Source organism: Limnospira fusiformis SAG 85.79, assembly GCF_012516315.1.
In the GTDB taxonomy this organism is placed as follows: domain Bacteria; phylum Cyanobacteriota; class Cyanobacteriia; order Cyanobacteriales; family Microcoleaceae; genus Limnospira; species Limnospira fusiformis.
The window spans coordinates 4,148,203-4,378,888 of sequence record NZ_CP051185.1; the positions used below are offsets into that span (position 1 = coordinate 4,148,203).

Annotated in this window: 187 protein-coding genes, 2 tRNA genes and 27 pseudogenes (2 of these 216 running past the window's edge); 114 read left to right on the forward strand and 102 right to left on the reverse strand. The window is 45.4% G+C overall.

What is annotated here, in order from left to right; translation table 11 throughout:
• Window positions 1–1,174, forward strand: the 3' portion of a protein-coding gene (locus HFV01_RS19430) for an FAD-dependent oxidoreductase (protein ID WP_006620862.1). Its footprint begins 860 nt before the window's first position; 1,174 of the gene's 2,034 nt are visible here — the last part of the coding sequence; its start codon lies off the left edge, out of view; the stop codon is at window positions 1,172–1,174.
• 194 nt (window positions 1,175–1,368) lie between these two features.
• On the opposite strand, the gene HFV01_RS19435 is transcribed toward HFV01_RS19430, so the two are convergent.
• The 4 genes from HFV01_RS19435 to HFV01_RS19450 form a co-directional block, all read right to left on the reverse strand.
• Complete coding sequence (locus HFV01_RS19435) at window positions 1,369–1,836, reverse strand: hypothetical protein (RefSeq protein ID WP_006620863.1); 468 nt, start codon at window positions 1,834–1,836, stop codon at window positions 1,369–1,371.
• 99 nt (window positions 1,837–1,935) lie between these two features.
• Window positions 1,936–3,612: a DUF3352 domain-containing protein gene (locus tag HFV01_RS19440; protein WP_006620864.1), complete on the reverse strand. Its 1,677-nt coding sequence runs from the start codon at window positions 3,610–3,612 to the stop codon at window positions 1,936–1,938.
• An 81-nt stretch (window positions 3,613–3,693) separates the two neighbouring features.
• A complete protein-coding gene (locus tag HFV01_RS19445; RefSeq protein ID WP_231296416.1) occupies window positions 3,694–3,945 on the reverse strand; it encodes a hypothetical protein in 252 nt (83 codons plus the stop codon).
• Window positions 3,946–4,014: 69 nt separating this feature from the next.
• Window positions 4,015–6,282 (reverse strand): heavy metal translocating P-type ATPase, encoded by a 2,268-nt coding sequence (locus HFV01_RS19450; RefSeq protein ID WP_006620866.1) that lies wholly within the window; start codon window positions 6,280–6,282, stop codon window positions 4,015–4,017.
• A 104-nt stretch (window positions 6,283–6,386) separates the two neighbouring features.
• On the opposite strand from HFV01_RS19450, the gene HFV01_RS30980 reads away from it, so the two are divergent.
• Genes HFV01_RS30980 through HFV01_RS30990 form a run of 5 tightly spaced genes read left to right on the forward strand, consistent with a single transcriptional unit; the run spans window position 6,387 to window position 7,365 of the window.
• On the forward strand, window positions 6,387–6,512 hold the full coding sequence (locus HFV01_RS30980; protein WP_006620868.1) for a hypothetical protein: 126 nt from the start codon (window positions 6,387–6,389) through the stop codon (window positions 6,510–6,512).
• Between the two features lie 47 nt (window positions 6,513–6,559).
• Window positions 6,560–6,829 carry a hypothetical protein gene (locus HFV01_RS19455; protein ID WP_193521336.1) on the forward strand — a complete coding sequence of 90 codons (270 nt, stop codon included), beginning with the start codon at window positions 6,560–6,562 and terminating at the stop codon, window positions 6,827–6,829.
• Window positions 6,830–6,876: 47 nt separating this feature from the next.
• On the forward strand, window positions 6,877–7,020 hold the full coding sequence (locus tag HFV01_RS19460; protein ID WP_193520317.1) for a hypothetical protein: 144 nt from the start codon (window positions 6,877–6,879) through the stop codon (window positions 7,018–7,020).
• 46 nt (window positions 7,021–7,066) lie between these two features.
• Window positions 7,067–7,192: a hypothetical protein gene (locus tag HFV01_RS30985; RefSeq protein ID WP_006620868.1), complete on the forward strand. Its 126-nt coding sequence runs from the start codon at window positions 7,067–7,069 to the stop codon at window positions 7,190–7,192.
• Window positions 7,193–7,239: 47 nt separating this feature from the next.
• The gene (locus HFV01_RS30990) at window positions 7,240–7,365 is read left to right on the forward strand and encodes a hypothetical protein (RefSeq protein ID WP_318285825.1); all 126 of its coding nucleotides are present in this window, start codon (window positions 7,240–7,242) and stop codon (window positions 7,363–7,365) included.
• A 36-nt stretch (window positions 7,366–7,401) separates the two neighbouring features.
• Here the strand turns inward: HFV01_RS30990 and dnaX are convergent, their stop codons facing one another.
• From dnaX to HFV01_RS19510, 10 genes are all read right to left on the reverse strand, one after another.
• On the reverse strand, window positions 7,402–9,708 hold the full coding sequence (gene dnaX / locus HFV01_RS19465) for a DNA polymerase III subunit gamma/tau (protein WP_006620870.1): 2,307 nt from the start codon (window positions 9,706–9,708) through the stop codon (window positions 7,402–7,404).
• A gap of 34 nt (window positions 9,709–9,742) precedes the next feature.
• On the reverse strand, window positions 9,743–10,375 hold the full coding sequence (cpcF, locus tag HFV01_RS19470) for a C-phycocyanin alpha-cysteine-84 phycocyanobilin lyase subunit CpcF (protein ID WP_006620871.1): 633 nt from the start codon (window positions 10,373–10,375) through the stop codon (window positions 9,743–9,745).
• The gene (cpcE, locus tag HFV01_RS19475) at window positions 10,372–11,247 is read right to left on the reverse strand and encodes a C-phycocyanin alpha-cysteine-84 phycocyanobilin lyase subunit CpcE (protein WP_006620872.1); all 876 of its coding nucleotides are present in this window, start codon (window positions 11,245–11,247) and stop codon (window positions 10,372–10,374) included. Before cpcE ends, cpcF begins: the two co-directional genes overlap by 4 nt.
• Window positions 11,248–11,272: 25 nt before the next feature.
• A complete protein-coding gene (cpcD, locus tag HFV01_RS19480) occupies window positions 11,273–11,536 on the reverse strand; it encodes a rod-capping linker protein CpcD (protein WP_006620873.1) in 264 nt (87 codons plus the stop codon).
• 45 nt (window positions 11,537–11,581) lie between these two features.
• Entirely contained in the window at window positions 11,582–12,448 is an 867-nt protein-coding gene (locus HFV01_RS19485) for a phycobilisome linker polypeptide (RefSeq protein WP_006620874.1), read from the reverse strand.
• A gap of 108 nt (window positions 12,449–12,556) precedes the next feature.
• Window positions 12,557–13,372 carry a phycobilisome linker polypeptide gene (locus HFV01_RS19490; protein ID WP_006620875.1) on the reverse strand — a complete coding sequence of 272 codons (816 nt, stop codon included), beginning with the start codon at window positions 13,370–13,372 and terminating at the stop codon, window positions 12,557–12,559.
• Window positions 13,373–13,554: 182 nt separating this feature from the next.
• Window positions 13,555–14,043, reverse strand: a complete 489-nt coding sequence (gene cpcA, locus HFV01_RS19495) for a C-phycocyanin subunit alpha (protein WP_006620876.1) — start codon at window positions 14,041–14,043, stop codon at window positions 13,555–13,557.
• Between the two features lie 111 nt (window positions 14,044–14,154).
• Window positions 14,155–14,673, reverse strand: a complete 519-nt coding sequence (cpcB, locus tag HFV01_RS19500; protein WP_006620877.1) for a C-phycocyanin subunit beta — start codon at window positions 14,671–14,673, stop codon at window positions 14,155–14,157.
• A gap of 391 nt (window positions 14,674–15,064) precedes the next feature.
• Entirely contained in the window at window positions 15,065–16,090 is a 1,026-nt protein-coding gene (locus HFV01_RS19505; protein WP_006668090.1) for an ABC transporter permease, read from the reverse strand.
• Window positions 16,091–16,243: 153 nt separating this feature from the next.
• Complete coding sequence (locus HFV01_RS19510) at window positions 16,244–16,585, reverse strand: hypothetical protein (RefSeq protein WP_035759758.1); 342 nt, start codon at window positions 16,583–16,585, stop codon at window positions 16,244–16,246.
• Between the two features lie 231 nt (window positions 16,586–16,816).
• Between HFV01_RS19510 and HFV01_RS19515 the strand changes: the two genes are divergently transcribed.
• Entirely contained in the window at window positions 16,817–19,345 is a 2,529-nt protein-coding gene (locus tag HFV01_RS19515) for a mannose-1-phosphate guanyltransferase (RefSeq protein ID WP_006620880.1), read from the forward strand.
• A 54-nt stretch (window positions 19,346–19,399) separates the two neighbouring features.
• The gene (locus HFV01_RS19520; protein ID WP_006620881.1) at window positions 19,400–19,933 is read left to right on the forward strand and encodes a single-stranded DNA-binding protein; all 534 of its coding nucleotides are present in this window, start codon (window positions 19,400–19,402) and stop codon (window positions 19,931–19,933) included.
• Between the two features lie 21 nt (window positions 19,934–19,954).
• On the opposite strand, the gene rppB is transcribed toward HFV01_RS19520, so the two are convergent.
• Both rppB and rppA read right to left on the reverse strand, forming a co-directional pair.
• Window positions 19,955–21,358 carry a two-component system sensor histidine kinase RppB gene (gene rppB, locus HFV01_RS19525; RefSeq protein WP_006620882.1) on the reverse strand — a complete coding sequence of 468 codons (1,404 nt, stop codon included), beginning with the start codon at window positions 21,356–21,358 and terminating at the stop codon, window positions 19,955–19,957.
• Window positions 21,355–22,050, reverse strand: coding sequence for a two-component system response regulator RppA (gene rppA / locus HFV01_RS19530; protein ID WP_006620883.1), 696 nt, complete (start codon window positions 22,048–22,050; stop codon window positions 21,355–21,357). Before rppA ends, rppB begins: the two co-directional genes overlap by 4 nt.
• Window positions 22,051–22,195: 145 nt before the next feature.
• Here rppA and HFV01_RS19535 point away from each other — a divergent pair, with 145 nt between their 5' ends.
• A complete protein-coding gene (locus tag HFV01_RS19535; protein WP_006620884.1) occupies window positions 22,196–22,846 on the forward strand; it encodes a permuted SH3 domain-containing protein in 651 nt (216 codons plus the stop codon).
• 20 nt (window positions 22,847–22,866) lie between these two features.
• Window positions 22,867–26,032: pseudogene (locus HFV01_RS19540) on the forward strand (efflux RND transporter permease subunit).
• Window positions 26,033–26,071: 39 nt separating this feature from the next.
• On the opposite strand, the gene lipB reads toward HFV01_RS19540, so the two are convergent.
• Window positions 26,072–26,788, reverse strand: coding sequence for a lipoyl(octanoyl) transferase LipB (gene lipB / locus HFV01_RS19545; protein WP_006620887.1), 717 nt, complete (start codon window positions 26,786–26,788; stop codon window positions 26,072–26,074).
• Window positions 26,789–27,891: 1,103 nt separating this feature from the next.
• Here lipB and HFV01_RS19550 point away from each other — a divergent pair.
• Window positions 27,892–28,365 (forward strand): annotated as a pseudogene (locus HFV01_RS19550) (IS4-like element ISAtsp3 family transposase); the annotation flags it as partial.
• A gap of 19 nt (window positions 28,366–28,384) precedes the next feature.
• On the opposite strand, the pseudogene HFV01_RS19555 reads toward HFV01_RS19550, so the two are convergent.
• Window positions 28,385–29,451, reverse strand: a pseudogene (locus HFV01_RS19555) (IS630-like element ISAtsp4 family transposase).
• Window positions 29,452–29,506: 55 nt separating this feature from the next.
• On the opposite strand from HFV01_RS19555, the pseudogene HFV01_RS19560 reads away from it, so the two are divergent.
• Window positions 29,507–29,941 (forward strand): annotated as a pseudogene (locus tag HFV01_RS19560) (transposase); the annotation flags it as partial.
• Window position 29,942: 1 nt separating this feature from the next.
• On the opposite strand, the gene HFV01_RS19565 reads toward HFV01_RS19560, so the two are convergent.
• Window positions 29,943–30,819, reverse strand: a protein-coding gene (locus tag HFV01_RS19565) for an IS630-like element ISAtsp1 family transposase (protein WP_048895136.1) whose coding sequence is annotated in 2 segments (ribosomal slippage) — window positions 29,943–30,488 and window positions 30,490–30,819 — 876 coding nt in all. Because the reading frame shifts where the segments join, the coding sequence is not laid out codon by codon here.
• 55 nt (window positions 30,820–30,874) lie between these two features.
• On the opposite strand from HFV01_RS19565, the pseudogene HFV01_RS19570 reads away from it, so the two are divergent.
• The 4 genes and pseudogenes from HFV01_RS19570 to HFV01_RS19585 all read left to right on the forward strand — a co-directional run.
• A pseudogene (locus HFV01_RS19570) lies at window positions 30,875–31,066 on the forward strand (IS4 family transposase); the annotation flags it as partial.
• Window positions 31,067–31,461: 395 nt separating this feature from the next.
• Window positions 31,462–32,338 (forward strand): IS630-like element ISAtsp1 family transposase gene (locus HFV01_RS19575; protein WP_157883430.1). Its coding sequence is split into 2 segments (ribosomal slippage): window positions 31,462–31,791 and window positions 31,793–32,338, totalling 876 coding nucleotides; the frame shifts between segments, so codons are not numbered across the junction.
• Between the two features lie 369 nt (window positions 32,339–32,707).
• Window positions 32,708–32,830, forward strand: coding sequence for a hypothetical protein (locus HFV01_RS30995; protein ID WP_006620893.1), 123 nt, complete (start codon window positions 32,708–32,710; stop codon window positions 32,828–32,830).
• A gap of 472 nt (window positions 32,831–33,302) precedes the next feature.
• Window positions 33,303–34,178, forward strand: coding sequence for an IS630 family transposase (locus tag HFV01_RS19585; RefSeq protein WP_193520319.1), 876 nt, complete (start codon window positions 33,303–33,305; stop codon window positions 34,176–34,178).
• A gap of 507 nt (window positions 34,179–34,685) precedes the next feature.
• Here the strand turns inward: HFV01_RS19585 and HFV01_RS19590 are convergent.
• Complete coding sequence (locus tag HFV01_RS19590; protein WP_006620896.1) at window positions 34,686–34,826, reverse strand: hypothetical protein; 141 nt, start codon at window positions 34,824–34,826, stop codon at window positions 34,686–34,688.
• Window positions 34,827–35,190: 364 nt separating this feature from the next.
• On the opposite strand from HFV01_RS19590, the pseudogene ltrA reads away from it, so the two are divergent.
• The 3 genes and pseudogenes from ltrA (at window position 35,191) to hpf (ending at window position 38,330) form a co-directional block, all read left to right on the forward strand.
• Window positions 35,191–37,001, forward strand: a pseudogene (ltrA, locus tag HFV01_RS31000) (group II intron reverse transcriptase/maturase).
• A gap of 272 nt (window positions 37,002–37,273) precedes the next feature.
• Window positions 37,274–37,345, forward strand: a pseudogene (locus HFV01_RS32160) (HNH endonuclease); the annotation flags it as partial.
• 346 nt (window positions 37,346–37,691) lie between these two features.
• Window positions 37,692–38,330, forward strand: a complete 639-nt coding sequence (gene hpf, locus HFV01_RS19610) for a ribosome hibernation-promoting factor, HPF/YfiA family (protein ID WP_006620899.1) — start codon at window positions 37,692–37,694, stop codon at window positions 38,328–38,330.
• A gap of 204 nt (window positions 38,331–38,534) precedes the next feature.
• Here hpf and HFV01_RS19615 read toward each other — a convergent pair.
• From HFV01_RS19615 to HFV01_RS19625, 3 genes and pseudogenes are all read right to left on the reverse strand, one after another.
• Window positions 38,535–38,780: pseudogene (locus HFV01_RS19615) on the reverse strand (zinc ribbon domain-containing protein); the annotation flags it as partial.
• A gap of 119 nt (window positions 38,781–38,899) precedes the next feature.
• Window positions 38,900–39,776, reverse strand: a protein-coding gene (locus tag HFV01_RS19620; RefSeq protein ID WP_249432976.1) for an IS630-like element ISAtsp1 family transposase whose coding sequence is annotated in 2 segments (ribosomal slippage) — window positions 38,900–38,962 and window positions 38,964–39,776 — 876 coding nt in all. Because the reading frame shifts where the segments join, the coding sequence is not laid out codon by codon here.
• Between the two features lie 82 nt (window positions 39,777–39,858).
• A protein-coding gene (locus HFV01_RS19625) for an IS630 family transposase (RefSeq protein WP_193520320.1) occupies window positions 39,859–40,735 on the reverse strand; the annotation gives its coding sequence in 2 pieces (ribosomal slippage) (window positions 39,859–40,404 and window positions 40,406–40,735; 876 coding nt in all).
• A 669-nt stretch (window positions 40,736–41,404) separates the two neighbouring features.
• On the opposite strand from HFV01_RS19625, the gene HFV01_RS19630 reads away from it, so the two are divergent.
• From HFV01_RS19630 to HFV01_RS19645, 4 genes and pseudogenes are all read left to right on the forward strand, one after another.
• Entirely contained in the window at window positions 41,405–41,584 is a 180-nt protein-coding gene (locus HFV01_RS19630; RefSeq protein WP_008050473.1) for a hypothetical protein, read from the forward strand.
• A 183-nt stretch (window positions 41,585–41,767) separates the two neighbouring features.
• Window positions 41,768–42,644, forward strand: a protein-coding gene (locus HFV01_RS19635) for an IS630-like element ISAtsp1 family transposase (RefSeq protein WP_048895136.1) whose coding sequence is annotated in 2 segments (ribosomal slippage) — window positions 41,768–42,097 and window positions 42,099–42,644 — 876 coding nt in all. Because the reading frame shifts where the segments join, the coding sequence is not laid out codon by codon here.
• A 764-nt stretch (window positions 42,645–43,408) separates the two neighbouring features.
• Window positions 43,409–44,302 (forward strand): IS630 family transposase, encoded by an 894-nt coding sequence (locus HFV01_RS19640; protein ID WP_039932096.1) that lies wholly within the window; start codon window positions 43,409–43,411, stop codon window positions 44,300–44,302.
• Between the two features lie 19 nt (window positions 44,303–44,321).
• Window positions 44,322–44,691: pseudogene (locus tag HFV01_RS19645) on the forward strand (HNH endonuclease); the annotation flags it as partial.
• Here the strand turns inward: HFV01_RS19645 and HFV01_RS19650 are convergent.
• Together HFV01_RS19650 and HFV01_RS19655 are read right to left on the reverse strand one after the other, a co-directional pair.
• Window positions 44,692–44,925, reverse strand: a pseudogene (locus tag HFV01_RS19650) (IS630 transposase-related protein); the annotation flags it as partial.
• Between the two features lie 55 nt (window positions 44,926–44,980).
• Window positions 44,981–45,854: pseudogene (locus HFV01_RS19655) on the reverse strand (IS630 family transposase).
• 82 nt (window positions 45,855–45,936) lie between these two features.
• Between HFV01_RS19655 and HFV01_RS19660 the strand changes: the two are divergent.
• From HFV01_RS19660 to clpP, 10 genes and pseudogenes are all read left to right on the forward strand, one after another.
• Window positions 45,937–46,243: pseudogene (locus HFV01_RS19660) on the forward strand (RNA-guided endonuclease IscB); the annotation flags it as partial.
• Window positions 46,236–46,469: a hypothetical protein gene (locus tag HFV01_RS19665; protein WP_152344053.1), complete on the forward strand. Its 234-nt coding sequence runs from the start codon at window positions 46,236–46,238 to the stop codon at window positions 46,467–46,469. The pseudogene HFV01_RS19660 and the gene HFV01_RS19665, both read left to right, overlap by 8 nt.
• 95 nt (window positions 46,470–46,564) lie before the next feature.
• Window positions 46,565–48,502, forward strand: a complete 1,938-nt coding sequence (locus HFV01_RS19670; protein WP_006620908.1) for a carbamoyltransferase family protein — start codon at window positions 46,565–46,567, stop codon at window positions 48,500–48,502.
• A 16-nt stretch (window positions 48,503–48,518) separates the two neighbouring features.
• Window positions 48,519–49,013: an SxtJ family membrane protein gene (locus tag HFV01_RS19675; RefSeq protein ID WP_006620909.1), complete on the forward strand. Its 495-nt coding sequence runs from the start codon at window positions 48,519–48,521 to the stop codon at window positions 49,011–49,013.
• Window positions 49,013–49,177: a DUF5989 family protein gene (locus HFV01_RS19680; protein ID WP_006617091.1), complete on the forward strand. Its 165-nt coding sequence runs from the start codon at window positions 49,013–49,015 to the stop codon at window positions 49,175–49,177. The genes HFV01_RS19675 and HFV01_RS19680 overlap by 1 nt, the downstream gene beginning before the upstream one ends.
• Window positions 49,178–49,265: 88 nt before the next feature.
• Window positions 49,266–50,669, forward strand: a complete 1,404-nt coding sequence (locus tag HFV01_RS19685; protein ID WP_193520321.1) for a hypothetical protein — start codon at window positions 49,266–49,268, stop codon at window positions 50,667–50,669.
• A gap of 78 nt (window positions 50,670–50,747) precedes the next feature.
• Window positions 50,748–52,109 carry a hypothetical protein gene (locus HFV01_RS19690; RefSeq protein ID WP_048894966.1) on the forward strand — a complete coding sequence of 454 codons (1,362 nt, stop codon included), beginning with the start codon at window positions 50,748–50,750 and terminating at the stop codon, window positions 52,107–52,109.
• 15 nt (window positions 52,110–52,124) lie between these two features.
• Window positions 52,125–55,121, forward strand: a complete 2,997-nt coding sequence (locus tag HFV01_RS19695; protein ID WP_193520322.1) for an FAD-binding and (Fe-S)-binding domain-containing protein — start codon at window positions 52,125–52,127, stop codon at window positions 55,119–55,121.
• Window positions 55,122–55,144: 23 nt separating this feature from the next.
• Complete coding sequence (locus HFV01_RS19700; protein WP_006620914.1) at window positions 55,145–56,281, forward strand: acyltransferase family protein; 1,137 nt, start codon at window positions 55,145–55,147, stop codon at window positions 56,279–56,281.
• A gap of 58 nt (window positions 56,282–56,339) precedes the next feature.
• Window positions 56,340–56,942 (forward strand): ATP-dependent Clp endopeptidase proteolytic subunit ClpP, encoded by a 603-nt coding sequence (clpP, locus tag HFV01_RS19705; protein WP_006668109.1) that lies wholly within the window; start codon window positions 56,340–56,342, stop codon window positions 56,940–56,942.
• A 286-nt stretch (window positions 56,943–57,228) separates the two neighbouring features.
• Here clpP and HFV01_RS19710 read toward each other — a convergent pair whose 3' ends face one another.
• A complete protein-coding gene (locus HFV01_RS19710; RefSeq protein WP_006668110.1) occupies window positions 57,229–57,975 on the reverse strand; it encodes a slr1353 family protein in 747 nt (248 codons plus the stop codon).
• Window positions 57,976–58,265: 290 nt separating this feature from the next.
• Here HFV01_RS19710 and HFV01_RS19715 point away from each other — a divergent pair, with 290 nt between their 5' ends.
• Complete coding sequence (locus HFV01_RS19715) at window positions 58,266–60,557, forward strand: ribonuclease R family protein (protein WP_193521291.1); 2,292 nt, start codon at window positions 58,266–58,268, stop codon at window positions 60,555–60,557.
• A gap of 248 nt (window positions 60,558–60,805) precedes the next feature.
• On the opposite strand, the gene HFV01_RS19720 is transcribed toward HFV01_RS19715, so the two are convergent.
• The 3 genes from HFV01_RS19720 to HFV01_RS19730 form a co-directional block, all read right to left on the reverse strand.
• Complete coding sequence (locus HFV01_RS19720; protein WP_006620919.1) at window positions 60,806–61,489, reverse strand: class I SAM-dependent methyltransferase; 684 nt, start codon at window positions 61,487–61,489, stop codon at window positions 60,806–60,808.
• A 199-nt stretch (window positions 61,490–61,688) separates the two neighbouring features.
• Window positions 61,689–61,985, reverse strand: a complete 297-nt coding sequence (locus tag HFV01_RS19725) for an HU family DNA-binding protein (protein ID WP_006620921.1) — start codon at window positions 61,983–61,985, stop codon at window positions 61,689–61,691.
• A 245-nt stretch (window positions 61,986–62,230) separates the two neighbouring features.
• A complete protein-coding gene (locus HFV01_RS19730) occupies window positions 62,231–66,214 on the reverse strand; it encodes a magnesium chelatase subunit H (RefSeq protein ID WP_006620922.1) in 3,984 nt (1,327 codons plus the stop codon).
• A gap of 335 nt (window positions 66,215–66,549) precedes the next feature.
• Between HFV01_RS19730 and HFV01_RS19735 the strand changes: the two genes are divergently transcribed.
• Together HFV01_RS19735 and HFV01_RS19740 are read left to right on the forward strand one after the other, a co-directional pair.
• Window positions 66,550–67,884, forward strand: a complete 1,335-nt coding sequence (locus HFV01_RS19735; protein ID WP_193520323.1) for a TrkH family potassium uptake protein — start codon at window positions 66,550–66,552, stop codon at window positions 67,882–67,884.
• An 81-nt stretch (window positions 67,885–67,965) separates the two neighbouring features.
• Window positions 67,966–68,664, forward strand: a complete 699-nt coding sequence (locus HFV01_RS19740; RefSeq protein ID WP_006668113.1) for a potassium channel family protein — start codon at window positions 67,966–67,968, stop codon at window positions 68,662–68,664.
• Between the two features lie 5 nt (window positions 68,665–68,669).
• On the opposite strand, the gene HFV01_RS19745 is transcribed toward HFV01_RS19740, so the two are convergent.
• The 4 genes from HFV01_RS19745 to HFV01_RS19760 form a co-directional block, all read right to left on the reverse strand.
• Entirely contained in the window at window positions 68,670–69,071 is a 402-nt protein-coding gene (locus HFV01_RS19745; protein ID WP_008049203.1) for a hypothetical protein, read from the reverse strand.
• Between the two features lie 182 nt (window positions 69,072–69,253).
• Entirely contained in the window at window positions 69,254–69,778 is a 525-nt protein-coding gene (locus HFV01_RS19750; protein WP_006620927.1) for an RNA recognition motif domain-containing protein, read from the reverse strand.
• A 641-nt stretch (window positions 69,779–70,419) separates the two neighbouring features.
• A complete protein-coding gene (locus HFV01_RS19755; protein WP_006620930.1) occupies window positions 70,420–72,846 on the reverse strand; it encodes a zinc metalloprotease HtpX in 2,427 nt (808 codons plus the stop codon).
• Window positions 72,847–72,887: 41 nt separating this feature from the next.
• Window positions 72,888–73,649 (reverse strand): Uma2 family endonuclease, encoded by a 762-nt coding sequence (locus HFV01_RS19760; RefSeq protein WP_006620931.1) that lies wholly within the window; start codon window positions 73,647–73,649, stop codon window positions 72,888–72,890.
• Between the two features lie 406 nt (window positions 73,650–74,055).
• On the opposite strand from HFV01_RS19760, the gene rph reads away from it, so the two are divergent.
• Window positions 74,056–74,781, forward strand: a complete 726-nt coding sequence (gene rph / locus HFV01_RS19765; protein ID WP_008054590.1) for a ribonuclease PH — start codon at window positions 74,056–74,058, stop codon at window positions 74,779–74,781.
• Window positions 74,782–74,883: 102 nt separating this feature from the next.
• Here rph and HFV01_RS19770 read toward each other — a convergent pair whose 3' ends face one another.
• Window positions 74,884–77,250, reverse strand: coding sequence for a phosphodiester glycosidase family protein (locus tag HFV01_RS19770; RefSeq protein WP_318285830.1), 2,367 nt, complete (start codon window positions 77,248–77,250; stop codon window positions 74,884–74,886).
• A 133-nt stretch (window positions 77,251–77,383) separates the two neighbouring features.
• Between HFV01_RS19770 and HFV01_RS19775 the strand changes: the two genes are divergently transcribed.
• The 3 genes from HFV01_RS19775 to HFV01_RS19785 all read left to right on the forward strand — a co-directional run bounded on the left by HFV01_RS19775 (window position 77,384) and on the right by HFV01_RS19785 (window position 78,874).
• Window positions 77,384–77,626 (forward strand): hypothetical protein, encoded by a 243-nt coding sequence (locus HFV01_RS19775; RefSeq protein WP_150105288.1) that lies wholly within the window; start codon window positions 77,384–77,386, stop codon window positions 77,624–77,626.
• Between the two features lie 233 nt (window positions 77,627–77,859).
• Complete coding sequence (locus HFV01_RS19780; protein WP_006620936.1) at window positions 77,860–78,033, forward strand: hypothetical protein; 174 nt, start codon at window positions 77,860–77,862, stop codon at window positions 78,031–78,033.
• Window positions 78,034–78,724: 691 nt separating this feature from the next.
• Window positions 78,725–78,874, forward strand: a complete 150-nt coding sequence (locus HFV01_RS19785; protein WP_155839076.1) for a hypothetical protein — start codon at window positions 78,725–78,727, stop codon at window positions 78,872–78,874.
• Between the two features lie 241 nt (window positions 78,875–79,115).
• Here HFV01_RS19785 and HFV01_RS19790 read toward each other — a convergent pair.
• Window positions 79,116–80,183 (reverse strand): annotated as a pseudogene (locus HFV01_RS19790) (group II intron reverse transcriptase); the annotation flags it as partial.
• A gap of 40 nt (window positions 80,184–80,223) precedes the next feature.
• Here HFV01_RS19790 and HFV01_RS19795 point away from each other — a divergent pair.
• Window positions 80,224–81,117 carry an IS630 family transposase gene (locus HFV01_RS19795; RefSeq protein ID WP_035759775.1) on the forward strand — a complete coding sequence of 298 codons (894 nt, stop codon included), beginning with the start codon at window positions 80,224–80,226 and terminating at the stop codon, window positions 81,115–81,117.
• Between the two features lie 2,902 nt (window positions 81,118–84,019).
• Here HFV01_RS19795 and HFV01_RS19800 read toward each other — a convergent pair.
• Window positions 84,020–87,493, reverse strand: coding sequence for a glycosyltransferase (locus HFV01_RS19800; protein WP_193520324.1), 3,474 nt, complete (start codon window positions 87,491–87,493; stop codon window positions 84,020–84,022).
• Between the two features lie 110 nt (window positions 87,494–87,603).
• Here HFV01_RS19800 and HFV01_RS19805 point away from each other — a divergent pair, with 110 nt between their 5' ends.
• From HFV01_RS19805 to HFV01_RS19840, 8 genes are all read left to right on the forward strand, one after another.
• A complete protein-coding gene (locus tag HFV01_RS19805; protein ID WP_006620941.1) occupies window positions 87,604–87,843 on the forward strand; it encodes a hypothetical protein in 240 nt (79 codons plus the stop codon).
• 114 nt (window positions 87,844–87,957) lie between these two features.
• Window positions 87,958–89,754, forward strand: coding sequence for a tetratricopeptide repeat protein (locus tag HFV01_RS19810; protein ID WP_193520325.1), 1,797 nt, complete (start codon window positions 87,958–87,960; stop codon window positions 89,752–89,754).
• A 77-nt stretch (window positions 89,755–89,831) separates the two neighbouring features.
• Entirely contained in the window at window positions 89,832–92,495 is a 2,664-nt protein-coding gene (locus HFV01_RS19815; protein ID WP_193520326.1) for a tetratricopeptide repeat protein, read from the forward strand.
• Between the two features lie 39 nt (window positions 92,496–92,534).
• Complete coding sequence (locus HFV01_RS19820) at window positions 92,535–94,553, forward strand: tetratricopeptide repeat protein (RefSeq protein WP_193520327.1); 2,019 nt, start codon at window positions 92,535–92,537, stop codon at window positions 94,551–94,553.
• Window positions 94,528–96,396, forward strand: a complete 1,869-nt coding sequence (locus HFV01_RS19825) for a tetratricopeptide repeat protein (protein WP_318285831.1) — start codon at window positions 94,528–94,530, stop codon at window positions 96,394–96,396. The genes HFV01_RS19820 and HFV01_RS19825 overlap by 26 nt, the downstream gene beginning before the upstream one ends.
• Before the next feature lie 107 nt (window positions 96,397–96,503).
• Window positions 96,504–98,648 (forward strand): tetratricopeptide repeat-containing sulfotransferase family protein, encoded by a 2,145-nt coding sequence (locus tag HFV01_RS19830; protein WP_193520328.1) that lies wholly within the window; start codon window positions 96,504–96,506, stop codon window positions 98,646–98,648.
• Between the two features lie 62 nt (window positions 98,649–98,710).
• On the forward strand, window positions 98,711–100,816 hold the full coding sequence (locus HFV01_RS19835; RefSeq protein WP_006668129.1) for a hypothetical protein: 2,106 nt from the start codon (window positions 98,711–98,713) through the stop codon (window positions 100,814–100,816).
• Between the two features lie 91 nt (window positions 100,817–100,907).
• Complete coding sequence (locus tag HFV01_RS19840) at window positions 100,908–102,140, forward strand: glycosyltransferase family 4 protein (protein WP_006668130.1); 1,233 nt, start codon at window positions 100,908–100,910, stop codon at window positions 102,138–102,140.
• Window positions 102,141–102,177: 37 nt separating this feature from the next.
• Here the strand turns inward: HFV01_RS19840 and HFV01_RS19845 are convergent, their stop codons facing one another.
• Window positions 102,178–103,014, reverse strand: coding sequence for a RusA family crossover junction endodeoxyribonuclease (locus HFV01_RS19845; RefSeq protein ID WP_008049189.1), 837 nt, complete (start codon window positions 103,012–103,014; stop codon window positions 102,178–102,180).
• A 224-nt stretch (window positions 103,015–103,238) separates the two neighbouring features.
• The gene (locus HFV01_RS19850) at window positions 103,239–105,056 is read right to left on the reverse strand and encodes a mechanosensitive ion channel family protein (protein ID WP_006620951.1); all 1,818 of its coding nucleotides are present in this window, start codon (window positions 105,054–105,056) and stop codon (window positions 103,239–103,241) included.
• Window positions 105,057–105,450: 394 nt separating this feature from the next.
• Here HFV01_RS19850 and purB point away from each other — a divergent pair, with 394 nt between their 5' ends.
• On the forward strand, window positions 105,451–106,746 hold the full coding sequence (gene purB, locus HFV01_RS19855; protein WP_006620952.1) for an adenylosuccinate lyase: 1,296 nt from the start codon (window positions 105,451–105,453) through the stop codon (window positions 106,744–106,746).
• Window positions 106,747–106,864: 118 nt separating this feature from the next.
• Entirely contained in the window at window positions 106,865–107,563 is a 699-nt protein-coding gene (locus tag HFV01_RS19860; RefSeq protein WP_006668132.1) for a M15 family metallopeptidase, read from the forward strand.
• Between the two features lie 40 nt (window positions 107,564–107,603).
• Here the strand turns inward: HFV01_RS19860 and HFV01_RS19865 are convergent, their stop codons facing one another.
• Window positions 107,604–107,825 carry a hypothetical protein gene (locus HFV01_RS19865; RefSeq protein WP_006668133.1) on the reverse strand — a complete coding sequence of 74 codons (222 nt, stop codon included), beginning with the start codon at window positions 107,823–107,825 and terminating at the stop codon, window positions 107,604–107,606.
• A 300-nt stretch (window positions 107,826–108,125) separates the two neighbouring features.
• Here HFV01_RS19865 and HFV01_RS19870 point away from each other — a divergent pair, with 300 nt between their 5' ends.
• From HFV01_RS19870 to HFV01_RS19880, 3 genes and pseudogenes are all read left to right on the forward strand, one after another.
• Window positions 108,126–109,001 (forward strand): IS630 family transposase, encoded by an 876-nt coding sequence (locus HFV01_RS19870; protein ID WP_193520199.1) that lies wholly within the window; start codon window positions 108,126–108,128, stop codon window positions 108,999–109,001.
• A 173-nt stretch (window positions 109,002–109,174) separates the two neighbouring features.
• Window positions 109,175–109,247 (forward strand) — tRNA-His (locus tag HFV01_RS19875).
• A 314-nt stretch (window positions 109,248–109,561) separates the two neighbouring features.
• Window positions 109,562–110,269 (forward strand): annotated as a pseudogene (locus HFV01_RS19880) (ISNCY-like element ISAtsp9 family transposase); the annotation flags it as partial.
• A 19-nt stretch (window positions 110,270–110,288) separates the two neighbouring features.
• Here the strand turns inward: HFV01_RS19880 and HFV01_RS19885 are convergent.
• A protein-coding gene (locus HFV01_RS19885) for an IS630 family transposase (RefSeq protein ID WP_193520329.1) occupies window positions 110,289–111,165 on the reverse strand; the annotation gives its coding sequence in 2 pieces (ribosomal slippage) (window positions 110,289–110,834 and window positions 110,836–111,165; 876 coding nt in all).
• Window positions 111,166–111,212: 47 nt separating this feature from the next.
• Window positions 111,213–112,466 (reverse strand): annotated as a pseudogene (locus tag HFV01_RS31005) (site-specific integrase); the annotation flags it as partial.
• A gap of 77 nt (window positions 112,467–112,543) precedes the next feature.
• On the opposite strand from HFV01_RS31005, the gene HFV01_RS19900 reads away from it, so the two are divergent.
• Window positions 112,544–112,690, forward strand: a complete 147-nt coding sequence (locus HFV01_RS19900; RefSeq protein WP_006670668.1) for a hypothetical protein — start codon at window positions 112,544–112,546, stop codon at window positions 112,688–112,690.
• Here HFV01_RS19900 and hypB read toward each other — a convergent pair.
• The 3 genes from hypB to gap all read right to left on the reverse strand — a co-directional run bounded on the left by hypB (window position 112,670) and on the right by gap (window position 115,031).
• A complete protein-coding gene (gene hypB / locus HFV01_RS19905) occupies window positions 112,670–113,326 on the reverse strand; it encodes a hydrogenase nickel incorporation protein HypB (protein WP_488193806.1) in 657 nt (218 codons plus the stop codon). The two genes, HFV01_RS19900 and hypB, sit on opposite strands and share 21 nt — an antisense overlap.
• A gap of 218 nt (window positions 113,327–113,544) precedes the next feature.
• Window positions 113,545–113,886, reverse strand: a complete 342-nt coding sequence (gene hypA / locus HFV01_RS19910; RefSeq protein WP_006620961.1) for a hydrogenase maturation nickel metallochaperone HypA — start codon at window positions 113,884–113,886, stop codon at window positions 113,545–113,547.
• Window positions 113,887–114,008: 122 nt separating this feature from the next.
• Window positions 114,009–115,031 (reverse strand): type I glyceraldehyde-3-phosphate dehydrogenase, encoded by a 1,023-nt coding sequence (gene gap, locus HFV01_RS19915; protein ID WP_006620962.1) that lies wholly within the window; start codon window positions 115,029–115,031, stop codon window positions 114,009–114,011.
• Between the two features lie 727 nt (window positions 115,032–115,758).
• On the opposite strand from gap, the gene HFV01_RS19920 reads away from it, so the two are divergent.
• Window positions 115,759–116,913, forward strand: coding sequence for an ATP-dependent 6-phosphofructokinase (locus HFV01_RS19920; protein ID WP_006620963.1), 1,155 nt, complete (start codon window positions 115,759–115,761; stop codon window positions 116,911–116,913).
• Between the two features lie 11 nt (window positions 116,914–116,924).
• Here the strand turns inward: HFV01_RS19920 and HFV01_RS19925 are convergent, their stop codons facing one another.
• The 3 genes and pseudogenes from HFV01_RS19925 to HFV01_RS19935 all read right to left on the reverse strand — a co-directional run.
• Window positions 116,925–117,293 (reverse strand): cyclic nucleotide-binding domain-containing protein, encoded by a 369-nt coding sequence (locus HFV01_RS19925; protein ID WP_006616710.1) that lies wholly within the window; start codon window positions 117,291–117,293, stop codon window positions 116,925–116,927.
• Window positions 117,294–117,533: 240 nt separating this feature from the next.
• Window positions 117,534–118,520, reverse strand: a complete 987-nt coding sequence (locus HFV01_RS19930) for a transaldolase (RefSeq protein WP_006670669.1) — start codon at window positions 118,518–118,520, stop codon at window positions 117,534–117,536.
• A gap of 88 nt (window positions 118,521–118,608) precedes the next feature.
• A pseudogene (locus tag HFV01_RS19935) lies at window positions 118,609–119,856 on the reverse strand (group II intron reverse transcriptase); the annotation flags it as partial.
• Window positions 119,857–120,339: 483 nt separating this feature from the next.
• Here HFV01_RS19935 and HFV01_RS19940 point away from each other — a divergent pair.
• Complete coding sequence (locus HFV01_RS19940) at window positions 120,340–120,507, forward strand: hypothetical protein (RefSeq protein WP_193520468.1); 168 nt, start codon at window positions 120,340–120,342, stop codon at window positions 120,505–120,507.
• A gap of 222 nt (window positions 120,508–120,729) precedes the next feature.
• On the opposite strand, the pseudogene HFV01_RS19945 reads toward HFV01_RS19940, so the two are convergent.
• A pseudogene (locus HFV01_RS19945) lies at window positions 120,730–121,297 on the reverse strand (reverse transcriptase N-terminal domain-containing protein); the annotation flags it as partial.
• A gap of 285 nt (window positions 121,298–121,582) precedes the next feature.
• Here HFV01_RS19945 and HFV01_RS19950 point away from each other — a divergent pair.
• The gene (locus HFV01_RS19950) at window positions 121,583–121,777 is read left to right on the forward strand and encodes a hypothetical protein (protein ID WP_081587639.1); all 195 of its coding nucleotides are present in this window, start codon (window positions 121,583–121,585) and stop codon (window positions 121,775–121,777) included.
• Between the two features lie 388 nt (window positions 121,778–122,165).
• Here the strand turns inward: HFV01_RS19950 and HFV01_RS31010 are convergent.
• Window positions 122,166–122,345, reverse strand: a pseudogene (locus tag HFV01_RS31010) (hypothetical protein); the annotation flags it as partial.
• A gap of 58 nt (window positions 122,346–122,403) precedes the next feature.
• Here HFV01_RS31010 and HFV01_RS19955 point away from each other — a divergent pair.
• Window positions 122,404–123,279: an IS630 family transposase gene (locus tag HFV01_RS19955; RefSeq protein ID WP_006620968.1), complete on the forward strand. Its 876-nt coding sequence runs from the start codon at window positions 122,404–122,406 to the stop codon at window positions 123,277–123,279.
• A gap of 23 nt (window positions 123,280–123,302) precedes the next feature.
• Entirely contained in the window at window positions 123,303–123,548 is a 246-nt protein-coding gene (locus tag HFV01_RS19960; RefSeq protein ID WP_048894957.1) for a reverse transcriptase N-terminal domain-containing protein, read from the forward strand.
• A 118-nt stretch (window positions 123,549–123,666) separates the two neighbouring features.
• On the opposite strand, the gene HFV01_RS19965 is transcribed toward HFV01_RS19960, so the two are convergent.
• Entirely contained in the window at window positions 123,667–123,888 is a 222-nt protein-coding gene (locus HFV01_RS19965; RefSeq protein WP_193520191.1) for a hypothetical protein, read from the reverse strand.
• A 567-nt stretch (window positions 123,889–124,455) separates the two neighbouring features.
• On the opposite strand from HFV01_RS19965, the pseudogene HFV01_RS31015 reads away from it, so the two are divergent.
• Window positions 124,456–124,635 (forward strand): annotated as a pseudogene (locus HFV01_RS31015) (HNH endonuclease); the annotation flags it as partial.
• Here HFV01_RS31015 and HFV01_RS19970 read toward each other — a convergent pair.
• Window positions 124,553–124,768: a hypothetical protein gene (locus HFV01_RS19970; protein ID WP_162198534.1), complete on the reverse strand. Its 216-nt coding sequence runs from the start codon at window positions 124,766–124,768 to the stop codon at window positions 124,553–124,555. The pseudogene HFV01_RS31015 and the gene HFV01_RS19970 sit on opposite strands and share 83 nt — an antisense overlap.
• Between HFV01_RS19970 and HFV01_RS19975 the strand changes: the two genes are divergently transcribed.
• From HFV01_RS19975 to HFV01_RS19985, 3 genes are all read left to right on the forward strand, one after another.
• Window positions 124,676–125,357, forward strand: a protein-coding gene (locus HFV01_RS19975; RefSeq protein ID WP_085937431.1) for an IS1-like element ISArma2 family transposase whose coding sequence is annotated in 2 segments (ribosomal slippage) — window positions 124,676–124,993 and window positions 124,995–125,357 — 681 coding nt in all. Because the reading frame shifts where the segments join, the coding sequence is not laid out codon by codon here. The genes HFV01_RS19970 and HFV01_RS19975 overlap by 93 nt on opposite strands.
• Window positions 125,358–125,407: 50 nt before the next feature.
• Window positions 125,408–125,599 (forward strand): hypothetical protein, encoded by a 192-nt coding sequence (locus HFV01_RS19980; protein ID WP_071533519.1) that lies wholly within the window; start codon window positions 125,408–125,410, stop codon window positions 125,597–125,599.
• A protein-coding gene (locus HFV01_RS19985) for an IS630-like element ISAtsp1 family transposase (RefSeq protein WP_193520331.1) occupies window positions 125,583–126,459 on the forward strand; the annotation gives its coding sequence in 2 pieces (ribosomal slippage) (window positions 125,583–125,912 and window positions 125,914–126,459; 876 coding nt in all). The genes HFV01_RS19980 and HFV01_RS19985 overlap by 17 nt, the downstream gene beginning before the upstream one ends.
• Before the next feature lie 274 nt (window positions 126,460–126,733).
• On the opposite strand, the gene HFV01_RS19990 is transcribed toward HFV01_RS19985, so the two are convergent.
• Complete coding sequence (locus HFV01_RS19990) at window positions 126,734–126,901, reverse strand: hypothetical protein (protein ID WP_193520468.1); 168 nt, start codon at window positions 126,899–126,901, stop codon at window positions 126,734–126,736.
• A gap of 484 nt (window positions 126,902–127,385) precedes the next feature.
• On the opposite strand from HFV01_RS19990, the pseudogene HFV01_RS19995 reads away from it, so the two are divergent.
• Together HFV01_RS19995 and hmpF are read left to right on the forward strand one after the other, a co-directional pair.
• Window positions 127,386–128,582: pseudogene (locus tag HFV01_RS19995) on the forward strand (group II intron reverse transcriptase); the annotation flags it as partial.
• Between the two features lie 516 nt (window positions 128,583–129,098).
• On the forward strand, window positions 129,099–130,850 hold the full coding sequence (gene hmpF, locus HFV01_RS20000; protein ID WP_006620975.1) for a pilus motility taxis protein HmpF: 1,752 nt from the start codon (window positions 129,099–129,101) through the stop codon (window positions 130,848–130,850).
• A 422-nt stretch (window positions 130,851–131,272) separates the two neighbouring features.
• Here hmpF and HFV01_RS20005 read toward each other — a convergent pair.
• Window positions 131,273–132,148, reverse strand: a pseudogene (locus HFV01_RS20005) (IS630 family transposase).
• A 1,896-nt stretch (window positions 132,149–134,044) separates the two neighbouring features.
• Between HFV01_RS20005 and HFV01_RS20010 the strand changes: the two are divergent.
• Complete coding sequence (locus HFV01_RS20010) at window positions 134,045–135,007, forward strand: GDP-mannose 4,6-dehydratase (protein ID WP_006620981.1); 963 nt, start codon at window positions 134,045–134,047, stop codon at window positions 135,005–135,007.
• 70 nt (window positions 135,008–135,077) lie between these two features.
• Window positions 135,078–135,608, forward strand: coding sequence for a hypothetical protein (locus tag HFV01_RS20015; protein WP_006670677.1), 531 nt, complete (start codon window positions 135,078–135,080; stop codon window positions 135,606–135,608).
• Window positions 135,609–135,732: 124 nt separating this feature from the next.
• Here the strand turns inward: HFV01_RS20015 and HFV01_RS20020 are convergent, their stop codons facing one another.
• Window positions 135,733–136,119, reverse strand: coding sequence for a ChuX/HutX family heme-like substrate-binding protein (locus tag HFV01_RS20020; RefSeq protein ID WP_006620984.1), 387 nt, complete (start codon window positions 136,117–136,119; stop codon window positions 135,733–135,735).
• A gap of 37 nt (window positions 136,120–136,156) precedes the next feature.
• A complete protein-coding gene (locus tag HFV01_RS20025; protein WP_006620985.1) occupies window positions 136,157–137,110 on the reverse strand; it encodes a PhoH family protein in 954 nt (317 codons plus the stop codon).
• Here HFV01_RS20025 and HFV01_RS31020 point away from each other — a divergent pair.
• Window positions 137,087–137,268: pseudogene (locus HFV01_RS31020) on the forward strand (hypothetical protein). The gene HFV01_RS20025 and the pseudogene HFV01_RS31020 overlap by 24 nt on opposite strands.
• A gap of 311 nt (window positions 137,269–137,579) precedes the next feature.
• Here HFV01_RS31020 and HFV01_RS20030 read toward each other — a convergent pair.
• From HFV01_RS20030 to ffh, 3 genes are all read right to left on the reverse strand, one after another.
• Window positions 137,580–137,921: a KH domain-containing protein gene (locus HFV01_RS20030; protein ID WP_006620986.1), complete on the reverse strand. Its 342-nt coding sequence runs from the start codon at window positions 137,919–137,921 to the stop codon at window positions 137,580–137,582.
• A 10-nt stretch (window positions 137,922–137,931) separates the two neighbouring features.
• Window positions 137,932–138,225 carry a 30S ribosomal protein S16 gene (gene rpsP / locus HFV01_RS20035; RefSeq protein WP_008055729.1) on the reverse strand — a complete coding sequence of 98 codons (294 nt, stop codon included), beginning with the start codon at window positions 138,223–138,225 and terminating at the stop codon, window positions 137,932–137,934.
• A 137-nt stretch (window positions 138,226–138,362) separates the two neighbouring features.
• A complete protein-coding gene (gene ffh / locus HFV01_RS20040) occupies window positions 138,363–139,778 on the reverse strand; it encodes a signal recognition particle protein (RefSeq protein WP_006620988.1) in 1,416 nt (471 codons plus the stop codon).
• A 16-nt stretch (window positions 139,779–139,794) separates the two neighbouring features.
• On the opposite strand from ffh, the gene HFV01_RS20045 reads away from it, so the two are divergent.
• Window positions 139,795–139,950 carry a hypothetical protein gene (locus tag HFV01_RS20045; protein ID WP_006620989.1) on the forward strand — a complete coding sequence of 52 codons (156 nt, stop codon included), beginning with the start codon at window positions 139,795–139,797 and terminating at the stop codon, window positions 139,948–139,950.
• Between the two features lie 20 nt (window positions 139,951–139,970).
• On the opposite strand, the gene HFV01_RS20050 is transcribed toward HFV01_RS20045, so the two are convergent.
• From HFV01_RS20050 to HFV01_RS20065, 4 genes are all read right to left on the reverse strand, one after another.
• Window positions 139,971–140,042, reverse strand: a tRNA-Asn gene (locus tag HFV01_RS20050).
• A 78-nt stretch (window positions 140,043–140,120) separates the two neighbouring features.
• Window positions 140,121–140,669, reverse strand: coding sequence for an NYN domain-containing protein (locus HFV01_RS20055; protein WP_006620990.1), 549 nt, complete (start codon window positions 140,667–140,669; stop codon window positions 140,121–140,123).
• 104 nt (window positions 140,670–140,773) lie between these two features.
• Complete coding sequence (locus tag HFV01_RS20060; RefSeq protein ID WP_006620991.1) at window positions 140,774–141,469, reverse strand: energy-coupling factor ABC transporter ATP-binding protein; 696 nt, start codon at window positions 141,467–141,469, stop codon at window positions 140,774–140,776.
• The gene (locus HFV01_RS20065; protein WP_193520332.1) at window positions 141,466–141,732 is read right to left on the reverse strand and encodes a UPF0367 protein family; all 267 of its coding nucleotides are present in this window, start codon (window positions 141,730–141,732) and stop codon (window positions 141,466–141,468) included. Before HFV01_RS20065 ends, HFV01_RS20060 begins: the two co-directional genes overlap by 4 nt.
• Window positions 141,733–142,073: 341 nt before the next feature.
• Between HFV01_RS20065 and psbD the strand changes: the two genes are divergently transcribed.
• Window positions 142,074–143,132, forward strand: a complete 1,059-nt coding sequence (gene psbD, locus HFV01_RS20070) for a photosystem II D2 protein (photosystem q(a) protein) (protein WP_006617906.1) — start codon at window positions 142,074–142,076, stop codon at window positions 143,130–143,132.
• A 74-nt stretch (window positions 143,133–143,206) separates the two neighbouring features.
• On the opposite strand, the gene HFV01_RS20075 is transcribed toward psbD, so the two are convergent.
• Both HFV01_RS20075 and HFV01_RS20080 read right to left on the reverse strand, forming a co-directional pair.
• On the reverse strand, window positions 143,207–143,740 hold the full coding sequence (locus HFV01_RS20075) for a DUF1499 domain-containing protein (protein WP_006670297.1): 534 nt from the start codon (window positions 143,738–143,740) through the stop codon (window positions 143,207–143,209).
• Between the two features lie 122 nt (window positions 143,741–143,862).
• Complete coding sequence (locus HFV01_RS20080) at window positions 143,863–144,318, reverse strand: hypothetical protein (protein ID WP_006670298.1); 456 nt, start codon at window positions 144,316–144,318, stop codon at window positions 143,863–143,865.
• Between the two features lie 342 nt (window positions 144,319–144,660).
• Here HFV01_RS20080 and HFV01_RS20085 point away from each other — a divergent pair, with 342 nt between their 5' ends.
• From HFV01_RS20085 to HFV01_RS20140, 12 genes are all read left to right on the forward strand, one after another.
• Window positions 144,661–144,945 (forward strand): hypothetical protein, encoded by a 285-nt coding sequence (locus tag HFV01_RS20085; protein WP_193520333.1) that lies wholly within the window; start codon window positions 144,661–144,663, stop codon window positions 144,943–144,945.
• A 2,218-nt stretch (window positions 144,946–147,163) separates the two neighbouring features.
• A complete protein-coding gene (locus HFV01_RS20090) occupies window positions 147,164–147,391 on the forward strand; it encodes a hypothetical protein (protein ID WP_193520334.1) in 228 nt (75 codons plus the stop codon).
• A 1-nt stretch (window position 147,392) separates the two neighbouring features.
• A complete protein-coding gene (locus tag HFV01_RS20095) occupies window positions 147,393–147,596 on the forward strand; it encodes a hypothetical protein (RefSeq protein WP_006620999.1) in 204 nt (67 codons plus the stop codon).
• A gap of 3 nt (window positions 147,597–147,599) precedes the next feature.
• On the forward strand, window positions 147,600–148,268 hold the full coding sequence (locus HFV01_RS20100; protein WP_193520335.1) for a hypothetical protein: 669 nt from the start codon (window positions 147,600–147,602) through the stop codon (window positions 148,266–148,268).
• 21 nt (window positions 148,269–148,289) lie between these two features.
• Entirely contained in the window at window positions 148,290–149,084 is a 795-nt protein-coding gene (locus HFV01_RS20105) for a DUF1822 family protein (RefSeq protein WP_008049154.1), read from the forward strand.
• Window positions 149,085–149,257: 173 nt separating this feature from the next.
• Window positions 149,258–149,704 (forward strand): hypothetical protein, encoded by a 447-nt coding sequence (locus HFV01_RS20110; RefSeq protein ID WP_006621002.1) that lies wholly within the window; start codon window positions 149,258–149,260, stop codon window positions 149,702–149,704.
• Between the two features lie 147 nt (window positions 149,705–149,851).
• On the forward strand, window positions 149,852–150,325 hold the full coding sequence (locus HFV01_RS20115) for a CBS domain-containing protein (protein ID WP_006670302.1): 474 nt from the start codon (window positions 149,852–149,854) through the stop codon (window positions 150,323–150,325).
• 142 nt (window positions 150,326–150,467) lie between these two features.
• Complete coding sequence (gene nblB / locus HFV01_RS20120; protein WP_006670303.1) at window positions 150,468–151,130, forward strand: phycobilisome degradation protein NblB; 663 nt, start codon at window positions 150,468–150,470, stop codon at window positions 151,128–151,130.
• 126 nt (window positions 151,131–151,256) lie between these two features.
• Entirely contained in the window at window positions 151,257–151,448 is a 192-nt protein-coding gene (gene psbZ / locus HFV01_RS20125) for a photosystem II reaction center protein PsbZ (RefSeq protein WP_006617715.1), read from the forward strand.
• Window positions 151,449–151,557: 109 nt separating this feature from the next.
• A complete protein-coding gene (gene ribH, locus HFV01_RS20130; RefSeq protein WP_006621007.1) occupies window positions 151,558–152,163 on the forward strand; it encodes a 6,7-dimethyl-8-ribityllumazine synthase in 606 nt (201 codons plus the stop codon).
• Window positions 152,164–152,238: 75 nt separating this feature from the next.
• Window positions 152,239–152,904: a methyltransferase family protein gene (locus HFV01_RS20135; RefSeq protein WP_006670304.1), complete on the forward strand. Its 666-nt coding sequence runs from the start codon at window positions 152,239–152,241 to the stop codon at window positions 152,902–152,904.
• A 155-nt stretch (window positions 152,905–153,059) separates the two neighbouring features.
• A complete protein-coding gene (locus HFV01_RS20140) occupies window positions 153,060–153,296 on the forward strand; it encodes a DUF4327 family protein (RefSeq protein ID WP_006621009.1) in 237 nt (78 codons plus the stop codon).
• A gap of 82 nt (window positions 153,297–153,378) precedes the next feature.
• On the opposite strand, the gene HFV01_RS20145 is transcribed toward HFV01_RS20140, so the two are convergent.
• A complete protein-coding gene (locus HFV01_RS20145; protein ID WP_006621010.1) occupies window positions 153,379–153,642 on the reverse strand; it encodes a hypothetical protein in 264 nt (87 codons plus the stop codon).
• 242 nt (window positions 153,643–153,884) lie between these two features.
• Between HFV01_RS20145 and HFV01_RS20150 the strand changes: the two genes are divergently transcribed.
• From HFV01_RS20150 to HFV01_RS20160, 3 genes are all read left to right on the forward strand, one after another.
• Window positions 153,885–155,318, forward strand: a complete 1,434-nt coding sequence (locus HFV01_RS20150) for a NupC/NupG family nucleoside CNT transporter (protein WP_006621011.1) — start codon at window positions 153,885–153,887, stop codon at window positions 155,316–155,318.
• Between the two features lie 38 nt (window positions 155,319–155,356).
• A complete protein-coding gene (locus tag HFV01_RS20155; protein WP_006621012.1) occupies window positions 155,357–156,037 on the forward strand; it encodes a hypothetical protein in 681 nt (226 codons plus the stop codon).
• Between the two features lie 1,664 nt (window positions 156,038–157,701).
• Window positions 157,702–158,289, forward strand: coding sequence for a DUF3318 domain-containing protein (locus HFV01_RS20160; protein WP_006621014.1), 588 nt, complete (start codon window positions 157,702–157,704; stop codon window positions 158,287–158,289).
• A gap of 70 nt (window positions 158,290–158,359) precedes the next feature.
• Here HFV01_RS20160 and cysS read toward each other — a convergent pair whose 3' ends face one another.
• From cysS to purE, 11 genes are all read right to left on the reverse strand, one after another.
• Window positions 158,360–159,820, reverse strand: a complete 1,461-nt coding sequence (cysS, locus tag HFV01_RS20165; RefSeq protein WP_006670306.1) for a cysteine--tRNA ligase — start codon at window positions 159,818–159,820, stop codon at window positions 158,360–158,362.
• A 40-nt stretch (window positions 159,821–159,860) separates the two neighbouring features.
• Complete coding sequence (gene hisI, locus HFV01_RS20170; protein ID WP_006621016.1) at window positions 159,861–160,217, reverse strand: phosphoribosyl-AMP cyclohydrolase; 357 nt, start codon at window positions 160,215–160,217, stop codon at window positions 159,861–159,863.
• Window positions 160,189–161,190 carry a CobW family GTP-binding protein gene (locus HFV01_RS20175; protein ID WP_008049141.1) on the reverse strand — a complete coding sequence of 334 codons (1,002 nt, stop codon included), beginning with the start codon at window positions 161,188–161,190 and terminating at the stop codon, window positions 160,189–160,191. The genes hisI and HFV01_RS20175 overlap by 29 nt, the downstream gene beginning before the upstream one ends.
• Before the next feature lie 49 nt (window positions 161,191–161,239).
• Complete coding sequence (locus tag HFV01_RS20180; RefSeq protein WP_006621018.1) at window positions 161,240–161,671, reverse strand: SufE family protein; 432 nt, start codon at window positions 161,669–161,671, stop codon at window positions 161,240–161,242.
• Between the two features lie 145 nt (window positions 161,672–161,816).
• Window positions 161,817–162,815: a porphobilinogen synthase gene (gene hemB, locus HFV01_RS20185; RefSeq protein WP_006621019.1), complete on the reverse strand. Its 999-nt coding sequence runs from the start codon at window positions 162,813–162,815 to the stop codon at window positions 161,817–161,819.
• A gap of 173 nt (window positions 162,816–162,988) precedes the next feature.
• Window positions 162,989–163,144 (reverse strand): hypothetical protein, encoded by a 156-nt coding sequence (locus tag HFV01_RS20190; protein ID WP_193520336.1) that lies wholly within the window; start codon window positions 163,142–163,144, stop codon window positions 162,989–162,991.
• Window positions 163,145–163,219: 75 nt separating this feature from the next.
• Window positions 163,220–163,903, reverse strand: coding sequence for a pentapeptide repeat-containing protein (locus HFV01_RS20195; RefSeq protein WP_006670308.1), 684 nt, complete (start codon window positions 163,901–163,903; stop codon window positions 163,220–163,222).
• A gap of 266 nt (window positions 163,904–164,169) precedes the next feature.
• Window positions 164,170–164,721 carry a DUF3747 domain-containing protein gene (locus HFV01_RS20200; RefSeq protein ID WP_006621023.1) on the reverse strand — a complete coding sequence of 184 codons (552 nt, stop codon included), beginning with the start codon at window positions 164,719–164,721 and terminating at the stop codon, window positions 164,170–164,172.
• Between the two features lie 104 nt (window positions 164,722–164,825).
• Complete coding sequence (locus HFV01_RS20205; protein ID WP_006621024.1) at window positions 164,826–165,689, reverse strand: SGNH/GDSL hydrolase family protein; 864 nt, start codon at window positions 165,687–165,689, stop codon at window positions 164,826–164,828.
• A gap of 360 nt (window positions 165,690–166,049) precedes the next feature.
• On the reverse strand, window positions 166,050–167,540 hold the full coding sequence (locus tag HFV01_RS20210) for an ammonium transporter (RefSeq protein ID WP_006621025.1): 1,491 nt from the start codon (window positions 167,538–167,540) through the stop codon (window positions 166,050–166,052).
• A 440-nt stretch (window positions 167,541–167,980) separates the two neighbouring features.
• Window positions 167,981–168,526, reverse strand: a complete 546-nt coding sequence (gene purE, locus HFV01_RS20215; RefSeq protein ID WP_006621026.1) for a 5-(carboxyamino)imidazole ribonucleotide mutase — start codon at window positions 168,524–168,526, stop codon at window positions 167,981–167,983.
• 234 nt (window positions 168,527–168,760) lie between these two features.
• On the opposite strand from purE, the gene HFV01_RS20220 reads away from it, so the two are divergent.
• The 8 genes and pseudogenes from HFV01_RS20220 to HFV01_RS32350 form a co-directional block, all read left to right on the forward strand.
• Window positions 168,761–168,997 (forward strand): hypothetical protein, encoded by a 237-nt coding sequence (locus HFV01_RS20220; protein ID WP_006621027.1) that lies wholly within the window; start codon window positions 168,761–168,763, stop codon window positions 168,995–168,997.
• Window positions 168,985–169,386 (forward strand): type II toxin-antitoxin system VapC family toxin, encoded by a 402-nt coding sequence (locus HFV01_RS20225; RefSeq protein ID WP_006621028.1) that lies wholly within the window; start codon window positions 168,985–168,987, stop codon window positions 169,384–169,386. The genes HFV01_RS20220 and HFV01_RS20225 overlap by 13 nt, the downstream gene beginning before the upstream one ends.
• 55 nt (window positions 169,387–169,441) lie before the next feature.
• Window positions 169,442–170,644 (forward strand): N-acetylglucosamine-6-phosphate deacetylase, encoded by a 1,203-nt coding sequence (gene nagA / locus HFV01_RS20230; RefSeq protein ID WP_006670310.1) that lies wholly within the window; start codon window positions 169,442–169,444, stop codon window positions 170,642–170,644.
• A 45-nt stretch (window positions 170,645–170,689) separates the two neighbouring features.
• A complete protein-coding gene (locus tag HFV01_RS31775) occupies window positions 170,690–170,749 on the forward strand; it encodes a DUF2839 family protein (protein ID WP_368664009.1) in 60 nt (19 codons plus the stop codon).
• 609 nt (window positions 170,750–171,358) lie between these two features.
• Window positions 171,359–172,864 carry a reverse transcriptase N-terminal domain-containing protein gene (locus HFV01_RS20235; protein ID WP_006670311.1) on the forward strand — a complete coding sequence of 502 codons (1,506 nt, stop codon included), beginning with the start codon at window positions 171,359–171,361 and terminating at the stop codon, window positions 172,862–172,864.
• 89 nt (window positions 172,865–172,953) lie between these two features.
• Window positions 172,954–173,133, forward strand: a complete 180-nt coding sequence (locus HFV01_RS20240) for a DUF2839 domain-containing protein (protein ID WP_006670312.1) — start codon at window positions 172,954–172,956, stop codon at window positions 173,131–173,133.
• Between the two features lie 416 nt (window positions 173,134–173,549).
• Complete coding sequence (locus HFV01_RS20245; RefSeq protein WP_006618255.1) at window positions 173,550–173,894, forward strand: DUF1815 family protein; 345 nt, start codon at window positions 173,550–173,552, stop codon at window positions 173,892–173,894.
• A gap of 764 nt (window positions 173,895–174,658) precedes the next feature.
• Window positions 174,659–175,292, forward strand: a pseudogene (locus HFV01_RS32350) (reverse transcriptase N-terminal domain-containing protein); the annotation flags it as partial.
• Window positions 175,293–175,504: 212 nt separating this feature from the next.
• Here the strand turns inward: HFV01_RS32350 and HFV01_RS20260 are convergent.
• A complete protein-coding gene (locus tag HFV01_RS20260; protein WP_193521337.1) occupies window positions 175,505–175,645 on the reverse strand; it encodes a hypothetical protein in 141 nt (46 codons plus the stop codon).
• A 643-nt stretch (window positions 175,646–176,288) separates the two neighbouring features.
• Between HFV01_RS20260 and HFV01_RS20265 the strand changes: the two genes are divergently transcribed.
• Window positions 176,289–177,161, forward strand: a complete 873-nt coding sequence (locus tag HFV01_RS20265) for an alpha/beta fold hydrolase (RefSeq protein ID WP_006670314.1) — start codon at window positions 176,289–176,291, stop codon at window positions 177,159–177,161.
• 118 nt (window positions 177,162–177,279) lie between these two features.
• On the opposite strand, the gene recA is transcribed toward HFV01_RS20265, so the two are convergent.
• Together recA and HFV01_RS20275 are read right to left on the reverse strand one after the other, a co-directional pair.
• Complete coding sequence (recA, locus tag HFV01_RS20270) at window positions 177,280–178,380, reverse strand: recombinase RecA (protein ID WP_008049115.1); 1,101 nt, start codon at window positions 178,378–178,380, stop codon at window positions 177,280–177,282.
• A 197-nt stretch (window positions 178,381–178,577) separates the two neighbouring features.
• Window positions 178,578–179,996 (reverse strand): NADP-dependent isocitrate dehydrogenase, encoded by a 1,419-nt coding sequence (locus HFV01_RS20275; protein WP_193520337.1) that lies wholly within the window; start codon window positions 179,994–179,996, stop codon window positions 178,578–178,580.
• A 584-nt stretch (window positions 179,997–180,580) separates the two neighbouring features.
• On the opposite strand from HFV01_RS20275, the gene HFV01_RS20280 reads away from it, so the two are divergent.
• Together HFV01_RS20280 and pckA are read left to right on the forward strand one after the other, a co-directional pair.
• The gene (locus HFV01_RS20280) at window positions 180,581–180,754 is read left to right on the forward strand and encodes a hypothetical protein (RefSeq protein ID WP_006621038.1); all 174 of its coding nucleotides are present in this window, start codon (window positions 180,581–180,583) and stop codon (window positions 180,752–180,754) included.
• Between the two features lie 18 nt (window positions 180,755–180,772).
• Window positions 180,773–182,302: pseudogene (gene pckA / locus HFV01_RS20285) on the forward strand (phosphoenolpyruvate carboxykinase (ATP)); the annotation flags it as partial.
• A gap of 78 nt (window positions 182,303–182,380) precedes the next feature.
• Here pckA and HFV01_RS20290 read toward each other — a convergent pair.
• Both HFV01_RS20290 and HFV01_RS20295 read right to left on the reverse strand, forming a co-directional pair.
• On the reverse strand, window positions 182,381–183,007 hold the full coding sequence (locus HFV01_RS20290; RefSeq protein ID WP_006621040.1) for a response regulator transcription factor: 627 nt from the start codon (window positions 183,005–183,007) through the stop codon (window positions 182,381–182,383).
• A gap of 151 nt (window positions 183,008–183,158) precedes the next feature.
• Window positions 183,159–184,385, reverse strand: coding sequence for a molybdopterin molybdotransferase MoeA (locus HFV01_RS20295; RefSeq protein ID WP_193520338.1), 1,227 nt, complete (start codon window positions 184,383–184,385; stop codon window positions 183,159–183,161).
• Window positions 184,386–184,482: 97 nt separating this feature from the next.
• Here HFV01_RS20295 and cobO point away from each other — a divergent pair, with 97 nt between their 5' ends.
• A complete protein-coding gene (cobO, locus tag HFV01_RS20300) occupies window positions 184,483–185,097 on the forward strand; it encodes a cob(I)yrinic acid a,c-diamide adenosyltransferase (RefSeq protein WP_008049097.1) in 615 nt (204 codons plus the stop codon).
• Window positions 185,098–185,121: 24 nt separating this feature from the next.
• Window positions 185,122–185,721 (forward strand): urease accessory protein UreG, encoded by a 600-nt coding sequence (gene ureG, locus HFV01_RS20305; RefSeq protein WP_008049095.1) that lies wholly within the window; start codon window positions 185,122–185,124, stop codon window positions 185,719–185,721.
• Between the two features lie 406 nt (window positions 185,722–186,127).
• On the opposite strand, the gene HFV01_RS20310 is transcribed toward ureG, so the two are convergent.
• The gene (locus tag HFV01_RS20310; protein WP_006670960.1) at window positions 186,128–187,558 is read right to left on the reverse strand and encodes a family 10 glycosylhydrolase; all 1,431 of its coding nucleotides are present in this window, start codon (window positions 187,556–187,558) and stop codon (window positions 186,128–186,130) included.
• 163 nt (window positions 187,559–187,721) lie between these two features.
• Here HFV01_RS20310 and HFV01_RS20315 point away from each other — a divergent pair.
• Both HFV01_RS20315 and HFV01_RS20320 read left to right on the forward strand, forming a co-directional pair.
• Window positions 187,722–188,114, forward strand: a pseudogene (locus HFV01_RS20315) (zinc ribbon domain-containing protein); the annotation flags it as partial.
• Between the two features lie 85 nt (window positions 188,115–188,199).
• On the forward strand, window positions 188,200–188,631 hold the full coding sequence (locus HFV01_RS20320; RefSeq protein ID WP_193520339.1) for a hypothetical protein: 432 nt from the start codon (window positions 188,200–188,202) through the stop codon (window positions 188,629–188,631).
• A gap of 107 nt (window positions 188,632–188,738) precedes the next feature.
• Here HFV01_RS20320 and HFV01_RS20325 read toward each other — a convergent pair whose 3' ends face one another.
• Window positions 188,739–193,145 carry a calcium-binding protein gene (locus HFV01_RS20325; protein ID WP_193520340.1) on the reverse strand — a complete coding sequence of 1,469 codons (4,407 nt, stop codon included), beginning with the start codon at window positions 193,143–193,145 and terminating at the stop codon, window positions 188,739–188,741.
• A gap of 208 nt (window positions 193,146–193,353) precedes the next feature.
• Between HFV01_RS20325 and HFV01_RS20330 the strand changes: the two genes are divergently transcribed.
• Window positions 193,354–198,690 (forward strand): PAS domain S-box protein, encoded by a 5,337-nt coding sequence (locus HFV01_RS20330; protein WP_006617061.1) that lies wholly within the window; start codon window positions 193,354–193,356, stop codon window positions 198,688–198,690.
• A gap of 34 nt (window positions 198,691–198,724) precedes the next feature.
• Window positions 198,725–199,951, forward strand: a complete 1,227-nt coding sequence (locus tag HFV01_RS20335; RefSeq protein ID WP_006621050.1) for a lipid-A-disaccharide synthase-related protein — start codon at window positions 198,725–198,727, stop codon at window positions 199,949–199,951.
• Here the strand turns inward: HFV01_RS20335 and galE are convergent.
• From galE to HFV01_RS20390, 11 genes are all read right to left on the reverse strand, one after another.
• A complete protein-coding gene (galE, locus tag HFV01_RS20340) occupies window positions 199,948–200,946 on the reverse strand; it encodes a UDP-glucose 4-epimerase GalE (RefSeq protein ID WP_006616977.1) in 999 nt (332 codons plus the stop codon). The genes HFV01_RS20335 and galE overlap by 4 nt on opposite strands.
• A 20-nt stretch (window positions 200,947–200,966) precedes the next feature.
• Window positions 200,967–201,344 carry a V-type ATP synthase subunit I domain-containing protein gene (locus HFV01_RS20345; RefSeq protein WP_006616978.1) on the reverse strand — a complete coding sequence of 126 codons (378 nt, stop codon included), beginning with the start codon at window positions 201,342–201,344 and terminating at the stop codon, window positions 200,967–200,969.
• 76 nt (window positions 201,345–201,420) lie between these two features.
• A complete protein-coding gene (locus HFV01_RS20350) occupies window positions 201,421–202,026 on the reverse strand; it encodes a fasciclin domain-containing protein (RefSeq protein ID WP_193520341.1) in 606 nt (201 codons plus the stop codon).
• Window positions 202,027–202,476: 450 nt separating this feature from the next.
• Window positions 202,477–203,031: a DUF29 domain-containing protein gene (locus tag HFV01_RS20355; protein WP_006621053.1), complete on the reverse strand. Its 555-nt coding sequence runs from the start codon at window positions 203,029–203,031 to the stop codon at window positions 202,477–202,479.
• A 125-nt stretch (window positions 203,032–203,156) separates the two neighbouring features.
• Window positions 203,157–203,711 carry a DUF29 domain-containing protein gene (locus HFV01_RS20360; protein ID WP_318285833.1) on the reverse strand — a complete coding sequence of 185 codons (555 nt, stop codon included), beginning with the start codon at window positions 203,709–203,711 and terminating at the stop codon, window positions 203,157–203,159.
• A 125-nt stretch (window positions 203,712–203,836) separates the two neighbouring features.
• On the reverse strand, window positions 203,837–204,391 hold the full coding sequence (locus tag HFV01_RS20365; protein ID WP_006621053.1) for a DUF29 domain-containing protein: 555 nt from the start codon (window positions 204,389–204,391) through the stop codon (window positions 203,837–203,839).
• 430 nt (window positions 204,392–204,821) lie between these two features.
• Complete coding sequence (locus HFV01_RS20370) at window positions 204,822–205,628, reverse strand: MBL fold metallo-hydrolase (protein WP_046321040.1); 807 nt, start codon at window positions 205,626–205,628, stop codon at window positions 204,822–204,824.
• A 46-nt stretch (window positions 205,629–205,674) separates the two neighbouring features.
• Complete coding sequence (locus tag HFV01_RS20375) at window positions 205,675–206,283, reverse strand: anthranilate synthase component II (protein ID WP_006621055.1); 609 nt, start codon at window positions 206,281–206,283, stop codon at window positions 205,675–205,677.
• 3 nt (window positions 206,284–206,286) lie between these two features.
• Window positions 206,287–206,799: a diacylglycerol kinase family protein gene (locus HFV01_RS20380; RefSeq protein ID WP_008054318.1), complete on the reverse strand. Its 513-nt coding sequence runs from the start codon at window positions 206,797–206,799 to the stop codon at window positions 206,287–206,289.
• 82 nt (window positions 206,800–206,881) lie between these two features.
• A complete protein-coding gene (gene ybeY, locus HFV01_RS20385; protein ID WP_008054319.1) occupies window positions 206,882–207,463 on the reverse strand; it encodes an rRNA maturation RNase YbeY in 582 nt (193 codons plus the stop codon).
• 7 nt (window positions 207,464–207,470) lie between these two features.
• Window positions 207,471–207,698: a DUF3285 domain-containing protein gene (locus HFV01_RS20390; protein ID WP_006621058.1), complete on the reverse strand. Its 228-nt coding sequence runs from the start codon at window positions 207,696–207,698 to the stop codon at window positions 207,471–207,473.
• Window positions 207,699–208,264: 566 nt separating this feature from the next.
• Here HFV01_RS20390 and HFV01_RS20395 point away from each other — a divergent pair.
• From HFV01_RS20395 to HFV01_RS20430, 8 genes and pseudogenes are all read left to right on the forward strand, one after another.
• Entirely contained in the window at window positions 208,265–209,461 is a 1,197-nt protein-coding gene (locus HFV01_RS20395; RefSeq protein WP_006621060.1) for a caspase family protein, read from the forward strand.
• Between the two features lie 188 nt (window positions 209,462–209,649).
• Window positions 209,650–210,620 (forward strand): annotated as a pseudogene (locus tag HFV01_RS20400) (tetratricopeptide repeat protein); the annotation flags it as partial.
• A 19-nt stretch (window positions 210,621–210,639) separates the two neighbouring features.
• Window positions 210,640–210,765 carry a CHAT domain-containing protein gene (locus HFV01_RS20405; RefSeq protein ID WP_006670715.1) on the forward strand — a complete coding sequence of 42 codons (126 nt, stop codon included), beginning with the start codon at window positions 210,640–210,642 and terminating at the stop codon, window positions 210,763–210,765.
• A 154-nt stretch (window positions 210,766–210,919) separates the two neighbouring features.
• Complete coding sequence (locus HFV01_RS20410) at window positions 210,920–213,865, forward strand: CHAT domain-containing tetratricopeptide repeat protein (protein WP_193520342.1); 2,946 nt, start codon at window positions 210,920–210,922, stop codon at window positions 213,863–213,865.
• 154 nt (window positions 213,866–214,019) lie between these two features.
• A pseudogene (locus HFV01_RS20415) lies at window positions 214,020–214,991 on the forward strand (tetratricopeptide repeat protein); the annotation flags it as partial.
• 19 nt (window positions 214,992–215,010) lie between these two features.
• On the forward strand, window positions 215,011–215,136 hold the full coding sequence (locus tag HFV01_RS20420; protein WP_006670715.1) for a CHAT domain-containing protein: 126 nt from the start codon (window positions 215,011–215,013) through the stop codon (window positions 215,134–215,136).
• A 154-nt stretch (window positions 215,137–215,290) separates the two neighbouring features.
• Window positions 215,291–218,236, forward strand: a complete 2,946-nt coding sequence (locus HFV01_RS20425; protein WP_193520343.1) for a CHAT domain-containing tetratricopeptide repeat protein — start codon at window positions 215,291–215,293, stop codon at window positions 218,234–218,236.
• Between the two features lie 154 nt (window positions 218,237–218,390).
• Complete coding sequence (locus HFV01_RS20430; RefSeq protein WP_193520344.1) at window positions 218,391–221,576, forward strand: CHAT domain-containing tetratricopeptide repeat protein; 3,186 nt, start codon at window positions 218,391–218,393, stop codon at window positions 221,574–221,576.
• 70 nt (window positions 221,577–221,646) lie between these two features.
• On the opposite strand, the gene HFV01_RS20435 is transcribed toward HFV01_RS20430, so the two are convergent.
• Window positions 221,647–222,999 carry an ATP-binding protein gene (locus HFV01_RS20435; RefSeq protein ID WP_046319893.1) on the reverse strand — a complete coding sequence of 451 codons (1,353 nt, stop codon included), beginning with the start codon at window positions 222,997–222,999 and terminating at the stop codon, window positions 221,647–221,649.
• A 55-nt stretch (window positions 223,000–223,054) separates the two neighbouring features.
• The gene (locus HFV01_RS20440) at window positions 223,055–224,182 is read right to left on the reverse strand and encodes an RNA-guided endonuclease InsQ/TnpB family protein (protein ID WP_193520345.1); all 1,128 of its coding nucleotides are present in this window, start codon (window positions 224,180–224,182) and stop codon (window positions 223,055–223,057) included.
• A 132-nt stretch (window positions 224,183–224,314) separates the two neighbouring features.
• Between HFV01_RS20440 and HFV01_RS20445 the strand changes: the two genes are divergently transcribed.
• Window positions 224,315–224,560 carry a hypothetical protein gene (locus HFV01_RS20445; protein ID WP_157234368.1) on the forward strand — a complete coding sequence of 82 codons (246 nt, stop codon included), beginning with the start codon at window positions 224,315–224,317 and terminating at the stop codon, window positions 224,558–224,560.
• A gap of 481 nt (window positions 224,561–225,041) precedes the next feature.
• On the opposite strand, the gene HFV01_RS20450 is transcribed toward HFV01_RS20445, so the two are convergent.
• Window positions 225,042–226,109 (reverse strand): tocopherol cyclase family protein, encoded by a 1,068-nt coding sequence (locus tag HFV01_RS20450; protein ID WP_006621065.1) that lies wholly within the window; start codon window positions 226,107–226,109, stop codon window positions 225,042–225,044.
• On the opposite strand from HFV01_RS20450, the gene HFV01_RS20455 reads away from it, so the two are divergent.
• Complete coding sequence (locus HFV01_RS20455; protein WP_008049036.1) at window positions 226,099–226,677, forward strand: Npun_F5749 family FMN-dependent PPOX-type flavoprotein; 579 nt, start codon at window positions 226,099–226,101, stop codon at window positions 226,675–226,677. The two genes, HFV01_RS20450 and HFV01_RS20455, sit on opposite strands and share 11 nt — an antisense overlap.
• Here HFV01_RS20455 and cysE read toward each other — a convergent pair.
• From cysE to HFV01_RS20475, 4 genes are all read right to left on the reverse strand, one after another.
• The gene (gene cysE, locus HFV01_RS20460) at window positions 226,674–227,459 is read right to left on the reverse strand and encodes a serine O-acetyltransferase (protein ID WP_006670809.1); all 786 of its coding nucleotides are present in this window, start codon (window positions 227,457–227,459) and stop codon (window positions 226,674–226,676) included. The genes HFV01_RS20455 and cysE overlap by 4 nt on opposite strands.
• A 104-nt stretch (window positions 227,460–227,563) precedes the next feature.
• A complete protein-coding gene (locus HFV01_RS20465) occupies window positions 227,564–227,863 on the reverse strand; it encodes a hypothetical protein (RefSeq protein WP_006621068.1) in 300 nt (99 codons plus the stop codon).
• A gap of 19 nt (window positions 227,864–227,882) precedes the next feature.
• Window positions 227,883–228,518 carry a hypothetical protein gene (locus HFV01_RS20470; RefSeq protein ID WP_193520346.1) on the reverse strand — a complete coding sequence of 212 codons (636 nt, stop codon included), beginning with the start codon at window positions 228,516–228,518 and terminating at the stop codon, window positions 227,883–227,885.
• A 14-nt stretch (window positions 228,519–228,532) separates the two neighbouring features.
• On the reverse strand, window positions 228,533–228,739 hold the full coding sequence (locus HFV01_RS20475; RefSeq protein WP_006621070.1) for a hypothetical protein: 207 nt from the start codon (window positions 228,737–228,739) through the stop codon (window positions 228,533–228,535).
• 316 nt (window positions 228,740–229,055) lie between these two features.
• Between HFV01_RS20475 and chlP the strand changes: the two genes are divergently transcribed.
• A complete protein-coding gene (chlP, locus tag HFV01_RS20480) occupies window positions 229,056–230,276 on the forward strand; it encodes a geranylgeranyl reductase (protein ID WP_006621071.1) in 1,221 nt (406 codons plus the stop codon).
• A gap of 151 nt (window positions 230,277–230,427) precedes the next feature.
• Here the strand turns inward: chlP and coaBC are convergent, their stop codons facing one another.
• On the reverse strand, window positions 230,428–230,686 hold the 3' end of the coding sequence (gene coaBC, locus HFV01_RS20485; RefSeq protein WP_006621072.1) for a bifunctional phosphopantothenoylcysteine decarboxylase/phosphopantothenate--cysteine ligase CoaBC. The gene runs 998 nt beyond the window's last position; only the last 259 of its 1,257 coding nucleotides appear in the window; the start codon falls outside the window, past its right edge — the gene reads right to left on this strand; it ends in the stop codon at window positions 230,428–230,430.

A 230,686-nucleotide genomic window follows, 5' to 3' on the forward strand; every position in this document is an offset into this window, starting at 1 on the left:
TATTGCCAAAGGGGGTAAAATTATCACCGGAGGGGTAGTTTCTGAGGTGAAATGGCGAGATGGAAAAATTGACTCCCTCACCTACACGACGGGAGACCGTCATGGGTCAGCACCTTTTTGGGTAAATCGTCATGTCAGTTTAGGAAACACTGGGGAATATTTTGGCGCTGCGGATGAAGTTTATGCTGTTAACCCCGATAAAACGGAAGCGATTTCCCTCACCTGTACTCACCAAGGTTGTACTGTTAATCAGGAGTCTGATGGACGTTTTTACTGTCCCTGTCATGGCGCTATTTATGATCAACAAGGTCGGGTGATTTCGGGTCCGACTCAACAGGATTTACCCCGATTTAAGGTTCTCAAATATGACACTACTCGCCTACAGTTAATTGCTCAAACCAACAAACCCCCCAAAGGTAGGGGGGATAATAGGGAGCTAAAACAGGAGGTAAGCTCGCACTACTCTAAAATGGCGGCTTCTCAACTTTCCGTTACATATGTTACACAATCGACGATTAGTTTAGCAGCAGACTATTACATATTTGCTACTGATGTTCCGGGGGTTAAATCTTTATTTTCCCTGTCTATAGGGGATGTTAACCGGAAGGTTCAACAACAAATCGAAAAATTGGCGATCGCTGACCCTTTTGCGGTGTGTCGATTCTGGTTTGACCGAGATTTCCCCTGGGAACATAGCGATTTTACCTCGGTATCGGGTTATAAATTAACCGATAGTATCACCCTATATCATCGCATTCAAGAAACTTATCAACAATGGCATCAACAAACGGGAGGAAGTGTGGTAGAACTGCACGCATACTGTTATAAAGAAGCGGATTTCCCTACTCAATCAGCGTTGCTAACCACCTTTGAAAAAGAACTATATGAAATCGTCCCTGAACTGCAAAACGCCACTCTATTACATCGAGAATTAGTCAATCAAAAGAACTTTTCTGGCTATCCACCGGGTAGTTATAGCGATCGCCCTTGCACTGATTCTGGTGTCCCTAATCTCCAATTTGCGGGAGATTGGGTAAAAATGCCTTTTCCCTGTGGTTTAATGGAAAGGGCGGTTAGTAGTGGCTTATTGGCGGCTAATGATATTATACACCAAGAAGGATTGCAAAGACGACCATTATTATCAGTCAATCCCAAAGGTATTTTCACGATTTGAACACGGGATAATTGACAGCTATTAATAACGGGTTGGGTGCGTCAGCAAAGGCTGTACAGCTTGTTCACCAGTCGCTTAATACATTGCCCTCACCCTAAATCTGGATCCCAGAGAGGGAGAGGGACTTTGAGAGGTGATCAGATGATTTCTGAACAGGCTGTAACTGACGCACCTGTGACTAACTAAATCAGAATTTAGTAAATAAAAATACCTCCAGTTGATTGAATATTAACAGTGCGTAACCCAGCTTGGTCGCCACTGGGTCGAATTGTAAGGGTGACGTTGTTATTAACAACTTCTAGGTTATATTGCAGACTCAAAGAAGCAACTAAGGGGTTAATCACCAAATAGGAGTCTAGGGGAATGTTGTTATAACTAATCCTTTGTCCATTGGCTAAATTGGCGGTTTCGGTGGTAGTCAAACCATACTCTAGGGTGACACTAGATTGATTGACGAGGGTTAGGTTAACCGACTGTTGTGGATTAATTCGCGCGACAGGTTGCCAAGGTCCGGGGCTATAGGTAGAAGCAGCCGGAGGATTTTGGGCGAGAATAACTCCTGTAATTGTTTCGGAAGCATTAAGGGTTTTTGGCTGTACTACGAAGGATAAACACAAGGTAGTTACAACACTTAGTCCGACTACATTAAGACGACAGTTCATTCCATGACTCTCCTAAATACACGCGCTAACATCAAGTGTGAGGAGTTATTTCTATTATTGCCCAACCTGGATGTTTTGGATAGACAACTAACTAGGAGTTTATTGGAGGTGGGCGAAAACCGTGGCTTTTTGTACGCCATTTTCGCGACCTCTGGCGCTGATAGTCAGCGATCGCAAATGATTAAAGAAAGGCTGGGCGGATAATTCCACTAATCTTAGCAAAGGCATTTGTTGGCGTAAAATGTCCCGACTGACATCCCAATCAATATAAAAATAGCCATCATTTTTCTCGGAGAGTAACTTGAGACTATTGCTAAATTCAGGATTAGTCAGAATGTTTCCAGTTTCCACCCCATGAATTGCAGCATCGATCGCCTCAACAGAAGTGGCAAAAATTTCGTAATCCCCAACGGTGGCGTGAACTCCTCTGGGTTCCGCCTCAATCATCTGTTTTCTGGCGCTGGTCTTGTTTTTAGACTTGATCGGAACAGTTTTAAGTTGTGTCCAAGCCCATAGGGTATAGTCCCCTAATACAAAACTCCCGACACTGTAACCCCTCTCAGTGGCGATCGCGTCTAAAGCCTCGATAGCAGTTTCGGCTAAAGGAGTCCGTTTGGCAACAAATACCCAATCATTGCGATCGCCTATGGGGTGGGGGACTAAGGCGAGCGCGTATTCTTCTGTTACCCAATTAAAAATATCTTCGGGTAAATCAACACCCCAACTTTCTTGTATGGAAACCTGCGCGCGTCTTAAAACTCCCCCCAAGGTCTCATTACTCCCGATAGTCCCGGAGGTTTGCGCCCACAAATCTTTTAAATCTCGTCCGGTCACTACTAGGGGACTATTGGCGCTGATATACTTTAAGGCTGTGGGGGGTTCCGACAATAACGGCGGCTCAAATTCTTCGCTGGTGGTAGCAATTATGGCTGTATCTGCTAATAATCCTTGGGGGTTTAGGGTCAGTCCTAGGGCTAAACTGGGTTGAATGGGTAGGGCGTTGATTTCATCGGGGGTTAATTCCCAATTCCCTAAATTTAAAAATACTAATCCAATTTGGCTGGAGTCTAAAGCGGCGATCGCTTTTTGATAACTCTCGGAGTTGGCTAGGTTGAGGGTGGATACCTGGAAATTATTAATGGCTTCCCGCAATACTTTTGGATAGTTAGCAAATAAAATAAAGCGATCGCTTAATACTGCTGTCGCTAATGTGGGCGCTAATTCTACCGACTCCCTTTGGCGGTAAGTAATAGTTACCCCTCGATAGGTTTCCGAGGTTACCATTACTCCCGACACCGCTTGTCGTTGCCAAAATAATTCCAGAAATTCCTGACTCTGTTGGGGATTTTGGCTGGTGAGGGCAAGAAGATATCCCGGTTGTTTATCATTACTACTATCGCGATCAATATCTGCGGCGATCAGAGACAGGGTTATTTCCTCTCCTAACCAGGGTTTAATGTCCCGTTGGTAATTTAGTCCTGTATTTCCTAGCAGTATCTTTTTAAATCGGTTAAATTCCTGATGCGATCGCTGTCTTTGTTTCGGTTCAGCTAATACCTGGCGGAAGGCTTCCAGGCGGTCGGGGTTGACCAACAACGATGCTGTAAACGGCGCATTTTTTGGCACAAATACTGTCGCTGTGGGAATGGTTTTGGCTTTAGCCCCCAATAATGATAGGGGAGTTTCACCTAACAGCGTCAGGAAGAAACTCACCCCTACCAGTAGCAGGGTCGCAGTGGCGATACCTAGCAGAATGAAAAACGACTTCAGCTTCATATTAATCTGAGTTGACAGGGGACGGTTGATTGATCAACATAGTCTCACCAATATCTTCTCACAGATGGCGGTTTGGCGAACCTAATCACTAGACTTTTTCCTGGGAGGTTCGCTGAACATAAACCACCACAACTCTAACCCAATTAAGCCTATCCCGGCTAGGGTGATACCTACTTTTAAGCCTAGGGGTTGTTCGATTTTACTAAATTTACCATATTCTCCACCACCATGATCATGATGGTGCGGTGATGCGATCGCTTCCACGGGAATAAATGCGATCGCACCTAATAACATTAACATCGTCAAAGAATTCTTGATTATTCTAACTTTCATTTTGGTTCCGGATCTATTTACTGGGTACATAAAGCATGATTAATCTACCTAGTGATTTGGGATTTGTTTCTATAACCGAGTTCGCTGCAATCTTAACGCATTGGTAACCACAGAAACGGAACTCATAGCCATCGCCGCCCCGGCTATAATAGGATTAAGTAACCAATTGGTTAGCGGGAATAAAACTCCAGCAGCGAGGGGGATACTGGCTGTATTGTAGAAAAAGGCAAAAAACAGATTTTGGCGGATATTCTTCATGGTAGCACGACTCAGTTTAATCGCCGTCACAATACCCTGTAAATCTCCCGAAATTAAAGTAATATCTCCGGCGGCGATCGCTACATCAGTTCCCGTCCCGATCGCCATTCCTACATCAGCTTGTGCTAAAGCAGGTGCGTCATTAATGCCATCTCCCACCATTGCCACAATCGCCTGTTTTTGAGACTTTTTTAGCCTCTCTTGTTGCAGGGATTTAATAATCTCTGATTTCCGGTCGGGACGTACTTGTGCAAATACCCTATCTATAGCTACCTGTTCGGCGATCGCTTCCGCAGTTTTCTGATTATCTCCCGTTACCATGACCACCTGTAATCCCATCGATTTTAAAGCCCTGACCGCTGCTACGGAAGCAGGTTTTAGACTATCTGCAATCCCCAATAATCCCTCGATTTCCCCATCAATAGCAATCCAAGCCGTCGTTTGTGCTTCCGTCTCCCAAATTCCTTGTTTTTCCTGAAAAATACTCGTATCAATGCCCAATTCTCTCATCCATATAGAAGTACCAATTTGAATTAAGCGATCGGACACCTTAGCCTGTACACCCATTCCCGGCATTGCCTCAAATTCCACTACTTCCGGTAAAGGGAATTCCACCTCCTGAGATTTCGCATATTCCACAATCGCTTCAGCCAAAGGATGTTCGGATTTGGCTTCCACCGCCGCCACCAGCCGCAGCAGTTTTAACTCATGATTATTAGTGGTTCCTCCCACAGTGATATAATTAATTACTCTCGGTTTACCTTCCGTCAAAGTTCCCGTTTTATCTAAAACTATAGTCTGGATTTTGTGCGCTAATTCTAGGCTGTCTCCACCCTTAATTAAAATACCATGTTCCGCACCTAAACCCGTCCCAACCATTACCGAGGTCGGAGTCGCTAATCCCAACGCACAAGGACAAGCGATAATTAATACACCTACCGTAGTCACTATAGCTAGGGTAATATTTCCCGTCCAATTAAACCAGATCACAAAAGTGGCGATCGCTATAGCTATCACCACAGGAACAAACCAGCTAGTTACCTGATCTGCTAATGTTTGAATCGGTGCTTTTGCACCTTGCGCCTGTCTTACTAACTGCACAATTTGCGCCAAAACAGTTTCTTCTCCCACCCGTGCAGCCGTAAACTTAAAGCTACCAGTTTTATTAATTGTCGCCCCAATCACTTCATCACCAATCTGCTTTTCTACCGGGACACTTTCCCCCGTCACCATCGATTCATCTACAGTCGATCGCCCTTCGATTATCTCTCCATCAACCGGGATTTTTTCCCCCGGACGAACTATCACAATATCCCCAACCTTCACCAATTCAATCGCGATATCTTCCTCCTTACCATTACGAACTACACGAGCAGTTTTTGCCTGTAATCCTATTAATTTTTTGATAGCTTCTGACATTTTCCCTTTGGCGCGATGTTCTAACCATCTCCCCACTAAAACCAACGCAATAATCATCGCCGCCGACTCATAAAAAACATCGGGACTCAATCCCTGACTCAACAAAACATTAGGAAATAACGTCACAAACACCGAGTAAACATAAGCCACACCCGTACCAATCGAAGTTAGAGTATTCATGTCAGCGTTACGCTGCTTAAATCCTTTAATTGCACCCGTGAAACAACCTTGACCACACCAAAACATCACCGGAGTAGTTAACACAAATTGCAGCCAGGGATGATGCAGCCAACCCGGTATAAAATGGATGTCTAAACCTGTCATCATTGGTAAGCCACCAATCATCAAGAATAAACTCACAAATCCCGAAAATCCCACCTTCTTAATTAGTGCTTTTTCCTCGGCATCACTCTCGGATTCTCCCGGCTTTTCTAAGTTTCCTAAACCCCCTAAAGGTTTGGTTGTATATCCAGCGTCAGAAATCGCTTGTTCAATTACCTCTAAACTGACCGCTTCTGGGTTATAATCTATAGCAGCTTGTTCAGCACCAAAGTTAACTTGACATTGATTAACTCCATCAAGTCTATTCACTACTATTTCAATGCGGGATGCACAGGATGCACAACTCATCCCCCCCACTTGTAAATGAGTGGTTTTCATAGCGAAAATTTACCTTTGACAATTTTATACATTGATTTTAAAGTCTCCTGTGAACTGGAGAGTCAACCAAAAAACCGAGTTTCTCCCAGTCTCTTGACAAACTTATGGCGATCGCTTCCAAAGAAACCGGGTTTCTCCCAGAAACCGGGTTTCTAAGCATCTCTCAAAGAAACCCGGTTTCTCCCAGAAACCGGGTTTCTAGATATCTCTCAAAGAAACCGGGTTTCTAGATATCTCTCAAAGAAACCGGGTTTCCCCCAAACCTCTTGACAAACTTATGGCGATCGCTTCCAAAGAAACCCGGTTTCTCCCAGAAACCGGGTTTCTAGATATCTCTCAAAGAAACCGGGTTTCTCCCAGAAACCGGGTTTCTAAGCATCTCTCAAAACAACCGAGTTTCCCCAGACCCCTTGACAAACTTATGGCGATCGCTTCCAAAGAAACCGGGTTTCTCCCAGAAACCGGGTTTCTAAGCATCTCTCAAAGAAACCCGGTTTCTCCCAGAAACCGGGTTTCTAGATATCTCTCAAAGAAACCGGGTTTCTAGATATCTCTCAAAGAAACCGGGTTTCCCCCAAACCTCTTGACAAACTTATGGCGATCGCTTCCAAAGAAACCGGGTTTCTCCCAGAAACCGGGTTTCTAAGCATCTCTCAAAGAAACCCGGTTTCTCCCAGAAACCGGGTTTCTAGATATCTCTCAAAGAAACCGGGTTTCTCCCAGAAACCGGGTTTCTAAGCATCTCTCAAAACAACCGAGTTTCCCCAGACCCCTTGACAAACTTATGGCGATCGCTTCTAAAGAAACCGGGTTTCTCCCAGAAACCGGGTTTCTAAGCATCTCTCAAAGAAACCCGGTTTCTCCCAGAAACCGGGTTTCTAGATATCTCTCAAAGAAACCGGGTTTCTAGATATCTCTCAAAGAAACCGGGTTTCCCCCAAACCTCTTGACAAACTTATGGCGATCGCTTCCAAAGAAACCGGGTTTCTCCCAGAAACCGGGTTTCTAAGCATCTCTCAAAACAACCGAGTTTCCCCCAGAAACCGGGTTTCTAGATATCTCTCAAAGAAACCGGGTTTCTAGGTATCTCTCAAAGAAACCGGGTTTTTCCAGTAAGACTTAAAAGGGTACATCATCTTCACTGTCATCATCTTCTGGAGAATAAAACTCTATGGTATCCTCCAATGCTACAGAAGAAGAAGAAACAGTTGTCACCTGTGTATTTTCGGGATACCAAGGGATAATTTCCCCATCAAAAAACTCTGCCAGTTTTTCAGCCGCCGTAGCCACATCATCAACCGGAGAATTATTGTCATTATCAGCTACTTTAACTGAAATATCCTCAATTTTAGGAGTTGTTAATTCCGGCGGTCTCTCAGTTTCTGGTTCCCTAGTAGGTGGCGGGGGTTCTGGTGGTGGGGGTGGCGGCGATTGTACCCTCTGAGATATCGGTGTTTTTTCAGGATGAACCCCAGGAGAAACTGCCCCCATTCCCACTTCTAAATTTACCTGAATTTTAGTATTAAAAACCTTCTGACAAGCAACTTCTAAACTAGAGATTTTCGCCTGGGCAATTTTCAATAATGGATGGGATTTAAGCCCGATACAGACTACATTACCATGGTGCGATCGCAAACAGCCATGTTGACGCATCAAAGCCTGAGTTCCCAATTGTTCGATCGCACTAAGTATCTGTTCCCAAAGTTCCTCCAGACTATAGTTTACTGCTTCCTCTTGATTAGCAGTAGTAGGCTGTGGCGGCGGGGGTGGCGGCGGGGGTGCATCCGGCACAGAAACAGCTTGTGAGACAGGTTGAGCAGGCGCAGGAGGCTTGTAAACAGGCTGTGACCTCATTTTTGAGGTAGGCTGATTTGAGATAGGCTGAGGCTGTACATTTACCACCCCTGTAGATACCGTTTGAGGACGCAAAGCCTCCGGTAATAACCCTAATAAAGTCACCTCCAACCATAAACGCGGCTGAGTGGTATTTTTAATCTGTACCTCGCTATCGCGGAGATGTTTTTGACCAGCCAGGATAATTTCATGTTCCCAGCGTTGGGAAAAGGCGCATAAACTTTCCCAAGTCGGTTGAGTAAGTTTCACTAAATCCTGGCGATTTGGTGCGGTTTTGGCGATTAATAAATCCCGGTAAAATTCCCCCAGATTTTGCAGCACAATTAAAGGTTCTCGACCCCGGTTCAGTAACTCGCGGGTTTGGTCTAAAATTGCCGTCGCTTTACCCTCTGCGATCGCCTCTAATAATGTCATCAAATCCCGTTCAGGAACAGCCCCAACCAAGTCCCAAACCCGTTCAACCGTAATTTCACCTGACAGTAAACTTAATTGGTCTAACAGGCTTTCCGCATCCCTTAATCCCCCTTGAGCAATTTGAGCCACCATCATCACCGCTTCCGGTGTAATAGCAATGTTTTCCTTGGCGGCGATAGTTTCTAAATGAGTCGCCATGGCTTGTAAAGGAATGCGCCGAAAATCAAAGCGCTGACATCGAGAAATAATCGTCGGGAGAACCCGTTGAGGGTCTGTAGTCGCCAGGACAAACACCACCCGATCAGGTGGTTCTTCTAGGGTTTTCAGTAAAGCATTAAAAGCCGCTGTACTCAACATATGGCAATTGTGAACTAGCAGACCATTCGCCACAAAATTATGATTATGTTCTACCTCAATATCATAGACATGATTAACCCCTAACTTTTCGATAGATTCTACATCTTGTAATGCCGTCTTGACCGCCGCATCAATTTCCGGTGATAATATTTTCATTTTAGGGGTAATATTTGCCGCTTTTATCCAGCCTTTATCTGTCCTAATCAGATGATTACCAGTGCATTTAATTTCCGTCTGAAAGGTTTTAATTTTCCAAGTCTCACGAACCCCCTGGTCAAGCCAGCGTAAAACCTGCTGCCATTCCCATTGTTGAGTAGACTCATTATAACTAAGAACTCGACATTCTTGGAGAGTCGGATCATCAATTCTCAGCCATCCGCGATCGCTTAAAATCAGAGCATCACCCGTCAGACATTCATCAATTACATAGACCTTATAGCGACATTGAACCGGGGAAAACTGCGTCCGTTCAATTAAATCCCGGATATGATCAACCCCCGTATTACTAGCAGCATCAATCTCCACAAAATCTAAAGTTGCTCCCGTAGTGATACCCCGACAGACCTCGCAAATACCACAGGGAGTTTCTGTCGGGTTAGAAGTTTGTAGACAGTTAAGAGATTTCGCTAAAATCCGCGCACTAGAAGTTTTACCAGTACCCCTCGGACCTGTAAATAAATAAGCCGGAGCAATACGCCGCGATCGGATCGCATTAGTCAGAGTTTGAGCGATCGCCTCTTGACCCACCAGATCTGCAAAAGTTTGGGGACGATATTTGTGGTGAAGCGGTTCGTAGGTCACGGTATAATCTCAACATCCCAAAAGCAACTAATTATTAACTAATCCCTAAGTTCATCCTAGCCAGACTAGCCCTAGCAGAAACCGCCGGAGTTTCATCATTATTAACCATCCCCTCCAACCTTTGCGAAACCTGTGTAAACCAATGGGGTTTATCCACCTCAGAAGCCGCCAAACCTTCCAAACCCACAACCGTTGCATAACGAACGATCCATTCCGTATCTTCAGAAGTATGCAGCAGAGTTTTTAGGGTTCTTTCCTTAGCCTCAGAGACTGCTTCTGGTGACATATCCTCCCAGCGAATTGCTCCCAAACCCCGCGCCGCAGCACGACGCACACTCAGAGCAAAATCACTACCCGCCGCCTCCAGCAAAACATCTAAACCCCTAGGATCACCAATACCAGACAAAGCGCGAACCGCCCAAGCCCTAGCACCATAGTTATAACCATCTAACCTCTCTAGTATACCAACCACAGCAGGTTTACCAATGGCTATCAATCCCTCAACTGCAGCCACCGCCGCGCCAGGGTTGTTATAACCCAAAACACGAATTAACATTGGTACTGCATCCACAGAACCAGTCGCGGCCAATTGTGACACCGCGCCTATCAGTTTTCCAGCAGAGTCCGCCTGTTCAACCGCTAAAATTAGTTCCTCAACCTTTGTCATAATAGAGAATCCATCAGCTTCATGATTTTAACTGCCTCTTCAGATAGGCATTTTTCCCCAATTTGACTGAGATGGTGTTCCAGAATTCCCTGTAAAGCAATTAGTTTCAGGCTATTTTCAGCTAGGGTGTTGGCGATAGGTTCGGCGGCCTGAAGATATCCGATCGCCCCTAAATCCATTAAAGCACTGCGTCGCAATTGTAAATCTTCCCCCCGCAAAGCTGCAATTAAGCGATCGCCATAAACCGGATCACCCGTAAGCTGATACATAGCCCTTAAAGCCGCATACTGTATTCTAGCGATCGGATGGTTTATGAAAGGTTCAATATCAGTTAACGCCTCAGTTGCGCCCAGAGTTCCTATGGCTTCAATTACTGCGTCATAAGGCTGTTTTAAATGGGGTTTACCCGCTATCGGTGCAGTATCTTCTACTCCACCCACCAATAACCCACGCAAAGCAGAAACACAGCTAGAGTCTCCCAGACCTTCTAAAGCCTGAGCCGCCGCTTCCCGCACATAAAAATCTTGGCAATCTAAACATTTGACTAGGGGAGTCACCGCGCGACGATCGCCCAATTTACCCAAAGCCCGAGCCGCATTTCTGCGTAAAGGATAGCCCCCGTCCTTAGTGCGATCGGACTCATCATCCAAGGCCATAATTAAGGCATCAACTGCGATCGCATCACACACACGAAAACGCCCCAACCACCAAGCCGCATAATAGCGACGATTTGGTTCTTGATGGTTTAGGGCGGCGATCGCCTGTTCTACTGTCCAAGCATCACCCCCTTCAGCTTCTCCCCCAGTTAAAGGCGCATTATCTGCGCCCACTAGGGGGGATGCACCTGGGGTTTTTGATTCAGAATCCTGCATGAAAATCAGAATTGAATGGTCTAAATTATTCGCCCTCAGCTTCAGACACCGTATTATCGGTAGTCATCGGCTCAATGCTAACAATTTTACCACCCATGCGGTTAATCCGCCGCATTTCCTGATTCATCCTATTGTAAGGAACAATTACAAATTGACTCCCACTCGAGCGAATCTGATATTCTGTCTTGTCGGTTTCGTCATTCTGACGCATTCCCACCACTTCATATTTGAAGAAGCGAGCGCCCGAAGGACTACTGCCCATTTTTCCGGCACTGATGTAACCCAACATTGTCCCTATTAATCTCCCAAAACAATCAAGTTTTCTCTTGCCATTCTAAATAGGCGTAATGCTGGCAATTGTGCCACCTTGGCGCTGAATTTCCCTCAGTTGTGCCGAAAGCTGATCATAAGGAACAATAAAAGCCTTACTGCAACGACGTACTCTGGGATAACGGCGCTCACGGATTCCAGAAACCTCTACACGGTAAGTCCGTCCCGCTTGCAGAACTCCACCTTGGCTGAATCCAGTGCTAGGAGCCACACTCTGTCCAGATGGACGATAGGACCAACCATCCGAATCCCCAGAAGGAGCCACTACCACAGAAGCGCGGTTAGCACCTAGTTCCTGCGCCAGACGAGACATAGTGCCTTCACCTTGAGCGCTATCACTATTAGCATAACCCCGATACAGGCGGAACATCCGGGTAAAACCAACCGTTTTCTGTCCCCGCTGAGTCTCGAAACCACGGTAGTAGGGAACAATATTTTCGCCGAAGCTCTCCAGATATTCTGGAGAATCAATATAAGAATCGATATCGGCATCGTACCCTTCGTTTTGATATAAGTCTAAGTGGAAAACCACCTCTGACTCATCATAGGGAGCCCGACCCAACAGGTGTTTGTAATTTAGTTCAATTACACGGGTCTGGAAATTCGGGTAAAAGAATTTCTTTTTATAAAGCTCTGACTTCGCCACACACCGCACCAACTCCCGTACTGTGATGCTACCATCGCACAACAGTGACTCCGCACTCGTGAGGCGCTCAGAACTCATCAGATAATCATTACCCAGTAATTGACGGTATACCGCACGAATTACCTCTTGGGCATTGTCACGACTCCAATTGGGGCGCAACTCTACCAGAGAACTCTCCTGGAAAGCTGTTGTCCCTAACCGAGACGCTTGGGTTGTAATGGCCACTAAAATCCTCCTATGATCACAACCGAATTACTTGCGGATTTAGTCCTAGACAATCTAACTTGATTATGCTATTGTTATTAACTGGTTAACAGTTAACAACTTGCTGTTCTAAGCAGGGGTCACGCTGATGACCCGTCCGCCCATGCGGTTGATCCGCTGCAACTGTCCTGAAAGTTGCTCGTAGGCTACTGTATACTCTGCTGTAGCTTTACGCATTCTCGGTGTCAACTGTGTGGGCTTTTGTACTACTACCACACGATACAATTGACCGCGCGAGCCACCATTAGCCCCCACCAGAGCTTGTCCGCTCCCGGCTGGAGAAATCGGCGAAGATGTATTGCGAGCTACTTCCCAAGTTAAACGTCCTTGGGTTTGATTTTGAGCGCGATCGCTATTCGCGTATCCCCGGTAAAGTTGGAACATCCGGTTAAATCCCACAGTCCACTGACCCCGTTGGGTAGCAAAACCACGGTAGTAAGGAACTACATTTTCCCCGAAACTTTCCAAATACTCAGGAGAATCGAGGTAAGAATTAATCTCAGCCTCGTAGCCTTCCTCGTTATACAGGTCAACGTGAAACGCGATTTCTGACTCATCATAAGGAGCCCGACCCAGCAAATGCTTATAGTTCAGCTCAATAAACCGAACTTGGCTATTCCCATAAAAAAACTTTTTCCGGTACAGTTCCGAAACAGCTAACGCTCGCACGAAATCCCGCACCGTAATTTCACCCTGGCGCAACAAAGACTCAGCACTTGTTAAGCGCTCCCGTTGCATCAGGTGTTCATTACCCATCACCTGACGATATGCAGCCCAAATCACAGCTTGGACATCACCCTCGGTGAAGTTAGGGCGCAGTTCCACTCGCTCAGACTCTTCAAAAGCTCTGATTCCTAGGCGACTTGCTTCTGCTAAACCAACCATTATTAATCTTCTCCCGATTTTTTGACGTTATAGAGAAAAAACTCTTTTTAATCGGTTAGGTAATCTCGGATACCGATTTTACCAAGCTGATCCCGCTTTAATAAAATATGCCCGGACTGCTAAATAACTGATAACCCAATTGCTAACAGCTATTTACCGTTCCGGGCAACGCAAAAAAAGACCTAGCTTAGGGCGTTGATCGCGTAGTCGAGGTAGGAGTTAGCTTCAACAGCAGCGTCACCAGACAAACCGTGGTTAGCTTTGATGTATTTCAGGGCTTCAATGTACCAGCTTGGAGAAAGCTCGAAAGTCCGGTTGATTTCATCAATACCGGCAATCAGGTACTCATCCATGGGGCCAGTTCCACCAGCAATCAGGCAATAAGTTACCATCCGCAGGTAGTAGCCTATGTCACGAGCACATTTGTCCTTACCGCGTTGGTCTGCCGCGTAGTTAGGTCCCTGCATTTGGGTGGTGTAGGGGAACTTGTTGTACACTGCTTGGGCAGCACCACTGATCAGACTATCAGCTTTAGAGGTCAAAGCTTTAGCAGCTTCCAGACCAGCTTTGGCTTGACGAAAACGGCCAAAAGCCACTTGGATTTCGGTGCTGCTTAGGAAACGACCTTGGGAATCAGCGATAGAAACTGCTTCGGTTAGGGGGGTTTTCATTCTCGAGTTATCTCCCGATTGGTTTACAAAAAATTAGGTAACAAACAGAAGTCCAGTCACTTAGACTTCAGCTAAACTGTTTCAATTGTTATATGCTATGGATCTGCTTGATTAGGAAACTGCAGCACATGCACGATCAAAGTAACTAGCGATTTCTGAAGCCAAAGCGCTACAATCGCCAGGAGTGATACCTGCGGGATCGTTAACGATCGCCAGAGCAGCTTCTTTCATTTTGCCAACACCGACAGCAACGGAGGAACCGGGAGTTCCCAAAGCCAGGTAAGTTTCACGCAAACCGTTCAAGCAACGATCTTCGAGAACACTTGCGTCGCCAGCGAACACAGCGTAGGTAACATAACGCAGGATGATTTCCATGTCACGCAAGCAAGCAGCCATACGACGGCTGGTGTAGGCGTTTCCACCGGGAGCAATCAGTTGGGGCTGCTCTGCAAACAAAGAACGAGCAGCATTAGAAACGATGGTGGAAGCGTTGCTAGTAATGCGGTTAACGGCATCCAAACGTTTGTTGCTTTCAGCAACCATTTGGCTCAGAGCATCGATTTGAGCTGTACTCAGCATTTCGCCGCGAGTATCAGCCTGAGAAACCACCTTGGTGAAGGCATCAAACATGGACTTATCTCCTACTTGTTGACTTGCTTAGAGTTAGCTTGGGATTCTACACACCATGAATGATTACTACAATCAATCCACTGGTGCCATCTCCTCAGACCCCTTCCGGGGTGAACCCTGGACAAAGGCTTTTCACAATTGCCCCGTGGTCCATTTCTCAAGTATCCTAGAACACTTTCTGAAATCTTAAAAGATTGTACGCGGTTTATGAGAAGAATTTAATATTTTGATACAAATGTTAATGAAACTTCATAAACCAACATTCGCCTTCCTTCTCACCCCTTCAAATATCATTTATACACTGCCAGTGCCTTTTAGTTTGTTAAAATTTATTAAAGTCTCTTCAAAATTTACTAAGTATTAATAACTAAGTATATTTTCTGAGAAGCAATTAATAGCGAATCCGGGGGTCAATGCAAGCATTCAAAATATCGATCGCCAAACTAGCGATCACGACAATTACGGCCAAAAACACAACCACCCCCTGGACTGTGGGATAATCTCGCAGACGAATAGCCTCATACAAGCGATTAGCTAATCCCGGCCAAGAAAAAGTCACCTCAGTTAAAATCGCCCCTCCCAACAAAGCGGCAAAAGTCAGCCCCAAAACGGTAATCACGGGAATCATGGCATTTTTGAGAGCATGAGCCAGCAAAATCCGTAACTCGGAGACCCCCCGCGCCCGCGCCGCCTCGACATAATCAGCTTGTAGAGTTTGTCTCAAATTCACCCGGACAATGCGCTCGAAAATGCCACTCAGCAAAATCCCCAAAGTCACACAGGGTAGACACAGATAATATATAGTCGTCCAGAAAGCGCCCAAATTGCCACTCAACAAACTATCAACGGTATAAAGTCCGGTATAACTAGGAGGAGGAGTCACGGTCACCGGAAAACGGGTCCCCAAAGGAAACCAGCCCAACCACACGGCAAAAATCAACTGCAACAGCATCCCCGCCCAAAAAGCGGGAACCGAATAAGTAATAATTCCAAATAAGCGTCCCCCAGTGTCCCAAATAGTATTAGGTTTAAAAGCGGCCACAGCCCCGACAGTAATTCCCACGACGAGGGCGACCAACATACTAAAAACTGCTAATTCGACGGTAGCGGGAAAATGATCACCAATAATCTGCCAGACGGACTGTCCTTGAGTAGTTATAGAAATGCCCAAATCGAAGCGCAGTAGAGCGCCCATATAACTTATATATTGTTCTAGCAAGGACCCCCCCAAACCTAACTGCGATCGCAAGGCTTCCTTAGCCGCACTAGGCGCTCTAGGGCCAAGAATAGCATCTACTGGATCACCGGGTGTCGCCCGCAACAATAGAAACACCACGGAAGTAATCGTCCACAACATCAGCGGGGCCAACAACAGCCGAGTAATCACATAAAATTGCAGCGCTTTAGCACGAGACATCAGATCAAGCCACGAAACAACTCGCACCCATCAGCAAACTACCTCAAGAGTGCGATCACAAATGATATCAATAGTTCGGTATTTATGTGGGACTATTACCGGGCGGGTTTTTTCTGTTTTTCCTCAAACCACCCGCCACGACCCATCTACCAATTAAGCATCAAGTAACGACTCAAAAGTAGTCCGCAAAGACTTTAAATCAGCCACCCGCGCCACTAGCAAATTCTCGTGACCAGCATCCTCCAGTCGGCCTTTCCAATACTGGATACTCTCAGAATTATTCATCCAAAAATTAATCACGGTATCCACAACGCGATCGCATTGCCATCCCCGCTTGGATGCCACCATTTCCACCGACCCAAGAAACATATCCAGGGTACACTGACGATGGCCTAGATATTCAATGCCGCTGGTCTGTTGTTCCTGTTGCTGCTGTTGCTGGTAAAAAAACGAAAGAATTGGAGAAACTCCCACCAAGTTAAATGTGTATTGCATACTTGCCTCCAAATCATCTGTGAAATGGAACTTAGTTATATCAACTAAGCTGCCCATAAAGGGGTAAAATTAAATACAATCTAGCTCTGTACACTCGAATTTTTCGGCTAAATTCATAAAAATCTCATATTTGGCAGCATTCGGTCCGCAAAACCAAAATGAATCTAAAGAAAAGCTAAATATTAGCCGAAAAAGTTTAATATTGTCTTTAATAAGTCGCCAGGAGGAACTATGAGAGCAGTGCTGATGGCTGGGGGGTCAGGAACACGACTCAGACCTCTTACCTGTGATTTACCCAAACCAATGGTGCCCATACTGAATCGCCCCATTGCGGAACATATCATTAACCTACTGAGGCGGCACCATTTCCAGGAAGTTATCGCTACCCTGCACTATTTACCGGACATCATGCGGGAATACTTCCATAATGGCAGCGACTTTGGCGTTCAAATCACCTATTCGGTGGAAGAGGATCAACCCCTGGGAACTGCAGGATGTGTGAAAAACATTGCCGAACTTCTAGACAGTACCTTCTTAGTGATCAGCGGCGATAGCATAACTGATTTTGACCTCAGCGCGGCGGTTAAGTTTCACACTTCCCAACAATCGAAAGCTACGTTGATATTAACCCGGGTTCCCAACCCTCTCGATTTTGGGGTGGTGATTACGGACGAAAATCAACGCATCAAGCGGTTTTTAGAAAAACCCTCGACTAGCGAAATATTTTCCGATACGGTCAACACGGGAATCTATGTCCTAGAACCGGAAGTGCTGGAATATTTGCCCCCTAATCAAGAATGCGATTTTTCTAACGACCTTTTTCCCCTGTTATTAGAAAAAGGGGTTCCCATGTATGGCTTTATTGCTGAAGGCTACTGGTGCGATGTGGGTCACTTAGAAGCCTATCGTGAATCCCAATATGATGCACTACGGGGGAAAGTTAAGTTAGATTTTCACGTGCGAGAGCGATCGCCAGGAGTCTGGGTCGGTGAAAACACCTATATCGATGATTATGCCCGCATTGAAGCCCCTGTGATTATTGGTAATAACTGTAGAATTGCAGCTAGAGCGCATATAGAAGCGGGAACCATCCTCGGAGATAATGTCACCATAGGGAGTGATGCCAACCTTAAACGCCCGATTGTTTGGAACGGAGCCATTATCGGTGAAGATGTACACTTACGCGCCTGTGTGATTGCTAGAGGAGCAAGGGTAGACCGCCGCGCCCATGTCCTAGAGGGGTCAGTGGTCGGCTCGTTATCTACGGTAGGAGAAGAAAGCCTGATCAGCCCCAATGTCCGGGTTTGGCCTAGCAAAAAAATTGAATCGGGCGCTACCCTCAACATTAACTTAATTTGGGGAAACACGGCTAGGCGTAACCTTTTCGGTCAACGGGGAGTTCTCGGACTGGCTAACATTGATATTACACCGGAATTTGCGGTTAAATTGGGAGCAGCCTACGGGTCAACCCTTAAACAAGTGGCTACGGTGGCGGTATCCCGTGACCAACGCCGCATTTCTCGGATGGTAACGCGATCGCTAATTTCTGGCTTGATGTCCGTGGGAGTCAATGTCCTTAACCTAGAAGATACAGCTATTCCGGTAGTCCGCACGGTGATTCGTAACCTCACTGTTGTGGGCGGTATTCATGTGCGCCTATCTCCAGATCGCTCGGATCAGATTCTGATTGAATTTCTCGACAACAAAGGCATTAACATCACCAAAGCCAAAGAGAAAAAAATCGAAGGTGCTTACTTCAAAGAAGACCTGCGACGCGCCGGGGTGGCGGAAATTGGTAACATGACTTACCCCAGCGAGGTGATCGACACCTACCGCACGGCTTTTGAAAGACACCTCAATATCGATGGGCTGCGCCACAGCAATGCTAAAGTCGTCATAGATTATGTCTATGCAGTGTCGGGAGCCCTTTTACCTCGCCTACTTGCTAAGTTTGGTTGCGATGCGGTAGTCCTCAATGCTAGTCTAAATCAAATTGCTATTTCCCCAAGCGATCGCGAAAATCTACTGGATCAACTAGGCCGGGTAGTTGAAGCCCTCAGAGCTAACTTCGGGGTTCAAGTCTATGCAAATGGCGAACAGTTCATTTTGGTAGATGAAAGTGGTAGCCTGATTCGGGGAGAAGAACTAACCGCCCTCATGGTGACTATGGTTCTGACTGCTCACCCCAGAAGCACGGTGGTAGTACCCGTTCAAGCCTCCTCCGCCGTGGAACAAATCGCCCGACGACACGATGGCATAGTTATCCGCACTAAAGCCAACCCCACGGCTTTAATGGAAGCCTGTCAAGCTCATCCTAATGTCGTACTCGGCGGTAGTGGTGATATGGGGTTCATCTTCCCCCAAATGCACCCCGGTTTTGATGCCATGTTCTCGATTGCCAAAATGATTGAAATTCTGACCACACAGGAGCGATCGCTCGGTCAAATTCGCACCGATCTCCCCCATGTCATACACCGTCGCTATACTGTTCGTTGTCCTTGGTCTGTCAAAGGTGCACTCATGCGACATCTAGTAGAAACCCATGCGCCAGAAAACTTAGAATTGATCGATGGAGTCAAACTCATTAACTACCAAGACGATAATTGGATTTTGATTCTTCCTGATGCTGGAGAACCCCTAATCCATATCTATGCCAACAGCGACGATCGAGATTGGGCTGATGCTACCCTCAGAGAATACCGAAATATGGTACAAGATTTTGTAAATCAAGTTCAAGGTATGAACCGAGAAGACTATTAGCCCTGATTCTCGATAACTAGCTGTAACCTACTGTTTTCAAGAGATATAATTTGCATGAATAGCTGTATTTTGACCGCCAAAATTATTCAGGAACCACAACTGCGCTACACAGCCGATAATCAAATACCCATTGCCGAAATGTTAGTCGAGTTCAGCAGTAACCGACCCAATGACCCCCCATCACACTTAAAAGTAATTGGGTGGGGAAATACAGCCCAAGAAATTGGACAAAACTATCATGTGGGTGATTGTGTACTCATCGAAGGTCGCTTGGGGATGAACGTGGTGGAAAGACCCGAAGGCTTTAAAGAGAAGCGAGCCGAATTGGTCGCGACGCGGATTTATACTATCAGTAGTTTGATATCTGGCAACCCAGAAACCCCGATCAACACTCATTCCGCCCCCAGTTCCGCCCCCAGTTCCGCCCCGAGTAATGTGGTCCCCCTTGGTAGTCGTAACCGCACGAGCCCTAATCCCCCAACCTCTGGATTAGAATATGATGCACCGGAAACTCGCTCTCCCGTTACTCCTAACCCTGAACCATCTCAATCAGATACTCCGGGTGATGACGATCCGATTCCCTTCTAATCTCAAATCCCCTTGAAAGACTCACCGTTTCAGAGAGGGGAAGTTTTTAAGCAACTTGGGTTCTGCTATACAAGGAAATTGCAGGGTAAATAAACTGCCTTTTCCCAGTTCACTTTTGACCGTCAGAGATGCTTGATGATGATAAGCGATCGCCTGTGCTATGGCTAGTCCTAATCCGGTTCCCCCAGTTGGGCGAGAGCGATCGCTATCCACCCGATAAAATCTCTCAAAAATTCGAGTTTGGGCTGCTACGGCCATGCCAATCCCTGTATCTTGGACTGTAATTAAAGCCGTGCGATCGCGCACCATTAAACTCACCACCACTTCCCCTGCTTTAGGCGTATATTGAATGGCATTAGCGATTAAATTCGACACTAAACGATAAAGCTGAGATTCATTACCTAACACATAAATTTCCTCAGCAGGAACTTCTTGCATTAGATTAATTTCCGCCAGAGTTGCAAATTCTGCATATTCTTCAGTTAAATCATGAATTAAATCATTTAAACAACAGGGTTTAAAGATTTGGCTAGATGTGTGATGTTCCAAGGTACTGAGAAATAATAAATCGGCGATTAAATGGCTTAAACGTCGTCCCTGTCGTTCAAGGGTTTGTAGCATCGCCTGCATTTGCTGGGGATTTGATGGGGGAACCCGTAAAATAGCCTCAATAGTTGCTAAAAGAGTCGCGAGGGGAGAGCGCAGTTCATGGGCAGCATTGGCGGTAAACTGTTGTTGCTGTTGATAGGATTGGTAAATAGGCCCCATCGCTAATCCAGAAAGCCACCAACCAGCCACCACGACTAAACCTAACGCCAAGGGAAACCCTAAACCTAAAATCCACCTCATTCGATTAACTTCTGCATCAAACGTCGCTAAAGTGCGTCCAATTTGGATATATCCCCAAGAGGAATCTAAGTGCATTGGCGTTTGAGGATTAACCTTGCCACTGTGGAGAATGGTAGTGAATTGATGGTAGCGCGTCCCTCTCGCACTGCGAAAGGTTTGCCAAGGTGTGGGGTTTAGGGTTTGGGGTAAGGGGAGAGGGTGATTTGGGGAAAAGGCTAAAAGTTGACCGCGATGATTGAACACCCGGATATAGTAGGTACTGCGATCGCTAATGCCAATAGTATGACGCTGAATTAAGGTGGGGTGATGGTTACAAGGTTGTCCTTGTAGGCATAAATCGGGAAAAATTTGTCGTAGGATACCTGTTGGCTCTCCCGATTGAGGGAGCATGGGTTCTAAGCTATCATGAAGTGTCCCGGCGATTGATTCCATTTCCCGTTCCATCGCTGTCCAATTCGGCTGAATCAGAGAGCGATACACCCCAAACCCCGATAAGCCCAAAATCCCACCCATCACTAACGCATACCAAAGCGCCAGACGGATTCTGCTATGGCGAAACAGTTGATAGCTATTCATCGCGGGGAGGTATTAAAACGATAACCCTGACCTCGGATGGTTTCAATGGGACACCCGCAGTCATAACTGGCTAATTTTCGCCTTAATAAGCGCATTTGCGCCGCCACCACATTACTGATGGGTTCCTCCTCTAAATCCCACAGTTGATAGCGGATTTTACTCCCCGGAATAATGCGATCGGGATTTTGCATTAAATAGGCAAAAATCTGGAATTCTTTGACCGTTAAGGGAATCATTTTTGGGGGTTGGGTGAGTCGATTACAGATAGTATTGTTGGCGTAATCTAGCATAAATGCGCCTACAGTCAGGGTTTGGGGTTGGAGGGTGGGCGATCGCCTTTGGAGAGCGCGTAAACGAGCCAATAATTCCGCCATCACAAAAGGCTTCACTAAATAATCATCAGCCCCCGCATCAAATCCAGTAATTCGATTTTCCGGTTGTCCCAGAGCCGTTAACATCAAAATCGGTAGGGGGTTCTGGTGAGAGCGGATGCGTTGGCATAACTCCAAACCCGACAATCGAGGCAATAACCAATCAATAATCGCCACCGTGTAATCTGTCCATTGACTGTCTAAACAATGCCAAGCCTGAATCCCATCGGCTACCCAATCGACAATATATTTCTCATTGACCAGAACTTGCTTAATGGCCAATCCTAATTCCGCTTCATCTTCGACTAACAGGATTCGCATTGTGAGAATTGCCAGGGGGAGACGACTGCGATCGAGGTTAACAGACCGCGAAGGAAAAAGGGGGAGATTTCACCTGGATTTCATCTTTTCTTTGGCAAACTGGGGAGGCTTTGGTATAAAACCCCATTTTTTGTGAGGAGGTCTGATGAACACAACTTCTATGATTGGCTCAATGTTCGCTCTGAGCTTAATTTTCGGCACACCCACCCTAACCTTAGCCCATGTAGGACATGGGGATGAGTTTCAGGCTGAAGGCGGCATTGATCGGGTTCCTGTCAAGCCAGAAACCGATTCCCTCCTAGGGATTAATGTTACCCCCATTGCTCCGGCGGCGGATGGGAGTTACCGCGTTCTTGTTCCCATGACCGCCCTAGTCGATGCCGATGGGAAACAGTTAGCCTTTGTCTTGTATGGTAATTTTTATGAGCCAGTTCCCGTGCAAATCGGAACAGCAGAAGGGGAATGGGTCGAAGTAACCGAAGGGTTATCCGTTGGGGAACAACTGGTTACCCAGGGTAGTTTGTCCCTCTATGCTGAATCTCGCAAAACCCAAACAGCAGCAACTGCACCCAGTCCAGAAACCGCCACCACTCCCCCCGATGAAGTTCATGCTCAAGCGGAAGCTCAAGGTATCCCACAGGAACAGGATGTTGAGGGTAATCTGGCGGAAACCACAAGCAATAACTTTCCGATGGGAACTTTAGCTACCGTTGGGGGAGGAGTTTTGCTCCTCTGCGGTGGGATTTTCTTCTGGACAGGGAGTCGTCGGAACAAAAATCTCTTTTCCGACAAATAAGGGAGGATTATTGTTAGTCGATGTTTAACACCATCCTTAATCAGACCCTAAAAAATTCCATTGCTCAACGATGGTTAATCGTTATCGGGGCGATAGTCATAACCATCTGGGGCTTTTTGAGCATCACGCAAATGCCCTTGGATGTTTTCCCTCCCTTTGCTCCCCCTCAAGTAGATATCCAAACTGAGGCGGTTGGTTTGGCTCCCGAGGAAGTAGAGGCTCAGATTACGGTTCCTATTGAAAGTGCGGTTAATGGCTTACCCAGTGTTACCCTGGTGCGTTCTTCCTCCAAGGTGGGACTCTCTATGGTTCATGTTGTCTTTGACCAGGAGGCTGATATTTACCAAGCGCGGCAGGCTGTAACGGAACGACTGCAACAGGTGATGAGTCAACTTCCCCAAGGGATTCATCCGCCGGAAATTTCCCCCTTAGTCTCTCCTTTGGGAACGATTCTGCAATATGCCTTTACGGTGAATGGTCAGGGAGAAACGTCTCTGATGGATTTACGCCGTTTGGTGGATGTTACCCTCAGAAATCAGATTCTCTCGGTTCCTGGTGTGTCTCAGGTGACTATTTATGGGGGGGATGAACGGGAAGAACAGATTTTGGTCGATCCGCAACTGTTGCGATCGCGTCAAGTCTCCCTTACTGAAGTAACTGAAGCGGCAAGGGAAGCCAATTCCAACGCCCCAGGGGGTTTTCTCGTAGGCGGAGGTCAAGAGTTACTCATCCGAGGCATCGGACAGGTTAACACCCTAGAAGACTTGCAGCAGTCGGTGGTGAAAGTTCAATACGGTGAACCGATTTTGCTGCAAGATGTGGCTGAAGTCAAAACGGGAGCGGCACTTAAACGGGGAGATGCCAGCTTTAACGGACAGGCGGCGGTGGTGTTGATGATTAACAAACAACCCGATATAGACACCCCCACCGTCACCCAAGCCGTGGAAGCGGTGATGAACTCCCTACAGTCTACCTTTCCCCCTGATGTGGAAGTTCAACGCACTTTCCGTCAGTCAAACTTCATTGATTCTGCCATTGGCAACGTTAGCGGCTCCCTGATTCAAGGAATCATCATCGTTTCGGTGATTATGTTGCTCTTTTTAATGAATTTGCGCACGGCCATCATTACCCTGAGTGCTATTCCTTTGTCTCTGCTGATTGGCTTAATGTTGATGAAAGCTGTGGGGTTAGGGATCAATACTATGACCCTGGGCGGCCTAGTGGTGGCGATCGGCTCCGTGGTCGATGATGCCATTGTGGATATGGAAAACTGCTATCGTGGTTTACGGCGGAATCAAACCCAAGAAACCCCAAAACCCCCCTTTCAAGTGGTTTATGACACTTCGGTTCAGGTCCGTTTAGCCGTCATTTTTTCCACGGTTATTATCATAGTCGTCTTTGCCCCCATTTTTAGTTTAACGGGGGTAGAAGGGCGAATTTTCGCCCCCATGGGTTGGGCTTATTTGCTCTCCATTGCGGCCTCTACTTTGGTCGCCATGACCCTTTCTCCCGCCCTCTGTGCCATTTTATTGGCTCATCATAGACTCCCCCAGGAAGGCACTTTTATTTCACGCTTGGCCGAAAGTTGGTATCGCCCTCTGCTCAATTTGTCTCTGAGGACTCCCCAACTGATTTTAGGATTAGCCTTAGCCTCCTTAGTGGCTACTCTAGCCGTTGTGCCTTCCTTGGGACGGGTTTTCCTGCCGGAATTTCAGGAAAAATCCATGGTCAACTCTATGGTTTTATTCCCTGGTGTCTCTTTGGAGATGACCAATCGGGCGGGAATGGCTCTGGCTCAATCCCTACAAGATAATCCCCTTTATGAATGGGTACAAGTCCGCGCTGGACGCGCTCCGGGGGATGCTGATGGGGCGGGGGTGAACATGGCTCATGTGGATGTAGAGTTGAGTGATGTTGCCCTGGAAGACCGAGAGGCTGCTGTTCAGCAACTGCGGGAGAAGTTTCTGCAATTGCCGGGGGTTGCTCCCAATATTGGCGGTTTTATTTCTCACCGCATGGATGAAGTTTTATCGGGGGTCAGAAGTGCGATCGCTGTCAAAATTTTTGGCCCCGATTTAGTCCAGTTGCGTCAAGTCGGGGAACAAGTCCGCGATGCCATCAAACCCATTGCGGGAGTCGTAGACTTACAATTAGAACCTCAATTACCTATCCGCCAAGTTCAAATTCATTATGACCGCTCGGCGGCGGCTGGTTATGGTTTAACTATGGCTGCCATTTCTGAAGTCGTGGCAACCGCCCTCAATGGTCAAGTGGTGTCCCAAGTCCCGGAAAATCAACAACTGATTAATATTATCGTCGGTTTGCCGATCGCCTCACGCAATAATTTAGATGCCATTGGGGCGATTCCCCTCTCTACCCCCACCGGACAAATTATTCCCCTCAGTGCTGTGGCTAGAGTTGAATATGGTATGGGGGCTAATGTGGTGAATCGGGAAAATGTGTCTCGTTTAATTGTCGTATCAGCCAACGTTGCGGAAAGAGACTTAGGCAGTGTGGTGAGTGACATTCAAGCTGCTATCCGCCAAAATGTCCAGTTACCCAATGGCTACTTTATCCAATATGGCGGACAGTTTGAAGCGGAACAAAAAGCCACCAATAATCTGGTCTGGTATAGCCTCCTGGCCGCGATTATGATTGCCATTTTGATGTTCTTCTCGGTTAAGTCTCTCCCGGCAACTGTGGCGATTATGCTCAATCTTCCCCTGGCCTTGGTGGGTGGTATTGTCTCGATTCTCTTAACGGGGGGGGTAATCTCCATTGCTTCTCTGATCGGGTTTATTACCCTGTTTGGGGTGGCTGTCCGCAATGGTTTGCTGTTGGTGGATAACTACAACCAGAAGTTTGCTCAAGGGATGCTGTTAAAAGAGGTTATTACTCAAGGGTCCCTAGAGCGGTTAAATCCTATCCTGATGACGGCTTTAACTTCTGCTCTGGGAATGTTACCGTTGGCGATCGCACAGGGGGCCGGAAATGAAGTTCTACAACCCCTCGCCATCGTGGTATTAGGAGGATTATTCACCTCTACGGCTTTAAAGAGTGTTAGTCATTCCAGCCTTATATACCCAGTTTGGCAAGTGGTTAATCCCCCGACTATCTCCTAATCAATGGGAGGAAACTTTCCGCAAGCATGAGCCATCTACCCCAGCAATTCAGTCAAAATCTTAGTTTTGATGGGTGAATAGACCCTTGTGGGGCTCCTTTGGCTCAAGTTATGGCGATCGTTCCGGGCGCCTTTTCCTCTCGAGTAAGTTTGAGGGTGACTCCAAAAACTTCAGCAAAACAGGCCGCGAGGACATCCCGGACTTGCTCGATGGAAATATCCGGGACTAATTCAGCCAGACTCCCTACGGGGAAATCAGAAATACCACAGGGAACGATCGCTTTAAATCCAGTTAAGTCAGGACAAACATTCAAGGCGAACCCGTGCATAGTAATCCAGCGACTCACCTTAATGCCAATGGCTGCTACTTTAGTTTCCCCCACCCAAACCCCTGTCAAACCCTCAACGCGCTGGGCCTCAATTCCCCAAACCCTAATTGTCCGAATCAATACTTCTTCTAGTTGCCGCAAATACCAATGTAAGTCCATTTGATATCGTCGCAGGTTCAAAATCGGATATCCCACCAACTGACCGGGACAGTGATAGGTCACTTCCCCACCCCGTTCTACTCTGTACAGTTCATATTCAGACTCATGGGGGTCAAACTTGAGAAATTCAGAACTAGCCCCCTGTCCCAGGGTATAAACGGGCGGGTGTTCTAATAAAATCAAAATATCCTCTAAATTTGGACAATTAATGCGATCGGCCACTAAGTCTTGCTGCCATCTCCAAGCCTGTTGATAAGAAATTAGTCCCAAATTATAAAATTGGCAATAAACCTCATTAGTATCGACAATAGCAACAGGAGTGTCGTCGGGCATGGTAAAATATTCTTATATGAGCGAAACGTTCAGGAGAAGAAATAAGGCTGCAATGCCTGAAATCAACTCCTGGTGGGGTTCCAGCCCCGAGTCTGGATAAATGAAGGTGACATGAACACCCCATAACTGTTTGTATGTCCCGACGCTTGGACTCACCTCCAGGCAAGGAAGGGAATCTCAAGGTCAATATACGGACTGCTGCTGTTAAACGTAGAAGTAGTTATGGTCGAAAGGGAAGTCGCCTTCCCCAACTCCAATTCCAAACCGTGCTTGATACTTTCACATCACACGGCTCCTAATGTAGATACCCTATTGTCAGTAGGAACAGGGCTACAACCCCCTGCTTTATGACCTCAACTTTCGGAGCTATATACAACCACGTAGTCATTAACTCGCTCTCGTCATAAACACTCTTAGTTGTCGCGGTCTCTATATCCACACCGTGACTAGTGGGCATATCCTAACCATTACAGTTAGGCATTAGCTTTCAGTCACATCCTTTCCCCTAGGAGGGTTAGGGGTCGAGAGTGAAGTCACCTTCCCGAACTCCCATTCAGAACCGTGCTTGATAGTTTCCCATCACACGGCTCCTGGTGTGGATACCCTATTTGTCAAAGGAGCAGAATCAAGAGACCTGCTTTCTACTTCGATGTTCAGAGCTATATGCACCACGTAGTCTTTACACTCGTCCTCGCCATTATACTCTTACTGACCGCAGTATCTATATCCCCACCGTGACCTGTGGGCATATCCCAACCATTACAATTGGGCTTTAGCTTCTGGTCACATCCTTAACCCTCTAAGCATGCGCTTAAATGTTTCACTACTGCCTTGTGAATTGCATTACTCACTTGTTTATAGGCAGAGCATTAGAGGGGTTACAACGTTCCGATTATATGGGCATTCCATCGTTAGATTTGTCCTCAGAACCGGGGTACCTCAGTACAGGACAAAAAAGCTGAAAGTCTTAGCCAAAAGGGAATCTAGCCGAAAATTCTGAAGGGGGCGCTCCGGGCTGAGGTGAAAGTCGAGGGGTGGGGGGGTAGCGCCAAGTTGGGGTGAGAGGGTTAGATCGGAATTACCACAAACCAAACTTCCCTCTCATGAACGAGCTTAACCGATTACGAGACACTTTGCGCCCTCACTTGCCCTGGCACGGGGCGAGATTAAACTTTGTCTGCCTGTTCCTGATGGCGCTATTCCAAACAAAGACGGTTAATCTGATGGAAATAGCGACTGTATTCGCAAATCCTGTGCAAATTTCCTCAAATTACCAGCGATTACAACGTTTTTTTCGGCAATTCAAATTTGACCGGGCAGAGATTGCCCGTTTCGTCGTTAGCCTCATTGACATTCCCCAACCTTGGACTCTTAGTCTCGACCGCACCTGTTGGTCTTTCGGTCAAACCCATTTCAACATCTTGATGTTGGCAGTCGTCCACGAGGGGATTGCCTTTCCCCTGCTGTGGACGATGCTTGACAAAAAGGGCAATAGCAACAGTGGCGAACGCATGGACTTATTCGACCGCTTCGAGGCACTATTTCCTGACGTGGAGGTGGCTTGTCTGACCGCTGATATCAAGTCCGGATAATCAATTATAGTAAAGTCTCGGTTTGAGGCCACCAATGAAAACTGGTCAAGCCTCGAATTAATTCGCGCTGTTTCCACAAACTTCGGCAGCGAGCACACAAGAGTTCCTCTAGCTGATCAAGATTCTCAAATGAACGATTGGCAATGGGTTCATCTACCAGAGGCCACAGTCTTTCTGCTGGTTGTAGTTCCGGGGAATGGGACGGTAGAAACATTAAATGCAGTCCTTCGGGTACTTTCAGATTCTTACTGATATGCCATCCGGCTTGATCAACCACTAACATAATGTGTTGATTTGGACCTAATTTAAATTCGGCAGCAAACTCCTGTAACACTCGACTAAATAGAGTTGTATTGACGTAAGGTATAATCCACCAATAAGTCTCTCCCGTTTCCGGTCTCACAAAACCATATAGCCATAACCACTCGAATTTCCAATTAATATGGGCGAGTGGTTGACAATCTTCCGCTACATAAATACGTCGCATCACCGGTTTGAGTCCCAGACGGTGTTCATCTTCGCTCCACAATTGCACCTGTGCATCAGGGTATCTCCGGCGAAGTCCCTCTAACTCCGTTACCAGTTTTTTTTCCAGGCTTGCTGCTCGTCTTCGTCACTTTCGATGTGAGCCGGTCTCGGTACACGAAGCCGAAATGTCATTTGTCGCAGAATCTCCCATCCCCTTTGTCGGCTAATTTTTCGTCCAGTTACTCCTGTCAACCAGTCTGCCACCTGGCGACCGTTCCACAGTCCCCCATCCGGCGCTGTTCCTTGCAGGGCTTGCCATAACTGAGCTTGAGTCACATCATCAATTAACGGTGGATGTCCGGGATTTCCTTTTCGGCGCGCACCCAGCCCTTTTAATCCCAATTGGTTGTATCTCTTTACCAATTCATAAATCCAGATGCGACTGTAGCCCGTAATTTCTTGGACTTCCTCCGTGGTCTTCCCCTTAGCCAACAACCAAATAATTTGATATTGGCGACTTTCCAAGCCCTCTTGGGCTTGGTGATCAGCCCGGCCAAGTTCTTCGGTACTTAAGTGGGGAGCTATACTAATTCGTCTGGGCATAACGCAAGTTTGGCATTGGTCACTGATATTATAACCGATTAAGCGAACTTGATATGACCGGGAATTTGTGGGGCGAGATTGGCTCTCGTATCTTCTCATCGACCCCGAGGTTCCTTTCCGCCTACGCATCCGCCACAGCGAGCTGATTAGTCCTAAGTTAGGAGGAACTCGGCGTAGCGGCGAACGAATGTTTGATTCTCTGCGACCCGGAGAATTTCGCCAGCTTTCGGGTCGCCGTTGGGTTTGGGGACGGCAGGTTTACGTCATTGGCTCTCGTCTGGCTGATTCGGGGGAGTTGTTGATTCTCATCACTAACGCTTGCCCCGAAACGGCCCTCCCCGACTATGCTCGGCGTTGGGGTATTGAAAACCTCTTCGGAGCCTTGAAGACTCGGGGCTTCTGTCTCGAATCGACTCACTTTAAGGACCCTGAGCGCTTGAGCCGTTTATTGGCTTTGCTTAGCCTGGCTTTTATAGCATTAGTCAAGGTGGTTAGGACGCAGCTTTGAGAACGGAATCCATGGCATCATGGAGAGAATCAAACTGCTCAATGCAGTGGCGAATACGGGCTTTCAGCCACGACCAACATTTCTCTATCTTGTTGAGGTCTGGCGAATAAGGTGGTAGATAGAGTAAACGGCATTGAGCTGCCTCCACCAGTTCAGCAATCCGTCCCCCTTTATGAAACGTTGCATTGTCCAATACTAGAGTCTGACCTGGCTTCAATGTTGGAATTAAGATGAACTCCAACCACAACTCAAACACTGTCCGATTACAACAACCCTCAAAGCTAAAGGGAGCTAAGAGTTGTTGATGACACCATGCGGCTATCATACTTACCCTGCCCTGCCTCTTCCCTGATTTGAGTGCATGGAAGCGTTTTCCTTCCTCGCAGTAACCATAAGGGTAATCCGAGTCCTGACTATTCATGCCGGCTTCATCGAGGTAGACCACTTCTTCCGGCTCCATCTGTTCAATCTGAGCCATAAACTCCTCTCGCTGTTGCTCATCACGTTCTTGGTAGCCGTAAGTTTTTTTTTCTGGTGAAGCCAATTTTCTTCAAGGCTCTGGATATGGTGCGAGGAGAGATGTCGTCATCCCAAAGTTCAGCCATTTGAGCTGCTGTTTTGTCGCCATGCTCTTGGGCAAAAGCCTTGAATTTTTCCCAGTCGGTAATTTTGTGGTTATTGCCAGGTCGGTGATGAGGTTTAGGGAGGAAGTCTCCGGTCTGTGCTTTTCTTTGCAGCCAGAGATTAATGGTGTTCCTGCTGACATGGAAAACTTGACTGGCTTCTGTTTTGGGCATACCGTCTAGTTCAATGGCATCAATAACTTTTTGTCTGAGGTCGTAACTATAGGGGGCTGGCATTTTTGGTCTTCTTAGTCATCTCGTCCTCTCCATTATACGTCCTAAGTGTTCTGTCTTGTGCTATACTTGGGCTATGAAGGTGGGTTTGTGGATTCACCAAGGTTCACCCATTCCTTTGAAGGCTCACGGACGACGCTCCCAGAGTCTTTTCCGCACTGGCTTCGATTTTCTACGCCGCACTTTCTCTAATCTGCCTTTGTTTTCAGGGCGGTTTCACCAGGCTCTACAACTTTTGTCCTGTACTTAGCCGGGGTACTTTTCAAGGTCTGTGTAGGTAGTCGGACGAACCCCCTACTTTTCCCCTTGCCCTTTTGAGCGCAGCGTGTCAACCTATTTCGCTGCTAGTGTATTACGATGGTTCAAGTCGGACATTCGGTCTTCCTAATCATAGATGGTTAGCAGTGGTCGCGTCTTGGTAGTAGGTTCTACCTCACGCCTTCCGTTCCCCGCTTCAATCCTGGAGTTATGATTTCCAAAACTGGGGGTGGCTATCGCCGTTATTCTCTACTCCCTGATTTCTCAGTTCGTTTATGACCTTGAGTTCCCTGCCTTGCTTAGTTCCCTAAGCGTCGGGACATATAGCACAAGACAGAACACTTAGGACGTATAATGGAGAGGACGAGATGACTAAGAAGACCAAAAATGCCAGCCCCCTATAGTTACGACCTCAGACAAAAAGTTATTGATGCCATTGAACTAGACGGTATGCCCAAAACAGAAGCCAGTCAAGTTTTCCATGTCAGCAGGAACACCATTAATCTCTGGCTGCAAAGAAAAGCACAGACCGGAGACTTCCTCCCTAAACCTCATCACCGACCTGGCAATAACCACAAAATTACCGACTGGCAGAAATTCAAGGCTTTTGCCCAAGAGCATGGCCACAAAACCTCCGCTCAAATGGCTGAACTTTGGGATCACGACATCTCTCCTCGCACCATATCCAGAGCCTTGAAGAAAATTGGCTTCACCAGAAAAAAAAACTTACGGCTACCAAGAACGTGATGAGCAACAGCGAGAGGAGTTTATGGCTCAGATTGAACAGATGGAGCCGGAAGAAGTGGTCTACCTCGATGAAGCCGGCATGAATAGTCAGGACTCGGATTACCCTTATGGTTACTGCGAGGAAGGAAAACGCTTCCATGCACTCAAATCAGGGAAGAGGCAGGGCAGGGTAAGCTATATAGCCGCATGGTGTCATCAACAACTCTTAGCTCCCTTTAGCTTTGAGGGTTGTTGTAATCGGACAGTGTTTGAGTTGTGGTTGGAGTTCATCTTAATTCCAACATTGAAGCCAGGTCAGACTCTAGTATTGGACAATGCAACGTTTCATAAAGGGGGGCGGATTGCTGAACTGGTGGAGGCAGCTCAATGCCGTTTACTCTATCTACCACCTTATTCGCCAGACCTCAACAAGATAGAGAAATGTTGGTCGTGGCTGAAAGCCCGTATTCGCCACTGCATTGAGCAGTTTGATTCTCTCCATGATGCCATGGATTCCGTTCTCAAAGCTGCGTCCTAACCACCTTAACTAATGCTATATAACCAGTTATGAGGATGGTCAGGAGAGGTCTCCTTATATCCAGATTCGGAGCTGGAATCCTCACCGGGTAGTTATTTCGGGCATTTCAGCCCTATTTCATACCCGAACGTCTCGCACCATACGCTTACACTTTTCACGCTCTGCTTGCGAGTAATATTGCTCACTTGTTTATTAGCAGAGCCTAAGAGGGGTTTAAACGTTCCGTTTATATGGGCATTCCATCTTTAGATTGGTCCTATCCACCGGGGTATTTTCAAGGTCTGTGTAGGTAGTGTAAGTAAACTCCTACTTTTCCCCTTGCTCTTTTGAGCGCAGCGTTTCAACCTGTTTCGCTACTATAAATTGACGATGGTTCAAGCCGGACATTCGGTTTCCCTAATCATAGATGATTGGCAGTGGTCGGGTTATTGGGAACAGGTTTCCCTCACGCCTTCCGTTCCCCGCTTCAATCTGACGGGTTGTGAGTCCTGAAACTGGGGGTGGCTATCGCCTTTACTCTCAACTTCCTGCTGTACATAAAACCAGCGTTCAGTCTTGACCTTGAGTTCCCTGCCTTGTTTGGATTCCTCCAAACGTCGGGACATATAAACAGTTATGGGGATGGTCAGAAACGAGATACGAGTTTCTTGTATTCAACCAAGGGGTTGAAGTCCCCACTAGGAGGTTATTTCGAGCATCTCAGCCCTATTTCATTCCTAAACATCTCGCACACTCACTTATTTATTAGCAGAGCCAATGAGGGGTTTAAACGTTCCATCTATGCGGGCATTCCATCTTTAGATTTGTCCTATCCACCGGGGTACTTTTAAAGGTCTGTGTAGGTAGTTATAACAGCCTCCTACTTTTCCCCTTGCCCTTTTGAGCGCAGCGTATCAACCTATAGCACAAGACAGGAAAGTTAGGACGTATAATCGAGAGGACGAGATGACTAAGAAGACCAAAAATGCCAGCCCCCTATAGTTACGACCTCAGACAAAAAGTTATTGATGCCATTGAACTAGACGGTATGCCCAAAACAGAAGCCAGTCAAGTTTTCCATGTCAGCCGGAACACCATTAATCTCTGGCTGCAAAGAAAAGCACAGACCGGAGACTTCCTCCCTAAACCTCATCACCGACCTGGCAATAACCACAAAATTACCGACTGGCATAAATTCAAGGCTTTTGCCCAAGAGCATGGCGATCAAACCTCCGCTCAAATGGCTGAACTTTGGGATGACGACATCTCTCCTCGCACCATATCCAGAGCCTTGAAGAAAATTGGCTTCACCAGAAAAAAAACTTACGGCTACCAAGAACGTGATGAGCAACAGCGAGAGGAGTTTATGGCTCAGATTGAACAGATGGAGCCACAAGAAGTGGTCTACCTCGATGAAGCCGGCATGAATAGTCAGGACTCGGATTACCCTTATGGTTACTGCGAGGAAGGAAAACGCTTCCATGCCCTCAAATCAGGGAAGAGGCAGGGCAGGGTGAGCTATATGGCCCCATGGTGTCATCAACAACTCTTAGCCCCCTTTAGCTTTGAGGGTTGTTGTAATCGGACAGTGTTTGAGTTGTGGTTGGAGTTCATCTTAATTCCAACACTGAAGCCAGGTCAGACTCTAGTGCTAGACAATGCAACGTTTCATAAAGGGGGACGGATTCCTGAGCTAGTGGAGGCGGCTCAATGCCGTTTGCTCTATCTACCACCTTATTCGCCAGACCTCAACAAGATAGAGAAATGTTGTTCGTGGTTGAAAGCCCGCATTCGCCATTGTATTGAGCAGTTTGATTCTCTCCATGATGCCATGGATTCCGTTCTCCAAGCTGCGTCCTAACCACCTTGACTAATGCTATAACATCCACGACAGCAATTAGGATACGGTCAACTTCCGCACTTATACAACAAATTACCCCAAAAAGCAAGAGGTTTTTGACAAAACTTTACATAGATTTATGTCAGTCTGGCTGTCGGTGATCAGGTGAGCAGATTGTGGTAACATAATAGGATATCCGCTCAGGTTGCAAGACCTTGGGTTCAGAAAAGATATGCTAAAACATGGCGGATCTTGATGGACTTAAAAAAGTAAGCCAAAGTAGTAGCGATAACACTGTAAAAAGCTAGGCTACACCTAAAAGTGCGAGACGTTCAGGCATGAAATAGGGTTGTAATACCCGAAATAACCGCCTGGTGGGGATTTCAGCCCATCGGTTGAATATAAGAACCTCGCTTCTGACCATCCCCATAACTGTTTATATGTCCCGAAGCGAAAAGCAAGGCAGGGAACTCAAGGTCAATCCCACAAAGAAAATCGTAATGCTCAATTACACCATAAGGAGGAGTATTAAAACCACTTAGGCGATTGTGGGAAAGAGTAACGGCGATAGCCACCCCCAGTTTTAGGAATCACAACCCTAGGATTGAAGCGGGGAACGGAAGGCGTGAGGGAAAACCTATTCCCAATAATCCGACCACTGCCAACCATCCATGACTAAGGAAATCTGAATGTTCCGACTTGAACCATCGTCATTAGCAGGCAGCGAAATAGGTTGACACGCTGCGCCCAAAAGGGTAAGGGGAAAAGTAGGGTTCTTTATATAACACCTACACAGACCTTTAAAGTACTCCGGTGGATAGGACAAGTCTAAAGACGGAATGCCCATATAAACGGAACGTTTTAACCCCTCTTAGGCTCTGATTATCTGGTCGAGATAAACAGTAGTGAAAGTGTAAGCGCCAGCCTATTAGGGGATGAGATGTGACCAGAAGCTAACGCCCTGCTGTAATGGCAGGGATATGCTGACAAGTCACGGTTTGATTGTAAAGAATAGAGTCTAGTAGGAGTCATTATGACGAAAGCGAGTTTAAAGAAAGGGTTTGAGAAATCAAAGCCAATCAAGACTACGAGTGTATGGAAAGCTATACCATGGGCGAAAGTTCAACGTCAAGTTTTCAAGCTCCAAAAGAGGATATTTCAAGCAGCTAAATCGGGACAGGACGCAAAAGCAAGAAGGTGGCAACGTCTACTGGTGAAATCATATTATGCCCGACTCTTAGCAGTGCGGCGAGTGACTCAAGATAATCAAGGCAAAAAGACAGCAGGTGTCGATGGAATGAGAGCAATCTCCCCAAGACAAAGACTGGAACTAGCTAAGAGTATCAAAGGAAATCTCAAAGCAAAACCACTGCGTAGGGTGTGGATTCAAAAACCCGGAAGGGATGAAAAACGTCCTCTGGGAATACCCACTATCCAAGATAGAGCAAGGCAAGCCTTGGTAAAGTCGGCACTCGAACCTGAATGGGAATCGAGGTTTGAAAGCAACAGCTATGGGTTCCGACCCGGACGGTCAGCCCATGATGCAATATCCAGAATCTTTCAAAGTATAAACAAAGGAGGTTATTACATACTGGATGCAGATATAGCCAAATGCTCTTACCGTGAACCATGATTATCTACTGAACACAATTCATTGTCCAAGCAACCTAAAGAAAGACCTGAAACAATGGCTTAAAGCAGGAGTGCTAGATAACGGCGTTTTCGATGATACAGAAACAGGGACACCCCAAGGAGGGGTAATAAGTCCACTCCTAGCCAACATCGCACTGGATGGAATAGCTAGGTTAATTGAAACAATGTATCCTAAGAAAAATAATAGGGCTCAAGCCACTACAATAAGATACGCCGATGATTTCGTAGTAATATCACCATCACTCGAAATTATTGAACAGTGCAAGACTGCTATTTCTGAATGGCTCAAACCTGTAGGACTAGAGATTAAACCTGAAAAGACTCGAATTTGTCACACACTCAAACCTATTGAGTATAATGGCAAAACAGAAGAACCCGGGTTTGATTTTCTCGGATTCAATATCAGGCAATACCCGGTAGGAAAATACAAGTCTGGGAAATTAGGGGAACGAAGGAAAGGTAGTTTTCTACTTAATAAAACCCCTCACAAAATGTTGGGATTCAAAACCCACATTAAACCCAGCAATAAAGCAGTTAAAGCCCATACAGAAGTGATTAAAGGTGTAATCAAACAACATAAAACAGCACCTCAATCAGCCCTGATAAACAAACTAAACCCGATTATTCGGGGATGGTCAAACTATTATTCAGGAGTCGTCTCATCAGAGACCTTCGGTAAGCTAGACAATATAATCTGGCAGATGTTACGGGCATGGACAGTATCAAGATGCGGAAAGGCAAGTTTACGAGAAGCTAGGAAACTATTTCAGACATGGAACAGTTAAACTTAGCAATGAGGTAGAAAGGCATGAATCTTGGTTATTCCAGACCAAGGATGGACACACACTATGGAAACATAGCTACACTCCGATTGCCAGACATACCACAATACGCCCTGAAGCAACACCATACGACGGAAATTGGACTTATTGGGCAACCAGAAAAGGACAAGCAATCGACACGCCAACAAGGGTAGCAAAACTACTCAAGAAGCAAAAAGGCAAGTGTACCTGGTGTGGGCAATACTTTACCCCATCAGACATAGTTGAAATAGACCACATTGTACCTCGAAGTCTCGGCGGAAAGGACGAATACAAAAATCTTCAACTACTACACCGCCACTGTCACGATGATAAGACGGCACTTGACAATGCCAACGCTGTATCCCTAACAATGGAGCAATCAGACTAGGAGCCGTATGATGGGAAACTATCACGTACGGTTTTGTATGGGAGGGGGAGAAGGTGACTTCTCTCTCGACACTACTAAGTTGCGACAATTTCCTTATTTTGGGGGAACCAAAGGGCATCATCAAAGTAATTCTTAACCGGAGTCTACCGCTGTGGAACGACTGAAAAACCAGGTGATAGGTCGGCCAGTTATATTCTGGACAATCATGGATGATTGAATAGGATGATCTGTGAATTGACCCATCAAGAATTGTCAAGAGATGCAAAGGATTTTACTGTCACGATGATAAGACGGCACTTGACAATGCCAACGCTGTATCCCTAACAATGGAGCAATCAGACTAGGAGCCGTATGATGGGAAACTATCACGTACGGTTTTGTATGGGAGGGGGAGAAGGTGACTTCTCTCTCGACACTACTAAGTTGCGACAATTTCCTTATTTTGGGGGAACCAAAGGGCATCATCAAAGTAATTCTTAACCGGAGTCTACCGCTGTGGAACGACTGAAAAACCAGGTGATAGGTCGGCCAGTTATATTCTGGACAATCATGGATGATTGAATAGGATGATCTGTGAATTGACCCATCAAGAATTGTCAAGAGATGCAAAGGATTTTAAAGAAATTACATTTCTGAAATGCAAAATGTTAAGGTGAAGTTAAGCCCACACTATGATCGGGAGGGAGCTGTATGAAGCTTGTTATCCAGGGTAAAAATCTTGAAATTACCGATGCTATTCACGAGTATGTACAACAGAAAATTGCCAAAGCTGTTAGTCACTTTCAGCAATTGACAAACGAAGTGGATGTCCATTTATCTGTGGCTCGGAACCCTCGGATAAATCCAAGACAAACTGCTGAAGTCACGATTTATGCCAATGGCACAGTTATTCGTGCTCAAGAAAGCAGTGAAAATCTCTATGCCAGTATTGACCTAGTAGCAGATAAAATTGCTCGTCAATTGCGTAAGTACAAAGAAAAACGCATGGCGAAACAATATCAGCTTCCTAAGACTGGTGAAGTGGTTGCACAGAAGCCCATTGTTGATGATTTAATTGGCGATCGCACTGTGAAACTTCCAGAAGAAGTGGTGCGGACGAAATATTTTGCCATGCCTCCCATGAGCATTCAAGAAGCATTAGAACAGTTGCAGCTTATTGATCATGATTTTTATATGTTCCGTAATGCTGAAACTGATGAGATTAATGTAATCTATCAGCGATCGCATCATGGTGGTTATGGAGTCATCCAACCCCGCAATGGTAGCGTTCCGACCAGTAATGGTCAAACTGGTGCGGAATTGACAGAACGGGCTTCGACCTCTCCTTAAAGTAGGTAGGTGAAGCCACATAATATAGTTGACACTCCCATTAGGGTTAGTGGCGGGTTTCGCCTGTCGCGCCTGTCACCGGGGAGTTAGGCGGCGCGAGGGCTTGGTTTGAGGAATCAGGCCCTTAGTTAGTTGGGATTAATCAACCCACCCTTGGATAAAAGATTGACACTCCCCGGCCTAAAGGCGCGGGGATTCGCAGTTCTACGGGAGTCCAACGACTTTACCCTCACCGAGCTTCTTGACGGTAAGCCCTGCCGCTGCAATCCCTCGGTTCCGAATGACTTGGGCGGCGGCCACGTCGCGATTGGTGATGTAGCCGCACTCAGGACATTTATGAACCCGGATACTGAGGTCTTTCTTGACCGCTGTTGAGCATTGAGGGCACTCTTGACTGGTGCCTGCTGCTTCAACCTTGGCAAAATACACGCCACGCTTCCAGCACACCCATAGTAGGGGTCGAGAGAGATGTCACCATCTCCCCCTCCCATGCAAAACCGTGCTTGAGACTTTCACCTCACACGGCTCGTAGGGTGCGTCACATCCAGATATAGTATTAGTCAAGGTGGTTAGGACGCAGCTTTGAGAACGGAATCCATGGCATCATGGAGAGAATCAAACTGCTCACGTGCAGTGGCGAATACGGGCTTTCAGCCACGACCAACATTTCTCTATCTTGTTGAGGTCTGGCGAATAAGGCGGAAGATAGAGTAAACGGCATTGAGCTGCCTCCACCAGTTCAGCAATCCGTCCCCCTTTATGAAACGTTGCATTGTCCAATACTAGAGTCTGACCTGGCTTCAATGTTGGAATTAAGATGAACTCCAACCACAACTCAAACACTGTCCGATGACAATAACCCTCAAAGCTAAAGGGAGCTAAGAGTTGTTGATGACACCATGCGGCTATCATACTTACCCTGCCCTGCCTCTTCCCTGATTTGAGTGCATGGAAGCGTTTTCCTTCCTCGCAGTAACCATAAGGGTAATCCGAGTCCTGACTATTCATGCCGGCTTCATCGAGGTAGACCACTTCTTCCGGCTCCATCTGTTCAATCTGAGCCATAAACTCCTCTCGCTGTTGCTCATCACGTTCTTGGTAGCCGTAAGTTTTTTTTCTGGTGAAGCCAATTTTCTTCAAGGCTCTGGATATGGTGCGAGGAGAGATGTCGTCATCCCAAAGTTCAGCCATTTGAGCGGAGGTTTTGTCGCCATGCTCTTGGGCAAAAGCCTTGAATTTTTGCCAGTCGGTAATTTTGTGGTTATTGCCAGGTCGGTGATGAGGTTTAGGGAGGAAGTCTCCGGTCTGTGCTTTTCTTTGCAGCCAGAGATTAATGGTGTTCCGGCTGACATGGAAAACTTGACTGGCTTCTGTTTTGGGCATACCGTCTAGTTCAATGGCATCAATAACTTTTTGTCTGAGGTCGTAACTATAGGGGGCTGGCATTTTTGGTCTTCTTAGTCATCTCGTCCTCTCCATTATACGTCCTAAGTATTCTGTCTTGTGCTATTAGCATTAGTCAAGGTAGTTAGGACGCAGTTTGGAGAACGGAATCCATGGCATCATGGAGAGAATCAAACTGCTCAATACAATGGCGAATGCGGGCTTTCAACCACGACCAACATTTCTCTATCTTGTTGAGGTCTGGCGAATAAGGTGGTAGATAGAGCAAACGGCATTGAGCCGCCTCCACTAGCTCAGAAATCCGTCCCCCTTTATGAAACGTTGCATTGTCTAGCACTAGAGTCTGACCTGGCTTCAGTGTTGGAATTAAGATGAACTCCAACCACAACTCAAACACTGTCCGATTACAACAACCCTCAAAGCTAAAGGGGGCTAAGAGTTGTTGATGACACCATGCGGCTATATAGCTCACCCTGCCCTGCCTCTTCCCTGATTTGAGGGCATGGAAGCGTTTTCCTTCCTCGCAGTAACCATAAGGGTAATCCGAGTCCTGACTATTCATGCCGGCTTCATCGAGGTAGACCACTTCTTGTGGCTCCATCTGTTCAATCTGAGCCATAAACTCCTCTCGCTGTTGCTCATCACGTTCTTGGTAGCCGTAAGTTTTTTTTTCTGGTGAAGCCAATTTTCTTCAAGACTCTGGATATGGTGCGAGGAGAGATGTCGTCATCCCAAAGTTCAGCCATTTGAGCGGAGGTTTTGTGGCCATGCTCTTGGGCAAAAGCCTTGAATTTATGCCAGTCGGTAATTTTGTGGTTATTGCCAGGTGGGTGATTAGGTTTAGGGAGGAAGTCTCCGGTCTGTGCTTTTCTTTGGAGCCAGAGATTAATGGTGTTCCGGCTGACATGGAAAACTTGACTGGCTTCTGTTTTGGGCATACCGTCTAGTTCAATTGCATCAATAACTTTTTGTCTGAGGTCGTAACTATAGGGGGCTGGCATTTTTGGTCTTCTTAGTCATCTCGTCCTCTCCATTATACGTCCTAACTTTCCTGTCTGGTGCTATATATCCACACCGTGACTAGTGGGCATATCCTAACCATTACAGTTAGGCATTAGCTTTCAGTCACATCCCTTCCCCTTAAAGGGTTAGGGGTCGAGAGTGAAGTCACCTTCCCGAACTCCCATTCAGAACCGTGCTTGATAGTTTCCCATCACACGGCTCCTGGTGTGGATACCCTATTTGTCAAAGGAGCAGAATCAAGAGACCTGCTTTCTACTTCGATGTTCAGAGCTATATGCACCACGTAGTCTTTAAACTCGTCCTCGCCATTATACTCTTACTGACCGCAGTATCTATATCCCCACCGTGACCTGTGGGCATATCCCAACCATGACAATTGGGCTTTAGCTTCTGGTCACATCCTTCACCCTCTAAGCATGCGCTTACATTTTTCACTACTGCCTTGTGAATAGCATTACTCACTGGTTTATAGGCAGAGCATTAGAGGGGTTACAACGTTCCGATTATATGGGCATTCCATCGTTAGATTTGTCCTCTCCGCCGGGGTACTTTTAAAGGTCTGTATAGGTAGTCGCACGAACCCCCTACTTTTCCCCTTGCCCTTTTGAGCGCAGCGTGTCAACCTATTTCGCTGCTAGTGTATTACGATGGTTCAAGTCGGACATTCGGTCTTCCTAATCATAGATGGTTGGCAGTGGTCGCGTCTTGGTAGTAGGTTCTACCTCACGCCTTCCGTTCCCCGCTTCAATCCTGGAGTTATGATTTCCAAAACTGGGGGTGGCTATCGCCGTTACTCTCTACTCCCTGATTTCTCAGTTCGTTTATGACCTTGAGTTCCCTGCCTTGCTTAGTTCCCTAAGCGTCGGGACATATAACCAGTTATGAGGATGGTCAGGAGAGGTCTCCTTATATCCAGATTCGGAGCTGGAATCCTCACCGGGTAGTTATAGCACAAGACAGAACACTTAGGACGTATAATGGAGAGGACGAGATGACTAAGAAGACCAAAAATGCCAGCCCCCTATAGTTACGACCTCAGACAAAAAGTTATTGATGCCATTGAACTAGACGGTATGCCCAAAACAGAAGCCAGTCAAGTTTTCCATGTCAGCAGGAACACCATTAATCTCTGGCTGCAAAGAAAAGCACAGACCGGAGACTTCCTCCCTAAACCTCATCACCGACCTGGCAATAACCACAAAATTACCGACTGGGAAAAATTCAAGGCTTTTGCCCAAGAGCATGGCGACAAAACAGCAGCTCAAATGGCTGAACTTTGGGATGACGACATCTCTCCTCGCACCATATCCAGAGCCTTGAAGAAAATTGGCTTCACCAGAAAAAAAAACTTACGGCTACCAAGAACGTGATGAGCAACAGCGAGAGGAGTTTATGGCTCAGATTGAACAGATGGAGCCGGAAGAAGTGGTCTACCTCGATGAAGCCGGCATGAATAGTCAGGACTCGGATTACCCTTATGGTTACTGCGAGGAAGGAAAACGCTTCCATGCACTCAAATCAGGGAAGAGGCAGGGCAGGGTAAGTATGATAGCCGCATGGTGTCATCAACAACTCTTAGCTCCCTTTAGCTTTGAGGGTTGTTGTAATCGGACAGTGTTTGAGTTGTGGTTGGAGTTCATCTTAATTCCAACATTGAAGCCAGGTCAGACTCTAGTATTGGACAATGCAACGTTTCATAAAGGGGGACGGATTGCTGAACTGGTGGAGGCAGCTCAATGCCGTTTACTCTATCTACCACCTTATTCGCCAGACCTCAACAAGATAGAGAAATGTTGGTCGTGGCTGAAAGCCCGTATTCGCCACTGCATTGAGCAGTTTGATTCTCTCCATGATGCCATGGATTCCGTTCTCAAAGCTGCGTCCTAACCACCTTGACTAATGCTATATTTCGGGCATTTCAGCCCTATTTCATACCCGAACGTCTCGCACCTTGCGCTTACACTTATCACTACTGACTACCTCGACCAGATTGTCAGAGCCTGAAAGGGGTTATAACGTTCCGTTTATATGGGCATTTCATCTTTAGATTTGTCCTGTCCACCGGGGTACTTTAAAGGTCTGTGTAGGTAGTTAGAATAGCCACCTACTTTTTCCCTTGCTCTTTTGAGCGCAGCGTATCAACCTGTTTCGCTACTCAATTCTTACGATGGTTCAAGCCGGACATTCAGTCTCCTTAATCATGGATGGTTGGCAGTGGTCGTATTATTGGGAATAGGTTTTCCCTCACGCCTTCCGTTCCCCGCTTCAATCTGACGGGGTGTGATTCCTGAAGTTGGGGGTGGCTATCGCCGTTACCCTCATCTCTGATTCCGTCTATTCCTTGTTCGGTTTCCCGGTTTCTTTTTTGGTTCGGTTTCCCGTCCCTCTAATTGTTAAGAAATATTAATAATTGTTACAGAGTGTTTTGACCTTGGGTTCCCAGCCTTATTTTGTATAACCCTATACAAAATGTCGGGACATATAAAAAGTTATAGGGATGGTCAGGAGAGTATCCTTATATTCAGCCGGGGGGTTGAAGTCCCTACCAGACGGTTATTTCAGCATTGCAGCCTATTTGCGTCTGAACGTTTCACACATCCGGGAGAATTATAGGAAAAGACAGAAAAGTTAGGACGTATAATAGCAAGGATATCTACAGAAGACCCAAAAGGCCAGCCCCCTACAGTTACGACCTTAGACAAAAAGTTATCAATGCAATTGAACTATACGGTATGTCCAAAACTAAAGCCAGTCAATTTTTCCATCTCAGCCGGAACACTATCAATCTCTGGCTGCAAAGAAAAGAACACACCGGAGACTTCCTCCCTAAACCTAATCGCCCACCTGGTCATAACCACCAAATTACCGACTGGCACAAATTCAAGGCTTTTGCCCAAGAGCATGGCGATCAAACCTCCGCTCAGATGGCTCAACTTTGGGATGACGACATCTCTCCTCGCACCATATCCAGAGCCTTGAAGAAAATTGGCTTCACCAGAAAAAAAACTTACGGCTACCAAGAACGTGATGAGCAACAGCGAGAGGCGTTTATTGCTCAGATTCAACATATGGAGCCGGAAGAGTTGGTTTACCTCGATGAAGCTGGCATCAATAGTCAAGACTCGGATTATCCTTATGGTTACTGTGAGGAAGGACAACGCTTCCATGCCCTCAAATCCGGGAAGAGGCAGGGCAGGGTGAGCTATATGGCGGCATGGTGTCATCAACAACTCTTAGCCCCCTTTAGCTTTGAGGGTTGTTGTAATCGGACAGTGTTTGAGTTGTGGTTGGAGTTCATCTTAATTCCAACATTGAAGCCAGGTCAAACTCTAGTACTGGACAATGCAACGTTTCATAAAGGGGGGCGGATTGCTGAACTGGTGGAGGCGGCTCAATGCCGTTTACTCTATCTTCCGCCTTATTCGCCAGACCTCAACAAGATAGAGAAATGTTGGTCGTGGTTGAAAGCCCGCATTCGCCATTGTATTGAGCAGTTTGATTCTCTCCATGATGCCATGGATTCCGTTCTCCAAGCCGCGTCCTAACCACCTTGACTAATGCTATAAAAATGTAGCGCTTGAAATTGAGCATATCCAGCCCCGGTCTAAGGCTGGCTCTGACCGGGGTTTCTAACCTGACGATGGCTTGCCACTCATGCAATCAAGCCAAAGGCAATGGGGACATTCGAGATTTTTTATCGGGCCAGCCTGATTTACTGAGTCGTCTTCTCAGGCAGGCAAAATCACCCCTTAAAGATGCAGCAGCGGTCAATTCAACTCGATGGGCATTGTTCAATGCTTTGAAAGCAACAGGACTCCCAGTAACCACAGGAACGGGCGGACAAACTAAGTTCAATCGAATTCGGCTCAACCTACCTAAAGCTCATTGGATTGATGCTGCCTGTGTTGGACAAGTCGAATCACTCGAAGTTCTTATGCTCTTGGGCAAAAGCCTTGAATTTCTGCCAGTCGGTAATTTTGTGGTTATTGCCAGGTCGGTGATGAGGTTTAGGGAGGAAGTCTCCGGTCTGTGCTTTTCTTTGCAGCCAGAGATTAATGGTGTTCCTGCTGACATGGAAAACTTGACTGGCTTCTGTTTTGGGCATACCGTCTAGTTCAATGGCATCAATAACTTTTTGTCTGAGGTCGTAACTATAGGGGGCTGGCATTTTTGGTCTTCTTAGTCATCTCGTCCTCTCCATTATATAGCATTAGTCAAGGTGGTTAGGACGCAGCTTTGAGAACGGAATCCATGGCATCATGGAGAGAATCAAACTGCTCAATGCAGTGGCGAATACGGGCTTTCAGCCACGACCAACATTTCTCTATCTTGTTGAGGTCTGGCGAATAAGGTGGTAGATAGAGTAAACGGCATTGAGCTGCCTCCACCAGTTCAGCAATCCGCCCCCCTTTATGAAACGTTGCATTGTCCAATACTAGAGTCTGACCTGGCTTCAATGTTGGAATTAAGATGAACTCCAACCACAACTCAAACACTGTCCGATTACAACAACCCTCAAAGCTAAAGGGAGCTAAGAGTTGTTGATGACACCATGCCGCAATCATGCTCATGCCCTGCCTCTTCCCGGATTTGAGGGCATGGAAGCGTTGTCCTTCCTCGCAGTAACCATAAGGATAATCCGAGTCTTGACTATTGATGCCAGCTTCATCGAGGTAAACCAACCCTTCCGGCTCCATCTGTTCAATCTGAGCAATAAACTCCTCTCGCTGTTGCTCATCACGTTCTTGGTAGCCGTAAGTTTTTTTTTCTGGTGAAGCCAATTTTCTTCAAGGCTCTGGATATGGTGCGAGGATAGATGTCGTCATCCCAAAGTTGAGCCATTTGAGCGGAGGTTTTGTGGCCATGCTCTTAGGCAAAAGCCTTGAATTTGTGCCAGTCGGTAATTTGGTGGCTATGACCAGGTGGGCGATTAAGTTTAGGGAGGAAGTCGCCGGTGTGTTCTTTTCTTTGCAGCCAGAGATTGATGGTGTTCCTGCTGACATGGAAAACTTGACTGGCTTCGGTTTTGGGTATACCGTCTAGTTCAATTGCATTAATAACTTTTTGTCTAAGGTCGTAACTGTAGGGGGCTGGCATTTTGGGTCTTCTGTAGATATCCTTGCCATTATACGTCCTAACTTCTCTGTCTTGTGCTATACGTCCTAAGTTTTCTGTCTTGTGCTATACTTCCAAACCGTTGCTGATTTTAGCGAAGGGGCATGGAACCCGTCAGATGTGCGGGACGGATAAGTACGGATTCCCAACTCGTCACCGCTCAAGGAGACAAATTCACAAAGGCTTTCAGACTGGCGATATCGTTACTGCCACTGTCACGGCAGGGAAGAAAATTGGCTCCTATGTTAGGACGGGTTCTCTGCCGTGCTTCCGGCAGTTTCGATATTACCACTGCCTCGGTCAGAGTGGCAGGCATCAGCCATAAATACTGCCAACCAATTCACAGAAAGGATGGTTACACCTATGCTTGAAAGACTGACGGGGACTAAAGTCCCCGTGTCGCGTTTCCTCCCCGGTCTAAAGACACGGCGCTTCCACGCTCCCGAGAGGTCTACGTTAAATTCGGGTACAACTACAGGAACAAGTGCGAGTTTAACCGAATCAGTGGTAGTCTGTTGGCGATCGCCAGTTTCGGCTAACCCCCTTACCCTAATGACTACCAGCCCTTATGCAATTAAATTTTCCCATTCGCGTTAACCTTGACCAGGAATTCGCTATAATCTGTGGATATTTTAACCGTTGACCCACAACTAACCCCAAAAACCTTAATTCCATTCTGTGAGGAAATATGAATGAACATACTTGGAATCTCGGCTTACTATCATGACAGTGCAGCCGCTCTCGTGCGGGATGGAGAAATTATCGCCGCCGCCCAAGAGGAGAGGTTTTCGCGCAAAAAACACGATGCCAGATTTCCCCACAACGCCATTCGCTACTGTCTTCAGGAAGCAAATATCACCCTATTCGATGTCGATCGCATCATTTTCTATGATAAACCCCTAGTCAAATTCGAGCGCCTGCTAGAAACCTACATCAGCTATGCTCCCCGTGGGTTTCGGTCTTTTCTGGCTGCCATGCCAATTTGGTTAAAAGAAAAACTTTATCTGAAAACCGTATTAAAAAAAGAACTTTCAGCCATCATGGGGGTCAAAAAAGCCAAACTCCCCCCCCTCATGTTTACCGAACATCACCAATCCCACGCCGCCTCAGCCTTTTTTCCCAGTCCCTTCCAGAAAGCAGCCGTCATGTGTTTAGACGGTGTAGGGGAATGGGCCACCACTTCCGTATGGTTAGGCGACGGTAATAACCTGACCCCCCTGTGGGAAATCGACTTTCCCCACTCTCTCGGTTTACTGTACTCAGCCTTCACCTACTACACCGGCTTTAAAGTCAACTCTGGCGAATATAAACTCATGGGGTTAGCGCCCTATGGTCAACCTCGCTATGTTGATCGGATTTTAACCCATTTAATCGACCTCAAGGATGATGGCACATTCCGGTTGAATATGAAGTATTTCAACTATGCCACCGGGTTAACCATGACCAACAAGAAGTTTGACCAGTTGTTTGACGGACCCCCTCGGAAAGCCGAAGGCCAACTCACCCAACGGGAAATGGATATCGCCGCTTCCATTCAGGTAGTCACAGAAGAAGTAGTGCTGCGTCTAGCTCGGACCGTACAAAAAGAACTCAATGTTGATTATCTGTGTTTAGCCGGGGGAGTCGCCCTCAACTGTGTAGCTAATGGTCGCCTGTTGCGAGAAGGTCCCTTTAAGGATATTTGGATACAGCCCGCAGCAGGAGACGCAGGAGGTGCATTAGGGGCAGCTTTGGCTGTTTGGTATCAATATTGTGAACAACCCCGCCAGGTGAGGCAGTCAGCCGCTATAGAGAACGAAATCGAACTCGAAGCCGCCGGAGCCACCGAAACAGCAGTCGCCACGATAACCCCTCGGGTTATTCCTAGCACCGCCCCCGCTGATATGATGAAAGGCTCCTATTTGGGTCCCTCTTTTAGCAATTCCGAGATTCAGGATTATCTCAATTCCATTGATGCTAAATATATGTATTTGGCAGATGTTGAATTGATGCCTAGGTTAGCCGAAATTTTAGCTAATGGTCATGTCGTCGGCTGGTTCCAAGGTCGGATGGAATTTGGGCCGCGTGCTTTGGGAGGTAGGTCAATTATTGGCGACCCTCGTAACACTAAAATGCAGTCCGTCATGAATCTGAAAATTAAATATAGGGAGTCTTTCCGACCCTTTGCGCCTTCCGTGTTAGCAGAGCGTGTCGCTGATTATTTTGAACACAATACCCACAGTCCTTATATGTTGATGGTGGCTCCCGTTAAGGAGTCTCGCCGGATTCCTATGACCCCCGAACAAGAAAAACTTTTTGGGATTGAAAAGCTCAATATTCCCCGGTCCGAAATTCCCGCTATTACCCATGTCGATTATTCCGCACGCATTCAAACTGTACACCCAGAAACTAACCCCCGCTATCACAGTCTAATTAGTCATTTTGAAAAACTTACAGGCTGCGGTCTACTCGTTAATACCTCTTTTAATGTGCGGGGTGAACCTATTGTTTGCACCCCCGAAGATGCCTACCGCTGCTTTATGCGGACCGAGATGGATTATCTCGTTTTGGAAAATTATCTACTCGCCAAAACTGCACAAACTCCCTGGTCAAAAGATGATTCCTGGAAAAATGAGTTTGAGTTAGATTAATCCCTAGGAGCCACTTATGGTGGCTTCTCTCCCCCCAGGATCGCTGTTTTTCCCGGTTCTCAGTTCTCTGTTATATAATTGGTTGCAAAAATCCACTATGACTGATCACGATATCCCCAAACTTGATCGAAAAGGCTTGCGGGAATTTGGCTTGACAACAGGTGCAATTTGTGCTGGCTTGTTCGGCTTACTGCTACCATTAATTTTCCGCCACTGGCCGCCCCCAGCTTGGCCCTGGGTCGTAGCCACTATTCTCTGGGTTTGGTCTTTCCTGTCTCCGTCAACTCTCAATCCGATTTATTATACTTGGATGCGGATAGGTTTGGTTTTGGCTGGGATTAATACCCGAATTATTTTGGGGGCTGTGTTTTACGTTATGATTGCACCGATGGGGGCGATTAAGCGTTTATTTGGCTCTGATGCCATGAGACGAGATCTAGATCCTAACGTATCAACCTACCGGGTTCCCAGTCAAGTCCGTTCAAGAGTAAGTATGGAGCGTCCTTTCTAGTGTTTGAAGCAACATTAGATTTTCTGAAAGATTTGTGGGGTTTTCTGCGGGAGCGCAAAAAATATTGGCTGCTACCGTTGATTATTACTATGGTGTTATTGGGGGCTCTGATTGTCCTTAGTCAAGGGTCAGCGATCGCACCTTTCATTTATACTTTATTTTGATACTGTATTAGCGTCGAAATTGTTGGCAATTGGGGGAAAGAATAATTTTCTAACCCCCTAATTTCTTGATTTTCCTGACCTGGATTATATGAAAAATCTGCCATTATTTAAACGACCATCAACCCCCATTGAGGAAAAATCCGCTAAACGGGGGGTGGTTAGTCGAGAGTTGCTCGGAATTGTGGGCATTAATTTAGCCCTAATTTTACTCATCTTAGAAGTCGTACCTCTCCTGTTTTACCTAGTCACAGAACAGCGGTTTATTTATACTCATAATCGTGATAAAACCGCCACAAATCAACTTCTAGAACAGATAGGGGTGAGGGAACAAGCCACTGGCAATAATGATGACAAAAATGCTATAGTAGAGCGTTTGCACCCCTTTTTTGGCTATGTATTAAAACCCGGCTTATTTGCGGATAATCCCTTTGGCTTGCGGGTGAATAACTACGGATTTTTTGCTCTCCACGATTACCCCTTTATCAGACTGAATGATAATCAGTTTATTATTGGTATCTTTGGCGGTTCTGTAGCCGTTGATTTTGCCAACTATGAAGTCACTCACAAGGAATTATCAAATACTTTAATTCAACAACTCAGAACAGTTCCCGAACTAGCAAATAAAGAATTTATTATCTTAAACTTTGCTCATGGGGGTTATAAACAACCTCAACAGTTATTAATTCTCAACTACTTTTTATCCATTGGTCAGGAATTAGACCTAGTGGTTAATATTGATGGTTTTAATGAAGTCGCATTACCACCATTAAATAATCAAGCATCCGTCCCAGTTTCCATGCCGAGTTTCCAACACATTCAACCCCTAACCGCCTTGGCTAATACTAATATTCCCGTGGTTTTAGCTTTGGCGGAAATGAACGAAACCAGGGAAAAATTAGTCCGTCAAATTCAGCGTTTAGAAAACTGTAAACTCGCCTCCTGTTATGCTTGGAATTCCTATCAAGTTAATCAACTAACTAGAAGATATCAAAGCCAGGTATCCGCCTTAGATACAATGCAGATTGAGTTACGACAAAATGAAGATGATTTAGCTAATAGTTTAATTTCCATACCCCAAAATCCCCAGGTTTTACCAGATGACATAGCCTTTGATAAAATGGTAGATATCTGGTTTAACTCTTCCCAAATGATTCATCAAACTTTAGCAAATAAAAATATCCCTTATTTTCATGTAATACAGCCTAATCAGTATCATCCCACCCAAAGAACTTTCACCGCCGAAGAAATTGCCATTTTTGATGATAACCCGTATATAGAAGGAGTTATACAAGGCTATCCTCGGTTACTTGCTAGAGGGAAAGATTTGCCAAATTTTGGTGTTAATGTTATCAATGCTGTGACAGTTTTTGACACCAAACCAGAAACGGTATATAGAGACAGTTGTTGTCACTATACACCCAGAGGTCAAGAAATCTTTACTGAATATATTGGCAATTCCATTGTTAACCGTCTCCAGTCAATAACCCCCTAAGTATTCGGCTATAACTTATATATGAGTTGCTAATGTTTGACAGTTTCGATGATTATCACCTCCTATTAATCTATGATAATGAAACACAAATTTAATCGCAAGCAAATTAAAGAAGTTGGCAAAATTATCTTAATTAACCTATTGTTGTTAGGGTTTTTTGTAGAATTGGGTTCCCTGGGTTTTTATTTAGTCCGCCATAACCAGTTATTTTATACTCGTCAACGACCAAGCAGCATTGAAGAAATGGGTTTGAACCTAGAAGGTATGAGGATGGAAATTTCTATCGTAGAAAGACTACATCCCTATTTCGGATATGCACCTAAACCAGGTCCTGATTTTCGTCCGGGGTTCAAATATAATAACTATGGCTTTATTTCTCCATATAATTATCCCTTTGTCAAAACTAACGAAAATCAATTTATCGTGGGAGTATTTGGGGGGTCAGTAGCTTCTAACTATTCTATCTATGAGATTCAAAATGGAATTTTAGAGACCAAAATTCGAGAAGTGCCCGGTTTAGAAAATAAAGAACTAATTATTTTATCCTTTGCTACGGGAGGCTATAAACAGCCACAACAGCTTTTGATTTTGAATTATCTGCTGTCTGTGGGTCAGGTGTTTGATATGGTGATTAATATTGATGGGTTTAATGAACTGGCTTTATCTAGTGTTAATAATGAAAAAAAACTGGAATTAACAATGCCAAGTGCATCCCACATACAACCTTTAACTAATTTAGCCAATAATAGTTTATCTACCCAAGCCTTAGAAAGTATACTTAAAATTAAGCAAGCTAAACCCCGAATTAATCAGGTTGCTTCTAACTTAAAAAATTGTCGGATGGCTTCTTGTTATACTATCAATAATCTGGCTATCCAGGGATTAATTAAAGATTATTACCAGGAGGTTGAACGATTTCAAAGATATCAACAAATTCCTGATCATGACGGGGGAGAAGGCAGCGTATTTTTATTTTATACTCAAGAGTCAGTTTTACCGGAAGAGAAAGCCTTGGCTAAAATTACTGATACATGGGTGAGAACTTCTACGGTGATTAATCATATTTTATCTGCGAAAAATATTCCCTATTTCCATATTCTGCAACCTAACCAATATCATGTCACTAATAGGGTTTTTAGCAGCGAAGAAAAAGCGATCGCATTTACTGATAATACCCCTTACCGCCAGCCTATTGTAGCAGGTTATCCTCTGCTATTAAATCGAATTGCTGACTTGGAGGCGGCGGGGGTGACTATTTTTAATGGGGTGAATATTTTTGATGCTGCGCCAGAAATGATGTACATTGATAACTGTTGTCACTATACCCCGGCTGGTGAACATATCCTTTCGAGTTATGTGGCGGAAAGTATTAAAAATATACTTAATCAACGCCTAAATCCACCAAATCTTAACTTGGCTAATGAACCTCTCACTGACTAGCATAAAGGAGGATTGATGATTCCTAATTTACAGCCAGAAAATACTATCAATTCCGATTATTGGGGATTCTTGAATCAGTTAGAAAAAACTGATTTTTCTGGAGAGGTTAAGGGAGATTTTGCTACTCGTTTAGTAACCGCCACTGATAATAGTATTTATCAGATACTTCCCCAGGGAGTAGTTTACCCCAGAAACCATCATGATTTAGTGATTCTGTTGAAACTGGCTAGTCAAACTCCCTATCAAAATATCACCTTTTCTCCACGGGGAGGGGGAACCGGAACTAATGGTCAATCCTTATCTAGGGGAATTATTATCGATTGTTCTAAGTTTATGAATAACATCTTAGAACTCAATTTAGAGGAGGGATGGGTTCGCGTTCAACCGGGGGTGGTTTTAGACCAACTTAACTCATGTTTACAGCCTCATGGTGTCTTTTTTGCGCCCTCAGTAGCCCCTAGTAATCGGGCGACTATTGGGGGAATGATTAACACTGATGCTTGTGGTAAGGGGTCGCGAATTTATGGGCGAACCAGTCAACACATTTTAGAGTTAACCTGGGTGTTACCAGATGGGACGGAAAGCCTATCCTTCCCTATGGATACTATAGCATTAAACCGCCTTAAAAAGCAAGGGGGAAGAGTAGGAAATATTTATAATTGTCTGGATAACCTTCTCACGGATAACCAAGATAAAATCAATCAGGTATTTCCTCAACTTACCCGATTTATGACTGGCTATAACTTGGCTAAAGTCTATTCTGAGGACAAACAAACTTTTAACCTGAATTACTTATTAGCAGGCGCGGAAGGTACTTTAGGAATTATCACGGAAGCCAAACTTAAACTTACGCCAATTCCCCAGGCTAAAAAATTACTGGTTATTCATTATGAAAGTTTTAATTATGCTTTAGAAGGGGCTATGGATTTATTAGCCTCGGAGCCAGGGGCGATCGAAACTATTGATGAGACGATTCTTAATTTGGCTAAACAGGATGAAATCTATGATGCTGTTAAGGATTTTATCCCGTCTTCTGGGACTATCAATCTAGTGGAATTTGTGGGAGAAAGCGAGGCTGATATTCAACCTAAAATAGACTCAATTATTGCGAAACTTAAAGGGGGTAATCAGGGTATAAGTGGTTATTATTTGGCGAGGGATAATCAGGAAATTATCAATCTCTGGAAACTGCGTAGTAAAGGGGCGGGACTCCTGGGAAATCAACGGGGAAATCGTAAACCGATACCTTTTATAGAGGATACTGTGGTTCCCCCAGTGCATCTAGCTAAGTATATTGGAGAATTGCGGGGTTTATTAGCAGAATATCATCTGATTTATGGGATGTATGGTCATGTAGATGTTGGTTGTTTGCATTTGCGTCCGGCTTTGGATTTGAAGATTCCCGCAGATGCAGCATTGGTCCGCGAATTATCCGATCGCGTTGTGGCTTTAGTGCGTAAATATGGGGGAGTATTTTGGGGAGAACATGGTAAAGGTTTTAGGAGTGAATATACACGGGAGTTTTTGGGAGATGAATTATATCAAGTTTTCCGAGAAGTGAAAACTATCTTTGACCCCCAAAATAGACTAAATCCGGGTAAAATTGTCACGCCGATAGATAGTTTAGATACAGTAGTTAAATTAGATTCACCTATGCGGGGAGAATTTGACCGCCAAGTTAATCCTAGTAAAATTAGTGAATATGAAGGGGCGTTTAATTGTAATGGTAATGGCGCTTGTTTTAACTTCGATCCTGATGATGTGATGTGTCCTTCCTATCGGGTAACTCGCGATCGCATTCATTCCCCAAAAGGGCGATCGAGTTTATTGCGGGAGTGGCTAAGACTCCTAGAAAATCATGGTGATGAAATTACGGAAACCCCGACAACTTTAATCATGCGCCTCTGGAATACCCTCAAACAATGGCGGGGAGATTATGATTATTCCCAGGAAGTTTATGGGGCTATGAATGGCTGTTTATCCTGTAAAGCCTGCGCTAGTCAATGTCCGATTCATGTGAATATCCCGGACATAAAATCTAAGTTTTTGTATCTTTATCATACTCGATATTTGCGACCATTTAGAGATTATCTAATCGCCCATATTGAAACGCTGTCAAAGTGGCAATCTGTGCATCCGATAATAGCTCATATATTAAGCCAAAATCCTCTATCAAAAGCGGCGACTAAAACTCTGTTAAATATAGTCGATCCTCCGGTAGTGAGTCATCCCACCCTCAAGGAAGGTTTACGGACGCGCCACCACCCCAAATTTAATCTGGATAGGCTGCAAAATTTAAGTGGGTCTGAAAAGGAATGTAGTGTGATTTTGCTACAGGATGCTTTTACCAGTTTTTATGAATCTTCCCTGGTATTAGCAATCTATGATTTTCTGCACAAATTAGGATATAATGTATATATACCCGATTTTTTTCCCAGTGGTAAACCCACTCATGTAAAAGGATTTTTACGAGAGTTTAAAGCGATCGCTTCCCCAAACTGCGAATGGTTGCAACAATTAAAATCCCTAGAAATTCCCCTAATTGGTATTGAACCTAGTATAGTTTTAACCTATCGGGATGAATACCCGAAAATACTCAATTTTAGTCCAGCCTTACCAACCATTGACTTACTGCAAGAGTTTCTGAGCCAAAATAGCGATCGCTTACCGAAACTCAGCGCCAGTCAGCCTTATTTTCTGTTCGGACATTGCCAGGAAAAAACTGCGGTTTTAACCTCTCAAAAACAATGGCAGCAGCTATTTACTACTATGGGATTAGAATTAAATATCGTCAATACAAGCTGTTGCGGAATGGCGGGAATATATGGTCATGAAGCCGAACACTATCAGCAATCCCAGGACATTTATAATAGTAGTTGGGGGCGAATTATCTCAACCATAGATAATCCCAATCAAATCTTAGTCACAGGTTATTCTTGTCGATCGCAAATTCACAGATTTAGTCATTTTACCCCCAATCATCCCATCCAAGCATTACTAAAATTACTGTAAACTCAGAGGTATTGTGGAAATTGATGACCTGGAAAAATACTAAAATGCGCTTAATATCCCTTGATGTATTTAGAGGTATAGCGATCGCCGCCATGATACTGGTGAATAACCCCGGAAGCTGGGGTTATATGTATCCGGTATTGCAACACGCCGAATGGGATGGCTGCACCCCCACCGATGTAGTTTTCCCCAGTTTCCTATTAATTATGGGAGTAGCGATCGCCTTTTCTCTGTCCAAATTTGCCCGAGAACATCGTTTACCGGGCGAGAAAGTACCCCCATCAGTTTATAGTCGAATAGGGCGGCGATGTCTACTACTATTTCTGTTAGGCTTATTCCTAAATGGTTTTCCCCACTATGACCTAGCCAATATCCGAATCATGGGAGTATTACAACGAATAGCGATCGCCTATGGACTAACTGCGATCGCCATTTTAAACCTGTCGCGACGGCAATTGTGGCTAATTTCCATTCTCACCCTCATAGGTTACTGGGTAGCCATGACCATAATTCCCGTCCCCAGCTATGGCCCAGGAAACCTGTCACCAGAAGGCAACTTAGGCGCATTCATAGACCAGACAATTTTAGGTTCCCATCACTTGTGGCGAGGCGGTCCCTACGACCCAGAAGGATTATTTAGCACCGCACCCGCTACAGTTACCGTAATCCTCGGCTATCTTACCGGAGAATGGCTAAAATCCCAACCCCGAAACAGTTTCACCGTCATTAACCTAGTAATGTTTGCCCTCAGTAGCCTGGTGGTCGGCTATTTGTGGGGGGTATGGTTTCCCATTAATAAGGCACTGTGGACCAGTTCATTTGTATTAGTGACCGCTGGCTGGGGACTGCTATTATTAGCCTTCTGTTATGGGGTCATAGAAGTAAAAAACTGGCGACGGTGGGGGAAACCTTTGGAAATTATGGGAGTTAACGCCATATTTCTATTTGTGGCTTCCGGCTTACTCGCCAGGATCTTAATACGCATCCCGGTAGGTAGCGGACCCGTTAGCCCTAATCTGAAAACCTGGATCTATGAAAATATATTTGTATCCTGGGCGGGGCCACTCAATGGATCGCTGATGTATGCTGTAGCCACAGTCATATTTTGGTGGGCGATCGCCTATATTATGTATAATCGTCGGTGGTTTCTGAAAGTCTAGGCACAGAAAATCGCTACAATATATCTAAAGTATCTATTAACAGTCTTAGCAGCACGTTATGATTCCAACCGTCATCGAACAATCAGGCCGTGGTGAACGCGCCTTTGATATTTACTCCCGACTCCTGCGCGATCGCATCGTGTTTCTAGGAACCCAAGTTAACTCAGATGTTGCTAACTTAATTGTGGCCCAACTGCTATTTTTAGACGCAGAAGACCCCGAAAAAGACATTTATCTATACATCAACTCCCCAGGAGGCGGGGTTAATGCGGGATTGGGCATCTTTGACACCATGAACCATATTCGTCCTGATGTCTGCACCGTCTGTCTGGGACTAGCAGCCAGTATGGGGGCATTTCTCCTCAGCGCCGGGGCTAAAGGAAAGCGTTACAGCCTCCCCCATTCCCGGATTATGATTCACCAACCCCTCGGAGGCGCACAAGGACAAGCTACCGATATTGAAATTCAGGCCAGAGAAATTCTGTATCTGAAACGGCAACTTAACGAAAATCTCGCTAAACACACAGAACAACCGCTGTCCCGTATCGAAGAAGACACAGAAAGGGATTTCTTTATGTCCGCCGAAGATGCGGTTAATTACGGCCTCATCGATCAAGTCATTAGTCGCCGTCCTTCTGCATCTAATCCCGTTGATAGTTAACATAGGCGATCGCACAGTCCCAAGCCCCTCTCCCTCTGGGATTTAATGTAGGGGCGGGTTAGGCAATTAATAATTAATAATTGTAGGGGCGGGTTCTGCTGTTAATTACCTCTGGTCAGCAAAAGAGTCATCAACCCGCCCTCTGGGGTTCTGCTGTCAATTACCTCTGGTCAGCAGAAGAGTCATCAACCCGCCCTTTGGGGTGGCGCTGTCAATTACCTATGCTAACAAGAAGACTAATAAACCCCCCTTTGGGGTTGGGGGTTGTTGGGAACTATCAAAAATGCTAAATAGATTGTAAATAGTGTAAAAAGTCTAGCAGTTCTTCAGGAGTTAAATGGCGGCGCGATCGCTTTCCGTAGGTTTTTAGTAGATGTGTAGAACCCTGTTCCGCTGTCCAACCTAATCTTCGCAACTCAATATCTGTTTTGGCAATATCGTCAGACATATCATCAACATGGTAAGCAGTATTATAACGAGTCCCTTGGGAAAGTGTCACTGATGGCGGTTCTGGCTCATGAATAATCGTATTTTCGGGGGTTTCTAGTTCATCGGAGGGCAAATGGGGCAGAGAAGCGCCTCGGGCTTTGGTTTGGGCTGGGTTTTGGGTAGTTGTGGCATCAGGTAAAGATGGAGACCCGGTTTTAGGCTTCATATAGGTAGCAGATAGCCACTCATCAGAAGGCATAGCCATGGAGTCAAGCCCCAGAGTTTCCGCGCCAGTGGTGGGTGAGTCCACAGCCGACTGATTTGATAGATTATAAACAACGGGACTCGGTAAACTGTCTTCCATATTAGGTAAATCAGCCTTGGGTAAATTATCCCCGATTTTGTGTAACCCCAAACACTGTAGCGATCGCTCTCTGGCCCTATCCTCAGCCAACTCCACAGTTTCAGCCATACCTAGTCCCGATGCCAGAGTTACCCCGGCCACCTGTACCGATACCCGAACAATATATTGATTGTTCTCAATAGCAATTAACTCAGAGATAAGTCCCCCTGTGGGATAGCGATTTCTAAATTGAGTGAACATAATCTTCAGTAAACTTATAGGATATAATTGGTTAGAATGTGGTCTCCGACGCAGCTCCTCTGCCCCAGAAAACACTTTTCCACCTGTGGGGCATCGTTGTACATCCCACCCTTAGCATTTTCTGTAAGGTTGCCGATCGCTCTCAACTAAAATTGTATCACTGTCTCTCAGGGGTGATTGGTTGGCATGGTGGGAAAAAGTGAGTCCTGGAAAAGTGGCTGAAACTAACAAAGGCAGAAGTGGCGTTAGAACTACCTATCCCCATCGACATCACGAAGGAAAATCGCTACATGGAATTTTCAATCGCTACACTGTTAGCCAACTTTACAGAGGATAAATCTGTAGCCCCCAAGGCTCTCGAAAAAAAACTGACCTCTGATGAAGAGAGTCTGCGAAAATTTCAGATCGCCATTGATGCTTTAGAGCGGATTGGCCTTTTGGAAAAAGATAAGGGCCGCTATCGTCGTATAGAACAGGAGAGTATTGTAGAAGCCAAATTGCGATGTTCCAGCAAAGGCTTCTGCTTTGCGATTCAAGACGCGGAAAGTGCCGAGGATGTCTACATCCGGGAAAGTCACTTGAGTACCGCCTGGAATGGCGATCGCGTCCTGGTGAGAATTATTAAAGAAGGCTCCCGTCGTCGTTCCCCCGAAGGAGAAGTTTATCTAATCCTAGAGCGAGCTAACCCCTCCGTACTCGCTCGCGTCAAAGAAACCAAAAAAGGATATCGCGCCGTCCCCCTAGATGACCGATTGCTATTTGAAATGAATCTGGTCAACCCCCCAGAGGAACTCGTTGATGCAGTCGATCACCTGGTTCATGTCGAAGTAGTGCGCTATCCTCTGGGTCTTCATCGCCCTGTGGGTAGGGTGGTACAAGTTCTGGGTTCTGATGCTGAGGAAGCAGAAGACCTGGATATTGTTTGTTGTAAACATGATTTACCCCGGTCCTTTCCCAAAAGTGTACTACAGGAAACCGAAATCCTCCTAGCAGCTAGTGCGACTCTCAAAAATAGCGACCTGGAAAATCGACTTGATCTGCGCGACGAGCCGACTCTTTCCTTTAGCCCCGATTTGGGAAATCCCGAATTTTCTGTCTTAAAGCCAGAAGACGAACCGTGTCCATATACCATTGACCACGCCCTCAGCTTGCAAGAAACCGATTCCGGGAACTGGAAATTAGCGGTTCATATCGCCGATAGCTCCCATTATATTCAACCAGACACCTCCTTAGATCGCGAAGCCAGGCGGCGGGGTATCGGCATTTACTTAGCCGATAAATATATTCCTATTGTTCCCGCTCCCCTCAGTTGCGATCGCATTTCTTTAGTTACAGGAGAAGATCGCCTGGCTTTGTCCATCATGATTGAACTAGGTCCGACTGGAAAAATCCTAGAATATGAAATTCAGCCTAGTATCGTCCGCGTTGACCGACAAATAACTTATCAGGAAGCCCAAAGTATTCTTGATGGCGAATCTTCCGAAGATAAGATTATAGAAGACCTCCTAGAAGTCAGTCGCGCCATTCGACAAATGCGGGAGTTGCGCGGCGGTTTTGAAATGAATCTTCCTGATACCCATTGTCATTTTAATGACGAAGGGGAACTCGGACCCATGGTTTCTGGCACTAAATTAGTCTCTCAGGCTATGGTATCTGAGTTGATGATTTTAGCTAATCAGGTAGTTGCTTGCCACCTGCAATCCCTTGGGGTTCCTGCTATCTATCGCGTTCAAGCCGCCCCAGACCCCGCTGATGTCGCTGAATTGATCAAGTTGTCTATTCATCATGGCCTTGAACTAGAGCTTGATGATGAAGCCGAAATTCAACCCCAAGATTTTCAAGTATTTACCCAAGCTCTGAAAAATACTCGTGCCGAACGGGTATTAACTTATCTACTTGAAGATAGTCTCAAACCTACTGTTTATAGTACCGTTCCTAAACTGCATTTTGGCTTGGCATTACCCGCCTATACTCACTGTACCTCACCCATTTCTCGCTATTGTGACCTGCAAATTTGTCGGGTTCTCAAAGCCGTATTTGAAGAGGGACGCGATCGCCGTTCCACTCGTTCCAAAGAACCAGTTAACCTCCATCATTCCTCATCAGAGGGCAAAATTTCCTGGAATGTCTTACCTTCAGAGTTACAACATGATCTCGAAACCCAGTTTGCTCAACTCGTCGTTCATCTCAGCGAAAGGGAAAGCGTCGCCGCTGATGCTGAGGAAGACCTAGAGGGACTCAAAAAAACTGGGTTTATGAAAGAACGCACCGGTCAAACTTTTATCGGTTTAATTACTGGGGTTCAGTCCTATGGCTTTTTTGTCGAGATTGAACTAGAGTCTCCTGGTGGTTCAACTCTCAGGGTCGAAGGGTTAGTTCATGTGTCTTCTCTGAAAGATGACTGGTACGAATACCGTTCCCGTCAGCAAACCTTAGTCGGTCGCAAAAACCGCAATCAGTACCGTCTTGGCGATAATGTGGAAGTTCAGGTTAAGAGCGTAGACTACTACCGTCAACAGATTGATTTGGTTGCTGTTGGTGGCGGTAGTGAAGCTATTGATGACCATGACGATAGCTTTTAGCTATCTGGTAGCTTCCCCATTTCGCTAGGGGGAGTAGAACCGCAAAATTCCGATAATTACCCGATAATTATCGGCCCTATGCACCATCAGACTCTACCCAGTGGAACCCGGTTTTTATTGAGCTTTGATTAGGCTAAAAAACCGGGTTTTTTGACTATTTTCCTAGGGGAGTAGGACGGGAAAATTTCGATAATCACCCAATAATTATGGAGGCTACACACCATCAGAATTGCTGCTATAGAATCATGTCAACGGGAAATTATTTTCATCATCAGATTACCCCCTTTTTGGAAATGGTAGGGGACTGATTGAATTTCTACGGAATATTTTAAAGCTGTTAATTGCTCAATTAATCTTGGGAAAAATTCGGGAGTCTCTCCCCCAATACTAACTAGGGGAAATAGAAGAACAATACTGGCTACCCGGCATAATTCCAGGATAGCATCTCGGTGGAACTTTTCGGAAAGACGATCGCTATAGGAAAATAGAAAATGAGCCGATAAAGCTCGGTCAAACTGACGGTCAGCAAAAGGCAAATGCGGCAGTTCTGCGTCGATATAACGCCCGGTTTGTCGTCCTTGGTCAAAATCAGCCAAAAACTCATTCATCGCCTCTTTACGGACCTGTGCGAGGTGTTCTGGGGATTTTATTTGATGCCAGATGTAGTCTTCCCGGTTAGCTTCTACCTGTTGGATTACTATAGGCAAAACGAATTGAATACGATCGCTAATTTGGGCAGTGGAAAACCGATAAAGAGGGTCACAGGAAACCACAGAATAACCTCGGCGGGTCATCACTGCATTAAAACTCGCCGGACCCCCAGCACAGTCCAAATAAGAGCAGTGCAAATCATCCTCACTGAGAGCAAACATTTGCAAATACTCATCAAAACTGCGTCCCCAAGGAATCACTTGATTAACGGTAAATCCCATAATTTTGCCCAGTTCCCAAAACTCCTAAATCATGGCAACCCATAGAGAATCGCCATATATGCTACGGGTCAAAAATGCGATCGCCTCTCCCGGTTAGGTGATGGTGTTGTACTGATAGGGGGTAGCCGTCGCGGTTGAGAAAATGCCACAAAAAAACAGGGGTGAGGCTGAAAATTGCCGATCGCCCCTGTCAGCAAGTCTATGCCACGTTTTCGTTACTTTCGTTAGCCACCCGTTCCTTAAAGGCTTTCCCAGCCGAGAAAGCTGGAACAGTAGTAGCAGGAATGGTCATGGGTTGTCCCGTGCTAGGGTTACGACCCTCACGAGCCTTGCGGTGGCGAGCCTCAAAGGAACCAAAGCCCACTAGAGTGACTTTTTCCCCCTCAGCCACAGCATCCATAATGCACTCACAGATAGCCGAAATAATGGCATCCGCTTGTTTTTTGGTAACGCCAGCCTTGATAGATGTTTCCTGAACCAACTGCTCTTTATTCATCGAAATACCTCCAGAATCATTTTCAGTGGGTGATTTTGCCCTGATGATCGCGCTTTGCAGTTCAGACTTATCAGAAATTGACAAGTATAAACCTTAAAATTCGCGCTAAGTTTCACGCCTTCGGCACCCTGGGAATCCTTTTTGAGGGGGGCCTGAGCCCGAAAATACTACAGAATAGGATTTACAGGCTCAGGATACAGCATACAACAGCAGTCAGGGCATTTTGACAATCACCCAAGGCGAGATTACTCAATCCCCTCAATGCGGTCTTCAACCTCCTGGTATAACTCCCGCAGGCGATCGAGATTTTCTTCGCTAGTTTCCCAATACCCGCGACCATTCACCTCCAGCAGAGTTGTGACCATTTTACGGAAAGAATGGGGGTTAAGATTCATCAGACGTTGCTGCATAGCCTCGTCCTTGATAAAGGTTTCGTTAGTTTCCTCATAAACCCAATTATCCACAGCCCCAGCAGTAGCACTCCATCCCATGGTATTAACCAGACGCTTAGACAACTCTCGCACCCCCTCATAACCATGAGAAAGCATCCCCTCGTACCATTTAGGGTTGAGCATCTTCGTCCGTGCGTCTAGGCGCACAGTTTCCGAGAGAGTCCGAACTTGAGCGTTAGCCGTCGTGGTATCCGCGATATAGGAAGCCGGTTTTTTCCCGTCTTTCCGCAAGCTGGCGATAGTTTTGGTCGGGTCAGAGTCGAAATAGTGGGAAACGTCAGTTAAGCTAATTTCCGAAGAATCCAAGTTTTGGAATGTAGCATCAGCAGTTTTCAGGGAAGCCTCAAAAATCTGACGGTTATCATCCATCATCCCCGGATTATCGGAATTGAACGCAAAAGACTTGCGGTTTAGATACATTTCCTGCAATTCTGCCTCACTTTCCCAGGTGCTATTTTCCACAGCTAAGTTAACGTTAGCTGCATAAGAACCAGAAGCATTGGAGAAAACACGGGTAGCAGCCTGTCGGATGTTGATACCTAGCTCTGCGGCTTGTTGTAGGGCGTGTTTGCGAACAAAGTTCATTTCCAGGGGTTCATCCGCTTCCGCTGCCATTTTAACCGCTTTGTCGAGCAGATTCATTTGGTTGATGAACAGGTCGCGGAACACTCCCGAACAGTTAATCACCACATCAATGCGAGGGCGGCCCAATTCTTCCAGGGGGATTAACTCCAACTTGTTGACCCGACCCAAAGCATCGGGAACCGGTTTGGCTCCAACCATCCACATAACCTGGGCCAAGGATTCCCCGTAGGTTTTGATATTATCAGTTCCCCACAGGACAACCGCGATAGTTTCTGGGTATTGACCCCCATTTTCCATTTTTTGCCGTTCTAGGAGTCGGTCTACCACGATTTGAGCCGATTTAACTGCCGCGACAGTCGGGATAGACTGAGGGTCCAGGGCGTGCATATTCTTCCCAGTGGGGAGAACGTCGGGGTTGCGAATGGGGTCGCCGCCAGGTCCGGGAAGGATATATTCTCCTTCCAAAGCACGGAGCAAGGCTCCCAATTCGTTATCGGCGCAAACCTGTTTCAAGCAAAATTCCAGATACTCAAACAGGGGTTTCATGGGTTCCGGGTCAATCTGGGTATAGCCCAAGTCGTGTAAGGCTTGCAACCAGGGTTCTTTTTTCCCCATGTTAAAGAAGTTGAGTTGCGAGATTTTGGAGACACGGCCTTCTGCGTCGGTTTGTTCTTGAACTAAAGCAGCGATCGCCGCACGGGTAGCATTTGTGATGTGCTGCAATTGGTCAACGTCCGCGAGAATGCCTTGGTTACTGTTGCGGTAGAGTTCCTCAATATCCCGATTAATGCTATTAGCGATAATCCGAGGCAGACTGAGTATCCCTTCTTCTTCCCGGTCTAAGCTGGCAATATTAACCAAAGTAGCGATCGCCTCTTCCGCACTCGGAGCCTTACCAATAACGTGCAACCCACAGGGAAGCAGGCGAGACTCAATTTCCATGAGTTTCTGATAAACCCGTCCCACCACATGATCGCGTTCTTCCTGGGTAAGTTCTGCTGGGTCTTGTTCCGGCAGGGCGATATCCTGATCCAAGTTCACCATACGGGATTTTTCGATAATGGTGCTAACAATTTGCACCCCGCGACCACTATCTTTCAGAGTTTGGTAAGACCCAATCAATTCGTTAAGTTCTTGGAGACCCTTATAGAGTCCCGCATTTTCCGCCGCCGGAGTCAGATAAGAGATAGTTTCCGCATAGCTACGGCGTTTAGCAATAGTCGCCTCACTGGGGTTATTAGCCGCGTAATAGTACAGATTAGGAATAGTCCCAATCAGGTTATCCGGGTAGCATTCCCCAGACATTCCCATCTGTTTTCCCGGCATAAATTCTAGGGAACCATGGGTCCCAAAGTGCAGCACAGCATCTGCGCCCCAAACCTGTTCTAGGTAGGTATAGTAAGCCGCGAAGCCGTGGTGAGGACTCGCCGACCGGGAGAACAGCAAACGCATGGGGTCGCCTTCATAGCCGAAGGTCGGTTGTACCCCGATAAACAGATTTCCGAAGGATTTTCCGTAAACTAACAGATTTTCCCCATCCGTGTTCAGGTGTCCCGGAGGTGGTCCCCAGTTTTCGTGGAGACGTTCCGAGTAGGGGGTGAGTCGTTCATACTGTTCTACCGACATTTTATAGGCGATATTCAGTTCTGGGCTTTGATATTGAGCAGTAGCATCATGGATAACCTGCTGCATTAAAGCGCCCGGAGACTCTGGGATTTCCGGGATATCATAACCGTTATTTTTTAAGGCTTTCATCACCTCATAGATGGAACCGAATACGTCCAAATAGGCGGCGGTTCCGACATTCCCTTTATCCGGCGGGAAACTGAAAATAGTAATCGCGACTTTTTTATCAAGTTTTGGTTTTTTCCGCAGGTTAGCCCATTTGAGCGCCCGCTGACAGATAGCTTCGATGCGGTCTTGGAGGGCGATCGCCTTTCCCGTCGCTCCGTCGCGTCCTGACACAATAATCGGCTCAATAGCCCCATCCAATTCCGGGATAGCAATTTGTAGCGCCACTTGAATAGGATGCAATCCCAATTCACTTTCTTCCCATTCTTCCGTAGTTTGGAATACCAGGGGCAAGGCTACCATATAGGGACGGTTGAGCCGTTTTAGGGAGTCGATCGCTTTCGGGTGGTCTTGGCGAGCCGGACCTCCCACCAATGCGAACCCCGTCAGGGAAACCACGATATCAACCAGAGGTTGAGCCGGAATGCCTTTCGGTGGCGTATCCCAGAAGTAGGTATCTACAGGTTTGGAAAAATCCAGACCTCCCGCAAATACTGCCACCACTCGCGCCCCCATAGCTTCCAGTTCCTGCACCATAGCCACATAATGGGCATCGTCTCCCGTGACTAGGTGGGTGCGTTGCAGCACCAAGCCCACACAGGGCGCTAGGGGGTCCTTGGTGTCCTCTGGGATATCTTCGCGCCCGTTATACCAACTCAGATAATCATTGACATCCTCGAACATTTTGGGAGCCAGGGGATGCCAAATTCCCATATCGGGATACGTCACCGGTTCCGCAAAGTGCAGTTTTTCTTGGCCCTTAAAAACATATTTCTCTGCCAACATGAGCAGGAAGTTTTCCAGGTTTTCTGGAGAACCACCCAGCCAATATTGGAAACTCAGCATAAAGTTCCGCGCGTCCTGAGCCTTATCAATAGGCATATATTTCAGGACTTTGGGGAGGGTTTGCAGAAGTTTCAGCATTCCGTCCTGGAAGGAGGAGCCAGATTTTTCCTTCCGTTTTTTCATGAACTGGGCGATCGCGCTTTTGCTTTGTCCCAGTTGTGCCATGGAGAAGCTGCCCATTTTATTAAGGCGCATTACCTGTGGCATGGAAGGAAACACCACCGCCACATCTAAGCGATCGCGGTATGGGGCTACGGCTTCCACCACTTTATCAGCCAAATCTTCGATAAAGATTAATGAGGCGATGAAAACATTAGCCTCGGCTAGGTCTTTTTTAAGGTTTTCGTAGTTTTCCGGGTCTCGCAGTTCCTCGATCAGATAACCACTGATCTCGATCGCCAAGTTCGGATTTTTTTCATTTATGGCCCGCACTGCTGCTGACAAAGCGCTCTGGTACTGGGCCTCTAGCACAATATAGACGACTTTTAGAAGCGATCGTCCGTTGAGGGAATCCGGTTTAATGTGTCTAACGGTAGGCTTGACGTAGGTAAACATATTTAGTGTTCGTTCCTCGGTGTTCTGCTCTAAAGCTGTCTGGATAGGTAGACTATTGTGGATCAGCGATCGATCCGGTCAACATTTGGCAACGTCCTACATGGGATGCCGTCCCGCTAGGAGACAACCCTGATGACTTCACCATTGAGTATTATTACCATAAAATGAGCCAAAGTGGTTAGTGGAAGCCACTTTTTGACACAATTCGACAAAATTTTGGCCAATATTTGCAACAAAAATTTATAAATTGCCCAGTTAACAGTCTTGATTATATACACAAGTGTTAAATTTTATGATCTAGGATAAAGTTTTCTATATAAAGTTTGACACCTCTTATGACTGTACCAAGAACTATTTGTCTCGGCTTCTTAGCAGTAATTGCGATCGGCACATTCTTCTTATGGATGGATGATACCATTTATCACAGTAGTTTTGGCAATCCTATTACCGCACTATTTCTCGCCACTTCTGCCGTCTGTGTCACGGGTTTATCAGTTGTTGATGTTAGCGAATTTTATTCATTTTGGGGGCATTTTTGTTTAGTTAGCTTAGTGGAAATTGGAGCCTTGGGGTACATGACCGCCAACACCATACTTCTGCTATTAATTGGCAGAAAATTTGGGCTCCGAGATAAATTAGCACTCCAAAAATCTTTGGATACCGCCGGAATCGCTGGAGTCATGCCACTGCTCAGATCTATTATAGCGACTATGGCCTTATTTCAAATTGCCGGAGTTATCTTATTAATGATGGTTTTTCTTCCGGATTATGGCTTAAAAAATAGTCTGTGGCTGGCTATATTTCATAGTGTAAATGGCTTTAATAATGCCGGATTTAGCTTATTGGAAGAGAGCTTAGTTGATTATGTATCCTCTCCCATCGTCAATATAACAATGAGTATTTTAATTATTTTTGGTGGTTTAGGATATCAAGTAATCATGGAACTTTTTTTGTGGATTAAAACTACATTAAATAAAGAACCAATGCGTCGGGATTTTTCTCTACACTTTAAAGTTGTCACCAGTACCACTATAATTCTGCTATTTTCCGGGTTTTTCCTCTTTTTTATCACCGAATTTAATAATCCTCAAACCTTGCAGAGTTTAACCATATTCGGCAAAATGCAAGCCGCCTGGTTTCAATCTGTCACCAGCAGAACCGCTGGATTTAACACCATATCTATAGGAGATATGACATATTCAGGAATTTTGATTACTATGATCCTAATGTTTATTGGTGCTAGTCCAGGAAGTACAGGAGGCGGCTTAAAAACCACTACATCAAGAATATTGGTAAACTGCACCAAGGCAGCCCTACAAGGTCGAGATGAAGTCTTATGTTATCAGCGCAAAATTCCCTCCCCTTTGATTTTAAAAGCCGTCGGAGTTTTGGTCGGTTCCATTACTGTGGTTTGTGTAGCCACATTATTAATTGTGATTATGCAACCAGAATTAGGATTTGGTAGCATCTTTTTTGAAATTGTCTCAGCCTTTGGAACCGTAGGTCTGTCTACTGGCATCACTGGAGATTTTTCGATGCTCAGTAGATTAATTATTATTGCCACCATGTATATTGGTCGGGTGGGAGTATTATTGCTAATGTCTGCGGTTTTGGGTGATCCTCAACCTTCATCAATTGATTATCCAGAAGAAAACCTATTGGTGGGTTAACTATTGATTATCTACCAGGTAAACTCTAGCAATGGTAAAATCAACAGATTATTATCTATTTCATAGGATTGTTAGGACATCATGAATCTTTCATCTCTTAACTTTTTTCGGAATTTACGCGCCGAAAAACAACAATTTGCAGTCATTGGCTTGGGTCGCTTTGGACAGGCTGTTTGTTCGACTCTCAATGCTTCAGGCTATGAAGTTCTCGCCGTTGATAATGACGAAAAAAGGGTCAATGCGGCTTTAACCGATCGCATTGCTACCCATGCTTTACAATTAGACTCAACCGAAATGTCAGCTTTACGAGAGGCGGGAATATTTGAACTAGACACCGTAATTGTCGCCGTGGGGAGTTTCCTCGCCGAAAGTATTACCACCACCCTTAACCTCAAAGAAGCCGGGGTAGCGAATGTCGTGGCTAAGGCTTCCTCAGAAACCCATGTAAAATTGTTAAAAAAAGTGGGTGCGGATCTAGTTGTGTTCCCCGAAAGACAAATGGGACAGGAGTTGGCGCGACTCCTGACTAAGCCTAGACTCGTGGATCAGTTTGAACTAGACCCTGATCATAGTATCGTGGAGATGGTGGTTCCTGATGATTTTGATACTAAAACTATCGCTCAATTAGAACTCCGTAGCAAATACGGTTTGAACCTATTGGCTATACGCACGGAAAATCAAACACTAGAAATCAATCCCCTACCTAACAAACGTTTAAAGAAGGGGACTATTATGGTGGTTTTGGGGTCAAACCAGGATATTAACCGACTTCCGATTTAGGGTAACTATTCCCTACCAGGATTAGACTGAGGAATGATTTTCCCTAAACTCAGATCATCTAAATCAATTCCCTGAGATCCTCGTTGCTCTAATTGATCTAATACACGGGTGAACTGAAACCATACCGAACCCGCCATCATTACGGTGACGGGAACGGATAAGGCGTAAGCTACACGGCTAGAAATGGCAAATATCTGCAAACAGGAAGCGAGGAAAACACAGATCCCTACCGCGCAAGCTAAATAGGGAGCGAGCATCCTAAATCCCCGTAATTGGGCGATCGCACGACTAGATTTATTAATTTTCCAGTCGTTGACCAGTTGCTTGAGGGTCGCCACAAAGGGAACACAGCAGATAATACCAACCCATAAGCCAGCAGCTAACAGAAAATATGGCGGCTCGTACATCATGATCATCCTATCAAAATTGCTGAATATAGCAATCCTAATTGATTTGTTACCCAATAGGCGATCAAGATACCAACCAGATCAGCCACACCAACCAACATCCCAGAACTGATCATAATTGAGAAATTTACAGTCTGGGATGGTTGACCAAATATGCAAAAACCGAAGCCTCAACCGGAGACTTAGGCTTGAGCAGATAGCATCTGTTTTAGCTTTTCTAATTCATTCGCCCAGCGGGGATCTGGCTGAATGGAATCGGGAGTGCTGCTAGAGTTGGCGTTAGCAGAACCTTGTTGATTCCGATTAGATTTTTTCTTCTTACCACCACCACTTTTTGTAGGTGCAGAACTTGGGCTAGAAGTGGGAGACTGGTTAGCAGCAACAACACCAGGCGTAGCCGTAGCTGTAGCCTCTCCACCATCAGAACTACGACCCTCTTCAGACTCTGGCTTGTTTTTCTTACGAGGTTGCGCCCTTTCAATTTTTAGCGCATTTTCCCCGAACATAAAGCCGTTGTACTTCTCAACGATTTGATCGGCTAAATCATCGCTTTGGACGGTGACAAACCCGAAACCGCGACATTTTCCAGTCTTGCGGTCGGTTATCACTTTCGCTGAAATCGTATCGCCTTCCTCTGCAAATACAGCTTGCAATTCTTTGCGATCGAGTTCTTTGGGTAAGTTTCCAACATACAATCTAACGGACATTAGTGATACCTCCAGTAGGAAAAATTTGATATTTGAGTTGAAAAATCTTGTTGAGTTCAGATCACGTTAATAAATCATAATTAAACTCAGCCTTGACTTGACAAAAAAGACCACTTGGTGTTACTTCCAGCCTGAACTCACTGAGTATGATCATTGGCTTCAATATATAAATGAGTTTCCTGGCTGGCTGAGATGAGCAGCCTCAAATATCCAAAAGATTGAGATTGATTTGAACGGTCGAGTGAAATTTGAGTCATGCTTCAAAAATATCTGCTATAGCTGTTCCTATCACTTTTGTCAATATGTTTTAAGTTTAAGGTTTCTATAGCTGCGATCGCAGTAACTAATGTCAAAGTAATTCAACTTCAAACCTGTTAAATGCTTCTTTAAGTTTAGTATGTTTTGGCGAAACAAAATCACAAATTTTATGGAACGACTAACTTGTTTGGCAATCTTTGCAGTCAGATCACTGCCACCACTGATGATCTACATAGACTTTTGCCATTGCTAAGACCACAGCAGCAACAGACCATCTTTCAAGATATCACAGATATCGCCTATATTCACGATGTTAACAAATGTAACATTGTTTGGGACAAAATGCAAACTTGATACATTAGAAATTCTAATGGTAGGTGTATTTAAAGTCTACCGCTAGAAATGATACTCGCTCCCCCAAAAGCCAGTGATCCGGCTAGAATGACTGACCACAAGGGATGTCCGCCATAGATACGGCTACGATCTGCCACATTTTCCAGTTTTTCTATATCAATCCAGGGAGTAGCCCCCCGTCGCCACCATCCAGTTATTTTAACCGAATTACCAATCAAATCAGAGGGATGGATGGATTTTTGCCAGAAGTTGGCCAGGGGTGTCCACTGGGGGATATAGTGGAGGGGAACTATACCGCTGGCGGTTTTTAAGATCAGTTCTTGACCCATGATATTACTAATTCCCGACCGTCCGATTAGCTGACCTTCTATGCAAATGGGTTTACTGTCAATGGGGATACTGTCGGGATTACAATATAGATCGCGGAGATTAGGATTGTGAATGATGGCCGCGGGTTTGATGTCGGGGAAAAATTGATTATTTCTCCAAAATATACCTAAACTGACACCAATGGGAACACAACCCCACAGAATCGCCCGATCCCCATATAACCATTCTAGTTGCCAAATCCCTAGCTTGCCGAAAATTGCCCCTAATAGCCAGATTAGCAACCCGATCGCTAATCCGATCGCTAATCCTAAATAAGGGGCGACTTGCATTAAAAGTTGAGCGCGATCGCCTCGCGAATCAGACAGGGACTTAACTTCAAGGTTTAACTGAGTTTCTATTTGCCAAAATTTGCCATAACTGTTGAGAATCAGTAGGCGATCGCCTAATAGGGGATGAGAATTGCTAATCTGTAACCAGTAGCGATGGGGATTTCTCAGATCCCATGTTAATAGAGATTCAATGTCCCAGCCTTGGTTCAACCCGATCAGTTGACTTGGCGGGGAACTAACCAATATACTACCCAGAGTCATCCCCTGGGTAGGAGCGATCGGGGTTAATAAGTCCAACCCTTCTAATAAAAAGGTAGTATTGTCTAACTGGGGTGTGGTCTGTGAGATACCAATAGCCATTTTTAGCAGCGCCCTGGTCAAACCATTGGGATTTCCGGTTAAATTACAACAGATGCGATCGCTATAATAAACCCGCCGCCTCGAAATCCACAAAGCCGGAAACCGGAGAATCTGATAAACTCCATAAGCCAATACCGAAACCGGGAAAGCTATCACCCGCAGAATGTAGGTCGCTGGTTTTAATATAGATAGGGCTACATCAGGAATTAATGGGGGTTCAGACCTAACTCGCTCAAAACACCATTGCGCGCCGATAGCTGAGTATTGATAAATCAAGTAGGGAATTTGCACTAATAGGGTAATAAACGACATCACCAGAAAATCCCAATTTCCCACACTCGCGATTTCTCGCGCGTAAATGGTAGCTATTTCGTCAGGGGTTAGGGTATCGAGTAAACCCTGGCTAACCACAATTCGCACAAATCTTGGCCAGCATCCTAATGTCATGGCGATCGGGGTAGCGGTTGGTAACACTCGCAGCGCCGGAAATTTCCAATTTCGCGCTTTACAGTAGTTTTGTAGGATGCGATTGGCTTCTGGAGATAATGCTAATAATTTCGTCCGGGGGAGGGTTTCTTGACCGTAACATAATTTCAGCAATCCATCCCATAGCCAGGGGGAGACTATAAATAATAACCCTAAAACCCAGTACAGCCATTGGTTAGGATTGCGGTATAGCCATTGAATGGGTCGCACCACGGGTAGGGATATCAGGATATTATTGGCGTTTCTGAACAGAAATTCCACAATGCGAGGACTTATCCACAGCAGGATAAATACGGTTAGGAATTGTTCGATCCTTAATCGGGTGACTTTCAGTTTCCCTATTTTTCGCCACTTGGTCGCCCTTTCCGCTTCTTTCCATTGATGGGAATGTGAAACTGTCTCAGTTTCCGTCGGGGTGGTCCAGGTTTGCGCTTCCTCTGGGGGACTCTCTGGGAGAGAATTGCTGATTACTTGGGGCTGTTGTTTCTGCGGTTGGTCTGATTTGATCTCAATTGGCGGTTTGTTTAATGGGGGGATGGGTTTTGGTTTTGGTTTGGCTTTAGGGGTGGTTGATTGAACTTTGGGCGGTTGTAAGTTGGGGTCGAAGGGAACAAATCCTGTCGCTACGGTAGGGGGGACTGAGGGGTTAGGCTGGCGACTTTGGAGTTGCTGGAGTTGATTACTAGCCCAAGTTCTGATTTTTTCTGGGGTCTCTAGTGTGAGTGTTTGACATAGAGAAATGGCGCGATCGCTTTGTCCGCTGCGATCGTATGCTTTCACCAAGCCAATTTGGGCTTTGAATCCGACTTTCGTATGGGGTTGAGAGTCGGCGATGGGTTCTAAAAGTGCGATCGCCTGTTGGTATTGTTTCTGTTTAATCGCTGCTAACCCCAACTCTAGGGAATTTAAGTCGGGGTTTAGTTCTTCCTTACTGCGATCGGTAGATGACATCAGCCTATCCTCAATCAGCCTCCCCTTTAGAGTATCCCAATTTACAACATCTGTGGTGGATCAATTCCCTGCTGCTTCAATAACTCTATCAATCGTTCATAGCGTTGACGTTCCTCCTGTAACTCAATTTCCGTCTGTTGCGCTTTCATGCGTTCCTGTTCATAGCGTTGACGTTCCTGTTGTAACTCAAGTTCAGCCTGTTCAGCCCTTTCACGTTCCTGCTGTCGTAACTTATCTAATTCCACTGGTGTTAAAAATTTCTCCCCATCTGGTCGATAAATTTCTAGCCCAGTTTCTGTTAACTCAAACCTAATTTGTAACCGAGGACTAACCCAACCTTTCATGTTTTCAATCGATTCTAGCCAATTTTCTGACCGCAAAAAACCAGTTATCTCTTGTGACTGCGGGTCATATAGATAATATTCGTCTACGCCATAGCGTTGATAAAATAGTAGTTTTTCCGCCATTTTTTTCGATGTATTTCCCGGCGAAAGAATTTCAAATACTACCTGCGGCGCGATATTATCCTCTTCCCATTGTCGATATGAGCCTCTATCCCCCTTGGGACGACCACAAGCTACCATGACATCTGGCGCAGTACGGATTTTATTATTTCCTTCCACTGGATACCACAGTAAATCACCCGCCACAAAGATATTTTCATCCCCAGAAAACAATATTTCCAGGTTTTCTTTGATAATCACAATCCAGCGAAATTGTTGCGTGTTATCAGACATGGGTTGACCGTCACTTTCAGGATAAATAACTGTCGGTTGGGTTTCGGGTATAACTTGTTGTACCATAATCGATTATTCCCATATATTCGCGACTTCCTAAGATTGTAGCATTTTTCGAGATATTAATCAATCTTCCCAAACTTGATGACCGGGGTAGTCAATTATCAGTAAAAAACGTAACATCAATATTGGGATGGTCGGAAAAGAGTCTAGGGATTCTAGTGTTAGATATAGGTGATACTCTGGGATGGGCGATACTACTGCTTAGTCGTTGGGCGATCGCTCATTGATGATACACCCGAAATTATACTCAGGCTGATGAGATCTTGTATTAATGTGGCACTCCCATATTAAAATACTGTCAGCCTAGGGGTTGTTTATCGGATATAAACGGAGATCAACCACCCGGACAAATTTCGGAAAATATCCTTAAATAACCTCAGTTAACCACATTAAACTGATCAAATAAATGATGTCTTGGCAACGTCCCGACGGTAGACAGCCCCACCAACTGCGCCCTGTACAGTTTGAGCTAGATTATACTCAATTTGCGGCTGCCTCAGTCCTAGCAAAATCCGGCAATACCCAAGTGCTTTGTACGGTAACAATTCAACCGGGAGTACCCCGATTTTTGCAGGATACCGGAAAAGGTTGGTTAACCGCAGAATATCGGATGCTTCCGGGGGCGACTCCCCAACGTCAACCCCGGGAATTGATGAAACTCTCAGGTAGAACCCAGGAAATTCAACGCCTGATTGGTCGTAGCTTACGCGCGGCGGTAGATTTACAGGCTATGGGGGAAATAACTGTTACGGTAGATGCTGATGTGTTACAGGCGGACGCAGGAACCCGCACCACCTCGATTACTGGGGGGTTTGTCGCCCTGGCTCATGCTTTTAATAAAATGGTAAAACAGGGACAGTTAAAGCGATCGCCTATTATTCATCAGATCGCCGCCATTTCTGTCGGAATGATGCACGGGGAACCCTTACTTGATCTCAATTACCAGGAAGACGTAGCAGCCGATATCGACTTTAATGTGGTCATGCGCGATGACCTGGGAATTATTGAACTTCAGGGAACAGCAGAAGCAGAAAGTTTGAACCGAAATCAGTTAAACCAAATCTTAGACTATGCCGAAAAAGGCATTACAGAACTCTGTCAATTACAAAGGCAGGTTTTAGGGCTAACTGATTAATTAAATGATTAATCATCAAAGCTGATTTAGGGGCGGGTTATCCTGTGAATTAATTATCCCCACAGCCCCATTAATCAACCCGTCCCGACTGACCTGATGAATCTAAATAAATATTCCCAAACCATTGTGAACCCTGGCGGCTGTATCAGGGGTGCGATTAAGTAAATGCCCACCCAGCACCAAACTGGTAGAACTGCCACCATCCAAATTTATAGCATCGATCGCCCCTAATTGCTGCATCAATTTTGCCATTTCTGTTAAACTAGGTCCCGCCCCATTCACCCGGTTATGAACAGTCACCATAAGCACTTCTCCCGTCGCTGTCACACCCACAGCGCTGCGGATAGCCAACTGTTGACCAAACCAATAATTAAACCCTTCCGCCTCTGCATTAACCACAATATTGCGATTTTGCACCAACAGAGGTCCGCCACCCATAATATGAGGAAAATCTATAAACTCAGAGGGAGTAGTTGTCGCCGTAATTGTTAACCGAGAACCGACCCCAAAAGCACTAACAGCACTCCGAAAAGAACGGAAAACCAGCAGATAACCATTAGTGGGGATAGCTGTGGGAGTTTGATCATCAGGTAGTTCAATTTGTCGAGTTACTTGGTCTCCCGAAACTACCACCACAATTTCATTAAGAGTTAGAGGGAAATAACTGGCTCCCCATTCGGAAGTATAACGAGCAATTCCCGCCTTCACATATCCAGTATTTAGCAGGTCTACCTCAAAGCGTTGTCCCGTAGAAATTACCAGAGTTTCTACTAACTTTAATCGCCCCATTCTCACTCTTCCATTATTATCCCAAGCCATAGCACCCCGATTAAGTATTGGCCCAGAAAACCACTTATTATCCTTACGAATAACCCCCAAAGGTAATAAGTTATTACGGTTAAAATATCCGCCATTAATCCCCCCCAAACTTGACCAAGTTTTGGTAATAGCTAAGAAAGAGTTAGTCCCCCGCATCTGATTGGTTTCGGTCCATATCGGGGCGATTGACAACCCCGACCGAGGAGTTATCGTTAACCAGACTGCCGGAAATTTATCCCCTTCTAAAGTTAAATATTGCTGTCGCGATCGCAGTCCTGGATAAACCAAAATACTCTGTTCCACTAAAGCATCTCGCCGCAGTTCAATTACCAATCTATCGCGATTATGAAGGGTTTGGGTGCGGACTCTATACCCATCAGGTAAAGTTCCCTTAATCACGGTTTGAGTGGCTGAAATGCGAACGACAATGGGTGATGGTTTCTCAGAACTGCCGCTAGTTTCCCCCTCATTTTGTTGTTCTTGATTACCAGATTTAGGGGGTGTGGTTGCCGTTTCCGGAAACCGATTGGCTAGAGATTCAGCAGCGATCGCATCTAACACCACTTCCCATTCTCGACTTTGTTCGTAAAGTTCCCAAGGGGTAGCTTGACTTAGTTGTATCTCAATCCGGCAAATACCATCGTTTTCATTAACCGTAATATTGTCAACTTTGCTAGGTACAGAGAATATGCGTAAAGTTTGGTTATCAATAACCATTTCCCAATTCCCTACCGGGGCGATATCGTCCAAATTCAGATAGCGATATTCCCGATCTAGTTGAGTTTTCAGGCGGTAAGATTTGCTAATAGTTGAAAACCACTTAACAGGCTGAACGTTAACATCATCAGTATTCAGTAACTCCATACCTAAAGCCAATATCGCCCCTTTGTTGCTAACTCCCGTATAAGTGCAAATTCCCGAACTCCACTGACCCCAAGCCGCGCGCCAAGTCCGACCATTTACTGATAGGTGAGTCCCCCGCCGAATTACTCCGGGGTTAGCAAGTTCCACAATATACGGGGAAGCTACTATAGGGCTTTGGTTCAGAAATACTCGCGCCTGGTAAATGCAAGCCGCCACTTCTCCCCTCGTGGCGGGACGGTTAGGCTTCAAAATATCAATGGTAGGCGCGTTTACTACTAAGCGGTTTCGGGTGGCTGTGGCGATCGCCTGTTGGGCGTAGTTGGGAATATTACCCCCATCCTTATATATAGCAGTTAAAGACACAGATGCTCCCGCCTGCATCTGTAAGCCAGACACTAAAGCCAGTAAAACGTGCAACCGGGAAATGTTCTCCCCAGGAAGAAACCGACCATCAGGAAAACCACTGATAAATCTGGATCTAAACGTATTGCGGATCGCTTCAGCCGCCCAAAAATCGGCCGGAACATCTGCAAAGGGTGTATACTCCCGTTGGGGTACTAGGGAAAAGGCCGCTTGGACAATGGAGGCAAATTCAGCCCTGGTCATCGTTTGGTCGGGGCGGAAGGTTCTATCTTTAAACCCACTCACAACCCCTTGGCGTTGCAGACCTTGGATAAACGGATAAGCCCAGTGTTGGCTGATATCGGTAAATGAGGCGACTGTGTTGTTCATAAAATATTGCGATCGCAAAGGTGAAACCTTAACCCCATATTTTAATTCCTTCACCACTCCCACTCCCAAAAAAAAACGCCCACACTCATAAAGTGTGATGGGCGCTTGAATCAGGGTGCATCTACTATGATATGTAGTATAACCCCTGATGGGTGAAACCCTACACTAGCTTAACAAAACTTTACAATTGCCAATTTCTCCTATACCATCAATTATTGATTTTTTATTCAACGCCGCGTCGCCGCCTTTTTGCCCTAACCCCTTGACAAATTTCTGGCGATCGCCTATCATTGTCTCGTTTATTCACCATGGCTATACGCTTGATTTTTTATTCAACGCCGCGTCGCCGCCTTTTTGCCCCAACCCCCTTGACAAATTTCTGGCGATCGCCTATCATGATATCGTTTATTCACCATGGCTATACGCTTGATTTTTTATTCAACACAGTCCCATCAAGAAACCAAACTTCTCCGATTAACCCTGGGGTAACGCTGGCTTTATCAATGGTAGTTGGTCGGGTAGAAAATTATGAATTTTTACTTGTGAAAATTATCTGCTGTCCCTTCCTGCCAAGGTGTGCAGCCGTAGACTTGTCGTTTAAATTTCATCGGTTATAATGGTAGTAGAGGTAAATAAAATCTATAATCAACAGAGGTAAAGACCATGTTACAAACTCTTCATAAAACCCCAGTTAAAATCCCTCAACAGTCCCGGACTTTCAACGAGATTAGACCAGAACGCAGTCACACTAAAGCTCTCACCGAAAAAGGCAAACTCGTTGGCCATTGGCGCACTGATGACCAAGGAAAACTCTATTGTCAGTGGTTTCGGGAATGAGTGTTTCTGATTAGAGGGGGATTAACAAGTAATTTCAGGAGATTTCCGGAAATATTCTTCCAGTTATGGTAGTAATTAGGGGTCGAGAGAGATGTCACCATCTCCCCCTCCCATTCAAAACCGTACTTGAGACTTTCACCTCATACGGCTCTAGTGGTGCTTCCACATCCAGATAATTGGCATAGACACGAAAAACTTCCTGATGTGACGCACGCGCAGACTGGTTATGGTCGAAAGAGAAGTCACCTTCCCCAACTCCAATTCCAAATCGTGCTTGCGAGTTTCCCAGCACACGGCTCCTGATGTAGATACCCTATTTTTCAGTAGGAACAGGGCTACGACCCCCCGCTTTGTAACCTCAACTTTAGGAGCTATATACAACCTCGTAGTCTTTAAACTCGCACTCGTCATCAAACTCTTAATTGTCGCGGTCTCTATATCCACACCGTGGCTAGTGGGCATATCCTAACCATTACAGTTAGGCATTAGCTTTCAGCCACATCCTTTCCCCTTAAAGGTATACGCTTACACTTTTCACTACTCCACAGGTACATCCTGCCGAGAGCCTAAAAGGGGTTTAAACGTTCCGTTTATACGGGCATTCCATCTTTAGACTTGTCCTGTCCACCGGGGTAATTTCAAAGGTCTGTGTAGGTAGTAAAGAGAAACCCCTACTTTTCCCCTTGCTCTTTTGAGCGCAGCGTGTCAACCTGTTTCGCTACCTCTTTATGACGGTGGTTCAAGTCGGAACATTCAGATTTCCTTAGTCATGGATGGTTGGCAGTGGTCGCATCTGGTAGTAGGTTCTACTTCACGCCTTCCATTCCCCGCTTCAATCTGACGGGTTATGATTCCTAAAACTGGGGGTGGCTACCGCCGTTACTCTCAACTTCGCGCTATAATAGGAGGCTCACAACTTCCTCCGTTCTAACGTTCTGTCTTGACCCAGAGTTCCCTGCCTTGCTTAGATTTCTCCAAGCGTCGGGACATATAAACAGTTATGGGATGGTCAGGGAAGCGACTCCCTATATTCCACCAAGGGGTGGAAGTCCCACCGGGCAGTTATTTCGGGTATTGCCACCCTATGCGCGTGCCTGAACGTTTCGCACCTCCATTGTTAAAGATACAGCATTGACGTTATCTAACGCCGTTTTATCATCATGACAGTGGCGGTGTAATAGCTGAAGGTTGTTGTATTCATCCTTTCCACCGAGGTTTCGAGGTACAATGTGGTCTACTTCAACTAAGTCATATGGGGTCAAATATTGCCCGCACCAGGTACACTTGCCTTTTTGCTTTTTGAGTAGTTTTGCTACCCTATTTGGCGTTCCGATTGCTTGTCCTTTTCTGTTTGACCAGTAAGTCCAATTTCCGTCGTATGGTGTTGCTTCAGGTTTGATCAGGGTGTGTCTGACAATTGGAGTCCAGTTATGTTTCCATAACTGAAGTCCATCTTTAGTTCTAAATAACCAGGTTTCATGTCTTTCTTTCCCATTACTGAGTATGACCGTTCCCGGTCTCAAATAATTCCTCAGTTTTTCGATGTTTGCCTTTCCGCATCTTGATACTTTCCATGCCCTTAACATTTGCCAAATTATGTCATCTAGCTTGCTGAATGTCTCGGATGAAACTACTCCTGAGTAGTAATTTTCCCACCCCCGAATAATCGGGTTTAGCCTGCTAATCAGGGCAGACTGGGGTGCGGTCTTATGCTGTTTTATCACACCCTTAATCACTTCTGTATGGGCTTGAACTGCTTTCTTACTGGGTTTTATGTGGGTTTTGTGACCGATTAATCGGCTCGCTGTCCCACCTGTTTTTCCCGATTTATATTTTCCTACAGGGTATTGCCTGATATTAAATCCTAATAAATCAAAACCTGCTTCTTCTGTTCTGCCCTCGTATTGTATGGGGTTAAGTGTATGACACACTCTAGTCTTTTCAGGTTTAATTTCCAATCCTACAGGTTTTAACCATTCGGAAATAGCATTTTTACACGGTTCAATGATATCGAGTGAAGGTGATATTACTACGAAATCATCGGCGTATCTTACTAACGAGGCTTGCACTCTATTAGCTTTCTTGGGATACATTGTTTCAATTAACCTAACCATTCCCAACAGTGCAATGTTGGCGAGTATTGGACTTATAGCAAAAGACAGAGTAGTTAGGACGTATAATAGCAAGGATATCTACAGAAGACCCAAAAGGCCAGCCCCCTACAGTTACGACCTTAGACAAAAAGTTATCAATGCAATTGAACTATACGGTATGTCCAAAACCAAAGCCAGTCAATTTTTCCATCTCAGCCGGAACACTATCAATCTCTGGCTCCAAAGAAAAGAACACACCGGAGACTTCCTCCCTAAACCTAATCGCCCACCTGGTCATAACCACCAAATTACCGACTGGCACAAATTCAAGGCTTTTGCCCAAGAGCATGGCGATCAAACCTCCGCTCAGATGGCTCAACTTTGGGATGACGACATCTCTCCTCGCACCATATCCAGAGCCTTGAAGAAAATTGGCTTCACCAGAAAAAAAACTTACGGCTACCAAGAACGTGATGAGCAACAGCGAGAGGAGTTTATTGCTCATATTGAAAAGATGGAGCCGGAAGGGTTAGTTTACCTCGATGAAGCTGCCATGAATAGTCAAGACTCGGATTATCCTTATGGTTACTGCGAGGAAGGACAACGCTTCCATGCCCTCAAATCAGGGAAGAGGCAGGGCAGGGTGAGCTATATGGCGGCATGGTGTCATCAACAACTCTTAGCTCTCTTTACCTTTGAGGGTTGTTGTAATCGGACAGTGTTTGAGTTGTGGTTGGAGTTTATCTTAATTCCAACATTGAAGCCAGGTCAGACTCTAGTATTGGACAATGCAACGTTTCATAAAGGGGGGCGGATTGCTGAACTGGTGGAGGCAGCTCAATGCCGTTTACTCTATCTTCCGCCTTATTCGCCAGACCTCAACAAGATAGAGAAATGTTGGTCGTGGTTGAAAGCCCGCATTCGCCATTGTATTGAGCAGTTTGATTCTCTCCATGATGCCATGGATTCTGTTCTCAAGGCTGCGTCCTAACCGTATTGACTAGTGCTATATCACCCTGGTAGGGTGCGTCAGAGGGATAACATATCGGGTTAACGGCCAATTTGGTTCATCTGACGCACCACCCATATCGTAGTCAAGAAACCGGGTTTCTCAGGGAAAACGGTGGGGCGGGTTTACCAAAACCTGGGTGGGGAATTGATAATTGACGGCAAAACCCGCCCCTACAATGAATAATTAATAATTAATAATTAATAATTATCACCCTGGTAGGGTGCGTCAGAGGGATAACATATCGGGTTAACGGCCAATTTGGTTCATCTGACGCACCACCCATATCGTAGTCAAGAAACCGGGTTTCTCAGGGGAAACGGTGGGGCGGGTTTATCAAAACCTGGGTGGGGAATTGATAATTGACGGCAAAACCCGCCCCTACAATGAATAATTAATAATTAATAATTAATAATTATCACCCTGGTAGGTGTGCGTCAGAGGGATAACATATCGGGTTAACGGCAATTTGGTTCATCTGACGCACCACCCATATCGTAGTCAAGAAACCGGGTTTCTCAGGGGAAACGGTGGGGCGGGTTTATCAAAACCTGGGTGGGGAATTGATAATTGACGGCAAAACCCGCCCCTACAATGAATAATTAATAATTAATAATTAATAATTATCACCCTGGTAGGGTGCGTCAGAGGGATAACATATCGGGTTAACGGCCAATTTGGTTCATCTGACGCACCACCCATATCGTAGTCAAGAAACCGGGTTTCTCAGGGGAAACGGTGGGGCGGGTTTACCAAAACCTGGGTGGGGAATTGATAATTGACGGCAAAACCCGCCCCTACAATGAATAATTAATAATTAATAATTAATAATTATCACCCTGGTAGGGTGCGTCAGAGGGATAACATATCGGGTTAACGGCCAATTTGGTTCATCTGACGCACCACCCATATCGTAGTCAAGAAACCGGGTTTCTCAGGGGAAACGGTGGGGCGGGTTTATCAAAACCTGGGTGGGGAATTGATAATTGACGGCAAAACCCGCCCCTACAATGAATAATTAATAATTAATAATTAATAATTATCACCCTGGTAGGGTGCGTCAGAGGGATAACATATCGGGTTAACGGCCAATTTGGTTCATCTGACGCACCACCCATATCGTAGTCAAGAAACCGGGTTTCTCAGGGGAAACGGTGGGGCGGGTTTATCAAAACCTGGGTGGGGAATTGATAATTGACGGCAAAACCCGCCCCTACAATGAATAATTAATAATTAATAATTAATAATTATCACCCTGGTAGGGTGCGTCAGAGGGATAACATATCGGGTTAACGGCCAATTTGGTTCATCTGACGCACCACCCATATCGTAGTCAAGAAACCGGGTTTCTCAGGGGAAAACGGTGGGGCGGGTTTACCAAAACCTGGGTGGGGAATTGATAATTGACGGCAAAACCCGCCCCTACAATGAATAATTAATAATTAATAATTAATAATTATCACCCTGGTAGGGTGCGTCAGAGGGATAACATATCGGGTTAACGGCCAATTTGGTTCATCTGACGCACCACCCATATCGTAGTCAAGAAACCGGGTTTCTCAGGGGAAACGGTGGGGCGGGTTTACCAAAACCTGGGTGGGGAATTGATAATTGACGGCAAAACCCGCCCCTACAATGAATAATTAATAATTAATAATTAATAATTATCACCCTGGTAGGGTGCGTCAGAGGGATAACATATCGGGTTAACGGCCAATTTGGTTCATCTGACGCACCACCCATATCGTAGTCAAGAAACCGGGTTTCTCAGGGAAAACGGTGGGGCGGGTTTACCAAAACCTGGGTGGGGAATTGATAATTGACGGCAAAACCCGCCCCTACAATGAATAATTAATAATTAATAATTAATAATTATCACCCTGGTAGGGTGCGTCAGAGGGATAACATATCGGGTTAACGGCCAATTTGGTTCATCTGACGCACCACCCATATCGTGGTCAAGAAACCGGGTTTCTCAGGGGAAATGGTGGGGCGGGTTTATCAAAACCTGGGTGGGGAATTGATAATTGACGGCAAAACCCGCCCCTACAATGAATAATTAATAATTAATAATTAATAATTATCACCCTGGTAGGGTGCGTCAGAGGGATAACATATCGGGTTAACGGCCAATTTGGTTCATCTGACGCACCACCCATATCGTGGTCAAGAAACCGGGTTTCTCAGGGGAAATGGTGGGGCGGGTTTATCAAAACCTGGGTGGGGAATTGATAATTGACGGCAAAACCCGCCCCTACAATGAATAATTAATAATTAATAATTAATAATTATCACCCTGGTAGGGTGCGTCAGAGGGATAACATATCGGGTTAACGGCCAATTTGGTTCATCTGACGCACCACCCATATCGTGGTCAAGAAACCGGGTTTCTCAGGGGAAACGGTGGGGCGGGTTTATCAAAACCTGGGTGGGGAATTGATAATTGACGGCAAAACCCGCCCCTACAATGAATAATTAATAATTAATAATTAATAATTATCACCCTGGTAGGGTGCGTCAGAGGGATAACATATCGGGTTAACGGCCAATTTGGTTCATCTGACGCACCACCCATATCGTAGTCAAGAAACCGGGTTTCTCAGGGGAAACGGTGGGGCGGGTTTATCAAAACCTGGGTGGGGAATTGATAATTGACGGCAAAACCCGCCCCTACAATGAATAATTAATAATTAATAATTAATAATTATCACCCTGGTAGGGTGCGTCAGAGGGATAACATATCGGGTTAACGGCCAATTTGGTTCATCTGACGCACCACCCATATCGTAGTCAAGAAACCGGGTTTCTCAGGGGAAACGGTGGGGCGGGTTTACCAAAACCTGGGTGGGGAATTGATAATTGACGGCAAAACCCGCCGCTACAATTAATAATTATCCATTATCAATTTAGCAAAGGAAAGCGCATCTAAGCGATCGCCTTTTAGAGAGTATAAGCGCACGAAATCATTAACCCAGTCTAGGATAGTTTGAGTGGTGAATTGGAAAGGAGAATATTTGAGAGACCGTTGGAGATGTTCAACCGCTGCGGCTGTGTCCCCGGTGGTGTAGGCGTGCCATGCTTGCCACGTTTGCGATCGATAGCGAAGCCTGTGGCTGAGGTTTTGTACCCCTTTTATCACCTCCTCACACTGGGCAAATTCATCGCTTATGGGGGCTGATATAGCCGGATGAAGGATGTTTATGGTTTCCCTAAGCATCCGTTCTTCCCGAAATAGTTGTTCGGCTCTCAGTTTACTCGCCTGTCCCATAGCTTGTCGGAGTTGAGGATTAACGGCCCATTCTTCGAGAGTGTGGGCGAGTTCCCGCGCCGTAGCTGCTGGGTCAACATTCGGGTTAGGTAACAGTTTCCCGGTTCCGCCTAAACCTTCAGGAATGCCACCGGCGGCGGAAGCGACAATAGGTAAACCCTTAGCCATAGCTTCCATAATGGCGAAGGAGGGGGCGGCTTCTGAATAGGAGGTTAACACAAAGATGTCACAGGCATCTAGCCAGTCGGGAACATCCCAGCGTTGACCTAGGAAAATCACCTTTTCGGCTACCCCTAGCTGTTGTGCCATTTCCCTAAGTTCGGGTTCTACATCACGATCGCTACCTTTTCCGGTTCCCGCCCATACCAGATATAGTTTTGACCAAATCGGGGAATTTTTCAAGTGGGCGATCGCTTCTAGTTGATGACGGTGACCTTTAATTGGGGCGAGTCGGGCTGAAGTAAAGCACATTACTGCATCTTCGGGAAGGCTAATTTCCTGGCGCAACCGTTTTCGCGCTTCTGGGTCGGGGGGGTTAAAGTATTTTGGCGATCGGCCATAATAAACCACATTGCCTTTATTTTCAGGTAATTTAAAATCCTGATGGAGAATGTTTAAATGTTCCCGCGCCGCCACATTTACCACCCGCGCCAAACCATATTGATAGCGCACAGCTTCTCGATATGGGATATCATCACCCATGGAAAAATCGGCGTGTTCACTCATGGCTAAACCTAGGGCGATCGCATAGGGAATTTTTTGTTCAATAGCCACCTGTTTAGCCGCAAAATGGGAATAGGGCCAGCCATCACTAAAGATAATAAAATCCGGCTTCAGTTGAGAATACAATTTTTCGTAATCTTGGCAATTTCTCAACACTCTAGCCAAATCTGAACTCGTACTGTAATCTAGCCAAAACTGTTGCACTCCCAAACTCCCCTCTTGTTCCACCAAAGGGCTAGTATGTTTTGGTCTAACTGCTGTGACTTGATAACCAATTTTAGCCAATTCACACATAATTAGATGATCATATTGTGCCAGTCCGCCAATACCCGGATCATCTGTATTGATTAAAACAATGTGTTGATTCATTAAAGCCGATTTCGATAAATTTAACTGTGATTTTTGTCGGCATCTTGAACCGCCGATAAATAATGTATAAATATCTTGCCATTCTGGGCTCTTAATGAGTTGCTCAATTAACAACTTTTCTCCATACTCTTGTGAGATATTATGAGAGGCATTTGTCCAGTGTAGTAAAGTCTCCATCGGAGAAACATCACTATATTCTAAGGACTTCTGTAAACATTCTACCATCAATTGAGGGTAGCCATCTCGATACATTCTCCATGCTAACCATATCCAGCGCTCATAGCGTTCTTTTCTTTCCAGTTGACGGATAGATATGGGTAATTCCGGGCGGCGGAAAAACTCATTCATTAAGGCTTCCGTATGGCGGATGACTTTTTCCCCTCCAGACATCAAACTACAATCATGTTGGCGGTAGCAGGCGTGCATTTTTTTCAGCCAAACGGTGCGACACCCTATTAAAGATAACCGCAGGACAAAATCTAGGTCTTCTGTGAGGGGACGGCGATGATCAAATCCTCCCACTTTTTCCCACCATTCACGCCGCATAATTAAGGCGCTAGGACGGACACATTTATATAAAACCCAGGTTTCTAAGTTCAAGAATGGTGCATTTTCCCAGGGTCTAACTTGGGCTAGGAATTGAGAATTTTGGTCAACCACTATCCAGCCACTTTGGATTAAATCAATGGAGGGATTTTCCTGGAAGTGGCTAACTTGTTCGGCGAGTTTTTCGGGCAAAAAAAAGTCATCCCCATCTAAAAAAGCGAGAAATTCTCCCCGCGCCAAACTACAACCATAATTTCTGGCTTTGGCAACCCCCTGGTTGGGTTGATAGTGATAGGAAATTACGTCTAAATAGGGTTCGATAACCTGCCGGGTGTTGTCGGTGGAACCGTCATCAATTACGATAACTTCATAGTCTGTATAGGTTTGTTCCAGGGCGCTTCTGACACACAGTTCAATATAGCGATCGCAATTATAAGCGGGAATAATTACACTAACTTTAGGGGTGGTTTTGGGGAGGGTTTCTAAGAGGAGTTGTTGCCATTCTGGTTGTTGTCTAAAGCTGTGGGTATCCATTAATTCACCGTAGCCAGTACAATAACCCATAAAGCGATGTATCCAGTCAGAAACGGTGATAGGAAGGGTGTAGGGGCTATAGGAAAGCGATCGCCTTAGAAATTCTGCCATTTTGGTCGGATGACCAGTATAATAAAATCGCCAAGCCATCCAGGTTAATGATTCATAACGGGTCTGCCTCTCTAGTTGGCGGATAGAGTCGTCCAGGTCTGGTTGTTGGAAAAAGTTTTCATGGACGGCATTAAAAGCCTCTAACTGTTTGGTAGGATCGGCAATAGACATGGCGCGATCGTGTTGGCGATAACCCACGGTCATCTGTTTTAACCAGGTAGCCTCACATCCCATTTTGGCTAGTCGCAGCACAAAGTCTACGTCGTCCGCACCGTCAAACCGCGAGTCAAAGCCTCCCGCCTTTTCCCACCACTCTCGCCGGAACATCATCGCACTGGGTAAAATGGGAGTATCAGTCAACCAGGTTTCTAGGGTGAGAGTTGGGACTTTATGCCAGGGTTCAATATTTGATTGGGGTGTACCGTCGGCACTAATAATTTGCCAACCACTGTTGACCAGTCCTACCCCAGGGTGAGAGTCGAAGCAGGCGACCTGGGCTGGCAATTTGTCCGGGAGGAAAATATCATCATGGTCTAATAGGGCGATTAATTCTCCCTTAGCGGCTGCTATACCGAGATTTCTGGCTGCTGCTATGCCACCATTAGTTTGGGATATACTGTAAATACGTGATCCGTAGGATTGGAGAATTTCTGGGGTGCTGTCGGTAGAGCCGTCATCGACTACAATAATTTCATAGTCCTGATAACTCTGGCTGAAAATGCTATTGATGGCTTCGGCAATGTAGCGATCGGCATTGTAAGCGGGAATGATGACACTGACTCTGGGTTGGCGAGTAGTTGCTGACATGATTGGTCCTTGATCAAAAAAACAGAAGTTGATAGTCTCTAAGGGATTGGGGTATTGCTAGACTCAGATGAACTTAATCTCAGTATCGCCAAAATGGAGGAAATAATAGCATGGGCAAAAGAACATACATTAAAGACAAAAAATTGCTCAATACTACCCTGAAAAAGGATATTAAGTGGACTCCTACTAAAATCATTCTTGCGGCTTTGGGATTTCTGATTCCTTATGGGGGTTTTGTCTATTATAGTACATCAATTTCTCTGATTTTTACCGGGTTATTGATAGCTGGGCCAGTTATGGCTGGGGCCTTTTATGGTTTCATATATTTTGTGAACCGGGATCTATTCTAAGTGCCTCATCATTTAGGTGTTGAGAGTTGATGGTGGTGGGTGAGGATGGCCCATACAACGGTATAAAGTTGGTCGAGTTTGGTTAAGTAATTAGTTATTTTTGAAGATGAGTTGATGTCTGTACCTAACCCGGAAGCGGAGGCTTTGAGTTTACACGAAAAGGCAGAAAACTATTTAGCCGAGGGAAAGCTGGAGAAGGCGATCGCTTTTTACCAAAAGGCGATCCAGCTAAACCCTCGTTTCTCCTGGTCTCACCATAAATTAGGGGATGCTTTCTCTCAACTGGAAAGGTGGGATGATGCTAGGTCGGCTTACCAAAAGGCGATCGCTGTTAATTCCGGCTTTTTTTGGTCTTATAATAATTTAGGAAATACTCTGATTAAACAGGGTCATTGGTCGGCAGCTATTGAAGTATATCAAAAAGCAATTTCTCTTGATACTAATTTTCCCTGGTGTTATTATAATTTAGGTAATGCTTACAGTTATATCGGTGAATGGGAAAAGTCTATTGATGCCTATTTAACAGCTTGTCAACTTGATGATAATTTACCAGACCTTGATGAAAAGTTGGGTGATGCTTTGGCGGGATACTGTCAGGGAAATCTTGATAATATCATCGAACACTTAACTATTTTGCCATCCTTTCTGGATATCACAATTTATCAAAAATTAGCCGACAATTTAGCCAGAAAATATTATTGGTTAGCAGCCATTATATTATATCAAAAAGTGTTGGCTATTGAGCCAAAAAATCCAGAGATTTTACCCAAACTTAATCAGGCTTGGGAACGCCAACGGGAACTTGAACATCAGTTAAATATCCACAATCAGATTGTTAAACAGCATCCTGATAGTTATGATGCTTATTATCGCTTAGGCAATGCTTTATTTAAAGTGGGGAAATGGCATCAGGCTATTGAGGCTTATTTACGGTCTATGGAATTAAATCCGAATTTACCTCCTTGGTTATATAAGGATTTGTGGACATTGATTAAAGCCGAAGGACGCTTAGGGGAAGTGGTGGATTTATATCAAAAAGCCATTGTTAAAAATCCCAAATCCTGCGAATTATATATTAATTTAGGAGAAGTTTTTGCCCAACAAGGCAACCTAAAAGCAGCGATAAATTGTAACCTTCAAGCCACAGCTATTAAGTTTAAACAGGAGTTAACCAACCCTCAATTGCCCCCTCAATTTATCATTATTGGTACTCAAAAAGGGGGGACTACTTCCCTATATTATTATCTTGAAAAACATCCACAAACTGCTTTATCTGTCATCAAAGAAATTGAGTTTTGGTCTCGGAAGTTTGACCGAGGTATAGACTGGTATTTGAGCCATTTTTGTACTATACCTAAAGCCGATAGGGTGATGACTGGGGAAGCGACACCTAGTTATTTGGACTGTCAGTCTGTAGCGGAACGTCTGTTTAACTGTTATCCTGACATGAAATTAATTGTAATGCTAAGAAATCCCATAGATAGGGCGATTTCTCATTACTATCATTGGGTTAATATTGGTTGGGAATCGCGAGATTTATCAACAGTGATCGCCTCAGAAATAAACCGATTTAAACAGGGTAATCGTCAGATTTGGGACTGTCCCCATAGTTATTTGGCACGTGGTATATATGTGGAATTTTTGAAACATTGGTTATCTATCTTCCCCAAAGATAATTTTCTGATTCTCAAAAGCGAGGATTTATATAATAGTCCAGACAATACTTTAAGGAGAGTACATCAGTTTTTGGGTTTAGCCGATTATTCATTACAAACATATCCCAAATACAACTCTCGATTTTATCCTGATGTGGCTGAAATATGGCGCTATAAGTTGGGAGAATTTTACCAACCTTACAATCAAGCTTTAGAGGATTTTGTGGGTGTAAAATTTGGCTGGAATAGCGGTTAATGGCTGAGTTTTAATCAATGTAAATAATTGGCAAGATTAGTATATAATTAGGGTGAGTATAGGGGTGAGTGAATAATATGGAGCGTGATTTTCAACTTCCGGGGGAATTAGTGAGTCTTCATCAACAGGCGATCGCCTATTTAGAAGAAGGGAAATTTGATGAGGCGATCGCTAACTGTCAACAAGTTATCCAACAGCAGCCCGAATGGGTTATGGCTTATAAAACTTTGGGGTTGGCTTTACAAAAAAGTAACCGCCTAGAAGCAGCAGAAAACGCCTATAAAAAAGCTATCAATCTCGACTCTGATTTCGTGGCTGCTTATGGAAATCTTGGCAGTCTTTACGCGCAACAGGGAAGGTGGGAAGAAGCGGAAGCAACGTTAAAGCAAGCCATCAGTATTGACCCTAATTTTCGGGGATTATATCGCAATTTAGCCAGAGTTTTAACCAAGATAGGACGACCGGAAGAAGCTCAAAGCTATTGGCAAAAGGGACTGAAATTAGATGCAATTTTAAAACAGCGAGGACAAGAGGAATTACAGATAGGAAATACCTTAGCTGAAGCCGGGAAATGGTCAGAGGCGGTGTCAGCATTTCAAAAGGCGATCGCTTACCATCCTCAGTTATTTTTAGCGCACCATAAATTGGGGTTAGGTCTGATGCAATTAAATCAGCCAGCCGAGGCGGTGTCGGCTTTTGAGAAGGCGATCGCTATCCAACCAGATTTTAGTTGGTCTCATCACCATTTAGGAGAGGCTTTTCAGGTGTTAAATAAACCGGCTTTGGCGGTAGAGGCATTTCGGAAGGCGATCGCTATCAACCCAGATTTTTGTTGGTCTTATTATCAATTAGCCAAAGCTGCCACCCAACTCCAGCAGTGGGAAGATGTAGCATATGCTTACCAAAAAGCCATTCAATTAAAGTCAGACTTTCTGGAGTTTTATTTAGGCTTATCTAAGGCATTATTTGAGTTAAAACGCTGGCAAGATTTGGTGAAATTATACCCCTCCATTTTATCACAACAGCCTGATTTGATCAAAAACTATTATTCCCTGGCAGAAACTTTAGTTGAGCAGGAATGTTGGGATGCTGCTTTAGTGATTTACGAGGCCATCATTGAACAAAACCCAAGTTTTTTAGAATCTCCTAATAATAGAGTTAATTGGGGTAAAATTTTAGTCAGCCAAAAACGTTATGAACAGGCGATATCTCAGTATCAAATTCTAGTTAATCAAAATCCTAATTGCGAATATTTTTATGGATTACTAGCAGATGCTTATTATCAAAATAAAGACTGGTTAACCGCCTTAGAAAATTATCAAAAAGCGATATCTATAAATAGTAATCAGGACTGGTTTTATTGCTGCTTGGGGAATTGCTTACACCAATTAGGTAATTTTGACCAAGCAATTGAGGCTTATAGAAAGGCTATTACCATCAAAAATTATCCTTGGTATTATGAAGAAATTATTAATGTATTGATGTCTCAGGAAAAGTGGGAAGATGCGCTGGAATTCTGTTTTGAGTCACTTAAAAATGACCCCAACTATTATCAATTTTACGACAAAATAAAGACAAACTTACTACACTTAGGAAGACATCAAGATGCTCAAAGATGCAATCATTTACAATTACCTCATGATCTGCTTTCTAAATTCTGTAATTTACCAAGTCCAGACAAGTGGTTAGTCAATAGTAGAAGTTGTAGCAATGTTCAAACTATCGAGATATATCCATCGACTTCCGTGAATTTTAAACAGCCAACTACAGTTTCCAAGAGTTCTTTGGGTTTCACAAGTCATCGAACCCAGCAACCATCCGGATCAGTGAAAATTTTTCCACAAGCTAGAGGCTTAAATACTGGTCCGTTAAATTTGTTAAACACAATAATAACAGCCAATAATCAGGTTGTTCAAGATTTATCTTCCGACAACTCAGGAATTGCTTTAGCTGCTCATAATTTACCAGAGACCATACACTTAGAAGGAAATATTGCTTTTGTATCTGCTCATTATGGACACAACTACTTTCATTGGATGGTCGAGGTAATACCTAGGTTACATCTGGTTTTAGCCAGCGGAGTACCCGTTGATAAAATTGTGGTTAATAAGTTTGGTCACAAATATGAGGATGAAACTTTAGCTATGTTTGACATTCCCGAACATCAAAAAATGTTTGGCTGTTTTCGTCACGTTCAAGCTGAGGTTTTGATAGTCCCATCTCGCACCTTTTTTATACCAAAATGGGCTGGTTATTTTGTCAAAAATTTAGTTTTAAAACATCCATTACTGGAAGAGGATAATCGATGCAATTACTCTAGTAAAATTTATATTAGTAGAGCTAATGCTTATATTCGCAAAGTTATCAATGAACAGGAGTTAATGGATATCCTAAAACCATTAGGTTTTGAAGTGGTCTATCTTGAAAATATGTCGGTGAAACAACAAGCATTGTGTTTACATCATGCGGAAGTTGTAATTTCTCCTCATGGTGCTGGGTTAACTAACTTAGTTTTCTGTGAACCTGGAACTAAAGTAATTGAGTTATTTCCTCCCGCAGACTGGACCGTTACATGTTACTGGACTATGAGCGAAATTTGTGAATTAGATTATTATTACTTAGTGGGCGAATTTAATCCAGAATTACCCAAGGAAATAGGTAATGAGATCGATAGAAATCAAAATTTTTATATAGATATAAACAGTTTATTAAAAACTATGGAAATTGCTGATATAATTTAATTAGTTGTTTGAGTGAAAAAATTGCCGATGAGTTTATCGATGAATACCCCAGACCGTGCCGTTATATACCATAAACAAGCAATTGAACATCTCAAAGAAGGTAAATTAGAGGAAGCGATCGCCTGCTGTAATTTCGCCTTGGAAAGACAACCATATTGGCCAGATGGTTATAAAACTTTGGGACTGGCTTACCAGAAGCAAGGTAACTTTGAGCAAGCCTTAATTGCCTATACAAAAGCATTAGAAATTAAACCAGATTTTGCTGAAGTTTACGGCAATTTGGGAAGTCTGTATGCCGAACATAAATTGTGGCAAGATGCAGTGCAAGCCTATGATGTCGCTTTGCGTCTTAATCCTGATTTGGTGGGGTTATATCGTAACCTGGCTCAATTATTAATTATGTTTGGAAAATATGAAGATGCTATCAGTTATTGTCAGCAAGCGATCGCTAAACAACCCGACTCATTTAAAGCCTATTATTTATTGGGAAATGCACTGAGTGGCTTAGAAAAATGGTCAGCAGCAGAAACGGCTTATCAGCGTGGTGCTGAACTTAATCCTCAATGCGATCGCATTCATGTAGACCTAGGGAATATGTTGGCTCAACAGGGAAATTGGCAACCCGCGATCGCTGCCTATCAAACAGCTATTAAAATTAACCCCAAAAATGAACTCGCTTATCATAAATTAGGAAATTCTTGGTTTCGCTTACAGGAACCAGAAAAAGCGATTTCTGTTTATAAAAAAGCCATGGAAATTAACCCACTAACTCCTTGGTCTCATCTCCCATTAGGGCGATCTTTGTTAGAGGTTGGTAAAGTTCAAGAAGCGATCGCTATTTGTTTTCGAGCAGTTGAATTAAACCCTAACTCCTACTGGGCTTATGAAAATTTGGGGGATGCTTTAAGCAGAAACCGACGTTTTTCCCAAGCCATTCCTATATATTTACAAGCCTTACAAAAAGTTCCTGAAGACAGGCCGGGAGTTAGTAAGAGTTTATATCGTCAATTGGGTTATGCGATCCGGGAACAGAGTCAAGCAGATGTAGATAAGGCTAGTCAGTGGTTATCGGAAATGATTAATCATCCACCGGATCACAATTGGCAAAAATTGGGTTTGACCAAACAAAACCCGGAACCCTATTTACAATTAGGAGAAATGTTAGCTAAAAATTATCAGTTTGAAGGAGCGATCGCCTTTCATAAACTCGCCTGTGAATGTCAACCTAAGAACGCTGAAATCCTGGAAAAATATCAGAATATTTGTCAGCAATACCAAGAGTTTGAGGAAAAAATTAGCTCCCTACAACTTGCCACCCAAGAAGACTCTACCTCCCCTAAACCTTATACAGAACTGGGTAATTTATTATCTGAACATAACCGCCTAGATGAAGCTGCTAGTTATCACCGCACCGCCTTAAAACTCCGAGGATGGGATGTTAGCGAACAACGTAATTATCGATTTACCCGAGACTGGTTTAGTAGTAATATCCCCACCTGGGAAAAAAATTTACATCATCTGGCGGGTATTCCCGGCTTTCAAGCCTTAGAAGTTGGCAGTTTTCAGGGGATGTCAGCCTGTTGGCTGCTTGATTATATCCTGACTCATCCGACTGCGACAATTACTTGTATTGACCCATATTTTCAACCGGAATTTAATAGCAATATTGCTCAAACTAATGCAGGCGATCGCGTGATTAAAATAGTCGGATATTCTCAAAATATTCTGAATTCTCTGGCGGCTGATTACTATGACCTAATTTATATTGATGGTTGTCATTTGGCGACGGTAGCCTTCCGAGATGCTTTGCTCTCATGGCGACTTTTAAAGGTGGGAGGAATGGCGATTTTTGATGATTATAATGTTTCCGAAGAAGATGACCAAGAACAAGAAGCTAAACGGGGAATTAATCTATTTTTAGAAAAGGTGAAAGATTGGGTGGATATTATAGATGAGGGGTATCAATTATTTTTAGTGAAAACCGGAGATGGTTTCCAGCCTGGTGAATTGGAAATGTTGTTATCAGAAATTGATGGACCATTACAAGCCTATTATTAATCTCACTAAATTATTTATGGTATCTCTACCTCCGAAATTGTTAGCATTACAACTTCACCAGCAAGCTATTATGTACATTAATAATCGCGACTGGGAGTCGGCTATCCAAGCTGGTGAACAAGCCTTAAAACTCTACCCTGATTTAGCGATCGCCTGTAAAACTTTGGGGATAGCTTGGCAATGCAAAGGAGAGTTAACTGAGGCGGAAAAATGGTATAAACAAGCCTTAACAATTAAACCAAATTTTGCTGAAGTTTACTCTAATTTAGGTAGTTTATATGCGAAACAAAGCCAGTGGCAACCTGCTATTACAGCCTATAAAACTGCCCTAAAAATTAACCCTAATTTAGCCGGAGCTTATCGAAATTTGGCGAAAGTATGGACTGAGTTAGAGGATACCGATAATTTTATGAAATGTCAATATAAAGCTCTGCAATTAGAACCGGAGAAAGGGAGTGCTGATGATTATATAAAGTTAGGAAATCTGTTCCTAAAGTGCCGCCAATTTACTAAGGCGATCGCCTGTTATCGGCAAGCCATTAAATTATATCCTGATACCTCTGAAGCCTATCATAACTTAGGGGAAGTTTTGAAGGCATTAAAAAGACCGAAACAGGCAATTTTGTCTTATCAAAAAGCTCTGAAAGTTAATCCCCAGTCTACCATGACCTATCGTAGCTTAGAAAAAATCTTAATTGAGCATCACCAATGGGACGAACTCATTAAAGTTTATTATCAACATTTAACCGTAGATTATAATTGCTTTGAAACCTATCGCAATTTGGGTAAAATTTTACTGCAAAAAGGTCAAATTCAAGATGCTATGAATGCCTTTCTTAAAGCCATTGAAATTAAACCTGATTTTTCTTGGTCTTATTGGAACTTATGGAATATTTTAGCTGAATATGAACAGCTAGACCAAGCCCGGGAAATTTTAGTAGCAGCCATTGACCGTTTTTCTGATTCTGAACAAGTGAAATTGAATTTGGGGGAACTTCTCAGCCATCAAAACAAGTTCCCGGAGGCTATGGTAGCATATCGGGATGCTGCTGCTCAAAAAATGCGGCGATCGCATCCTGAAATTATGGCGAAATCTGGAGATAAATCGTCTCCTATCCCACCTAATTTTATCATTATTGGCGCTCAAAAAGGTGGCACTACATCTCTGTATCGTTATTTAGAAGAACATCCTCAAATTGTAGGTTGTATCAAAAAAGAAACTCATTTTTGGGATAAGCATTTCGACAGAGGTTTAGATTGGTACTTATCCCACTTTCCTCCCAGTCTTGTCGAGCCTAATATTATCACTGGGGAAGCCACGCCAAATTATTTGGAATCCGCCAAAGTTCCTGAGCGTATATTTGAGGTATTTCCTGATATCAAATTAATTTTCTTACTGCGTAATCCCATCACGCGAGCCATATCTCAATATCACCATTGGGTAAGATTAATGCGCGAATATAGACCCTTAGAAATAGTGATGAAATCGGAGTTAAACCTAATTACAAGTAATTTAGAATCGGAGAGGAAACTAAGTCAATATCCCGGATATCTCTGGCGAGGATTATATCTACCATTTCTGGAAAAATGGATGTCGATTTTTCCCAGGGAACAGTTTTTAATTATCCGCAGTGAAGATTTTTATCAAAATCCGTCCCAAGTTTTTAATCGGGTTTTGGATTTTTTGGGATTACCTAGCTATGAACTATCTAACTATTGTTCCTATAACTCAGGACGTTATCCCCAAATCGAACCTTCAGTTTATAGTCAACTCCGAGATTACTTTTATCCTCATAATCAAAGATTACAGGATTTTTTAAATTTAGAGTTTGATTGGGATTAAATTAATGATGGACAATGATTGACATTTGGCAATTTTTGTGCTATATATATTAGCCATCAGTGGATGTTTTCAGCATCCTAGAAGTTTGAAAAAGATTTAAATTGATAATGCCATCCTCCGAAGAAATACTAGCATTACAGCTATATCAGCAGGCTAACACATATCTAGCCCAACAGCAATTTTCTGAGGCGATCGCTTCCTGTAAAACTGCCTTAGAATATCATCCTAACTTGGCTCCAGCATACAAAATTATCGGCACTGTTGAACAGCTACAAGGGGAGTTTGATCAGGCGGAAGCATCCTATAAAAAAGCCTTAGAAATCGAGCCAAATTTTGCCGAAGTTTACGCGAATCTTGGCAGCCTTTTTGCTCAAAAAAATGATTGGCAATCTGCGATTAACTGCTATGAAAAGGCTATCGAAATTAAACCGGATTTTGGCGGTGTTTATCGCAACTTAGCCAAAGTATTTGGGCAAATTAATCAGCAGGATAAAGCCAACTACTGTTGGTTAAAAGCTATCAATATTGAACCACAAAATGTTAACCTTCCTGAATATCTGGAGGTTGCCAAAGCACTGGATAATCAGGGAAAATTTCCCCAAGCGATCGCCATTTATGCTAAGGCGATGGCAATTTATCCAAACGTGGCAGAAATTTCCTATAATTTAGGGGAAACTTTCGTCAATTGTGAACAATGGGAATCAGCGATAAACGCCTATAAACAGGCTCTGGAAATTGACCCAGATTTGTATTATGTCTATAGTCGTTTGGGGGATGTTTTCACAGAACAGAAAAATTACCAGGATGCGATCGCCGCCTATCAAGAATGCCTTAAACTGAAGCCAGACATAGATTGGATAAATTTGAAGCTGGGGGAAATCTGCCAAAAACAAGGAGATATAAAACAAGCGATCGCCGCCTATCAAAAAGGCATAACTATCCAACCAAAATTAACATGGCCTTACTTAAAACTCTTAGAACTTTTGAACCACCTCGAATCATGGCAGGAAATTTTTAGTAACTATAAAGAACTCCTAAATAACCATCCAGATAAATCGGCGATAATTCACCAAAAACTAGCCGAGGCAGCCGTAAGATTCAAGAAATGGAATCAGGCGATTAAAAATTTCCAAAAAGCCCTAGAAATCGACCCAGAATGCTTTGATGCTTGTCTGCAATTAGCCCAGATATTTCTGCGCCAAGGAAAACCAATTAAGGCTATAGAAGCCTATATCAAAGCCGTAAATATTCGGCCTCATTTTTATTGGTCATATTGGAATCTGTGGAATTTATTATCCGAACACAATCAACTTGATATCGTCATTGAAATCTATCGCCAGAAACTCCAAGACTTTGCTGATTTTCATGTAGTTTCTATGAACCTGGGAGAGGCTTTAAGTCGTCAAGGAAATATCCAAGAAGCCATCACCCATTATCGAAATGCCAGCCACAAAAAACTGTTAAAAAATCGCCCAGAAATTGCTAGTCAATATTGGGACAATAACCATCCCATGCACCCGAATTTTTTAATTATTGGCACTCAAAAAGGCGGGACTACTTCCCTGTACAACTATTTAAGTAAACATCCGCAAGTATTACCCTGCATCAAAAAAGAAGTTTACTTTTGGGCTATGCTGTTTTATCGAGGTTTAGACTGGTATCTTTCCCATTTTCCCCACCTAGCGACCTCAGCAGAATTTATCACGGGAGAAGCCACCCCTCACTATTTAGAGATCCCAGAAGTTCCCCGCCGCGTCTGGGAAGTATTTCCGCGCATGAAACTGATTGTGTTATTGAGAAATCCGATAATCAGGAGTTTTTCACATTATTATCATTGGCAGAGATTAATGTGGGAAAAGAGGTCTTGGAAAGAGGCTTTTACCACGGAATTAGAAATCATGTCTAACCTAGATCATATCGAATTTAATTCTCCCGGCTTACAAGGTGAAAAGAAATACCTAGCCAGAGGCATATATATCAATTTTCTGGAAAATTGGATGTCAGTATTTCCCCGGGAGCAGTTTTTGATTATTCGTAGCGAAGACTTTTACGAACATCCCCAAGCCATTTTCAATCAGGTCTTAGAATTTTTGGAACTCTCCCCCCACCAACTCCATAAATATCACCCCTTCAACGCTGGAGAATATGAAGTCGATCGCCAAGATCCAGTTTTCCAGCAACTCCGGGAATTCTTCCGACCCCATAATCAGAAACTAGAGGAATTTTTAGGACGACAATTAAATTGGCATTGATAACCGTCCGAAAGCGCTATCCTTGAGGATAATATCAGCCCTATCCCAATTTCCTAAGCATAATGCGGTTGCAGCGCCAGTTTAATGGAAAAATCATCACCCTCGACACCAGAAACCCCATTGGGAGTGGTGGTGAGGGTCGCATCTACGTTGTTGCCAACGACCCCACCCTAGTAGCCAAAATCTACCATAACCCGACGGACGAAGACGCAGACAAACTAACCCTAATGTACAACGCCCCCCCTGCCAATTTAGACGTAATGCCGGGGATGACCTTAATAGCTTGGCCGATCGACCTGTTGCGGACTGTCGATAACCGCCCCCACATTGTTGGGTATCTAATGCCGCGAGTCACGGCGGCTGCACCCATCCACACATTTTACACCCCCAAAACCCGCCGGGAACAGAAACCCCTATTTAACTATCTCTACCTACACCGTACTGCGCGCAACCTAGCTGCCGCTTTTAACGATATTCACAGCGGAGGCTATGTAGTAGGAGATGTCAACGAATCCAATATTTTAGTCAGCGATACCGCCATTGTCACCCTAGTAGATACAGACTCCTTCCAAGTGCGCGACCCCTATACTGACCTGACGTTTCGCTGTCCGGTAGGAAAAGCGGAATTTACGCCGCCAGAATTGCAAAATCAGACTTTCCGAGATATCGATCGCACAGCAGAACACGATCGCTTTGGTTTAGCAGTGCTGATATTTCAACTACTAATGGAAGGAACACACCCCTTTTCTGGGGTATATCAAGGCAGTGGCGACCCCCCAGCCATAGAAGCGCGGATCAAAGCCGGTCATTTCGTCTATGGGAAAAAACCAGTCCCCTACCAACCGATGCCCTTAGCCCCCTCCTTCAAAACCCTTCACCCCAGCCTACAGGAACTATTTATCCGCTGTTTTGAAGACGGCCACAACTACCCCGAAAAACGCCCCCCAGCCATAGCTTGGACACAGGCGCTCAAGCAAGCAGAATCCGACCTAACCACCTGTACTAAGAATCGACAACACCGATACAGTAACCATCTCAAATCCTGTCCTTGGTGCGATCGCACCCGCCAACTAGGAGGACGCGATCCCTTTCCGTCCCGAGAGGCTGTGCGTTCCGGTCAACACCTAGAACCACTAAAAATCAAAAAGCGCCATCGTCTCACCCTCAACCCTAGAGTTACCCGTCCCCAACAACCATCGCGAGTCATCACCCCCACCACCAAAAGCCCCAGACGGGTCCTCAAACGTCCCCAACCTCCCGCCATTATCAGATCACCGCGCACATGGTTAGCAATTTGGCATATTACCGAAGGCGCAATAGTTGGGGGTGTTTGGGGAGTTACCTGTTTATCAGCGATCGTCGCCATAATTTTCGCCCTCTTTGGACCCACCAGCGGCATACTCGGAGCCATGATCGTCGGTAGCATTTGGGGCTGTTTTTTCGGTGCCACCGCCGGGTTATTCATACCCGAACCCATTACCGGACCTAGCAAAATCCCCGTCATCATTGGTGGTCTATGTGGAACCTTCATCGCCGCCGCCATAGCTGGAGTCGTTTTCGGCGCTTTAGAACAAGATGCCCTCATTGGTCAGGCGATTATGTGGGGCGCGTTTATGGGTATGGTGTGGGGTACCATCTGGAACCTCTTTAAACCCCCTCTATCGGTTCCCAAGGGCCGTGTACACGGTAAAAATGGCATGATTCTAGGTGCTATATGGGGAGCCTTTTTGGGTACAGCCATCGGTAGTCTTTTAGGAGCGATCGCCGTCCTCGCCATGGAATTAGACCAGCCTGGTAACTCCACCCCAGAGATCATCTCTCGCATTTGTGTCACAGCCATTGTCGCCGCCGGATTGGGTGCGTTGGGGGGGATTCTATCTGGTGCTACCTTTGGCACCATTGGCGGCGCACCACCCCTCCCCACTGCTATACGACTAGCCGGACGACGGGGAGCGTGGGTGGGTATGGTTTGGGGTAATTTCCTGGGAGTTATTACCGGCGCTTTTTTAGGAGCGATCGCATCTACCCTATTTCCTCAATTGCTGCAAACCAGCCCCCCAGACAACAGCATCCCCCTATTGTTAGGAGCCATTATCGTTTCCGCAGGGATTGGTTCAGCCTGGGGCATATTTTCCGGCATGATTTGGGGAGGACTCGGTAAATTTTGATCTGCGATTTTCCCCGGGAAGGATGCCAACGGTTATAACTCCATGATAAAGTCATCCGAAAAGACCATCACCCTTATACAAACATATCTGAATGCACATTGCTTGGCTTGGAAAAAAATCACCATTTTGCGGTAACGTTACCTACTCTCGGGAAGTAACCAATATGCTGCTTGACCGGGGATATCAGGTTAGCTTTATCCATTTTGCCCAAGAAACCACCCACCCCGAACGTCGAGAACAGTGGCCCCCAGAAAATGGACACTGGAAAATTACAGCCCAAGATTTCCAGTTTAGTAGCGATTCTCTCGGTGACACTCAGAGAACCAAAGAAGTGCCACTTCCCTGTCTCTATAAGTCTCAGATCTACACCATCCCTACCCTCAAATCTAGTAAGGTACTGATGCGGTCTCTGCAAGCATTAAAGCCTGATCTGGTTCATGCCTCCTTAACCCTGTCTCCCCTTGATTTCCTCCTCCCAGAAATTTGCGAAGAATTAAACTTACCCTTAGTAGCCACCTTTCACCCCCCTTTCGATCGCAAACTCCGCAACCTGACTTCTGGGACTCAGCATCTGATGTACCAGATTTATGCTCCCTTCCTGGCTAATTATCACCGGGTAATTGTCTTTTCTCAAATTCAGAAAGATTTACTGGTTAAACTCGGAGTCGCTGAACACAAAGTAGCCATTATTCCTAATGGCGTGGATGTCCAAAAATATTCTCCCGGAACCTCTCGCCTCAAATCTCAACTTCAAAGCGATCGGATTTTCGTCTATCAAGGACGCATCGCCACCGAAAAAAATGTCGAAGCCATGTTAAAAGGCTGGAAAAAAGCCCGCATGGGTGAAAACTGCCGCCTATTATTAGTAGGAGATGGACCCTTAGCCCCTTATCTGCAAGGCTTGTATGGCTTAGAAGACGGCATAATTTGGGCAGGTTTTATCGGCGATGAAGATAAGCGCATCGAAATTTTACGCGGCTCCGATGTGTTTATTTTACCCTCCTTAGTCGAAGGACTATCCTTATCTCTACTGGAAGCTATGGCCTGTGGTGTCGCCTGCATAGCCACCGATGCTGGTGCTGATGGTGAAGTCTTAGAAAATGGCGCGGGTGTCGTCTTAAAAACCCAAGGCGTTAGCAGTCAACTACAAACCTTATTACCTGTGTTTAGAGACCACCCTGAAATGGCAACTGTTTTAGGTAAAAAAGCCCGAAATAGAGTCCTAGAAAAATATACTTTAGATGAGAATATCACCCATATAGAAAGGTTATATATTGACGTAGTACAAGATGCTAAAATAGCGGTTAAACTGCATTTAAATTAGTCAAAAGTTATCTATATAATTAACCGCTAATTAACTGTTAATAACTAAGAGGTTCAATGTCTATCCATACTCCAGTTTTAGGGATATCTGGAAAAAACTCTACCCTCAGTTTAGGTAAACAACTCAAGCGGTCATCCATCAAAACCCCCGCCCCTTGCAACGTCAAAGCATCTAAACAAGCACCAGCCAAATTATCAATATCAGAATTGGTCCGATGATTACCAAACAAACGGATAGTCACCGCCGCCCGTCTGAGGGGAAATTTATTTGTTAAATTCCGTTCTGATATCTGGCGATACAATTCAACTTCCGCCCGGTTCCGCCACTCCCGATATCGAGGAGGTAAATAAGTCCCATTACTGGTAACCCGGGGACGCGCCTTCGGAACTACAGCACCCTCAATTACAAAGCTAATCAATTCCGTCTTGGGCGGTATTTCCTCCTCTGGGGGAACCGGGGTAAATTCTACATCAATAGGGGTATCATAGTCCTTGACCTCCTCTATGGGGGGTTCTACTTCCTCTATGGGGGGTTCTACTTCCTTCTGGGCTTCTGATTCCAAAGGTTTGGGTTGTGGTGCATATTCCCCAATACAAGCCGCCTCGATGCCTATTTCCACCCCCAGAAATCCTGGCCAAGTGCGAGCAATCTGCATATAAGTGTCAGCACTTTGGGCAGAAATATCAATCGACTCTAGCCAACCTTCCCAGTCAGTCGAGGTCAATTTGGTTTGTGCTTGTAGCAATAAAACTCCCGCATGGTAAGCCGGAACTAACGCCGTCTGGGGACTTCCTAGACACCGCTGATGTTCGTAGCTAATGGCACGCGCCAGATTTTCTAATTCAGAAATTTTCGGTTTCAGTTCAGTTAACACAATAATCTCAAGTCCACCTCATTAGTTATCAATTTTCCTCTACTAGGGGGTTCTCAGTACCCCATCCCCAGGTCAGTATCAGTAGTTTAACGGATTCACGCTACAGCTACCACGCCGAGCATTTCCTACCCCATATAAATAACAGGCTGTTTGGGAACTGTTAGTTCTAATCTAGCCTCCTGCATCTTACTTCAGTAGGAGAATTGGGGGTCATAAGGTCAGTGTCAATTGACAGAAGAGGAAAACTCACCGCCATGATTACCATTTTGGTCTAATAAATGATGATAGCCTTGATGCCACAAAGTTTGCTGAGGAATGCCAATTTTAATCCCTTCACGGTCGAAGGCTTCTTTGACCCGACACCGAAACTCTCGACCGACTTCCCACTGTTTCACAGGTTGAGTAGTAATCCAAATGCGGACCAATATTCCCCGATGACTCACGGCATCAACCCCCAAAACTTGGGGTAATTCTAAAATCAAATTCCGCCAATGGGGTTCCTGTAGCATTTCTTCTCCGACTTGTTTCATAACCTCCATGGCTTTGCGGATATCGGAATCATAGGCTACCTCAATAGTAAAATTAACTCGCGACCAATTTTTGGTCATATTTTCTACAATGGAAATACTGCCATTAGGAATGGTGATTAAATTGCCATCAAGATTGCGAATTTGGGTGATATAAAGATTTATATACTCGACCAAACCACTTTTATCTTCTACGGCAATTACATCACCGACGGCATATTGGTCACTCCACAAAATTAAACAGCCATTTAAGACATCTTTAATGGTACTCTGAAAGATGTAAGTTAAGGCAAAACCAATGACACCGACCCCGGTTAATATTTCATTCATCTGAATATTAAAAACTGAACTGAGAATGGTATTAAGGGTCAACAAAATGCCAACAAAGTAACTGGTAAATGATGCCAAACCTTTCAGGGCTGCCATATATGTGATTTGTCGTGACAGAAATCTTTGCTGCGAATTGGGATATTTAAACAGAGATTGGTTAACCCATTCTTGCAAGGAATATTCAATAGACAAATGGCTGATTTTAATGGAGGCAATGACAATGAGATAATAAACCAATAAAGAGAGGGGAACTCCCCCTAGGGCTACACCTATGGCGCGGGTGGCTGGATAGTAATATAAAAGATAGGCTAATCCCCCTAACCAAATAAAAATTTGTCCCCACTGAGTTACCTGCCGGAGGAATTGAATAACTTGCTTTTTTTGATTAGGAGAAAGATTGGGTAAACGACTCCAAATCTGATTAAATCCAAATTTAAACCGGGATTTAGGTATGATTTTAGGGTCAGAGTTGGGGTCAGCTTCAATAATATCTGTGGCGGTTTGAGATAAATTTTGGATGCGTTGATTTTCTCGGTCAATGATTTTCTGGACTTGCCATAATATCCAGCTACTCAGGATGATTATCCCCAAAAATAGGAGGGTAAAGGGAAGTTTGCGATTCCAGAAATACTGTTGAAAGGCGCGGCGTTCTGAGATGGAACGGTACAATTCTTGATAGATGGTATCTCGCCACTGTTTAGCGATCGCTTTTTTAGATTGTCCTTGATGAAGGGAGTCAAAATCAGTAATTGTGATGATCACCTGATCCTGTATTTGCGGTTGTTCAGGAGCATACACGACAGTTTCATCATTGCGGATACCCACTTCAATTCGGAGGGTGTCGGGATTTTCTACCGCCGCCACAATGGACATCAAAATTTTTTCAATGCGTTGAACTCTCTGCTGAACGTCAAAATCTTGAGGATGATCTGGGGAGATAGTCGGTTGAGAAGTGACTTCAAGGATGCTGCGATTATCGAGTCTAACCGGGGCACAAAATAAGTTAGCACAGGCTCTAGCTCGAATCCGAGGGTTACTGACTCTCGTGATATCCTGAAATGTGGGAAGGGGTGGCAATTGTGCGATCGCTGCAGTTCCCCAAGGGGCGAACATCCCCACGGCTAATAAACCGATCGCAAAACATTTAATTACTCGATGAAACCTATAAAATTTGCCTTTCATCATATAGCCGATAGCACCTCAAGAGAGTCAGGACAAGACAAAACTCTGATATTATAGCGCTTGCTAATTTTATGTTAAGCCCCTAAGCTGACAACAGGCTGAAAGGAATATCTCAAAAGGCATAGCTGATTAGTGGTCCTGGGGGTGGGCTGGCTGGTGATCTGGGGGTCTCCCAAATGCACCCATGATACATCCCCAGATTGATCGGTGTTGACAGACCGGGAATCTAGTAATCTTAGGCACGGTGGTATGTCAAAATGAAATATTGGTCGAGGAGCTGTGATTTTGCGATCGTCGGGTGTTCAAACTTCCCGATTAAGCCAAAACCTGCTAAACCCTAGCCAGTAGAGAATTTTAGACACTAGCCTTAAAAATCAACAGAGTTCTGACAATCCCAATGATTGAACGCTATACCTTACCCGAAATGGGTTCGCTGTGGACAGACAACTATAAGCTAAAAACGTGGCTACAGGTGGAAATTGCCGCCTGTGAAGCCCAAGCCGAACTCGGCTATATTCCAGAGTCAGCCGTGGAGGAAATTCAAGCCAAAGCCAATTTTGACCTAGCGCGCGTCCTAGAAATTGAAGCCCAAGTGCGCCATGATGTGATTGCCTTTCTTACCAATGTTAACGAATATGTTGGGGATGCTGGACGCTACATTCACCTAGGGTTAACCAGTTCCGACGTTTTAGACACAGCCCTAGCTTTGCAACTGGTAGCTAGTACGGATTTACTTCTCGAACAGGTAGAGACCCTAGCCCAAGCCATTCGCTATCAGGCGCAACAGCATCGAAATACCGTGATGATTGGTCGATCGCATGGTATTCACGCCGAACCCATCACCTTTGGCTTTAAACTAGCCGGATGGTTAGCCGAAGTCTGTCGCAACCGGGAACGTCTGGTACGTCTGCGACAACAAATCGCTGTAGGTAAGATTTCCGGGGCGGTGGGAACCTATGCTAATGTTGATCCGAGGGTAGAGGCGATCGCCTGTCAAAAACTGGGACTGCAACCCGACACCGCCTCAACTCAGGTAATTTCCCGAGATATTCATGCTGAATATGTGCAAACCCTCGCCTTGCTGGCTGCTTCCATTGAGAGATTTGCCGTAGAAATCCGCAATCTGCAACGTACAGACGTTTTAGAAGTAGAGGAATTTTTCGCACGGGGTCAAAAAGGCTCATCTGCTATGCCTCACAAACGCAACCCTATCCGTAGCGAACGCCTCACCGGACTAGCCCGCATTGTGCGTGGTCATGCGATCGCCGCCTTAGAAAATGTAGCCCTATGGCATGAACGGGATATTTCCCATAGTTCTGTCGAACGCATGATTTTACCCGATGCTTCCATTATTACCCATTTCATGTTAGTAGAAATCACAGATTTGGTGAAAAATCTTCTGGTTTATCCTGACAACATGAAGCGGAATATGAACCTCTATGGTGGCGTAGTCTTCAGCCAGCGCGTCTTACTTACCCTAGTGGAAAAAGGCATGAGTCGGGAGGACGCTTATCGCATTGTTCAATCCTGCGCTCATCAGGCTTGGAATACTCCCGACGGGGATTTTCATCAATTAATTACCCAAGACTCTGCTATCCAGTCTTACCTATCCCCAGATGAAATTGAATCCTGTTTTCAGGCTGAACATCACCTTAAACATTTAGATGACATCTATCAAAGATTAAGCATCTAAATCCTCTGGCTCAGGGAATTTACTCTCAGTATCAATAGTCAATACTTAGTTAATAATTCCCTGCCGATGAAATTTATCTAAATTGAACTGCCAAAAATCTTGACAATAAAGAGGTAATATGCTAAGAAAAACTGCGTTAGTTATCATTACATTTGTTCTGGTATTTTGGTCATGTAACTTGTGGGCAGAACCAGCTTACAGCCTGCCTTTAATCGCTCAAACACCTCCCCCTAACCTCATTACAGATTATAGCCAAGTTTCAGCAGCTAATCGACTGGTAGATATTCAATCTGTCAATCGCAATATTCGCTTAGATATTCGCTATGCAACCCCCAATAATTTTGTCAACCGAACCCTTTACCCTGTGTCTCGATGCCTACTCCGTCGTCCCTTCGCCCAGAGACTTTCCGATGTACAAAAAGACCTAGAAACCATGGGATTAGGGTTAATGGTTTATGATTGTTATCGCCCTTGGTCTGTGACTTGGCAAATGTGGCAAATTCTCCCAGATTCCCGTTATGTAGGTAATCCGGCGCGGGGTTCCCGTCACAATCGCGGCGCGGCGGTTGATTTGACTCTAGTAGATTTGAGAACTGGTCAACCTCTGGAAATGCCTACAGATTACGATGATTTTACCGAGAAAGCCTGGAGAGATTACACAGGCAATGAACCCCAAGTCCGTCGCAATAGCAACTTATTAGAGTTGAAAATGAAACAATATGGCTTTGAACCCTTAATGACTGAATGGTGGCATTTTGATGCTCAAGGCTGGGAAAGGTATGGTTTACTTAATGTCAGTCTTGACCGAGTACCTTAAAAGTAAAAATACCCCTGATAGTTCAGGGGTATTTTGTCCATTACCGGGAAGTGAGACTATCAGGAATGTGGAGTTTATATAGTTTTAATAGACCCAAAACAATTAAGATTTGTAGGCTCCAGTGTGCAAAGGCGAAACCCCATATAAAACAAACAATTCCGGTTAATCCTGCCAAAACAAAGGGAATATCTTCGGATGTTTGCATATACACCAAAAGAGAGCCAAATGTTAATATAAGTAGTGCTAGATACACTGATGGCATAATTTCTACCTCCAGGGGGATGCAGGGTTTGGGCTACAACATCAAGCCTAATGGGAAAATATGAAGATCCCGTGAATAACGCCAAACTCTTTACAGAGCTTTACCTGGCTGCGATGGTAGAGTTCCCTAGCATCGGGTCAGCGACCGGACTATTTCTATTCTACATTCAAACTTTCAACAGTAAAAAGCCCCGCTTGACCAACAAATCAGCGGGGCTTTTTCCCAATAACACATCTATAGCACAAGACAGGAAAGTTAGGACGTATAATGGAGAGGACGAGATGACTAAGAAGACCCAAAATGCCAGCCCCCTATAGTTACGACCTCAGACAAAAAGTTATTGATGCAATTGAACTAGACGGTATGCCCAAAACAGAAGCCAGTCAAGTTTTCCATGTCAGCCGGAACACCATTAATCTCTGGCTGCAAAGAAAAGCACAGACCGGAGACTTCCTCCCTAAACCTAATCACCCACCTGGCAATAACCACAAAATTACCGACTGGCAGAAATTCAAGGCTTTTGCCCAAGAGCATGGCGATCAAACCTCCGCTCCAATGGCTGAACTTTGGGATGACGACATCTCTCCTCGCACCATATCCAGAGCCTTGAAGAAAATTGGCTTCACCAGAAAAAAAACTTACGGCTACCAAGAACGTTGGAAGCAACAGCGAGAGGAGTTTATTGCTCAGATTGAACAGATGGAGCCACAAGAAGTGGTCTACCTCGATGAAGCCGGCATGAATAGTCAGGACTCGGATTACCCTTATGGTTACTGCGAGGAAGGAAAACGCTTCCATGCCCTCAAATCAGGGAAGAGGCAGGGCAGGGTGAGCTATATGGCCGCATGGTGTGATCAACAACTCTTAGCTCCCTTTACCTTTGAGGGTTGTTGTAATCGGACAGTGTTTGAGTTGTGGTTGGAGTTGATCTTAATTCCAACATTGAAGCCAGGTCAGACTCTAGTATTGGACAATGCAACGTTTCATAAAGGGGGGCGGATTGCTGAACTGGTGGAGGCAGCTCAATGCCGTTTACTCTATCTTCCGCCTTGTTCGCCAGAGCTCAACAAGATAGAGAAATGTTGGTCGTGGTTGAAAGCCCGCATTCGCCATTGTATTGAGCAGTTTGATTCTCTCCATGATGCCATGGATTCTGTTCTCAATGCTGCGTCCTAACCGTATTGACTAGTGCTATATCTGATGGGTTAACTCATCTGTCCATTAGGGACTCGATACCTGCTCATGATTGGGTTAACCCGGCTTTTCCCTGTCTCCGCTAGCCGAAAAAAAAATTTCGCTCAGGTTATTGCTTTTTATTTGATGTCTGTGCTACGATTACTAATCGTATGGCGGGCGTAGCCAAGTGGTTAAGGCAGAGGATTGTGGTTCCTCCACTCGTGGGTTCGAATCCCATCGTTCGCCCTGAAGTCTATCACCTTATCCTAGCTGCAATAGCGGGATTTACTTAACCCGATAGTCGTACCGTTACACTTAATATGCACTCCATTCAGTCTTAGCACACGGGACGATTAGTGCATATCCCTTAGCAACAAAACTTAATTATTGACGGGTTAATCAATAAGCACAACTTAATCAATCTGTCAAATATCCATTCCTCCCCCCAGCAATTCTCATTTTAGAAAAAAGCGACTCAAGGACGGAAAATGGGGTAGTGTAAGGACATCCAAGAGCCAATATGGTCAGAGCCGTTGGAAAAACATAAGTTGTTTGACACAATCGTCAGTTCTTTTCGCCAGCGTTTGTCCTCGTTACCGGACAAGCGTACTGGTAAGAATAGCCACTATGGGATGGAAGACGCAGCTCTAAGCGCGTTTAGTGTGTTCTTCACTCAAACCCCATCATTCCTTGCCTATCAACGCACCATGGAAGGCAACAAAGGCAAGAGCAATGCTCAAAGCTGGTTTGGGATTCATCAAATTCCCTCGGACAACCACATCCGGGATTTGTTGGACTCAGTGTCACCAGACCACATCTTTCCGGTCTTTGAGGATATCTTACAAGTATTGGAAGTCCAGGGGCAGTTAGAAGGCTTCCGTTCACTTGGGGGCAGTCTATTAGTAGCGTTGGATGGCACTGAATACTTCAGTTCCTACAAAATTCACTGCCCCCAATGCTCGAAGCGCACCCTGAAGTCAGGAGAAACCCATTACTTCCATAGCGTTGTCACCCCAGTCATCGTCTGTCCGGGAAAGACTGGTGTGATTCCCTTGGTTCCTGAATTGATCGTGCCCCAAGATGGTCATGACAAGCAAGACTGTGAAAATGCTGCCGCGAAACGCTGGCTATCAAGTCAAGGGCAACGCTAATGGGCTGTGAAGGTCACGGTTTTAGGAGATGATCTCTATTGCCATCAACCGTTGTGCCAGCAGTTTCTGGAGCAGCAACTTAACTTCATCGTGGTCTGTCGCCCCGAGTCTCATACTATAGCATTAGTCAAGGTGGTTAGGACGCAGCTTTGAGAACGGAATCCATGGCATCATGGAGAGAATCAAACTGCTCAATGCAGTGGCGAATACGGGCTTTCAGCCACGACCAACATTTCTCTATCTTGTTGAGGTCTGGCGAATAAGGTGGTAGATAGAGTAAACGGCATTGAGCTGCCTCCACCAGTTCAGCAATCCGCCCCCCTTTATGAAACGTTGCATTGTCCAATACTAGAGTCTGACCTGGCTTCAATGTTGGAATTAAGATGAACTCCAACCACAACTCAAACACTGTCCGATTACAACAACCCTCAAAGCTAAAGGGAGCTAAGAGTTGTTGATGACACCATGCGGCTATCATACTTACCCTGCCCTGCCTCTTCCCTGATTTGAGTGCATGGAAGCGTTTTCCTTCCTCGCAGTAACCATAAGGGTAATCCGAGTCCTGACTATTCATGCCGGCTTCATCGAGGTAGACCACTTCTTGTGGCTCCATATGTTCAATCTGAGCCATAAACTCCTCTCGCTGTTGCTTCCAACGTTCTTGGTAGCCGTAAGTTTTTTTTTCTGGTGAAGCCAATTTTCTTCAAGGCTCTGGATATGGTGCGAGGAGAGATGTCGTCATCCCAAAGTTCAGCCATTTGAGCGGAGGTTTTGTGGCCATGCTCTTGGGCAAAAGCCTTGAATTTCTGCCAGTCGGTAATTTTGTGGTTATTGCCAGGTCGGTGATTAGGTTTAGGGAGGAAGTCTCCGGTCTGTGCTTTTCTTTGCAGCCAGAGATTAATGGTGTTCCGGCTGACATGGAAAACTTCACTGGCTTCTGTTTTGGGCATACCGTCTAGTTCAATGGCATCAATAACTTTTTGTCTGAGGTCGTAACTATAGGGGGCTGGCATTTTTGGTCTTCTTAGTCATCTCGTCCTCTCCATTATACGTCCTAAGTATTCTGTCTTGTGCTATATTTGCTGTCATTGACCGCAACACTGTGACCAAATGAACGTGCTCTGATTTCCTGCGGTATCCCATTCATCTCACCTAATTGGTTGGCTAGATGTCGGAAAGCTAATGCTTGAGTAAAGCCCCAATCGTGACGTTTAAGCCATAACCTGTGGTTATTATTAAAACCATTAGGGTCTTTAGATGTTGTAATAGGCAAACAAACGTTATGAATCCCAAGACGGTCAATCAAAGCCTTGTCTTTTGACATTGGGATAGCCAACCGTTGACCTGTTTTGGTGCTACTACCAAAGTAAGTAAACTCACCAATAACCAACACTAACTCAAGGTTGTTAGGGTCAGATATGACCGGGAAAGTGATACCGTCAATCTTGACTACCTTGTTTAGGTTTTGTACTGCCGCGACCTCTGATGGTCTCAACCCGTATAAAGCACACATTGCCGACACCCAACACCAGCCATCACGTACTTGATTTTCTGTGACAGAACGATAATCAGTGTTGCGTTCCTTATTTAGCAAACCTAGCAAGGTATCTAAATCTATACTTTGGGACTTAGTAAACACTGTCTGGGCGGGGTCAATCTTTTCTCATTTCTCTAGTGCTTTTTTGCAGCCAGCACGTTCTGCTACTTGTCTTAATCGATAGTAACGATTTTTGAAGTCTTTGTGACCTACCGGACTATTACCGTCCTGTAATGGGCTATACAGTGCTTCTTTGATACCATCCCAGCTCACATAAACATCCCAGTCTGTGACTTTGTTAAACACAGTAAGAAAACAGCGTTTAAATGAACTTTGGTCACTTGATATATCGCGAGAGCGCTTCCGTTTAGTGTTCTTGTGTACCCCATTAAAGTAATCATCTTCCATCTCTTTAAACACTTGGCGATAGGTGATTAAGTCGTTTTCCAAAGGGGTTTTGTTTTCATCAAGGATAGTAGCCTTGTACCAGTCCAGCCATTCAGACACCGACTGAAATTGTCCGTCAAGGGATTTATGAACTAACCAGGCCTTATCAACGGCCTTACGGATACCCTCAGAAGTGAACTGACAATTACATCCTCGCTGCTTACGCCCTCCCGTCTCCGGGTCAGTAGTGATGTCTAGCTGAATTGTCCCCCGGTTACGCTTAATCCTGACACCTTTGGGACATTGTTTGCGGGATAGGTTGAAAAACTCAAGAATATCCTCAAAGCCTTGATATGTACCACTATGTGTACTGTTTGTACTTGCACTCATTTTGCACTAACTCCTAAATGTGCGATCGCTTTTGAGTGCATTAGAATGGCGGTAGAATAGGGGTTATAGCTATCCTGATGACTTCGAATCCCATCGTTCGCCCTGGGGCTGAATTCCCCCTGGTTTTTTGTGTGACTACTACTCACGGGACGACCTATGGTGGAGTCCTTCGTTGGAAGTCTCCAGACTCCCCATCCCTGATTTTAGATGGCGATCGCTTCTAACGAACAAGCCTTCTCCAGGTAATCATACCAGGCTTCCATACCTTCCCCAGTACGAGCAGATACCTCCAAAATCTCAGCTTGTGGTGCAATGCGGCGGATATTGTTAATCGCAGTTTCGCGATCGAACCCTACCGCTTCCGCAATGTCGATTTTATTGATGATGGCTATATTGGCAGTTTTGAACAGAGTCGGATATTTTAGGGGTTTATCTTCTCCTTCCGTCACCGACAACACAGCTACCCGCAAATTTTCCCCCAGGTCGTAGGCGGCGGGACAAACTAGGTTCCCCACATTTTCGATAAATAATAATTGCAGATTATCCAGGTTGATTTTACTTAAAGCCTGGGAGATCATTTCCGCTTCCAGGTGACAGACGCTTCCCGTCGTAATTTGCACTACCTGCATTCCGGTTCGTCGCAACCTTTGAGCATCATTATCAGTTTCCAGGTCTCCCACAATTACCGCACTATTGAGACGGGAACCCATATCTGATAAAGTGCGTTCCAGTAATGCTGTTTTTCCTGAACCGGGAGAAGACAGCACATTGATCGCAAACAGTTTTTTCGCTAAAAAGAAGCCTCGATTTCTTTCCGCGAGTCGGTCATTTTTGGAAAGGATGGCTGTGTGAACATCCACTGTTTGATGTTCGCTGTGCTGATGATCATGGTTATGATCATGGTGGTGGTGATGATCGTGACCATGGTGGTGATGGTGATCATGATCGTGATCGTGACCATGGTGGTGATGGTGATCATGATCGTGATCGTGACCATGATCGTGATCGTGATCTGTTGCGTGACTGTGAATGTGGATGTTTCCCGGTGTAACGGCGCAACCGCAATTGGTACACATAACTACGAAACCTCTAAGGATGTCAGTTCTAATTCTCTTCCTTGGCGAATGTCAAGACTGGGTTCGCCACACTGGGGACATTCATAAAACCAGGTTTTGGGTTCAAATTCCTGATTACAGTGGTGACAGTAACAGCGAACCGGGAGATAGTCGATCTCGAATTTGGCTTTGGCGGCGATCGTTCCAGCAACCACGACATCAAAAGCAAATTCTAGGGCTTCTACGGCTACTCCAGAATCAGCGCCTACTGTCATTTTAATACGGTGAATCTGATTAGCGCCCTGTTCTTTAGCTTTTTGTAAGGCGATCGCTAAAGTTTGTTCCATAATACCAACTTCGTGCATCGCCGTTTACTCCGATGTAGATGAGACTTGTTTTTAGGAAACCAGAAACCCGATTTTTGTCAAAACCGGGTTTCCCTAAGATGTGATCGCGTAGGGTCTCCCAACCAGAATCGCTATGGTAACTACAGTAAACCGTCAGCCTTAGCCATAGATAGCATTAGGTCAATTACGCGACAGGAATAACCCCATTCGTTATCGTACCAAGATACTATTTTAAAGAAATTAGAGTTCAGTTCGATTCCCGCTCCCGCATCAAAAATGCTAGAATGACCGTCCGTAATAAAGTCCGAAGAAACTACATCTTCATCTGTGTATCCTAAAATGCCTTTCATCGCACCTTCGGAAGCCGATTTCATCGCTGCACAAATCTCGTCATAGGTCGTGGCTTTTTCTGTGCGGAAAGTTAGGTCTACCGCTGAGACGTTAGGAGTGGGAACCCGGAAAGCCATACCAGTTAAACGGCCTTTTAGTTCTGGTAATACTAGGGTAACAGCTTTAGCCGCTCCGGTGGAAGCCGGGATGATGTTTTGAGTCGCACCACGTCCACCACGCCAGTCTTTGCGACTAGGACCGTCTACCGTTGGTTGAGTCGCCGTCAAAGAGTGAACTGTGGTCATTAGACCTTCTGCTAACCCAAAGTTGTCTTGAATAACTTTAGAAATCGGCGCTAAACAGTTGGTGGTACAACTAGCATTGGAAACAATGGGGTGAGAAGCTGGATCGAAGTCTTGATGGTTAACCCCAACCACTAAGGTTTTGACTTTTTCTGGGTCTTTGGTGGGTGCGGAAATAACTACCCGTTTAGCACCTGCTTCGATGTGCTTATAAGCGCCATCATAGTTGGTAAATAAGCCAGTAGATTCTACTACATAATCTACTCCTAGTTCCTTCCATGGTAGTTGGGTGGGATCTTTGATAGATGTACAGCGAATGGTTTGTCCATTAACCACAATGGCTTCATCTTGGGATTCTACTTGACCGTCAAAACGTTTGTGGGTAGAGTCGTATTTTAACAGGTATGCTAAGGCATCAGCCGGGACTAGATCATTAATGCCGACAAACTGAATGTCAGGGTGTTTGCTACCATAGCGCATGACTAAGCGTCCGATGCGACCAAATCCGTTAATACCTACTTTAATTGTCATGATTCAGATAATCCTCCGTTGGGATAACACCACTGTTTAAATACTGTCAAAAACTTGGTTTTAACAGCAAAATTTTGGGGCTAGAAATAATTTTCTAGCCGAGAAAATAGCAAGGGACAGAGTTCAACTGCTGGTATTCTACCACAGAGAGCAGATTGGTAATGCAGCTTAAACAATTATTAATTGTTAAACAAGTATGCGATCGCCCTAGGGGGAGATTACCATAGCCACCTTACCACAGCTATATGCTTTTCTCAAATTTCGGGGCATCCCAAGAATCTTAAATTAATATTAAATTAGTGGTCTGATGTCAGGATTTCCTCAAATTTGCCGATATCATTTATGCACAATTATGGGATTTTGTCAACTCCTAGATAAGTGGCGATCGGCTGATATGATCTAGTTGTAAAATTTGAGTAACGGGGTTTAAACCCAGGTTAAGAAAAACTAAAAAAAACCAAAATTATACATCCTTTGGTGTGATTGGCTGTAGGATTTGAAGTGTGACGGTAACAACGGCTCAATGGGCTCGAAGAACTAAAGCCCAGACTAACCAAGATAGCCCAGTTTAACGGGAAGATTGCCCATATCCCTAAAGACAGGTTGCATAAGTTGACGACCAATTTGGCCAAAAACCAAAACTAGATTGGGATGGAAAACCTGGAACTGTCCGGGAGAAGGCGATCGGCAAGAATTGAAGTTCCTAACTTTTGGAGGCTTACATATTATGACTAAACGTAAGCGTATCGGGATTTTGACCAGTGGAGGAGACTGTCCCGGTCTGAATGCAGTAATTCGCGCGGTCGTGAATTATGCTACTTGTGAATATAATTGGGAAGTACGGGGCATTCCCTATGCCACCCAGGGCCTAATTGAGCGTAAAAGTGTTGTGTTGAACCGCTATGGATTAGAACGCCATGGGATTGACCCGTTACTGAGTATGGGTGGGACTATTCTGGGGTCCATTAATAAGGGAGATACCGAGGCTCAAGCTGATGAGGTAATTTCTGGCTACCATGACTTGGAATTGGATGCTCTGATCGCTATTGGTGGAGACGGTAGCCTTGCCATTTTGCACAAATTGGCGAAAAAGGGCAATATGAACCTGGTAGGGGTTCCCAAGACTATTGATAATGATGTCGCTTGTACGGAACTCTCGGTGGGTTTTAATTCCGCTGTGAGTACAATTTTAGATTCCCTCGATCGCCTTAGCTGTACGGCTGCGAGCCATGATCGGGTGATGGTTGTCGAAGTTATGGGTCGCACCACCGGACACTTAGCTCTACATTCTGGAATTGTTGGCGGCGCAGATGCTATCTTGATTCCAGAAATTCGCTATTCTGTCTCTGGTTTGTGTAAACGCATACAGCAGTTACGGAATTTATGGGAGCGCAAATTTGCGATCGTCGTCGTCGCTGAAGGTGCTAAAACTACCAGCGGAGAGTCCCGGTCTTATAAAGATGCTTTGGGAGAAGTGCGATTACGCGGTATAGGTGAATATGTGGCTACGGAAATTGAAACTACACTAGGGGTAGAATCGCGAGCTACAGTCCTTGGTCATGTCCAGCGGGGTGGTGCGCCTTCCTCTCAAGATCGCTTGCTGGCTACCGCTTTTGGTAAAACTGCTGTTGATGTGATTGCGGCTGAGGACTATGGCAAAATGGTGGCTTGGAGCAACCACCAAGTTGTCACCGTCTCCCTCGAAAAGGTATTTCAGAATAGCCCCCGCCTACTTGACCCTAATGGATTTTGGATAGAAACAGCCAGGGCTCTTGGTGTCTATCTGGGAGAAGAATCAGAAATACACAGTACCTGTTCCACCAGCCAAAATGGTCATCAGGATAATGTCAATATTGAAACCCCAGAAACTATACTGAACTGATATCTGAGAAATTAAAGCGATCGCTTTAAATTACGGAGGCGATTAGAGAAACTTCTCATTACCAGTAAAGCAAATAGGGGGGTCTGTTGAATGGCGAATAAAAATCGCCGTTCATCCATTGTTGCCAGTTTACAGCCAGTTTTCGCTATGGCTGTAGAGGCGCGAGTTTTCTCTGGATGAACTAGGGCTCCTTCCCCAAACACATCCCCCTTTTTCAGGGTTTCAATTACTTTTCCCTTCACCACAAAATCTACTTCCCCCTCAAGAATACCGTACATTAAATCGCCGGGTTCTCCTTCTTCAAAAATTACCTCTCCGGCCGATAAAATCTGCTCCGGCAGGTTTTCAAAAATTTGGACAGTTTGTGCAGGTTCTAACATAGCTAATGGATAATTGACAATTGACAATGGACAATGAGAAACAGGTAATAAAACTCCCTATCTTACTCCCTCTCCTTCTGGGAGAGGGAGTAAGATAGGGGGAGTAGTCCGACCATCCTTATTGTCATCTAAATCCTGAGAAACAGGATCGGTTCCCGCCCATTCTTTACGGGTGATAAATCCATCTCCATCGGGGTCTTCAACAGGTCATAACTCTTAATCCGCATGGGTTAAAGTTTCCTAACTTTCGAGGATAGTTAATCGTTCGGCGAGTAGGTCTTCCAAGGATTCTAAAGCCTTAGAAAACCCCTTGATTCCTTCCTCTAATTTTTCGGAAGCCATCGGATCTTCCTTGTGCATTTTAGCAAAGGTTGACCCATCCATTGAGATTTTTTCTATGTCCGATGATTTAGCTAATTCGGGGTCGAGTTTGCGGGGTAAATCTCCCGTTTTAGTATCAAGTTCTTCAAGAAGACTCGGAGAAATTGTGAGTAAATCACAGCCAGCCAGTTCAGTGATTTCGCCAATATTACGGAAACTCGCTCCCATCACTTCCGTGGGATAGCCGAATTTTTTGTAGTAGTTATAAATTTGGGTAACAGATTGCACCCCAGGGTCTTCATGAGGGGCATAATTTTCCCGTCCGGTCTTCTTTTTATACCAGTCTAAAATGCGACCTACAAAAGGAGAAATTAACGTCACTCCAGCTTCAGCACAGGCTACAGCTTGATGAAATCCAAATAATAGGGTAAGATTACAGTGAATTCCCTCTTTTTCCAAGATTTCGGCGGCGCGAATTCCTTCCCAAGTTGAGGCAATTTTAATCAAAATGCGATCGCGTGAAACACCGTGGGATTCATATTCAGAAATCAGATAACGAGCTGTAGCGAGCGTGCCTTCAGTATCATAAGATAAACGAGCATCAACTTCTGTCGAGACGCGACCCGGAATAATTTCCAGAATTTGTAACCCAAAAGCCACGGCTAAACGGTCCGTGGCTCGGGTAGCTACATCTTTCGGAGTCGCTTCGGTTCCTAGTTCAGCGCGAGCTTGTTTCAGGGTATCATCAACAATACCTTGATATTCTGGCATCCCTGCTGCTGCTGTAATCAAAGATGGGTTAGTAGTGGCATCTTGGGGGGTAAAGTTGTGAATAGCTTTGATATCCCCAGTATCAGCAACAACAATAGTAAAATCTCGCAGTTGTTTTAACAAAGTGTTGGACATTTTTAGCTCCTATTAGGGGTCGAGAGTAGAGTCGCCTCTACCCCCTCCCATTCAAAACAGTGCGTGAAAGTTTCCCTTCACACGGCTCCTAGTCTGATTGTTCCATTGTTAAGGATACAGCGTTGGCGTTATCTAGTGCCGTTTTATCATCGTGACAATGGCGATGTAATAGTTGAAGGTTTTTGTATTCATCCTTTCCGCCTGAGCTTCAAGGTACAATGTGGTCTACTTCAACTATATCCGATGGTGCGAAATACTGTCCACACCAGGTACATCTACCTTTTTGTTTTTTGAGTAGTTTTGCTACCCTGTTGGGCGTGTCGATTGCTTGTCCTTTTCTGGTTGCCCAGTAAGTCCAGTTTCCGTCGTATGGTGTTGCGTCAGGGCGTATTAGGGTGTGTCTAACAATCGGAGTCCAATTATGTTTCCATAGTTGGAATCCATCTTCGGTCTGGAATAACCAAGATTCATGTCTTTCTTTCCCATTGCTAAGTTTAACCGTTCCTTTGTGGAAGTAGTTTCCTAGCTTTTCGTGGTTTGCCTTTCCGCATCTTGATACTGTCCATGCCCTTAACATTAGCCACGCTGTGTGGTCTAGCTTAACGAAGGTCTCTGATGAGACTACCCCTGAGTAGTAGTTTGACCATCCCCGTATTACCGGGTTTAGCTTGCTAATCAGGGCTGATTGAGGTGCTGTTTTAAGTTGTTTTATTACACCTTTAATCGTTTGTGTATGGGCTTTAACTGCTTTGTTGCTGGGTTTTATGTGAGTTTTGAATCCTAATAGTTTGTGGGGGGTTTTATTAAATAAGAAGCCTCCTTTTCTTCTTCCCCCAAGTTTCCCAGATTTATATTTTCCTGCCGGGTATTGCCTGATATTGAATCCAAGAAAGTCGAACCCTGGTTTTTCTGTTTTACCATTGTACTCAATAGGATTGAGTGTGTGGCAAATTCGAGTTTTTTCAGGTTTTATTTCTAGTCCAACAGGTTTTAACCATTCGGAAATAGCAGTTTTGCACTGTTCAATGATTCCTAAGTCTTTGGATATGACCACAAAATCATCGGCGTATCTTATTACCGTGGCATAAGGTTTACCATTGGTACTTTTCGGATACAGTTTCTCAATTAACCTAACCATGCCATCCAGTGCAATGTTAGCTAGGAGTGGACTTATTACCCCTCCTTGAGGTGTCCCTGTTTCTGTATCTTCAAATGCGCCGTTATCTAGCACACCTGCTTTGAGTCATTGTTTCAGGTCTTTCTTCAGGCTGCTCGGACAATGAATTTTGGATAGTAGATAATCATGGTTTATTCGGTCAAAACATTTCGCTATATCTGTAGGGGTCGAGAGGGAAGTCGCCTTCCCCCACTCCCATTCAAAACCGTGCTTGATACTTTCGCATCACACGGCTCCTGATGTAGATACCCCTTGGCAACGGGAACAGAGTTACCAACCCCTGCTTTTGTACTTCAACTTTTGGAGCTAAATACAACATCGTAGTGTTTAAACTCGCTTTCGCTGTTAAACTCCTGTTGATTGCAGTAACTATATCTACACCGTGACTAGTGGGCATATCCTAACCATTACAATTAGGCTTTGGCTTTCAGTCACATCCCTTCCCCTTAAAGGCATACGATTACACTTTCACTACTCAACAAGATGTACTTGTCGAGAGCCTAAAAGGGGTTTAAACGTTCCGTTTATACGGGCATTCCATCTTTAGATTTGTCCTATCCACCGGGGTACATTAAAGGTCTGTGCACAACTTTCGTTGCTTCTGGGTAGTATATACAAACCCCCACTTTTCCCCTTGTTCTTTTGAACGCAGCGTGTCAACCTATTTCGCTACTTTATATTGACGATGGTTCAAGCCGGACATTCGGTTTCCCTAATCATGGATGGTTGGCAGTGGTCTCGTTTCTGGTGTTGGGTTACACCTCGGAACCTTCCGTTCCCCGCTTCAATCTGACGGGTTGTGAATCCTGAAACTGGGGGTGGCTATCGCCGTTACTCTCAACGTCCTGATTTCTCAGTTTGTTTATGACCTTGAGTCCCCTGCCTTGCTTAGATTTCTCCAAGCGTCGGGACATATAAACAGTTATGGGATGGTCAGGAATATGAATTCCTTATATTCCACCAAGGGGTGAAAGTCCCATTAGGAGGTTATTTCGGGCATCGCAGCCCTATTTCACTCCTAAACGTTTCGCACGAATCCAGAATATAATAACCTCCTTTGTTTATACTTTGAAAGATTCTGGATATTGCGTCGTGGGCTGACCGTCCGGGACGAAACCCATAGCTTGTGCTTTCAAATCTCGATTCCCATTCAGGTTCGAGAGCCGATTTAACCAAGGCTTGCCTTGCTCTGTCTTGGATAGCAGGTATTCCCAGGGGGCGTTTTTCATCCCTTCCAGGTTTTGGAATCCACACCCGTCGCAGTGGTTTTGCTTTGAGGTTTCCCTTGATGTTCTTAACAATTTCAAACCTTTGCCTTGGAGAGATTGCTCTCATTCCATCAACACCGGCTGTTTTCTTGCCTTGATTGTCTTGAGTCACTCGTCGCACTGCTAAGAGTCGGGCATAATGTGACTTCACCAGTAGACGTTGCAACCTTCGTGCCTTTGCGTCCTGTCCCGATTTAGCTGCTTGAAATATCCTCTTTTGGAGCTTGAAAACTTTTCTCTGAACTTTCGCCCATGGAATAGCTTTCGATACAAACGCACGTCTTGATTGGTTTTGATTTCTCAAATCCTTTCTTTAAACTCGCTTTCGTCATAGTAACTCCTACTAGACTCTATTCTTGTACAATCAAACCGTGACCCGTTAACATATCCCTAGCATTACAGTCGGGCATTGGCTTCTGGTCACATCTCACCCCCTAATAGGCTTACGCTTACACTTTTCACTACTGACTTTCTCGACCAGATTATCAGAGCCTAAAAGGGGTTACAACGTTCCGTTTATATGGGCATTCCATCTGTAGATTTGTCCTATCCACCGGGGTACTTTTAAAGGTCTATGAAGATGGTGAAACAAAACCTCTTCTTTTCCCCTTGCTCTTTTGAACGTAGCGTGTCAACCCATTTCGCTACTTAATGGTTACGATGGTTCAAGCCGGACATTCGGTTTCCCTAATCATGGATGGTTGGCAGTGGTCGCATCTGGTAGTAGGTTCTACTTCACGCCTTCCGTTCCCCGCTTCAATCCTGGGGTTGTGATTCCCAAAACTGGGGGTGGCTATCGCCGTTACTCTTGACGCAATTGTTGAGGAATCGTTAAGATTTCCGGTTTTGCGTTTTGACCTTGGGTTCCCTGCCTTGATTTGGTATCATAAAGATACAAATCGTCGGGACATATAAACAGTTATGGGGATGGTCAGGAGTGCGCTCCTTATATTCAACCAAGGGGTTGAAATCCCCACCAGGCGGTTATTTCGGGTATTGCAACCCTATTTCATGCCTGAACGTCTCGCACAGTTTCATCCATTATAGCAATCAGCCATGATTGATAACTGTTCATGGCTGCTCATCCTCTGGTCAAGTGAGTTAGCCTTCTAGCTACTACCCTGATGAATAGCCCCTAAAACATCCATTGACTACTGAACATGATTCACTATTTATTAGGGGTCGAAAATAGAGTCACCTCTATCTCCTCCCTTTCAGAACCGTGCGTGAAAGTTTCCCTTCACACGGCTCCTGGTTTAATTGCTCCCTTGTGAAGGATACAGCGTTAGCGTTATCAAGTGCCGTCTTATCATCGCGGGTGTGGCGGTGTAATAGCTGAAGATTCTTGTATTCATCCTTTCCGCCGAGGCTTCGAGGTATAGCACAAAACAGAACAGTTAGGACGTATAATGGCAAGGATATCTACAGAAGACCCAAAATGCCAGCCCCCTACAGTTACGACCTCAGACAAAAAGTTATTGATACAATTGAACTAGACGGTATGCCCAAAACAGAAGCCAGTCAAGTTTTCCATGTCAGCCGGAACGCCATTAATCTCTGGCTGCAAAGAAAAGCACAGACCGGAGACTTCCTCCCTAAACCTAATCACCCACCTGGCAATAACCACAAAATTACCGACTGGCATAAATTCAAGGCTTTTGCCCAAGAGCATGGCGATCAAACCTCCGCTCCAATGGCTGAACTTTGGGATGACGACATCTCTCCTCGCACCATATCCAGAGCCTTGAAGAAAATTGGCTTCACCAGAAAAAAAACTTACGGCTACCAAGAACGTTGGAAGCAACAGCGAGAGGAGTTTATTGCTCAGATTGAACAGATGGAGCCGGAAGGGTTGGTTTACCTCGATGAAGCTGGCATGAATAGTCAAGACTCGGATTATCCTTATGGTTACTGCGAGGAAGGAAAACGCTTCCATGCCCTCAAATCAGGGAAGAGGCAGGGCAGGGTGAGCTATATGGCCCCATGGTGTGATCAACAACTCTTAGCCCCCTTTAGCTTTGAGGGTTGTTGTAATCGGACAGTGTTTGAGTTGTGGTTGGAGTTCATCTTAATTCCAACACTGAAGCCAGGTCAGACTCTAGTGCTAGACAATGCAACGTTTCATAAAGGGGGGCGGATTGCTGAACTGGTGGAGGCAGCTCAATGCCGTTTACTCTATCTTCCGCCTTATTCGCCAGACCTCAACAAGATAGAGAAATGTTGGTCGTGGCTGAAAGCCCGTATTCGCCACGGTATTGAGCAGTTTGATTCTCTCCATGATGCCATGGATTCCGTTCTCAAGGCTGCGTCCTAACCGTATTGACTAGTGCTATATATATGGCGATAGCGAGTTTAAAGAAAGGGTTTGGGAAACCAAAACCAATCAAGACTACGAACAACGCATGGAAAGTAATCCCATGGACTAAGGTTCAACGGAAAGTTTTCAAGCTCCAAAAGAGTATATTTCAAGCAGCTAAATCGGGACAGGATGCAAAGGCTAGAAGGTGGCAACGTCTATTGGTGAAATCATATTATGCGTGCGAGACGTTTAGGAGTGAAATAGGGATGCAATGCCCGAAATAGCCTCCTAGTGGGACTTCCACCCCTTGGTGGAATATAAGGGACTCGTATCCTGACCATCCCATAACTGTTTATATGTCCCGACGCTTGGAGAAATCTGAGCAAGGCAGGGGACTCAAGGTCATAAACAAACTGAGAAATCAGGGAGTAGAGAGTAAAGGCGATAGCCACCCCCAATTTCAGGATACACGATTCTGGGATTGAAGCGGGGAACGGAAGGCGTGAGGTAGAACCTACTACCAAATGCGACCACTGCCAACCATCCATGACTAGGGAAACCGAATGTCTGGCTTGAACCATCGTAATGATTTAGCAGCGTAATAGGTTGCCACGCTGCGCTCAAAAGAGCAAGGGGAAAAGTAGGGTTTTGCATAAAACACCTACACAGACCTTTTTAAGTACCCCGGTGGAGAGGACAAGTCTAAAGATGGAATGCCCATATAAACGGAACGTTTAAACTCCTCATTGGTTCTCCTTATCAAAAAAGTGAGCAATATTACTCACAAGGAGTAGTGAAAAGTGTAAGCGTATACCATTGAGGGGAAAGGATGTGACTGAAAGCCAATGCCTAATTGTAATGATTAGGATATGCCCACTAGTCACGGTGTAGATATAGAGACTGCGACAAGTAGGAGTAATATGACGAGAGCGAGTTTAAAGACTACGAGTTGTATGCCAAGCTCCCAAAGTTGGAATCATAAAGCGGGGGTTCGTAACCCTGTTCCTAGTGACAAAAAGGGTATCTACATTAGGAGCCGTATGAGGTGAAAGTCTCAAGTACGGTTTGGAAGTGGAGTTGGGGAAGGTGACTTCCCTTTCGACCATAACCCGACTCTTAGCAGTACGGCTGTAGGGGCGGGTTCCACGGTCAGCCATGCTTCCCAACAGTCAGCTTAATAAACCCGCCCCCCAAGATAATCAAGGCAAGAAAACGGCTGGAGTCGATGGAGTAAGAGTAATCTCTCCAAGGCCAAGGTTTGAGCTTGTTGAGAGCATTAAGGGAAACCTCAAAACAAAACCACTGCGACGGGTGTGGATACCAAAACCTGGAAGGGATGAAAAACGCCCTCTAGGAATACCCACAATCCAGGTGTTGCATCATAGAAAATGATATTCTCAAATAAATCAAGATAAATTGTCCTTATTGCCAAAGCCATAAAGTAGTCAAAAATGGTCATCGTCAGGGAAAACAGAGTTACCTGTGCCGTGAATGTGGTCGCCAATTTCGAGAAAATCCCTGTCCTGGAGGTTACAGTTCTGATGTCAAAGAGCTTTGTGTGAAAATGTCCCTCAATGGCATGGGATTTCGAGCCATTGAGAGAGTCACTGGTATTTCTCACAACACAATACTTAACTGGGTTAGAGTTGCAGAAACCCACATTGATGAGGCAAACTATGAAATTCCTGAAATAGCTCAAATTGATGAGCTTCAGACTTTTGTGGGTTCAAAAAAAAACCATCTGGGTCTGGACAGTTGTGAATACCAAACTGCCTGGAATTCTGAAGTTTGTCATAGGCGACCGCTCATTGCTGACTTTTACCACATTATGGCAAATGATTCAGGGCTGGGCTGGTTTTCTATATATTACGGACGGATACAAAGTTTATCCTTGCTTAATTGAGGATTGCAATCATCTAGTCAGCAAAACGGCTATGACAAGAGTAGAAGGAGAAAACTGCCGTCTGAGGCACTATTTAGCCAGGCTACATCGCAAAACTTTGTGTGATTCCAAGTCCACTGAGATGTTGTACAAATCAATTCGCTTACTTATCTATTATTTGAAGCATGGACAACTTCCTCCGTTCTCTTAATCATTCCTCACTGTGCAATACCCACAATCCAAGATAGAGCAAGGCAAGCCTTGGTTAAGTCGGCTCTCGAACCTGAATGGGAATCGAGATTTGAAAGCACAAGCTATGGGTTCCGTCCTGGACGGTCAGCCCACGATGCAATATCCAGAATCTACCAAAGTATAGCACAAGACAGAACACTTAGGACGTATAATGGAGAGGACGAGATGACTAAGAAGACCAAAAATGCCAGCCCCCTATAGTTACGACCTCAGACAAAAAGTTATTGATGCCATTGAACTAGACGGTATGCCCAAAACAGAAGCCAGTCAAGTTTTCCATGTCAGCAGGAACACCATTAATCTCTGGCTGCAAAGAAAAGCACAGACCGGAGACTTCCTCCCTAAACCTCATCACCGACCTGGCAATAACCACAAAATTACCGACTGGGAAAAATTCAAGGCTTTTGCCCAAGAGCATGGCGACAAAACAGCAGCTCAAATGGCTGAACTTTGGGATGACGACATCTCTCCTCGCACCATATCCAGAGCCTTGAAGAAAATTGGCTTCACCAGAAAAAAAAACTTACGGCTACCAAGAACGTGATGAGCAACAGCGAGAGGAGTTTATTGCTCAGATTGAACAGATGGAGCCACAAGAAGTGGTCTACCTCGATGAAGCCGGCATGAATAGTCAGGACTCGGATTACCCTTATGGTTACTGCGAGGAAGGAAAACGCTTCCATGCACTCAAATCAGGGAAGAGGCAGGGCAGGGTAAGTATGATAGCCGCATGGTGTCATCAACAACTCTTAGCTCCCTTTAGCTTTGAGGGTTGTTGTCATCGGACAGTGTTTGAGTTGTGGTTGGAGTTCATCTTAATTCCAACATTGAAGCCAGGTCAGACTCTAGTATTGGACAATGCAACGTTTCATAAAGGGGGACGGATTGCTGAACTGGTGGAGGCAGCTCAATGCCGTTTACTCTATCTACCACCTTATTCGCCAGACCTCAACAAGATAGAGAAATGTTGGTCGTGGCTGAAAGCCCGTATTCGCCACTGCATTGAGCAGTTTGATTCTCTCCATGATGCCATGGATTCCGTTCTCAAAGCTGCGTCCTAACCACCTTGACTAATACTATATAAACAAAGGAGGTTATTATATACTGGATTCGTGCGAAACGTTTAGGAGTGAAATAGGGCTGCGATGCCCGAAATAACCTCCTAATGGGACTTTCACTCCTTGGTGGAATATAAGGAATTCATATTCCTGACCATCCCATAACTGTTTATATGTCCCGACGCTTGGAGAAATCTAAGCAAGGCAGGGGACTCAAGGTCATAAACAAACTGAGAAATCAGGACGTTGAGAGTAACGGCGATAGCCACCCCCAGTTTCAGGATTCACAACCCGTCAGATTGAAGCGGGGAACGGAAGGTTCCGAGGTGTAACCCAACACCAGAAACGAGACCACTGCCAACCATCCATGATTAGGGAAACCGAATGTCCGGCTTGAACCATCGTCAATATAAAGTAGCGAAATAGGTTGACACGCTGCGTTCAAAAGAACAAGGGGAAAAGTGGGGGTTTGTATATACTACCCAGAAGCAACGAAAGTTGTGCACAGACCTTTAATGTACCCCGGTGGATAGGACAAATCTAAAGATGGAATGCCCGTATAAACGGAACGTTTAAACCCCTTTTAGGCTCTCGACAAGTACATCTTGTTGAGTAGTGAAAGTGTAATCGTATGCCTTTAAGGGGAAGGGATGTGACTGAAAGCCAAAGCCTAATTGTAATGGTTAGGATATGCCCACTAGTCACGGTGTAGATATAGTTACTGCAATCAACAGGAGTTTAACGGCGAAAGCGAGTTTAAACACTACGATGTTGTATTTAGCTCCAAAAGTTGAAGTACAAAAGCAGGGGTTGGTAACTCTGTTCCCGTTGCCAAGGGGTATCTACATCAGGAGCCGTGCGATGCGAAAGTATCAAGCACGGTTTTGAATGGGAGTGGGGGAAGGCGACTTCCCTCTCGACCCCTACCGGACATAGCTAAATGCTTTGACCGAATAAACCATGATTACCTACTGTCCAAAATTCATTGTCCAAGCAACCTCAAGAAAGACCTGAAACAATGGCTCAAAGCTGGGGTGCTAGACAACGGTGTATTTGAGGATACAGAATCAGGGACACCTCAAGGAGGGGTAATAAGTCCAATACTCGCCAACATCGCACTGGATGGCATGGTTAGGCTCATAAAAACAATGTATCCCAAGAAAGCAAACAGAGCACAAGCTACTGTTATAAGATACGCTGATGACTTTGTTGTGATATCCCCATCACTAGAAATCATTGAACAGTGCAAAACTGCTATTTCCGAGTGGCTAAAACCTGTTGGACTAGAAATAAAACCTGAAAAGACTCGAATTTGCTACACACTCAATCCCATTGAGTACAACGGCAAGACTGAGGAACCTGGGTTTGATTTTTGAGGATTCAATGTTAGGCAATATCCGGTAGGAAAATATAAATCTGGGAAAAGTCAAAAAAGGTTCAAAACCCACATCAAACCCAGCAATAAAGCAGTTAAAGCTCATACAGAAGTAATTAAGGGTGTAATAAAACAACATAAAACAGCACCCCAATCAGCTCTGATAAGCAAACTAAACCCAAGTATAAAGGGATGGTCAAACTACTACTCAGGGGTAGTCTCATCTGAGACCTTCAATAAACTGGATAACATAGTCTGGTTAATGTTACGGGCATGGACAGTATCAAGATGCAGAAAGGCAAACTACGAGAAGCTAGGAAACTACTTCCAACAAGGAACGGTTAAACTTAGCAATGGGAAAGAAAGACATGAATCTTGGTTATTCAAGACTAAAGATGGATTTCAACTATGGAAACATAATTGGACTCCGATTGTCAGACATACCACAATACGCCCTGATGCAACACCATACGACGGAAACTGGACTTACTGGGCAACCAGAAAAGGACAAGCAATCGACACGCCAATTAGGGTAGCAAAACTACTCAAAAAGCAAAAAGGCAAGTGTACCTGGTGTGGGCAATACTTTACCCCATCAGACCTAATTGAAGTAGACCACATTGTACCTCGAAGCCTCGGTGGAAAGGATGAATACAAAAATCTTCAGCTATTACACCGCCACACCCGCGACGATAAGACGGCACTTGACAAGGCCAACGCTGTGTCCTTAACAATGGAGCAGTCAAACTAGGAGCCGTGTGAAGGGAAACTTTCACGCACGGTTCTGAATGGGAGGGGATGGAGGCGACTCCATTCTCGACCCCTAATCGGGGACTTGAACAGGTTTTCGCCAAAATGAGAATTGCTGCGGGGCTTGTATCCCATTAGCTTTGGTCAAAAGTAGGGTAAACTTAAATATTGTGATACTCCAGCGCTCCAGATAGCCCATTCCATTGTGATCGGGTCAGATGAATTGGTGCGGTGTGTGCTACCATGTTCAAGCGTAATTATAACCAGCGGGGACTGCTATCGTCACATTTGGAGAAAATATTGGATAGTGGGGCTAGGCGGAATACTCACTATAAAAGGCTCGAACCCGATAAGCGGTGGTAATACACGAGCTTGTGGGAGAAGCCCGCACCATAATCTGGCATCAGTGTCGGGAGTACCTCACTAAAGGTCAGTCAACAACCCACTGTTAACATCGAAAACCAGAATATGATTAAACCTAGGAATAAAGCTTAAACAGCATCAGAGGATAATCACCGTGCTTTATTTAGCGGAAGTACAAAAGCAGAAAAGTGGTTTTATAGGTGGCGGTCGGGCTGAACTCAAGTTGCTGGTTTGTCAGCGGGGCGAGAACAATTGGAGCGCCGTACCGGGGGACGATCTGGTTCCGGCGGAGGATGCCAACAGCTATAAGGATGGCGCTCTAGTGTTAGTCGAACTCAATGCCAGCAAACAAGTTCAGCGCATCGAGGACGGCAAAAAACTGGTCAGAATTCTTGAAGATTTTTCCCGATTGCAAGACAGATTCAAAAATCAACAAGAAGAAATCGAACAGTGGAAAGAATCCCTCACCTACCAAACTCAAGAACTAAATCGCCGAGAACAAGAACTAAATCGCCGAGAAATGGAAATGGAATCTCGGCGAGAACAGATGGATCATCTGGAAGCTGAACTCGATAAGCTCGAACAACAGCGACAGAGCCTGGAAAGGAGCAAACAACAAGAGGAGAAACTGCGAGCTGAAATAGACAAGGCTCGCCACGAAGTTGAGAGTAGCCGATCGCAACTTGAAGAAGAAAAGCGATCGCTTGAGGAACAGCGGGCAGAACTGGAAACCCATAAAGGATTAAGCCCAGAAAAAGCCCAAGAAATGCAAGCACTTCTGGAGCTACTCTCAGGTGGTAACTCTATCGAGTCTCTCAGAGAATTGATAGAGCGAGCCCAAAACCAGATCAATGATGGCATCTCTGTAGGACAAACCTACCGTCAGCAAATGGAAGAACACCGCAACCGTGCTTCTGAGTTGCAGCAGGAGGTAGACCAAGTGACTACACTGCGCCATCAGTGGTCAGAATGGCATCAGTCCCACATCACGTTGTTAAATGATCGGGCACAACTGAACTCCCGCCAAAATCTGTTGGAATTCAATGAACAACAAATTCAGCGATTAGAACAAAATATTGAATACCGACAGGCCCTGTTAGAGCAACTGCAACGTCTTTCTGAGTCGGTTGCTAGTCGTTCCACTTCTGGAGTTAAGGTAGATACGGCACCCTTGCAGAAAATGCCCATTGAACAACTACAGGCGGAAGTTCAACGCTTGCAGGAAGAATGGGATCGATGGTTCCGCATGGTTAAAGAACAAGAAGAGGAACTCAAATACAAACAAGAGGAAATTGAGGAACTTCAACAGGAAATTAATCGGGCTTCTGGGAGCGTTCGCGCTCAGAAAGAATCGGATCTAGCCGATGAACAAGATGCCTATCAAATGCTGAATAAAACCCTAGAAGGACAGCGTCGGACTTTGGGGGAAAGGGAAGACCACATGAACCAGTATCAAGCGGTTTTGCTACAACGACAAGGTAGCGCCGGAACTGTTGATATGGGGGTTGCTCTTGGCTTTCCGTCAATTCTGGCTGCTATTGAAAAACAGCAGCAAGCCAGCCGAAGTGAACTTGAGCAGTTGCGCGATCGCACGGAACAATTAAAAACTGAAATTTCTAACACGGACGCGCAATTGTCCCAACAAGAAACTGAACAGGAACAGAAACGTCAGCAACTAGAAGCCCAAGAACAGAGTTGGATTAAACAAAAACAAACGTTAGCTGAAATTCAAGGTCGCGCTAATCTCTATGAAGAATTACTACCATCCCTTGAGGAAAACTGGAATAATTTACAAGAGCAGATCGAATCGTTGTTAACACAATTTAATCAAATTCAGGAACTCAGCCAACAGCAAACTCAAACACAAGGAGAACTTAGTCAACTAATATCTGGTCTGATTTCCTAAACTGAGGATGAAACCCAGAAACAAGTCATAAGTGCGAAACCTTCAGGCATGAAATAGGGTTGAAATACCTGAAATAGCCGCCTGGTGGGGGTTTCATCCCCTAGGCGGAATACAAGGAACGCACTCCTGACCGACCCCATAACTGTTTATATGTCCCTAAGTTTTGTATCCCAAGATACCAAAATTAGGCAGGGAACCCAAGGTCAACACGCTCTGTAACAAATCGGGTAGGGGTCGAGAATGGAGTCACCTCCATCCCCTCCCATTCAAAACCGTGCTTGAGATTTTCACCTCACACGGCTCCTGGTGTGGATGCCCACATTGTCAGTGGCACAGCGATACCAACCGCTGCTTTGTCCTTCTTTGTTCAGAGCTATAGCACAAGACAGAAAAGTTAGGACGTATAGCATTAGTCAAGGTGGTTAGGACGCAGCTTGGAGAACGGAATCCATGGCATCATGGAGAGAATCAAACTGCTCACGTGCAGTGGCGAATACGGGCTTTCAGCCACGACCAACATTTCTCTATCTTGTTGAGGTCTGGCGAATAAGGCGAAAGATAGAGTAAACGGCATTGAGCTGCCTCCACCAGTTCAGCAATCCGTCCCCCTTTATGAAACGTTGCATTGTCCAATACTAGAGTCTGACCTGGCTTCAATGTTGGAATTAAGATGAACTCCAACCACAACTCAAACACTGTCCGATTACAACAACCCTCAAAGCTAAAGGGAGCTAAGAGTTGTTGATGACACCATGCGGCTATCATACTTACCCTGCCCTGCCTCTTCCCTGATTTGAGTGCATGGAAGCGTTTTCCTTCCTCGCAGTAACCATAAGGGTAATCCGAGTCCTGACTATTCATGCCGGCTTCATCGAGGTAGACCACTTCTTGTGGCTCCATCTGTTCAATCTGAGCCATAAACTCCTCTCGCTGTTGCTTCCAACGTTCTTGGTAGCCGTAAGTTTTTTTCTGGTGCAGCCAATTTTCTTCAAGGCTCTGGATATGGTGCGAGGAGAGATGTCGTCATCCCAAAGTTCAGCCATTTGAGCTGCTGTTTTGTCGCCATGCTCTTGGGCAAAAGCCTTGAATTTTTGCCAGTCGGTAATTTTGTGGTTATTGCCAGGTCGGTGATGAGGTTTAGGGAGGAAGTCTCCGGTCTGTGCTTTTCTTTGCAGCCAGAGATTAATGGTGTTCCGGCTGACATGGAAAACTTGACTGGCTTCTGTTTTGGGCATACCGTCTAGTTCAATGGCATCAATAACTTTTTGTCTGAGGTCGTAACTATAGGGGGCTGGCATTTTGGGTCTTCTTAGTCATCTCGTCCTCTCCATTATACGTCCTAAGTGTTCTGTCTTGTGCTATATGTAGATATCCTTGCCATTATACGTCCTAACTTTTCTGTCTTGTGCTATAATTATTAATTATTAATTATTCATTGTAGGGGCGCGCCTCAGCCGTCAATTATCAATTCCCCACCCAGGTTTTGGTAAACCCGCCCCACCGTTTCCCCTGAGAAACCCGGTTTCTCAAAGAAACCGGGTTTCTTGACCACGATATGGGTGGTGCGTCAGATGAACCAAATTGGCCGTTGACCCGATAGGTTATCCCTCTGACGCACCCTACGAGGGTGATAATTATTAATTATTAATTGTAGGGGCGCGCCTCGGCCGTCAATTCTCAATTCCCCACCCAGGTTGTGGTAAACCCGCCCCACCGTTTCCCCTGAGAAACCCGGTTTCTCAAAGAAACCGGGTTTCTTGACCACGATATGGGTGGTGCGTCAGATGAACCAAATTGGCCGTTGACCCGATAGGTTATCCCTCTGACGCACCCTACGAGGGTGATAATTATTAATTATTAATTATTAATTGTAGGGGCGCGCCTCGGCCGTCAATTCTCAATTCCCCACCCAGGTTGTGGTAAACCCGCCCCACCGTTTCCCCTGAGAAACCCGGTTTCTCAAAGAAACCGGGTTTCTTGACCACGATATGGGTGGTGCGTCAGATGAACCAAATTGGCCGTTGACCCGATAGGTTATCCCTCTGACGCACCCTACGAGGGTGATAATTATTAATTATTAATTGTAGGGGCGCGCCTCGCCGTCAATTCTCAATCCCCACCCAGGTTGTGGTAAACCCGCCCCACCGTTTCCCCTGAGAAACCCGGTTTCTCTAAAGAAACCGGGTTTCTTGACCACGATATGGGTGGTGCGTCAGATGAACCAAATTGGCCGTTGACCCGATAGGTTATCCCTCTGACGCACCCTACGAGGGTGATAATTATTAATTATTAATTATTAATTGTAGGGGCGCGCCTCGGCCGTCAATTCTCAATTCCCCACCCAGGTTGTGGTAAACCCGCCCCACCGTTTCCCCTGAGAAACCCGGTTTCTCAAAGAAACCGGGTTTCTTGACCACGATATGGGTGGTGCGTCAGATGAACCAAATTGGCCGTTGACCCGATAGGTTATCCCTCTGACGCACCCTACGAGGGTGATAATTATTAATTATTAATTGTAGGGGCGCGCCTCGGCCGTCAATTCTCAATTCCCCACCCAGGTTGTGGTAAACCCGCCCCATCGTTTCCCCTGAGAAACCCGGTTTCTCAAAGAAACCGGGTTTCTTGACCACGATATGGGTGGTGCGTCAGATGAACCAAATTGGCCGTTGACCCGATAGGTTATCCCTCTGACGCACCCTACGAGGGTGATAATTATTAATTATTAATTATTAATTGTAGGGGCGCGCCTCGGCCGTCAATTCTCAATTCCCCACCCAGGTTGTGGTAAACCCGCCCCACCGTTTCCCCTGAGAAACCCGGTTTCTCAAAGAAACCGGGTTTCTTGACCACGATATGGGTGGTGCGTCAGATGAACCAAATTGGCCGTTGACCCGATAGGTTATCCCTCTGACGCACCCTACGAGGGTGATAATTATTAATTATTAATTGTAGGGGCGCGCCTCGGCCGTCAATTCTCAATTCCCCACCCAGGTTGTGGTAAACCCGCCCCACCGTTTCCCCTGAGAAACCCGGTTTCTCAAAGAAACCGGGTTTCTTGACCACGATATGGGGGTGGTGCGTCAGATGAACCAAATTGGCCGTTGACCCGATAGGTTATCCCTCTGACGCACCCTACGGACTAGAATGATGATTCGGTTATTATCTGTATTTGGTAGTCTGAACCACCCCGGTATATGAAAAAAGCGCTAATTTGTGGAATATCTGGACAGGATGGAGCCTATTTAGCATCACTGCTGTTAGATCAAGGTTATGCGGTATATGGTACTTCCCGTGATGCACAGATGTCATCATTTCGGAACTTGAAAAGGTTGGGAATTTATGACCGAGTGAAATTATATTCCATGTCTCTCACCGACTTTCGTAGTGTTCTTCAAGTTTTGACCCAGGTTGAACCACAGGAAGTCTATAACTTGGCGGGTCAGAGTTCCGTGGGTCTATCCTTTGACCAACCTGTGGAAACCCTCGATAGTATCGCTGGGGGAACCCTCAACCTCTTAGAAGCGATCCGATTTACTGGCGCACCTATTAAACTCTATAATGCTGGGTCTAGTGAGTGTTTTGGTGATACCTACGGCGAACCTGCGGATGAAAATACCCCCTTTCGTCCTCGCAGTCCCTACGCGGTCGCTAAGTCCGCCGCCTTTTGGGAAGTCGCTAACTATCGCGAAGCCTATGGTTTATTTGCTTGTTCTGGAATACTATTTAACCATGAGTCCCCCCTGAGACCCTCCCGGTTTGTGACTCAGAAAATTATTCATGGAGCCTGTGCGATCGCCTCTGGAAATCAGGATAAACTATATTTGGGTAGAATCTCCGTGCAGCGAGATTGGGGTTGGGCTCCTGAGTATGTCGAGGCCATGTATTTGATGCTTCAGCAGCCACAAGCTGATGATTATGCGATCGCTACCGGGGAAACTTACTCTCTTGAGGATTTTGTCAAAACTGCTTTTGATTGTGTCGGTCTAAACTGGGAAGATTTTGTCGAAACTGACCAAAGCCTCTACCGTCCTACAGATATCGCTGTCGGTCGCGCCTCCCCCGCTAAGGCTAAACATAAGTTAGGATGGGAGGCTCAGGTTAAAATGCCTGATATAGTCAAAATGATGGTGCAAGCGCAACAGGAGCGATCGCCATAATACCTACATAGATATGATATAATATCATAGTCTATGCTGACAACTCTGATTTTTGATTAATTATTTACTAATGGCTAAAAACAAAGAAGTTCACATTCTGGAAGTTGTCTTAGTCCCTAAAGAGGACTGTGAGTCCCTGCTGGATTTTAAGATTGATAGACCCCAAGCCGAAGCTAAACTTAACTCTGCGGAAATTGAATTTTCCGGTTGGGTATTGGGTAAAACTTTACCCGCTATTGCTGTGGAAATCCTACAGGGGGAAAAGATTGTTAAAACTATTTCCGTTAGTGATTCTCGTCCTGATGTCGCCAAGGTTTACCCCGACGCACCAAGCGCCAGTATTAGTGGCTTTAAAGAAATTATTGATTTGGGGGAATTTTCTGGGGAAAATGAACTCACTGTACAGGCTATTTTGCGGGATGATAGTATTGTTACTATCGGACAGGTACGATTCCAAACTCCTGAATCGGCTCAAGTTTCCGAATCCCCAACTGTGATATCATCTGAAAAGCTGGAACGTGCTAGGGCGGATTTAGAGCGATCGCGTCAATTTTTGGAACAGGTAAAAGCCGACTTAGCCAAATACGAAGTTAACCCATAACCGCAGCTATATGGTCATCCCGCCGCTGGGAAACCCCTAGGAACCCGGACAGTTGGTTGATTAACCCCACCCACATCAACCTATGTTGGGTTCCACTTCCTTTCAACCCACCAACCCAGGAGAATTAGAATTGTATGTGGTCGCCATATTGGGCGCGCAAACCCTCCCAGGCTTCTACCTGTCCTGGTTCATATTCTCCGGGTTTTCCCCATTGTAAAAAAGCACTTAAAGCTGGTTGATTTTCAGCATCTAAAAACCGAATCGCATAGGTAGTAAAATTCCCGCGCTTCGCTTCTCCCGTCTCAAATTTAACCGCTTTAATTTGGTCAATATTTAGGTGGAATTCAAACAAATCGCTGTGCATATTAGCATACATTCCTTTCGGAAGTTCTGCATAAAATAGCTTTTGAATTTTCCCCTTAACTTCCAGAACAGCAGCACTACTGGTCACAATTAAGCGCAAAGTTCCCAAACTTTCGCAAGACTCTAACAACTCTTTTAAATCAGCCATAGTTATTCTCAGCTATTACCTATCCAGTAATAGTCATTTATTTTTCATGTCGTTCATAGGCGGCGACAATGCGCTGAACCAGAGGATTCCGCACCACATCCGCCTGAGAAAACTCACAGAAAGCTATCCCTTCAATATTTTGCAGAATCTTGAGGGCAACTGTCAACCCCGAAGATTGATTTAGTGGTAGATCCGTCTGGGTAATATCACCCGTTACCACCATGCGCGATCGCGACCCTAAACGAGTCAGCACCATTTTCATTTGTCCGGGAGTCGTATTTTGCGCCTCATCAAGGATGATAAAGGAATTATTGAGAGTGCGTCCCCGCATATAAGCAATAGGCGCAACTTCAATCACTCCCCTTTCCATCAAATTAGCTGCTTTTTCTGGGTCTACCAACTCATAAATCGCATCATAAAGAGGTCGCAAATAGGGATTAACCTTTTGCTGCAAATCTCCCGGAAGGAAGCCTAGACGTTCCCCCGCTTCCACCGCTGGACGGGTAAGAATTAACCTTTCGTATTGGTCAGAAAGTAACGCCTGAAGCGCGATAATTGCTGCTAGATAAGTTTTACCAGTTCCCGCTGGTCCAATGCAAAAAGTTAAATCATGGGTGCGGATAGCTTGGATATATTGTCGCTGACGGAAAGTTTTAGCGCGTATATCCTGACCTCGGCGAGTTCTCGCTAAAACATCCTGCTGAAGTTCCCGCAGATTAGCTTCTTGGTGGGTATTAATAGCATGACGTGCGGTTAGAATATCGGGGTCTGTGATAGTTTTACCATTTTCCCAAAAAGGTTTGAGGGATTCTATCAAAACTCGGCACAATTCTACCTGTTTAGTCGTACCACTAATCAGCAAATCTTGACCCCGCAAAACTATCTGAGTTCCAGTTTGTTTAGACAGGGTTTTGAGATTATCTTCTTGATAACCCCCTAAAGCGATCGCACTTTCGATAGTAGGTAACTGAATCGTCAGTCGCTCAGTCATTCACGTAAAACTCCTGGGAGGGTTGGAAGCTCCGTGATTTATCGCGGAGAGGAAAACCGACTCAAGCAGCTTTAGCCGCCAGCACCCCCTTGCGGGGTGGAGGGGTATGGTTGCCCCTCCATGGAGCTATGGTTGGCTCCGACTCCCTTGCGGGGTAATGTTTGCTTCGCCAATGTTCAGAGTCGGTACTATCCAAATCGCACGTCCTTAACCCCTTAGAGATGTTTAACGATTCGGTTCTAGGGCCTGGAACTAGCACGCATTCCAGGGTAGGAACTTTAACTCTTGCTCTGAACGTAGCCAGTTAAGGCTATAGCTGGTCAGCTACCTGAAAGGGGGGCACGAAGCCCCTGTGCTTCAGCCGGGGGTGCTGACCAAACATCATCTATACACCAGACAAATACAGGACAATCAATCAGGAAAGCGACAGACAGGCGTTCCTTGCGTCGCTTTCCTTAGCAACAGAAAACTATCCGTCTCTATGAATTGGTCCCCTAGGGGTAGATGGACGAGTTGGGCGGCTGGTACGTTTCGGAGACGGACGGTTTGCTGAAGCCCGAGGCGGACGACCTGGGGTAGGACTGTCTTCGTAAATATCTAAATACACCGATTCCCCCGCCACTCTAGCGATCGCAGATAGAACATTACGAATCGCCTGGATATTATGTCCCGAACGACCATAAACACGGCCCTTATCTTCCGCCTCAAAAGCCAATCTCACCCAAATTTTGCGGTGAGCTGGCGATCGCTCACAATCAACCCGCAGCGCCTCTGGCGACCCCAAAAACGGGCTAATTAAGAATCGTGCCAACTCCCCATAATTAGGATTGGCTGACAGGTTCTGGGATACTGGGTTCAGCGATGACTCCGGACTTGAGTTGTTCAAATACATTGGCTTTTTGCAGGATGTTACGCACAGTTCTAGTAGGTTGAGCCCCTTGTTTCAGCCGTCGAATAATAGCCGGGGTATCCAATCTAGTTTCATCCGTTCTGGGGTTATAAAAACCCAACTCTTCCAGAGGACGACCTTCACGACGCGACAGACTATCCATCGCCACAATCCGATAACTAGCTTCTCGTTTCTTACCGTAACGTTTCAATCTCAGTTTGATCATTTGGTTTTAATCAACTCTCCTTATGAATTTTAAGCTATTGTAGCAGTCTAGGACAGACTGACCAGCAAATCCGCCTCTCAATGGGGTAACTTAGTATTATAGCATTCCCAGAACCCGACAAAAGTCAACTCCCACAGTTAAAGCTGACCGAAACCCTTTTTCTTTTTGGCTTTCTTTTTCTTCTTCTTGCCGCCAGCCATACCCGGCATTCCCATACCCGGCATTCCCATACCCGGCATTCCCATACCCGGAAACTGACCCTTACCCATTTGTTGCATCAAGCTCCGCATCCGCTGAAAATCGCTCACCAAACGCATCACATCCTTTTCCGCATATCCAGCCCCTTTAGCCACCCGCTTACGTCTTGAGGGCGAATTTGACAGCAACTCAGGATTCTTCCGCTCCTCAATGGTCATAGAATTAATCATAGCCTCCGAGCGTTTAAGCTGGCTTTCCCCCGCGTCCAACTGCTCCTGAGAGATTTTATTCATCCCGGGAATGAGTTTAACCAACCCCCCCAAAGACCCCATATTTTTCATCAACCGGGTCTGCTTGAGAAAATCCGTGAAGTCAAACTTAGCCTCTAAAATCTTCTCCTGCATCTTCTCAGCATCGGCGATATCAAACTCTTCCTGAGCCTTTTCCACCAATGTGAGGATGTCACCCATACCCAAAATTCTGGATGCCATACGTTCCGGGTAAAAAGGTTGTAGGGCTTCTACCTTTTCCCCGACCCCGACAAACTTAATCGGAGCGCCGGAAACTCGCCGAATTGACAGAGCCGCGCCGCCGCGACTATCCCCGTCCATTTTAGTGAGGATAGCACCAGTAATGCCAATTCGGTCATTAAAGGTCTGAGTCAGGGTAGCTGCTTCCTGACCCGTCATGGCATCAACTACTAACAAGGTCTCGTGAGGTTGAACCGTCTCCTTTATTTGAGCCAGTTCCGCCATCATATTCTGGTCAATTTGTAACCGACCAGCCGTATCAATGATAATTGTATCAATACCCTGGGCTTTGCCGTACTCAATACCCTGGCGAGCAATTTCTACCGGGTCGGCATCTTTCCCTAACTCGAATACGGGAACATTTATCTGTTTCCCCAGAGTCATTAACTGGTCAATAGCTGCTGGTCGGTAAACGTCCGTAGCTACTAACAGGCTGCTGCGATTCTCTTTTTGTAGGTGCAAGGCTAACTTAGCGGAAGCTGTGGTTTTACCAGTACCCTGCAAACCTGCCATTAACACGATGGTTGGTGGTTGTTGGGCTTCAGCCAGGGGAACATTGCTTTCCCCCATGACTTTCACTAACTCATCGTGAACAATTTTGATAAACTGTTGACCGGGTTTCACGCCGGATACTACTTGCGAACCCTGGGCTTGAACGCCAACCTCTTTGATAAAATCTTTAACTACCATCAGGTTAACGTCGGCTTCCAATAGGGCGCGACGAACTTCTTTCAGAGCTTCCTGGATATTGGATTCTGTAATTTTGTCCTGACCCCGGAGTTTTTTCCAGGCGGACTCTAAACGTTCAGAAAGGGCATCGAACATAAATAATAATGCTTTAGTGAAAGGTTCTGGCTGCTATAATTTTGGCCATGGGGCGATCGCATTTTACCACAGCAACCTAACGAAAAATGTCTCCCTCCCCGAACGCACCTCCAATCAGGCGAGTAATTGGGCAGGATATCCGGTTAAGGCTATGGCGGGCGATCGCATTTAATGCCGTATTTTTGGCAAAAACTCCCCGGGTAGGATTCGAACCTACGACCAATCGGTTAACAGCCGACCGCTCTACCACTGAGCTACCGAGGAAAGTGGGTTGTGGTTGTCTTAGCCACAGTTAACTATAGTAACCCAGTGGTAAAATTTTGTCAAGCATTTTGCTCAAATTTATTTTAGCCCCATCCGTAACTGATCCAAACGCCTTTGAGACTCAGGATCTAGGGAACTGTCAAGAAAGCGACTCCTCGATCGCTTAGGAGTTTGGTGGCGACGTTGGCGCTGTCGATTAGAAGCCTCAACCGCTTCGGATAACTGCATTGCAGACATCCATTCTGCACCGTAGCCCATCACAGTTAACTGTTGTGCGCGGTCTGAGGTAGCCACCAGCAACCGTCGCCGTGATAGTCGCAACTTATGACACAGGGAGGCACACATTTTTTCTATATAAGTGTCAGCAGTTTGACCATAACCTGTATAGTGAATCAACAGATTACGACTGATCTTTTCACTGACACCGGGAGTATTCTGATAGTGAGCATCGAAGACAATGCGAGCATCGAGACCTTCAAAAGCACTGTAGTTAATCAGAGTTTCGATCAGATGTCGCCGGGCTGACTCCATGCTTTCCCCGTCGCGCTTTTGTTGTAAACGGGGCCAGATTCCGATGATGTTATAACCGTCTACAAACAGGACGGCATTGGTTAAAGGGCGTGACATGATTTATTACTGCAAAGCTCATATTGAACAGTGGACAATTTTTGCTTAGTTTCAATAATGGCATTTTTTTCGTTAGGTAGGATGAAAAAATCAAGGTCCAAAATCTAGGTTTGATGATTTTGCATCAATCGCCGTTTCAGGGGTTCAGGGTTTCCCTGAGCCACCACACGGCCGTTTTCCAACAAAAAAGCACCATCGCTGTAGTCAAGTTCATCGAGGCGGTGTGTCACCCAGAGGGCGGTAATGCCGCGATTTTTGACTAAATGGCGAACTTGAATAACCAGGTCTCGCTGACTGTCTGGGTCTAGTAGGGCGGTGGGTTCATCGAAAAGTAGGACTTCACAATGTCTAGCGATCGCACCGGCGATCGCAATCCGTTGTTTTTGTCCTCCGCTGAGGGCATAAATAGGGCGGCGCTGCAATTCCAGCAATTTCACCGCCGCCAAAGCATCCTCAACCCGTCGCCTAACTTCCACTAGGGGGAGGCGATCTTCCACCAAACCAAAGGCCACATCTGCCCCCACAGTAGGCATAACCAATTGGTGATCAGGATTTTGGAAGACAAACCCCACCCGTCCCTTAATGTTAATCTCACCGGACTGGGACTCCAGCAGTCCAGTTAGTAGCCGCAACAGAGTTGATTTCCCGCTGCCATTCGTACCAAGTAACATCCAAAATTCCCCGGCGGGGACGGCTAGGGAACAAGAAGTCAGGACTCTAGCACCTCCCGACCATTGAAAGTTCAGGTTTTTGACTTCAATAGCCGGTAGGGGTGTTTGGGGTTGGGCAGATTGGCTCATTGTGTTAAGGCTACAAATCCCGGAGATCTACCTGTAGCTGTGGTCCCAGATTTTTCGGAAATCTGCACAGCCGAAATTTCGCTGCTGAGGACAGCTACTTTTTTATCGGTCATTTTCTCGCAGGTTAACTCCAACAGTTGCCCATGGTCCGAACGCATCATGTCTAGTACCTGGTTATAGACCCCCATAGCGTCCTCTTGGGTCTTTCTTTGTACCGATAGGGGAACCGGGACATATTTCACGATGATGTCAATGGTGAACATAGAAAAGTCTTAAAAAAAGGTTAAGTTTAACACCGACTCTCACCAGTATGTCAGATATCGGCACTGTCTGGTTAACATCGCAGCCCTTAAATCCCAATCTCTGAGGCGATCGCATCACTTCTGGGGCTTCCGGCTGACCCCCACTAGGACCCTCGCGATTAATTTTATTCTGAGACTTGCCAATCTGAGAATTTATGTTTATACTGTTAAGATAGGTAAAGAAAAGTTAACGGCATCGATCATATCCCTAACTTTCTGTTAAGAACGGGAAGCTAGATTTTAAAATAGAGTGCAGTTGGCTGATTTACTGGAAATCATAATTTATTCGGAGATTTGGGTTTATGACAATAGCAGTCGAACGCCCTCAAGTCACCAGAGGATGGTTTGATGTCCTCGATGACTGGCTGAAGCGTGATCGCTTTGTATTCGTAGGATGGTCTGGTATCCTGCTTTTCCCCTGTGCCTATCTATCTATCGGCGGATGGCTCACCGGAACTACCTTTGTTACCTCTTGGTACACTCACGGACTCGCCAGTTCCTACCTCGAAGGCTGCAACTTCCTGACCGCTGCAGTCAGCACCCCCGCCAACAGTTTGGGTCACTCCCTGCTGTTCCTGTGGGGTCCCGAAGCTCAGTGGGACTTTACCCGCTGGTGTCAATTAGGGGGTTTATGGGCTTTTGTAGCTCTACACGGAGCTTTCGCGCTAATTGGGTTCTGCCTGCGTCAGTTAGAAATCGCCCGCTTAGTTGGCATTCGTCCTTATAATGCGATCGCTTTCACCGGTCCTATTGCCGTGTTCGTGAGCGTATTCTTAATGTACCCCTTGGGTCAATCTGGATGGTTCTTTGCTCCCAGCTTTGGTGTAGCAGGCATCTTCCGGTTTATCCTATTCTTCCAAGGATTCCACAACTGGACGCTCAACCCCTTCCACATGATGGGAGTTGCCGGCATCCTGGGTGGTGCGCTACTCTGTGCTATTCACGGTGCTACAGTAGAAAACACCCTGTTTGAAGACGGAGAAGGATCTAACACCTTCCGTGCTTTTGAACCCACCCAAGCCGAAGAAACCTACTCCATGGTGACAGCTAACCGCTTCTGGTCCCAGATTTTCGGTATTGCTTTTTCCAACAAACGCTGGTTACACTTCTTCATGCTGTTTGTTCCTGTAACAGGGCTGTGGATGTGTTCCATCGGTGTAGTAGGTCTAGCTTTGAACCTGCGTGCTTATGACTTCGTGTCACAAGAATTGCGCGCGGCAGAAGATCCTGAGTTTGAAACCTTCTATACTAAGAACATTCTACTTAACGAAGGTATTCGCGCTTGGATGGCTCCAGCCGATCAACCTCACCAAAACTTTGTATTCCCCGAAGAAGTTCTACCTCGCGGTAACGCTCTGTAATCTGGGACTACTCACATAACCACCAATTAACCCCCTTTCCTCAACGGATTGGGGGTTTTGGTTTGATTTTGATTTTATGGGTTCAAAAGGCTTCTGATGGTTTCGATCCGATCGCGATTAACTCCCAAATCTGACTCTCCGAGTCGGGATGCCGATCGCACTTGAATCACCCCCGCCTCATCATCCAAATAAAATTCTACATCATCCACAAAGCCCATAATCGCCGAGGTAAATTCGGCATTAAGATAATGGTCATCCGCCGTCACGATTTTGGCGTTATCCATACTCTCCACCACTTGTTTGATTTGAGCGAATGCCTCCTCCCCAGAGGTGGAATAGGTGAAAGGTTCGATATAGTGAACCCCGTCCTGGCTTTGGGTGGAAACGCAGTTAGGGGAAGCAGGACAATCGGAAAGATAGCCGTCGTGTACTCCTAGGTTATCCGGTCGCTTTCCTGAGAAGGAAAACAGACTCCCTAGGACGCTGGGATGGGTAGGCGCAGCCACCGCGACGGTTTCCCCCCCAAAATATCCAACCAGTCCCAACCATAAGGCGATCGCCATCGGTAGTAATTTCTTGTGCAAGAATCTTAGGGGCGAAATCTGCATATATATAACTCTCCCGTTCAATTGATTGATATCGATACTTCCCCGATTCTATCCCAGGAGGCGATCGCCCTGTAGCGCGACGGGGGAGGAATAGGTAATCATAGAAGCCGGGAGTTTCAACCTCATCCTGCCGGAACTAACCGAGTCACTTTTAGGCGAAAATTTCCGCCTCTTCTTTCCCCAAAGGCGCGAACTCTCACAATATAATCCCCTCCCTCCATAATGCGAGCAAACAGGAGAGAGTTGGTTGTCCCGTCCGGGCCGTCGTCATTTTCTGCGATCGCTATACCATCATCCGATAACAACACCACCACAGTATCAAATTCATCCGACATCAGCTCAATCATCACTTGTTCATTGCTTGGGAGACGGACGCGATAATCCCGTAAAAAGCCGCCATCTCCTATGGGAATATCTCGTTCCGAGAGGATGTCCTCTACCACCTCACCCGGAACGATGGAAATGGGTTGATACATGACCTGTTGCGCTTGTAGCGGACCTGTTGCCAGTGCTAATGTACAAGCCGTGAGACTCGCCAGTAAACTTGAAGACCAAGAGGAAATAGACAGGTTTTTCATAGAGTTTAGAGTTACCGTGAAAATGAAACCCTTTTATGAGAATCTGTGCCTGGCGCGCTGAAAACCTTTCCCGTAGCGACAAACCTCGCCCTATGACTCCCTGACCGAAAACTAGAAACCAACCATTAACCCGGTTTTTGCCTCGCCCGGAATATATATATGGCGGCACACTTTCCCATGGTGTTATATTACGTCAAATTTCCCCGGAAGTCAAGCCCCCATCCCCAAAAATTTCCGCACCCGTCAACGCCATCTCTAGCCTGCATAAAAAACCCCTGCCAGAATCGATAGAACATTGTTAGCATAATTAGTGAGATAAGATATCTGGGAGGCATTGGGAAGATGGCAACAACCTTAGCACAGGTGGCGGGTTTTCTGGATAACCGCCGATGGCACTACCACAGCGACACCGACCGAAATCGCATCATTACTGGGGTACAGTCCGAACAGGTCGAGAATTTCACGATTGTCATTCAACTACAGGAAGACGGGGAATATTTAGCCCTGTTTGCGCCGCAACTCTTGAACCTGAAAAACCATGTATATAAAGGCGTGGCATTTCAGACAAGCCTTCCTGTTGAGCCATCTTCTCAAAATATTCGATCACCTCAATTCCCAGAGAAATAGTGACTTGTTTTTTTAAGGGTTCCGCAAAAGGATTGGGTCTCCTTTTCATTTGGGAAAGCGGATATTCCGGTTCCATGAGTTTATCTCCGATATTCTTGGCTATGCGGTGCGTCAGGTGACGCACCCTACGAGGGTGATAATTATTAATTATTAATTGTAGGGGCGGGTTCTGCGGTCAAATTTCCCTCCCAACGAGGATATTAATAAACCCGCCCCCAAACCCGTCGCCGTCAACGGTCAATTTTCCCTCTCCCACGGCTGAGAAACCCGGTTTCTTTGAGAAACCGGGTTTCTTGATTTCGGCGGTCAAACCCCGGTTTTTTCAACAGGACTATGCGGTGCGTCAGGTGACGCACCCTACGAGGGTGATAATTATTAATTATTAATTGTAGGGGCGGGTTCTGCGGTCAAATTTCCCTCCCAACGAGGATATTAATAAACCCGCCCCCAAACCCGTCGCCGTCAACGGTCAATTTTCCCTCTCCCACGGCTGAGAAACCCGGTTTCTTTGAGAAACCGGGTTTCTTGATTTCGGCGGTCAAACCCCGGTTTTTTCAACAGGACTATGCGGTGCGTCAGGTGACGCACCCTACGAGGGTGATAATTATTAATTATTAATTGTAGGGGCGGGTTCTGCGGTCAAATTTCCCTCCCAACGAGGATATTAATAAACCCGCCCCCAAACCCGTCGCCGTCAACGGTTGATAAACCGCGTTTTCAACAGGACTATGCGGTGCGTCAGATGACACACCCTACGGTTGCTGAGAAACCGGGTTTCTTGATTTCGGCGGTCAAACCCCGGTTTTTTCAACAGGACTATGCGGTGCGTCAGGTGACGCACCCTACGAGGGTGATAATTATTAATTATTAATTGTAGGGGCGGGTTCTGCGGTCAAATTTCCCTCCCAACGAGGATATTAATAAACCCGCCCCCAAACCCGTCGCCGTCAACGGTTGATAAACCGCGTTTTCAACAGGACTATGCGGTGCGTCAGATGACACACCCTACGGTTGCTGAGAAACCGGGTTTCTTGATTTCGGCGGTCAAACCCCGGTTTTTTCAACAGGACTATGCGGTGCGTCAGGTGACGCACCCTATGAGGGTGATAATTATTAATTATTAATTGTAGGGGCGGGTTCTGCGGTCAAATTTCCCTCCCAACGAGGATATTAATAAACCCGCCCCCAAACCCGTCGCCGTCAACGGTTGATAAACCGCGTTTTCAACAGGACTATGCGGTGCGTCAGATGACACACCCTACGGTTGCTGAGAAACCGGGTTTCTTGATTTCGGCGGTCAAACCCCGGTTTTTTCAACAGGACTATGCGGTGCGTCAGGTGACGCACCCTATGAGGGTGATAATTATTAATTATTAATTGTAGGGGCGGGTTCTGCGGTCAAATTTCCCTCCCAACGAGGATATTAATAAACCCGCCCCCAAACCCGTCGCCGTCAACGGTCAATTTTCCCTCTCCCACGGCTGAGAAACCCGGTTTCTCAAAGAAACCGGGTTTCTTGATTTCGGCGGTCAAACCCCGGTTTTTTCAACAGGACCATGCGGTGCGTCAGGTGACGCACCCTATGAGGGTGATAATTATTAATTATTAATTGTAGGGGCGGGTTCTGCGGTCAAATTTCCCTCCCAACGAGGATATTAATAAACCCGCCCCCAAACCCGTCGCCGTCAACGGTTGATAAACCGCGTTTTCAACAGGACTATGCGGTGCGTCAGATGACACACCCTACGGTTGCTGAGAAACCGGGTTTCTTGATTTCGGCGGTCAAACCCCGGTTTTTTCAACAGGACTATGCGGTGCGTCAGGTGACGCACCCTACGAGGGTGATAATTATTAATTATTAATTGTAGGGGCGGGTTCTGCGGTCAAATTTCCCTCCCAACGAGGATATTAATAAACCCGCCCCCAAACCCGTCGCCGTCAACGGTCAATTTTCCCTCTCCCACGGCTGAGAAACCCGGTTTCTTTGAGAAACCGGGTTTCTTGATTTCGGCGGTCAAACCCCGGTTTTTTCAACAGGACTATGCGGTGCGTCAGGTGACGCACCCTACGAGGGTGATAATTATTAATTATTAATTGTAGGGGCGGGTTCTGCGGTCAAATTTCCCTCCCAACGAGGATATTAATAAACCCGCCCCCAAACCCGTCGCCGTCAACGGTTGATAAACCGCGTTTTCAACAGGACTATGCGGTGCGTCAGATGACACACCCTACGGCTACTGAGAAACCGGGTTTCTTGATTTCGGCGGTTAAACCCCGGTTTTTTCAACAGGACTATGCGGTGCGTCAGGTGACGCACCCTACGGCTACTGAGAAACCGGGTTTCTTGATTTCGGCGGTTAAACCCCGGTTTTTAATTAGCCGTTTACCCGATGGGTTATCCCCCACAGGCATATATATGCGCCCACCTTTTCCCATGCTATTATGATATGTCAAGTCCTCCTCAAAGTCAACCCCTAATTAGGAGAAATTTTGGGGGGATTAAGAAGATTATGGAAAGTGCGATCGCACTGGGGGAAATGTGGGATAATCTCAGGAGGTCTACCGAGTTGATAAATCTGGCAATGACACGAGATTCTAAATGTCCCGATAAGGAAGTAAAAGAGATTTTGCGCCGATCGCTAAAAACCTAATCGGTGAAAGAACGTAAACGCCTACGACGGGAGGCGATGCGAATGATGATGGCTGCACCGGAACACTGTTTTTGGAAGGGAGAACCGCCACAATATCGCGATGATTTGATATATATTGAAGCGACGGCGGCGGCTTGGGATTATATCGATCGCAAAATTCATGGAAATGTCCGGGGTGGCGAAGTTTATGACCCCGATATTGACAACGCTGCTAGTCCCTTCACTCTCTGGAATATTCGCTGCAAATGGGCATATCAAGACATCCTGAAAAAACGCAGACAGTTAATCGATGATCATCCCCCCACACCAGACCCGGAAACACCTTACAATATTGAAAATGAACCGCAGCCGTCGGTAGATATTCCTCGGTTACAACGCATTCGCCGAGAAATTGAAAATGACCCAACGGGGGAGTTAAGGAGTTCTTTTGTACGCAAAACCCCACCGCCGCCGATTACGGTTCAAGATGCTTTATTGTTCATTTATGATTGCGTGTCTCGCGGTGAAAAATACACCCTAAAATTGGTGGCGGAACATTTTAAGATCCCGCCGGGTGTCGTCAACTCTGCTTGGAGTCGCACCATCAGTCCCCTGTTGAAAAAAATGGGCGATCGCCTATCTCAGGAACTAGATTTAGATGATGGGGATATTTACCCTGAAACAAGCTGTTAACCAGAGGATTATTTAAGCATCATGAACACTCAAGAATTATTCGGTCAACTGATTCCGATACCCCCGCAAATCACCGATTATTTACAAAGGGTTTCCCGTGACATTGAACCCTCCCAATTTCCAGAGATTGCGGAAAGAGCGATCGCTGTTTGGGTGGTGCATCGATATCTAAAAAGGTTCGATTATCAATCGGATTTCCGCAGCAGTAGCGCCTGGAATATCGCCGCCCAGGTTTTGACGGATTGGGGGGATTTGGAAATCTGGGAAGAAGGGGAAAGTTTGGGCATTGTGGAATGTATCCCCCTCCCAGCGAATGCCGAAAGTTTGGAGATTCCCGAAGGTGCCGTAATAAGCGATCGCATAGCCTATATTGCAGTAGAAATTAACCCGCCCCAAACCTGGGGAAAAATTGTCGGATTTACCCCCACCCTAGAAATAGAAGACCCGGAATTGAGTATCGATCGCGAAGACCTGTTAGAATGCGATCGACTGTTGGATTTATTGGAACTCGCCGAACCCCTCGCCGACCCGTCCCGATTTGCCGAATTAGAGTCCTATTGGTCGGGTTTGGGTGAATGGTCTGCGGAAGCACGCCAAGCAGTTGTCGCCCAACTGGAAAGAGCCTTATTATTGGAAACCATGGAACCCCTACAAGTGGAGTCCGCCGCCCAGGAAGTAGAAGCGTTAATCGCCCAATCTGTAGCCGAGTCAGCGCGAGAATTGGCAGTGCGAGAAAATGCCGAAGATGAGTCTCGCCAAGAACTGCGATCGATTTTGCGGCGGTTATTCGAGTCATTGCGGGGAGCAGAAGATTAATCACCAGCCCCCCTACCCCCAAGGGATGGCAAGGCTCTAGGAGCCTCCTGGGGCTTGTTGGTGGCGATCGCGGTTGAGGGTGCAACCTGCCCCTGCATAAAAAATCACGATTTCCCAGTTAGTTATCTAGGGGGGTTCTCCCCAAATATAACTATCGAATTGCAGGCACAATCATGGAACATATAGCCAACATTCTGCCCAACGTGATTCCCCATATCAACACCGCCCAAAACGGCTTATATCCCCTGGTAGAAAATGCGATCTTCACCTCTGCTATCAGCCTAGACCGCCTACCCTACGCCGTCCGCTGGCACATTCCGGCTAAGAAATATTCCCAGGCGAAAGGCTGGCTGGAAGAACTGACCCGACCCGCCGGAGGCCACAACGCCACCTTTTCCCATGGCAATTGGTGGAGTCCGGTCACCAAAACTTGGGTGAAAGAACCGATAGTTTTGGTAAAATCTTACATGACGGCTGCGGTTTTGGATCAACACCTAGGGGCAATGCTGCGGGGTTCTTATCGCATGGGTCGCACACTGGGAGAAGAAGCGATCGCTTTGGAAATTCTCAGCCATAACATCATGCTAGTCATTCCCACAGATACTCGGATCTCCCCTTGACTCCCGACGGCTGTCGCCCGTCATTCTCCCGTAGAGAAGCAGAAGCCCGCACCTATCCTAACGGGTGGGTGTCGGGAATATGTCATGGTATACCAATTTTGATAAAATGAGAACTATAGACCGACAGTGAAACCGGAACCAGATACCATGGCTAAAACCGTTGCCGATGTAATGACCCCTAATCCCCTTGTGATTAGTCCTGATGCGCCCCTGGCTGATGCGATCGCCCTACTAGCCCAGAACCGAATTGGAGGGCTTCCCGTGATGGATAACACGGGTAAATTGGTGGGCTTTATCTCAGAAACTGATATTATCTGGCAGCAAAGTGGCGTGACCCCACCAGCCTACATCACTATTCTCGACAGTGTGATTTATCTGGAAAATCCCTCTCGCTACGAAAAAGAACTACATAAAGCCCTAGGTCAAACCGTGGGAGACGTGATGAGTAACGGACCCATGATCACCATTAAACCAGATTGCTCTCTGTCAGAAGCAGCCCGGTTGATGAACCAAAAACAAGTGCATCGGCTGCCAGTTTTGGATGGATCCAAAAAATTAATCGGTATTTTGACCTGTGGGGATATTATCCGAGTCATGGCTATGGGTACTGATGACGACTAAAGCACATCGGTTTCCCCAGTTGTTGTGAGTTTTCTCTCATCGCCGAATAAGATGGGAATAGTCCTTAAAGGTTAGTTCTCCCCCTAGGGTGAGAGTCGCCCCGGACCTTAACCGACAGCAACTGCTTAACTGTTTAACCAAAATGACTATTACTCCAGAGTCCATTATGCAACAACTGAGTTCGGAAAATCTTGGCGATCGCTTACGGGCAGTTAACCAAATCCGTCAACTCGAAAAAAATATCGGCTTTCAACTCCTGCAAACGGCGATCGCTGACCGAGATACCCGAGTCCGATATGCAGCAGTGAGCCAAATGGCCAGCCTCGGACACCAAGATCGCGATCGGTCTTTAACCCTGTTGCGCGATTGTCTGCTTAATGACCCAGAAGCTGATGTCCAAGCCGCCGCAGCCGATTCCATTGGGGCTTTGAAACTCACAGAAGCCTTTGAAGACCTGCATCAGGTTTACCATAATACCTCTGAATGGTTGGTGCAATTGAGCATTATTGCCGCTTTAGGAGAATTGGGAGATCCGCGCGGCTTTGAACTCCTCCAAGATGGCTTGATTAATGGCAACGAATTGATCCAAACCGTTGCTATCAGCGCTTTGGGAGAATTGGGCGATCGTCAAGCCATACCCCTATTGATATCTCGTGCATCAGACCCAGATTGGCAGATCCGCCACCGCATCGCCCAAGCCTTATCTCGCCTGGGGGGTGAGGAAGTTCAAGAGGTTTTGCAACAATTGGCTACTGATGAAGTTTCCCAAGTCGCCCAAGAAGCACAATCAACACAAAATTCCTAAAATCTGGGTTTCTCAGACGGTGCAATTTCTGGTAGCGTAAATATAAAGTACGAGCCGAAAAGGCTGATCTCGGCTAATCTATCGTTATTTGTACTTACGCTTATCCTTTCTGCTTGGGAGAAAAAAATGTTAACACTTCTGTTTCAAGTGCTTTTGGCGGCTTTGGTGATTGTGTCCTTCCTCATGATTGTCGCAGTCCCTGTGGCTTATGCTTCTCCTCAAAATTGGAGTCAGTCTAAGCCCCTCATTTTTATCGGTTCTGGCCTGTGGGCGGTTCTGGTGATTTTAGTAGGAGTTTTTAACTACTTGGTTGTTTAGCCCCTAGGCTATTGACAACCAACTTAGAAGAGGTGAGAGGAATGGGGAAATCTTCCGCCCCAAACCTCTATCCTCACATCCTCGATAGATAATTTAGACTACTTATATTATGACGGTTTTTGAAGGTACTTTTACTCAGCTTGAGTCCGTAAAGTTGGCGATCGTAATTGGTCGGTTTAACGATTTGATTACCACTAAACTACTAGAAGGGTGTCAAGATTGTTTAAAACGACATGGGGTAAATCCCGAACCCCACGGGACTCAGGTTGATTATATTTGGGTTCCTGGTAGTTTTGAAATTCCCATGGTTGCTAATCAATTAGCCCTCAGCGGTCGCTATGATGCTATTATTTGTCTGGGTGCGGTCATTCGCGGACATACTCCCCATTTTGATTATGTGGCGGCGGAAGTGTCTAAGGGAATTGCCGCTTCTGCCTTCCAAACTGGCGTACCTGTGATATTTGGTATCTTAACTACTGACTCTATGCAGCAGGCCTTGGAACGCGCCGGAATTAAAAGCAACAAGGGCTGGGATTATGCTATGAATGCCCTGGAAATGGCAAGCCTAATGCGACAAATGCGCCATAAAGGACGCTCCGGGCCTTATTTGCCTAATACTATTGGTGCGACATCAACTCCGGTTTTATCCGCCGGTGTCGATACCGATGAACAGTCGGAATTGTCTACGGAATCAGGCGATCGCTCTAATCAATAACACGGTAAATAATTTACTTGGAGAACTGCCCAATATTTAAGCTGTTAATTATCGTAGTTTGCGGGATGATTGACCATGAAAATTAAACAGGCGATCGACCTCCATAAATTCTTGACTTTCCTGGTAGTCCTGGGGTTGATGGTCGCATATAATAACTTTACTATCGGCCCCTGGGTTTATCTCGCTCTCCACGGAACCTATGGGATTTTGTGGTTGCTAAAAAGCCGTATTTATCCAGATAAACAGTGGGAACAACAAATTCCTTGGTGGCAGGGAGTGGGCGTGTTTACGTTTTTAATCTTATATTGGGTGGCTCCATTTATATTAGTTAGTAGTCACTCCGAACCACCAACCCCATTAATTGCTGCCGCCATTTCTATTAACCTGTTCGGGGTATTTTTGCACTACAGCAGCGATGCTCAAAAATACTACACCTTAAAATATAAACCCGGATTAATTACTGAGGGATTTTTTGCCCGTTCTCGGAATATTAATTATGGGGGAGAACTTCTGATTTACCTATCTTTTGCTATGTTAGCACAGCATTGGCTACCGTTTTTGATTCTGGGCTTATTTGCGATCGCTATTTTTCTGCCCAATATGCTCAAAAAAGATGAATCCCTCTCCCGCTACCCAGAATTTGAACAATATCGCCAAAATTCGGGGCTACTCTTGCCCAAATTATGGGGCAAAATCCCCGACTCTAACCCTAGTGCGATCGCCCCAAATAATGATGGATGATTCCCTGAATTTAATCTTACTGTTAAAAATAGTAAAGATATAGAGATAAAATAGACATATTGCGAGACAATATGTTTAGGGAATACCGATAGGGTAGTCCCGGATACCGTTGAGTTTTAGTTATTTACCCAATTAACTGGGTAGGAGGTTGTGATATGGTACAAGCTGTGATTCCTAGTGCCGTCAAATATTCCATTCAAGTCATTCAAGACGAGGCGCGTAACCTCGTAGAAAAAGGATTAATCGATCGCCATCAACCAATTTACACCATGTGCCAGTATATCCCAGCCCGTGAGTGGGATTGGGTCGAGTGTGAATTAGAACAAAATGATTTTTTGCTCAGAGATCGAGTCATTGACCTTTTAGGTCGTGAGGACTGGAAGGAAGACTAGATTGATAGATAAGGATATTAGCATAAATCTTCGCGTCAGCTTGATTAGGGCGCTGGCTAATTGCGCCCTGGTAACTGCTATTTTAAGAATCCGTCGGAGAATCAATATTAGCCTTGAATGGGGACGGTGGGCGATCGCTACTCCAAGCCCACCAAGCACAACCACATTGACAGTGATAAAATTCTTGCCACTTGCGGCGGTTATTATCCCCATACACAGGCGATCGACGATTAATCCACACCTGTTGAGCTTCCAAACTGCTGGCCGAACATTGGGGACAGCAAAACTCAAAGGCGTGAACAGCATCACTGGTCCAGTTAGGGGGTGTTAGCTGAAAAGCATCCATTTTAATCAGACTTTTTGCCCTATTGTAGAGTGTATTTGGCTATGGCAACATACCCAATTCAAATATGCTTGCGTTTCAACCGGATCTGGTGCAAGATTCGTAGTAAGCAAAATCCTTAGCTACCCATTTATCATCGGGTGATGACTTAGCTCAAAGGTCTATATCCACCCCCGGATCAGTCAAAGCTATGGTTGCGGGTGCAGCTTCTCCATTATTCAGTTTCCGCACTTAGGGAAAGATTTATGAATCTACTGCTGAATTTAATTTCCCTACTGGGAATTGCTGGTTTGTGCTTTATTGCTTGGTTAGGTTCCGAAAACAAGCGCGTCATCCCCTGGAATGTGATCTTTTGGGGAATAGGCTTACAAATGGTTATTGGACTCATTGTATTTGTCTTAGGTAGCCAATTAGTCGAGGGACTCAGCACCCTGCTTAACTCAATTTTGGACGCTTCCGAAGCTGGGGCGCGATTCTTATTTGGTGGACCACAATCAATTTTGGTAGCTGACCCAGACTTTCGCGCTGGTCCGGGTCCCGCTGGACGTTGGATTGCTAGGGCTGTGGGAACTCCCTTTGTCGCAGTTCCGGGCGATCGCATTGGTCCCGATAATCTTAACCCCGGTTTTGCTTATGTTCTAGCATTTCGCGCCCTTCCCCAAGTCATTTTCTTTGCAGGTTTGGTCAGCTTATTATATAGACTGAATATCATTCAGCCTGTTGTACAAATATTCGCCAAAATCTTTCAGAAAACCATGGGAATTAGTGGCGCTGAATCCCTATCCGGTGCTGCTAATATTTTTGTGGGTATTGAATCTGCGATCGCGGTAAAACCCTATTTATTAGACATGACCCGCAGCGAACTCTGTGCCATTCTCGCCAGTTGTTTCGGGTCGATCGCTTCCTCCGTTTTAGCATTATATGCAGGATTTCTCAGACCGACTTTTCCCAACATCACCGGACACCTAGTTTCTGCCTCTTTAATGACAATTCCCGCCTGTTTTGTCATTGCCAAAATTCTAGTTCCAGAAACTGATCAACCCAAAACTCTGGGGAAAGTTCCCGAAGAACCAAAAGCCGATAAAGCCAGCCTCCCTAACCCTATGGATAGCTTAATCGGTGGTGCTTTAGATGGCGTGAAAATGGCAGTAGGAATAGCCGCCGCCTTGATTGCAATTTTGGGAATGGTCGCTTTAGTCAATTTGGTTTTTGCTACTTTGGCAGGATTTTCCGAAAGTGATTTTTTCCTCCTTAGTTGGATAGGTAATCTATTTCAGGTCATTACCCTACAAAACATTTTGGGAGCCTTATTTTTACCTCTGACTTTTTTAACTGGGGTTTCCCTCGAATGGCAAGAACTATGGCAGTCTTCCCTGTTAATTGGCAGAAGGCTTTTGGAAACTAATATCCCCCCCTATCAAGCCCTCGCTCAACTTAATGCTAACGGCGAAATTAGCAACCGCGCCATGTTAATTGTTAGCTATGTTTTGTGCGGATTTACTCATTTTGCCTCCTATGGAATTTTCGTCGGTGGTTTATCTTCCTTAATTCCTAGCCGACGTTCGGAAGTCGCATCTTTAGGCTTTACTGCCTTATGGGCAGGTACTTTAGCCACTTTAATGACAGGCTGTATGGCGGGATTCTTTGACTTTGGAAATCCTGCTATTTTTGGAAAATAATTAACTAGATTAATTCGGGCTTATTTTGAGGAGGAATTATGCAACCAAAACGCCTGAAAATTATAGGCTTGGGACTCATCACCGCTTTACTTTTATTGGTGTTCGGTAATATGGATCGCCTACCATTTACCAGCATATCAGGAGAATCGGCGATCGCTCAACAGACCACTCCGACACCCACTCCGACACCCACCCCAGAAGCCACCCCAGAAGCCACCCCAGAAGCCACCCCAGAACCCGCACCGCCGCCGGAACCGACAAATTCTGTGGAAGCATTACCCCTAAGTGGTAGCGCCTTCAAGGACCCCCAAGGTCGTTTTGAGGTGGGGATTATTCAAGATTTTAATGTCGGGTTTGCGGGCAATTTTCCCCTGTTTGAGTCACCAGATGGTAACTTGGCTTATACAGTGGTAGCTAGATATCGCGAAAGCGATCGCACTTTACCCGAATTAGCGATCGCGCAAATTGCGATCGAAATCTTTGAGCGCGGGGAAGGTTTTAGACCCGGAAATTTTGAAACTTTGGGGACTGGGGAAGTACAAATGCCTTGGACAGGAACCTTAAAAATCGGAGCCAGAAGCCAGCCTATGTCAGGAGTAATTTTTGCTCGTCAAGCTGGTAATCAAATCCTAGTTTTATTAGTGTCTGCCACAGCAGCAGGAGCCCCCAACATAGAGGGAGCAGTTGCAGCTTTATCCGACACACTACAACCTCTGTAAAAGTAATTAATAATTAATAATTAATAATTAATAATTATTAATTATTAATTGTAGGGGCGGGTTCTGCCGTCAATTTTCCATCCCCACCAGGATATTAATAAACCCGCCCCACCGTTTCTTTTAGAAACCCGGTTTCTCAAAGAAACCGGGTTTCTGGACCACGATATGGGTTGGTGCGGTTGACCCGATAGGTTATCCCTGTGACGCACCCTACCAGGGTGATAATAATTAATTGATAATTATTAATTGTAGGGGCGGGTTCCACCGTCAATTTTCCATCCCCACCAGGATATTAATAAACCCGCCCCACCGCCGATAATCAATTGTAGGGGCGGGTTCTGCCGTCAATTTTCCATCCCCACCAGGATATTAATAAACCCGCCCCACCGTTTCCCCTGAGAAACCCGGTTTCTCAAAGAAACCGGGTTTCTGGACCACGATATGGGTTGGTGCGGTTGACCCGATAGGTTATCCCTGTGACGCACCCTACCAGGGTGATAATAATTAATTGATAATTATTAATTGTAGGGGCGGGTTCCGCCGTCAATTTTCCATCCCCACCAGGATATTAATAAACCCGCCCCACCGCCGATAATCAATTGTAGGGGCGGGTTCTGCCGTCAATTTTCCATCCCCACCAGGATATTAATAAACCCGCCCCACCGTTTCCCTGAGAAACCCGGTTTCTCAAAGAAACCGGGTTTCTGGACCACGATATGGGTTGGTGCGGTTGACCCGATAGGTTATCCCTGTGACGCACCCTACCAGGGTGATAATAATTAATTGATAATTATTAATTGTAGGGGCGGGTTCCGCCGTCAATTTTCCATCCCCACCAGGATATTAATAAACCCGCCCCACCGCCGATAATCAATTGTAGGGGCGGGTTCTGCCGTCAATTTTCCATCCCCACCAGGATATTAATAAACCCGCCCCACCGTTTCCCCTGAGAAACCCGGTTTCTCAAAGAAACCGGGTTTCTGGACCACGATATGGGTGTGGTGCGGTTGACCCGATAGGTTATCCCTGTGACGCACCCTACCAGGGTGATAATAATTAATTGATAATTATTAATTGTAGGGGCGGGTTCCGCCGTCAATTTTCCATCCCCACCAGGATATTAATAAACCCGCCCCACCGCCGATAATCAATTGTAGGGGCGGGTTCTGCCGTCAATTTTCCATCCCCACCAGGATATTAATAAACCCGCCCCACCGTTTCCCCTGAGAAACCCGGTTTCTCAAAGAAACCGGGTTTCTGGACCACGATATGGGTTGGTGCGGTTGACCCGATAGGTTATCCCTGTGACGCACCCTACCAGGGTGATAATAATTAATTGATAATTATTAATTGTAGGGGCGGGTTCCGCCGTCAATTTTCCATCCCCACCAGGATATTAATAAACCCGCCCCACCGCCGATAATCAATTGTAGGGGCGGGTTCTGCCGTCAATTTTCCATCCCCACCAGGATATTAATAAACCCGCCCCACCGTTTCCCCTGAGAAACCCGGTTTCTCAAAGAAACCGGGTTTCTGGACCACGATATGGGGGTGGTGTCGTGGTGCGTCAGATGAACCCAATTGGCCGTTGACCCGATAGGTTATCCATATAACGCACCCTACGGGGGTGATAATAATCAATTATTAATTATTAATTGTTAACTATGAATCCTGATACAGAAATCCGTCATCTATTAGATTTAATGCCAGCCTCCGGTCGCATGATGGCTAGACTAATTGCTAATCCTCGACAGTCTACTGTAATTCAATGTGAATTTCCCCTTCCGTGGAAAACTACTAGACCCATTTTGATTAATTTTGACTTGTGGAAACAGCTATCAAGACCTCAGCGAGATTTATTGTTGTTGCGGACTGTTAGTTGGGTTACTAATGTGCAATGGTTTAAACCTGACTGGAATCAAGGCATTGTGGTGGCGGGAATAGTCGGAGTTGGGGTACAATTTATGCAGCAGGATGCTGTTGGTGTTCTCCTGGCTGGAGGATTAGCTGCTATAGGTGTGCGTCGGGTATGGCAGGCTAATCAACGCTCTGAGATGGAGTTAGAAGCTGATGATATCGCCATTAGGGTAGCCGCGCGACGGGGTTATGAGGAAGCGATCGCAGCAGCCGCTTTAGCAGAGGCGATCGAAGTTGTGGCTACAATTGAGGGTCGCCGGGGATTGAGTTTTATGGAATTAGTCCGCTGTCAGCATCTCAAAGCGATCGCCAACTCTTATAAGGGCCATAATTAATACGATCGCACCATTCGCCAAGTTTGAATAGCCTAACTTACCAGAGGGGAGAATCAGCTCCCCTGTGTTTTCAACGTCGCCAAAGGGTTTCGCCGCCGGGACGGTCAATTAGCGTCACACCATTAGCCTGTAGTTGGTCACGAATGCGATCGCCTTCCGCATAGTTTTTAGCCTTTCTAGCCGACTGTCGTTGTTTAACCAAATCCTCAATTTCAGCGTCGCTAATTCCCTGAGTCGCCGCTGGTGGTTGTGCTTGTGTTACAGCTTCCAACCCGAAAACTCCCGCTAACTCCACCAAAGTTTTCCAGGTCGCATAAATGCGATCGCTCGGGGTATCAGTCTTACCTTCATGAGCCAATAAATTCCCTTGGCGGCGCAACTCTTTAGCCAATTCAAACAACACAGCCAAACCCCCAGGAGTATTAAAATCATCATCCATAGCCACTCGGAAGCGTTGGAGTGCATCTTCTGTCGTGTCGTATTTACTGGGAGATGAATCAGCAGACCACCCCAAGCGCGCGCCGTATTGTTCCGCAAATAATAACCCATCTTTCAAGGTTTCCCAGCCATTTTTAGCTGAGGCGATCGCCTCATCAGTAAAATCGAGAGGTTTACGATAGTGACCCTGTAGAATAAATAAGCGCACCACCATAGGGTCTACAGGGCGATCGAGCAATTCACGAATCGTCGTAAAATTGCCCAAAGACTTAGACATTTTTTCCCCACCGACCGTCACCATACCATTGTGCATCCAATATCGAGCCAGAGTTTTACCAGTCGCCGCCTCAGACTGAGCGATTTCATTTTCATGGTGAGGAAACACCAAATCACCCCCGCCGCCGTGAATATCAATAGTTTCTCCCAGTAGTTGTCGGACCATAGCCGAACATTCAATGTGCCACCCCGGACGACCGGGACCCCAAGGAGAATCCCAGGCGGGTTCTCCCGGTTTAGCAGCTTTCCAGAGAGCAAAATCCGCCGGATTTTTTTTCTTGAGAGTTTCCGGGTCAGCCACAGCTACGCGACCACTAGCCCCCATTTGTAGGTCTTCGAGTTGTCGCCGGGAGAGTTTACCATAATCGGGAAAGTGACCGACATTGTAATAAACGTCTCCATCGACAGCATAAGCGTGTCCTGTAGCCGTGAGTTGCTCAATAAGTTGGTGAATTTCCTTGATATGATCTGTCACCCTAGGATAAGCCTTAGCATCCCGTACATTTAGCCGCCGCAGGTCTTCAAAGTAAGCGTCTATAAAGCGTTGGGATACCGCCTCCATAGTGCTTTCTTGTTCTTTAGCGCGGTTAAGGATTTTGTCGTCAATGTCGGTAAAATTCTGGACGTAGTTAACTTCATATCCTGACCATTCCAGATAGCGGCGTACCACGTCCCAGGTCGTGTAGGATCGTGCATGACCCAAATGGCAATAGTCATAAACTGTAACCCCGCAGCAGTACATTTTGACTTTTCCGGGTTCTAGGGTGGTAAAGGTTTCTTTTTGGCGGGTTTGGGTGTTATAGATTTTTAGAACCATGTTGAGTCTTAATAGTGTAAATGCTTAGGCTGGCTAGGGTTTAGCTAAGGATGGCTGATTTGATAGGGACGGCGTTAAAGAAACAGGATCTAGCCCCCGTGTGACAGGCTACGTCCCCAATTTGCTCGATTTTGAGCAGGAGGACATCAGCATCACAATCGTAGTATAGGGCTTTGAGCTTTTGAATGTGTCCTGATGTGGCTCCTTTGTGCCACAGTTGCGATCGCGATCGACTCCAATAGTGAACTTCACCCGTTGTTAGGGTTTGTTGCAACGATTGGCGATTCATCCAAGCCATCATTAATACTGTACCGTCTTTATGGTCTTGGGCGATCGCTGGAATTAAACCTTGTGGATTAAATTTTAGGCTATCGATCCATAATTGGTCTTGGTTCATGGTTAGGGATTTCGTGTAAACATTGTTGTAGGTCTTGGGTGAGGGTTTCGCGGTTCAGGTCTCGACCGATAAATACTAATTGATTTGGGGGTTCGCCGCGAGGATAATTAGGCGTAAGCTGATAGCGTTTTCCGCTGAGTTGGAATAGGTGAGAGGAGTTGTTACCTTGATACCAAATCAATCCTTTGGCGCGAAATACATTCGTTGGTAGGCGATCGCTTAAGAAGGTCTGGAATTTTTCCACACTCAGAGGGCGATCGCTGCTAAAGGATACAGCCACAAATCCATCATTAGCTAGATGTTCCGAATGGTGATCATGGTCTGGTTGCTCCCCAAAGTCTGGGTGGGAATATTCTATTCCCCAAATACTCGCTAAGGGAACCTCACCGTATTCGCTCGTCATTATACGAGCATCGGGTTTAAGCTGGCGGATCTGTTTTTGGATGCGATCGTATTTTTCTGGGGATACCAAATCGATTTTATTGAGCAAAATCAGATCACCCCAAGCAATTTGGTTAAGCGCAGCTTCACTGTTAGCCAATAGGTCTGGCGAAAACGTATCAGCATCTACCAGCGTAAAAATAGCATCAAGTCGAGTCAACTTTCGCAATTCCGTCCCCGCAAAAGTCATAATAATCGGTAACGGGTCCGCTATTCCTGTCGTTTCAATCAGTAGATAATCTATGGACGTATTTCGTTGTAAAACCTCCACAATTGTATCTGCTAGGCGGTCATTCAGGGTACAGCATATACAACCATTATTTAACTGCACCATATCATCTTCTACGTTGATCAGCAGTTGACCGTCAATACTAATCTCCCCAAATTCATTCACAAAAACCGCCACTTTCCGACCATTACGGTGACTCAGAATATAATTAACTAGGGTAGTTTTTCCACTTCCCAAAAATCCGGTAATTACAATTACAGGAACTTCCCGGTTTATGGTTAGTTTTTCCCTCGTAGTTTTCACGGCTTTTGTGACCTAATATACTTGACAAAATCCCTGTAATATGCTCCCTTCACTCCCCGCAAGCACTAGCCTGTTTTTGTAGGGTTTTAAAAATGTTATAAAACCCATTCGCACGGGAGGGAGTCAAACTAGCCTGTAGCCCAGTTTCTTCAATAAAATCGGGTTTTAATTGGCTAATTTGTTCAATAGTTAACCCATTCATTCCCTTAATTAACATAGCCAATAATCCTTTAGTTAATTGAGAGTCAGAATCACCCTGAAATTGAATACAGCCATTCGAGTCTAAACTCGCCGTCACATAAACCTGAGAAACACAACCAGGAACCTTGTTTTCTGGCAATTTTTGCTCCTCTGGAAATTCCGGCAATTTTTGAGCTAAAGTCAGTAGTTGCTCGTAACGCAGCTTATTAGAGGAGGCGCGTTTAAAGCGTTGAACAATGCGATCTAGTGCAGGGGGCCGTTGAGTCACAGGTGAAGCCATGATATTCTACGAGCATAAATATACAACAAGTCAATAAGCCGATTTTGTATTTTAACGCAAATTTTCCTATTCGTTGATGTAGACTTGATGGCGATCGCGATCGAGGGGAGGGTTCACCAGTCAAACCAGAGACCCCCCCAAAAGTCTAGCGAAGGATTAGAGCAACTTCCTTAGCGAAATAGGTAAGAATCAGATCCGCCCCGGCTCGTTTCATGCTGGTGAGCGTTTCTAGCATCACCTTTTTCTCATCAATCCAGCCCATACGTCCGGCTGCGCGAATCATCGCATACTCACCACTAACATTATAGGCCGCCACAGGTACATTTGTAGCTTGTCGAACCTGCGAAATAATATCAAGATAGGCCAGCGCTGGTTTCACCATCACCATATCCGCTCCCTCTTGCACATCTAACATAACTTCTTTGATCGCTTCGCGGCTATTAGCCGGATCCATTTGATAGGTTTTCTTATCGCCAAATTTCGGAGCCGAGTCTAACGCATCCCGGAAGGGGCCATAGTAAGCCGAAGCGTATTTAGCCGAGTAAGCCAGGATACCAACGTTTGTATAACCTGCTGCATCGAGTCCTTCACGAATTGCGCCGATCCGTCCATCCATCATGTCCGAGGGTGCTACTATATCCGCTCCCGCTTCCGCGTGGGATATCGATTGTTTAACTAGAACTTCCACCGTTTCATCGTTGAGGATTTCACCGCTATCGCTGACGATACCATCATGACCTTTGCTGGAAAACGGGTCTAGGGCTACATCCGTGATAATCATGATGTCGGGAACAGCTTGTTTGATGGCTCTGACTGTCCGCTGTACCAGTCCTTCCGGATTATAGCTTTCCGTACCCGCGTTGTCTTTTTTTTCTTCCGCTACTAGGGGAAATAACGCAATAGCCCGAATCCCTAATTCCGATGCTTCTGCTACTTCTTTCAGTAATAGGTCTAGGGTGTAGCGGTAGCTTTCCGGCATTGAGGGGACTTCCACTTTCTGATTTTCCCCTTCCATCACGAATAGGGGATATATCAGGTCGTTAACTGTTAGTTGTGTTTCTTGCACCATCCGCCGCAGCGCATCGGTACGACGTAGACGACGGGGACGTTGGACAAGGTTTAATCTATGGTTTTCTGATGACATGAGATAACAGTTGTTTTCTTTTATACAGCCAAATTGACTGTTTATTATCCCACCGATCGCTATCGTTTTGGCCTGTTGATACAAATCAATACAATCCCCAAAAAGTTGATTTTTTATTCAATTTAAAAAAAATGTTCGGCCAGATTACCGTGGGGGTTGACATCTACCGGAACTCATGGTATATTATTGACATACTCTTTTATAATTGGAATATTACTCACTATAAAAAAATTGCCAATATTTCCATTATTTAAAATGGTATCACAAGCCCAGCCAAAAAGCAAGCAACCCCCCCCAAAAAAAATTTTTTTTGCAACATTTCTTAACATTTTGTTACAAAGATTAACACAATTCCGCTAGTGATTGATTAAGTGATTAAGCGATCGCCTGATGAGAAGAATTAACTAGAACCGAATTTGGGGTATTTTAAGGTTAACTGGGTTATTGTCGCCAGGTGCGAAACCTTCAAGGGGGGGAAGGGAATGGCGATCAATCTGAATCGGCTCGAATAATGATTCGAGGTATTCTTGAGTATACTGAAAGTCCTGATCCAAATCCGTGCCACCCATAGGCATAGCCAACCGAGAGGGGTCGCGACCAATACTCAAGTCATCGCCGCCCAGGTCATCGAGGGAACCGGTAGCAACTGGGGGGGTAATTCCGATGATAGGTGGCAACATTTGGGTTTGTTGTAAATTCGCCCCAGCGAAAGTTGCTCCTGTTAGTCGAGCCTTAATCAGGTTAGCACCACTGAGGTCAGCTAAATCAAGAACTGCGTCATTCAATTCGGCTTGATTTAGAAATGCACCGCTCAAATTAGCGCCAGTTAGATTTGCACCTTTAAGGTCTGCACCTTCGAGGTTAGCATTAGCTAAGTTAGCATTTTCCAGGTTAGCATTTCGGAGGTCTACCCCAATAAGATGGGCTCCTGATAGATCAGCCCCTCTAAGATCGCAACCTTGACAAAATCTGGTTTCTAGTAGTTGTCTCAGGTCTGCTGGATTTTCAGCTCGAATTGGAGAGGCGAAGCCTAGGGATACTATGGTTGTGGCTGCCCCTAGAATCATGACTGTTGATAAAGTCTTCATCTTTTTGTCCTCCTGAATGGACAGATAGGAATTATGTTTTATTCCTCATGTACTCTAGGATATAGCATAACGGAATTATATGGGCGATCGCTTCTCCCCTGAGACATAAATTTTAACGTTGATGAAATCCGGTAATCGGCGAGTATATCAGCAATTATCTCTATGATTTAGGGGATCATATCTGATTTGATAGGGGTTAGTGAGATCTTCAGGCGATCGCCCCATGGCGGGTGGATATTGAGTCAGGGCGAAGAATATTGTGGATTTCAGCGAGGTAGGTGGTCGTGGGTAAAATAAATATGACCGAGGGTGCGATCGTTGTAGGTTCGTTTAGTGAAGCGCCAACCCGGTTCTAAAAAGATTTTGGTAAAGCCACTAGACCGACCAAAGCTGCGACCGATGATAATGGGTGGTGCGTAGACATCAGCGCGAGAGTTAGCGACCAGTAAAATCTCTCCTGGAGTAGCTTGGACGGTGAGACTATGGCTGAGGGCGAGGTCTTGTCCTCCCATGCGAACCGAATAGCCGTTACTGTCGGTGGCGCGTCCACAAATTCCGCTAAAGTCGAAGTTGAGAAGTAGGGGTTCAACTTGAACGGGACGGCTGCCATTTTCACTCCAACAGGGTCGGGAATCAGAAATTTGTTCAACGACTACTAGGGAGTAACCAAAGGCGCGGGGAACAGCCATAGCTACGAATCGCTCCTGATCAACTTCCTGTTGACCAAATTGGACTGCATTGGCACCAGAAAATCCAGTGATAATGGAGAAGGTAGCTGCTGCTAGGGTGGTAATGGTTTGTGTTAGTGAGATCTTCATCTTCAAAATCTGTTCAACTGTTGAGTGTTAGAACTGCGGACTGTGCGATCGCATCTGTAGGTCTGTAGGTAAGAAGTTTATGCTCCGAGGTTTAGTTTAGCGCTTTAGGGGGAACCTAGTGTTTTGTGGCTAAAAAATTGTAATCCGGTACTCCAGACTAAATAGCCACGATCATTGAGATGTAGACCATCGGTGCTGAGTTCCGGGCGCAGGTTTCCTTTTTCGTCGGTGAATAGAGGATGTAGGTCTAGGAAATAAGCACCATTGGCGATCGCGATCGCTTCTAATTCTCTATTAAGTCGGCGTATACGACGATTAGGAATTTTAAGTAGGCGATCGCGTCCTTCCCAACTAGCATTTTGATCGCTGTGGGGTAAAATCGACTGAACGACCACTTGAGCGCTGGGATGAACCCATTGCACATCTCTAATAATTTCCCGCCAGTTGGCTAAAACCGTTTGATCGTCAATTCCCCGTAACAGGTCATTGATACCGATCATGATAAATACAGTTTCTGGTTGGGTCAGGTCAAACACCTTGAGTCGTCGTAGTAATCCCGCCGAGGTTTCCCCGGATATACCTTGATTTAACCAGGTTCTCCCTGGGGGTAATAGTTCAGGGGGAAACCATAAACTTAATGAATCTCCGGCTAAAATGGTTAGGCGCGCGGGGCGATTCTGAGCCGCGAGAAGTGCTTTTTCTTTTAGCTGTTCTACCGAATCTTCGTAGGTCAAGCGATATGGTGGCTGAAATGAGGAGTTAGTGCCGTTAGGCTGAACTTCATGGGTCTGTTGGGTTTGTACTGCTGCACCAACTTGTTTTTCTTCTGAGGGTTGCGCTTGGGCTTGGGAAGTGTCGGATAATGATTGTCCCCTTAGCAATAGTAGGACAATCACCAGAGTTAGTATCCCGTTACCGATGAGGGATAACATCACCCAAGCTGGAATAGTTTTTAACGGAATCAACACGAGAATCTGAGAAACGCCCTAAAGTTGTCTACTTCTATGTTGACACTCTACCTTTGATTTTAGGGAAGGGTAGATTCTGGGTTCGCGCTACTCGCCGACCTGCCGCAGGTTTACACCAACAGTAATCGCCTCTACAATTGGCCACTCTGTGATGTAGAAGTTTAAAACGGCTGTTGTGCTACATCCTCCCTAGAAAAAGAGGAGGTTTGGCATTGTCTCATCATCAGACTCTGGATATATGGGGCGATCGCCCTAGCAATGTCTAGCAATGTGTGGAAAGAAAAAATCGCCTCCTGTAGGGGCTATGTGCCAGTTAGGAGACGATTTTTTAGCAGATAAGATGGCAGATGAGATTAGAGTTTAATAGCTTCTGCCAATTCCACCTTCGCGGCTAGGAATACCGGGGTCAATACCTCCGACACTTGCTGGGCCTACTTCTTTGAGGAATCCGTTATAGGCTTCCATACCATGTTCGGCGATGTCGAGTCCTTCATATTCATGTTCAGGATTGACGCGGATACCGACCATCGCTCTGATGGCTAACCAGAAAATAGTCGTCATGACTACTGTAAATCCGCCGATGGACAGGACACCGAGGATTTGAACGCCGAGATTAGCGCCGCCAAAGATACCGACGGCTAGGGTTCCCCAAATTCCACAAACTAAGTGAACGGAAGTAGCACCCACCGGGTCGTCAATCTGAATGCGATCGAAGAAGGCGACTGAGTAGACGACGATAACTCCGGCGATCGCACCAATTACAACTGCAGCCCACAAGGGTACAGCATCACAACCGGCGGTAATTCCCACTAAACCGGCGAGAATGCCGTTGATAATCATGGATAGGTCTGGTTTACCATCCTTAATCCAGGAGGTGAGGGTAGCAGTTACACCGCCTGCAGAGGCTGCTAAGTTCGTGGTCAAGGCGATATAGGGAACATTCTCATTAGCAGCCAATTCGGAACCGGGGTTAAATCCAAACCAGCCGATCCACAGAATTAAACATCCCAGGGTAGCAATACTCATGTTATGACCAGGAATCGCCCTAGGTTCACCGGATGGACCGTATTTGCCCATGCGCGGTCCGAGGAATGCTGCCCCCATGAGGGCGGCCCATCCTCCCACGGAGTGAACTACGGTTGATCCGGCAAAATCATGGAAGTCCATACTTGCTAACCAGCCGTTATCAGTCCAGACCCAGTGTCCGGTAATGGGGTAGGATATTCCCACCAGCAATAGGCTAAATATTAGGAAGGCGACAAATTCGATCCGTTCGGCTACTGCGCCGGATACAATAGTGGCGGCGGTACCTGCGAAGGCGACCTGGAACAGAAAGAAAACTTCTTTGGGTAATCCTTCGGGGAATGGGTCAAGTCCGTAAACGCTGGGCTCTCCAGTCAGGAAGAAGCCACCACCACCAATAAAGGGGTTTTCCCCTCCGAACATGACTGAGAATCCAAAGAACCAGTAAATTAGGGTGGCGATCGCAAATACGATTAGGTTTTTGGAGAGAATGTTAACGGCGTTTTTGTGACGACAAAATCCGGTTTCTAACATCCCGAAACCAGCGTTCATAAAGATTACCAAAATACTGGCAATCACAATCCAAATGGTATTTAAAACACCCTGCACATATTCGGGAGTTATGGGTTGTGCGTCGTCTTGGGCGACTGCTGCTAAACTCCAAAATATAATAATCAGGGCCGTGAGAGGAATGCACCCTAGTAGGCTAGGAGAAAGCCATCTGGGTCTTTTGGGCTGCAAAATTGACGGAGTAGGCTGAGGCGCAGATCCAACTACCTCAGCAAATTGCCGATAACTTCTGGTTCTCGACTTTTGGCGTTTCAACATTTGCTTACAGTTGTTCAATTTACGTTAATGTGGAAAGAATGAGGCGGCAAATGATAGCCGTCTGGTTAGAGAGATGCTTAATCTTTATGCCTACCTTACTTAATAGGTAGGTGTTAACTAGCCGGACTTTAACAGGTGTGGGTTAACCGATAAAACTCCCACATCTGTACTCAACTGAGTTCATTTGCTAACAGGTGGACTTACCATTTAACCATAAAAAGTACGGATAAACTACGAGAAGTTTCGAGGGATAATCAGATTCTTTCTAGTCCAGGGCTATGACTTGAAGCTACGATTTTTATCTACTTTGTTAACATTATCTTAATCAGATTTCTGTATACTGCAATACAGAAATATATAGCAAATTGCTATAAAGGGACTGATAGATTATGGGCCCGGTATGGTTATATACAAACTGGTGTAATAATGGGGTTTTTCCACTACATTTGTTTAAGGTATTCTTGATATCCAAACTGTGCAAGGATTGTTTGTTTTTCGAGTACAGATTCGGTTAACTCTTGTCGATAGGCTTGGACTTTTGCCATGAGTTCAGGTTGGTGAGAAGCCAAAATCTGAACAGCGAGTAGACCGGCATTTTTAGCGTTTCCGATCGCCACTGTAGCCACAGGAATACCGGCTGGCATTTGAACGATAGAATAGAGAGAATCTAGTCCCATTAGGTGACGGCTGGGGACGGGAACCCCGATCACAGGTAAAGGGGTGAGAGATGCAACCATTCCGGGTAAGTGAGCCGCGCCGCCTGCACCAGCTATAATAACTTTTAATCCGCGTCCTAGGGCAGTTTTGGCATACTCAAACATCCGGTCTGGGGTACGGTGTGCCGATACGATCGCTACTTCCCAACTAATACCAAAATCTTGACATACGGCGATCGCTGCTGACATGGTAGGTAGGTCAGAATCACTGCCCATAATAATACCAATTTGAGCAGGGGAGGAGTTAGGGTCCTGAGAGATTGAGTCCATAGCAGTTGTTAATAACGAAGTGAAACTACAGACCCGGATTATAGCATTAGGGGTGGAGATAGTTGGGAGTAACTACGTCTGTTGAGGAATTGTCCCCCCAAATTGAGCTACAATGTTTATAATCATGAGAGAGGCGAAATACGAGGGTTGACATGGCGCCAGTCTGGTTGGACTACAAGCCAGCAGCAGAGAGACCCGGAATCATCCACTATTATTGAGAGGTAACAGTAAATCATGCTAAAAAGTTACGAAGCGATCTACGAAAACGGTGAGTTTAAATGGTTGTCAGACCAGCCAGACCTGAACAAAGCACGAGTGATTATCACTGTATTACCGGAGCCAGATCTATCTAATCGAGAGGGAAATAAGAAACGGCGATTTCCGCCAGATTCAATTGCCGGAAAAGGCCAAACCATTGGGGATATAATTAGTCCAATTGTAGATGAGGATGACTGGGAATGTCTAAAGTGATTGTCCTAGATACCCATATATGGATTTGGCTGATTACACAAGAGTTTGAAAGATTTCCGGCTCATTGGTGTGACCAAATTTATGCTGCTGACGAAGTTGGTATTTCCCCAGTATCTTGTTATGAAGTCGCAGTAGCTTACAAAAAAGGAAGGTTAGAGTTACCCTGTCCAGTAAATGAGTGGCTACATGAAGCCCTAACGCCCACAGGTATTAGTCTGATGCCTTTGAATGCGGAAGTCGCTTGTCAAGCGGTGAATTTATCTGCGATTCATAAAGACCCTTTTGATAGGATAATCATAGCAACGGCGTTAGTTTATCAAGGTCAATTAGCAAGTGTCGATCGCCAGTTTACTAGATATCCCGAATTAACAGATTATTTAATGAGATAAATTTGGGTAAAGCGAGAGTTTTTTTAACCCAGTTATAAATCAATGATTATGTAAGATGATGAATGAAAGCCTCCCGCCTAATGATGTGTCAGTAGATTTAATTAACAGTCAGATTCTAGGTAAACCTGGATTACATACCCTACAAATTCGTGATGGTGTAGTTAAGGCGATCGCCACGAAACCAGACCCCGCCGCCGCAGTGGTTGATGTAGGTGGAGATTGGATTTCCCTAGGGGGGATAGATTTACAGATTAATGGTGGGTTAGGGTTAGCTTTCCCGGAGTTAACGGGGGAGAATTATCAACAACTGCAAGGTATTTGTGAGTATTTATGGGATCAGGGGGTTGATGGATTTTTGCCTACCATAGTGACAACCACCGTAGAGAAATTTAGGCGATCGCTGGCTACCCTAGGGGAATTTCAACCAGACGGGAAGGACGGGAAGCACTCGGCGGCGGAGATTTTAGGAGTTCATCTTGAGGGACCATTTCTGAATGTGCAAAAACGGGGCGCACATCCTCAAAATTGTCTATTACCCCCAACCACAGATAATGTCAAACGGGTTCTAGGGGATTATGGGAAGGTGGTTAAGGTGATGACTCTAGCGCCAGAATTAGACCCCACCGGGACAGTTATCCCCTATTTGAGGAGTTTAGGCATTATCGTCAGTCTCGGTCACTCTCAGGCTAATTTAACTGTGGCTGATGAAGCATTTAACCAGGGGGCGACAATGGTAACTCATGCTTTTAATGCCATGCCTCCCCTACACCACCGGGAACCAGGACTATTGGGGGCGGCTTTATGTCGCTCAGAGGTATTTTGTGGGGCGATCGCTGATGGACATCATGTTTGTCCAACCATGCTGGAGGTACTGTTACGGGGGAGTAAGGGTGAGATTTTTGTGGTTAGTGATGCTTTAGCGCCTTTGGGATTGGCGGATGGTGTTTATCCGTGGGATGACCGGCGCATTGAGGTGACAGGGGGGGTGGCTCGGCTGGAGGATGGAACTTTGGCGGGAACTACTTTATCGCTGTTGAGGGGAGCGGAAAATTTAGTCAGGTGGGGGATCTGTTCTGCTGCTGAGGCGATCGCTTTAGTAACAGAAACTCCACGTCGAGCGATCAGATTATCAACGGAAATCATCGGTCAACCAATAACCCGATTATTGCGATGGACAGAGGAGCAGGGATGTCTGAGGGGACAAAGGTTGAGAATTGGATCTAAAATAGACAACTATCTCCCCTCCCTAAACTGTTAGGAATGGTGGGGGATAGTTAGTACATTTGTTGGAAGCGCCAAAATTATGGGTGAAGCTAAACGTCGCAAAGAGATGATGGGGGAAAAGTACGGTAAGGAGGAATAGTGCGATTCGTTTGGTAGAAACCAGCCTAAAGCCTACTGGTTATAGGTTTGGGGGATTACCAGCGGGGACAGATAAAAACAGAAAAACCTGTTCCCTGACAACTGAATTACCTTGAGGGTGAAAGTCCCTCCCGTCTGGTGTAGACGTGACAGCATCATCCCCACTGAGGCGATCGGACTATCGCGACTTGGTGAAGCGGGATGAAAAGGCAGCTCTGCTGGTAGCCTAAACTGGCACTCTGTCGAGCAAGTACCCATGGATAAGGAAATCTGAAGATGTGATCAAAACGTCGTCACCTTAAACCAGCGAAAAGGCTGACACGCTGGAGCCAAAAGGCTAAGGATAAATGGGGTTGGCTGATTGTTCACAGACCAACATACACTCCCTATAAACCCGGCGTAAAGCATCGTCCTAAAGGTACAACCAAAGGTAATTCGGAACGAAGTAACCCATGTATATGCTCTCAGGTATTGGTCGATAACTGAGTAGGTAGCCAGCCGCAAGCTGTATGTGGTCAGGATTGGGACAGAAGCGAAGGTCTAGGGTAATGCCTAGAATAGGCTGACAGTTCCACGATGTTACGGAATATAGAGTTGCCAGTAACAGGAAATGAAATCTGAAACGAGTGTAAAGACTACGGAAAGACTGGAATGGGGTGACATCAACTGGAAAAAGGTTGAACGTCGCTTATTCCGCCTGCAAAAACGAATCTATAAAGCCTCAAAGCGTGGTGATTTCAAAGCAGTTCGCTATCTCCAAAAGTTGTTATTAAAGTCCTGGTCAGCAAAGGTATTAGCGGTTAGATCGGTAACTCAAGATAATCAAGGTAAAAATACGGCGGGTGTGGACGGGGTAAAATCCCTATGCTCACAAGCACGAATCAACCTTGTCGGACAACTGACGCTAGGTGCTAAACCCAAGCCTACCCACAGAGTAGACTCGACAGAAACGGTCGTAAATGCTCCAAGTCGGAATGGAGAACAGACTATATTTTGTCGCGCGGGTCAAGGTTTGGTGAGACTAGCATTAGAACCGGAATGGGAAGCCAAATTTGAATCTAACTGTTATGGATTTAGACCAGGACGCTCATGCCATGATGCCATAAAAGCAATATCCAATCATCTGGAGTCAGAGCCTAAATGGGTGTTAGATACCCAGATCACTAAATGCTTGAGCGATCGCATTAATGGCGATCGCCTGTTGGATAAATTAGGAACATTCCCTAAATTACGCCGACAAATACGAGCATGGCTCAAATCCGGTGTAATGGATGGAAAACAGCTATTTCCGACCAAGGAAGGCACTCCCCCAGGAGGCTTAATCCAGCCATTACTGGCACATATTGCCCTCCACGGCATCGAAGAAGATATCCTAAAGATGGCTGATCAGCTATCTGGAAGAGAGCCAGTTAACCGCCATCAACTATGTTTAATTAGATACGCGGATAAGTTGGTTATACTTCACCAAGATGCTGCTGTAATCCATCACTCCCAACAGGTAATCAGGGAGTGGTTAAAGCCATGGGGTCTTGAATTAAAACCAGAACAAACGAGGATAGCCCATACTCTTGATGGGGAGGATGCGGGTTTCGACTTCCTCGGTTTCCATATTCAACAATACCGAGTCGGAAAATATCACTCTGGAAAGGATAGAAAGGGAAAATCTCTGGGTTTCAAGACTATCATCAAGCCATCCCGAAATGCAGTCACAGAACACTATAAGCTACTGGCGAGGGTAATTGATGCTCATCAAGCTGCCCCTCAAGCAGCACTAATCAGGAGATTGAATCGAATCATTCTCCGATGGAGTAACTATTACTCAACAGTAGTCTCTAAAGAAGTGTTGAATAAATTGGATTACCTGCTATTCGGAAAGCTGAGAAGATGGGCAAATCGCCGTCATCCCCATCAGAGCGAAAAATGGGTGGCTAACAAATACTGGCAGAGTATTGATAACAGAAATTGGGCTTTTGCTGTACGAGGACATGAGGAAATAGCCTTATTCAAACATTCCCAGATACATATATTTAGGTATGTTAAAGGAAAAGAGGCAGCCTCTGCTGAGGATGGCAATTTAAGCTATGGGAGTACAGCCAATTGTGGAAATTATCAGTGATTAGAGCTGAGGTGCTAATGACAGGAGCTGTAACATTGAGGAGCCGGATGAAGGGAAACTTTCACGTCCGGTTTTGAAGACGAGTTAGGATGGCGACATCTTGGCTTAGTTTAACTATCTTGCCTTGGGTACCGATTACTAAAACCCAAAGTGAACAGTTTATGCAATGGACTACTAAGGGGGCTTGGTTTGGGATTAGCTTTTTAGTGATTTTTTGGCTAACTATTCGGTTGGTTGGTCCGGCTTTGGGCTGGTGGACGGTTGATTAGCTAATTGGGGTAATTTGCACCCTTAGAATCAGTTAATCATCTTAACCTGTAGGGTTAATTGATAAATTAGCCTTACAGGTTCCCTGGCTAGGACTGCTCAAAAAGATTGAGTTTTGTTAAATTTAGTTATGTTTATCATAAGGATTTGTTTTAGCTATGGCAAAACTCGAATCACTATGCTAGATCTGAGAAGGCTATCTCTAAGCCTAATGCCATCAAGGATTTGGGAATAACGCGATCGCTTTGTTTTCAAGTTGTTTTCAGTTGATTCAGGCTCTGGTTGGACTGAAATATTCAACGGATCATGGTGAATTAGGTTAGTAGAAGTGATACTTTACCAACATCGAGATACCCAGTCCTGAGATTATGTTAAATTTTGAAGATAATCTAAAGATTGTGGTGACAGGAGAAAAACTATGTTTATCAGACTTGCGGAGCAACATCGAAAATTCGTTCAGGATTTGGTGATGAATCTCCAAGCCCTAGCTATTGTGCTGGAACGACGGGGCTACCTGGCTTCCTGCTATACTTGTGGGGGTCAAATGAACAGCGCCTCATTTATGGTCAGCCTGAGTGAAAATCATCTGATCCGGTTTTTGGTGTCGGATTATGGGATTACCTGGACGGAGATGCGCGACGATCGCGAATTGATGAAGTTGGAAGGCGCAGAGGCGATCGCTCAATTAGAGGAACTCGCGAGTCTGGTCAAGCATGATATACTCGGACCGGCGGCTGTACCCCAAAGCATTCATCAGGGATAAGGGATAATTACCAATCCAACCGGGTCTTAAAATGCTAATGTAAATATATAGGTGCGAGACGTTTAGGAGTCAAATAAGGCTGCAATGGCTGAAATAACCTCCTAGTGAGACTTTCACCCCTTGGTGGAATAAAAGGGACTCGTACCCTGACCATCCCATAACTGTTTATATGTCCTCAAAGCGAAAGCTAAGCAAGGGACTCAAGGTCAATCCCATAAAAGAAATCGAATATCCAATCCAAGTATACCACAAGGAGGAGTATTAAAACCACTTGGGCGATTATGGGAAAGAGTAACGGCGATAGCCACCCCCAATTTCAGGAATCACAACCCTGGGACTGAAGCGGGGAACGGAAGGCGTGAAGTAGAACCTACTACCAAAAGCGACCACTGCCAACCATCCATGACTAAGGAAATCTGAATGTTCCGACTTGAACCATCGTTATTACTAAGCAGCGAAATAGGTTGATACGCTGCGCCCAAAAGGGTAAGGGGAAAAGTAGGGTTTTCTACATAACACCTACACAGACTTTTAAAAGTACCCCGGTGGAAAGGACAAGTCTAAAGATGGAATGCCCATATAAACGGAACGTTTTAAGTCCTCCTGGACTCTGAATATCTGGTCGAGATATCAGTAGTGACAAATGTAAGCGCAAGTCCTAGAGGATGTGAGATGTGACCAAAAGCCAACGCCCAGTTGTAATGGCTGGGATATGCTGACAGGTTACGGTTTGATTGCAAGGTTAGAGTCTAGTGGGAGTTACTATGACGAAAGCGAGTTCAAAGAAAGGCTTTGAGAAATCAAAGCCAATCAAGACGTGCGTTTGTATGGAAGGCTATCCCATGGGCTAAGGTCCAACGGAAAGTTTTCAAGCTCCAAAAGAGGATATACCAAGCAGCTAAATCCGGGCAGGATGCAAAGGCTAGAAGGTGGCAACGTCTACTGGTGAAGTCATATTATGCTCGACTCTTAGCAGTGCGGCTGTAGGGGCGGGTTCCACGGTCAGCCATGCTTCCCAACAGTCAGCTTAATGAACCCGCCCCCCAAGCGGGTCAAGACCAAAAGACAGCCGGAGTCGATGGAGTGATAGTAATATCGCCTAAACAAAGGTTAAAACTAGCTGAGAGCATTAAGGGAAACCTCAAAGCAAAACCCTACATGGTGCGTTACCAGAAAGTTTTTCGTTTCTCTGCCAAGTCTCTCAATGTAACGCACCCTACACGGGTGTGGATTGCAAAACCTGGGAGGGATGAAAAACGCCCTCTAGGAATTCCCACAATCCAAGACAGAGCTAGGCAAGCCGTGGTTAAATCAGCGCTCGAACCTGAATGGGAATCGAGATTTGAAGGCACAAGCTATGGGTTCCGTCCCGGACGGTCAGCCCAAGACGCAATAGGCTGAATAAATTCAGCCATAAATCAAGGAAATTACTATGTTCTTGATGCAGGTGCGAGACGTTCGGGTATGAAATAGGGCTGAAATGCCCGAAATAACTACCCGGTGAGGATTCCAGCTCCGAATCTGGATATAAGGAGACCTCTCCTGAGCATCCTCATAACTGATTATATGTCCCGACGCTTAGGTAACTAAGCAAGGCAGGGAACTCAAGGTCATAAACGAACTGAGAAATCAGGGAGTAGAGAGTAACGGCGATAGCCACCCCCAGTTTTGGAAATCATAACTCCAGGATAGAAGCGGGGAACGGAAGGCGTAGGTCGGAACCTACCTCCTACTCGACCACTGCCAACCATCCATGATTAGGGAAACCGAATGTCCGGCTTGAATCATCGTTAATACGGAGTAGCGAAATAGGTTGAAACGCTGCGTTCAAAAGAACAAGGGGAAAAGTAGGGTATTTATGTCATCACCTACATAGACCTTTAAAAGTACCCCGGTTCTGAGGACAAATCTAAAGATGGAATGCCCGTCGAGACGGAACGTTTTAACCCCTCTAATGCTCTATTGCGAGTTGCACTCGTAGTAGTAGTGAAAAATTTAAGCGTATGCTTAGAGGGTGAAGGATGTGACCATAAGCCAATGCCCAACTGTAATGGTTGGGATATGCCCACAGGTCAGCAGGGTGTGGATATAGATACTGCGATTAGTAGGAGTATAATGGCGAGAGCGAGTTGAAAGACTACGCGCTGCATAAAGCTCAGAACATTGAAGTACGAAAGCGGGGGGTGGTAACTCTGTTCCTATAACAAAAAAGGGTATCCACATCAGGAGCCGTGTGCAGGGAAACTCGCCGGCACGGTTTTGAATGGGAGGTGATGGAGGTGACTTCATTATCGACCCCTACCAGAGCATGATGTTCAAGCTCTTTGGCAATCCCAAGCTGCTGCTAGTTCTCTAAGAATCGATGTGGTTTGGGGTAAGTTATTGTGGCAGGATATGACAGGTTTGGAGTCTGGGTGGGAACACCTATATGTTGAAACTAATAACATTCACCTTCATTCTGTGACCCAAGGACAAGGTGAATTAGTTGTTTTGTTACATGGTTTTCCTGAGTTTTGGTATGCTTGGCGTTACCAAATTCCGGCGCTTTCTCGTTATTTTAAAGTAGTTGTGCCTGATTTGCGGGGTTACAATGACTCAGATAAACCGGAAAGTGGTTATGATCTCGATACCCTCAGCCAAGATATCCGAGGGTTAATTCAGCGCTTGGGATATGCAAAAGCCCATATTGTGGGTCATGATTGTGGGGGTGCGATCGCCTGGAATTTAGCCCAAAAATTTCCAGAATCAGTTAACCGTTTAGCTATTTTAAACGCACCGCCTCCCCATAGGTTGGTTCAGGAACTTATGGGTAATTTTGATCAAATTCGTCGCAGTTGGTTGGTCTTAGCTTTTCAAGTTCCGGGGGTTCCTGAATGGCTAATTCAGCAAAATTTGAAAGAGTTTATCCGTGGTTTTCTGCGAGAACACGCTATCCGCAAGGGGGCTTTTAGTGCGGAGGAAACCGAAATTTATCAGGCGGCGTTAGAGAAGCCGGGAGTATTGCGATCGGCAATTAATTACTATCGTCAACTTCTGCAACCAGCCGGTTTATTTTCCAGTTGGATGCGTCCGCCCCAAATCAATGTACCCACATTGGTACTATGGGGAGAAGATGATTCATTTCTTAGCCAGAAACTGGTTGAGGGTTTAGATAAGTTAATTACCGCACCTTTTCGACTACAATTAGTTGCCGACTGTGGACACTGGATGCAGCAGGAAGTTCCGCAACTGGTTAACCGGGAATTATTGAGTTTTCTCAGGAACTAATGAACTCCTCCCCCTGATTATAGTTGGAGACAGGGGTGAGGAGTGCCAGACTCCACCAGGGGAGGCGATTACGTGCCTTTTTCCGCTGGTGAAAGGGGACTTGATTTAACTCAATGATTTATTCTTCATCAGTATTGTCGTCAACGTCTTCAAGATCATGATCATCTGTTTCGACATCATTATCATCGAGTTTAACAACGGAGGTGGCTGATACAACTGCACCCCCGGCTAAAGCGGCACGGACTTCATCATCAATCTTTTTGGTAAATTCTGGGTTTTCCTCCATATAGGTAATGGTGCGATCGCGTCCTTGACCGATGTTATCGTTGTTATAGCTATACCAGGAGCCCTTGCGTTTAATCACTCCCGTTTCTTCTGCGAGGTCAATCAAACAACCGATAGTTGAGATCCCCTGTCCAAAAATAATATCAAATTCAGCAATTCGGAAGGGTGGCGCGACCTTATTTTTAGCCACTTTAACTTTAGCGCGAATGCCATACTCGTCCGAGCCTTTTTTCAGAGTTTGGGTGCGGCGAATATCAAGACGGACCGAGGCGTAGAATTTAAGCGCATTCCCCCCCGTGGTAGTTTCTGGGTTGCCGTAGACAATACCAATTTTTTGGCGTAACTGATTCAGGAAAATGACCGTACAGCCCGATTTACCGATATTTCCGGTAATTTTCCGCAGGGCTTGACTCATTAACCGCGCCTGTAGTCCCATGTGAGAATCGCCCATATCCCCTTCAATTTCCGCGCGGGGAACTAAAGCAGCTACGGAGTCTACCACTACAATATCAACCGCCACCGATCGCACCAATTGATCTACTATTTCTAAAGCCATTTCCCCGGTGTCAGGTTGGGAAACTAGGAGGTTTTCAATATCTACTCCCAGCGCCGCTGCATAGGTAGGATCGAGGGCGTGTTCAGCGTCCACAAAAGCTGCTATTCCGCCAGTTTTTTGGATTTCCGCGATCGCATGAAGCGCCAGGGTAGTTTTACCGGAACTTTCCGGGCCATAAATTTCAATCACCCTTCCCCTGGGCAAACCACCACCTAGGGCCAAATCCAAGGTGAGTGCGCCACTGGAGATAGTTTCCACCTTCATGCGGGCGGAGTCTCCTAGGCGGACAATAGACCCCTTACCAAAATTCTTTTCGATTTGGTTAAGGACTGAATTTAGGGCTTTCTGCTTTTCGGAGGTCTCGGTTTTGCTGGCCATTAGCTTTGAATCCTGCTCAGAGTAAAAATTGGAAAAATTGGGGCTAAAAAATAGATCTATGTGATCATCTGACCCTCTACCCCACCCTCTGCTCCCGGCGACAAGCTCAGGGAAGGGGTAGAGGGATTTCCATTTTATGTTAGCAGATGGCTTGTTGCCTATTTTCTGGTTAATAGGCGATCGCCCATTGCTATAGGTTAGAAGTTGCGAATGATAGCTTCGGCGAATTCTGAACACTTGAGGGGTTCAGCCGGGGGTTCCATGAGTCGGGCCAGATCATAAGTTACCTCACGGTTAGAAATCGCCGCCCCCAGACCTTTTTTAATCAGGTCTGCTGCTTCTTGCCAGCCCATATATTCTAACATCATCACTCCCGATAGGATTAACGAACCGGGGTTAACGCGATCGAGTCCAGCGTGTTTAGGTGCTGTACCGTGGGTAGCTTCAAATACCGCGCAGGTGTCACCAATGTTCGCACCTGGTCCCATACCCAACCCTCCTACCATAGCGGCGGCTGCGTCCGATAGGTAGTCTCCGTTAAGGTTCATGGTAGCCAGGATAGAGTATTCGCTAGGACGGGTTTGGATTTGTTGGAAGATGCTGTCAGCGATGCGATCGTTGACCATAATTTTATCTTTCCATTTACCATTACCGTGACTTTCCCATAGCGCCTCCAGAACCCCCTTCACCTCATCGCAGATTTCTTGGCGTTTTTCTGGGGTCAGCGCATCAAAACCCGGTTCTACCTGGCGCGCGTTATCTTCCAGGGAGATGTCGGGTTTATGTTCTTTGTTGCCGAGGATCCATGATTCTCGTTCAGTGATACATTCTTCGCGAAACTCCGTAGTTGCTAGTTCATAACCCCAGTCTCGGAAAGCCCCCTCCGTGTATTTCATGATATTGCCCTTATGCACCAGAGTCACCATTTGCTTATTTTTGGGGAGGCGCAGCGCGTGTTTAATGGCGCGACGGACTAGCCGTTGGGAACCGATTTTACTGATCGGTTTAATACCGATACCCGAGTCTAGGCGGATCTGTTTTTTGCCATGTTCCGGGGTAGCCGGAATTAGCTCATTGTTGAGGGTGTCGATGAGTTTTTGGGCGATTTCCGTACCCTCGCGCCATTCAATCCCTAAGTATATGTCTTCTGTGTTTTCCCGATAGATGATCACATCGAGTTGTTCCGGGTGTTTGTGGGGGGAGGGAGTACCAGGATAGTAGCGACAGGGACGGACGCAGGTATATAGGTCATTAATTTGCCGTAGCGCCACGTTCAGGGATCTGATGCCGCCGCCTATGGGGGTGGTTAGGGGGCCTTTGATAGCCACACCATATTCTCGGATTGCCGTCAGCGTGTCTTCCGGTAAATATTGATAAGTGCCGTATTGTTCGCAGGCTTCGTCCCCAGCGTAAATTTTAAACCAACTGATCTGGCGATCGCCGCCGTAGGCTTTGGCCACTGCTGCGTCAATCACTCGTTCTGTCGCTGGCCAGAGGTCTACACCCGTGCCGTCGCCCCGAATGAAGGGAATAATTGGGTTATCGGGAACAATGGGTTCTCCGTCAGAGAAGGTGATTTTCTCGCCTGTATCGGGGGGGGTAATTTTTTCGTACATGATCTCTGTTCTTACTATAAACCTTCAGGTTTCCCTTATTCTGTCATGATTTTTGCCTGCACTCCGCAGCGATCGCCACAGAAATTTATCTTTTCTTTAGAATTACCCCTTCCCAAAGCTAGGGAACATAAACTATGATTGAGGAAATTTCGGTGCTCTATGATGCAAAATCTGCATTCAGAATTATAACTTAAACAAATGCAATAAAAGTACAATTAGCGCTTCCAAAAATTTCACTTCAGAATTAGGGCGATCGGTGTATCATTTTTTCAGGTGGAGGTAGATCAAACCAAAAACATTGCCAAGCACAACTACCTTCATGCACACGAGAGCGGGCATTGAGAATAAACATCAAAATACAAATCTGGTTTCCGAACTTCAAGCTCAAACTTTCCATTGAGGATAACGCTTCTAGCTGAGTGTACATAATCTATATATCACCGGCTAAGTTCCGTGTAGGGGCTTGTTATTAAAGCCACAAGCGTTGGGGTTAAGGTTTTAGGTTACTTATTAATATTCCCCAGCCACTCCCAAAATAGTTGCCCGTAAATACTTCACTTCAAAACCACTAGAGGTTATCAATTATGGATAACGTAAGTACAGTCGATCGCAGTGATTATCAAAACGTTTCAATTCCCAGCCTAATCAATAAAAGGTTATCTGACCAAGAACAAGACTTCCCAGTAGCTAAAACCGGAAAATATGTCGAGCGTCCTCTACAGGGTGATCCTACCTATGAATTAGAAAGTCTGGGTTGAAGAAACCTAGGTCATGTTTATCACAACCTACCAGTTGCTATTCTGATTGAACACGCAGTAGCTAGGGGTGAAGGTGTATTAGCAGCCAATGGTTCCCTTTGCGTAAAAACCGGTAAATATACAGGTCGTTCTCCTCACGATCAATTCATTGTTCAAGAAGAGAATAATAAGGACGAAATCCATTGGAGAAAAATGAACGTCCCCATTGCCGAAGGCAACTTAGATCGCCTATTTCGGCGGGTACGTTCCTACGTCCAAGGTCGTGATTTATATATCTTTGATGGTTTTGTAGGAGCAGATACCAAGCGTCGTTTTGGTGTGCGGATCATCAACGATCTGGCATCTCAAAACCTGTTGGTTCATCAACTGTTTATTCGTCCAACAGACGAAGAACTGCAAACCCACAATCCTGACTTTACTGTAATTGCAGTTCCTGGACTCCATGCTGATCCCGAAGATGATGGCATCAATAGTGAAGCCTTTATCGTACTTAACCTGTCGAAACGGCTAGTAATTATTGGTGGTTCCAAGTACGCCGGAGAAATCAAAAAATCAGTTTTCTCCCTAATGAATTACTTTATGACCAAAGCTGATGTGCTACCTATGCACTGTGCAGCTAATGTGGATGACGCTGGTAATACGGCGTTATTTTTTGGTCTATCAGGGACCGGAAAAACCACCCTTTCGGCTGACCCGGAACGCTATCTAATTGGGGATGACGAACACGGCTGGTCAGAAGATGGTATCTTCAACTTTGAAGGTGGTTGCTATGCCAAAACGATCGCCTTATATCGGGAAAATGAGCCGCAAATCTGGGATGCGATCCGGTTTGGTTCAATGATGGAAAATGTAGTGCTTGATCACTACACTCGCATTCCCGACTACAATGATGGTAGCTTAACAGAAAATACCCGGGTGGCTTATCCCATTGACTACATTCCCAATGCGATTATTCCTAGTATTGGTAGTCATCCCAAAACCATTCTATTTTTGGCAGCAGATGCTTTCGGAGTTCTCCCCCCCATCTCCAAACTAACCCGCGAACAAGCGATGTATCACTTCATGTCTGGTTACACCAGCAAGGTGGCGGGAACTGAACGGGGAATTAAAGAACCGGAAGCGACTTTCTCCGCTGGGTTTGGTAAGTGTTTCCTACCCTTAGAAGCGGCGGTTTATGCCAATTTACTGGGTAAACGCCTTGCGGATCACCCAGAAACCAATGTATATTTGGTGAACACTGGCTGGTCTGGTGGTGTGTACGGAGTTGGCAGTCGTGTTTCCATCAAATACACTCGCGCCTTGGTGTCGGCGGCGGTGAATGGAGACTTGGATAATGTGGAATTCCATGAGCATCCGATCTTCAAGATTTGGGTTCCTAATGCTGTACCAGGAGTTCCGACGGAAATTCTTGATCCGGTGAAAACCTGGTCTGACTCCCAAGAGTATGAAAAACAAGCGAAATACTTGGCTAAATTGTTTGTGGAAAACTTCAGCAAATATGTGAACGTACCAGAGGAAGTAACCGCCGCTGGTCCGGTTGTCGATTAATCAAGGGTTGGGGGATAATTCCCCCAATACCTGAAGAAGGTCTAAAATTAGGTCGCGGCGTTTTCGTCGCGATTTTGATTATACTAAACCCGATCGCAAAGCGACGACAGCGACCATTACCCGGTCATCAACGGCTAATTTATTCATAATCCCCCGAACATGGGTTTTAATGGTGTTAGGACTTAAATAAAGCGCCTCAGCAATTTCTGGGTTGCTTTTACCTTCCACCATAAGTTTGAGAACTTCTAACTCCCGGGGGGATAAAGTACCCAAGTTACTTTGAGGTAGGGGTGGCTTGAGGTGTTCCATAACCAAACGAGCAACTTGAGGATCTAGATAGGTTGCTCCCTCATAGGCTGCCTGTATTGCTACAATCAAACTATCAACACTTCCTCCCTTCACACAATAAGCATCAGCACCACTGGAAAGGGAAGCAAGTACCTCCGTTTCTGCTGTGTGGGAGGTGAGCATAACGACTCTGATTTCTGGTAAGATTTCTTTAATCTGTTTGGTGGCTGCAATACCATCAAGGCGAGGTAACCCGATATCCATAATCACAACATCAGGTTTTTTCTCCTTAGCGGCTTCGACACCTAAATAACCATCTTCAGCAATACCAACCAGGGTAATACCTGGACAGTCAGATAAGACTTGCTCTAACCCTAGTTGCATCATAGGATCGTCTTCAACAATTAGAACGCGCATTATTGTTCACGGGAATGTTATAATAGCAGGGTTGCCAATGGTCACAAATGACGGCGGAAACTATAGTCAATATATTAGCTATTGTGGTTAATAATCCCCCGTTACATAGAGATGCAAGAGGAGTCCTGTGGAACCAAATGTATCCAAAATCTCAACGGACTTTGAGAATTTGGACAAATTCCCCGGCTTCAATGCAGGTCTGACCGACTGGAAGCATAGCCAGGGCGTTGGTTTGGGCGAGGTTAATCAGGTTTCCAGAATTTTGGCTTCCTGGGGCGAGGATAAATTGGGTTTCGCCATTGACCGATCGCAGATTTCCCCAAAGGTAGGTTTCTCGCTTACCCCCCGATCGCAATTCCATTGGCGATCGCACCCGCCACCATTCTGGTCCCCAAAACTCAGAAGTGAGTCCGCTTCGTTTTCTCAAGGCTGGTTGGACAAACCGCCAGCAGGTGACTAAGGCTGACACCGGGTTTCCCGGTAAACCAAAATACAAACAATCGGGAAAAGTCGCGAAGGTAAGGGGTTTTCCGGGTTTGACGGCTACTGAGTTGACCAGAATTTCTCCCCCAAGGTCAGCCAGAATTTGACCAACATAATCATAATCCCCGACGGACACTCCCCCAGTTGATAATACTATATCAGCGCTGAGTAGGGCTTTGGCGATCGCTGTTTTGAGGGCTTCGGGTTCATCAGGAATAATCCCTAAAATAACCGGTTCTGCGCCCATTTGCATCACCCAACTCGCTAAAGCATACTGATTAGAGTCTACTAGCTTTCCTGGGGCTATGGGATGCTCTGGGGGGATTAATTCGTTCCCGGTTGATATCAATCCTACCTTGAGTTTAGCATAAACTGGGACCTGCACACATTTGGCCGCGGCTAAAACTGCGATTTCTGCAACTCCTAAGCTAATTCCCGCAGGGAGTAGAGGGTCTCCGGCGCGACTATAGGACCCCTGATGACGCACAAAGGCTCTCAGTTCCGGGGTGGTTAGGATTTTGATGCGATCGCCATCGGGTTGGGTATCTTCTTGGATTACAATTGTATCAGCCCCAGCAGGTAAACAGGCTCCTGTAAAAATGCGCGCCGCTTGTCCGGGGGCGATAGTTTTTTGGGGACAATATCCGGCGGGTATTTCTTCTATGACTGCCAAAGTTACAGGATTTTCGGCGCTACTTTGGGCGACATCAGCATAACGGACGGCATAACCATCCATGGCGGAGTTATCCCAGTGGGGAAAGTCTAATTCACTGGTAATCGGGGCGGCGAGAATGCGTCCGGTAGCCTCGGATAATTTGACCAGTTCTATATCTTGTTGGTGGGGTGGTCCTACTTGTTCTAGGATAATTGCCTCTGCGGCTTGGGCTGATAACATACAATCTCATTTCTGGGTTTTCGTCTCCATATTCTATAGCAGCTTTAGTCGCCTCTATGCTACAGTTGATCAGGTCCTACTCAGTGATGCGATCGCTATGGAAACTACGGGTTTGACAGCGGAACAACACCGCCAAAAAATGCAGCGCCGCAAGGAAATTCAAGACCAGCGGGTAGCTGAGAGACAGGTGGAAAAGGGTTTGATTATTGTCAATACTGGCAATGGGAAGGGTAAAACTACGGCGGCTTTGGGGATGGTTTTACGATCGCTTGGTCATGGCTATCGGGTGGCGATCGTCCAGTACATTAAGGGCGCATGGGAACCAGCAGAAAAGGCCGTTTTCAGTCTCTGGCCGGAACAATTACAGTTTCATGCTTTGGGGGAAGGTTTTACCTGGGAAACTCAAGACCGCGATCGCGATATCCAAAGGGTTAGTGAAGCCTGGAAACTTAGTCTATCTTTAATTGAAAATCCCGAGATTAAGTTGGTACTTTTAGATGAAATTAACATCGCCATTAAGTTGGGATATCTCACCGTAGAAACGGTTTTGGCGGGTTTGGAAAAGAAACCTCACGACTCCCATGTGATTTTGACCGGTCGTGGCGCTCCCCCTAGTTTGATAGAACGCGCGGATCTGGTTACCGAGATGACTTTGGTTAAGCATCCTTTCCGGGAACAAGGGGTTAAGGCTCAACCGGGTATCGAGTTTTAAGTTGTCTATAATCAGGGGAATTTCATGAGTCCTTTTCGAGTGGGAATTGCAGGTCCGGTGGGGTCGGGTAAGACCGCTTTACTTGATGCACTCTGTAAAGCTATGCGCGATCGCTTTCAAATGGCTGTGGTTACTAATGATATTTACACCCAAGAAGATGCTCAGTTTTTGATGCGATCGCAAGCCTTAGAAACTGATAGAATTATCGGTGTCGAAACCGGAGGCTGTCCCCATACCGCTATCCGCGAAGATGCTTCGATTAATCTTAGTGCTATTCAAGAGTTGGAGTCTACTTTCCCTAATTTGGATGTCGTGTTTTTAGAGAGTGGTGGCGATAATTTGGCGGCGACTTTTAGCCCGGAATTGGTCGATTTAACTATCTATGTTATTGATGTGGCGGCGGGTGATAAAATTCCCCGCAAAGGAGGACCCGGAATTACTAAGTCCGATTTATTGGTGATTAATAAAATTGACTTAGCTCCCTTTGTCGGCGCGGATTTAACCGTCATGGAAAGAGATGCTAAAAAGATGCGCGGAAATAAACCTTTTGTCTTTACTAACCTCAAGGAAAAGCAAGGATTAACTACTATCCTCGATTTTATTCAGTCTCATATCATTAACTGACCAAACCTTAATATCTATACCACATCACAGACACCTATAGGCGATCGCCTCCCCCCTATTATTGGCGCAAATAGTTAAGTTTTGCTAATACTTCCACCCAGATAATTTTGATGTTCCGAACGACATTAAGAATTAATAAGTTTTTATTGAAAATAGCTCGCAAAAGGTTGACGAAATAATAGGGGTTCTGGTATCCTAGAATAAATCGCACCCAAGGGGTTCCTGTGTCTACACGCAAAAAAAAGCGCTGAAACCCTCATTCTAGCGCCCATCTAAATATTTTCTGGCTAAAGAATATAATTCACGAATCACGAGTTTTGGGGAAGTAAGGGACGGCCAAAAATCGACCTCTTGACAAAAGCGACATTTTGTGCATAGCCCCAAACTGACCCACAATTGAAGTCGGTTAGCGAATAGAAGCGCGAATAGCAGGTTGAGGGAACATAGACTGGAAACTATACTGTCTTTGGGCGAGGGGTTCAGCGGCGTGGTCCCAGAGACTTTCATAGAAAAAGAAAGCGACACCGAATTGGCGATCGCGCGCGGCACGAACCTTAGACTGGATGAAATTGATAGGAACTGGTCTAGTTCTCAAACCGGTGAGAATACCAACCCCGGTAGAAATCTTGTTTTGTGCGGCTTTCATTTCCGGTCGGTTTAACTCAGCAATAAAAAAGTCCAATTCATCCCGATAAACCTGCACCACCAACTCATCAACAAGACCATCTCTAACCCAAGTAACCCAATCTTGTAAATGACCGTTATAGGCGATATGATAAGGATTCGGACTAACGGAAATAATGCTATGAGGTTTTTTGGCTTTAATAGCTTGGTGCAATTGTCTCATAAAAGCCGTGATTTTATGAGCACGCCAACGCACCCAAGCGGGGTCTTGGGGGTTACTAGGTGGGGTGCGATTAGTCTCTCTTTGATAAAGAGAAATGGTATAAGGGTCATATCCAAATGTACTAGGTAAACTGGTATGGTCGTCAAACTGTACGCCATCAATATCGTAGTCGGTAACCACCTCTACAATTAAATCAGTCATAAACTTCTGGACTTGCGGGTGAAAGGGATTTAACCAAACGACTTCCCCAGCGGCGCTTATGGAAGTTTTAGTTCCGTCTCGCTGTTGAGTCAGCCAGTTGGGATGTTTTAAAGCCAACTCGGAACTAGGGGGAGCCATAAAACCGAACTCAAACCAGGGAAGCACTAACAAGTTATGACGATGAGCGCGTTCAATGATATCAGCCAGCATATCTTGTCCTTGGAAACCCCGGCGGACAAAAGGCTGAATTCCGGCTTCTTTAACTACAGAACTTTTATAGGTGACATAACCAGAGTTCCAAACCACTGGATAAATTGTGTTAAAATTGAATTGGGCGAGTTTGCTGACTGCTTCTTCGAGTCTCGGTTGATTCATTAACACATCTGTATCATTGGTGGTCATCCAAACGCCACGAATTTCGGTTTTGGGAATTTGGGGAATGGGTGGAGGTGCGATCGGCGGCTGAGGAACTGGTGGGGGTATATCAGGAACTGGTGGGGGTGTAATGGTTTCCTCGATAGCTGGTGCGGGAGGAGGTGTAATGGTTTCCTCGGTGGCTGGTGCGGGAGGAGGTGTAATGGTAGGCTGTGGTGGCTCTAGGGGTAGAGGTTCATCAAAAACTTCTGGGGGAAACAGGGGTAAGTCGGGGGAAGTCGGTGGTGTACGGAAAGCTGGGGGGAGTGCGATCGCTGGAATTTGTATGACAGCAATTAGGCTGACAAAAAATAAGGCAATGAGGAAACTGGCTTTTTTGACCAAGGTTGATTTCATAGTTGTAGTTAGGAGCATGATTTAATCTCCAATTAGGTTAACATTTTACGGCAATACGGTATAATACCAAGTATGGTGCGAGACCTTCGGGTATGAAATAGAGCTGAAATGAGCGTGGGGACTACCCGGTGAGGACTTCAACCCCTTGGTTGATTGGGTCGCATCCCTGACCATCCCATAACACAGCCTGATTTTTTTGCCCACCTTCGAGACTTCCAATATGGTTGCCAAGGTAAAGCGTCTAATCAGGTCTAAGACTGCCCGCGCCATGCTGAAATGGGCGCATTATCGATTCAAACTAACCCTGAGACATAAGCGCGGAAATAACTGAACAGTTGTAGATGTGACGGAAGAATACACCAGCAAAACCTCTACTCACTGTGGTCATGTGCATTCCCAGCTAGGTGGCTCAAAAGTGTTCCGATGTCCTGAGTGCGGGGTCACTCTAGCCAGGGACTGGAACGGTGCTTTTGGAATCTTTCTAAAAGCTTTGCGGGATACCGCCTCTGTTACCTTAACGGGTAATAGTGCTATCGTCGCATTGTCAGGCAATAGCCGGATAAATGTCGCGTAAATGTATCAGTTTAGCAGAAAATTTGAGGTCTGGGATCTAATCTCAAGGCATAGCTACTAATTTGATAATTTGAGGAGGATTTGAGATGATGGCTAATTTGTCAAGACTATTGTGGCTCCTACCAATGGTGACTATTACGGCTGCGGTAAGTTCTGATGCGATCGCGATCGCCTCTACGGGGACTATAGCAGAAAATGCGATCGCTCAAGGGCGGATCAGGGCTCCTTTTTTTGAGGAAACCCAAGACCCTGGGTTTACCAACACTTTTCTTAGGGATGCTTTGGGGGGTGTTGCTGACCCATTAGAGAGTAGTAATGGTAGTAGCGTAGCAGAAACCATTACCACAGGATCTGATTCCCTACAGACCATACAAAACAACGTAAACAGGAGTGGGGGAGGCTTGAATGGGTGTCTATGTCCGGCTAACGGAGGTGGTGGTTCTAATGGGACTCCAAGTAATGGCAGAATACCGACAGGTAGAGGTATTTTTCGGTCTTTACCCTCTTCTGGTCGCTAAGAAAGAATTAATTAATAATTGGGGAGAAACCCGGTTTCTTCGAGAAACCGGGTTTCTTGACCTGTGGGGAGGAAACCCACCCTCTGGGAGAGGGGGATAGGATAGTCTTAGAAAATCAGAATTGAGGAATCATCTCTGACTGTATCTGAGATATTGGGGAAAGCACCAGTTTCGTCGGGGGTAAACTGAGCAATAATAGATCCGCCTCCGAGTCCGTCAGCATTGGTATCATAGATTAACTGTCCGGTTAGTCGTTCATAAATAATTACAGATTGCGATGCGGGTAGGGTATCGAGTAGGGTGTCAGTTCCGGTGAGTGTATCAGTCACCACAAATAAGGGGTCAGCCAAGATAAACTCATCGGTAAACTGCAATGTATCACGACCCGGGGCAAAATCGGTAATCAAATCAGAGGCTGATAATAGGACATCATTAGTAGAGGAGTAGAGGAAAACATTATTTCCCCCCAAACCTGTCAGAGTATTAGCGCCAGACCCTCCGACTAGGGTATCATTACCAGGACCACCGATGAGAGTATCATCGCCAAGACCACCTATAAGAGTATTATCACCAGGACCACCCACTAAAGAATCATTACCCTCATTACCCAATAGCAAGTCATTACCAAAGGCGCTACCTACAAGAGTATCATTACCAAGACCGCCAATTAAAACAATAGGACCTAAGTGACCGGCGAGAAAATCATCGCCTGCATTACCATCAATGGTGTCCACTGTTGCAATACTAACGCTAACCAAAGCGGAGGCGGTATTTCCTAGGGAGTCTTGTGCGGTATAGGTAAATTCGCCACCGAATGGTCCTGGGACAAGGGGGATAAACTCAACGGAGGTATTACCTGGGAGAATATTAACTTCTCCTCCGCCGCTGACATTACTGATGCTATTAATGGTTAATCCCACAGCGGGACTATCATTCTCTAATACAGGAATTTCAATGCGGTTATCGGCCGCCTCTGCGAAAATAGTATCATTTCCGGGGCTACCTATTACGAGACTGGGAGTGGTAGCAAAGTCGGGGTTAACGATTAAAGAGTCTGTGGGTGTCAGTGTCTCTGTGGTGGTTCCAATGAGCAATATATCATCAATAGATAATGGAGGATTACCGATAAATGTGGCGACGGTTACAGGGGGTTGTGTTCCTGAAGCGTCGGGGTCGTAGATGAGGTTTCCGGTCTGTAATTCATAGGCGAGAATGGGACTGCTAATGGTGCCGAGGTTATCGGGATTCAATTCTCCGGTTTCGAGGAAAATAAATTGTTCAGGACTGAGGCTATTTTGGGGGGTAGTACCTATTTGAGTGAAGCGGAATTGATCACGGTCAAATAGGAGGCGATCGCTTCCGGGGGTAAAATCAACAATTAGGTCAACTCCTAAATTAATTTGATTGGGAGATAGATAAGCAAAGGTATCGCTTCCTTCGCCACCGACGAGGGTATCATCCCCAGCACCACCAATTAAACAATCATTACCTAGATTACCAAATAGGGAGTCATCACCATCAGAACCAATGAGGGTATCATCACCTGCATTACCATCAATGGCAGTAAGAATATTAACATTAACGGGAACTCTAATTAGATTTCCTTCGGAGTCGATCGCTTCATAACTAAAACTGCCAATATTTCCGCCGGGGAGGGTGGGAATAAACTCGACGGCTGTACCACCTTCTAGGATATTCACATTTCCGCCGATTAAATCGGTGATGGTATCAGAAGCGGGAATGGTGACGGGAACGCCAACAAAATCGATGGTATCGTTAGCAGCGATCGCATCATTTCCGGGAGTACCATTAATTAAAGCGAAGGCGGTGATATTTCTAGTATCTTCATCTGTAGGATCATCATCATCACCATCATCTAGGGTATCGTCTCCGGCTGTACCAATCAAGATGATATCATTAACAGATAGGGGAGGGTTGCCTTGTAAATTAGCAATAATTTCGGGGGGTTGTGTTCCTGAACCGTCCGGGTCATAGAGCAGGTTTCCGGTCTGTAATTCATAGGCGAGAATGGGACTATTTATGAGGCTGAGATTATCTTGATAAGTTCCGGTTTCCACGAGAACCAATTGTTGAGGACTCAGGATATTTTCCGGGGTAGTACCTATTTGAATAAAGCCGAATTCCTCACGGTCAAATAGAAGGCGATCGCTTCCGGGGGTAAAGTCCAAAATCAAATCAGTTCCGGTGGTGATTTGACTGCGGGAAATATAGGCAAAAACATCATTGCCAGCACCTCCGAATAGGGTATCATTTCCGGCATTTCCAAACAGGGTATCATCCCCATCATCTCCTGATAGGAAATCATCACCCTTTCCGCCATAGAGAATATCATTATCAGCACCTCCATATAGCAGGTCATTTCCCGGACCGCCAAAGAGGATATCATCACCACTACCACCAAAGACGATATCATCACCACTATCTCCTAAGAGGGTATCATCGCCTGCTTCTCCGAATAAGCAATCATTACCCGCGCCGCCATAGAGGAGATCTGGTCCTGAACTTCCAATCAGAACATCATCGCCACCTAAGCCGTTAATACGGGTGACGGGAAGAATATCGATAAATACATTAGCACTATCTTCGGTGTTGCCATCACTGGCGGTATAGGTAAAGCTGGCTTCGGTTCCCCCAGGCAATGTGGGGGTAAATCTGACAATGGTATTATTATTAAGTAAGGCTACGTCCCCGCCTGTGATGTTGCTGACGCTGCTGATAGATAAACCTGTCTCGGGACTATCATTGTCTAAAACTGGAATTTCGACGGGATTAAAGGGTTCTGGCGCGATCGCAAAAATGGTATCATCGGAGTCGGTTCCGTCTATTTCCTGGGGAGTGGCGGCGCGAACTTCCCTGGCGATGATGTTGACGGTTTCGGGGCGAGTCAATGAAACCGGATCAACTAGGATAATATCATTGGGGGATAAATTGGGGATGCTGCCATCTTCTGATTGTAACTGCGCGATCGCTATAGGTGGAGAGGTTCCCAAGCCGTCTATATCGTATTCCAGAAGTCCGGTAATGGTATCGTAAACGAGAATCGGGATTTCTGTATTTTCGGGTAGGGATTCTCGATTGGTGGTAAACTGTTCGGGGTTGAGGGTTTGGGTCTCGGTATTGAGAGCGGATAAACCAAAACCACCTTCCTCTAGGGATTGGCTTTGAAAAACTAGGCGATCGCTATTTGGTGTAAAGTTTAATATGCGATCGGGTTGTGTACCTCTGTCATTAGGGGACAGGTAGACTAAGGTATCATTCCCTGTACCAGCCGTGAGGGTGTTTACGCCTGCACCACCTTCTAGCCAATTATTCCCCCCGCCACCAGATAAGCAATCATTCCCCTCCCCACCAAATAGGGAATCATTACCAATACCCCCCAACAGGGTATCATTACCCGCGCCACCGTCAAGGATATTATCTCCTGACCCGGCTTGTAGGAGGTCGTCCCCTAAACCGCCAAAGAGGGTATCATCACCAGGACCCCCTAAGAGGGTATCGTTACCACTTCCCCCCAAGATAGAGTCGTTTCCGGTCCCCCCGTCAAGGGTTTGGTCGAATTGGTCTCCCACTAGGGTATCATTTCCGCCTCTCCCTTGTATGGCTGTTACTGGCTGAAAACTAATGGTTGCGGTAGCGGTAGCAAATTGGTTATGGCGATCGCGCAATGTATAATTAAAGCTACCAGAACCGCCAAGGGAGGTTGTATCGGGGATAAATTCTACTCCGACTCCCCCAGGGAGAATGGTAGCACTCCCGTTACTGACATTCTCAATACTAGTGATGGCTTTTTCATCCCTAATAAAATCTGGCGGGAGGGGGATAGTTAATCTGGGTTCTGCGGCTTGGAGAAAATCATTATTTTCTGTACCGACAACTAAGCTGGGGGTTGAGATGATAATCGGGTCAGCGACGAGGGTGGTAAAATAGGAGATTCTAATATTGTCTATGGCTAATTCGGTCGCTTCCGAACCAATGGCAATAATTCCGGTGTTCCGAGGGAGGGTGGTACTAAAGCGCCGAAATTCGTTAAATGTTTCTCCTGGGGTGGCTAATAAAACGCCAGTCCTTAGAGAATTGCCTTCTCGGTCAAATAGTTCGACGGTATGTTCTCGATTTGGGGAGGTGTAGTGAAAGGAAAAGTTACCCCCTCCTATGCTTAATGGTGATAAATTTCTGAGGTCAATGGTAATGCGATCGCCTGTCACTAATTCATTGACTTCTATCTCTTCGGCATCTTCGGCATCTTCGGAATCTTCGGAATCTTCGGAATCTTCGGAATCTTCGGAATCTTCCGTGTTTACAATAGGTTCGGAATATGAGACAACTGTAGTTCCAGGGGGGGAAGTTCTGGTGGCATCAAATAAGCCTTCTCCCCCTTCATCGACACTCACCAAAGCTATGGCGTTGGGGGAAAATCTCACCCCATCGATTGTGCCAATGGGTGCAAAGTTGCGAGTTTGGAAATCTTCAAAGTCAAAAAATAGTTCCCGCATTTTATTGGCTTAAAAAAATATATATGTTGGCTGATAATTAACCTAAGTTAACCCCTGGCGGATTACCTTATCACATTTAACCGACTTTGGCAAGGGCTCCACCTCAAGATTAAGTTAATTGGTTGACAGAAAGAGTTATTTCAATTATAATTAAGAGGCATATAATAGGCAGCAGTTTTATCAATACCACGCTTCGTGGTGAAAGACTATGGCAAGCAACTCATCATATACCCTGACCGAATTAGAAAGCGCGATTATTAGAGAGCCGTTATTAGTAACAGTAGAAACAACGGCGAGGGAAGCGATCGCGCTGATGAGTGAAAGTCGCGCCAGTTGTAGTATATCATCAAAAGCCAGTGTTCTATTAGAGGAAGTTTATGGAGAGGCGCGTTCCAGTTGCGTCTTGGTAGTAGAAGGGGAGCAATTAGTAGGTATTCTGACTCAGGGAGATATCATCCGACTTTGTACAGAAAAAAGACCCTTAGAGCAGTTATTGGTAGGGGAAGTCATGACCGCCTCAGTATTAAGCTGGAGGGAGTCAGAATTGAGCGACTTTTTTGAAGTGATTGATTTGCTGAGGAAAAATCAAATCTGTCACCTACCGCTAGTGGATGATAGCGATCGCCTAGTAGGGTTAATAACCCATGAAACTCTGCGTTATATTAGCCACCCCATAGACCTGCTGAGATTACGAACGGTAGAAGAGGTAATGACAACAGAGGTTATTTGTGCTAGTCCTGAGAGTAACCTGCTAGAAATTGCCTGTTTAATGACACAATACCGGGTCAATTGTGTAGTTTTAGTAGAAACCGATTTCGTGAACAATTCAACGGCTGTCAATGTTCCGGTCGGGATCCTGACCGAGGGAGATATTGTCAAGTTTAATACCTTCTGCTTAGACCTAGAAAACTATAGCAGTAAACAGTTAATGAGTACCCCAGTGTTCTCGGTCGCCACCAATGAGAATCTGTGGAGAATTCATGAGTTGATGTCATCCCAATATATCCGGCGAGTTCTAGTCACAGGTTCCCATGGTGAACTCTTAGGGATAGTGACCCAAACCAGTATGCTCAAAGTGCTAAATCCTCTGGATCTGTATAAAATGACGAAGATTTTAGATGGTCGCATATCGGAGTTAGAATTAGAAAAAATTAGCATTTTAGAAACTCAGGCGAAACAACTAGATGAACAGGTCAAAAAACGGACTTTAGAACTAGAACAGGCGCACCACAGAGAACAACTGGTATTTGAGATTACCAACCGGATTAGGTCTTGGTTAAATTTACCGGAAATCCTGGAGGAAACGGTTAAACAAGTCCGGATTTTGTTAAATTGTGATCGGGTAGTAATCTACCAATTCAACCCAGATTTGAGCGGTGATATCGTAGCGGAATCAGTAATGGAACCCTATACATCCTGCTTAGATAAAAATATTAAAGATACCTGTTTTCAGGACAACCCATCAATGTATCAAGACGGAAAGATTTTCGTAGCACCAGATATTGATCAGGTGGGATTAAGTGAATGTCATTTATCTCTGCTCAAACAATTTGAAGTCCGAGCAGATTTAGTAGTTCCAATTGTTTTATCTAACCATGAAGCGGAAAGCCAATCTAAGAGTTTGTGGGGTTTATTTGCGATTCATCAATGTAGTAATACGCGGCTGTGGTTATCAGAAGAAATCCAGATAGTCCAACAGTTGGCGCTACAGGTAGCGATCGCTATTCAACAAGCGATCGCCTACGATGACCTACAAAGGGAACTACAGGAACGCCAACAAATTCAAACCTGTTTACAAGAAACAGAAGAACGTTATGCGACTCTGACAGATTTAATCCCGGTGGGAGTTTTTCGGACGGATAAGGAGGGTGATTGTATCTATGTCAATGAGGAATATTGTCAGATGACGGGACGTATTCCTGGGGAAACAATTGGTTTATCTTGGCAAATTTCTGTGCATCCTGAAGATAGCGATCGCATTAATGAAGCCTGGAAACAGACTCAAGTAAATCATCACCCATTTAAGGAAGAATATCGTTTAGAAGCCGGGGAAAATCAGTTGTGGGTGTTTGGTCAAATTGTCCCGGAATTTAGTGTAGAAGAAACAGTAAATGGCTATGTGGGTACTATTACAGATATTAGCGAACAGAAAGCGGCACTTTGTGAACGGGAAAAAGCGGAAACCGCATTACAAGATCTTAATCAATCTTTAGAAGCGACGGTCAAACAGCGAACCCAGGAACTTTCTCACCTTAGCGATCGCCTACAATTAGCGATTAAGTCAGCCCAAATGGGAATTTGGGATTGGGATATTTCTCAGAATCATCTAACCTGGGATGATCAGATGTATAAAATTTATGGAGTCTCACCTTTAGAGTGTCCCCAGACAGTGGAATTATGGAAAAACTCCCTACACCCAGAAGACGCTGAATTAACTCAGGCAATTTTACAGGAAAGTCTGCGAGGGGAAAGGGAATTTAATCCAGAATTTCGGATTGTACGTCCTGACGGTTCTATAGTTTTTATTAAAGCAAATGCTCTAATTATTCGCAACCCCGAAGGAGAACCTCAAAGGATGATCGGTACTAATGTTGATATTACCGAGAGTAAACAAGCCGAGTCCGACCGCCAACAATTACTAAGGGAGTTATCCGATCTAAAGTTAGCCATAGACCATTCAGCGATCGTAGCTGTTACTGATGCGAGTGGAGTGATTACCTACGTCAATAATCGCTTCTGTGAAATTTCCGGTTATTCCTCGGAAGAATTAATCGGTAAAAGCCATCGTATCGTTAACTCAAGATGCCATCCCCCTGGTTTTTTCGCGAATTTATGGCGGACTATTTCTAGTGGTAAAGTTTGGCATGGAGAAATTTGTAATCGCTCTAAAAATGGTTCTATTTACTGGACTGAAAGTACCATTGTCCCTTTTTTAAATTCCCATAAAAAAGTCTCTCAATATTTAGCTATTCGCTTTGATATCACCGCTCGCAAACAGGCGGAAGCTAGGCTATTAGACTATTCCCATGAGATTGAGGACTTATATAATAAAGCACCCTGTGGCTATCATTCCCTCGATGCTGAGGGTCGCTATGTCAAAGTTAATGATACGGAACTGCAATGGTTAGGATACTCTCGTGAACAATTACTTGGGAGACGTTTAGCAGATTTTCTCACCCCGGACAGTCGAGAGATATTTGAGAGTAATTTTGAGTTATTTAAACAGCAAGGATATCTCAAAGATATGTTGCTGGAGATGATTAGTAGTAATGGTCACGTTTTCCCGGTACTCTTGAATTATAGCGCCGTTTATAATCCCCAAGGTGAATATCTTTATAGTCGTTCAACTTTGTTTGATATTACCGACCTAAAATCAGCGCAAATAGCCTTAGAAAAAAACCACAACCTTCTACAGTCAATTACCCTCGCACAATCCCAGTTTATTACATCGGAAAATCGCCTAACTATTTTTGATGGTTTACTTAGCAGCTTGCTAACTTTAACTGATAGTGAATATGGCTTTATTGGCGAGGTAATGTTCCGAGATAATGGGGGAGCAACCATGGAAGAAACTTTCCTAAAAATTCGGGGAGTTCCTTATCTAAAAACCCATAGCATAAGTAATGTGGCTTGGGATGAAGCCACGGAGAAATTTTATCAAGAAAACCATGAAGAAGGCATGGAATTTGATAATATGAATACCTTATTTGGGGCGGTAATTATGACCGGGAAACCTGTTATAGCTAACAGTCCTAGCAGTGACCCACGCCGGGGAGGGACTCCTAATGGTCATCCCCCTTTAAATAGTTTTTTGGGGTTGCCATTTTTTAGCAGTTCGACTCTCGTGGGAATAGTGGGAATTGCCAATAAACCAGGTGGCTATCATGAGGAAATGATTGATTATTTACAAGCCTTTTTAGTTACCTGTGGCAATTTAATTGAAGGGTATCGTTTACACCGGAAAAGAAATGAGGCGGAAGAGGCTAAGAAAGCCGCTGAACAGGAAATTGCTAAACAGTTGGCGAGTATTGAAGCTGCGGGGGATGGTATTGCTATTGTTCAGGATGATTTGTATCAGTATGTAAATCACGCTCATTTGGTCATGTTTGGTTATTCTGAACCTGAAGATTTAGTCGGTCATAGTTGGAGAAAAATCTATTCTCCTACAGAAATTCAACGCTTTGAAAATGAGGTTTTCCCGATTGTAATGCGCGATCGCTACTGGACTGGAGAAGCGATCGCCACTCGTCAAGACGGGACGAGTTTTGCGGAAGAATTATCTCTGACCCTAACGGAAGATAACCTGTTAATTTGTGTCTGTCGAGATATTAGCGATCGCCGAGAAACCGAAGCCAAACTGCGCCAGACTAATCAGGAATTGATGCGCGCTACCCGTCTGAAAGATGAGTTTCTCGCCAATATGAGTCATGAACTACGCACCCCCCTTAATGCTATTTTAGGAATGACTGAGGGTATGCAAGAAGAGGTATTTGGTACTTTAGGCGATCGGCAAAAACAAGCATTACAAACTATTGAACGCAGCGCCAGTCATCTCCTGGAATTAATTAACGATATTTTAGATCTGGCTAAAATTGAAGCCGGGGAAATGAAACTAGACCTTAATTATACTTCGATTCGCCCCCTGTGTCAATCTAGTATAGCTTTTATTAAGCAGCAAGCCTTTAAAAAAGGGATTTCCATTAATGTACAAATTCCCCAAGCCTTACCAGACTTATATATTGATGAACGCCGCCTGCGTCAAGTGTTAATTAACCTCCTCAATAACGCGGTTAAATTCACCCCATCCCGAGGTAAAATTAGCCTGGAAGTTAAGTTACAGCCACCCCCGATAGACAGCGATAAATCCCGAGTCCGTTTTGCTGTGATTGATACGGGAATTGGTATTAATGAAGAACAATTATCAAAACTGTTTAAACCCTTTACTCAAATTGATAGCGCTCTCAATCGTCAATATGAGGGAACAGGTTTAGGATTATCCCTAGTTAAACGCATTGTCGAAATGCACGGAGGTACTGTTAATGTGATTAGTAAAGTGGGGTCAGGAAGTCAGTTTATTTTTGAGATTCCTTGTGATGATATCTTAATCGGAACTAACACCCCCCATCTATCATCTAATACCTCGGATTTCCTGACGAAAACTGAAGATGTGGCTCAAGTTTCTCCCCTGATTTTAATTGCTGAAGATAACGAAGCTAATATCATGAGTTTGTCGAGTTATTTGGGTGCTAAAGGCTACCGTTTAATTATTGCTAAGGACGGTCAACAGGCGATTGATTTAGCACAATCAGAATCTCCTAATTTAATTCTGATGGATATTCAAATGCCGGGAATAGATGGCTTAGAAGCAATTAACCGTATCCGCCAAATCCCCACCATGACCCAAGTGCCAATTATTGCCTTAACCGCCTTGGCTATGACAGGCGATCGCGAAAAATGCCTAGAAGCTGGCGCAAATGATTATGTAGCCAAACCCGTTAAATTAAAACAACTCAACGCCAAAATTCAGGAAATTTTAGACTTATAATTGGAGACTTATAATTGATGCAGCATTCAGGAATATGAAACTATTGTGTTTAAGTAATGGTCACGGGGAAGATATCATCGCTGTCAGAATACTGCAACATCTGCGAACACCAGTTAATAACCTAGCCGCTTTACCCTTAGTAGGGGAAGGAAAAGCCTACCAGCAATTACCGGATATTCCGATTATTGGGAGAGTCCAAAAAATGCCTTCTGGGGGATTTATTTATATGGACAGTTCCCAACTCCTGGGAGATTTGAAAGGGGGGTTATTACAGTTATTATATTCCCAGGTGCAGACCGTCCGCCAGTGGGGGAAAGAGGGGGGATTTATTTTGGCGGTGGGGGATATTGTCCCCCTATTTTTAGCCTGGTTAAGTGGTGCAGAATATGCTTTTGTGGGGACGGCGAAATCTGAATATTATTTGCGGGATGAAAACGGACAGTTATCTCGCCAGTCCTGGTGGCAAAAATGGGAGGGGTGGTCAGGTTCCGTATATTTACCCTGGGAACGTTGGTTAATGACTCATCCCCGTTGTCGGGTGGTGTTTCCCCGCGATAGACTGACCACGGAAACTCTGCAAAGGTGGTCAATTCCGGCTGTTGATTTGGGTAATCCTATGATGGATAATTTGGAACCTGGGGGAATTATTGCGCCGTCGCCACCGGGTGTGTTAAACTTGACTTTATTGCCGGGTTCTCGTAGTCCAGAGGCTTATGAGAATTGGCGGTTAATTCTAGCAGCAGTATCGCAGCTAAAAATCTCACCCCTCCGGTGTTTGGCTGCGATCGCACCTAGTTTAGATTTAGACCCCTTCGGTTCGGTTCTGAAGGCGACCGGGTGGGTTCCGGTTGATGGTCATACCAGCAAGGAACAACAATTGTTTCAGCGCGACCAAATGACTATGCTGCTGACCCGTGAGGGGTTTAATGATTGTCTCCACCTAGGCGATATGGCGATCGCTATGGCGGGGACGGCTACCGAACAGTTTGTCGGTCTGGGAAAACCTGCGATCGCTATTCCCGGAAAAGGTCCGCAATTTACACCAGCCTTTGCTGAGGCACAAAGTCGCCTACTCGGTCCGTCACTAATTCTTGCCGAAAATCCCCAAGCAGTGGCAGGAGTGGTGCGATCGCTTCTACAGGACTCCCCACAACTAGCCACTATTGCCGCTAATGGTCGCCGCCGTCTCGGTGAAGCCGGGGCAGGCGATCATATTGCTGACTATCTCATATCACAAATTTTCCCAAATGTCAAGGGTTAGCCATGACGTTTTTGATGCCACTGCCAGCCATGGCTAATGATATCGTGAATTTGGGAATATTGAGGATTCCAGCCCAAGATTTCCTGGGCTTTTTCGCTAGTTCCCACCAAACTGGGGGGGTCTCCGGGGCGGCGATCGCATTCTACCGTTTTAATCTCTCGTCCCGTGATTTCCCTAGCGCTTTCAATCACTTCTTGAACCGAGAAACCCTTACCATTTCCGAGGTTAAAAAACTCAGTTTTCCCCCCCGACAATAGATATTGTAACCCCAAAACGTGAGCATCTGCCAAATCACTAACATGGATATAATCGCGGATACAAGTACCGTCAGGAGTCGGATAATCAGTTCCAAAAATAGAGATATGATCTCGTTTTCCTAGGGCTGTAAATAGGGTGAGGGGGATTAAATGAGTTTCCGGGTCGTGGTCCTCTCCCAGTAATCCATCAGGGTCAGCGCCAGCAGCATTAAAATAGCGAAAACTGACCGATCGCAAATTATAAGCCGTGTCAAAATCCGCCAAAATTCGTTCAACCATTAGCTTACTCGCGCCATAGGGACTAATGGGATTTTGGGGGTGGTTTTCAGGAATCGGAATAATTTGGGGAACCCCGTAGGTCGCACAGGTAGAAGAAAACACAAACTTATCAATTCCCGCCGAGTTCATCGCCCCCAAAAGTGTGAGAGTTCCCACCACATTATTACGATAATATTTCTCAGGATTAGTTACCGACTCTCCCACATAAGCATAGGCGGCGAAGTGCATCACCGCGTCAATTTTCCGGCTAGAAAATAGCTGATCCAATAAAAGGCGATCGTTAGTATCTCCCTGGATTAATTCCACCTTCAGCACATCTTCCACCAATTCTTGATGTCCGTAAACCAAATTATCAAGAACTATCGGATTATAACCCGCCCGTTGCAAAGCCAAAACCCCATGGGAACCGATATAACCAGCCCCTCCCGTAACCAAGACATTTACCTGATTTTCAGACACTTTCAAACATCCTTTAATTGTCAATCTTCTAGGACTCGTGACGAAACATCAACCGCCTTAACGTCAATAGTTCCCGGTGGAGTCAGACGGGTAAAACGTCCCTGTTCAATTTGAATAGGCTCACCACAATTCGGACATTGACATTGAGTCTGATTTAGGGCTATAAACTCATGGGAACAGACCGGACAGGAATCTTCAATCAAATTCCGGTTTAGCCACCACCGCGCCCCAAACACTAAAATAATGGGGGTGATGACAGCCAGACCAATCAGAATCAGAATCGAGTTGACTAGCCAGCCCAAACCAACTGAGGCTAACAAACCCATGATTCCTATAACCACGATCCAATTGCCAATTCCTGACCAGTTAAATTGTAGGGTTGGTCGTTCCTGGTTCACAAAATCATCTCCTTGAGAGTTCAGGGCCTCTATTGACCATCAATGCAGCCTCACCCCATTGTAACACCAGAGCCGATTATTTGGTCAAAATAATTAATTGCTCAATGACATGAATCAAGGCATTTTCTGTCTGAATATCGGCATCCATACTATGGGACCCTTCAACTGTGATAGTCTCCGAACCCACCTCCACCGGAATCGACAAATTTTCCTGAGTTGCCAAATATCTATATATTAACTCCTCCGAGGTGATGGCATCACTGTCATCTCCATCATACCTCATAATCCTAATTAACTGTTCGATATTATTACCTTTGAGGAGGTTTTCTAAAACCGTCCTGGGAAGTTTAGAAAAGGCTTCATCTGTGGGGGCTAAGATAGTAAATACACCCTCTTGGCGGAGAACATCCATTAATCCCGTCAGTCTTAAAACCGTGGCTAGGGTACTAAAACGGCCATCATTTAGCAGTAAATTCATCACATTTTGATTAACCGCCCGTCTGACGCGATCGCTTGGAAATTGGGCAAATTCCGCCCGCTGGTCTGATTCCCAGCCCAACTGCAATTCTGGGGAACTTTCGGCGATCGCCCTCCCAGTTCCCACCGACATACTGAGAATCATTCCCATTCCCAGAGACATAGCAATTTTACCCAGATAATTCGTACCACTAAAGATAGCCATGTTTTTTCACTCCCCAATGAAGCTGATAGTTGATTAATCCATCCTAGTCATAATTACCACAATTATTTCCCCGGTCAGGGATAATCGTCTACACCCTCCCCCAAAAATCTCCACGATTAGCGGAAATATCATAATTATAGCCCATTACCCGCCATAGTCAACCCATCATCATTAACCTGGCTGCAAGTCAACGTTAAGGTGTCGCTATTAACATTCCTAATCGTTGCATTAGTCATCACATCAAGGAAATTATCAACGGGAACAAAATCGCAGTTATTAACGTCCGTCCCCAGAGTCTGTCAGGTAGGGCGAGTTGATTAATCAAGTCGTGAGGATGAGAATTGCCAGCAGAACCCGCCCCGACAATTAATAATTAATAATTAATAATTAATAATTGAGGATGATAATTGCCAGCAGAAACCGTCCCGAAAATTATTAATATAGGCTGTATTATCTTTCATCATCAAGATAGCTAGATTCCAAAGTTTCCTCTAAACTAAAGGGTGACTCCTTTGGCAAAAAATTTAACTTAATCCCTGTTTCATCCGACGCTTTTATACGTGCTTTTTGATAACAATCTTTAAATACTTCTGTAAGTAGAGGTTTCAAGCTGGGACTGTCTTCTAACAAACCTTCAATACAAATCCGTTGTTCTGTAATGGTGCTGCGCCAACTCTCACTGCGTTTTGTGGGTTGATAGTGCCATTTTAATAAGTGCATTAACAACACAATTAAACGGCTTTTTAATTCCCGTTTTTCATTTCTTCCCATACTTTCAATTTCTTCAATCAAATTGGCGACATCAACTTGAGTAAATTGATTTTCTTTTAACTGTTCAGCCGTGATTTGTGTCCAGAGGTAAAAATCTTCCTCATATAAATTATTTGGTGTTTTCATAGAATACCCATATCCTTGGCGATCGCTCAACCCGCCTAGAAGTTTATCAAACCATAAACCACATTCCGAAGCCGCTTTCTGGTGAGGGCGGGCGGGTTTATTAATCAAGTCGTGAGGATGAGAATTGCCAGCAGAACCCGCCCCTACAATTAATAATTAATAATTAATAATTAATAATTGAGGATGATAATTGCCAGCAGAAACCGTCCCGAAAATTATTAATATAGGCTGTATTATCTTTCATCATCAAGATAGCTAGATTCCAAAGTTTCCTCTAAACTAAAGGGTGACTCCTTTGGCAAAAAATTTAACTTAATCCCTGTTTCATCCGACGCTTTTATACGTGCTTTTTGATAACAATCTTTAAATACTTCTGTAAGTAGAGGTTTCAAGCTGGGACTGTCTTCTAACAAACCTTCAATACAAATGCGTTGTTCTGTAATGGTGCTGCGCCAACTCTCACTGCGTTTTGTGGGTTGATAGTGCCATTTTAATAAGTGCATTAACAACACAATTAAACGGCTTTTTAATTCCCGTTTTTCATTTCTTCCCATACTTTCAATTTCTTCAATCAAATGGGCGACATCAACTTGAGTAAATTGATTTTCTTTTAACTGTTCAGCCGTGATTTGTGTCCAGAGGTAAAAATCTTCCTCATATAAATTATTTGGTGTTTTCATAGAATACCCATATCCTTGGCGATCGCTCAACCCGCCTAGAAGTTTATCAAACCATAAACCACATTCCGAAGCCGCTTTCTGGTGAGGGCGGGCGGGTTTATTAATCAAGTCGTGAGGACGAGAATTGCCAGCAGAACCCGCCCCGACAATTAATAATTAATAATTAATAATTAATAATTGAGGATGAGAATTGCCAGCAGAAACCGTCCCGAAAATTATTAATATAGGCTGTATTATCTTTCATCATCAAGATAGCTAGATTCCAAAGTTTCCTCTAAACTAAAGGGTGACTCCTTTGGCAAAAAATTTAACTTAATCCCTGTTTCATCCGACGCTTTTATACGTGCTTTTTGATAACAATCTTTAAATACTTCTGTAAGTAGAGGTTTCAAGCTGGGACTGTCTTCTAACAAACCTTCAATACAAATCCGTTGTTCTGTAATGGTGCTGCGCCAACTCTCACTGCGTTTTGTGGGTTGATAGTGCCATTTTAATAAGTGCATTAACAACACAATTAAACGGCTTTTTAATTCCCGTTTTTCATTTCTTCCCATACTTTCAATTTCTTCAATCAAATTGGCGACATCAACTTGAGTAAATTGATTTTCTTTTAACTGTTCAGCCGTGATTTGTGTCCAGAGGTAAAAATCTTCCTCATATAAATTATTTGGTGTTTTCATAGAATACCCATATCCTTGGCGATCGCTCAACCCGCCTAGAAGTTTATCAAACCATAAACCACATTCCGAAGCCGCTTTCTGGTGAGGGCGGGCGGGTTTATTAATCAAGTCGTGAGGACGAGAATTGCCAGCAGAACCCGCCCCGACAATTATTAATTATTAATTGTTAATTATTAATTATTAATTGAGGATGAGAATTGCCAGCAGAACCCGCCCCGACAATTATTAATTATTAATTGTTAATTATTAATTATTAATTGAGGATGAGAATTGCCAGCAGAACCCGCCCCGACAATTATTAATTATTAATTGTTAATTATTAATTATTAATTGAGGATGAGAATTGCCAGCAGAACCCGCCCCGACAATTATTAATTATTAATTGTTAATTATTAATTATTAATTGAGGATGAGAATTAGCAGCAGAACCCGCCCCGACAATTATTAATTATTAATTGTTAATTATTAATTATTAATTGAGGATGAGAATTAGCAGCAGAACCCGCCCCGACAATTATTAATTATTAATTGTTAATTATTAATTATTAATTGATGCCGAACTATTAAAATTATAGCTCATCACCCCAATAGTCAAACCATCATCATTAAGCTGGCTGCGAGTCAACGTTAAAGTGTCGCTATTAACATTCCTAATAGTTGCATTAGTCATCACATCAAGGAAATTATCAACCGGAACCAAATCGCAGTTATTCACGTCTGCAGCCAGAGTTTTATAGTGGGTGGGAATCACTAATCTAGGGTTGAGGGAAGCAATTACCGCCGCCGCTTCCGTCGGAGTATAAGCCTTCGGACCTCCACCCACAGGAATTAACAACAAGTCGGGGCGACCAATCAAAATCCTTTCTTCAATATTAATAGGTCCGGCTAACCCTCCCATGTGCAGAATTCTGATACCACCCTGAGTCCATAACCAGGCGACATTCTGACCAAACCTGCGACCTCTTTCACGGTCTTTAATAGTGCGAATACCTTGAATTTGGGTTCCTTGAAATTGATAAACTCCCGGTTCATGTAATAGCGCCGGATTATTGGGAAACCCATCAATCGACCCTTCATCAAGTAACCGACTGCTAATTAACACCAGGTCAGTCTCTATTTTCGGGCTACCAAATCCGGCGGTACATCCAATTTGTCGAAACGGATTTACCAGTATCCGCAAACCATCCCCAGTAAACAGAAAACTCGTATGTCCAAGCCAGCGAATAGTCAAGTTAGATTCACTGGGTGTCTGCGCTTGGGAAACCTGCCACCGCGCACCAAATCCCGCAGCCAAGGTAACTATAGCACTGGTTTTAGCTAGGTGGATAAACTGTCGCCGTTTCATAGCAATTATATGACCCAAATATTACCGAAAATTTACCGCTAATTGATTAGCTTTCTACTGCCATTAACCGACAACTCTTTAGGAAGTTCTTAATTAAGGTTTTCCCAGCCGTTGTCAAGATGCTTTCCGGGTGAAATTGCACACCCTGAATATGGGAATAATGGCGGTGTTGAACTCCCATAATTGTACCATCATCCACCCAGGCGGTCACTTCTAGCACCGGTGGACAGGTTTGGGAGTCTATGACTAAACTATGATAGCGCGTCGCGGTAAAGGGGTTCTCTAAATCGTGAAATACCCCCTTGCCGTTATGATGAATGGGGGAGGTTTTCCCGTGCATCAACTCTGGGGCTGAGATAATCTTCGCACCGAAGGCTTGACCGATGCTTTGATGTCCGAGACATACCCCTAAAATCGGTAAGGTTTTACCTAATTCTCGGATAATGGCTAGGGAAATTCCGGCATCTTCTGGGCGACCGGGACCGGGAGAAATGACTAAACCATCGGGTTTTTTATGTCTAATTTCTTCAACGGTGATGCCATCGTTTCGGTAAACTTCTATGCGATCGCCTACCGGATTTTCTGCCCCTAATTCTCCTAAATATTGCACCAGGTTATAGGTGAAACTATCATAGTTATCAATGACGATTATCAATGTCTATACTCCTTGCAGCCACAGTTGAGTTGCCGTTAACAAAGCTGGTAAAATCAGCACTCCCGCCACTAATAAAGCTGCCAAAGACGAGATTAACACAGCCCCCGCCGCGCAGTCCTTAGCAATGCGTGCCAATTCATGATACGACTTTCCTACCGTTAAATCAACTACCGACTCAATGGCTGTGTTCAACAATTCCAAAGCCATGACCGCGCTGATAGTTAAACCAATAATAGCAATTTCTACAAAGCTAAGATGCAACCAGAAACCGAGACTGACCGCTAAAGTCCCTATGGCTGTATGAATGCGAAAGTTGCGCTGGGTCCTGAATGCGTAAGCCACACCATTCCAGGCGTATTTAAAGCTAACCAATAGGTTATTGGCGATCGCCCAAGACTGAGATACTCGGTGGTTAGCGGTTTTCGTCTCTGGGGTGGTGGGAATATAGGCGTAGTTGACAGACCGAGGACCTAATGGGGTGGGAAGTGCCGAAACAGAGTTTTTTTTAGCTTTCATGGTTGGGTATCCTTAAATCAGCATTCTCTAGGAATATCAGGATTTCTGATCAATTCTGGGTGCAATGTAGCACAATCGCGGCTTAGTTCAGATTTTCTTCCGACTCCCAGGCGTAACCTGAACCAATTTGCAGGTTAACCGTCTGTAATAGGGCTTTTTGCTGATCCAACATTCGAGTTAAACTGCGATCGTCGGGATGGTCCCACCCCAGTAGGTGTAATAGGCCATGACTGGTCAACCATGCTAACTCGGTTGTAAGATTATGCCCTGCCTGTTGTGCCTGTCTAAATGCTGTTTCCACTGAAATTATTATATCCCCAAGATAGCAGGGATGCAATGAGAGGTGTTCTGCTGGCATCACAAGGCTGGTTTCTAGCGCCGCGAAGGATAGTACATCTGTAGCCTCGTCTAACTGCCTATATTGGGCGTTAAACTCCTGTATTTCCCTATCGTCCGTCAAACGCAGACTAAGTTCATATCCCTTAGCCGGGGGTAAATACGGATCAAGTTGTTGTAACCACTGACAAAACCATGATTCCCAGGTTTCTGGTGCGATCGCCTTTTCCGCCAGTTCCCCCAAGCGCAGAGACTCTCCCTCTTTCCCCCACCAGAAATTATCTTCAATATTAACTTCTAACTGCACCTTCTCACCCCCCAACAGCATTTAATCTTTAACGGGTAAGATAGGCGAGACCCACCAGCAAGCCAATGAGACCCACAGTAGTCAAGAAAAAGTGAAATAGTGATTTTGAACCTTTCCTAACCATATTCCGCATTGCCAGTTTCACATAACTCGGTTGCCCTTCAGTCGCCGAAACCCGAGTTTCTGGGTTAGTAGTTTCAGGCGAAACCGGAGTTTCTGGGTTAGTAGTTTCATTCGTAGTAGTCGGGTTAGTCATGGTCTAGGGTTAAAACATTCAATTAGTAACTTGCCATCAATTGTAAGCCATATTCAGAATTTCACAACTCCGGCGATACCCCCACCTACCCCCCAGACCCTCATTATCGAGTTCCCACCACCAAAACTAATTCCCCGGTGGGGTAAGGCGGGTTTATTCATAAAGTCGTGAGGAATTCAGCACCACCCCCATATCGTCCGTAAAGAAACCCGCTTTCTCCCCCAGAAGTCAAGAAACCCCGTTTCTCAGCCGAAACCCTAGGGCGGGTTTATTAATCGTGGTAAATTGAGAATTAACAGAGGAATTATCCGGCTACAATGTTCATTATAGCCAGGTTTCTCCCCCATCAGTCAAGAAACCCGTCCAAGAAACCCCGTTTCTCAGCCGAGACCGTAGGGCGGGTTTATTCATCAAGTCTTGGGGAAGGAACCCGCCCCTAAAATTAATTATTAATAATTAATAATTAATAATTAATAATTAATTGAGGTTTGGGGATATAGGGTAACGTTTAGTGCTATTTTCCGGCTGTATTCATCTCAATTTCTGGAAATCTCCGAGGTAAAAATATGAGTAATTCCACTCGCCGTCACTTTCTGCAATTCTTAGGCGCAGCCCTAGCCACCCTAGGAATTGACCCCGTTTTATTTCACCGAAAAACCCAACGCCATCGCCAAGTCTTAGCCCAGAGTACCTCCCGCAAACTCGCCTTACTCGTAGGAATTAACAGCTATTCCACACAGCCCTTAATCGGCTGTGTCAACGACATCTATTTACAGCGAGAATTACTGATTCACCGCTTTGGTTTCCACCCCCAAGACATCTACATATTAGAAGACAAACAAGCCACCAGAGACGGCATTTTAACCGCCTTTGAAGAATACTTAATCAAACAAGCCAAACCCGGAGATGTCGTAGTTTATCACTATTCTGGGCATGGTTCTCGCATTTTTGACCCCCAACCCATTCTCCGAGAAGTGGGAAGTACCCAACAACTCAACGGCACCTTTGTTCCCGTTGATGGCGACTTACCCCCTGGATATCCTAACGCACCAGGAAGCGTCAAAGACATTATGGGGCATACCTTATTTTTATTAATGTCCGCCTTACAGACCGAAAACGTCACCGTTGTATTAGACAGTTGTTTTGCCGGAGGTGCCACCAGAGAAGCGCGAGTCCGGTCTCGTGATGGTGGTCAAAACGTCCTAGTTTCCGACTATGAAAGAAGCTATCAGCAGCAGTGGTTATCACGCTTAAATATGTCCCCAGAAGAATTTGTTAACGGCTACCGCACCGGAGTTGCCAAAGGCGTAGTATTATCAGCCACAGCCCCCCATCAACTAGCGCGGGAAGTGAATGTTAATGGTTTTGACTGCGGCTTATTTAGTTATTTATTAACCCATTATATGTGGAATTCGGATAGTAATATACAACAGCTATTTACCAAAATCATCCCCGAAATTCCCAAAAACTTCTATCAACAGCCCCGTTATGAAGTCAAAGTAGGTAGTGGTTATCAACTCCAAACTCCCTATTTTATCAATAATCCGAACCCACCCGCCCAAGCCGTTGTCACCCAGGTAAGTGGCAGTAACGCCCAATTATGGTTAGGGGGGATTGATTTACGAAATGTCAGCAGTGGCACAATCTTAACCGGGGTAAATAGTACAGGAAAAGTCCGAATAATTGACCGGAATGGCATAGTAGCCCAAGCCGAAATCCAGGAACCAGTAACGGTAGGAACCCTATTGCATCAGGGAGGTTAATAGACTTATAACTTTCATTTATCCATTATCCCCCCTCTCGCCCTCACCCAGCTTTATTCGGAGGTTGGGTTGAGGAACGAAACCCCACATTATGGCTCAATTTGCGGGGATTGACTGACTCAAATCAACCCAGATTTTTTAGCTTTTGCTTACCCATAAATTGTCTGCAAAAATCAAGAAATAAACCCATGATTAAACCACAGCAACTCATCGAAATAGGATTGATAACAGCGACATTATCCGTGATGCTAGGGGAGTCAGTCCTGGCGACCTCATCACAGCTAAAAACCAATTCATCATCCCCTCAACCAACGCCTATAATTATCGCCCAAAATAGCAGTAATTCTGAAGCGGATAGATTGTTAAATGAGGGATTCATACTATTTCAACAAGGAACCGCCGAATCATTACGAGAAGCCCTAGAAAAGTTGCAAGCCGCCCGCGAACTCTATCGCGCTGCTGGGGATAAGGGAAATGAAGCCTTCACCCTGGTAGGTATGGGGAGAATTAATGATTTATTAGGAGAAAAACAAACAGCCCTAGACTACCTTAACCAAGCTTTACCCCTATTCAGGGCTGTGGAGGATAGAGGGGGGGAAGCTACTACTCTCAACAATATTGGCGGTGTGTACTCCGACCTGGGAGAAAAACAAACAGCCCTAGACTACTACAACCAAGCTTTACCCCTATTAAGGGCTGTGGGGGATAGAGGGGGGAAGCTACTACTCTCAACAATATTGGCCTTGTGTATGACTCCCTGGGAGAAAAACAAACAGCCCTAGACTACTACAACCAAGCTTTACCCCTGTATCGGGCTGTGGAGGATAGACGGGGGGAAGCGAGAACTCTCACCAATATTGGCGGTGTGTACTCCGACCTGGGAGAAAAACAAACAGCCCTAGACTACTACAACCAAGCTTTACCCCTATTAAGGGCTGTGGGGGATAGACGGGTGGACGCTACTACTCTCAACAATATTGGCCATGTGTACTCCGACCTGGGAGAAAAACAAACAGCCCTAGACTACTACAACCAAGCTTTACCCCTATTCAGGGCTGTGGGGGATAGACGGGGGGAAGCTGGTACTCTCAACAATATTGGCCGTGTGTACGACTCCCTGGGAGAAAAACAAACAGCCCTAGACTACTACAACCAAGCTGACGAGGTTTTATCAGCAGATGTTGAATGAGAATCAACCGCCCATTATAGCTTTAAGACAAGCACAATTAGAGATGTGGAATTCCGGTCAATGGCAGTCTCCCTATTATTGGGGTGCGTTTACTATTCAAGGAGATTGGCGGTAATTAATACAGCCACCCAGCTTTATTCGGAGGTTGGGTTGAGGAACGAAACCCCACATTATGGCTCAATTTGCGGGGATTGACTGACTCAAATCAACCCAGATTTTTTAGCTTTTGCTTACCCATAAATTGTCTGCAAAAATCAAGAAATAAACCCATGATTAAACCACAGCAACTCATCGAAATAGGATTGATAACAGCCACATTATCCGTGATGCTAGGGGAGTCAGTCTTGGCGACCTCATCACAGCTAAAAACCAATTCATCATCCCCTCAACCAACGCCTATAATTATCGCCCAAAATAGCAGTAATTCTGAAGCGGATAGATTGTTAAATGAGGGATTCATACTATTTCAACAAGGAACCGCCGAATCATTACGAGAAGCCCTAGAAAAGTTGCAAGCCGCCCGCGAACTCTATCGCGCTGCTAGGGATAAGGGAAATGAAGCCGTCACCCTGCTGGGTATGGGGAGAATTAATGATTTATTAGGAGAAAAACAAACAGCCCTAGACTACTACAACCAAGCTTTACCCCTGTATCGGGCTGTGGAGGATAGAGGGGGGGAAGCTACTACTCTCAACAATATTGGCCTTGTGTACGACTCCCTGGGAGAAAAACAAACAGCCCTAGACTACTACAACCAAGCTTTACCCCTAGTAAGGGCTGTGGAGGATAGAGGGGGGGAAGCTACTACTCTCAACAATATTGGCCTTGTGTACGACTCCCTGGGAGAAAAACAAACAGCCCTAGACTACCTTAACCAAGCTTTACCCCTAAGAAGGGCTGTGGGGGATAGAGGGGGGGAAGCTACTACTCTCACCGGTATTGGCGTTGTGTACTCCGACCTGGGAGAAAAACAAACAGCCCTAGACTACTACAACCAATCTTTACCCCTATCAAGGGCTGTGGGGGATAGAGGGGGGGAAGCTACTACTCTCACCGGTATTGGCGTTGTGTACTACTCCCTGGGAGAAAAACAAACAGCCCTAGACTACTACAACCAAGCTTTACCCCTATTCAGGGCTGTGGGGGATAGACGGGGGGAAGCTGCTACTCTCAACAATATTGGCGGTGTGTACTCCTCCCTGGGAGAAAAACAAACAGCCCTAGACTACTACAACCAAGCTTTACCCCTATCAAGGGCTGTGGAGGATAGACGGGGGGAAGCTGCTACTCTCAACAATATTGGCGCTGTGTACTCCTCCCTGGGAGAAAAACAAACAGCCCTAGACTACTACAACCAAGCTTTACCCCTAGTAAGGGCTGTGGGGGATAGAGGGGGGGGAGCTGCTACTCTCACCAATATTGGCCGTGTGTACTCCGACCTGGGAGAAAAACAAACAGCCCTAGACTACTACAACCAAGCTTTACCCCTAAGAAGGGCTGTGGAGGATAGAGGGGGGGAAGCTACTACTCTCACCAATATGGCTTCTCTCCAACGTTCCCAAGGCGAACTCACCGAAGCCCTGGTTAATATGGAAAAGGCGATTAACTTAACTGAAGAACTCCGCAGCCTAGCCCCTCCCGGCGAACTCCGCCAAACCTTTTTCTCCACCGTTCAAGACCGTTATCAATTATATATTGAATTGTTAATGGAACTGCATCAACAAAACCCCCAAAAAGGATATGATGCCCTCGCTTTTCACGCCAGCGAACGTTCTCGCGCCCGCCGCCTTTTGGAACTTCTCGCCGAGGCTGGTGCGAATATTCGTGAAGGCGTAGACCCCCAACTTTTGCAGCAGGAACAAAGCCTAATACAACAACACAATGCCATAGAACATCAACGCCATGAACTCACCCGGGGTCAATTTACCACAGCACAAATCGATGCACTTACAACTCAATCCCAATCTCTCATTAATCAACTCAATCAACTACAAACCCAAATTAGGGTAGTCAGTCCCAACTATGCTAACCTGCAATATCCCCAACCTCTCAACTTAGAACAAGTGCAGCAACAGGTACTTGATGATGATACCTTGCTGTTACAATATTACCTAGGAGAAGAACGCAGTTTTCTCTGGGCGGTGACTAAGGATAGTATCACCAGCTATATTCTGCCCAACTCAACCGAAATCGAAGCCGTAGCTACCCCCTATCGAGAAGCGATTAACCTTGATAATACCACCACAGTAGCACAGGGATTAGCCCTGAGTGAAATCTTGATTGCTCCCGTAGTTAATCAACTGAATAATCAACGGTTATTGATAGTCGCAGATGGGATTTTACAATTCATTCCCTTTGCCGCTTTACCCATACCTTCTCAACCCGATACCCCCCTATTAGTCGAACATGAAATCGTCACCGCTTCCTCAGCTACTCTCATTGCTAATCAACGAGAACAATTAGCCAATCGACCGACGGCTGCCAAAGCTGTTGCGGTGATTGCTGACCCGATTTTTGAATCCAACGACCCGCGCTTAAATTCTCAAATATCCTCCGAAAATAACCCTCCCAGCTTAGATAATTTAGCCTTAGCTAGGGCGACCAGAAGTTTAGGTTTAGGAGATACAGCCCCCCAGTTAAACCGTTTAGAATATAGCCGATTGGAAGCCCAAAATATCGCGGAATTATTCCCGGAAAATGAAAGAATCAAAGCCTTAGATTTTGAGGCTTCCCGCTACCTAGCGACTCACCCCAATTTATCGCAATATCAAATCATCCACTTCGCCACTCATGGGTTAATTCATCCAGTCAACCCGGAATTATCAGGATTAGTGTTATCATTATTTAATCCCCAGGGAGAATCGGATAATGGCTTTTTGCGGTTAAATGATATATTTAACCTAAATTTACCCGCCGAATTAGTGGTATTAAGCGCCTGTCAGACTGGTTTAGGTCGGGAAGTGAGGGGAGAGGGATTAGTGGGTTTAACTCGCGGTTTTATGTATGCAGGAGCGCGGCGAGTGGTGGTGAGTTTATGGAATGTGAATGATTTGGCGACTTCCCAGTTAATGACGAGGTTTTATCAGCAGATGTTGAATGAGAATCAACCGCCCATTATAGCTTTAAGACAAGCACAATTAGAGATGTGGAATTCGGGTCAATGGCAGTCTCCCTATTATTGGGGTGCGTTTACTATTCAAGGAGATTGGCGGTAATTAATACAGCCACCCAGCTTTATTCGGAGGTTGGGTTGAGGAACGAAACCCCACATTATGGCTCAATTTGCGGGGATTGACTGACTCAAATCAACCCAGATTTTTTAGCTTTTGCTTACCCATAAATTGTCTGCAAAAATCAAGAAATAAACCCATGATTAAACCACAGCAACTCATCGAAATAGGATTGATAACAGCGACATTATCCGTGATGCTAGGGGAGTCAGTCCTGGCGACCTCATCACAGCTAAAAACCAGTTCATCATCCCCTCAAACAACGCCTATAATTATCGCCCAAAATAGCAGTAATTCTGAAGCGGATAGATTGTTAAATGAGGGATTCATACTATTTCAACAAGGAACCGCCGAATCATTACGAGAAGCCCTAGAAAAGTTGCAAGCCGCCCGCGAACTCTATCGCGCTGCTAGGGATAAGGGAAATGAAGCCGTCACCCTGCTGGGTATGGGGAGAATTAATGATTTATTAGGAGAAAAACAAACAGCCCTAGACTACTACAACCAAGCTTTACCCCTGTATCGGGCTGTGGAGGATAGAGGGGGGGAAGCTACTACTCTCAACAATATTGGCCTTGTGTACGACTCCCTGGGAGAAAAACAAACAGCCCTAGACTACTACAACCAAGCTTTACCCCTGTATCGGGCTGTGGAGGATAGAGGGGGGGAAGCCACTACTCTCAACAATATTGGCCTTGTGTACGACTCCCTGGGAGAAAAACAAACAGCCCTAGACTACTACAACCAAGCTTTACCCCTAAGAAGGGCTGTGGAGGATAGAGGGGGGGAAGCTGGTACTCTCAACAATATTGGCCATGTGTACTCCGACCTGGGAGAAAAACAAACAGCCCTAGACTACTACAACCAAGCTTTACCCCTATTCAGGGCTGTGGAGGATAGAGGGGGGGAAGCTAATACTCTCAACAATATTGGCCATGTGTACTCCGACCTGGGAGAAAAACAAACAGCCCTAGACTACTACAACCAAGCTTTACCCCTATTCAGGGCTGTGGAGGATAGAGGGGGGGAAGCTACTACTCTCACCAATATTGGCCGTGTGTACGACTCCCTGGGAGAAAAACAAACAGCCCTAGACTACTACAACCAAGCTGACGAGGTTTTATCAGCAGATGTTGAATGAGAATCAACCGCCCATTATAGCTTTAAGACAAGCACAATTAGAGATGTGGAATTCCGGTCAATGGCAGTCTCCCTATTATTGGGGTGCGTTTACTATTCAAGGAGATTGGCGGTAATTAATACAGCCACCCAGCTTTATTCGGAGGTTGGGTTGAGGAACGAAACCCCACATTATGGCTCAATTTGCGGGGATTGACTGACTCAAATCAACCCAGATTTTTTAGCTTTTGCTTACCCATAAATTGTCTGCAAAAATCAAGAAATAAACCCATGATTAAACCACAGCAACTCATCGAAATAGGATTGATAACAGCCACATTATCCGTGATGCTAGGGGAGTCAGTCTTGGCGACCTCATCACAGCTAAAAACCAATTCATCATCCCCTCAACCAACGCCTATAATTATCGCCCAAAATAGCAGTAATTCTGAAGCGGATAGATTGTTAAATGAGGGATTCATACTATTTCAACAAGGAACCGCCGAATCATTACGAGAAGCCCTAGAAAAGTTGCAAGCCGCCCGCGAACTCTATCGCGCTGCTAGGGATAAGGGAAATGAAGCCGTCACCCTGCTGGGTATGGGGAGAATTAATGATTTATTAGGAGAAAAACAAACAGCCCTAGACTACTACAACCAAGCTTTACCCCTGTATCGGGCTGTGGAGGATAGAGGGGGGGAAGCTACTACTCTCAACAATATTGGCCTTGTGTACGACTCCCTGGGAGAAAAACAAACAGCCCTAGACTACTACAACCAAGCTTTACCCCTGTATCGGGCTGTGGAGGATAGAGGGGGGGAAGCTACTACTCTCAACAATATTGGCCTTGTGTACGACTCCCTGGGAGAAAAACAAACAGCCCTAGACTACCTTAACCAAGCTTTACCCCTAAGAAGGGCTGTGGAGGATAGAGGGGGGGAAGCTGGTACTCTCAACAATATTGGCCATGTGTACTCCGACCTGGGAGAAAAACAAACAGCCCTAGACTACTACAACCAAGCTTTACCCCTATTCAGGGCTGTGGAGGATAGACGGGGGGAAGCTGCTACTCTCAACAATATTGGCGCTGTGTACTCCTCCCTGGGAGAAAAACAAACAGCCCTAGACTACTACAACCAAGCTTTACCCCTAAGAAGGGCTGTGGAGGATAGAGGGGGGGAAGCTACTACTCTCAGCAATATTGGCCTTGTGTACTCCGACCTGGGAGAAAAACAAACAGCCCTAGACTACTACAACCAAGCTTTACCCCTAAGAAGGGCTGTGGAGGATAGAGGGGGGGAAGCTACTACTCTCAACAATATTGGCGCTGTGTACTCCTCCCTGGGAGAAAAACAAACAGCCCTAGACTACTACAACCAAGCTTTACCCCTATTAAGGGCTGTGGGGGATAGAGGAATGGAAGCTACTACTCTCAACAATATTGGCCTTGTGTACGACTCCCTGGGAGAAAAACAAACAGCCCTAGACTACCTTAACCAAGCTTTACCCCTATTCAGGGCTGTGGAGGATAGAGGGGGGGAAGCCAATACCCTCACCAATATGGCTTCTCTCCAACGTTCCCAAGGCGAACTCACCGAAGCCCTGGTTAATATGGAAAAGGCGATTAACTTAACTGAAGAACTCCGCAGCCTAGCCCCTCCCGGCGAACTCCGCCAAACCTTTTTCTCCACCGTTCAAGACCGTTACCAATTATATATTGAATTGTTAATGGAACTGCATCAACAAAACCCCCAAAAAGGATATGATGCCCTCGCTTTTCACGCCAGCGAACGTTCTCGCGCCCGCAGCCTTTTGGAACTTCTCGCCGAGGCTGGTGCGAATATTCGTGAAGGCGTAGACCCCCAACTTTTGCAGCAGGAACAAAGCCTAATACAACAACACAATGCCATAGAACATCAACGCCATGAACTCACCCGGGGTCAATTTACCACAGCACAAATCGATGCACTTACAACTCAATCCCAATCTCTCATTAATCAACTCAATCAACTACAAACCCAAATTAGGGTAGTCAGTCCCAACTATGCTAACCTGCAATATCCCCAACCTCTCAACTTAGAACAAGTGCAGCAACAGGTACTTGATGATGATACCTTGCTGTTACAATATTACCTAGGAGAAGAACGCAGTTTTCTCTGGGCGGTGACTAAGGATAGTATCACCAGCTATATTCTGCCCAACTCAACCGAAATCGAAGCCGTAGCTACCCCCTATCGAGAAGCGATTAACCTTGATAATACCACCACAGTAGCACAGGGATTAGCCCTGAGTGAAATCTTGATTGCTCCCGTAGTTAATCAACTGAATAATCAACGGTTATTGATAGTCGCAGATGGGATTTTACAATTCATTCCCTTTGTCGCTTTACCCATACCTTCTCAACCCGATACCCCCCTATTAGTCGAACATGAAATCGTCACCGCTTCCTCAGCTACTCTCATTGCTAATCAACGAGAACAATTAGCCAATCGACCGACGGCTGCCAAAGCTGTTGCGGTGATTGCTGACCCGATTTTTGAATCCAACGACCCGCGCTTAAATTCTCAAATATCCTCCGAAAATAACCCTCCCAGCTTAGATAATTTAGCCTTAGCTAGGGCGACCAGAAGTTTAGGTTTAGGAGATACAGCCCCCCAGTTAAACCGTTTAGAATATAGCCGATTGGAAGCCCAAAATATCGCGGAATTATTCCCGGAAAATGAAAGAATCAAAGCCTTAGATTTTGAGGCTTCCCGCTACCTAGCGACTCACCCCAATTTATCGCAATATCAAATCATCCACTTCGCGACTCATGGGTTAATTCATCCAGTCAACCCGGAATTATCAGGATTAGTGTTATCATTATTTAATCCCCAGGGAGAATCGGATAATGGCTTTTTGCGGTTAAATGATATATTTAACCTAAATTTACCCGCCGAATTAGTGGTATTAAGCGCCTGTCAGACTGGTTTAGGTCGGGAAGTGAGGGGAGAGGGATTAGTGGGTTTAACTCGCGGTTTTATGTATGCAGGAGCGCGGCGAGTGGTGGTGAGTTTATGGAATGTGAATGATTTGGCGACTTCCCAGTTAATGACGAGGTTTTATCAGCAGATGTTGAATGAGAATCAACCGCCCATTATAGCTTTAAGACAAGCACAATTAGAGATGTGGAATTCGGGTCAATGGCAGTCTCCCTATTATTGGGGTGCGTTTACTATTCAAGGAGATTGGCGGTAATTAATACAGCCACCCAGCTTTATTCGGAGGTTGGGTTGAGGAAAGAAACCCCACATTATGGCTCAATTTGCGGGGATTGACTGACTCAAATCAACCCAGATTTTTTAGCTTTTGCTTACCCATAAATTGTCTGCAAAAATCAAGAAATAAACCCATGATTAAACCACAGCAACTCATCGAAATAGGATTGATAACAGCGACATTATCCGTGATGCTAGGGGAGTCAGTCCTGGCGACCTCATCACAGCTAAAAACCAATTCATCATCCCCTCAACCAACGCCTATAATTATCGCCCAAAATAGCAGTAATTCTGAAGCGGATAGATTGTTAAATGAGGGATTCATACTATTTCAACAAGGAACCGCCGAATCATTACGAGAAGCCCTAGAAAAGTTGCAAGCCGCCCGCGAACTCTATCGCGCTGCTGGGGATAAGGGAAATGAAGCCTTCACCCTGGTAGGTATGGGGAGAATTAATGATTTATTAGGAGAAAAACAAACAGCCCTAGACTACTACAACCAAGCTTTACCCCTGTATCGGGCTGTGGAGGATAGACGGGGGGAAGCTACTACTCTCAACAATATTGGCGGTGTGTACGACTCCCTGGGAGAAAAACAAACAGCCCTAGACTACTACAACCAAGCTTTACCCCTATTAAGGGCTGTGGAGGATAGAGGGGGGGAAGCTGCTACTCTCAACAATATTGGCCTTGTGTATGACTCCCTGGGAGAAAAACAAACAGCCCTAGACTACTACAACCAAGCTTTACCCCTATCAAGGGCTGTGGAGGATAGAGGGGGGGAAGCTGCTACTCTCAACAATATTGGCCTTGTGTACGACTCCCTGGGAGAAAAACAAACAGCCCTAGACTACCTTAACCAAGCTTTACCCCTAGTAAGGGCTGTGGAGGATAGATGGGGGGAAGCGAGAACTCTCACCAATATTGGCGGTGTGTACGACTCCCTGGGAGAAAAACAAACAGCCCTAGACTACTACAACCAAGCTTTACCCCTATTAAGGGCTGTGGAGGATAGAGGGGGGGAAGCTACTACTCTCAACAATATTGGCGCTGTGTACTCCTCCCTGGGAGAAAAACAAACAGCCCTAGACTACTACAACCAAGCTTTACCCCTAAGAAGGGCTGTGGAGGATAGAGGGGGGGAAGCTACTACTCTCAACAATATTGGCGCTGTGTACGACTCCCTGGGAGAAAAACAAACAGCCCTAGACTACTACAACCAAGCTTTACCCCTATTAAGGGCTGTGGGAGATAGACGGGTGGAAGCTACTACTCTCAACAATATTGGCGCTGTGTACGACTCCCTGGGAGAAAAACAAACAGCCCTAGACTACTACAACCAAGCTTTACCCCTATCAAGGGCTGTGGGGGATAGAGGAATGGAAGCTACTACTCTCACCAATATTGGCCGTGTGTACGACTCCCTGGGAGAAAAACAAACAGCCCTAGACTACTACAACCAAGCTTTACCCCTATCAAGGGCTGTGGGGGATAGAGGAATGGAAGCTACTACTCTCACCAATATTGGCCGTGTGTACGACTCCCTGGGAGAAAAACAAACAGCCCTAGACTACCTTAACCAAGCTTTACCCCTATCAAGGGCTGTGGGGGATAGACGGGGGGAAGCCTATACCCTCACCGGTATGGCTTTTCTCCAACGTTCCCAAGGCGAACTCACCGAAGCCCTGGTTAATATGGAAAAGGCGATTAACTTAACTGAAGAACTCCGCAGCCTAGCCCCTCCCGGCGAACTCCGCCAAACCTTTTTCTCCACCGTTCAAGACCGTTACCAATTATATATTGAATTGTTAATGGAACTGCATCAACAAAACCCCCAAAAAGGATATGATGCCCTCGCTTTTCACGCCAGCGAACGTTCTCGCGCCCGCAGCCTTTTGGAACTTCTCGCCGAGGCTGGTGCGAATATTCGTGAAGGCGTAGACCCCCAACTTTTGCAGCAGGAACAAAGCCTAATACAACAACACAATGCCATAGAACATCAACGCCATGAACTCACCCGGGGTCAATTTACCCAAGCACAAATCGATGCACTTACAACTCAATCCCAATCTCTCATTAATCAACTCAATCAACTACAAACCCAAATTAGGGTAGTCAGTCCCAACTATGCTAACCTGCAATATCCCCAACCTCTCAACTTAGAACAAGTGCAGCAACAGGTACTTGATGATGATACCTTGCTGTTACAATATTACCTAGGAGAAGAACGCAGTTTTCTCTGGGCGGTGACTAAGGATAGTATCACCAGCTATATCCTGCCCAACTCAACCGAAATCGAAGCCGTAGCCGCCCCCTATCGAGAAGCGATTAACCTTGATAATACCACCACCGTAGCACAGGGATTAGCCCTGAGTGAAATCTTGATTGCTCCCGTAGTTAATCAACTGAATAATCAACGGTTATTGATAGTCGCAGATGGGATTTTACAATTCATTCCCTTTGCCGCTTTACCCATACCTTCTCAACCCGATACCCCCCTATTAGTCGAACATGAAATCGTCACCGCTTCCTCAGCTACTCTCATTGCTAATCAACGAGAACAATTAGCCAATCGACCGACGGCTGCCAAAGCTGTTGCGGTGATTGCTGACCCGATTTTTGAATCCAACGACCCGCGCTTAAATTCTCAAATATCCTCCGAAAATAACCCTCCCAGCTTAGATAATTTAGCCTTAGCTAGGGCGACCAGAAGTTTAGGTTTAGGAGATACAGCCCCCCAGTTAAACCGTTTAGAATATAGCCGATTGGAAGCCCAAAATATCGCGGAATTATTCCCGGAAAATGAAAGAATCAAAGCCTTAGATTTTGAGGCTTCCCGCTACCTAGCGACTCACCCCAATTTATCGCAATATCAAATCATCCACTTCGCCACTCATGGGTTAATTCATCCAGTCAACCCGGAATTATCAGGATTAGTGTTATCATTATTTAATCCCCAGGGAGAATCGGATAATGGCTTTTTGCGGTTAAATGATATATTTAACCTAAATTTACCCGCCGAATTAGTGGTATTAAGCGCCTGTCAGACTGGTTTAGGTCGGGAAGTGAGGGGAGAGGGATTAGTGGGTTTAACTCGCGGTTTTATGTATGCAGGAGCGCGGCGAGTGGTGGTGAGTTTATGGAATGTGAATGATTTGGCGACTTCCCAGTTAATGACGAGGTTTTATCAGCAGATGTTGAATGAGAATCAACCGCCCATTATAGCTTTAAGACAAGCACAATTAGAGATGTGGAATTCGGGTCAATGGCAGTCTCCCTATTATTGGGGTGCGTTTACTATTCAAGGAGATTGGCGGTAAATTCAGGAAAGAAACCGGGTTTCTCGGTCTCTAACTCAGGAAAGAAACCCGGTTTCTGAGGGGGCGGTAATTAATCTTTGTCAAAATCCTTAGCGCCTTCTAAGACGGGATTAAGGTCAAACCAACTACCATCATGATCGCAATATTCAAAGACAAATAGACTGCGGAGGAGAGTTTGATATTCTTCCTCTCCTCGGACGGTTTTCTGCTGCGAAACTTGGCGGAGAAGTTCCCACTCGTCGGGGGTGATGGCTTTTCCTAATTCGTTGCGTCTCTCGCTAATTACCCGTTCAATCATGGTGCGACTGAAGGGTGGATCGTCTTTTTGTAGACAATTAAATAGTAAAATTAGCAGGTTTCGCACATGACCACCACTCATCTGACAGAGATAATCGAGGGTGCTGGTAGAGTCAAATAATTTAGGGATTTCACGGAGGCGATCGGTTTGGTTTAATTCTGGAAATGCTCGTGCTAATACCATTTGTCTGAGCAGATTAATTCCGGGTTCGCAGTCGCTACCGTCTCGTTCTTTGACTCTGACCATTGGTAGCAGTTTGGCGGGGGAACCAAAGCGGTTGCTAACGGCTTCTTTATCGTTGGAAAAGGTGAGAATTAGGGGAATTGTATAGATGACATGACACAGAAGTTTATTGAGTTGTTCACCCCTATCTACAAATAAATATTCTGGTTGGGTACGGATGCCGAATTTGGCTTTATTATCGATGCGATCTAGGTTGTCAATAATCACGACTAATCCGGCTTGTCCCCGTTGCTGTAGTTGTTGTTGAGCGGGGGTGATTAATTCCTGGTTAATGACTTCAATAATGTTATTAACTCGGGGTTCTAGGTGTTGTCTTAATAGCGATCGCACATCCCTTGAGTCTTTGGCTTTGGCGGTAATTTCACCAATCCCAAAAGCCAGAGAAAAACCCTCGGAGTCTTGGCTAACACCAATATCACCGACGACGGGAATATTGCTCCGAAAACTGGTAATTTCTGTATTCAGAAGGTTGGCGGCGCTTTTCAGAATGCCTTGAAAGCGTTTGGGTTGCAGACAGACACCACTATTTTCTAAACTTTGGGAAACTTGGCGAGCGATCGCCAGTAAGATGTCACTAATATCGACATCTGCCATATCTAAGTCCTGGGAAGACTCGAAGTAAACTACATGGAATTTATCCGCTTCTAACTCAGTTTTTAATCGTGATAATTCGGTGGATTTTCCACAGCCTATATGTCCGGTAAATAATTGACAGGTAGGTTGATGGTCAGAAAAGGTGATCGTCCGTTTCAGTTCCCGAATTACATTAGAACCCCGAACTGTTGAAAAATCAATATAGTATTGTCGATCTTCAGGTTTCGATATATTCAGAGTGTATCGCGGGTTACAGGCTCGAAAGAATCGTCCAAGGTTTAGGGACATTTAATTTATGCTCTATAAAACTTAAACAAAACCGGACATAGCCGGATATTGATGTTTATTTCTGGCTTCGTCCGGGACTGTCGGCAGCACCCCGTCCACAAGTGTAATCGTCTGAACCAGGCGATTTTTCTAAATTTATACTGGCGTTCAAATCTCTATCAATCTTCAAGCCACAGTTTGGACATTCAAAAGTCCGACGGACTAGGGGCATTTTTTGACGATGGCCACAGTTAGAACACAGTTGACTGGATGGATAAAATCTATCGGCAATAATCAACTTTGAACCATAACGTTCTGCCTTGTAACCTAGTTGACGACGGAACTCATAAAATGAAGCATCAGCGATAGAACCAGCCAAACCATGATTTTTCAGCATACCTGACACATTCAAATCCTCAATGACGACTTGGCTGTGGTTTTTAGCCAAAAAAGTAGTGATTTTATGAATCGTGTCACGGCGAATATTAGCTACTCTTTGATGTAGCTTTTGAACTTTTAAGAGACATTTAGCCCGATTTTTTGAGCCTTTGACTTTGCGACTTAAATGGCGTTGTAATCTGGCTAGTTTTTTGGTCGCTGCTTTATAAGCCTTGGGATTAGAGAATTTTGTCCCATCGGAGCAAGTCGCCAAATTGTTAATTCCTAGGTCTACCCCGATTCTCTCTCGGAATTTCGGTGTGATTTCTGGTGTGGTTTCTACAAAAAAGCTCATATACCAGTCACCTGCTTGGCGCGTTATAGTGACTTTCTTAACCCAACTTTCGGGTAGAGCCTCAAATGTAGAAACCCAGCCCACAAAAGGCAGCTTATGGCGAGTTCCTGACAGATTGAATGGCTTTCCGGAATTGTCAAGGGTAAAGCTATCATGGTGGCCTTTCTTCTTAAATTTAGGATAACTGCTTATTCCCTTGAAGAAGCGCTTAAAGGCATCCCCTAGATTAATGAAGGCATATTGATAAACTTTAGAAGACAATTCAGACATCCAAGGATATTGAGGTTTCACATAATTCGTAAAAACCTTTTTAATGGAGTTGATATTAGGCTTGAGTCCCTCTTCATAAGCTGACCTCCATAAGTGTAATCCCCAATTAAACACGAACCGAGCATACCCCGCGTGTTTGGCCATCAAGGTGGCTTGACGGTCATTGAGTTTTAGTTTGGTTCGGAAAGCTTTGTAAGGCATGATTGGATTTTACCATGAAGAATCCGACTTGATGAGTATGTCGTCAAGGAAATTTGGCATGGTCTGGGGTTTGACCGTATACTCATTATTGAGTTGCGAATCTTTTTGGGTATTGTACCTTATTGTCATAAGATGTCAAGCAAATCTTGGATTAAATTCTGGCTCCCCAGAATTTTAGGTCTACCTACTATTATCTGCGATCGCAGCAGTTACATATCAGCATCTGCGATTAATTTCCAACGGGACTGGCCGGACTCGAACCGGCGACCTAGCGCTTCAGATTTGTGTGAGTTTCCCCACTCTCTGGACTATCCCTTCACCATAAGCACTCATAGAATGCTCTTAGGTGGTGGCCGTTATGTTCAAGAAGTCGTTTAATCCAACTCCCAAAACCAGTCTCTGCACCTTCTCCAACCGTAGGGGTTAGAGCTTGGCTCAAGATTACCTTATTCATGGTTCACATAAACTTAGGCTTCCTTGAGTTTGACCACATTCACACAAGGGGTTTCCCCACATGGTGCCCGATTCTTCAGGAGGCGCTTGCTCTATCCATCTGAGCCACAGCCCCAGTCATTTACTCTATGGTAACAGATTCTTGTGCTTATATGTTGATTTTTTAGACAATTTTAAAAAATTTGCCCGCCAAGTTAGCCCCAAGGGGTTGACAAAAGCCGGGGATTTCTGGTATTATATTGACATACTCTTACATAATTGGATATTTGCCAAAATAAAAAAACTGTCAATATTCCCATTATTTTATAATAGTAGCATGAGTCTCCCCAAAAAGCTACCCCCTCCCCCAAAAAATGATTTTTTTTTAACATTGCTTAATTTTTTGTTACAAAACTTAACATAACTATCAATGAACCCAGGTTTCATCCCAGGGACCACCTCCAGTTTCCAGGCCACAGAGGGAACTATGGGCTTCCAGAATTAAGCGTCCCTGTTGTCGGAGTTGTAGGGTTACTTCACCTTTCATAGTATCGCGACAGCAGAATTGCAAGCCATGATGAGTAGGGGCGCGTAGAGGAGTACCGGGGTAGGTAGTGGTAGCCTGGAGGGAAACTTGAAACCGTCCGTTGTCAGCTTGAATGTGCCAATCTCCCCAGGGTGCAATTTGCCAGTGAACTTGAGCATTCCAGGGGACAAACTCATAAAATTGACCGCGATAGTGAATACCGACCATAGCGACGGATTCGAGCCACCACAATACCGATCGCTTTCCGCCGCCTGCTGTGAGAGCCAAATCAGGAATATGGTCAAAACAGTTGCAGTTAACCCAAAACCACTTTCGAGGAAATGCGCCGCCCCAGTTTTTCTCACCGTAAGCGGGGGCGTTAGTAAACTGATAGAGTGTGCCATTCCAGTCAATCCAGCCAGTAGCCGAACCGTGAGCCATTAATATTTGCCATCCCGGTTCAAAAATCGGCAGAAATGATAGCCAGCCAGCGGTTGACTGTTGTTGTCCCCACCCATAAACGGGAGTGATAGTATATTCCCAACTACAGTTACGGGTTCCATCTTTGAGGCGACCTTGATGGTGGGTATCAGTTCCCTGATATCCTTGACGAATAAAGCGATCGAATAGTTGAGAGTCGAGATATCCGGGGGCAGATTTTAGGTCAGTGTCTCCCCAATGACCCAGAGCTAGGGTGTCGGTAGATGCCCAGAATTTATTGACATCAGGGAAAGTCCGACAGAGGTACTGGTCATCTGGTCCTAAAATTTGGGCAGCACCGCCGCTGTGGGGTTGTCCGCCGCTGGGGTCTTCAATGGAGTACATGAAGGCGAAAGTTTGACGGGGTTCGGGGAGAGTGACCCGATAATACCAGCCTTCAAAAAAACGGCGATCGCCGCCTTCCCAGTGATAACCATTGTGGGGGGTAGATAGAGCAGTAATGGGTTTCAAATCAAACATGGCAATCATAAAAACTCCTGTCTGGAGATTAGCGTTGGTGGCGGCTATGCACCGAAACCGTAGCCTTTCCTATTCCCGTTATTTACAGTTAGCGACGGTTCGCCTGGACGGACGACCGGCTAATCGGACGGTAGTATTTAGGGGGTTTATGACTAAGGGCGATCGCCTTAAATTTGTGACGGACACCCGCAGCCAAAAGGTGATAGAAATTGCCGAAAATCCTTGGGGTGAGGCTTGCTGGTATTTTCCGAAAACCCGAGAACAGTTCCGCATCTCTGGTCAGTTAACCATAGTAGAGTACGCAGAGCATCTATGTGATCAGAGTTGGCAGGAGTTATCAGAGGCAGCCAAAAGTCAATTTTTCTGGCCGGATCCTGGTCAACAGCGGCGCGACTCGGGCCACGCTAATTTTGACCCTCCCGACCCCATTCCCCAACAGCCACCCCCCAATTTTTCGGTCCTGCTGCTAACACCTGAGCGGGTGGATCATTTACAATTGCGCGGCGAGCCCCAGAATCGGACAATTTATGATGCTCAAAGTAATGGCACTTGGAAAGGGAAGGCGGTCAATCCTTAAATACCAGAACCGTCTAAAAATTCTTGGATGGCTCTGTTTTTAATCTGACAGCTAGAGCGCGTACCTTCAGAGGTAGTTAAGGTTTGATATTGTCCGTTATAGGTGCGGAAACCTGCTCCTACAGGGACTTTTTCCACCAACGCCACCCGTTCTTGCTGTAGGGATTCCATTTGCTGCTCTAGGGTTTCAATGCGATCTAGCAGAGTCCGAATGACTACGGCTTCTGAGTCAGGTAAACTGCCATGTTCAAGGGGGTTAACTTTGACACCGGAGCGGTAAACAATGCGACCAGGAACCCCTACTACTGTGCAGTTAGAGGGAACATCCCGCAAGACTACGGAACCCGCACCAATGCGAACATTATTACCAATTTGGAGATTACCGAGAACTTTGGCTCCGGCTCCGACGACTACATTTTCCCCTAGGGTGGGGTGACGTTTACCGCTTTCTTTACCTGTACCGCCGAGGGTTACGCCTTGGTAAATTAAGCAGAAGTCTCCGACAATGGCTGTTTCTCCAATGACTACACCCATACCATGATCGATGAAGACACCTTGACCTATGGTAGCCCCTGGGTGGATTTCAATGCCTGTAATAAATCGGGACAGGTGAGATATCAGACGGGGAATTAGGGGTAAACCGATACAGTACAACCAGTGAGCGAGACGGTGAAATAGCAACGCTTGCAGACCGGGGTAGCAGAACATGACTTCTAGCCAGTTCCGAGCGGCAGGGTCGCGATCGAAGATAATGCGAAAGTCGGCTCGAAGGGTCTTTAGCACAATCAATAACCAGTTTCTGTTAAACAAATTACTTATCTATGTTAACGGATGAGGGGCTAATACAAAAGTTTAAATGTCAGGATGTGATCAATTTTACCAGAAAGTTAGAATTTGGTAGATGGACACATACAGTAGTATAGGTTCATTATCGCCTCAAACGCCCAATGGTCGGGGGATACATCAGAAAAGGGAATTGGTAGCAGGTCAAAGCGTTTGGTAGCACAAGCATTTCTCAATGTGGCTTGGTCAATTTGAGCGATCGCTTTTGGTTGGTCCACTACAACAGGATTAACTGAACTGAGGGACTCACGGCTATTGTCGGTGGTTTCGGTGGTTTGGGCGGAAACGGGGGCGATCGCAGTTATTATCAATAAGCTGAGGGGGATTAACTCTTGTGCTTTCATCGGAAAATTTAAGCTCTCATTATGGGGCTATCTTCTTTAGTATAGCTGTTTTGATTCGGTTTATGGGGTGGTGAGTCTGCTTTCTGGTACGTTTAAGGATATGGTAGCTGTAGCCACCTGTATAGAGCAGGTTAACCAATAGGATTAGGGTTTGACCTAGGGGCGATCGCACTTGGAAAAATACTGTATAGCTTGCCCATAATACTAACAGCAATTCCATTAGGGACACTAGGGAGCCATAATGTCGGGGGTCCCAGTAGGAAATTGGGCTGATAAAACGGTAGTTACTGAGCGGGAAAAAATGGCGATGGGCATCATCGTTATGAACTGGCAAATCTAATAAGTTATGCCAAATTATACTTATACACAAAACTTGAGCTATCAACCATCCCAACTTAAAGGCGATCGCCCAGGCTAAAATCGCCAAGGGGATAGAATGAAAAATAGCCACAATCCTTTGTATATGCTGAGAGTTATAAGCATCTGACCAGATTTGAGATTCTGGCATTTTGGCGATAAATTTTGCCCAACCGTAGAATACAAAGATGGGAATATCTGGTAAAATACCTCCTAAAACAATGAATAAATTAGCATCGGGTTGGCTGGAATTTGCCAATAAAGCCAGATTAATAATTGCGTGACTGGGGGTATTCATAACTAAAATTAATTTTAGGGAATCAGAGTCAGGCGACCATTTTGCACATAATCAAAAATGCGATTAATTTGATGGCGTTCTAAATCATTAATCTGAGTGTCTGACAAGATAATTGAGATTAATCCCAGATATTGGAGATAGGTCAGTTTCCCAGAAGTTAAGATTTGATTAATTAGTTGAGTAGGCGTTGTGGTTGAGTTTTGCTGATTATTCCAAGGCATAGTTTGGGCTTATTTACGGTTGAGTTAGGGATGGATAATTAATTTAGTCTGCCATTATCAATACTACCGGATTTTCCTGTCAATCATCAATTCCCACCATGCTTGTGGGTAAGGTTGGGGAGAACCAATAAGTATAATTAACTATTGCCCATGGCTATGAAAGCGGTAAGTGAGAATGAAGTTGGAGTTTTGTAAAGTTATGTTAAGGTGTGTTGCAATACGTCACAAGTCTGAACAGAAACCTCCCCCTAGGCTGCAAGTTCGTGTTAGGATTTTGGCTTAGTAACTGACGAGATAAATTTTTGGGAGAAGACCTTTGACTCTACGGGTTGCTGTTGTCGGATCTGGTCCTGCGGGTTCATCCGCAGCCGAAACGCTAGTAAAAGCTGGAATTGAAACCTATTTATTCGAGCGCAAACTGGATAACGCCAAACCCTGTGGTGGTGCTATTCCTCTGTGTATGGTAAGTGAATTCGACCTGCCACCCGAAATCATTGATCGGCGGGTCAGAAAAATGAAAATGATTTCCCCCTCTAACCGTGAGGTGGATATCAATTTAGAAAATGAAAACGAATATATCGGAATGTGTCGTCGGGAGGTCCTCGACGGTTTCATGCGTGACCGTGCTGCTTCGTTGGGTGCTAACCTAATCAACGGTACTGTTCACAAATTAGAAATCCCCGCCAGCAGTGGCGAACCTTACACGATCCACTACAATGATCATTCTAGTGGTGATGCGGTAGGAACTGCCAAAACCCTGAAAGTAGATCTCGTCATTGGTGCTGATGGAGCTAACTCCCGTGTAGCCAAGGCTATTGACGCTGGGGATTATAATTATGCGATCGCCTTCCAAGAGCGGATTCGCATCCCGGCTGATAAAATGGCTTATTACGAAGATCGGGCGGAAATGTATGTAGGGAATGATGTTTCCCCGGACTTTTACGCTTGGGTGTTCCCGAAATATGATCACGTGGCGGTAGGAACCGGAACCATGAAGGTTAACCAAGCCATGATCAAAAAGCTGCAAGCTGGAATCCGTGCCCGCGCAGCCCATCGGATTGAAGGTGGTAAAATCATTAAAGTGGAAGCTCACCCAATTCCAGAACATCCCCGTCCTCGTCGGGTTGTGGGAAGGGTAGCCCTGGTGGGAGATGCAGCCGGAACCGTAACTAAGTCTTCTGGTGAAGGTATCTATTTTGCGGCTAAGTCTGGTCGTATGTGTGCTGAAACCATTGTGGAAACTTCCAACGCCGGTCAGCGTATCCCCACTGAAGATGATTTGAAACTGTATCTGAAACGCTGGGATAAACAGTATGGCATGACCTACCTAGTGCTGGATGTCCTGCAACGGGTATTCTACCGTTCTGATGCAAGTCGGGAAGCATTTGTAGAAATGTGTTCTGATCTCGATGTACAACGGATGACGTTTGACAGCTATCTGTATAAGACAGTTGTTCCGGCTAACCCGTTAGTACAAATGAAGATCACAGCCAAAACTGTGGGTAGTCTGCTACGCGGTCACGCCCTAGCGCCCTAGCGCCCTAACCTAGTTTAACCGAAAGTTACCGCCCCGCTCTCATCTCAAGAGACGGGGCTATCTTTTAGTTAAATATCTGACCAGCTATGGGCGGGTCAGGGGGGGTTATAAAGAATCTGTAATATAAAGGCGATCGCAGAACCCGCGGCTATTAGGTTATTGGTGAAAAATCAATGAAATCTAACAGGTGATGAGCTAATTGTAACTTAGTGCATCCGCTGATGTTCTGTTTTCTGCCATGGCGCGCGAGTAAGATAGCTTGGTTGGTGTCGCTACCAAAACCCGCCCCAGGTTGGTCAATGGGGTTAGCAACGATCGCATCTAAGTTTTTGCGCTGCAATTTTTCCCAAGCGGGGGCTAAAATATCTCCAGTTTGCGCCGCAAAGCCAACTAACTGCTGGTCGGGGCGT

Excerpts from the sequence above, each read along its gene's own strand:
- HFV01_RS19435 (WP_006620863.1), bottom strand. The coding sequence starts at position 1,836 with ATGAACTGTCGTCTTAATGTAGTCGGACTAAGTGTTGTAACTACCTTG.
- HFV01_RS19440 (WP_006620864.1), bottom strand. The coding sequence starts at position 3,612 with ATGAAGCTGAAGTCGTTTTTCATTCTGCTAGGTATCGCCACTGCGACC.
- HFV01_RS19445 (WP_231296416.1), bottom strand. The coding sequence starts at position 3,945 with ATGAAAGTTAGAATAATCAAGAATTCTTTGACGATGTTAATGTTATTA.
- HFV01_RS19450 (WP_006620866.1), bottom strand. The coding sequence starts at position 6,282 with ATGAAAACCACTCATTTACAAGTGGGGGGGATGAGTTGTGCATCCTGT.
- HFV01_RS30980 (WP_006620868.1), top strand. The coding sequence starts at position 6,387 with ATGGCGATCGCTTCCAAAGAAACCGGGTTTCTCCCAGAAACCGGGTTT.
- HFV01_RS19455 (WP_193521336.1), top strand. The coding sequence starts at position 6,560 with ATGGCGATCGCTTCCAAAGAAACCCGGTTTCTCCCAGAAACCGGGTTT.
- HFV01_RS19460 (WP_193520317.1), top strand. The coding sequence starts at position 6,877 with ATGGCGATCGCTTCCAAAGAAACCGGGTTTCTCCCAGAAACCGGGTTT.
- HFV01_RS30985 (WP_006620868.1), top strand. The coding sequence starts at position 7,067 with ATGGCGATCGCTTCTAAAGAAACCGGGTTTCTCCCAGAAACCGGGTTT.
- HFV01_RS30990 (WP_318285825.1), top strand. The coding sequence starts at position 7,240 with ATGGCGATCGCTTCCAAAGAAACCGGGTTTCTCCCAGAAACCGGGTTT.
- cpcF (WP_006620871.1), bottom strand. The coding sequence starts at position 10,375 with ATGACAAAGGTTGAGGAACTAATTTTAGCGGTTGAACAGGCGGACTCT.
- cpcE (WP_006620872.1), bottom strand. The coding sequence starts at position 11,247 with ATGCAGGATTCTGAATCAAAAACCCCAGGTGCATCCCCCCTAGTGGGC.
- cpcD (WP_006620873.1), bottom strand. The coding sequence starts at position 11,536 with ATGTTGGGTTACATCAGTGCCGGAAAAATGGGCAGTAGTCCTTCGGGC.
- HFV01_RS19490 (WP_006620875.1), bottom strand. The coding sequence starts at position 13,372 with ATGGTTGGTTTAGCAGAAGCAAGTCGCCTAGGAATCAGAGCTTTTGAA.
- cpcA (WP_006620876.1), bottom strand. The coding sequence starts at position 14,043 with ATGAAAACCCCCCTAACCGAAGCAGTTTCTATCGCTGATTCCCAAGGT.
- cpcB (WP_006620877.1), bottom strand. The coding sequence starts at position 14,673 with ATGTTTGATGCCTTCACCAAGGTGGTTTCTCAGGCTGATACTCGCGGC.
- HFV01_RS19505 (WP_006668090.1), bottom strand. The coding sequence starts at position 16,090 with ATGTCTCGTGCTAAAGCGCTGCAATTTTATGTGATTACTCGGCTGTTG.
- HFV01_RS19510 (WP_035759758.1), bottom strand. The coding sequence starts at position 16,585 with ATGCAATACACATTTAACTTGGTGGGAGTTTCTCCAATTCTTTCGTTT.
- HFV01_RS19515 (WP_006620880.1), top strand. The coding sequence starts at position 16,817 with ATGAGAGCAGTGCTGATGGCTGGGGGGTCAGGAACACGACTCAGACCT.
- HFV01_RS19520 (WP_006620881.1), top strand. The coding sequence starts at position 19,400 with ATGAATAGCTGTATTTTGACCGCCAAAATTATTCAGGAACCACAACTG.
- rppB (WP_006620882.1), bottom strand. The coding sequence starts at position 21,358 with ATGAATAGCTATCAACTGTTTCGCCATAGCAGAATCCGTCTGGCGCTT.
- rppA (WP_006620883.1), bottom strand. The coding sequence starts at position 22,050 with ATGCGAATCCTGTTAGTCGAAGATGAAGCGGAATTAGGATTGGCCATT.
- HFV01_RS19535 (WP_006620884.1), top strand. The coding sequence starts at position 22,196 with ATGAACACAACTTCTATGATTGGCTCAATGTTCGCTCTGAGCTTAATT.
- lipB (WP_006620887.1), bottom strand. The coding sequence starts at position 26,788 with ATGCCCGACGACACTCCTGTTGCTATTGTCGATACTAATGAGGTTTAT.
- HFV01_RS30995 (WP_006620893.1), top strand. The coding sequence starts at position 32,708 with ATGGTTCAAGCCGGACATTCGGTTTCCCTAATCATAGATGATTGGCAG.
- HFV01_RS19585 (WP_193520319.1), top strand. The coding sequence starts at position 33,303 with ATGCCAGCCCCCTATAGTTACGACCTCAGACAAAAAGTTATTGATGCC.
- HFV01_RS19590 (WP_006620896.1), bottom strand. The coding sequence starts at position 34,826 with ATGGTTGGCAGTGGTCGGATTATTGGGAATAGGTTTTCCCTCACGCCT.
- hpf (WP_006620899.1), top strand. The coding sequence starts at position 37,692 with ATGAAGCTTGTTATCCAGGGTAAAAATCTTGAAATTACCGATGCTATT.
- HFV01_RS19630 (WP_008050473.1), top strand. The coding sequence starts at position 41,405 with ATGGTTCAAGTCGGACATTCGGTCTTCCTAATCATAGATGGTTGGCAG.
- HFV01_RS19665 (WP_152344053.1), top strand. The coding sequence starts at position 46,236 with ATGCTTGAAAGACTGACGGGGACTAAAGTCCCCGTGTCGCGTTTCCTC.
- HFV01_RS19670 (WP_006620908.1), top strand. The coding sequence starts at position 46,565 with ATGAACATACTTGGAATCTCGGCTTACTATCATGACAGTGCAGCCGCT.
- HFV01_RS19675 (WP_006620909.1), top strand. The coding sequence starts at position 48,519 with ATGGTGGCTTCTCTCCCCCCAGGATCGCTGTTTTTCCCGGTTCTCAGT.
- HFV01_RS19685 (WP_193520321.1), top strand. The coding sequence starts at position 49,266 with ATGAAAAATCTGCCATTATTTAAACGACCATCAACCCCCATTGAGGAA.
- HFV01_RS19690 (WP_048894966.1), top strand. The coding sequence starts at position 50,748 with ATGAAACACAAATTTAATCGCAAGCAAATTAAAGAAGTTGGCAAAATT.
- HFV01_RS19695 (WP_193520322.1), top strand. The coding sequence starts at position 52,125 with ATGATTCCTAATTTACAGCCAGAAAATACTATCAATTCCGATTATTGG.
- HFV01_RS19700 (WP_006620914.1), top strand. The coding sequence starts at position 55,145 with ATGACCTGGAAAAATACTAAAATGCGCTTAATATCCCTTGATGTATTT.
- clpP (WP_006668109.1), top strand. The coding sequence starts at position 56,340 with ATGATTCCAACCGTCATCGAACAATCAGGCCGTGGTGAACGCGCCTTT.
- HFV01_RS19710 (WP_006668110.1), bottom strand. The coding sequence starts at position 57,975 with ATGTTCACTCAATTTAGAAATCGCTATCCCACAGGGGGACTTATCTCT.
- HFV01_RS19715 (WP_193521291.1), top strand. The coding sequence starts at position 58,266 with ATGGAATTTTCAATCGCTACACTGTTAGCCAACTTTACAGAGGATAAA.
- HFV01_RS19720 (WP_006620919.1), bottom strand. The coding sequence starts at position 61,489 with ATGGGATTTACCGTTAATCAAGTGATTCCTTGGGGACGCAGTTTTGAT.
- HFV01_RS19725 (WP_006620921.1), bottom strand. The coding sequence starts at position 61,985 with ATGAATAAAGAGCAGTTGGTTCAGGAAACATCTATCAAGGCTGGCGTT.
- HFV01_RS19730 (WP_006620922.1), bottom strand. The coding sequence starts at position 66,214 with ATGTTTACCTACGTCAAGCCTACCGTTAGACACATTAAACCGGATTCC.
- HFV01_RS19735 (WP_193520323.1), top strand. The coding sequence starts at position 66,550 with ATGACTGTACCAAGAACTATTTGTCTCGGCTTCTTAGCAGTAATTGCG.
- HFV01_RS19740 (WP_006668113.1), top strand. The coding sequence starts at position 67,966 with ATGAATCTTTCATCTCTTAACTTTTTTCGGAATTTACGCGCCGAAAAA.
- HFV01_RS19745 (WP_008049203.1), bottom strand. The coding sequence starts at position 69,071 with ATGTACGAGCCGCCATATTTTCTGTTAGCTGCTGGCTTATGGGTTGGT.
- HFV01_RS19750 (WP_006620927.1), bottom strand. The coding sequence starts at position 69,778 with ATGTCCGTTAGATTGTATGTTGGAAACTTACCCAAAGAACTCGATCGC.
- HFV01_RS19755 (WP_006620930.1), bottom strand. The coding sequence starts at position 72,846 with ATGTCATCTACCGATCGCAGTAAGGAAGAACTAAACCCCGACTTAAAT.
- HFV01_RS19760 (WP_006620931.1), bottom strand. The coding sequence starts at position 73,649 with ATGGTACAACAAGTTATACCCGAAACCCAACCGACAGTTATTTATCCT.
- rph (WP_008054590.1), top strand. The coding sequence starts at position 74,056 with ATGTCTTGGCAACGTCCCGACGGTAGACAGCCCCACCAACTGCGCCCT.
- HFV01_RS19780 (WP_006620936.1), top strand. The coding sequence starts at position 77,860 with ATGTTACAAACTCTTCATAAAACCCCAGTTAAAATCCCTCAACAGTCC.
- HFV01_RS19800 (WP_193520324.1), bottom strand. The coding sequence starts at position 87,493 with ATGTCAGCAACTACTCGCCAACCCAGAGTCAGTGTCATCATTCCCGCT.
- HFV01_RS19805 (WP_006620941.1), top strand. The coding sequence starts at position 87,604 with ATGGGCAAAAGAACATACATTAAAGACAAAAAATTGCTCAATACTACC.
- HFV01_RS19810 (WP_193520325.1), top strand. The coding sequence starts at position 87,958 with ATGTCTGTACCTAACCCGGAAGCGGAGGCTTTGAGTTTACACGAAAAG.
- HFV01_RS19815 (WP_193520326.1), top strand. The coding sequence starts at position 89,832 with ATGGAGCGTGATTTTCAACTTCCGGGGGAATTAGTGAGTCTTCATCAA.
- HFV01_RS19820 (WP_193520327.1), top strand. The coding sequence starts at position 92,535 with ATGAATACCCCAGACCGTGCCGTTATATACCATAAACAAGCAATTGAA.
- HFV01_RS19825 (WP_318285831.1), top strand. The coding sequence starts at position 94,528 with ATGGACCATTACAAGCCTATTATTAATCTCACTAAATTATTTATGGTA.
- HFV01_RS19830 (WP_193520328.1), top strand. The coding sequence starts at position 96,504 with ATGCCATCCTCCGAAGAAATACTAGCATTACAGCTATATCAGCAGGCT.
- HFV01_RS19835 (WP_006668129.1), top strand. The coding sequence starts at position 98,711 with ATGCGGTTGCAGCGCCAGTTTAATGGAAAAATCATCACCCTCGACACC.
- HFV01_RS19840 (WP_006668130.1), top strand. The coding sequence starts at position 100,908 with ATGCACATTGCTTGGCTTGGAAAAAAATCACCATTTTGCGGTAACGTT.
- HFV01_RS19850 (WP_006620951.1), bottom strand. The coding sequence starts at position 105,056 with ATGATGAAAGGCAAATTTTATAGGTTTCATCGAGTAATTAAATGTTTT.
- purB (WP_006620952.1), top strand. The coding sequence starts at position 105,451 with ATGATTGAACGCTATACCTTACCCGAAATGGGTTCGCTGTGGACAGAC.
- HFV01_RS19860 (WP_006668132.1), top strand. The coding sequence starts at position 106,865 with ATGCTAAGAAAAACTGCGTTAGTTATCATTACATTTGTTCTGGTATTT.
- HFV01_RS19865 (WP_006668133.1), bottom strand. The coding sequence starts at position 107,825 with ATGCCATCAGTGTATCTAGCACTACTTATATTAACATTTGGCTCTCTT.
- HFV01_RS19870 (WP_193520199.1), top strand. The coding sequence starts at position 108,126 with ATGCCAGCCCCCTATAGTTACGACCTCAGACAAAAAGTTATTGATGCA.
- HFV01_RS19900 (WP_006670668.1), top strand. The coding sequence starts at position 112,544 with ATGACTTCGAATCCCATCGTTCGCCCTGGGGCTGAATTCCCCCTGGTT.
- hypA (WP_006620961.1), bottom strand. The coding sequence starts at position 113,886 with ATGCACGAAGTTGGTATTATGGAACAAACTTTAGCGATCGCCTTACAA.
- gap (WP_006620962.1), bottom strand. The coding sequence starts at position 115,031 with ATGACAATTAAAGTAGGTATTAACGGATTTGGTCGCATCGGACGCTTA.
- HFV01_RS19920 (WP_006620963.1), top strand. The coding sequence starts at position 115,759 with ATGACTAAACGTAAGCGTATCGGGATTTTGACCAGTGGAGGAGACTGT.
- HFV01_RS19925 (WP_006616710.1), bottom strand. The coding sequence starts at position 117,293 with ATGTTAGAACCTGCACAAACTGTCCAAATTTTTGAAAACCTGCCGGAG.
- HFV01_RS19930 (WP_006670669.1), bottom strand. The coding sequence starts at position 118,520 with ATGTCCAACACTTTGTTAAAACAACTGCGAGATTTTACTATTGTTGTT.
- HFV01_RS19955 (WP_006620968.1), top strand. The coding sequence starts at position 122,404 with ATGCCAGCCCCCTACAGTTACGACCTCAGACAAAAAGTTATTGATACA.
- HFV01_RS19960 (WP_048894957.1), top strand. The coding sequence starts at position 123,303 with ATGGCGATAGCGAGTTTAAAGAAAGGGTTTGGGAAACCAAAACCAATC.
- HFV01_RS20010 (WP_006620981.1), top strand. The coding sequence starts at position 134,045 with ATGAAAAAAGCGCTAATTTGTGGAATATCTGGACAGGATGGAGCCTAT.
- HFV01_RS20015 (WP_006670677.1), top strand. The coding sequence starts at position 135,078 with ATGGCTAAAAACAAAGAAGTTCACATTCTGGAAGTTGTCTTAGTCCCT.
- HFV01_RS20020 (WP_006620984.1), bottom strand. The coding sequence starts at position 136,119 with ATGGCTGATTTAAAAGAGTTGTTAGAGTCTTGCGAAAGTTTGGGAACT.
- HFV01_RS20025 (WP_006620985.1), bottom strand. The coding sequence starts at position 137,110 with ATGACTGAGCGACTGACGATTCAGTTACCTACTATCGAAAGTGCGATC.
- rpsP (WP_008055729.1), bottom strand. The coding sequence starts at position 138,225 with ATGATCAAACTGAGATTGAAACGTTACGGTAAGAAACGAGAAGCTAGT.
- ffh (WP_006620988.1), bottom strand. The coding sequence starts at position 139,778 with ATGTTCGATGCCCTTTCTGAACGTTTAGAGTCCGCCTGGAAAAAACTC.
- HFV01_RS20055 (WP_006620990.1), bottom strand. The coding sequence starts at position 140,669 with ATGTCACGCCCTTTAACCAATGCCGTCCTGTTTGTAGACGGTTATAAC.
- HFV01_RS20060 (WP_006620991.1), bottom strand. The coding sequence starts at position 141,469 with ATGAGCCAATCTGCCCAACCCCAAACACCCCTACCGGCTATTGAAGTC.
- HFV01_RS20065 (WP_193520332.1), bottom strand. The coding sequence starts at position 141,732 with ATGTTCACCATTGACATCATCGTGAAATATGTCCCGGTTCCCCTATCG.
- psbD (WP_006617906.1), top strand. The coding sequence starts at position 142,074 with ATGACAATAGCAGTCGAACGCCCTCAAGTCACCAGAGGATGGTTTGAT.
- HFV01_RS20075 (WP_006670297.1), bottom strand. The coding sequence starts at position 143,740 with ATGCAGATTTCGCCCCTAAGATTCTTGCACAAGAAATTACTACCGATG.
- HFV01_RS20080 (WP_006670298.1), bottom strand. The coding sequence starts at position 144,318 with ATGAAAAACCTGTCTATTTCCTCTTGGTCTTCAAGTTTACTGGCGAGT.
- HFV01_RS20085 (WP_193520333.1), top strand. The coding sequence starts at position 144,661 with ATGGCAACAACCTTAGCACAGGTGGCGGGTTTTCTGGATAACCGCCGA.
- HFV01_RS20090 (WP_193520334.1), top strand. The coding sequence starts at position 147,164 with ATGACACACCCTACGGCTACTGAGAAACCGGGTTTCTTGATTTCGGCG.
- HFV01_RS20095 (WP_006620999.1), top strand. The coding sequence starts at position 147,393 with ATGTCAAGTCCTCCTCAAAGTCAACCCCTAATTAGGAGAAATTTTGGG.
- HFV01_RS20105 (WP_008049154.1), top strand. The coding sequence starts at position 148,290 with ATGAACACTCAAGAATTATTCGGTCAACTGATTCCGATACCCCCGCAA.
- HFV01_RS20110 (WP_006621002.1), top strand. The coding sequence starts at position 149,258 with ATGGAACATATAGCCAACATTCTGCCCAACGTGATTCCCCATATCAAC.
- HFV01_RS20115 (WP_006670302.1), top strand. The coding sequence starts at position 149,852 with ATGGCTAAAACCGTTGCCGATGTAATGACCCCTAATCCCCTTGTGATT.
- nblB (WP_006670303.1), top strand. The coding sequence starts at position 150,468 with ATGACTATTACTCCAGAGTCCATTATGCAACAACTGAGTTCGGAAAAT.
- psbZ (WP_006617715.1), top strand. The coding sequence starts at position 151,257 with ATGTTAACACTTCTGTTTCAAGTGCTTTTGGCGGCTTTGGTGATTGTG.
- ribH (WP_006621007.1), top strand. The coding sequence starts at position 151,558 with ATGACGGTTTTTGAAGGTACTTTTACTCAGCTTGAGTCCGTAAAGTTG.
- HFV01_RS20135 (WP_006670304.1), top strand. The coding sequence starts at position 152,239 with ATGAAAATTAAACAGGCGATCGACCTCCATAAATTCTTGACTTTCCTG.
- HFV01_RS20140 (WP_006621009.1), top strand. The coding sequence starts at position 153,060 with ATGGTACAAGCTGTGATTCCTAGTGCCGTCAAATATTCCATTCAAGTC.
- HFV01_RS20145 (WP_006621010.1), bottom strand. The coding sequence starts at position 153,642 with ATGGATGCTTTTCAGCTAACACCCCCTAACTGGACCAGTGATGCTGTT.
- HFV01_RS20150 (WP_006621011.1), top strand. The coding sequence starts at position 153,885 with ATGAATCTACTGCTGAATTTAATTTCCCTACTGGGAATTGCTGGTTTG.
- HFV01_RS20155 (WP_006621012.1), top strand. The coding sequence starts at position 155,357 with ATGCAACCAAAACGCCTGAAAATTATAGGCTTGGGACTCATCACCGCT.
- HFV01_RS20160 (WP_006621014.1), top strand. The coding sequence starts at position 157,702 with ATGAATCCTGATACAGAAATCCGTCATCTATTAGATTTAATGCCAGCC.
- cysS (WP_006670306.1), bottom strand. The coding sequence starts at position 159,820 with ATGGTTCTAAAAATCTATAACACCCAAACCCGCCAAAAAGAAACCTTT.
- hisI (WP_006621016.1), bottom strand. The coding sequence starts at position 160,217 with ATGAACCAAGACCAATTATGGATCGATAGCCTAAAATTTAATCCACAA.
- HFV01_RS20180 (WP_006621018.1), bottom strand. The coding sequence starts at position 161,671 with ATGGCTTCACCTGTGACTCAACGGCCCCCTGCACTAGATCGCATTGTT.
- hemB (WP_006621019.1), bottom strand. The coding sequence starts at position 162,815 with ATGTCATCAGAAAACCATAGATTAAACCTTGTCCAACGTCCCCGTCGT.
- HFV01_RS20190 (WP_193520336.1), bottom strand. The coding sequence starts at position 163,144 with ATGTTAAGAAATGTTGCAAAAAAAATTTTTTTTGGGGGGGGTTGCTTG.
- HFV01_RS20195 (WP_006670308.1), bottom strand. The coding sequence starts at position 163,903 with ATGAAGACTTTATCAACAGTCATGATTCTAGGGGCAGCCACAACCATA.
- HFV01_RS20200 (WP_006621023.1), bottom strand. The coding sequence starts at position 164,721 with ATGAAGATCTCACTAACACAAACCATTACCACCCTAGCAGCAGCTACC.
- HFV01_RS20210 (WP_006621025.1), bottom strand. The coding sequence starts at position 167,540 with ATGTTGAAACGCCAAAAGTCGAGAACCAGAAGTTATCGGCAATTTGCT.
- purE (WP_006621026.1), bottom strand. The coding sequence starts at position 168,526 with ATGGACTCAATCTCTCAGGACCCTAACTCCTCCCCTGCTCAAATTGGT.
- HFV01_RS20220 (WP_006621027.1), top strand. The coding sequence starts at position 168,761 with ATGCTAAAAAGTTACGAAGCGATCTACGAAAACGGTGAGTTTAAATGG.
- HFV01_RS20225 (WP_006621028.1), top strand. The coding sequence starts at position 168,985 with ATGTCTAAAGTGATTGTCCTAGATACCCATATATGGATTTGGCTGATT.
- nagA (WP_006670310.1), top strand. The coding sequence starts at position 169,442 with ATGATGAATGAAAGCCTCCCGCCTAATGATGTGTCAGTAGATTTAATT.
- HFV01_RS20235 (WP_006670311.1), top strand. The coding sequence starts at position 171,359 with ATGAAATCTGAAACGAGTGTAAAGACTACGGAAAGACTGGAATGGGGT.
- HFV01_RS20240 (WP_006670312.1), top strand. The coding sequence starts at position 172,954 with ATGGCGACATCTTGGCTTAGTTTAACTATCTTGCCTTGGGTACCGATT.
- HFV01_RS20245 (WP_006618255.1), top strand. The coding sequence starts at position 173,550 with ATGTTTATCAGACTTGCGGAGCAACATCGAAAATTCGTTCAGGATTTG.
- HFV01_RS20260 (WP_193521337.1), bottom strand. The coding sequence starts at position 175,645 with ATGGTTGGCAGTGGTCGAGTAGGAGGTAGGTTCCGACCTACGCCTTCC.
- HFV01_RS20265 (WP_006670314.1), top strand. The coding sequence starts at position 176,289 with ATGACAGGTTTGGAGTCTGGGTGGGAACACCTATATGTTGAAACTAAT.
- recA (WP_008049115.1), bottom strand. The coding sequence starts at position 178,380 with ATGGCCAGCAAAACCGAGACCTCCGAAAAGCAGAAAGCCCTAAATTCA.
- HFV01_RS20275 (WP_193520337.1), bottom strand. The coding sequence starts at position 179,996 with ATGTACGAAAAAATTACCCCCCCCGATACAGGCGAGAAAATCACCTTC.
- HFV01_RS20280 (WP_006621038.1), top strand. The coding sequence starts at position 180,581 with ATGGATAACGTAAGTACAGTCGATCGCAGTGATTATCAAAACGTTTCA.
- HFV01_RS20290 (WP_006621040.1), bottom strand. The coding sequence starts at position 183,007 with ATGCGCGTTCTAATTGTTGAAGACGATCCTATGATGCAACTAGGGTTA.
- HFV01_RS20295 (WP_193520338.1), bottom strand. The coding sequence starts at position 184,385 with ATGTTATCAGCCCAAGCCGCAGAGGCAATTATCCTAGAACAAGTAGGA.
- cobO (WP_008049097.1), top strand. The coding sequence starts at position 184,483 with ATGGAAACTACGGGTTTGACAGCGGAACAACACCGCCAAAAAATGCAG.
- ureG (WP_008049095.1), top strand. The coding sequence starts at position 185,122 with ATGAGTCCTTTTCGAGTGGGAATTGCAGGTCCGGTGGGGTCGGGTAAG.
- HFV01_RS20310 (WP_006670960.1), bottom strand. The coding sequence starts at position 187,558 with ATGCTCCTAACTACAACTATGAAATCAACCTTGGTCAAAAAAGCCAGT.
- HFV01_RS20320 (WP_193520339.1), top strand. The coding sequence starts at position 188,200 with ATGATGGCTAATTTGTCAAGACTATTGTGGCTCCTACCAATGGTGACT.
- HFV01_RS20325 (WP_193520340.1), bottom strand. The coding sequence starts at position 193,145 with ATGCGGGAACTATTTTTTGACTTTGAAGATTTCCAAACTCGCAACTTT.
- HFV01_RS20330 (WP_006617061.1), top strand. The coding sequence starts at position 193,354 with ATGGCAAGCAACTCATCATATACCCTGACCGAATTAGAAAGCGCGATT.
- HFV01_RS20335 (WP_006621050.1), top strand. The coding sequence starts at position 198,725 with ATGAAACTATTGTGTTTAAGTAATGGTCACGGGGAAGATATCATCGCT.
- HFV01_RS20350 (WP_193520341.1), bottom strand. The coding sequence starts at position 202,026 with ATGGCTATCTTTAGTGGTACGAATTATCTGGGTAAAATTGCTATGTCT.
- HFV01_RS20370 (WP_046321040.1), bottom strand. The coding sequence starts at position 205,628 with ATGAAACGGCGACAGTTTATCCACCTAGCTAAAACCAGTGCTATAGTT.
- HFV01_RS20380 (WP_008054318.1), bottom strand. The coding sequence starts at position 206,799 with ATGAAAGCTAAAAAAAACTCTGTTTCGGCACTTCCCACCCCATTAGGT.
- ybeY (WP_008054319.1), bottom strand. The coding sequence starts at position 207,463 with ATGCTGTTGGGGGGTGAGAAGGTGCAGTTAGAAGTTAATATTGAAGAT.
- HFV01_RS20390 (WP_006621058.1), bottom strand. The coding sequence starts at position 207,698 with ATGACTAACCCGACTACTACGAATGAAACTACTAACCCAGAAACTCCG.
- HFV01_RS20395 (WP_006621060.1), top strand. The coding sequence starts at position 208,265 with ATGAGTAATTCCACTCGCCGTCACTTTCTGCAATTCTTAGGCGCAGCC.
- HFV01_RS20405 (WP_006670715.1), top strand. The coding sequence starts at position 210,640 with ATGTTGAATGAGAATCAACCGCCCATTATAGCTTTAAGACAAGCACAA.
- HFV01_RS20410 (WP_193520342.1), top strand. The coding sequence starts at position 210,920 with ATGATTAAACCACAGCAACTCATCGAAATAGGATTGATAACAGCCACA.
- HFV01_RS20420 (WP_006670715.1), top strand. The coding sequence starts at position 215,011 with ATGTTGAATGAGAATCAACCGCCCATTATAGCTTTAAGACAAGCACAA.
- HFV01_RS20425 (WP_193520343.1), top strand. The coding sequence starts at position 215,291 with ATGATTAAACCACAGCAACTCATCGAAATAGGATTGATAACAGCCACA.
- HFV01_RS20430 (WP_193520344.1), top strand. The coding sequence starts at position 218,391 with ATGATTAAACCACAGCAACTCATCGAAATAGGATTGATAACAGCGACA.
- HFV01_RS20435 (WP_046319893.1), bottom strand. The coding sequence starts at position 222,999 with ATGTCCCTAAACCTTGGACGATTCTTTCGAGCCTGTAACCCGCGATAC.
- HFV01_RS20440 (WP_193520345.1), bottom strand. The coding sequence starts at position 224,182 with ATGCCTTACAAAGCTTTCCGAACCAAACTAAAACTCAATGACCGTCAA.
- HFV01_RS20445 (WP_157234368.1), top strand. The coding sequence starts at position 224,315 with ATGTCAAGCAAATCTTGGATTAAATTCTGGCTCCCCAGAATTTTAGGT.
- HFV01_RS20455 (WP_008049036.1), top strand. The coding sequence starts at position 226,099 with ATGGCAATCATAAAAACTCCTGTCTGGAGATTAGCGTTGGTGGCGGCT.
- HFV01_RS20450 (WP_006621065.1), bottom strand. The coding sequence starts at position 226,109 with ATGATTGCCATGTTTGATTTGAAACCCATTACTGCTCTATCTACCCCC.
- HFV01_RS20465 (WP_006621068.1), bottom strand. The coding sequence starts at position 227,863 with ATGAAAGCACAAGAGTTAATCCCCCTCAGCTTATTGATAATAACTGCG.
- HFV01_RS20470 (WP_193520346.1), bottom strand. The coding sequence starts at position 228,518 with ATGAATACCCCCAGTCACGCAATTATTAATCTGGCTTTATTGGCAAAT.
- HFV01_RS20475 (WP_006621070.1), bottom strand. The coding sequence starts at position 228,739 with ATGCCTTGGAATAATCAGCAAAACTCAACCACAACGCCTACTCAACTA.